Raw genomic sequence first — 199,308 nt, forward strand, 5'->3', positions numbered from 1 at the left:
GATCAAGGAATACAAGAACGAGCTGATGCACCCGTACTACGCGGCCGAGCGCGGCCTCGTGGACGACGTCATCGACCCCGCCGAGACCCGCCAGGTGATCGCCTCGGCCCTGTCCATGCTCCGCACGAAGCACGCCGACCTGCCCAGCCGCAAGCACGGCAACCCGCCGATGTAGCAGCCGGCGGTCCCGCCCTCCGGGGCGACGCGCACGTCCGAGCGACACCCAGTAGCGACGAGCAGTAGCGACTCGCAGCACCGAGCGACACCACCACACCACAGTCACCGGGGGAGAAACCAGATCATGACCGCTTCCGCCGAACCCCTCGTCCGCATCGTCCGCGGCTCCCTCTCCGACGAGGAGCTGGCCGCCCTCACCGCCGTGCTGATGGCCCGCGCGGCCGCCGCGCAGCAGGCCGCCTCGGTCGCGCCGGTCGAGCCGATCGCCAACTGGCAGCGCCTGGAGCGCCGCCCGGCCTACTACTCGCCGGTCAGCTGGCAGCAGGCCGCCTGACGACCCGGAACCTCCTGCGACGGCCGGTCACCCGCCCGGGTGGCCGGCCGTCCGGTTTTCCCCCGCCGGGCCGCTCCGGGGGCCCGGAAAACACCGTCCGGTCCAGCCCCCGGAAGGATCGGTAGAATACCTACTGGACGGTTTCGGCCCGCCGCCCCGTCGGCCCCCCATAGGATCGGCCGCTGCCGAGGGACCAGAACTATCCAGGGAGGCTGCGATGGCCAGGCAGGCCCGCGCACTGGCGACCCGCCAGGCGGTACTCCTCGCGGCGGCCGAGGTGTTCGACGAGCGCGGCTACGCCGCCGCCACGATGTCCGAGATCCTGGACCGGGCCGGCGTCACCAAGGGCGCGCTGTACTTCCACTTCCGTTCCAAGGAGGAGCTGGCGCTCGCCGTCATCGAGGGCCAGGGCGCCTGGCTGGGCACCTGGCAGCCGTCCTCGGACAGCCCCGTACAGACCCTGATCGACCTCGGCTACGCCTTCGCGCACGCCCTCCAGGACGATCCGCTGGTGCGCGGCAGCATCCGGCTGACGATCGAGCACGGCAGCTTCACCCAGCCGCAGATCGCCGCCTACCAGGGCTGGTCGGACGTGGCCCGCGGGCTGCTGGAGCGCGCCCGGGACGCCGGGGACCTGCACCCGGGGATCGACCTGACCGCGGCGGCCGGGGTGATCACCGGGGCCGTCACCGGGATCCAGCTGAGCTCGCAGGTGCTGACCGACCGACAGGACCTGATCCAGCGGATGTCGGACATGTGGACGCTGCTGCTGCCCGGGCTGGTCCAGCCGCACGCGCTCGCCCGGCTGAGCGTCGCCGAGCGCGTCCCCAGCCCGTCCTGACGGGCCTGGCGGGCCGCTGCGGCCGCTGCGGCGGTCGTTCCGGCGCGGCCCGCCCCGGCTCGCCCACTCCGGCCTCTCCGCAGCCGTCCTGACGGACCGCCGGCCCGTGGCGGCGGGCGTAAGCACCCGACGACGGCCGGTCAGACCCGGTAGGCCGCCCGGCGCTCCGCCGCCACCAGGGCCGGCAGTGCGGCCGCCCAGAGCCGGCGGACGGTCTCCGGCCGCGGCCGATCGGCGTCCTCGGCGGCGAGCAGCACCTGGCCGGCGGCCACCGCGGTGAGCAGTTCGGCGGCGGCCCGCAGGTCCAGCCCCGGGCGCAGCTCGCCGGAGCCGGCGGCCCGGTCGAGCAGCCGGTGGACGACGGCGGCGAGGCTGCGCCAGGTGGCGTCCGGGGCGACGGCGCACTGGAGGCCCACGCCCGGGAGCGCCTGACCGGCCCCGCCGAGCCGGACCCCGGCCCGGACCACCACGTCCTCGCGCAGCAGCCGGGCGAGCTCGTGCGAGAAGTCGATCAGCCCCTGGAGGGCCGGCCCGTCGGCGCGCAGGGCACGCAGCGCGGCCGAGCCGATCTCCCGGCCCGCGGCGGCCCGGACGCCGTCGGCGAGAGCCTGCTTGGACACGAAGTGGAAGTACAGGGCGCCCTTGCTGACGCCCGCGCGACGGCTGATGTCGACCAGACTGGCGGCCTCGAAGCCCGCGTTCGCGAACGTGTCCGCCGCGGCGAGCAGCACGGCCTGCCTGGTCCGCCCCGCGCGTTCCTGCTTGACCACTGGGCCCCTCCGGACTCGGCCGGGCGCGATCCCCGCCCGCCCGGCTGCTGTCAGCGCGTCGTCTTGTGGGGTACGACGCCTCGCACGCGGACGGCCTCGACCGAAACCGCATGGTTGGTATCTAATCTACCGCCTGGGCCAACCCCGCCGTCCAGCGGGGACCGCCCCCCGCCCAAGGTCTGGCCTGCCCTCGATCGGACATTCTCGCAGTCCAGGGGCCGGGTAGCGTGGTCGCGCCGGGCTGCGCGGCAGGAGCCACCCCACACGCAGAAGAGAAACCGGGTGGTCTGTATGTTTTGCCTACAGGCGTCCGTACCGGCCGCTCGACCGACACCCTGGAGTGGGGCCCGTCATGCCATTGATCGTAGAGCCGGACGGCCGGGGACCGTACGCCCACCCCGGCCCCGGCTACGACTTCCACGAGCGGACCGTCTCCCGGCACCTGGTGCACCGCGCCTCGGTGTCCGAGGTGTTCCTCACCGGCTGGCAGGCCACCGGACCGTACGACTTCCTGCTCGGCGCCCAGTGGCCCCGGCTGCACGGCTTCTACCGGGTGCCCGGGGACCGCTACCACGACCCGGTGCTGATGGCCGAGACCGTCCGGCAGGCCGGGCTGCTGATCGGCCACGCCGGCTTCGGGGTGCCGCACGGCCACCACTTCGTGATGGACGACCTCGGTTACGCGCTCGGCCCGGACGGGCTGCGCGGCCTGGCCGTCACCACCGAGCCCGCCTCGCTGATGCTGGACGTCGGCTGCGAGGACGTCCGGATGCGGCACGGTCGCCTGGTCTCGCTGCGGGTGCACGTGGAGATGAGCCGGGACGGCCGCACCATCGGCCACGGCTCCGGCCAGCTGCGGGTGATCACCCCCGCCTCGTACGCCCGGCTGCGCGGCCCCGGGCCGCGGTACGCCACCCCGCTCCACCCGCCGACGCCCGCCGCGCCCGAACTGGTCGGCCGGGCCGAGCCGACCGACGTGGTGCTCAGCCCGACCCTGCGCCCGGACAGCTGGCTGCTGCGCACCGACGCCGGGCACCCGGTGCTGTTCGACCACGCGCTGGACCACGTCCCCGGGATGCTGGTGCTGGAGGCCGCCCGGCAGGCCGCGCAGCGGCTGCGGCACCCCGAACCGGTGCTGCCGGTCGAGCTGGTGACCTCCTTCGAGCGCTACATCGAGCTGGACCGCCCCTGCCTGGTCCGGGCGGTCCGCGAGCCCGTGCCGCACGGCCGGCAACCGGACGGCCGGCGGGTGCCGGTCCGGGTGCTGCTGATCCAGGACGGCCTGACGGCGGCCGACTGCCGGCTGGTCACCGAACCGCTCGGCAGCCCGCTCGACGGCCCGGTCGACGGCCCGCTGGACACCCCCCTCGGCGGCACCCCCGCCCGGCGGGACGCCCAGACCGGCCGCCCCGCCACCCCCGACCACGGCAACACCGGCCTGCCGCTGGCCAGCTGACTTCGACCCCTAGGCGGCCACCAGCGCCGACGGCCGACCGGCGTGCATCACGCTCAGGTTGGCGGCCAGCCGCACCGGGTCCTGGGCCAGCCAGAGCCGTAGCGCCGCGCCCAGCGCCGCACTGGCCGACTCGATCCTGACCTCGGTGACCTGGGCGATCCGCGCCGCCCCCGGCACCAGCAGGTCGGCCAGCGGGGTCGGCAGCCAGACCGTCAGCGCACACGGCGCGGGCGTCGCCAGGGCGCCCAGCAGCCGCCAGGCGTCCCCCGGCGCACTGAGCGTGGGGATGATGTCCAGCAGGCCGTCGGCCACCACCTCGGACACGTCGCTCCGGTGCCCCTGGGCGAGCCGGCGCAGCAGCGCGCGCTCGGCGGCGGTGATTCGGACGGTCAGCATGACCTCGTCGCACTCCATTGCGCGATTTCCTCCTCGTTCCTCCCCGTACCGGCACCGACGGCCGGCACGAACTACCCCTGTCACACCTCGGCCCGGCTTCCTGCGACGGAGAACCGGGCCGTAGGGTGCGTGCCCCCGGTCAGATCCCCGCGTAGGAGTGCTTGCCGGTGACGAAGATGTTCACCCCGTAGTAGTTGAAGAGCCAGCAGGCGAAGGCCGCCAGCGCCAGGTAGGCCGCCTTGCGGCCCTTCCAGCCGGCCGTCGCCCGGGCGTGCAGGTAGCAGGCGTAGGCGACCCAGGTGATGAACGACCAGGTCTCCTTCGGGTCCCACTCCCAGTACTTGCCCCAGGCCGCCTCGGCCCAGACCGCGCCCGCGATGATGGTGAAGGTCCAGAGCGGGAAGACCAGGGCGTTGATCCGGTAGGACAGCTTGTCGAAGGTGGACGCGGCGGGCAGCCGGCGCCAGATCGAGGCCGAGGTGCCCAGCGGGCCGGTGGTCAGACCGGCCGCGATCCGCTTGTCGAAGGCGTCCTTGCCGAGGTAGAGCAGCGTGGCGATGAACGCCGCGTAGAAGGCGCCGCCGCAGAAGATCGCGGTGGAGACGTGGATCGCCAGCCAGGGCGAGTGCAGCGCCGGGACGAGCTGGTCGGAGTCGGTGTACAGCACGGTGGTGGCGATGCCGAGGGTCAGCAGCCCGGCGAGGACCACCGGCAGGCCCAGCCAGCGGACGTTCTTCCGCGCGGCCAGCAGCCCCAGGTACGCCGCCGTCATGGCGAAGGCGAAGGCGCAGGAGAACTCGTACATGTTGCCCCACGGCCAGCGGGAGACCGACAGGCCGCGGGTGACGATGCCGCCGGCGTGCAGCAGGGCCCCGAGGACGGTCAGCGAGACCGCGATCCGGCCGGCCAGGTCGGCCCGCTCGCTGGTGCCGGCCGCGCCCGGGCCGTCCTCCTCCTCGGCGCCGCGCCCGCTGGTGACCACCGTCGCGCCCTCGCCCGCGACGGCGGTGCGGGTCAGCGTGGTGGTGCTGCCGCCCGCCCCCGCCACGGTGACGGTGACCTTCTTGGCGGCCTTGGCCTCCACCGCGGCGACGGTCTCGGCCAGGCTGCCCGACTGCTGCTGCGAACGGACGGCGACGGCGCCCTTGCTGCCGAAGGTCCACTCGATCATGTGGGCGAACATGGCGATCGTGTAGACCACCATCGCCGAATAGATCAGCTTGTTGGAGAGGTCGGCCAGCTGTGGGTCGACCCCCGAGGCGAGATGCACCGCTACTCCTTGGCGTTCTGGTCGGCAGGGACTGTGGGGTCCGCGGGTACTTCGGAGTCTTCGGGTTCCGCGGGTTCCGCGGGTTCCGCCGGGCCCTCGGCGGGGCCGTCGCCGGCGGGCTCCTCGTCGTCCGCCGCCGGGGCGTCGTCCTGGAGGTCCACCGCGAGTTCGGCCAGCTCCTCGGCGATCTTCGCCGACTCGCTACGGGCCAGCCCGGCCAGCTCGACCTGGGTGCCGCCGCCCGGCAGGGCGACCGCCCGCACCCAGATCCGGCGCCGCTGCACGAACAGCGAGCCGATCAGGCCGAGGATCGCCAGCACGGCGCCGGTCAGGGCGATCTCGTTGCCCGGGCGGTGCGAGACGTCGAAGCTGGCCCAGCGCTTGTAGCCGTCGAAGGTGAGGGTGCCGTAGCCGTCCGGCAGCTCCCAGGTCTGGCCGGGGGCGAGCCGCGCCTTGGCGGGCTGACCGTCCTGGACCAGCTGGGTCATCTTCCGCATGTTGAGCTGGTAGATGTTCTGCGGCAGACCGGAGTCGGTGCCCAGGTCGCCCGCGTAGGCGTTCAGCACCAGCGCGGGGGCGGCGTCGTCCGGGAACAGCGAGATCGGGCCGGTGCCCTCGAAGCTCACCGGCGCCGTCGGCAGGAAGAAGCCCGAGAAGCCCAGCTGGGTCTTCTGGCCGTCCTTGTCGCCGTAGTCGGAGACCTTCACCACACCGGTGGAGGTCTGGTTGCCGTCCTGCGGCAGGAACGGCGTCGCGCCCTTGTAGACGACCTCACCCTTGGCGTTGCGGACGGTGATCAGCGGGGCGAAGCCGTGGCCGATCAGGAAGACCTTGCTGTCGCCGATCTCCAGCGGGTGGTTGACCTCGATCGTGCCCTTCTTCAGCTGCGAGGTGTCGCTGCCGGAGGAGTACTCGACGTTCGCGGTGAACTGCCGGGCGGCGCCGATCTGCGAGCCGCTGGCCTGGAACTTCGCGGTGAAGTTGGTCAGCTTCAGGTAGAACGGGTCGAGGTTCTCGCTGCCGTAGAACCGCGTGCCGTTGAAGTCGTCGAGCTGGGTGATGGTGTTGGAGAAGCCCTCGCCCTCGACCATCAGCTTGCCGGCGCTGCCGCTGGCCAGGCTGGCCCAGGCGAAGCCGCCGAGCAGCGCGAACAGCGACAGGTGGAACAGCAGGTTGCCGACCTCGCGCAGGTACCCCTTCTCGGCGGCCACCGCGCCGCCGGACAGGTGGGCGCGGAACCGGCGCCGGCGCAGCAGCCGGTGGGCGGCGGCGTTCACCGTCTCGGCGTCCGCCTCGGTGCGCCAGGCCGCGTACACCGGCATCCGGGTCAGGTTGCGCGGCGCGGCCGGCGGCTGGGCCCGCAGCACGCCGACGAACTGCCAGGTGCGCGGCACGATGCAGCCGGCCAGCGAGACGAACAGCAGGATGTAGATCGCGGAGAACCAGACCGAGCTGTAGACGTCGAACAGCTGGAGCTTCTCGTAGACCGGCGCGACCGTGGCGTGCTGCGCCTTCCACGCCTCGACCTTCAGCTGCCCCTGGCCGTTCTGGTACTGCGGGATCAACGAGCCCGGGATGGCGGCCAGCGACAGCAGGAAGAGCAGGATCAGCGCGACCCGCATCGAGGTCAGCTGGCGCCACATCCAGCGCGCCCAGCCGAACGTCCCGATGCCGACGGGGCCCTCGGACTCGACCGGCGCGGTGCTGAGCCGCTCGGCGGCGGCGTCGGCGTCACCGGGCGCCGGGGGCAGCTCGGTCTCGGTCGTGGTGTTGCTCACGGTCAGATTCCGATCTGGAAGGTCTGGGCCCAGTTCTGCAGCTGGCTCACCATCGAGTCCCAGGCGCCGGTGACGAGCAGCAGGCCGACCACGACGAGCATGCCGCCGCCGATCCGCATGACGAGCGGGTAGTGCCGCTTGACCCACCCGAAGGCGCCCAGGGCCCGGCGGAAGGCCAGCGCGGCCACGATGAACGGTACGCCCAGGCCCAGGCAGTAGAAGGTGGTCAGCAGCGCGCCACGCTGGGCGTCGGCCTGGTTGAGCGCCAGGTTCTGCACGGTGGCCAGCGTCGGCCCCATGCAGGGTGTCCAGCCGACGCCGAAGACCACACCGAGCATCGGCGCGCCGAGCAGACCGACCGCCGGGCGGCGGTGGGTCCGCACCTCGCGCATGCTCAGACCGGGGACCAGGCCCATGAACGCGAGGCCCATGACGATCGTCACGCCGCCGAGCACGATGTTGATGACCCGCTGGTGCTCCTTGAGGGTTTCGCCGAACTGGCCGAACAGGGCGCCGCCGGAGACGAAGACGGCGGTGAACCCCAGGACGAACAGCACCGTCCCGAGCAGCATCCGCCCGCGCTTGGCCCCGCGCGCGTCCGCGAGGTCGGCGGCGGAGAAGCCGGTGACGTACGACAGGTAGCCGGGGACCAGCGGAAGCACGCAGGGCGAGAAGAAGGAGACCAGACCGGCCAGCAGCGCGATCGGCGCGGCCAGCAGCAGCGCGCCGCTCTGCAGGGTGATGGTGTTGTCAGCGAGTTGGAGCGCAGCGCTCACTGCTTCGGCTCCGCGACCACCGGCTGGAGGATCGACTCCAGCGCGTCCTCCACGGTGCCGCCGACGGCGCGGGCGGCGAGCCGGCCGTCCCGGTCGACGATCAGGGTGGTCGGGATGGACTGCGGGTTGAGGCTGCCCTTGGGGAACTTGAGCAGCTGGGTGCCGGCCGGGTCGAAGATGCTGGGGTAGGTGACGCCCTTCTCCTGCTCGAACCGGACGGCGTTGGTCTTCTCGGTGTCCCGGGTGTTGATGCCGAGGAACTGGACGCCCTGGTCCTTGTACTTCTCCGACACCCGCTGGAGGTCGTCCGCCTCGCCCCGGCACGGCCCGCACCAGGAGCCCCACACGTTCAGCACCACGACCTTGCCCCGGTAGTCCGAGAGCTTCACCTGCGCGCCGTCCAGCGTCTCGCCGGAGATGTCCGGGGCGTCCTGGCGGTGGCCGGGGTCGGCCTTCGAGACGTTGGTGCCCTTGACGGTGACGAAGCCCAGCTGGCTCTCCCCGCTGCCGGACGAGCCCGAGGAGGAGCAGCCGGTGAGGGCGAGCGCAGCGGCGGCGGCAGTGGCGGCGGCGGCTGCGGCGACACGGGGACGGGGGCGCGCCATGGCAGACATGTGAAAAGTTTCGCATGGCTCCCCGGGTGGGTTCGGCGGGGTCCGCCCTTGCGCGTCACACCCCCGCTGACCTGCGGTTGGACCGGACCACCCGGCGCCCGCCGGGTGGTCCGAACCCATACTTACGCACCGCTTACCGCCCGTGCGCGTACGCTTCCGGCGGGTCAGGCCCCGAAGCTCTTGCCCACCGGCTTGTCGCCCTTGCGGCCCTTGCCGACCAGGTGGGCCGGCAGCAGGTCGCGGGCCGGCTCGCGGTAGCCGACCGAGACGATCTTGTCGCCCTCGAAGGTGAAGCTGGTCAGCGAGGCCAGCGAGCACTGCCGGTTGCGCGGGTCGTGCCAGAGCCGGCGGCGCTCCACGAAGGAGCGGACGATCCAGATCGGCAGCTGGTGGCTGACGCAGACCGCCTCGTGCCCGCGCGCGGCGTCCCGGGCGGCGCCGAGCGCGCCCATCATCCGCACCACCTGGTCCAGGTAGGGCTCGCCCCAGGACGGCTTGAACGGGTTGGTGAGGTACTTCCAGTAGCCCGGGTTCCGCAGCGAGCCGTCACCGACGCCGAAGGTCTTCCCCTCGAAGACGTTCTCCGCCTCGATCAGCCGCTCGTCCACCGCGACGTCCAGGCCGTGCGCCTTGGCGATCGGCTCGGCGGTCTCCTGCGCCCGCTCCAGCGGGGACGCCACCACGTGGGTGATGTCCCGGTCGGCCAGGTCCTCGGCGACCCGGTCGGCCATCTGCCGGCCCAGCTCGGACAGTCGGTAGCCCGGGAGGCGGCCGTACAGGACGCCCTCCGGGTTGTGCACCTCACCGTGGCGCATCACGTGGACGACGGTGATCTCTTTGCCGGTCACTTCTCAGTACTCCTGGGGCTCTGGGGTCGACTAGGCCGTGGCCGCGGCGGCAGCCCGCGCGGCGGCCGGCAGGGCGGCGGCGATCCGCTCGATCGCCCGCTCGTCGTGGGCCGCCGAGACGAACCAGGACTCGAAGGCGGACGGCGGCAGGTAGACGCCCTCGGCGAGCATCGCGTGGAAGAAGGCGTTGAAACGGTACGCCTCCTGGGTCTTCGCCTCGTCGTAGTTGGTGACGACGGCCTCGGTGAAGAACACCGAGAACATGTTCCCGGCGGTCTGCAGGCGGTGCGCCACGCCCTCCTTGGCGAGCGCCTCCGACACCAGGGTGGAGACCTCGGCGGCGACCCGGTCCACGGTCGCGTACACCTCGTCGGTGCAGCCGCGCAGCTGGGCGAGGCCGGCCGCGGTGGCGATCGGGTTCCCGGAGAGGGTGCCCGCCTGGTAGACCGGGCCGGCCGGGGCCAGGTGGGCCATCACGTCGGCGCGGCCGCCGAAGGCCGCCGCGGGGAAGCCGCCGCCCATGACCTTGCCGAAGGTCAGCAGGTCCGGGGCCCAGCCCTCGTGGGCGGCCTCCAGGCCGTACCAGCCGGCCTTGGAGACGCGGAAGCCGGTCATCACCTCGTCCGAGATGAACAGCGCGCCGTCCTCCCGGCAGAGCCGGGCCAGGCCGGCGTTGAAGCCGGGCAGCGGCGGGACGACGCCCATGTTGCCGGGCGAGGCCTCGGTGATGACGCAGGCGATCTCGCCCGGGTGGGCGGCGAAGGCCTGCTCGACGGCGGCCAGGTCGTTGTACGGCAGCACGATGGTGTCGCCGGCCTGGGCACCGGTGACGCCCGGGGTGTCCGGCAGACCGAAAGTGGCCACCCCGGAACCGGCGGCGGCCAGCAGCGCGTCCACGTGACCGTGGTAACACCCGGCGAACTTCACGACCTTCGCGCGGCCGGTGAAGCCGCGGGCCAGCCGGATCGCCGACATGGTCGCCTCGGTGCCCGAGGACACCAGGCGGACCTGCTCGACCGGCGCGACCCGGCCGACGATCTCCTCGGCCAGCTCGACCTCGCCCTGGCCGGGCGTGCCGAAGGAGGTGCCGCGGGTGACCGCCTGCTGGACAGCGTCGAGCACCGCGGGGTGCGCGTGGCCGAGGATCATCGGACCCCACGAGCACACCAGGTCGACGTACTCGCGGCCGTCGGCGTCGGTGAGGTAGGGACCGGTGCCGGACACCATGAAGCGCGGCGTGCCGCCGACCGCGCGGAAGGCGCGCACCGGGGAGTTGACGCCGCCGGGCGTGACCACGGAGGCGCGGTCGAAGAGCGACTGGGACTGGGGGGCTTCGTAGGGGTAGCTCACGTGAGACATGGTCTCAAATCGTGTCCTTGCCATCTGCATGTCGGACCCGATCATCTGGAACGATGATCCGGGCACCGATGTCTGTACGGTTGTCCGTACAGGCGGGGCCGCTGACTGCTCCCGAGGACGGACCAGTCAGACTGTGCACTCTGAGTGCGCAGGCGCTCCGGTTGTGTGCAGGGGTGTGGAGAGGACTGCCGCGTACCGAGAGTGGGTACGGCGGCGCATGACGGGTAAGGAGCACGTCCGGAGGGACGCCGGGCGTGCGGGGGTCTGTCGATTCCGGCGAATTCCGGTGAGGATGGTCCGAGTGTCCGAGGCGCAGGACGGCTACGACGAGACGGCGGGGGGATCCCGCCGGCCCGCCGAGGCCGCACGCGGGGGTACGGGAGCGGGTACGGGTCGTGGTCGTCGCGGCGGCGAGAGGCGGGGTGAGGGACGCGTGGGGGTGACGTACAAGTACTTCGGCGCACCGGACCGCGCGACCGCCGCCAGAGTCCCCACCGCGCTCGGCCCCGGCGGGCTCGGCCTGGACGCCGGCGAGCTCGGCTCGCTCGGGCGGCTCGGCGACCTGATGGAGACCAGCGGCTCCCCGAACGGGCACCTCTCCACCAAGATCAAGCCGGAGACCATGAGCGCCATGGTCCTCACCGGCATCCAGGGCGTCCCGCTGCACCAGGTGCCGCCGCTGGAGCTCGTCGTGCTGCACCCCGACTACGCCGTCGTCCAGCTGCCGCACAACGTCGTCGAACCGCTCCGCAAGGCGGACGAGACCGAGCTCGGCGCCGCCGCCTTCATCTGGTCCACCGTCCCGGACCGCCGCGGGCCGCGCGACGCCTTCGTGATCTACAGCATGCTGCACGAGTGGCAGGACTTCGCCAACCGGCTGCACGAGGCCGGGCACCAGCTGTACTGCCTGGTCTGGCCGTAGTCCGACCTTCGCCCCGACCATCGAACACCGGTCGGGGCGGGGGCACTTGACGGCGCGTCGGCTCCGTGCGGGAGTCCCCGGGCTCGGTTCAGCCCCGGGCGCGGCGGGCCCGGCGGACCGTCCGCTCGCCCTCCACCGGCTCCGCCAGGTGCCCGTCCACCAGGCGGGTCAGCGCCGACACGAACACCTCCCGCTCGGGCTCCGGCAGCGTGTCCAGCAGCTCCCGGTGCACCCGGTCGGCGATCGCGGTGCCCCGCTCGACGGCCCGCTCCCCGGCCTCGGTGACCGAGATGATCCGGGCCCGGCGGTCGGTCGCCGACGGGCGGCGCTCGGCCAGGCCCGTCTTCTCCAGCTCGTCGACAGTGACCACCATGGTGGTCTTGTCCAGGTCCGCCAGCTCGGCCAGCTGGATCTGGGTGCGCTCCGCCTCCTGCGCGTGGAACAGCACGGAGTACGCGCGGGGCGTGATCCCGAGCTCCGCGAAGGCCGCCGCCATCCTGGTCGCCAGCACATGGCTGGCATGGTCCAGCAGGCCGGAGATGTCGCGGATCTGCCGCACGGGCGGGGTCGTCGTCATACGTCCGAGATTAGCAACGGCCCGTCTGCTGGCGGATGATCCCGTAGCCAACCACCGCCGGGTCTACGGAATACCCAACTCGAACAGCGCATAGCCGGCGTACCATCCCGCCGCGACCGCCGGCATCGCGAACAGCCCGATCAGCGTGGAGGTCCGCACCCGGCGCAGCGCCACCGCCAGGCCGATGAACAGCGGGAAGGCCGGCAGCAGGTAGCGCGAGATGTTGCCGAAGATCTGGTTGCTGCTCAGCGAGAGGAAGACGGTGGCGAGCGTGTAGGCCCACAGGACCAGCGGCGGCCGGGTGCGCCACAGCAGCACCAGCAGGCCGGGCAGGACCATCAGCAGGGCGATCGCGATCAGGTCCGGGACGGGGTTGGACTGCCAGAAGTCCCAGTGCCCCGTGATCACGTCCATGATCGTGCGGATGGTCGAGGCGCCGCCGTCGAAGTAGCGGTTCCAGGCGCCGCGCTGGAGCTTGAAGTAGCCGCCCCAGTCGCCCATCCGGTAGCCGACCCAGGTGACGTACCAGACCAGGCCCCACGGGGTGATCAGCATCGCGGTCAGCGGGCGCGCCACGCCGTCGGTCCGCCGGATCAGCGCGACCAGCGCCGCTATCGACACCGCCGCGATCAGCGCGGCCGCGGTCGGCCGGTTCAGCCCGGCCACCAGGGCCAGCAGGCCCGCGGTCAGCCAGCGGCGGGTCATCACGCAGTAGCAGGCCCAGGCGGACAGGGCGACGAACAGCGAGTCCGAGTAGACCGCCCACTCGACCCCCGAGCCCGGGAACAGGCCCCAGATCACCGCGGCAATCACCCCGGCCCGGAACCCGCCCAGCCGCTCGGCGACCGCGAAGATGCCCGCCGCAGCCACCAGCGAGGCGACCACCGAGACCACGATGCCGGAGCCGTACGGGCCCAGCCCGGTGACCGCCCCGACCAGCCGCATCAGCCACGGGTAGAGCGGGAAGAAGGCGGCCGAGTTCTCGTAGTAGCTGGCCAGCGGCCAGCCGTGCAGCGGGATCAGCTCCGGGTTGTACCCGTTCTCGGCGATCCGCTGGTACCAGATGCCGTCCCAGGTGCCGAGCACGTCCCACGGCTGGGCGCCGCCGCCGCGGCCCGGGTTCTTCTTCAGGTAGTCCCCGGTGTGCGACAGCAGCATCAGGAAGACGGTCAGGCCGGTGGCCTTGACCACCGTGTACGCGCCCAGCGCGGGCCCGAACCGGTCCACCAGGGCGCCGAACCGCCCGGGCACCCGCCCGGCCCCCTCCCCGGGCGACTCCGCCCGCGACGCCGCGGACGCACCCGGCTCGGTGCTGGACGACTCGGTGCTCGATGCCGTGCTCATCTGCTCTGGGTACTCCCCGCCCCGCTCGTGGTCCGCGCGGCTACGGCGCAGCAAGTTTCCCGAGAGCCTACGGCACGCCCCTGCGGGCACCACCGCCAGGCGCCGGTAGGAAATCCGGTGGCGTCGCCGCGCCCGCGGGCCGGACCATGCCGCCATGACGAGCACGCCTCCCCAGCGCCAGATCCGGGCCCGCCACACCGAAGACACCATCACCGTCTACCAGGCCTTCCCGCCCGGGATCGCCGGGCCGGCCGCCGCCGACGGGCGGTTCCCGGCGGCGTTCAAGCGGGACCGGATGACCTGGATCAAGCCCTCGTTCCTCTGGATGATGCACCGCAGCGACTGGGGGCGCAGCGCCGGCCAGGAGCGGGTGCTGGCCCTGGAGATCAGCCGGGAGGGCTTCGACTGGGCGCTCGAACAGGCCGTGCTGAGCGCGTACAGCGGCCGCTTCCACGACTCGCAGGCGGCCTGGAAGCGGGAGCTGCGGCAGAGCCCGGTGCGGGTGCAGTGGGATCCGGAGCGCGGGCCGCGGCTGGAGCCGCTGGCCTGGCGGGCGATCCAGGTCGGGCTGCGCGGCGAGGCGGTGCGGCGGTACGCGGACGAGTGGATCCGGCGGATCACCGACGTCACGGAGCTGGCCGAGCGGGTGCGGGTGACCCGGGACGCCTCGCTGCTGCCGGTGGAGACGCCGTACCCCGTGAGCGACTCCGTCGCCGCCCGGGTGGGGGCGGCGACGGGGTGAGGGGTGGGTGGGGGGTCAGTTGTGGAGGTAGACGATGCCGAGTTTGGTGAGCTGCCAGAGTTGGTTGGGGGCTCCGGTGTCGGTGGCGAGTTCGACGTAGGGGTTGCCCTTGGCGTCGAGGGTGGTGCTCGCGGTGATCACCCTGGACTGGTCCTGGGAGTCGGCCAGCTTGTAGCGGCCGTTGCCGGCCGGCTTGAAGACCCAGTGCTGGTTGCCGCCGCCGTTGCAGCCCCACTGCTGGATGCGGGTGCCGGGGGCGGTGGAGGCGGCGTTGGCGTCCAGGCACATGTCCCGGTTGCCGCTGAAGTCGAGCTCGTAGGAGCCGCCGGCCTTGGCCTCCAGGACGAAGGACTGGTTGAGCCCGCCGGTGACCGGATAGGTGATGGCGGCCCGGCCGTTGGTGGAGTCGCCGTAGCTGCCGCCGCCGGTGAGGTCGAGCGGGTTGCCGGTGCCCGCGTTGGTGAGCTGGTACCAGGCGCCGTCCTCGGGCTGGTCGCCGAAGGGCTGGCCGGGGGTGAGCGGCTGGATCGAGGTGGTGTTCTGCTGGTTGAGGCTGCAGTAGGCCTGGGACAGCTCGGGCCGGCCGTAGAACTGGCCGAGGCAGACGCCCTCACCGCGGTAGCCGGCCACCCGCAGGTGGTACGACTGGCGGACCATGTTCATGCACAGCCCGGGGATGCCGATCTGCGAGTCGCAGCCGTTGCGCGCCCACTCGGAGAGGTTGATGACGTCCCCGTTGGAGTACTCGTACGGGGAGCTGGTCCACTCCGCGCAGACCTCGTGCCCGAAGGCGACCCGCCGCTGGTCGAGGTAGCGGACGCCGGGCACCTGCTCGGCCGCGCCGCGCAGGGCGTCGCTGAAGGTCGGCACCACCCAGTTGTGGCCCCAGGCGAGGTCCTCGGGGAAGGCCGGGCAGCCGTCGGCGATCTTGCCGAGGTAGTCGTTGCGCCGGATGTCCGGGGTGATCGGATTGAAGTACGACTGGTAGACCAGCTGGTACGAGGAGTCCTGGTAGCCCGCCCTGCGCATGGTCTGCCGGATGTTCTGGAGCGCCGCGATCACCTTGGGCTGGACGCGCTTGGCGCGCTGGCGGATCTCGTCGCTGCCGATGGTGTCCCGGCAGCCCTGGCTCTTGGGGATCGGGAAGTACTGCCCGAGGCAGTGCATCATGATCCCGCTGAAGTCGAAGTCGTCGTTGGCGCCGATCGTGACGACGACCATCTTCACGTCGTACTTCCCGGCCACCTCGGCGAGTTTGACGTCCTGCTTGGGTTCGCCGAAGTCGCCGCTGCCCCCGCCGGTGACCTTGGCGAGCTCGGGGTCGCTGACCAGGTCGCCGGTCTGGGCGCCGGAGCAGGCGAGGTCGATCGGGGTGACCCCGGGGATGTCGGTGACGAAGATCTCCGACTTGGGGTGCCGGTGGCAGTAGTTGGTGGGGCTGTCGGTCTCCGGGAAGTAGCCGTCACCGGTGTCGGTGCCGGCGCCCTCCCCGGAGATGGCGCTGTCGCCGAGGGCGACGATCGCCGCCGGGCGGGTGGCGCCGTCGGTCGGGGCGGGGTCGGCGAGGGCGGCGGGGGCGCCGGCCAGGCCGAGGGTGGCGACGAGGGCTCCGGTGGCGAGCAGCGCGCCGTACCGGGGACGGCGGGCCGCCGTCCGGCTCCGGCGCGCCGCGGACAGTCGGGACCTGATCACACGCGACTCCTTGCAGGGGGTGGGGACCGCCCGGCCGGGGGCGCCGAGCGGCGCTGAGCAAGAAAAGGTGAGCAGGTCTCACATTAGGTACTGACAAGTAACGCAACAACGTCTGTGACAGAAGCGGACGTTGACCTTCCGGCAGGTTCCGGCCGGCACGGAAACCGGCACGGAAACCGGCGCAGAAACCCGGCGCAGAAACCGGCACAGCAAAGCGAGCCGCCGCACCGCGCCCCAGGAGGGAAGCGCGGAACGGCGGCTCGCACCGGCCGAACCGGGCGCGGGATCAGCCCGCGTTGACGCAGTGGTTGCCGAACGCCGGGTTCAGCAGGCCGACGACGTCGACCGAGTTGCCGCACAGGTTGACCGGAATGTGCACCGGGATCTGGATCTGGTTGCCCGAGATGACACCGGGGGAACCCGCGGCGACACCCTCGGCGCCGGAGCTGGCCATCGCGGTGCCGGCGCCGGCGGCCACGATGCCCACCACGGCCGCGCCGACGGCGGCGGTCTTCTTGATGCTCATACGAGCCTCCTGACTGTTCAACAGAGATGCACGGGGAGTGCGACATCTAGAACGAGACCCGTCCGGACCGGTTGCGACGGTGCGCGCACTGTCACCCAAGTGGCCCAACGCCAACGGTGACCGGCATTCGGGTGATCACCGCACCGGACCGTTTCCCCCCGCGCGCTGCCTCGTTCTCCCTGGCGAAACACGATCCATCCGGCCCCAACACGAATCGAGTACCGCCCATGCGCAAGCTCGCCCACGGCGCCATCGGCACCGCGGCCACCGCCGCCCTGCTCGCCGCCGGCGCCGGCGTCGCGTCCGCCCACCACCTGCACGGCGCGTCCGCCGAGGGCGTCGCCGCCGGCTCGGCCGGGGTGGGCTCGGGCAACTCGGTGCAGATCCCCGTGCACATCCCGCTGAACGTGTGCGGCAACTCGGTCGACGTCGTGGGCCTCCTGAACCCGGCGTTCGGCAACCACTGCCTCAACGCCTGACCGGGAATTCCCTGGTCGCGCCTCTGCCCGAACCGTTCCCGGCCGTGCGGGAGCCGTTCGCGGGGCGCTGGAAAAACGCGGCGGCTGCGTCGACGCCCGAGCCATGGGCGGAACACGCCGGTGTGCGCCGTCGGAGTGACACATCACGGCAATCCCAGAAGCCATCGGACGAGTATTCGTGCTCGCCCGGCTCCCGACATTTCCCACCGTCGGGCAGAAATCGGAGGAAAGAAACATGCGTAACCTCAAGAAGGTCGCCGCGCTCTCCCTGGCCGCCACCGGCCTGGTCATCGGTGCCGCCGGCGGCGCGTTCGCCAGCTCCGGCGCCGAGGGCGTGGCCGCCGGCTCCCCGGGTGTGCTCTCCGGCAACCAGGTCCAGGTCCCGGTGCACATCCCGCTGAACATCTGCGGCAACACCGTCAACGTGATCGGCCTGCTGAACCCGGCGTTCGGCAACCACTGCGCCAACCTCGGCTGAACCGGCGGTCGCCGCACCGGCGACAGCTGACCCACCGAGTCCGTGCCGCGCCCCGAACGACCGGGGCGCGGCACGCTCCACCCGTGTGTGATCGAGGAGATCAACCCCCATGCAGAACGTGAAGAAGGTCGCCGTCCTCTCCGCCGCCGCCGCCGGCCTGGTGGTCGGCGCGGCCGGCTCCGCCGCCGCCAGCTCCGGCGCCGAGGGCGTGGCCGCCGGCTCCCCCGGTGTCGTCTCGGGCAACCAGATCCAGGTCCCGGTGCACATCCCGATCAACCTGTGCGGCAACACCGCCAACCTGATCGGCGCCCTGAACCCGGCATTCGGCAACAGCTGCGCCAACGTCGAGCTGCCGCAGCACCCGAAGCACGAGGACGACTGCTGATCCCCGATCGGCACGCGTTCCGGCCGAACTGCCCCCCGACCAGCCGGCCGGGGGGCAGTTCGGCATCCCCGGACGGCTGCCGGCCGACCGGGACCCCGATCCCCCGAAGGGTGACTCGTATGGTTTCGAAGAAGAGCGGGGCCGGGCTCGCCGCCGCCGTGGGCGCCGCGGTGCTGCTCGGCACCGGCTCCGCGCAGGCCGCCGCCGCCCCGCAGCCGGCCGCCGGGCCCGGTCCGGCCACGCTGGCCAGGACGGACGTCGGCCAGGCCGTGAACGGGACGACCTCCGGCCTCGGTTACGGCCTCGCGCCGGTCAAGGACCTGCGCCTGGACCCGTGGGCGAACTCCTCGGCCGACGTGCTCAACAACGGCGCGACCGTCCAGCCCGACCAGGGCCTGGCGCCGGTCGGCACCGGCACGCTGACCAGCCCGCTGAGCGCCGGTGGCGGCGCCCGCGACCTGCCGCTGGTCGGCGGGGTGCTCGGCGCGCTGCCGGGCTGAGCCCGGGCCCGTACGGCCGTGAGCCCGGCACCCCGCTGCGCGACGGGGGTGCCGGGCTCTGCCGTGACCGGAGCGGGCCGGAGCCGGTGGGCTCAGAGCTGGGTGAGGTCGGTGAGGCCGGTCTGCTGCACCACGCCGGTGGTGGTCGCGGTGGCGGTGGTGGCCAGGTCGTTCACCTTGTCGGTGACCGAGATCCGCTGGTCGTCGTTGCCCAGGCTGGCGGTGGCGCCGGGGACGGCCTGCACGGCGCCGGTGATCAGCCGCGGGTCCACCTGGTCCACCTTCAGGTGGCCGTCGGCCAGCTGGCCGGTGCCGTCCTGGACCAGCGCGAGCGGCTTGCCGACGCCGATGCCCGGGGTGTCGGCGTGCAGCGGCGCGGCCGGGGCCTCCAGCAGGACCTCACCGAGGTCGGCGCCCTGGTCCACCAGCGGCAGCGGCAGCTGGGCCTTGGCGCTCGGACCGACCTTGCCGGTGCGCAGCTCGGGGATCAGCTTGTCCGGGATCAGCTCGGTGCTGGTGGTGCGGCCGGGCGCCGGCGGCATGACCAGCGAGGTCGGGATGCCCGCGGTGAGGTGACTGCCCAGCGGGGTGAGCGGCACGTCCGCCGGCACCTGCTGGGTGGCCAGCTTGTCCTCCAGGGCTCCGACCTGGTCGGGGCCGACCGGGGCGGCCGAGGCCGATCCCTGGGAGGCGAGCATGCCCGCACCGACCGCCAGCAGCATCGCGCCGGCCCGCTTGGAGAACTTCATGCTTTTCACCGTTCTGCCTGTCCGTACTGGAGATCTGAGGGGGCGGCTGCGGGAGCGCAGCCGGAAAGCAATCTGCGCAACGAGTGAGCGGGAGCGCGGAATGCGGCGGTTAACCGGTTCGGCCTAATAATCCGACCGGAAACCACCCGTCGACGCGCCTCCCGGACTGTTTTCAAAAATGCCCGTAACCTTCCGTGCCGTCATTCTTTGATCTGGACGTCAGTGACCGCAGACCGGGTCTGAGCGTTGAACGCGTTGTACGAACGGAAACCAAAAGCTTTTCAGAGAGGGATCTCCCCATGATCCAGAAGTCCTTCGCCGCCGCGGGCCTGGCCGTCGCAGCCCTGGCCGCCGCCGCCGCGCCGGCCGCCGCCATCGGCGACGCGGACGGCGCCGCGGCCTCCATCGAGGGCAACGGCGGTACCAACTTCACCGGCACCGTCGGCAACAACAGCCCGAACTTCCACTTCCTGGACAACGCGAACGTCTGCCTGCCCGAGATCCACAACATCGCCGTCGGCGTGCTCGGGGTGGCCGTCCCGGTCGAGGTCCCGGTCGCCAACAGCGGTGGCAAGCAGTACTGCACCCAGGGCCAGGGCACCCAGAGCCACGGCGACGCCGGCGTGTCCCACCTGGTCGGCTGACGCCCCCCCCAGCCGCACTCCCCCTGAACCACCCTTCGAATCGCTCCCCGATTCACCCCCGAGAGGAAACCCAGAAATGATCAAGAAGTCTCTCGCCGCCGCCGGCCTGGCCGCCGCCGCCATCGCGATGTCCGCCGGCTCGGCTTCCGCCATCGTCGACTCGGACGGCGCCGCCACCTCCGTCCAGGGCAACGGCGGCACCAACCAGACCGGCACCCACGGCAACGGCAGCCCGAACTTCCACACCCTGGACAACGCGAACGTCTGCCTGCCGGAGGTCCACAACATCGCCGTCGCCGTCATCGGCGTCGCGGTTCCGGTCGAGGTGCCGGTCCTGAACAGCACCCCGAAGCAGATCTGCAACGTCGGCCAGAACACCCAGTCCTCGGGCGACGCGGGTGTCTCGCACCTGATCGGCTGATCACGGCACATGGCACGGACGGAGGGCCCGGGGAGGTACGTCTCCCCGGGCCCTCCGGGCTCTGCGGACGAGGTGTCCGGCAGGCCGCCCACCAGTGGCGGACCGGCCGGGTGACCGGCCGCCGGGTCGGCGCGTGGGGCGCCGGCCCGGTCGACCGGAGGTGATCACGTGTCACAGGCAGAGCGCCCGCCAGGGCGCTCCGAGAGAGAGGGCAGGACCATGAAGAGCAAGCTGGCCAAGGCCGCGCTGACCGCCACCGCCGCGCTGGCGCTCGCGGGAGTCGCCACCCCGGCGTTCGCGCACGTCGGCCTGGCGGGCGGCGGCGAGTTCGTCGCCTCCGCGCACCCGGTGTTCGCGGCCGGCGAGTGGTGGGGCGTCGGCCACACCACGCACGTCATCGCCGGCGGCGAGGGCTGGGGCGCCGCGACGTCGACCGACGCGGTCGGCGGCGGGGAGGGCTTCGCCCACGTCGGCGGCTGGTAGGACCGAACGACGGAAGGCCGGGCCGCTCCCCGTGGGGAGGGCCCGGCCTTCCGGCACGAGCGGGCCTGCTACTTGAGCATCGCGGCCGCTTCGAGCGCCCAGTAGGTGAGGATCTGCCCGGCACCGGCCCGGCGGATCGAGGTGAGCGTCTCCATGACCATCCGCTCCCGGTCGATCCAGCCGTTCGCGGCGGCCGCCTCGACCATCGCGTACTCCCCGGACACCTGGTAGGCGGCGACCGGCACCGGGGAGGCGTCGGCGACCTGGCGCAGGATGTCCAGGTAGGCCATGGCCGGCTTCACCATCACCAGGTCGGCGCCCTCGGCGAGGTCCTGCTCCAGCTCGCGCAGCGCCTCGCGGGCGTTCGCCGGGTCCTGCTGGTAGCTCTTGCGGTCGCCCTTGAGCGAGGAGCCGACCGCCTCGCGGAACGGGCCGTAGAACGCCGAGGCGTACTTGGCGGTGTAGGCCAGGATGCCCACGTCCTGGTGCCCGGCCTCGTCCAGCGCCCGGCGGACCACCGCGATCTGGCCGTCCATCATCCCGGACGGGCCGACCAGGTGGACGCCGGCGTCCGCCTGGACCCGGGCCATCTCGGCGTACCGCTCCAGGGTGGCGTCGTTGTCCACGCTGCCGTCGGCGGCCAGCACGCCGCAGTGGCCGTGGTCGGTGTACTCGTCCAGGCACAGGTCGGACATGACCACCAGGGCGTCGCCGACCTCGGAGACCACGTCCCGGATCGCCTGCTGGAGGATGCCGTCCGGGTTGGTCCCCTCGCTGCCGATCGCGTCCTGCACCGCCGGCACGCCGAACAGCATGACGCCACCCAGACCCGCCTCGGCCGCCTCGACCACGGCCTTGCGCAGGGTGTCCCGGGTGTGCTGGACCACGCCCGGCATCGAGCTCACCGGGACGGGCTCGGTGACGCCCTCGCGGACGAACAGCGGCAGGATCAGCTCCGCCGGGTGCAGCCGGGTCTCGGCGACCAGCCGGCGCATCGCCGGGCTCTGCCGCAGCCGGCGCGGGCGTACGTACGGGAATTCAGCGGACACGGCTTCTCTCTCCGAACGGTTGTGCAGCGCCGGGGGCGACGGATCGCCGCCCCCGGTTCCAGGGATGCTCAGCGGGCCTTGCGACGCGAGCCCGGACGGCGCTCGCTGGGCCGGTACACCGGCTCGCCGGCGGCCGTCGCGGTGTCGCGGCGCTTGGCCCCGAAGTCTGCCAGGGCCTGGGCCAGCGCGGCCGCCGACGGCGCCGGGGCCATCACGTCGACCCGCAGGCCGTGCTCCTCGGCGGTCTTCGCGGTGGCCGGGCCGATGCAGGCGATGACCGTCACGTTGTGCGGCTTGCCGGCGATGCCGACCAGGTTCCGGACGGTCGAGGAGGAGGTGAACAGCACCGCGTCGAAGCCGCCGCCCTTGATCGCCTCGCGGGTCTCGGCCGGCGGCGGCGAGGCGCGCACCGTCCGGTACGCCGTCACGTCGTCGACCTCCCAGCCCAGCTCGACCAGGCCGGCCACCAGGGTCTCGGTGGCGATGTCGGCGCGCGGCAGCAGCACCCGGTCGATCGGGTCGAACACCGGGTCGTACGGCGGCCAGTCCTCCAGCAGACCGGCCGCGGACTGCTCGCCGGAGGGCACCAGGTCCGGCTTCACGCCGAAGTCCACCAGGGCCTGCGCGGTGGTCTCGCCGACCGCCGCGACCTTGATCCCGGCGAACGCGCGGGCGTCCAGGCCGTACTCCTCGAACTTCTCCCGGACGGCGCGCACCGCGTTCACCGAGGTGAAGGCGATCCACTCGTACCGACCGGTGACCAGGCCCTTGATGGCCCGCTCCATCTGCTGCGGGGTGCGCGGCGGCTCGACCGCGATGGTCGGCACCTCCTGCGGCACCGCACCGTACGAGCGCAGCTGCTCGGACAGGCCGGTGGCCTGCTCCTTGGTGCGCGGGACCAGCACGTTCCAGCCGAACAGCGGCTTGGTCTCGAACCAGGAGTGCGAGGAACGGTGGGCTACCTGCTCGCCCACCACGGCTATCACCGAGGTGGCCGGGTCCACCGGGGCGGACACCGGGGAGGGCAGCACCCGGGCGGCCTTCAGGTCGGCGGCGATGGTGGAAAGGGTGGAGGTGAAGGTCCGCTGGCGGGTGGTGGTGCCGGAGAGCGTCGCGCTGAGCGCCGACTCCGGCTTGCGGCCGTTGGCGACCAGCGCGTTCGCGGTGGCCGGCAGCTGCCCCAGGGTGGTCCGGACCACCAGGGTGGTCTCCGGCGCGCCCAGGTCCACCGGGCTGCCCGCGAGCAGCGCGGCACCGTCGACGAAGCGCACGTCGGTACCGGCCGCGCCGCGCAGCGGGACGCCCGCGTACGCCGGCACGCCGACCGACTGGGCGACGCCCGGGATCACCTCGAACGGGATCCCGTCGCCCGCGCAGCCGAGCATCTCCTCGGCGGCGCAGCCGTCCAGGCCCGGGTCGCCGTCGACGGTGCGGACCACGTGCTTGCCGGCCCGCACGGCCTCGGCGACCAGCCGGACCAGGTCGAAGTCCACGCCCTCGGCGGCCGGGGAGTGCACCTGCACGCCCGACGGACAGTGGCTGCGCACGGCCGCCGCGGTCAGCGGGTCGGCCACCAGGACGTCGGCCGAGGACAGCACCTCGACCGCACGCAGGGTCAGCAGGCCCGGGTCGCCGGGGCCCGCGCCCAGGAAGGTGCACCGGCCGGCGGCGGCCGTCCCGCCCGGGAAGGGGCTGTCGCCCGGGTACGGGCTGTCGGTGGCGGCGGTGGGGCTCATCGGGCTCGCTCCCCCATCAGGGCGGCCGCGCCCGCGTCGAGCAGCCGGGCGGCCAGCGCGCGGCCGAGGGCCGCCGCCTGCTGCTCGGCGGTCTCGTCGAGGACGATCGGACCGTTGGCGGACATCTTCAGCAGGTCGGCGCCGTCGGGGTTGCCGACCACGCCCTCCAGCCGCAGTTCGTACGGGTGGCCCCAGGTGGCCAGCGCGGCCACCGGCGCCGAGCAGCCGGCCTCCAGGGTGGCCAGCAGCGCGCGCTCGGCGGCCACGGCGACCCTTGTGGGGGCGTGGTCGAGAGCGGCGAGCGCGGCGGTCAGCGCGGTGTCCGCGGCCTGGCACTCGATCGCGAGCGCGCCCTGGCCGGGGGCCGGGATCATCAGCTCGGGGTCGAGGTGCTGGGAGATCTCGGCGCTGCGGCCGAGCCGGTTGAGGCCGGCCGTGGCCAGCACCACGGCGTCCAGCTCACCGCTGGTGACGTAGCCGATCCGGGTGTCCACGTTGCCGCGGATCGCGACGGTCTCCAGCTGGGCGCCCCGGGCGGTGGCCCAGGCGTTCAGCTGCGCCATCCGGCGCGGCGAGCCGGTGCCGATCCGGGCCGCCCGGCCGGCGCCGGCCAGCTTCTCCACCAGCTCGTCGAGGGTCAGGCCCTCGGCCGCGACCAGGGCGTCCCGGACGTCCTCGCGCTCGGGGACGGCGGCCAGCGCCAGGCCCGCGGGCGCGGCGGTGGGCAGGTCCTTGAGCGAGTGCACGGCGAAGTCGATCCGGCCTTCCAGCAGCGCGTCCCGCAGCGCGGAGACGAACACGCCGGTGCCGCCGATCTGTGCCAGCGCCTCGCGGGAGGTGTCGCCGTAGGTGGTGATCTCGACCAGCTCGACGGGGCGCCCGGTGACCCGGGTCACCTCGCGTGCCACCATGCCCGACTGGGCCATGGCGAGCGCGCTGCGGCGGGTGCCGAGGCGCAGGGCCGTGGTGGCGGTCGGGGCCTGCTCCGTGATCGGTTGACCATTCATGGGGTGATCGTCCCGGTGGTACTCGTGGGATGGCTGACGGTTCATCTGGTGCCCCCGCCCGAGGGCTGGGGCCGGCCGCCGACGGGCGTGCCCGACACGGCGTGCACGGCAGCCGGGTCGAGGTCGAACAGCTCGCGCAGGGCGTCCGCGTAGGAGGCGCCGCCGGGCTCGGCGGCCAGCTGCTTGACCCGGACGGTCGGGGCGTGCAGCAGCTTGTCGACGACGCGGCGGACGGTCTGGCTGATCTCGGCGCGGGAGCGCTCGTCCAGATCGGGCAGCCGGGAGTCCAGCCGGCCCAGTTCGGCGGCGACCACGTCGGAGGCCATCGCCCGCAGCGCGACCACGGTCGGCGCGATCCGGGCGGCCCGCTGGGCGGCGCCGAACGCGGTCACCTCGTCCGCGACGATCCGGGTGACCTCGTCCACGTCCCCGGCGCCGGGGGTGGCGGCGTGCGCGTGGGACAGGCTCTCCAGGTCGACCAGCAGGGCGCCGGGCAGCTCGTGCACGGCGTGGTCGACGTCGCGCGGCATCGCCAGGTCGAGCAGGGCGAGCGGGGTCGGCGCGGTGCGGGAGGCGACCGCGGCGGCGACGTCCTCGGCCTTGATCACCACGCCGGCCGCGCCGGTGCAGGAGATCACCAGGTCGACGTCGGCCAGCGCCTGCGGCACCTTGACCAGGTCGAGGGTCCGGGCGACATCGCCGCCGAGGATCTCGACCAGCCGCTCGGCGCGCTCGGGCGTCCGGTTGGCGATCAGCAGGTCGGTGACGCCGACCCGGACCAGGGTGGCGGCGGCCAGCGAGCTCATCGAGCCCGCGCCGACCACCAGGGCCCGCTTGCCGGCGATCTCGCCCGCACCGGCCGCGACCTGCTCCAGGCCGAAGGTCACCAGCGACTGGCCCGCCTTGTCGATGCCGGTCTCGCTGTGCGCCCGCTTGCCGACCCGCAGCGCCTGCTGGAACAGCTCGTTCAGGCCGCGCCCGGCGGTGTGCTCCTCCTGGGCCTTGGCCAGGGCGTCCCGCAGCTGGCCGAGGATCTGGCCCTCGCCGACGACCATCGAGTCCAGGCCGCAGGCCACCGAGAACAGGTGGTGGACGGCGCGGTCCTCGTAGTGGACGTACAGGTGGGAAGTCAGCTCCTCCAGGTCCACCCCGCTGTGGTGGGCCAGCAGCAGCGACAGCTCGGCGACGCCGGCGTGGAACTTGTCCACGTCCGCGTACAGCTCGATCCGGTTGCAGGTGTTCAGCAGCGCGGCCTCGGCGACGGTCGCGGTGGCCGCCGCGTCGTGCAGCAGCCGGGTCGGCACGTCGCCGGTCAGGGCGGCGCGCTCCAGCACGCCGACCGGAGCCGTGCGGTGGCTCAGCCCAACGACGAGAAGACTCATGCCCGCCCCCCACAGTTCACGGTAGTCATGCGGGCATCACCGCGGACAGATCGCCCTCGCCGCCCTTGGCGGACTTGCCCTTGGCCGGCTCGGCCTGGTCCTTGGCCGCGGCCTCGGCGGTGCCGCGGCCCTTGCCGCTGCCGCCGGCCGCGCGGCGCAGCTTGGCGGCCGCCGCCCGGACCGGGCCCGGGGCGCGGTCCAGCATCGACTCGGTGCGGTCGTCCGGCTCCTCGCCGGCCTTGCGCTGCTCGTGGAAGGCCAGGATCTGCAGCTCGATGGAGAGGTCCACCTTGCGCACGTCCACGCCGTCCGGGACGGTCAGCACGGTCGGGGCGAAGTTGAGGATGCTGGTGACACCGGCCTCCACCAGCCGGTCGCAGACCTGCTGGGCGGCGCCGGGCGGGGTGGTGATCACGCCGATGGAGACGTGCTGGCTCTCGACGATCGACTCCAGCTCGTCCATGTGCCGCACCGGCAGGCCGGCCGCGCTGGTGCCGACCACGTTCGGGTCGGCGTCCAGCAGGGCGGCCACCCGGAAGCCGCGGGAGGCGAAGCCGCCGTAGTTGGCGAGGGCGTGCCCGAGGTTCCCGATGCCGACGATGACGACCGGCCAGTCCTGGGTCAGGCCGAGTTCGCGGGAGATCTGGTAGACGAGGTACTCGACGTCGTAGCCGACGCCGCGGGTGCCGTAGGAGCCCAGGTAGGAGAAGTCCTTGCGCAGCTTGGCCGAGTTCACGCCGGCCGCGGCGGCCAGCTCCTCGGAGGAGACGGTCGGCACCGAGCGCTCGGAGAGCGCGGTGAGCGCCCGCAGGTAGAGGGGGAGGCGGGCGACGGTCGCCTCCGGGATGCCCCGGGCACGCGAGGGTCGGCGCGCGGCGCCCTGCTCGGGCGTCTGCGAACTGCTCTGTGGTGATCGGCCGATTGCCACGGTGCTCCTGTGGGTGAAGCTGGGCTTAGGCAGCCAGGCTATGCGTTTGTGAACGTGTGCACAAAGATGGTGTCCGATTTGTCCCCGCACAGTGATGCGCATCACGCCGTCGACCCCATAGCACCGGGCTCCGACACCACCACGGCCGGGGGCTGCCCGCCCGGCGGCCAGGGGCCGTACAGCACCTCCCGGCGCACCAGCGGGACGGGCATGCCGGAGGGGCGGGTACGGGCCCGGCCCAGCCTCGGCCACGGCACCCGGGCCGCCTCCCGCAGCGGGACCGCCCAGTCGTCCGGCGGGCAGGACGGCACCCCCACGCAGTGCCGCAGCAGCTCGGCGGTCACCCGGGCGTCGCCCAGCGCGGTGTGCGCCGGGTACCAGCCCAGACCGGCCGCCTCCACGCACGCCGCCAGGCCGTACCCGCGAGCCTGCGGCAGGTGCGCCCGGGCCAGCCGCATGGTGCACAGCTGCGGGACGGGCGGCATCGGCACCCCGATCCGGGCGAACTCGCGATCCAGGAAGGCGTGGTCACAGCTCACGTGGTGCCCCACCAGCACCCGGCCGGCCAGCAGCTCCAGCAGCCTCGGCGCGATCTCGCGGAAGCGCGGGGCGCCCTCGACGTCCGTCTGGTGTATCCGGTGGACGTGGGTCGGGCCGACCGGGCCCAGCGGATCGAGCAGGGTGGCGAACTCCGCCTCCGGGCGCAACGCCCCGTCCAGCAGCACCACCGCGATCTCGACCACCCGGTGCCGCCACGGGCTGCGGCCGGTCGCCTCCACGTCGACCACGGCGAAGCCACCGGCCCCGTCCGGGGCTACGGGCGGGGCTTCGGGCGGCCCAGGGGGCGGACCGGGAAGCATGGCACTCCTCGCGTGCTCAGCCCCCCACGGGCGCAAACGCGTTCGATCGTAAGCCGACCAACGGGCCCGGACCGACGCCGGAAAGGAGTGTCTTTGGCAACGATTCGGCGAACCGCCCCCGCCGAGTGGCGGGGGCGGTGAGGGTGCCGCGACGGCCGGTCAGGCGCCCAGGGCGGTGCGCAGGCGGCGCTCGTCGACCCGCCAGAAGTCGTGCTGGCGGCCGTCGATCAGGGTCACCGGGATCTGCTCCCAGTAGCGGCGGTACAGCTCCTCGTCCTGGGTGATGTCCTTCTCCTCGAAGGTCGCGCCCAGCTCCCCCGCGACCCGGACGATCACCTCGCGGGCCTCGTCGCACAGGTGGCAGCCGGGCTTGCCGACCAGCGTCACGGTACGGTCCGCCGGCTTCGGGTTCTTGCGTCGCAGCAGTGGGCTCACCTCGCCATTGTGGACCCGGCTCGGCGGACCGGGTCCCGCGCCCGGTGTTCACCGCCTGGGCACGCCGCCGTCACGGCCGCTCCGCGACCGGCTGGCTATGCTCGATGACATGGCCGTGCTCCGAAGGCTCACCCAGGCAAGGCGTTCCACCACCGAGCGGACCGCCCTGGCGGGCGAGGCCGCGGCCGAGGCGGCGGAGGCCGCGCTGCGCGCCGAGCCGGGCCCGGACACCGTCGCCGTCTCCACCTCCGGCTCCACCCTCGCCTCCGCCTCCGCCTCCGCCCCCGCCTCCGTCGACACCGATGTCGACACCGACGCCGCTGCCGGCGCCGCTGGAACCGCCACCGCCGCGCCGGCCGCCGGCAAGCCCGGGAAGGCCCCCAAGGCGCCCGCCGGGAACCACACCCCCGAGCCGGACGACCCCCGCGCCGCCGCCTTCTTCGACTGCGACAACACCATCCTGCGCGGCGCCGCGATCTTCTACCTCGGCGTCGGCCTCTACCGGCGCGGCTTCCTCACCCGCCGGGACATCGCCCGCTTCGCCTGGCAGCAGGCCTGGTTCCGGCTGCACGGCGCCGAGGACCCGGACCACATCTCGGACGCGCAGCACACCGCGCTCGGCCTGGTCGCGGGCAAGCCGACCGCCGACCTGGAGGCGATCTGCGAGGAGATCTTCGAGCAGGTCGTCACCGACAAGATCTGGCCCGGCACCCGCGCCCTGGTCCGGATGCACCAGGACGCCGGCCAGCGGGTCTGGCTGGTCACCGCCGCCCCGCTGGAGGTGGCCCGGGTGATCGCCCGACGGCTCGGCATGACCGGCGCCCTGGGCACCGTCGCCGAGGCCGAGGACGGCCGGTACACCGGCCGGCTGGTCGGCGAGCTGCTGCACGGCCCGGCCAAGGCCGCCGCGGTGAGCGCGCTGGCCCGGCGCGAGCGGCTGGACCTGGACCGCTGCGCCGCGTACAGCGACTCGGCCAACGACATCCCGATGCTCTCGCTGGTCGGCCACCCGTACGTGGTGAACCCGGACGGCGCGCTGCGCCGGCACGCGCGGGCCCAGGGCTGGCGGGTGCGGGACTTCCGGACCGGGCGGAAGGCGGCCCGGGTCGGGCTGCCGGCGGCCGCCGCGGTCGGGGTGCTCGCGGGCGCGGCGGCAGCCGGAGTGGCGCTGCACCGCCGTCGGCGCTGCTCCTGAATCCGACTGCCGGATCCGCCCGTTCCGGGCCTGCCGGGCCTCCCGCGGCCCCCTTCGGACGGGCTCCCCTGCACGGGTGACCAGCCGTCAACCAGGGCTCTGACCTGGCCCCTCGTACGGGCGAACTCCCGCCCGCCGTACCGCCGTCCGGCTGAACCGACCGAACTTGCCTGCCGGTGACCGGTTCTGATCGTTCGCCAGGCCGGGAAAGTCAGGGGTTACCAAGCCGCAAGGCTGGGAAACCGCCCGGCACACCGCCGAATTGGTCACCCTGGGCGCTCAACCGGTCACGTTGGGCCGGATGAACGGCGACAGCTCCGGTCATTGTCAGCCGAATATGCGCGCCAAATGGATCCCAAGCGACCACTTCGACCACACGGTGTAGCTGTCATTGCACAAAGCGTTATTCTCTCCTGGATGCACGTCACCCACGCGCCCCGCTCGACCGGGCAGCGTTGGCGTGCTCTCCGCGCAGGCGGAGGTGATCCGTCCACAGTTCTGCCTCTGGGAGTCCCGTGTACCCACCCGTCCGGAACGACGCGCCTGCACCCTCCCGCCCGTCGTCCGCGCCCCTGCGCCCCCACACCGGTCTCCGCGGCCGCCCGGTCACCGACCGGCAGATCTCCACCGGCCTGGAGCTGCTGCGCAGCCTGCTCCGCAGCCAGCTCGCCGCCTCGCCCCAACTCGTGCCCGCCGGTGCGCCGTTCGGCCACCCGCACGCCCCCGGCCTGGCCCTGCGCACCACCGCCGCCGGCTCCACCGGCACCGGCACCGGCTCGCGCGGCCGCACCGGCACCACCGGCGTCGGCCGCAGCCGCACCCGCACCGCGCCCAGCCCCGGGTACGAGACCGAGCACAACCCGATCATGGAACTGGTCGAGCGGGCCCAGGCCGGCGAGAGCGAGGCCTTCGGCCGGCTCTACGACCACTACGCGGACACCGTCTACCGCTACATCTACTACCGGGTCGGCAGCCGGGCCACCGCCGAGGACCTCACCAGCGAGACCTTCCTGCGTGCGCTGCGCCGGATCGGCACCTTCACCTGGCAGGGCCGGGACTTCGGCGCCTGGCTGGTGACCATCGCCCGCAACCTGGTCGCCGACCACTTCAAGTCCAGCCGCTTCCGGCTGGAGGTCACCACCGGCGAGATGCTCGACTCCAACGAGTGCGAGCGCAGCCCGGAGGAGTCGGTGCTGGAGTCGCTCTCCAACGCCGCCCTGCTGGACGCGGTGCGCCGGCTCAACCCCCAGCAGCAGGAGTGCGTCACGCTCCGCTTCCTCCAGGGGCTCTCGGTGGCCGAGACCGCGCGGATCATGGGCAAGAACGAGGGCGCCATCAAGACCCTGCAGTACCGCGCCGTCCGCACCCTGGCCCGGCTGCTCCCGCCCGACGCGCGGTGAGGCGGCCGTGACCGGGGAGGGGATAGCCGCCCGACGGCCCGGCCGGCCGTCACCGGCGGCGCCCGACCGACACGTCCGGGTGAACGGTCGGTCCGATGATCAGCCGTGCGTAACCGACCGCCCGCACCACTCGTTGGCCAGCGTGCAAGCCCCCACCAGGCGTACGGTCAAGCCGAATTGTGACCTGTCACCCGATGGAGTGGCTTTGGCCCGCCGAGGCAACCGTCCGGCAGGCCGGGGTGTCGACAACGACGAAGGGAGGTGTGGCCCGTGACGGCAAACGTGCTGGAACACCGACGGGCGAAGGCCTTCGCCGAGGCGCTGGAGGTCCACCAGGCGGAACAACGCGGCGCGGCCACCGCCGAATCGGCCAACACCGCTGCCACCGGCTCCGGTTCGGCCGCACTGGCCGAACTGGTCGGTCTGACCGACTCGCTGGGCGCGCTGCCCGGACCGGCGCTGGACCGGGAGGTCCGGACCGTCCAACGCGCCCAACTGATGGCCGCCTTCGAGCAGGCCTTCGCCGGCGGACCGGGCGCCGCGGTCCCCCGCCAACGCCGCCACCGGGCGATCCGGACGGCGCCACGCGGCCGCTGGAGCCGCCGGTTCGTCATCGGCGGACTGGTCGCCGGGCTCGCCGTCGGCAGCCTCGCCGGGGCCGCCGCCGCCAGCTCCAACGCCCTTCCCGGGGACACGCTGTACGGCATGAAGCGCGGCCTCGAAGGGCTCCGGCTCGACCTCGCGGACTCCGACTCCGAGCGCGGCGAACTGCTGCTCGACAACGCCGCCACCCGGCTCGGTGAGGCCAAGACCCTGGTCGGCCGCACCGACCAGGCCGGCTCGCTCAGCCCGGGCACCGTCGAACAGGTCCGCCGCGCCCTGGACGACATGCACGCCGACGCCATCAAGGGCCGCGAGCTGCTCCGCTCGGTCTACCGCAGCAACGGCTCGCTCGACCCGATGCGCGCCCTGGCCGGCTTCGCCCACGACGAGGACGGCCGCTGGACCGAGCTGGAGGGCCGGCTGCCGGTCCAACTCACCCAGCAGGCCCACCTGGTGAACCAGCTCTTCGACGACATAAGCGAAGACGTCGCGCCCCTGCGCCTGGCCCAGCCCCCCGCCAAGAGCGGCGGCCCGGCCGGCACCGGAGCGGGCGGCGACACCAGCGGCCCGGCCACCGGCGGAACGCCCGCCGACACCCCGGCCACCGGCGCCCGCCCCGAACCGGGCACCACCCCGGCCCAGGGCGGCGGCACCGGCTCCGCCGGCGGCGGCACCAGCCGGCCCGGCGGCACCGAGCGCGCCCCGGCCAGCTCCGGCGCCAGCACCCCCGGCGGCAGCGGTGCCAAGGGCGGCGGCCTGCCGAGCACCCTGCCCAGCGGCGTGCCCGACCCGGTCAACGGGCTGGTCGGCGACCTCACCAGCGGGCTCACCGGCACCAAGCCCTCGCCGAGCGCCGACCCGGCCCCGCCGCAGCCGGCGCCGCAGCCGTCCGGCTCGCCCAGCGCGGTCACCGGCGGCCCGCAGCAGGGCGTCGAGGTGCCCCCGCTGATCCCGGGCCTGCTGCCCGGTCTGCGGATCCTCGGCGGCTGACGGCGCACGAGGGCGCGGCAGCGCGGAGGGCCCCGGCGGATCACCGCCGGGGCCCTCCGTCGTCCGGTGCGATGTCGCCCGGGGCGATGTCGTCCGGGGCGATGTCGTCCGGGGCGATGTCGTCCGGGGCGATGTCGTCCGGAACCCCGCTAGAAGAACACCGAACGCCGCTGCACCAGCAGCGTGTAGAGGGTGTGCTGGATGGTCTCGCGCACCTCGTCCGCCAGGTCGAAGACCAGCATCGGATCGTCCGCCGCCTCCACCGGGTACCCGTCCGTGGCGATCGGCTCACCGAACTGGATGGTCCACTTGGTCGGCAGCGGCAGCACCCCCAGCGGCCCCAGCCACGGGAAGGTCGGCGTGATCGGCACGTACGGCAGGCCCAGCAGCCGCGCCAGCGTCTTCACGTTGCCGATCATCGGGTACGTCTCCTCCGCCCCGACGATCGAACAGGGCACGATCGGCACCCGCGCCCGCAGCGCCGAGGAGACGAACCCGCCGCGCCCGAACCGCTGGAGCTTGTACCGCTCGGCGAACGGCTTGCCGATGCCCTTGAAGCCCTCCGGCCAGACCCCGACCACCTCGCCGCGCTCCAGCAGCGCCTGGGCGTCCTCGTTGCAGGCCAGCGTGTGCCCGGCCTTGCGGGCCACTTCGTTGATCCCCGGCAGCACGAACACCAGGTCGGCGGCGAGCATCCGCAGGTGCCGGTGGCCCGGGTGGTGGTCGTGGATGGCGACCTGGGTCATCAGGGCGTCCAGCGGGATCGTCCCCGAGTGGTTGGCCACGATCAGCGCGCCGCCCTCGGCCGGGATGTGCTCGACCCCGCGCACCTCGATCCGGAAGTACTTCTCGGCCAGCGGGCGCAGCAGCGAGAGCAGCACCCCCTCGGTGAGCTCGCGGTCGAAGCCGAACTCGTCCACCTCGTAGTCGCCGGTGATCCGGCGGCGCAGGAACCCCAGCCCCTCGGCGGCCCGGCCCTCCCAGCCCTTGCCGAACAGCCGGGTGGCCGCCGGGCCGAGCTGCCCGGACAGCGCCCCGCCGACGGCGTCGGCGAGCCGGTCGGCCAGGCCGGGGTGGTCCGGCGAGGTCCAGCTCGGGGCGGACTCGATCGGGATGACCTTGGCCTCGCCCGGCGCGTTCTCGGCTGTGGCACTCATCGCGGGTTCAGCTCCTCGGTCGGCGGGGGCGGTCGGTACGGGCCGGCGCGGCACCCGGCTCGGCACCCTGCCGCTCCGGCCCGAGCAGGGCGGTCAGCCGGTCCGTGACGGCGGCCAGCCGCTCGGGCGGCAGCAGGCCCGGGCCCTGGGCGGCGGCGAAGTCGGCGAAGGCCTGCGGAGTGGTGAACGCCGGCCGGTAGCCGAAGGTCTCGCGCAGCCGCGTGGTGTCCACCACCCGGCCGTGGGTGAGCAGCCGCAGCTGCTCCGACGAGACGTCCACCAGCCGGGTCTGCCGGGCCAGCCCGGCCATCCAGCTGACCGCGGGCAGCAGCAGCGGCAGGGTGGGGCGGCCGAGCCGGCGGGCGCACTGGGAGAGCAGCAGGACGCCCTCCCCGGCCACGTTGAAGGTGCCGGTGTTGACGGTGCCCGGCTCGGCCTCGCCGGCGGCCCGGCAGAGCACCGCGACGGCGTCGTCCTCGTGCACGAACTGCAGCCGCGGGTCGTAGCCGAGCACGGTCGGCAGCACCGGCAGCGCGAAGTACTCGCTGAGCGGGGTGTCCGCGCCCGGGCCGACGATGTTGGCGAAGCGCAGCACCGTCACCGCGACGTCCGGGCGGCGCCGGGCGAAGCCGCGGACGTAGCCCTCGACCTCCGCGGCGTCCTTGGCGAAGCCGCCGCCGGGCGGGGTCTTGGGCTGCATCCGCTCGCTGAACACCGCCGGGTCGCGGGGCGCCGAACCGTACACGCCGGTGGTCGACTTGACCACCAGCCGGCGCACCCCGGGCGCCTTCTGGCAGGCGCCGAGCAGCTGCATGGTGCCGATGACGTTGGACTCCTTGACCGCGGAACGGTTGGTGGAGCCCAGGCCGGTGGCGCTGACGTTGAGATGCACCACGGTGTCGACCCGGTGCTCGGCGATCACCCGGGCGACCGCCGGGCGGCGCAGGTCCAGCTGGTGGAAGCGGTACGGGGCGGCCGGCCCGGCCGGCTCCTCGACCGGGAGCCGCGGCGGCTGCACGTCCACGCCGACGACCAGGTCGACACCCGGACGGCGGCGGACCTCGGCGACGAAGCGGGCACCCAGGTGCCGCGCCACGCCGGTGACGAGCACGACCATGCCCACGGTGCGGTACTCCAATCCGGCGAGGGTGCGTCTGCGTGCACCGTACCGCGCCGGGACGGGCCGCCGTGAAACGACACCGCCCGCCCGGGCCGAACGGCCGGGGCGGGCGGTGGAAGCGTCGGGCGCGCTGGGCGCGGCCTGGGACGCTTACTTCTTGTTGCGACGCTGAACGCGAGTGCGCTTCAGAAGCTTGCGGTGCTTCTTCTTGGCCATACGCTTGCGACGCTTCTTGATGACAGAGCCCACGGAACAACCCTCGCTCACTGAGACTCTCGCCCGTGAGAGACGGAGTCCGATACGACTGACGGAGGGCTAGCCTACCGTCCAGGAGGCCAGGGCCGTAATCGTGCTCCCCGATACCGGGAAACTCGTGGGAAATCCGGGGCGAACGGGGCGGGGTCCGCGCGTCGCGGCCCCCGCCACCGCCGCCCCGGTGCTACGCGCTCTCGAGCCGCACGTAGGACTCCTTGAGGTACTCGTGCACCGCCTGCTGGGGCACCCGGAAGGACCGTCCGACCCGGATGGCCGGCAGCTCTCCGCTGTGCACCAGGCGGTACACCGTCATCTTGGACACCCGCATGACCGCGGCCACCTCCGCCACGGTCAGGAAGACGACTTCCTGAAGGGGGCGTTCGCCGGAACTCATGACCATCACCCGACCCTTAACCCGTGTGCAAGGCACCGGCTTCCCCTCCGGTGACTCCACCGGCACACGTGTATCCCCAGAGTAGTTATGGGTGGTACCAGTGGGAAGAGGGGAAGAGCAGTCCTCGTACGGTGAGAGATAGGACTGTTGCAGTACGTAGTCGCTCGACGGATCGTAGGAGCGGCCGTACGCACCGGCCCGCCCGGCGGCGGTCGGGGGCCGGTCCTCAGGCCAGGAGGCCGTGGTGGGGGAACACCGCACGGCGGGCGGCGAGGATGGCCTGATCGAGCCGGTCGGCCGGATCGTAACCCGCCTCGAAGTCGCGCCAGACCGGGCGGGCGCCGTCGGTCATCCGCAGCGGGGCGGGCCGGCGGGTGCGGCGGTAGACCTCGGCGCGCCAGGGTTCGGGGGTCTCGGTGGCCGGGTCGACGGGCCGCCCGGCGGCGGTGGCGACCAGGTGGGTCCAGGTGCGCGGGACGACGTCGACCACCGCGTAGCCGCCCCCGCCGGTGGCGATCCAGCGGCCGCCGGCGTGCCGGTGGGCCAGTTCGTGCAGCGCCTCGGCGACCATCCGCTGGGCGTCCACGGTGACCGCGAGGTGGGCGAGCGGGTCCTCCAGGTGGGTGTCGGCGCCGTGCTGGGTGACCAGGACCTGCGGGCGGAAGGCGTCGAGCAGCTCGGGCACCAGGGCGTGGAAGGCGCGCAGCCACCCGGCGTCGCCGGTGCCGGCCGGCAGCGCCAGGTTGGCGGCGCTGCCGGGGGCGGCCGGGCCGCCGGTCTCGGTGGGCCAGCCGGTCTGCGGGAACAGCGTGGCGGGGTGCTCGTGCAGGGAGACGGTGAGCACCCGGGGGTCGTCCCAGAAGGCCTGCTGGACGCCGTCGCCGTGGTGGACGTCCACGTCGACGTAGGCGACCCGCTCGGCGCCGAGTTCGAGCAGCCGGGCGATCGCCAGCGCGGGGTCGTTGTAGACGCAGAAGCCGGAGGCCTTGCCCGGCATCGCGTGGTGCAGCCCGCCGGCGAAGTTCACCGCGTGCGGGGTCTCGCCGCGCCAGACCGCCTCCGCGGCGGCCACGGACTGGCCGGCGATCAGCGCGGAGGCCGAGTGGACGGCCGGGAAGGACCAGTTGTCGTCGGTGCCGAGCCCGTGCCGGGGGTCCGACAGCTCGGGGTGGGCGGCGGCGTGCTTGACCGCCTCGACGTACTCGCGGGTGTGCACCAGCTCCAGGGTGGACTCGCCGGCCGGCGGCGCGGCCCGGAGGGTCACGCCGGGCCCGGTGGTCAGCCCGAGTGCCTCGACCAGGCGCATGGTGAGCGCCAGCCGGGTCGGGTCCATCGGGTGGCCGGGGCCGAAGTCGTACGCGGTGACGGCCTCGTCCCAGAAGAGGTGCAGGCCGCAGGAGGTGTCACGCTCGGCTTCGGGCATGGCCCAAACCGTAGCGGGTGGCGGTGGCCGGGCCGCCGCCAGGGCGCGCCGGGCCGGTGGGTCAGGCGGTGCCCGCGGGCCGGGCGGTGTCCGAAAATCGCGGTGCAGACAGAACCTTCACGGTTCCCTATCCTCTCCGCCATGAAGCCATTCAGCGTGCAACGCCTTGGGGTAATTCTCGCTGCATTACTGGGATTTGGCGTCTTCTTTGCCGCCCAGCCGGCCTCCGCGGACGTCGGTGGCACCTCGTTCGCCGTCAACAAGGCGACGGCGCTACCGGGTGACCAGCTGACCCTGACACTGTCCCTGACCAACACCGAGACCACCGACATCTCCTTCGCCTACGAGTTCATCCAGCCCATCTGGCCGGCGAACCAGCAGAACGGCGCGTTCACCGTCGTCGGCTGTGGCGGCGACAGCACGGACTGCACGTACGGCGGCAACAACGCGGCCTTCCACTTCACGGCGCCGATCACGCCGGGCGCCACCCGCACCGTCACGGTCACCGTCCAGATCACCTCCACCCCGGCCTGGACCGGGCAGTACACCCTGAACTGGGCCCCGTACGTCTACGTCGAGTACGGCCCCGCCGGCGCCCCGACCTTCACCCGCGACCAGCTCTGGGCCAACGGCCTGCCCGAGCTCCAGACCCTGATCGGCTGACCCCACGACCCGGCCGCGTCCGCCCCCGCCGTCACGCCACGGCGGGGGCGGGCGCGGCCACCGGCGCCGGGGCGAACCGCTCGGCCAGCGGCAGCACCGCGAGCACCAGCAGCATCGGCGCCAGCAGCGCCCACCGGTACGAGCTCGCGTCCGCGATCGCGCCGACCAGCGGCGAACCGACCAGGAAACCCACGTAGTTGAACAGGTTGAGCCGGGCCACCGCGGCGTCCGAGCCGTCCGGGAAGAGCCGGCCGCCGGCCGCGAACACCTGCGGGATGATCGCGCAGATGCCCAGGCCCAGCACGGTGAACCCGGCGATGCCCGCCCAGGCCGCCGGGGCGGCCGCCGCCACCGCGAAGCCGAGCGCGGCCAGCGCGGCCCCGCCCCGTACCACCGGGACGGCGCCCCAGCGCTGTACCGCGCGGTCGCCCAGCGCCCGGCCGAGCAGCATCGCGACCATGTAGCCGAGGTAGGAGAGCTTGGCCACGTCCTCGGGGCTGCCCAGCCCGTCGGTGAGGTACTTGACGCTGTAGTTGGAGACCGAGGCGTCCGCGATGTACGCGAAGGCCATCGCCAGGCAGAGCGGCAGCAGCGGCCGCCAGGGGACGGACCGGGCGGCGGCCTCGGCGGCCTCCCGGACGGCGTCGCCGAGTTCGGCCGCTCCGGGGAAGCGGGTCCCGGTCAGCACGGCCAGCGGGGCGACCACCGCGGCGGCAGTGCCGAACAGCACCGGCAGCCCGAGGTCGTAGTGCGAGCCGAGGCCCGCGACGGCCGCGCCGAGGATGGCGCCGCCGCTGAACGCGGCATGGAAGCCGATCATGATCGAGCGACCGTAGCGGTGCTGAAGCCCCACCCCGAGCATGTTCATGCTGGCGTCCAGCGCACCCACCAGCAGCCCGAACGCGCCCAGTGCGAGCCCGAGTTGCCAGAGCGCGTCACCGAGCCCGGCACCCGCCAGACTCAGGCAGACGGCCGGCTGGACCACCCGCAGCACGGCCCGCGCGCCGGTGCGCCGCACCACCCGCTCGGAGGCGATCGAGCCGACCCCGGCCAGGATCGGCACAGCGGCCAGGAAGACCGGCAGCAGGCCGTCGCTCAGCCCGTACCGGTGCTGGATCTCCGGGATGCAGGTGACCAGCAGGGCGAAGGTGGCGCCCTGGAGCAGGAAGCTGACGGCGAGCGCGGCCCGCCCGGCGCGCAGGCCGGGCGGGATCGCGGGTGGCGCGGCACTCATGGGGAACCTCGCTACTGGCCGGTACGACGATGTTGGCGAGAGCGTAGGCGGTGGGCGCCGGTTGCGGGAGGGGTCGCGCAGCAGTTCCTGCGGCCGGTGCGGCGGTGACCGCGACCGGTCACCCCGGCTTGGTCACTTCCCTCCGGAGGCCAGCTCCCGGGAGCGGTCCCGGGCGGCCTCCAGGGCGCCCAGCAGCGCCGCGCGCACCCCGTGGTTCTCCAGCTCGCGGATCGCCGCGATGGTCGTACCGGCCGGCGAGGTGACCGCCTCGCGCAGCTTCACCGGGTGCTCGCCGGAATCCCGCAGCATCACCGAGGCGCCGATCGCGGACTGCACGATCAGGTCGTGCGCCACCTGCCGCGGCAGGCCCAGCAGGATGCCGGCGTCGGTCATCGCCTCGACCAGGAAGTAGAAGTAGGCCGGGCCGGAGCCGGAGAGCGCGGTCGCCGCGTCCTGCTGCGCCTCGGGCAGCCGCAGCGCCTTGCCGACCGAGCTGAAGATCTCCTCGGCCCGCACCAGGTGCTCCTCGGTGGCGTGCGAGCCCCCGGAGATCACGCTCATCCCCTCGTCCACCAGGACGGGCGTGTTGGGCATCACCCGGACCACCGGGGTGCCGGCCGCCAGCCGCTCCTCGAACCACCCGGTCGGGATGCCGGCCGCGGCCGAGATCACCAGCCGGTCCGGGCTGACGTGCGGGGCCAGCTCCTCCAGCAGGGTGCCCATGTCCTGCGGCTTCACCGCGAGGATCAGGGTGTCGGCGAGCTTCGCGGCCTCGGTGTTGCTCACCGCCACCACGCCGTACCGGCGGGCGAGTTCGTCGGCGCGCTCCGGACGGCGGGCCGTCACCAGCACGTCCGCCGGGTCCTTGCCCGCCCGCAGCAGCCCGGAGAGCAGGGCCTCGCCGATCTTGCCGGTGCCCAGGAAGGCGATCTTCTGTCCGCGTGCTGCGCTGCTGGCGCCCATGGCCGCTCCTAACCTCGGTACTGCGGCCATCCTCGCACCGCACGCAGGCCCCCGCCGGGACCGTCCACCCCGTGGTCCGCCCCCGGGCCCGCCCGCTGCTCCCTAGGGAGAAAACTCGGGGTTCTCCCCTATGGTTTCGGGCCCGTCACAGGCGCACCGTGGAGCTATGGCACACGACGACATGTCCCGACGAGAGAACCGGCAGCTCGCCGTCGCCTCGGCGACCGTGGGCCCGTGGCGGACCGCCGCGGGGGTCGGTGCGGTGGTGGGGGCGACGGCCCTGGGGATCGAGGCGGTCTCCGGGGACTGGTCGCTGAGCATGCTGGCCGGACCGGCCGGCTGGGCCCTGTTCTTCTTCTTCCTGGTCGGCACCCTCGGCGGGCAACTGCGCCGCGACACCGCCGACCGACGGCTGCGCCGCTGGGCGGACGCCCACCCGTGGCAGTCCGCCCTCCCGGCGGCCGGCGGACTGCTGGTGCTGAACACCCTGGCGCAGCTCTTCCTCGGCGACGCGAGCCTGTTCGGCGCGCTCTTCCTCTCGCTGCTGCCGGCCGGCATCCTGCTGGCCGTCGCCGGCGTGGTGGGGTCGGTGAAGCAGGCCCGCGGCAAGGGCTGAAAACCCTCATGCCTGGGTGGATCGACGTCATCCTTCGCGCCGGGCACACGAGTTCACCGCATGGTGTGCCCCCGATCGAAGAACCGTCACACCCCCTCGGCATACTGGCGCGATGCCGATAGCCGAAGATCCGGAACCACGCCCCGCCGAGGGCCGCGAGCCGGGCGGGTCCGACCCGTCCGGGGCGGGCGGGAAGGACCCGTTCGCAGACCTCGTCCTGGACGAGGAGTTCGTCCGGGGCGCCACCATCAAGGAACAGACCGGGCGCACCCGCATGCTGGCCGCCCGGTGGAAGGTCACCCCGCCGGTCGACCCGGGCGGCCGCCGCTCGGTCAACGACGGCCCGCAGCCGAAGCGGGGCCGCCTCGCCCGACTCGGCCGCAAGCCCAAGCCGCGGCCCGTCGACCCCTGGGGCAACCCCCGCCCCCGCCGCCGCGTGGAGTGGCGCGCCCCGCTGTTCGTCGCGATCACCATCGCCGTGCTGCTCGCCGCCCTGAACCTGGAGGGGCTGCGCAGCTGGTACCAGGACCAGTACGGCGAGGGCTCCTCGGCCGCCCCGGGTCCGGTGACGGCCTCCTCCGACGAGCAACGGCCGACCGTGGACCACCCGTGGGCGGGATCCCCCGCGGAGAACTGGGCGTCGGGCGTGGCGGGCATCGAGCTGCCGACGGACGTGCAGGCCACCGGCGTGTTCAGCGCCGAGGAGGTGGCCGCGCAGCTTCAGGTGGTCAAGGACTACGTGGCGGCCGCGAACCTCGATCCCCGGACGGTCTCGGGTGGTCGGCCGGACGCCGCGCTGGCCCTGCTGGACGCAAAGGCGCGCGCCGTTGTCGAGTCGACGGTGACCAACCCCTCGGAGCGGGCGGATGCCACGGCCTGGTTCACCCGCTTCGATCCACTCGAAGCGATCCCGGTCTCCGACATCGTCAAGGTGCAGGGGAAGATGACGTACGAGGGCGACGGAGCCAACGGGGTTCTGGTGCACACCGACGTCACCTACGTCTATGCGCTGCGCCCCGGTCCGGAAGCCGCGAAGCGGGCGGCCTCCCCGAAACCGGCCGCACCCCAGTCGTCGGCCCCGGACACCGCGGCGCCGCGGCCCGTGGCACTGACGGCCGCCGACGTGCCCGGTGACACCTGGACGACGCGAACGATCGTCCGGCGGGCCGAGGCCTTCCGCTTCTACGACCCGAAGCGGTTCCACGTCGACCCCCACAAGACCGTCATCGCCGACGCCAGGAACCAGTTCGGGAACAGCGCCTGTGGCACCAACGACGGCTACCTGCACCCGCAGTTCGACCAGTTCGTGCCGGTCCGGCCGGATCCGACCGGACCGGCCCGCGACCCCTACGGCCGGGATCCGCTGCCGCCGAACAGCCCTCAGGGCTCGTGCGGCACGATCAGCCGCAGCTGACCCCGGTCAGCGCTTGCGCTTGCGGGCCGCCTGGCGCTTCGTGTGCTGGGCGACCGCACGGTCGTACGAGGCGCGCTTGGCCGCCTCGCCGGGGGCCTCGGTGAGGCTGCGGACGAAGTAGGCGAGCAGGGCGCCGATGCCGCCGATGATCCAGACGGCGCCGAGCGACCGGTCCTCGGTCATCCAGCCGGTCAGCTGGTCCTTGCCCTCGGCGAGCACCTTCCAGGTGCGCAGCGCGGCCATCACCGAGCAGATCGCGACGGCGACGGTGAGCAAGCCGTTGAGGAAGCCGCCGCTGTCGGAGAGGGCGACGCCCTCGACGCCGAGCCGCAGCACGAACGCGGCGGCCGCGGCGGTGGCCAGGGCGCCGACCGGGACGAGGACGCGGCGCAGCCAGTAGCCGTTGTCCCGGTTCAGCCAGCTGGTGCCGAACCAGCGGATCGGCTCCGGCTCGGGGGTGCCGGCGGGCTTGGGGGCGGGGGTGGGGGGCTGCTCGCTCACGTCGTCGATTATCACCCGGCTGTCGATGACCGTCCGGCCGTCGCCCGGCTGGGGAAAGCGCCGGAGGAGCCGTCCCGCAGGCCGGGACGGCTCCTCCGCGTACTGCCGTGGCTCAGCCGAGCTTGGTGACGTCCCGGACGGCGCCCTTGTCGGCGGAGGTGGCCATCGCCGCGTACGCGCGCAGTGCCTGGCTGACCTGGCGCTCGCGGTTCTTCGGCTTGTACCCGCCCGCGGCTTCCAGGGCGCGGCGCCGCTCGTCCAGCACCTCGGCGGGGACCTCCAGGGAGATCTTCCGGCCGGGGATGTCGATGGCGATGGTGTCGCCGTCCTCGACGAGGGCGATGGTGCCGCCGGAGGCGGCCTCCGGGGAGGCGTGGCCGATGGACAGGCCGGAGGTGCCGCCGGAGAAGCGGCCGTCGGTGACCAGCGCGCAGGCCTTGCCGAGGCCGCGGCCCTTGAGGAAGGAGGTCGGGTACAGCATTTCCTGCATGCCCGGACCGCCCTTGGGGCCCTCGTAGCGGATGACGACGACGTCGCCCTCCTTGACCCGCTTGGCGAGGATCGCGTCGACGGCGTCCTCCTGGGACTCGACGACCACGGCCGGGCCGCTGAAGGTCCAGATGGACTCGTCGACGCCGGCGGTCTTCACGATGCAGCCGTCCTCGGCGAGGTTGCCGTACAGCACGGCGAGGCCGCCCTCGACGGAGTAGGCGTGCTCGACGCTGCGGATGCAGCCCTTGGCGGCGTCGGTGTCCAGCGACTCCCAGCGCTCGGACTGCGAGAAGGCCTCCGCGGAGCGCTTGCAGCCGGGCGCCGCGTGCCACAGTTCGACGGCCTCGGCGGACGGCGAACCGCCGCGGACGTCCCAGGTCTTGAGCCACTCGGCGAGCGAGTCGGCGTGCACGGTGTGGACGTCCTCGTTGAGCAGCCCGCCGCGGTACAGCTCGCCGAGGATGGCGGGGATGCCGCCGGCCCGGTGCACGTCCTCCATGTAGTACGAGCCGTTGGGCGCGACCTTGGACAGGCAGGGCACCTTGCGCGAGACGGCGTCGATCGCCCGCTGGTCGAAGTCCAGCTCGGCCTCCTGGGCGGCGGCGAGCAGGTGCAGGATGGTGTTGGTCGAGCCGCCCATGGCGATGTCGAGGGCCATGGCGTTCTCGAAGGCGGCGCGGGTGGCGATGGCCCGGGGCAGCACCGAGGCGTCGTCCTGGCCGTAGTGCCGGTTGGTGATCTCGACGACGGTCCGCCCGGCCTTCTCGTACAGGGCGCGGCGGGCGGTGTGGGTGGCCAGGACGGAGCCGTTGCCGGGCAGCGAGAGGCCGATGGCCTCGGTGAGGCAGTTCATCGAGTTCGCGGTGAACATGCCGGAGCAGGACCCGCAGGTCGGACAGGCGTTCTCCTCGATGATCGCGATGTCCTCGTCGGAGACGTTCTCGTTGACCGCCTGGGAGATCGCGTCGACCAGGTCGAGCTTGCGCACGGTGCCGTCGACCAGGGTGGCCTTGCCGGCCTCCATCGGGCCGCCGGAGACGAAGACGGTCGGGATGTTGAGGCGCAGCGCGGCCATCAGCATGCCCGGGGTGATCTTGTCGCAGTTGGAGATGCAGATCAGCGCGTCGGCGCAGTGCGCGTTGACCATGTACTCGACCGAGTCGGCGATCAGGTCGCGCGAGGGCAGCGAGTAGAGCATGCCGCCGTGGCCCATCGCGATGCCGTCGTCGACCGCGATGGTGTTGAACTCGCGCGGGATGCCGCCCGCCTGCTTGATCGCCTCGGAGACGATCCGGCCCACGGGCTGGAGATGGGTGTGGCCGGGGACGAACTCGGTGAAGGAGTTGGCGACCGCGATGATCGGCTTGCCGAAGTCCTCGCGGGCTACGCCGGCGGCCCGGAGAAGCGCCCGGGCGCCTGCCATGTTGCGACCGTGGGTGACCGTACGGGACCTCAGCTCGGGCACTGTGCTCCACTCCTTCGGGCTCTCGCCGGCGCCCCGCCGCTGGTGGGAGGTGCGGGGGCCGCTGTGGCTACCGAGCCTACGCCCGGCGTCCGGGCGGCGGACGCTCCGTCCGCGATGCGGTCAGCGCTTTTCGGACGGTGCTCGGCCCGTCGCGGCGGGATCGGCCCGTCGCGGCGCGGTCAGGCCGCCGGGGTGCGCGCCACGGTCAGGTCCAGCAGGTACGGCTCGACCACCAGGCCGTCCGGGAAGTCGGCGAGCAGGGCCTCCCGTTCGACGGCCAGCAGCGGCTCGCGCTCCTCGGGGGCGAGCGAGGCCATGAAGGAGCGGGAGGTGAGGTTGTCGATCACCTGGTCGACGGTGACCCGCCGCTCCCAGCGCAGCACCGCGCGGGAGACCTCCAGGCCGGCCGGGGCGAAGTGGCCGGTGTGCTCGGCGATCCGGCCGTAGCCGTGGTAGCGGTCGGGCAGCGCGCCGGTCATCCGCAGGACCCGGGCCCGGACCCACGGCACGGTCTCGTCGAGCACGTTCCACCAGGTGGCGAGGGCGCCCCCGGGCCGAAGCACCCGGATCGCCTCGGGGACGGACGCCTCGGGGCGGGTCCAGTGGAAGGCCTGGGCGTAGGTGATCAGGTCCGCGGAGTGGTCGTGGAAGGGCAGCTCGTCGCCGTTGCCGCGGACCAGCGGCAGCGCGGGTGAGGAGGCCAGGAACTGGGCCGCCATCCCGGCGAAGGGCTCGACGGCGACGACGTCCGCGCCGCGCGCGGCCAGCAGGCGGGTGGCGATGCCCGTACCGGCGCCGACGTCGAGCACCCGGGCGCCCTTGAGGCTGCGGCCGGAGAGCCGCTCCACTTCGTCGAACAGTTCGACCGGGTAGCCGGGGCGGCCGCGGTCGTACTCGGCGGCCACCGCACCGAAGCTCCTGGCGAGCTCCTCGAAGTTCGCGACCTCGCTGTAGCTCCGATTGTTCGTCATCTCTCCCCCTCCGTACGGTCGTTCACGATCAGCGTACGTGCGAGGGGGTGGCCAGGTGCAGGCGGGTGAAGGCCAGCGCCTCGGCCAGGTCGGCCTCGCGTTCGGCGGGGGACGCGGAGCGGCGGGTGTTGACCTCCAGCACCACGTGGCCGTCGAAGCCGGTGCGGGCGAGGAGCTCCAGCAGCTCGGCGCAGGGCTGCTTGCCGCGGCCGGGGATCAGGTGCTCGTCCTTGCCGGAGCCGCTGCCATCGGCGAGGTGGATGTGGGCGAGCCGGTCGCCCATCCGCTCGACCATGGCGAGCGCGTCGATCCGGGAGGTGGCGGCGTGCGAGAGGTCGATGGTGAAGTGCCGGTACTCCTCCTCGGTGACGTCCCAGCCGGGCGCGTACGCCAGCACCTCGCGGTCGCGGTAGCGCCACGGGTACATGTTCTCGACCGCGAAGCGGACGTCGGTCTCGCCCGCCATCCGGTTGATGCCGGCCACGAACTCGCGGGCGTACTGGCGCTGCCAGCGGAACGGCGGGTGGACGACGACGGCGCTCGCGCCGAGCTTCTCGGCCGCCGCCCGGGCCCGGACCAGCTTGGTCCACGGGTCGGTGGTCCACACCCGCTGGGTGATCAGCAGACAGGGCGCGTGCACGGCCAGGATCGGCAGCTGGTGGGCCTCGGAGAGGCGGCGCAGCGCCTCGACGTCCTGGCTGACCGGGTCGTTCCAGACCATCACCTCGACGCCGTCGTAGCCGAGCTTGGCGGCCAGTTCGAAGGCGACGGCGGTGCTCGCCGGGTACACCGAGGCGGTGGAGAGGGCGACCTTGGTGTCCGGGATGTGCAGGGCCGGGTGCTGCGGCAGGACCAGGCGGTCGGTGGTGCGCAGCAGCGGCGGGCGGGCGGCCTCGCGGCGGGCGGCCTTGACGGACTTCACGGACTGGACGGCGGCCTTGGCGGCCCCGGCGGCGCGGGCGGTGCGGGTCTCCCGGGGGGCGGGGGTGGTGGCTCGCTTCGTCCGCTTCGGTTTCGGCTGCGGCTGCGGCTGCGGCTGCGGCTGCGGCTTCGGCGTTGCGGGGTCGGCCGGCTGCTGCGGCGTCGCGGCCCGTGCGGCGGCCCGCCGTCCGGCGACGGCCTTCGGCGGGGCGTCCTTCGCCGGTGCGGCCTTCCGGGCGGTGCGCTGGGCCGCCTTGACGGCCTTCGCGGCCTGCGCCGCGGTGGCGCCCTTGACGGCCTTGCCGAGCCTGCGGCGCGGTCCGTCCGACCGCGACTGCCCGTCCCCGGGAGTGCGGCCCTCCCGCGTCCCGTCCTCGCCCGCTGGTTGCACCACGGGAGACAGCGTAAGCGGACCGCGCTCCGAACGGGACCGGATCCCGGCGGGTCCGGCCCGGTCCGACCCGGGCGGGAGGCCGGGCAGGACGTCGGGCAGGATGCCTGGCGGAGGCGGGGTCAGGACAGGGGGCCGGGCGCGGCTCAGCCGGCGAGGGCGGGGCGGCGGCGGTCGGCAGGGCTGTCCATGGTGTCCAGGCGGCGCAGGATGATGCCCTCGCGCAGCGCCCACGGGCAGACGTCCAGCTCGTCGAGGCCGAACAGGTCCATCGCGGCGTCCGCGACCAGCGCGCCGGCCAGCAGCTGCTTGGCCCGCCCCTCGGAGACGCCGGGGATCTGCGCCCGCTCGGCGACGGTCATGTTGGACAGCCGCGGCAACCAGGCGGACAGCCCGCTGCGGGTCAGCCGGCGGTCCGCGTACGGGCCGGCGTCGGCGGGGGCGGCGCCGGTCATCCGGGCGAGCTGCTTGAAGGTCTTGGAGGTGGCGACGGCGTGCTGCGGCGGGCCGAGCCGGGAGATCTCGCCGACCACGGTCGCCATCTCGGCGCGGATGTGGCGTCTCAGCTCGCGCAGCCCGTCCGGGTCCGCGACGTCCCCCGGCAGCCAGCGGGCGGTGAGCCGGCCGGCGCCCAGCGGCAGCGAACAGGCGACGTCCGGCTGCTCGTCCAGGCCGCAGGCGATCTCCAGCGAGCCGCCGCCGATGTCCAGGTTCAGCAGCCGTCCGGACGACCAGCCGAACCAGCGGCGGACGGCCAGGAAGGTGAGCCGGGCCTCGTCCTGGCCGGAGAGCACCCGCAGCTCGACGCCGGTCTCGGCGGTCACCCGGCGCAGCACCTCCTCGCCGTTGGCGGCCTCGCGCACGGCGGAGGTGGCGAACGGCAGGATGTCGACGACGCCCTTGTCCTCGGCGACCCGCAGCGAGGAGGCGACGTGACCCACCAGCCGCTCGACGCCGGCCTCGCTTATCGAGCCCTCGTCGTCCAGCAGCTCGGCCAGCCGCAGCTCGGCCTTGTGCGAGTACGCGGGCAGCGGGGCGGCCCCGGGGTGGGCGTCCACCACGAGGAAGTGGACCGTGTTGGAACCTACGTCGAGCACACCGAGTCGCATAACTCTCCACGCTACGCGATTCGGCCCCGGGGACGACCGGTTGCGACGGTAATCACGCTGGTCCGGGCTCTCGGCGCCGGCTTCTCCGCGTCGGCTTCTTGGTGCCGGCCTCCCGGCGTCGGCTTCTCCGTGTCCGCTGCTCAGTGCCCGCGCGGGCCGGAGCCGTGCGCGGTGCGGCAGTTGGCGTCCACCCAGCGGCGGGCCGGGCCCGGGGTGTCGGTGATCAGGCCGTCGGCGTCCCGGGCGGCCATCAGCTGCCAGGACTCCTCGTCGTCGAGCGTCCAGACGTACACCTGGCGACCGGCCCGGCGCTCGGCGGCGATCCGGGCCGAGCTGGCCAGCGAGGAGTCCAGGGCGATGCCGCGCAGCGGCAGGTCACCGGGGTCCTCGGCGATCGCGGCGCCCTGGATCAGCACCACCGGGAGGGCGGGCGCCACGGCGTGGGCCTGGCGCAGGTGCTCCGCCGAGAACGAGTACAGGATGACGTGCGCGCCGCTGCCGGCGGCGATCCGGGCGATCCGGGCGACGTCCTCGGCGCGCTGCCACTTGATCTCCATCAGCAGCGTGACGCTGCTGCCCGCGATCCGCCGGAGCAGCTGCTCCAGGGTGGGGACCGGCTCGGCCGGGCCGGGGCCGATGGTCACCCGCAGGTCGGCGACCTGAGCGGCGGTCAGGTCGGCGACGGCGCCCTTGCCGTTGGTGGTGCGGTCCACCGTGGCGTCGTGCATCAGCACCGGGACGCCGTCCCTGGTGGTCTGCACGTCGGTCTCCAGCCAGTCGGCGCCCTGGTCGAGGGCGGTCTCGAAGGAGGCCATGGTGTTCTCGGGGGCGTTGAACGGGGAACCCCGGTGACCGGCCACCACCGGCCCCGCGCACAGCGGCGGGACTGCCTCCGAGTGGGCCCGCAACGCGGGGCCGGAGGCGCACCCGGCGGCCAGGACCGCGAGGGCGGCGAGGACGGCCGTCTTGGCGGCGCGGGGCGAGGCGGTCACGGGTCGGGGCTCCAGCTCTTGCTTCGGGTGCTGTCTTCGGTTCGGCGCGACGGGTCCCGCGGGTCGTGCGGGTCTCGCTGGTCCTGCGGGTCGTGCGGGTCGTGCGGGTCGTGCGGGTATCGCTGGTCCTGCGCCGGGTCATCCAACACAGGTCGGCACGAGATCACCAATTGATCTGACAACCTGACAGTGCCATCCGGTTCCCCCTGCCCTGCGCCCGCCCCGCCGCACCCCGCCCGATACGCCCCCGGGCGCGCACCGGGCAGGCATCGGACGGGTACGCACTTCAGCTCACAACAACCCGTCCCACAACTGCTCCACGATGACGGCCCACCAGTTCTCCGGGTCGTCGAAGACCGTCCCGTCCAGCTCCGCCAGCGCGCGCTGCAACGCGTCCACCGCCGGGCCCGCCGCCACCGGGTCCAGCCCGCGCAGCGCGGGCAACCGCTCGGCGAACAGCGCCAGGCAGCCGACGAACGCCCGCAGGTCCGCGTTGCAGTGGCGGGCCGTCGCGTAGTCCGGATCGACCGCCCGGACGGCGCCCGACACCGAATCCACCGTCACCAGTGCCCAGCCGTCCGAGCCCAGCACCAGCTGGGAGGCCAGCGCCGAACGCTCCCGCTCCGCCGCCCGGGCGCCCCGGCCCGACTCCGTGAGGCGCGCCGCCAACGGGGGCAGCACGCCGCCGCCCGTCCGGACACCGTCCGCGATCGCCTCCGCGCCCGGGTGGTGCAGCGCGAAGAACCCCTCCACGGACACCGGCAACCCCACCGCCGACAGCAACCGGGCGGCGTCCCCGGGCAGTTCCGCCCGCGCCACGTCCGCGGGATCGAAGCGCCGCACCCCTGCCGGGCCGAACCGCTCCACCAGCCGCGCCGCCAGTACGGCATCCGGCTCGGCCGCCGCCCGGGCGGGTTGCGCCGGCCGCGGGAACGGCACCCGGTTGCGGGCCGGACCGTCCTGCGGCGCGGGCAACGCCCGTACCGCCGCCGCCCGATGGTCGAACCTCGGCCCGTACGGCAGGTCGTACCCCACCCTGACCGCAGGCAGCTCCGCCGCCAGCGCATGCGCCCAGTAGCCGCCGGGCAGCGCACTCATCCGCAGGTCGGTCCGGACGGCCAGCACGTCCTCGGCCGCCACCCCCTGCTCGCGCAGCCACCACCAACCGCGCAGCGCCGGGTGCGGCAGCCCGGCCGCCGACCGCAGCGCGAGGGAGCGCACCTCACCGGCGCCGTCCCGGTACGTCAGCTCCGCCCAGGTGCCGCGCCCGGTCACCGGCGGGCGCGCCGGGTCGTACCCGCCGGCGCCCACGAAGTCCCGGTACAGCCCGACCACCTCGTCCACCGGCACCGACGGCCACACCGTGAACCGCCCGGTCTCCCGGTCCACCACGCCGCACGCCGCTCCCACCTCCTCGGGCGCCCGCCGCTCCCCCGTGCGCGGATCCACCTCCACCCGCGCCGGCTCCGCCCACACCACCCAGCCCAGCTCGAACTCGTGCGCACACACCCGCCGCACCGCCCCAGCCCCCTGCGGCAGCTCCCCGTTGATCCACCGGCCCGCCACCTCCACCGCCCAAGCCCGCGACGTCACACCCACACCCCGTCCACTCCCACTCCCACTCCCTGAGCCAGCAACCCCACCCAGACCAGCCGGGCGAATATAGAGACCGGTCTACCTAGCCCGCCCCCACCGCCGCCAGCCCCTGCACCGGAAGCCACCCCGCACGACACCATCACCCCGCGGCCGAATATGACGACCGGTCTACAGACCCCACCCAGGCCACCAACGAGCCCCACACAGACCCCCCGCAACGACCACTCCCCGCCCGCCGGAGCACCTGCGCCGCACAGCCGGCCGATCGCGGCCAGGAAGCAGTCGATTACTATCCGACACCAGAAATGCTGTCGGATACGCATGCCCCGGGCGGCGCCCCGGGCCCGACTGCAGGGGGGACGCATGGCGAATCCTGGTCTCGTTTTCCCGGGGACGGATCACTCCGGCTGCTCGGAGAAGAACTCTGCGTCCCTCATCGCGATGGGACAGGCCATCGCCGGAAAGCCGATCACATGAACACCACGATGAACACCTCCGCGGCGTTGTCACTGGCCAAAAGGTCCGCGGTTGCAGCCGTGCTGGCGATCACGACGCTGGCCCTGAATGCCTGCGGGGTGGACACGGTGCAGGAGCGGTCGAAGCCCACGATGACGCAAGACCAGGCGAAGAAACTGATCGACAGCTACCAGACGGACATTCTGGCGAACCTGCCCATCAAGCCGGTGTCGAGTCCAACCTCATTCAGCGATCTGGAATGCGACGCCAACGACGTCGACCCGCACGGCCGGAAGCAGACCTGGCGGTCCGCCACCTTCGATGACCTCCAACTGCCCGACAGGACGCGAGCTGCGGACACCTTTCGCACCTACCTCACCGGACGGGGCTTCCAACCGGTGGAGTCCGACGCCCATATCGGCTGGCTGAAGATGAAGAACCCCAAGGACAACTTCGTCGCCATCCTGGACGACGCCGGCGACACGAGCCGCACCTTCCAACTGGAGGTCATCTCCCCCTGCCTCTGGCCCGACGGCACCCCGCTGGCCTGATCCGATTCCCCCCGCGGGCCCGCCACTTCCGAGCGGTGGGCCCACGACTTGCGGGCAGCTTCCACAACACCGACCCCTTGAGGCTGCTGTGTGCGCAGGAAGTCGGCCCATCCGACTTCCTGCGAAGGCCGGCCTTCTGTCGGCCGCCGGCGAATATGACGACCGGTCTACATAGGCCGCCCGGGCACCGCACTGCACGTGCACAGGAAGTCGGCCGGCCCGACTTCCTGTGCAGGACGCAGCGCCGGAGGGCGCGAGGTGGCGAGGGAATATGACGACCGGTCTACATATTTTTCCCTGGGTGGGAGGCGCGGGAGGCGCCTCCGCGCGCAGGAAGTCGGATGGGCCGACTTCCTGCGCGGGATGGGTGACTCCCAGAGGTCATGGGGTGGGGGTGAGATCGAGGGGGTGGCCTTCGGGGGTGAGGGCGATGGCCCAGAGGCCGTGGGTGGCGGGGTGGAGGGGGGTGGGGCTCCGGCGGGCGAGTTGGTGGTCGAGGTAGGTGACGGTGTCCTGGTGGTTGACGGCGTTCCAGGCGTGGGGGCGGCCGTAGGTGTCGCGGGTGAGCAGGACGGCCTGGGAGCCGTGGCCGGCGCGGCGCAGTTCGGCGGTGAGGCGGCCGAAGGCGTGGTCCCCGTCGCCGAGGTCGCGGAAGGGGGCACCCAGTTCGCGTTCGGCGCGGTCGCGGCCGCCGCGTTCGCCGGCGTCACCCTCGGTGGGGATGCGCGGGGCGGCGCAGGTGGGGTGTCCCGAGTAGCCGTCGACGGCAGACAGGGCGATCTCCAGGCTGTTGTTGGCGCGGCCGGGTTCGCGGTATCCGCCGTCGTTGACGGCTTCGGCCCAGTCGCCGGCGGCCGGGTCGGGGTGCCGCAGCGGGCGGCCGTCGGCGTCCCGGGGAGCACGGCGTTCGACCTCGGCCTGGTGCGCGGGGTCCACGGGGGCGAGCCCGCCGGGCAGGCCGTACGGACGGCTGTCGGCGATGGTGCGCAGCCGGGCGGACGGGTCGTCGGCGGGGGCGTCGCCGCGTCGGGCGCGCAGGGCGAGCTGGAGGGCCAGCGCGTGGGCGGTGGCGACCGGGACGGCGCCCCAGGCGAGGGCGGTGTCGGCGGCGGGTACGGCGCTGTCCTCCCGGCGGCGGCCGTCGACGTGGTGGGGTTCGGGGCGGCCGATGACCGGGGTGGTGCCGACGACCGGCGGTGCTGCCGGGGGTGCCGGGGCGGTGGCCGGGCCGCCGGGCGCGGCGCCGGGGTGCGGCGCGGCGCCGGTGCCGGGAGTGCCCGGGGTGCCGGCGGGGGTCCGGGGGGCGGTGGTGCCAGGGGCCGCGACCACCCCGGAGGGAGCGGCCGGACCGGACGGGCCGGCCGCTCCGACGACTCCGACGGCGGGCGCGCCCGCGCCGATGCCGCTGCCGAACGGTGCCGCCGCGTGGCCGGCCGGTCCGCCACCACCCGCGAGCGGGCCGGGCCCGACCAGGCCGGTGGCCGCCGATCCGCCGCCGAGCGGACCGGCGGAGGACGGCCCCGGGTAGGACGGGCCGTACGGTGCGCCGAGCTGGCCCGTCACCCCGACCGCGCGGAGCACCGACGGTGCCTCCGGGCCCGGCCCGTACGAAGGAGAGGCGGCGGGTGCAGTCGGCGCGGGCGGGGCGAGCACGGAGTCGGTCCGGACGGTCACCGGGGCGCCCCCGCCGCCCCCGCCGCCCCCGCCGCTCGGGTGGGCGGGAGCGGCGGCAGCGGCCGGAGCCGCGGGCTGGAGCTGGTAGTCGCCCTCCGACCAGCCGGATCCCCCGCCCTGGTGGACCGGGCCGGTACCCCGCGCCGGGGCGTTCCCGTGGGCGGGCGGCGACCAGTCGGCGCCGGACGAGCTCATGGGCGCGACCCCGCCGGTGGCGTACGAGGCCCCCGTCGCCGCGACCGGGGCAACCCCGCCGGTGGCGCCCCGGGCCCCGGCGACCACCGGGTCCGCCGCACCGCCGACCACCGGCCCCGCGTCCGGCGCGAGCCCCGGAACGGCACCCGGCACGACCCCCGGTACGCCCCCCGGCACGACCGCGCTCAGCACCTTCGGATCCGCCGCGCCGTCCCGCCGGTCCCGCCCGGCCTTCGTCTCCACCCCGTCCAGCGCCGTCAGGTCCGACAGGTCGGTCAGGTCCGCCAGCGGCAGCCCGTGCACCTCCTTGCCGTCCCGGCCGGTCAGCACGGGCTGCCCCTGCCCGTCGAGCCGTACGCCCAGGTCCGCCACGCCGACGACCGGCCGGCCGTCCGGCCCCGGGACCACGAGCAGCCCGGCCGCGTCGGGGACGGGCGTGCCGTCGGCCCGGAGGATGACCGGTTTGCCGTCCGGCCCGAGGACGGGCTTCCCGGCCGGGTCGAGCTTGACCGCGAGCCCGGGCACGCCGACGACGGGCCGCCCGTCCCGCCCGGCGAGCAGGACCAGCCCGGTGCCGTCGGTGCCGAGCACGCCCGGTTCGGCGAGGGCGGCGGGCAGGCCGGCGGCGCGCGGGTCGAAGGTTCCGCCGGGGGTGCGGTACGAGGCGCTGGTGACGCCGGTCCCGGCCGGCCCGCCGAGCCGGAGCAGGGCGACGGCGGCCGGGTCCTTGAGCGCGGTGTCGAGGGCGTCCTTCATGCCGCGGCCGAGTTCGTCGAGCAGCCCGCCGATCTTCAGCCCGGCGGTCTCGACGGCGAGCGCCGCCACGGCCTGGGCGGCTTGCAGGGTGGCGGCGTTGCGCAGGTCGGTAGCGAGTCCGCCCACGGCCTGCTGGATCCCGCCGACCACGCCGCCCTTCGCCGCATCGGAACTCTTCGCCGCATCGGAACTCTTCACCGCACCGGAGCTCTTCGCACCACCGGCATCGGCACCGGTGCCGGAAGCAGCAGCAGAGGCAGCCGCCTCCCGGGCCTTGGCCGCCTGCTCCTCCGCCTGCTTGAGCTCGGCGGCGAGCTGGCGCAGCGTGGCGATGATCTCGGCCTTGCAGCCGTCGACCGCCCGCGCCGCCGTGTCGAACGCCCCGGCGACCAGCCCGACGGCGGCGTGCGCGTCGTCCAGGTGGCCCTTGCCCCCGCCGCTGAACGCCCGCCAGTACGCACCGAAGGCCTCGACCGCGCGGCCGGAGTTGTCGGCGGTGACGCGCTGGACGGATTCGCCGCAGAGCCGGGTGAGGCGGTCCGCCTCGGTGCCGAACTCCCGCCAGAGTCCGGCGGCGCGACGCAGCCCGTCCTCGTCGGCCTGCGGCCAGTGGCGGCCGGTCCTGGCCAGGACCGGGACCAGTTCCTCGGGCAGTTTCAGGGCCACGCGTTTTCCCCCTTCTCGACCTGCGAGCTCCGCGGCGTCAGGCCGACATGTCCTTGGGGACGGCCGGCGCCGGCCCCGGGGTTGCCGCCACCGCCGGATTCCCGGTCCCCGCCTTCGGACGCCCCACCGCCACCGCCGGACTCGCCACCGCCGGATCCGCCCCGACCCGGCCCCCCGGCCCGAAGCCGGCCGCCGCCGTGGTGTCGGCGTCGCTGACGCGCTCCGCCATGGTGTGCAGCCCGGTGCCGACCTGTCCGAGCCGCCCGGCCAATCCCCTGAGCCCGGCCGCGAGTTCACCGTGCGCATGCCCGTAGACCGCGGCGAAGCCGCTGCCCGGCGCGTCCGTCCCCCAGGGGGTGCCGAGCGCGCCGAGGCCGCGCTCCAGCGCGCCGACGGCCTTGCCCAACTCGCGCCCGATCCGCTCGAACTCCCGCCCCTCGCCGTGGAGTTCCCACGGCTTGATGACGAATTCCCCGCCCTCGGCGCTCCCCCTGGTCCCGCTCCCGCCGCCTGCCATCCCGTACCTCCCGGTACCTCCCCGTCGCGGACAGGCCGCCATCCTAGGTGCGCCGCCGACCCCGCCCGCACCGCCCGCCGGACGTCTTCACCCGCCCTTCACCACCCCGCCGGAAGCACCCCACCGGAACCACCCCGATGACCACCGCAGCTACCGCCCGACCACCACCCCAACCACCACCCGACCATCGCTCCCCCGGCCAAATCACCGCAAATACCCCGACCGCAGGCCCTCGGCAGCCCCCGAAGGCTCTACCCTTGCCGGGTGGCAGCAGCAGAAACGTCCAAGAAGAAGTCCAAGGTCAAGGTCAAGGACAAGACCGAGAACTCCCCGGCCCCGGTCGACCTCGCCATGCCGACCCTGCGCCGCGAGCTCCCGCGCGACGAGGTCCCGCTGGACTTCCCGCGCGCCTGGGTCGAGTTCGTCGACCCCGACGACGAGGAGCAGGTCTTCCGCTGCGACCTGACCTGGCTCACCTCCCGCTGGGGGTGCGTCTTCGGCCAGGGCTGCCACGGCATCCGCGAGGGCCGCGGCGAGTCGGACGGCTGCTGCACGCTGGGCGCGCACTACTCGGACGAGGACGACGAGAAGCGCGTCCTCGGGCACGCGGCACGGCTGACGCCCGAGCTGTGGGAGAACTTCGCGCACGGCACCGACGCCAAGGGCCGGATCCGGTCCGACGACGGCGTCACCATGCTCGACGAGGACGGCGACCGCCAGACCCGCCGGATCAACGGCGCCTGCATCTTCGTGAACAGCCCCGGTTTCGCGGGCGGCGCCGGCTGCGCCCTGCACGCGCTCGCGCTCAAGGAGGGCCGGGAGCCGCTGGAGACCAAGCCGGACGTCTGCTGGCAGCTGCCGATCCGCCGCACCTACGACTGGATCGACCGCCCGGACGACACCCGCTACCTCCAGGTCTCCATCGGCGAGTACGACCGCCGAGGCTGGGGCCCGGGCGGCCACGACCTGCACTGGTGGTGCACCGGCAGCCCGGCGGCGCACGGCGGCCCGGACCCGGTGTACGTCAGCTACCGCCCCGAGCTCACCGAGCTGATGGGCAAGGCGGCGTACGAGGTGCTGGCCGGCCTGTGCGCGGAGCGGATCGCCACCAAGGGCGACCGCAAGGTGGCCCCGCACCCGGCCGACCCGGCCACCCCGGCCAGGAAGCCCAAGCCCACGTCCAAGTCCAAGCTGGCCTGACGCCCGAATCCCCCACCCGCCACCGCCGTTGCCGGGGACAGCAGCCCCGGCAGCCCCCACACCCGGTTACTTGTCGATGTCCCCGACCACGAAGAACATCGAGCCGAGGATCGCCACCATGTCCGCCACCAGCGTCCCCGGCAGCAGCTCGGTCAGCGCCTGGATGTTGTTGAAGGACGCCGAGCGCAGCTTGAGCCGCCACGGCGTCTTGTCGCCGCGCGAGACCAGGTAGTAGCCGTTGATCCCGAGCGGGTTCTCCGTCCAGGCGTAGGTGCTCCCCTCGGGGGCCTTGAGCACCTTGGGCAGCCGCTGGTTGACCGGCCCGGCCGGCAGGGTGGCGAGCTTGTCGAGGCAGGCGTCGGCCAGGTCCAGCGAGTTGACCGTCTGCTCCAGCAGGCACTCGAAGCGGGCGAGGCAGTCGCCCTCCTCGCGGGTGACGACGGTCAGCACCTGCCGCAGCTCCTCGGTGCCGTACGCGAGGTAGGGCTCGTCGCGGCGCAGGTCGAGGTCGAGGCCGCTGGCGCGGGCGATCGGGCCGCTGACGCCGTACGCCTCGGCCTGGGCCCGGGTGAGCACGCCGACGCCGGCGGTGCGGGCGCGGAAGATCTCGTTGCCGAGCACCAGGTCCTCGAAGACCGGCAGCTGGGAGCGGACGACGGCGACGGCGGCGCGGACGCGGCCGAGCCAGCCGGCCGGGAGGTCCTCCTTGAGGCCGCCGACCCGGTTGAACATGTAGTGCATGCGGCCGCCGGAGGCCTCCTCCAGGACGTGCTGGAGGTCCTCGCGGCCGGTGAAGGCGTGGAAGATCGGGGTGATCCCGCCGAGCTCCAGCGGGTAGGAACCGAGGAACATCAGGTGGTTGAGCACCCGGTTGAGCTCGGCGAGCAGGGTGCGGATCCACACCGCCCGCTCGGGGACCTCCATGCCGAGCATCCGCTCGACGCCGAGTACGACGCCGAGTTCGTTGGAGAAGGCGGAGAGCCAGTCGTGCCGGTTGGCCAGCATGATGATCTGCCGGTAGTCGCGGGCCTCGAACAGCTTCTCCGCGCCCCGGTGCATGTAGCCGATCACCGGCTCGGCGGTGACGATGCGCTCGCCGTCGAGCACCAGTCGCAGCCGCAGCACGCCGTGCGTGGCGGGGTGCTGCGGGCCGATGTTGAGCACCATGTCGGTGGTGCCCGCCTCGCTGGTGAAGTTCTCGGCTCCCGCCCCGATGCCGACCGTGGTCTCCCTCATGAGGTCAGAGTCTGCCATCCCACCAGGGTTTCCAAGCTCGTCGGTACCGGCATGCGGACGGCCTGCAAGACCCAGCCGAAGGAGCCGAGCCCGGCACTGTCGGTGAGCTCGGCGCCCTCGCCCGCGCCGGAGAGCGCCCGCAGGTAGGCGACCGGGTCGGTGGAGGCCAGGGCGAGGGCGGGGCGGGCACCGCTCACGCCGAGCGCGCGCAGTGCCTCCCGTTGCGTCGTCCACAGGCTGTGGAGACCGGGGGCGGCGGCGGAGTCGAGGGCGACGTGCGCGGTGACGTCGCAGGAGCCGTCCGGCACCGGCGCGACCTCGCGGCCCTCCCGGAAGCCGGTGCGGGTGGCGAGCGGCGGCCGGCTCCCGGCCAGGTGCCCGTAGTCGACGGCGACGGCCAGGCCGCGGTCCAGCCCGGCGACGGCCCGCGCCCAGGCGGCGTCCCGGGGGCCGCCGAACTCCACGAAGTCCCCGGGGCGGCGCACCGGCCACCAGCGGGCGGCCCAGGCGGCGTCGGCGTCGGAGACCGGCCCGCCGAGCCGTTCCTCCCCGGTCGCGGTGTCGACCTCGACGTAGCGCAGCACCCCGTTCCCGTCGACCTCCCCGGCGTCCAGCGGCACGTTGTCCAGCCACTCGTTGGCGAACAGCAGCCCGGTGAGGCCGCGCGGCAGCTCGTCCGTCCACAGGGCTGTGGACGGCAGGTGGGCCGGCCGGTCCGCGATCTCCACGCCGTACGGGCGCAGCCGGTCCCGGACCTCGGCGGGCAGCGCGTCCAGCACGCCGAGGAGCAGTTCGCCGCGTCCGGCCCCGACGTCGACGAAGGCCAGCTCCTCCGGACGGCCGAGGGCCGCGTCAACCTCCAGCAGCAGCCGTGCCACCGCACGGGCGAAAAGCGGTGAGGCGTGCACCGAGGTGCGGAAGTGCCCGGCGGGGCCCTCCGGCCTGCGGTAGAAGCCGCCGTCCGGGTCGTACAGGGCCTGTTCCATGGCGGGCGCCCACCGCATCCAAGTCATGGAGCGGGACGCTACCGGCCTCCGGGGAGCCCCTCGCAACCGGAGCGAACCGGGGCAGGGGCGTCTCCGACCTACGGAGTAGGACGGATCGCCCTACCGGCGGACCTGGGCACCTCGCGTGACTGCCTACGCTGGAGACGTGCATCGACTCAACGCCTGGCTCCGCCGTCACCCCATGGTGGTCGACGCCGCCTGGGCGGCGATCGTGCTGCTCTTCAGCCTGCTGCCGAACGACAGCTTCCCCGAGGGCTGGCGTTTCGACGCTCAGATCCTGCTGGCCGTGCTGCTGCCCGCGCTGATGGTCTTCCGCCGGCGGTACCCGGACGTCACCGTGGCGGCCGCCGCCGGGGTCGGGCTCGGCCAGGTGGCCGCCGACGTCGACCCGGCCGCCTCCTCCATCGCCTACCTGGTGTTCGCCTACACCGGCGCCGCGTTCGGGCAGGCCTGGACGTCCCGGCTGGCGCTGGCGGCGGGGCTGGCCGCGGGTCCGCTGGTGTTCTGGCGGCTGCACCCGAGCAAGACGCACCTCTCGGAGGACGGCAACACCGTCATCCAGACCCCGTACAGCGTGGGCGAGGCGGCGTTGCTCATGCTGCTGATGAGCACGCCGTTCATCCTCTGCTGGGCGTGGGGCCGGCTGACCAGGGTGCGCCGCGCCTACCTGACCGAGTTGGAGGACCGCGCGGCCCGGCTGGAGCGCGAGCGGGACGCGCAGGCCAAGGTGGCGGTCGCCGCCGAGCGGGCGCGGATCGCGCGCGAGCTGCACGACGTGGTCGCGCACAACGTCTCGGTCATGATCGTCCAGGCCGACGGCGCCGCGTACGTGCTGGACAACTCGCCGCAGCAGGCCAAGGAGGCGCTCGGCACGATCGCCTCCACCGGCCGGCAGGCGCTGGTCGAGATGCGCCGCCTGCTGGGCGTGCTGCGCACCGCCGACACCGCCGAGGAGTACGTGCCGCAGCCGGGCGTCGAGGAGCTGCCGGAGCTGCTGGAGCAGGTCCGCACGGCCGGGCTGACGGTGGACTACGCGACCTCCGGGGACCCGCGCGAACTGCCCCGCGGCGTCGAGCTGACGGTGTACCGGATCGTCCAGGAGGCGCTGACCAACGTCCGCAAGCACGGCGGCCCGCACGTGCACGCCCGGGTCGCGGTCGACTTCGGCGAGCGCGAACTGGCCGTCCTGGTCGAGGACGACGGGCGCGGCACCACCGACGAGCAGTTGGCCGCCGGCGGCACGGACGGCCTCGGGCACGGCCTGATCGGCATGCGCGAGCGGGTCGGCATGGTCAGCGGCAGCCTCGACGTGGGCCCGCGCCCCGGCGGCGGCTTCCGGATCCGCGCCGTGCTCCCGCTCAAGGCGGCACACTGACCCCCTGCCTGTTCTCGGAGCTTAGGAGCCACCTTGACCATCCGCGTGATGCTTGTCGACGACCAGGAGCTGCTGCGCACCGGTTTCCGGATGATCCTTCAGTCGCAGGGCGACATCGAGATCGCCGCCGAGGCCGGTGACGGCGCCCAGGCCCTGGAACGGCTGCGGCACACGCCGGTGGACGTGATCCTGATGGACGTCCGGATGCCGCGCCTGGACGGCGTGCAGGCCACCCGCCGGATCTGCCTCGCGGACGACGGCAGCCCGCTGCCGAACGCCCCGCACGTGCTCATCCTCACCACCTTCGACCTGGACGAGTACGCCTTCGCCGCGCTCAAGGCCGGGGCCAGCGGCTTCCTGCTCAAGGACGTGCCGCCGACCGAGCTGGTGGCCGCGATCCGGGCGGTGCACGGCGGGGACGCGGTGGTCGCGCCGACCACCACCCGCCGCATGATCGACCGCTTCGCCGAGGTGCTGCCCACCCCGCACAGCGCCCCCGGCTCGGACGTCCTCGGCCCGCTCACCGAGCGCGAGCGAGAGGTGTTCCTGCTGGTCGCCCAGGGGCTGTCGAACGGGGAGATCGCGGCCCGGCTGGTGCTCTCCGAGGCGACCGTGAAGACGCACGTCGGCCGGATCCTGGCCAAGCTCGACCTGCGCGACCGGGTGCAGGCCGTGGTCCTGGCGTACGAGGCGGGGCTGATCCGGGCCGGCGCAGCCGACTGAAACCCCGCCGGCCGCCCGTAGAATGGGCCGGTACGTCCGGTACCCAGGGTGGACCGGAACGGAGATCAGGACAAAGGTGGACGCGTGAGTCCGTCCGACTTCGCCGACCACGGCGAGTTCGCCCCGCTCGCCGACGGCTTCGGCGACCCGACCGACCCGGGCAACCGGCCGGCCCGGCTGGCCGTCGGCGTGGTCGGCACCGGCCGGGTCGGCCCGGCGCTGGGCGCCGCCCTGCAACTCGCCGGGCACACCGTGGTCGCCGCCTCCGGGGTCTCCACCACCTCCCGCCGCCGGGCCGAGGCGCTGCTGCCGGGCGTGCGGATCGTCACCCCGCCGCAGGTGCTGGCCGCCGCCGACCTGGTGCTGCTCACCGTGCCCGACGACGCGCTGGCCGACCTGGTGGCCGGGCTCGCCGCGACCGGCGCGATCCGCCCCGGGCAGCTGGTCGTGCACACCTCCGGCGCGCACGGCGTCGCCGTCCTGGAGCCCGCGACCCGGGTCGGGGCGCTGCCGCTGGCACTGCACCCGGCGATGACCTTCACCGGCACCTCGGTGGACCTGGACCGGCTGGCCGGCTGCCCGTTCGGGGTGACCGCGCCCGAGGAGCTGCGGCCGGTCGCCGAGGCGCTGGTGGTGGAGATGGGCGGCGAGCCGGAGTGGGTCCCGGAGGACGTCCGCCCGCTGTACCACACGGCCCTCGCGCACGGTGCGAACCACCTGGTCACGCTGGTCGCGCAGGCGATGGACCTGCTGCGCACGGCTGGCGTCGCGGAGCCCGGCCGGCTGCTCGGCCCGCTGCTGGGCGCCGCCCTGGACAACAGCCTGCGCTCCGGCGACGCGGCCCTCACCGGCCCGGTCGCCCGGGGCGACGCGGGCACCGTGCGGCGCCACCTGGCGCAGCTCAGTACGGTGTCCCCGGACATCCCGGCGGCGTACCGGGCGATGGCCCGCGCCACCGCCCAGCGGGCGCTCGCCCGCGGGACGATCGACGAAGCGTCGGCGGCGGCGCTGCTGGACGTACTGAACGAGGAGAAGCCGTAGAGATGGCACGCGGAAAGCAGCCGGGCAAGGCCCAGCGGACGCCGAAGGTCCACCGGGCCGTGGTCACCCGTACCGTGGACGACTTCGAGGCCGCGTTCTGGCCGGACGAGCAGCCGGTCGACAACGCCGTCGTGATGACCATGGGCGCCCTGCACGAGGGCCACGCCGCGCTGATCCGGGCCGCCCGCAAGCAGGTCGGCCGGGACGGCCGGGTCGCGGTGACGGTGTTCGTCAACCCGCTGCAGTTCGGCGCGAACGAGGACCTGGAGCGCTACCCGCGCACCCTGGACGACGACGTGCGGCTGGCCGAGGAGAACGGCGCCGACGTGGTCTTCGCGCCCTCCGTCGACGAGGTGTACCCGAACGGCGAGCCGCAGGTGCGTCTGTCGGCCGGCCCGATGGGCGAGCGCTTCGAGGGCGCCACCCGGCCCGGCCACTTCGACGGCGTGCTGACCGTGGTCGCCAAGCTGCTGCACATCACCGACCCGGACTTCGCGTTCTTCGGCGAGAAGGACGCCCAGCAGCTGGCGGTCATCCAGCGGATGGTCGCCGACCTGGACTTCGACGTGGAGATCGTCGGCGTGCCGACCGTCCGCGAGGAGGACGGCCTGGCGCTGTCCTCGCGCAACCGCTACCTCTCCGAGGCGGAGCGCGGCCACGCCCTCGCGCTCTCCAAGGCGCTGTTCGCCGGCCGCGACGTGGCCGCGCAGGGCCCCAAGGCCGTACGGGAGGCCGCCTCGGCCGCCCTGGACGGCGCCGAGGGTGTCACCCTTGACTACCTCGCCCTGATCGACCCGCACGCCTTCACCGAGGCGCCGGACGACTTCCAGGGCGAGGCGGTGCTGGCCGTCGCCGCGAAGGTGGGCACCACCCGCCTGATCGACAACGTTCGCATCATCGTTCGGTAAGACCGGTTCGAAGTACTCCCCTTCAGGCATGCACTCACAGGAGGCGTGACCCGCAATGCTCCGCACCATGCTCAAGTCCAAGATCCACCGGGCCACCGTGACCCAGGCCGACCTGCACTACGTCGGCTCCGTCACGGTGGACGAGGACCTGCTGGACGCCGCCGACCTGCTCCCCGGTGAGCTGGTCCACATCGTCGACATCAACAACGGTGCCCGGCTGGAGACCTACACCATCGCCGGCCCGCGGGGCACCGGCGTGATCGGCATCAACGGCGCCGCCGCCCGTCTGGTCCACCCCGGCGACCTGGTCATACTCATCGCCTACGGGCAGATGGACACGGCCGAGGCCAAGGGCTACCAGCCGAAGATCGTCTTCGTGGACGAGCAGAACCGGATCACCGGCCTGGGCGGCGACCCGGCCGATGCGCCGGAGGGCAGCGGACTGCTCCGCGGCGACGCGGCGTACGGTGACGGCAACGGCGCGGCCACCGCCGTCGCGCACTGAAGGAGCCACTGAAGTCATGTCCGTCACGCAGCGCCTCACCGCCCCCGCTCCCGGCTGGACCACCACCACCGACGTGGTCGTGGTCGGCTCCGGGGTGGCCGGCCTCACCGTCGCCCTCAACGTCCGCAAGGCCGGCCTGCGGGCCTTGGTGGTCACCAAGGCGATGCTGGACGACGGCTCCACCCGCTGGGCCCAGGGCGGCGTCGCCGCCGCCCTGGGCGAGGGCGACACCCCCGGCCAGCACCTCGACGACACCCTGGTGGCCGGCGCCGGACTCTGCGACGAGGAGGCCGTCCGCACCCTCGTCACCGAGGGCCCGGACGCCGTCCGCCGGCTGATCGCCACCGGCGCCGACTTCGACCGCGGCGACGACGGCGAGATCCTCCTCACCCGCGAGGGCGGCCACCACCGCCGCCGGATCGTGCACGCCGGCGGGGACGCCACCGGCGCCGAGATATCCCGCGCCCTGGTCGCCGCCGTCCGCAGCGACCCCGGCATCGAGCTGATCGAGCACGCCCTCGTCCTCGACCTGCTCACCGACGCCGACGGCCACGCCGCCGGCCTCACCCTGCACGTCATGGGCGAGGGCCAGCGCGACGGCGTCGGCGCCGTCCGGGCCCGCGCCGTGGTGCTCGCCACCGGCGGCATGGGCCAGGTCTTCTCCGCCACCACCAACCCGGCGGTCTCCACCGGCGACGGCGTGGCGCTCGCGCTGCGGGCCGGCGCCGCCGTCACCGACCTGGAGTTCGTCCAGTTCCACCCCACCGTGCTCTGGCTCGGCCCCGAGGCCGAGGGCCAGCAGCCGCTGGTCTCCGAGGCGGTCCGCGGCGAGGGCGCCCACCTGGTGGACGCGGACGGCGTCCGCTTCATGGTCGGGCAGCACGAGCTGGCCGAACTGGCCCCGCGCGACATCGTCGCCAAGGCCATCACCCGGCGCATGCAGGAACAGGGCGCCGAGCACATGTACCTGGACGGGCGGCACTTCGGCGCCGAGATGTGGGAGCAGCGCTTCCCGACCATCCTCGCCTCCTGCCGCGCCAACGGCATCGACCCGGTCACCGAGCCGATCCCGGTCGCCCCGGCCGCGCACTTCGCCTCCGGCGGCGTCCGCACCGACCAGCACGGCCGCACCACCGTCCCCGGCCTGTACGCGTGCGGCGAGGTCGCCTGCACCGGCGTGCACGGCGCCAACCGGCTGGCCTCCAACTCGCTGCTGGAGGGCCTGGTCTTCGCCGAGCGGATCGCCGCCGACCTGGCCGAGCGGCACCGCGCGGGCGAGCTGCCCGAGCGGTCGGTGGACGTCGCCGCCGCGCGGGCCGCGCGCCCGGTGCCGCTGCCCCCGTCCGAGGCGCGCGCCGAGATCCAGCGGCTGATGTCGCGCGGCGCGGGCGTGCTGCGCTCGGCCGCGTCGATGGCCGACGCCGCGGCCGGGCTCGCGCTGATCGCCGAGCAGGCCTACGCGCACGTCGCCGAGGAGAAGCCCGCCGACCCCCGGGTGGAGACCTGGGAGGCCGCCAACCTGCTGCTGGTCTCCACCGCACTGGTGGCGGCCGCCGCACAGCGTGCGGAGACCCGCGGCTGCCACTGGCGCGAGGACTTCCCGGAGCGCGACGACGCGCACTGGCGCCGCCACCTGATCACCACCCTCACCGCCTCCGGCGACCCCGTCAGCACCCCTGAGGAGCAGTAGAACCATGACCCACTCCCACGAGGAACTCCCCCTGGCCGACGCGCAGGGCGGCGGCTGCGGGGACGGCTGCGCCTGCGGCGACGGCGAGGGCTACGAGACCGGCCTGGACCCGCAGCTGGCCGAGCTGCTGGAGGAGGCCGGGCTGGACCCGATCGAGGTCGAGGACGTCGCCACCCTGGCGCTGGCCGAGGACCTGGCCGGCGGCGAGGACGTCACCTCGGTCGCCACGGTGCCCGCGGAGGCCGTCGCCACCGCCGACTTCACCGCCCGCGAGGCCGGCGTGGTGGCCGGCCTGCGGATCGCCGAGGCGGTCGTCTCGCTGGTCTGCGAGGAGGAGTTCGAGGTCGAGCGGCACGTCCAGGACGGCGAGCGGGTGGAAGCCGGCCAGGTGCTGCTCTCGGTCCGCTCCCGCACCCGGGACCTGCTGACCGCCGAGCGCAGCGCGCTCAACCTGCTCTGCCACCTGTCCGGCATCGCCACCGCCACCCGGGCCTGGGCGGACGCCCTGGAGGGCACCGGCGCGGTCGTCCGGGACACCCGCAAGACCACCCCGGGCCTGCGCGCGCTGGAGAAGTTCGCGGTGCGCTGCGGCGGCGGCGCCAACCACCGGATGGCGCTCTCCGACGCCGCCCTGGTGAAGGACAACCACGTGGTCGCGGCCGGCGGCGTGGCCGAGGCGTTCCGGGCCGTCAAGGCCGCCTACCCCGACCTGCCGGTCGAGGTCGAGGTCGACACCCTGGAGCAGATCCCGCCGGTGCTGGAGGCCGGGGCCGACCTGATCCTGCTGGACAACTTCACCGTCCCGCAGCTGAAGGAGGCCGTCGAACTGGTGGCCGGCCGGGCGCGGCTGGAGGCCTCCGGCGGACTGACCCTGGCCACCGCGCGCGAGGTCGCCCAGACTGGTGTCGACTACCTGGCCGTGGGCGCGCTCACGCACTCCTCGCCGATCCTGGACATCGGCCTGGACCTGCGCGCCTGATCACCTGATCGCCCCTCACGCAGAAAGCGCCTCATGCTCCTCACCATCGACGTCGGCAACACCCAGACCACGCTTGGCCTGTTCGACGGCGAGGAGGTCGTGGAACACTGGCGGATCTCCACCGATCCGCGCCGCACCGCCGATGAACTGGCCGTGCTGCTCCAGGGGTTGATGGGCAACCACACCGCTGTGCGGGAGGCCGCGGTGGAGGGCCTGGCGATCTGTTCGTCCGTACCCGCCGTGCTCCACGAGCTCCGCGAGGTGACCCGCCGCTACTACGGCGACGTCCCCGCGGTGATCGTGGAGCCGGGGGTGAAGACCGGGGTGCACGTCCTGATGGACAACCCCAAGGAGGTCGGCGCCGACCGGATCGTCAACGCGCTGGCCGCCAACCACCTGTACGGCGGCCCGTGCATCGTGGTCGACTTCGGCACCGCCACCACCTTCGACGCGATCAACGCGCGCGGCGACTACGTCGGCGGCGCGATCGCCCCCGGGATCGAGATCTCGGTGGACGCCCTCAGCTGGCGCGGCGCCCTGCTGCGCAAGATCGAGCTGACCCGGCCGCGCAACGTGATCGGCAAGAACACCGTCGAGGGCATGCAGTCCGGCATCCTGTACGGCTTCGCCGGGCAGGTCGACGGCCTGGTCGAGCGGATGGCCCGGGAGCTGGCCAAGGACCCGGACGACGTCCAGGTGATCGCCACCGGCGGCCTGGCCCCGCTGGTCCTCGGCGAGGCCTCGACCATCGACGTGCACGAGCCCTGGCTGACCCTGATCGGCCTGCGGCTCGTCTACGAACGCAACAAGCCCAGCTGACCGGAGGGCCGTCAGGCCGAACGTGGGTGTCCGGCGCGAGGTTACCGACAAATCGGATATTCCTCACGTAGTGTCAACCCATGCCTACGCCACACGGATCGCGCGGCGGCATGGCCTTCAGCGCCGACGAAGTCCGCGTGCTGCGCCGCGCCCTCGCCCAAGCCCTGCACCCCACCGTCCCCCTCCATCCGCACGGCTTCGACCGCCCGGCCCTCACCGGCCCGGGCGCCGAGCTGTGGGCGGAGGACGTCCAGGACGCGCTGCGCCTGACCGAGGCCATCGACGAGGCCGTCCAGGAGGGCGGCCGGTTGCGCGCCTTCCTGCTCGCCGACCTCGGCCGGTACCGGGCGGCCCTGCCCGGCAGCGCCGGCGGCTACCTGGAACGGCTGGAGGAGGCCGTCACCGACGGTTACCTGCCCGGCCCCGAGGACCTCACCGCGCTGCGCGGGCTGACCCGCCAGCCGTGCGGCCAGAGCGAGCGCTCCCGCCGTTCCCGGCTGGCCGGGCGCTGCCACGCGCTGGCCGAGGCCGCCGTCCGCGAACGGCTCGCGCTCACCGCCGGACAGCCGCGCCACCTGGTCGCCGTACCGAGCCCCACCGCACGCCCGAGCAGTCTCCCCACCCCTGTAGGAGGACGGACCACGATGAGCAGCACCGACGCCCGCGCCGAGCAGCCGGCCGCTCCGCAGACCCCGCCCCACCCGCACCGGATGCCCACCCCGGCCGAGCTCTTCGGCCGCCGCCCCAAGCCCCCGACCCACCCGGCCCCGCCCGCCGCCGCGGCGCCCGAGGAGGTCGAGCTGGCCACCGGCACCGGCTGAGCCGCACCCGCCTCGTGAGGGGAGACCGTCGTCACGGTCTCCCCTCCGCGTTATCCCGTGGCGGAGCACGGTGTGTGGCTGGCTACCCTTGTGGGGTGAGCGATCAGAGCCTTGTTCCCGCGACCGACGACCTTCCCGAGCAGATGCGCGTCCGGCGCGAGAAGCTCGACCGGCTCCGGGCGGCCGGTGTCGACCCGTACCCGGTCGGTTTCCCCCGCACCAGCACCATCGCGGACCTGCGTGCCAAGCACCCGGACCTGGAGCCCGACACCGCCACCGGTGAGCGGGTCGGCATCACCGGCCGGGTGATCCTCTCCCGCACCGGCGGCAAGCTGTGCTTCGCCACCCTGCGCGACGGCACCGGCGACCTCCAGGTGATGTTCTCCCTGGACAAGCTGGGCGACGAGCGGCTGGCCGCCTGGAAGTCCGACATCGACCTCGGCGACCAGGTCGGCGTCGAGGGCGAGGTGATCACCTCCCGGCGCGGCGAGCTGTCGGTGATGGTGGACCGCTGGGAGCTCACCGCCAAGTGCCTGCGTCCGCTGCCGGACAAGCACAAGGGCCTGACCGACCCGGAGGCCCGGGTCCGCCAGCGGTACGTCGACCTGATCGTCAACCCCGAGGCCCGCGAGATCCTGCACCTGCGCAGCAAGGTCGTCCGCTCGATCCGCCGCACCTACGAGGACCGCGGCTACATCGAGGTCGAGACCCCGATGCTCCAGCCGGTGCACGGCGGCGCCAACGCGCGTCCGTTCAAGACCCACATCAACGCGTACGACATCGACCTCTACATGCGCATCGCGCCCGAGCTGTACCTCAAGCGGCTGGTGGTCGGCGGCGCCGAGAAGGTCTTCGAGATCAACCGCAACTTCCGCAACGAGGGCGCGGACTCCACCCACAACCCGGAGTTCACCTCGCTGGAGTCGTACGAGGCGTACGGCGACTACGACACCCAGGCCGAGCTGATCCGCGAGACGATCGTCAACGCGGCCCGGGACGCGCTGGGCACCACGGTGATCAAGGGCGTGGACGCGCACGGCGTCGAGCACGAGATCGACCTGGCCGAGCCGTGGGAGGAGGTCAGCGTCTACCCGGGCATCTCCGCCCGCCTGGGCGTCGAGGTCACCCCGGAGACCGGTGTCGAGGAGCTGCGCAAGCTGGCCTTCGACCACAACATCCCGTTCGAGAAGTCCTGGGGCCACGGTCAGATCGTGCTGGAGATGGTCGAGCGCCTGCTGGAGGAGAACGCCGTCCGGCCGACCTTCATCAAGGACTACCCGACCGAGGTCTCCCCGCTGACCCGCGAGCACCGCTCGATCGCCGGCGTGGCCGAGAAGTGGGACCTGGTGATCTTCGGCACCGAGATCGGCACCGCCTACTCCGAGCTGGTCGACCCGGTCGAGCAGCGCGCCCGCCTCACCGCGCAGTCGCTGCTGGCGGCCGGCGGCGACGTCGAGGCGATGCAGGTGGACGAGGACTTCCTGCGCGCCCTGGAGTACGCGATGCCGCCGACCGGTGGCCTCGGCCTCGGCGTGGACCGCCTGATCATGCTGCTGACCGGCAAGAACATCCGGGAGACCGTGCTCTTCCCGCTGGTGAAGCCGGAGCCGAAGGCCTCCGCCGCCGCGGCGGAGAAGACCGAGGAGGAGTGACCTGATGGACTACGTCAGCGCGATCGTGCCGCCGCTGGTCATGGCGATCGGCTTCGGGTTCCTGGTGCGGGCCATCGTCCGCAGCCAGGGCGGTGCCCAGAAGGCCAAGGAAGACCTCGACTGACCCACGGGCGAAGCCGCGACCGACGCCGTCAGCCGCCCGAACGACCACCGCGCCGCCATTCCCGATTCCGGGGGTGGCGGCGCGCCGGTTTGGCGCACTTCACAAGATTTGCCCCATTCACTCCCTATCCTGGCCGCACTATGGTCCGGCAACTCGGCGAACTTGAGAACGCCATCATGACCCGGGTGTGGCAGTGGAACCGACCGGTGACGGTTCGCGAGGTTCTCCTGGATCTGCGGTCGGAACGCGAAATCGCCTACACCACGGTGATGACCGTCCTGGACAAGCTGCACAGAAAGGGCTGGTTGCGCCGGGAGCGGGCCGGCCGGGCCTATCGATATGAACCGGTGTCCTCGCGTGAGGCGTACACGGCGGCCCTGATGAACGACGCCTGGGCCACCAGCGACAATCCGGCGGCGGCCCTGGTGCACTTCTTCGGCCTGATGTCGCCGGAGCAGCGCGAGGCACTCCGGGACGCCTTGCGGGTGGCCGCTCTGTTCCCGTCCGATCCGCCGCCCGCGGATTCCGCCGAGCCCGGACCGGATACCGGGGAGACCGAGCCGGGCGCGACACGATAACGTCCCGCCATGGAGGTCACCATCCGCCGCGCGCGGACCACGGACGTGCGGGCAGTGCGCAGGCTCATCGACGCCTACTCGCCCGACGGCATTCTGCTGGACAAGCCCACAGTCACACTGTTCGAATCCGTCCAGGAGTTCTGGGTCGCGGAACGCGACGACAACGGCGTGGTGGTGGCCTGCGGCGCGCTGCACGTGATGTGGGAGGATCTCGCCGAGGTCCGCACCCTCGCGGTGGATCCGTCCTGCCGTGGCTTCGGGCTCGGACATCTGCTGCTGGAGAAGCTGTTGCAGACCGCGCGCTGGCTGGGCGTCCGTCGGATTTTCTGCTTGACGTTCGAGGTTCCGTTCTTCGCGAAACACGGTTTCGTCGAGATCGGCGAGCTCCAGGAAACCGATGATGGTACGACAGACCCGGCGGCGATCGCTACGGATGTCTATGAAGAACTCCTCCGCTCGTACGATGAAGGTGTCGCGGAGTTCCTCGACCTGGAGCGGGTGAAGCCGAACACTCTGGGCAACTCGCGCATGCTGCTGCACCTCTGAGCGGCTCGGCACCGGGCAGGGGTTTGTGTTTTCCGGTGAAAGGCGCTTTCCTTTCCTTAGGCAATGGGTCGTTTAGCGGAAAGGGAAGCCCGTGGCACAGAGGGTGCAGGTCATTCTTGAAGACGATCTCGACGGCGGTTCGGCGGACGAGACGGTGACGTTCGCGCTCGACGGCGTTGCCTACGAGATCGACCTGAAGAGCGCGAACGCGGACAAGCTGCGCGGTCTGCTCGCGCCGTACGTGGAGAAGGGCCGCAAGCAGAGCGGCCGCCTGGCCGGCGCCCGCCGTCCGGTCCGCGGCGCCACGCCGCGCCCGGGTGCCGGCGCCCCGGACACCGCGAAGATCCGCGCGTGGGCCAAGGAGCAGGGCCTGGAGGTCAACGACCGGGGCCGGGTGCCGAGCGGCGTCCGCAAGGCCTACGAGGACGCCAACGCGTCCTGATCCCGGCGCCGCCGGACCGCCGGAGCGGGTGCGGGGCCCCGGCGGCCGCGCACGGCGCCGACGACACACGCGCGGGGCGCGGAGGAGTCTCCTCCGCGCCCCGCGGCGCGCGTCCGACCGGCCGTTCCGCCGCCCGCGCCGGGCGGTGTCCGGGGTGCGGGCTCGGGCGGCGGAACAATCACGAGCTGTGCAACGCTGTAGGGGCGAAGCGGTAACGCCGGCACCACCGGGATGGCGTACCGGCCACCGCGGCCGCCGCTGAACCACCGTCACCGCGGCCCGACTTCTCGCCAGGCGAACACCGCCACCGCGGAAACTGCGCGAGAACCGCCCCGATACCGGGTATGAATGCAGGTGGACGGGTTCTCGGACCCGTCCAGGGGCAGTATGCGCGACCGGCCGGAGAGGGTCCGGCTCCGCCCCGGCGACTCTTGTTCGCCGATGGCGTAGCGGTATCCGGTGCATCCGGCCCACCTGTGGGAACACCGATTCCCAGCATCAGGTTGGGATTGGTGTCGGCTGGTCGCGCAGCATCTCGCTCCCGTACCGGGGAGTGAATCCGTGGGCCGCGCCGCTGAGCGGGACTAGCATGCGGAAGGACAGGGCGGGGACCGACCCCGAACTGCCCGACCGCTCTGAGGAGCGATAAACGATGTTCGAGAGGTTCACCGACCGCGCGCGGCGGGTTGTCGTCCTGGCTCAGGAAGAAGCCCGGATGCTCAACCACAACTACATCGGCACCGAGCACATCCTCCTGGGTCTGATCCACGAGGGCGAGGGCGTCGCCGCTAAGGCCCTGGAGAGCCTCGGGATTTCTCTTGAGGCCGTACGCCAGCAGGTCGAGGAGATCATCGGCCAGGGCCAGCAGGCCCCGTCCGGCCACATTCCCTTCACGCCCCGGGCGAAGAAGGTCCTGGAGCTGTCGCTCCGCGAGGCCCTGCAGCTCGGCCACAACTACATCGGCACCGAGCACATCCTGCTCGGCCTGATCCGCGAGGGCGAGGGCGTCGCCGCCCAGGTCCTGGTCAAGCTGGGTGCCGACCTCAACCGGGTGCGCCAGCAGGTCATCCAGCTGCTCTCCGGCTACCAGACCGGTGGCGGCAAGGAGTCGGCCACGGCCGGCGGGCCCGCCGAGGGCACCCCGTCGACCTCGCTGGTCCTGGACCAGTTCGGCCGCAACCTCACCCAGGCCGCCCGCGAGGCCAAGCTCGACCCGGTCATCGGGCGCGAGAAGGAGATCGAGCGGGTCATGCAGGTGCTGTCCCGCCGCACCAAGAACAACCCGGTCCTGATCGGTGAGCCCGGCGTCGGCAAGACCGCCGTGGTCGAGGGCCTGGCGCAGGCGATCGTCAAGGGCGAGGTCCCGGAGACGCTCAAGGACAAGCAGCTCTACACGCTGGACCTGGGCGCCCTGGTGGCCGGCTCGCGCTACCGCGGTGACTTCGAGGAGCGCCTGAAGAAGGTGCTCAAGGAGATCCGCACCCGCGGCGACATCATCCTGTTCATCGACGAGCTGCACACCCTGGTCGGCGCGGGCGCCGCCGAGGGCGCCATCGACGCCGCCAGCATCCTCAAGCCGATGCTGGCCCGCGGCGAGCTGCAGACCATCGGTGCCACCACCCTGGACGAGTACCGCAAGCACCTGGAGAAGGACGCCGCGCTGGAGCGCCGCTTCCAGCCGATCCAGGTCGCCGAGCCCTCGCTGCCGCACACCATCGAGATCCTCAAGGGTCTGCGCGACCGGTACGAGGCCCACCACCGGGTCTCCATCACGGACGCCGCCCTGGTCGCCGCCGCCACCCTGGCCGACCGGTACATCTCGGACCGCTTCCTGCCGGACAAGGCCATCGACCTGATCGACGAGGCCGGCTCCCGGATGCGCATCCGCCGGATGACCGCGCCGCCGGACCTGCGCGAGTTCGACGAGAAGATCGCCGACGTGCGCCGCGAGAAGGAGAGCGCGATCGACGCGCAGGACTTCGAGAAGGCCGCGTCCCTGCGCGACGACGAGAAGCAGCTCCTCCAGGCCAAGGCCAAGCGCGAGAAGGAGTGGAAGGCCGGCGACATGGACGTCGTCGCGGAGGTCAACGAGGAGCTCATCGCCGAGGTCCTGGCCACCGCCACCGGCATCCCGGTCTTCAAGCTGACCGAGGAGGAGACCTCGCGCCTGCTGCGCATGGAGGACGAGCTGCACAAGCGCGTCATCGGCCAGAAGGACGCCATCAAGGCGCTCTCCCAGGCCATCCGGCGTACCCGCGCGGGCCTCAAGGACCCGAAGCGCCCCGGCGGCTCGTTCATCTTCGCCGGCCCGTCCGGTGTCGGTAAGACCGAGCTGTCCAAGACGCTCGCCGAGTTCCTCTTCGGGGACGAGGACGCGCTGATCGCGCTCGACATGTCCGAGTTCTCGGAGAAGCACACCGTCTCCCGGCTCTTCGGTTCGCCCCCCGGCTACGTGGGCTACGAGGAGGGCGGCCAGCTGACCGAGAAGGTGCGCCGCAAGCCGTTCTCCGTGGTCCTCTTCGACGAGGTCGAGAAGGCCCACCCTGACATCTTCAACTCGCTGCTCCAGATCCTGGAGGACGGTCGCCTGACCGACTCCCAGGGCCGCGTGGTCGACTTCAAGAACACCGTCATCATCATGACGACCAACCTCGGCACCCGGGACATCTCCAAGGGCTTCAACCTCGGCTTCGCGGCCACGGGCGACACCCAGACCGGGTACGAGCGGATGAAGGCGAAGGTCGGCGAGGAGCTCAAGCAGCACTTCCGCCCCGAGTTCCTGAACCGCGTCGACGACATCGTGGTGTTCCACCAGCTGTCCGAGGACGACATCATCCAGATCGTCGACCTGATGATCGCCAAGGTGGACGAGCGGCTCAAGGACAAGGACATGGGCCTGGAGCTCAGCGTCGAGGCCAAGAAGCTGCTGGCCAAGCGCGGCTACGACCCGATCCTGGGTGCCCGTCCGCTGCGCCGCACCATCCAGCGCGAGATCGAGGACCACCTCTCCGAGAAGATCCTCTTCGGCGAGCTGCGGGCCGGCCACATCGTCGTCGTGGACGTCGAGGGCGAGGGCAAGGAAGCCAAGTTCACCTTCCGCGGCGAGGAGAAGTCGGCCGTCGCGGACACCCCCGCCGCTGTTGCCTCGTCCGGTCCGGACCTGACGAAGTAGCAACATTTAACAGACAACTTCACAGCAACCGAGCCCCCGGCATTCGTGCCGGGGGCTCGGTGCTTCCCGTACGACCCGATCCGGGGGCGGCGGGGCCCGGGGCGGGCGGCCCGACGGCTGGCTGGTGCGGGTGCGTCCCGTTTCTCAGTAAGGATTAACGAACATACGGTTGACATATGGTCAGCTGATGGGAAGTCGCGGAGCATAGCGGCGTGGCCATGCCATGGTCAAGGTCTATCTTTTCCGTCCACGCTTGGATCAAATGACGTCCACCTGTCTTTCATTTTGGTTTGCCGGGCTTTGGCCATGAGCTGGCCCCGGTCGGGGAGGACGTCACAACGTTGAAGCACATCAGGAGAACCGCTGCGGTCGCGACCGCCGCAGCGGTCATAGTCACGCTCGGCGCGGGCCTGTTCCCCAGCGCCGCCGTCGCCGCCGGTTCGGCCCCCGTGCCGACCGACCCGGCTGACGCCGTCCAGGCCAACCAGGTCGACCACAACCTGCCGGGCCCGCTGACCGAGAAGGTCGAGGCCGAGCAGAAGGCCGCCACCGAGCAGCTGCTCGCCGGCACGGCCCAGGTCGAGGAGCACGGCGGCGGTTCCAGCATCAAGCTGGGCAAGGACAAGTACGTGGAGCTCGCCCGCGAGCGCACGGACAAGATCTTCACCATCCTCGTCGACTTCGGCGACCAGGTGGACAACACCACCAAGACCGCCGACGGCAAGCTCAAGTACGGCGGCACCCCGGGCCCGCAGCACAACCAGATCGAGAAGCCGGACCCGGCCACCAACAACTCGACCGCCTGGCAGGCCGACTACAACCAGGCCCACTTCCAGGACATGTACTTCTCGAAGGACAAGCCTTCGCTGAAGACGTACTACGAGAAGCAGTCCTCGGGCCGCTACTCGGTGGACGGTCAGGTCACCGACTGGGTGCGCGTGCCGTGGAACGAGGCCCGTTACGGCTCGAACTACTGCGGTCAGCACATCTGCGCCAACGCGCAGGACCTGATCCGCGACGCCGTCGACATCTGGTACAAGGACCAGCTGGCGAAGGGTCAGACGGTCGAGCAGATCAAGGCGACCCTGGCTCAGTACGACAAGTGGGACCGGTACGACTACAACCACAACGGCAACTTCAACGAGCCGGACGGTTACATCGACCACTTCCAGATCGTGCACGCCGGTGAGGACGAGTCGGCCGGCGGCGGCAAGCAGGGCACCGACGCGCTCTGGGCCCACCGCTCGTACGTCTACGGCACCCAGGCCGGCTCCACCGGCCCGGCCGACAACAAGCTCGGCGGCGTCCAGGTCGGCGACACCGGCCTGTGGATCGGCGACTACACCATGCAGCCCGAGAACGGCGGCCTCGGTGTCTTCGCCCACGAGTACGGCCACGACCTCGGTCTGCCGGACCTCTACGACACCGCCGGCACCGGCATCGACAACTCGGTCGGTTTCTGGTCGATCATGTCCTCCGGCTCCTGGCTCGGCCAGGGCAAGGACAGCATCGGCGACATGCCGAACGACTTCGACGCCTGGAGCAAGCTCAAGCTCGGCTGGCTGAAGTACGACAAGGCCAAGGCCGGCACCGAGTCGACCCACCACATCGGCCCGGTCGAGTACAACTCCAAGCTGCCGCAGGCCCTGGTCGTCGACCTGCCGAAGAAGACCGTCACCACCGAGATCAACACCCCGTTCGCGGGTGCCAACGAGTGGTGGAGCGGCTCCGCCGACAACCTCGACGTCACGCTGACCCGTGACCTCGACCTGACCGGCAAGGCCAAGGCCAGCCTGAACGCCAAGGCCTGGTACGACCTGGAGCAGGACTTCGACTACGCCTACGCCGAGGTCTCGACCGACGGTGGCGCCAACTGGACCGCCGTGGACGGCACCTTCAACGGTGTGGCCATCCCGAAGAACGCCGCTGCCAAGGCCGGTCTGACCGGCAACTCGGGCGGCAAGTGGGGCGACCTGTCCTTCCCGCTGGACGCCTACGCCGGCAAGGCCATCAAGGTCCGCTTCCACAACACCACCGACGGCGGCCTGCACCTCAAGGGTGTGGCGCTGGACGACATCAGCATCGTCGTCGACGGCTCCACCGTCTTCACCGACGGTGCCGAGAACGGTGACAACGGCTGGGCCGCCAAGGGCTTCTCGCGCATCAGCGGCAAGTTCTCCAAGGACTACGCCCAGTACTACATCGCCGAGAACCGTCAGTGGATCTCCTTCGACGAGACCCTGAAGACCGGCCCGTACAACTTCGGCTTCGGCAACACCAAGCCGGGCTGGGTCGAGCACTACTCCTACCAGCCCGGTCTGCTGATCTGGCTGTGGGACGAGTCGCAGACCGACAACAACGTCAGCGCCCACCCGGGCCAGGGTCTGATCCTCCCGATCGACTCGCACCCGACCCCGATGAAGTGGGCCGACGGCTCGCTGATGCGTCCGCGCATCAACGGCTTCGACTCGACCTTCGGCTCGCGTCGCGTCCCCGCGCTGACCCTGCACAAGAACGGCGTCGAGACGGTCATCCCGAAGGCCAAGGGCGTCGACGAGTTCTCGGACCTGAAGGAGTACTGGTCCAAGGACAACCCGTACAGCAGCGTCATCGTCCCGAAGACGGGCACCAGCATCGAGGTCGAGAACGAGTCCTCGAACTACCTGGAGACCTGGATCCGGGTCCGTCCGGTCGACAACTGATCGAACGAGCAGTAACGATCAGCCTGTGACCAGGCGAATCTGACACCGCACACGTCCGGCCCGTCCCCGCAGCACGCGGGGGCGGGCCGGACGCCTTTCCGGGCCCCGGCTGGGGTGCCCGGGTGCGGTCTCAGCCGCGGCGGGCCGGCAGGCGGTCCAGGAAGGCGGCGACGGCCGCCTCGACCTCGGCCGGCTTCCAGTCGAGCGCGGCGGCGGCCACCGTGACCTCGGTCATCGCCAGGCCCGGCAGGTCGCGCTCGCGCCAGCCGCCGAACAGCCCGATCCCGGCCTCCTCGGCCAGCCCCAGCCCCGCCTCCTCCAACTCCCCGGCCGGGTAGGGCAGCCAGAGCTGGAACTGGTGGGTGTGCGGCGGGGCCGGGTGGACCCGGGCGCCGGGCACCCCGGCGACGGCCGTGGCGAGCGCCTCGGCGACCACCTTGGCGTGCGTCACGTACCGCTCCAGCAGCGGCAGTTCGCGGTCCAGCCCGGCCAGCGCGGAGAGCGCGGCGGGCCACTGCTGGTACAGCTGGCCGCCGTAGCGGTGCCGCCAGGCCTTGGCGGTGCGGATGAAGCGCTCCGGCCCGGCCAGCGCGGCGCCGCTGATCCCGCCGAGCGTCTTGTAGAAGGAGACGTAGACCGAGTCCGCCAACCCGGCGACCTCCGGCAGCGACCGGCCGAGGTGGAACACCGACTCCCAGAGCCGGGCGCCGTCCAGGTGGACCGCGGCGCCGTGCTCCTCCCGCGCCACCGCGACCAGTTCCGTCAGCTCCGCCCAGCCGGGCAGCACGAAGCCGGCCTCGCGCAGCGGCAGTTCCAGGCTCAGCGCGGCGTACGGCTCGTCGAAGGCGCGCAGCTCGGCCGCGCCGGGCAGGCGCGGCTCGATGGTCGGCCAGACGCTGCGCAGCCCGGTCAGCACGCCGAGCGCGTGCCGCTCGTGCCGGTCGGTGTGGGCGAGCGGGTGGGTGGCGACGGTGCGCACGCCGGCCGCCTCCGCGTGGATCCGCAGGGCGACCTGCTGGGCCATCGTGCCGGTGGGGAAGTAGGCCGCGTCCTCGGTGCCGAGCAGCCCGGCGACCCGGCGCTCCAGGGTGCGGACCACGCCGTCGCCGTACTGGTCCGGGCGGCCGTCCAGGTCGTGGCCACCGCCGTCCGCCGCCGCCAGGGCGGCGAGGCGTTCGCGGATGCTCTGTGGCCGGGCGCCGGACAGCAGCCGCTCACAGCCGCGCAGGGCGGCGTAGCGACGGTCCGGGAGGCTCGGGCGGTCGGTGCCGTCGAGGTCTTCGCTGCTGTTGCCATACATACGTCGATGGTCCCGCAGCGGGCGCTCCGGGTCAGCGGTGCGGACCGGGGGAAAGGCGTCCGGGCGGTGTTCGGGCGGGTGCGCGGGGCGGGTGCACGGGCGGGTGTTCGGGCGGGTGCCCGGCGGCTCAAACCCCGGCGGGGCGTGGTCCTGCTCACAGGGCGCGGGGCTGGTACGACCGACGGTAGTAGCCGGTACGGGCGGTGGCCGGGGCGGGTTCGGGCCGGTCGGGGACGATCCGATCGCGTGATCGTTACTCCATCGGCTTGAATCTCCGGCCCCGCGCTGACTACACGCCGTAGTACGTCACACCGTTTGGGACTCCGCTCGGTGACGGTTACACCTGAGTGGTCCACCGCTCAGCACACGCCCGAACGGGCTCTTCGTGCTGCCCCCGTACGACCGTGAGGTTCGGCTACCGATGTCCACCGTCCCGCCCGTGGGGCCGGCCCTTCGCCGGCTCGCCGCCCGTACGGCGGCCCAGACGGCGGCCTGGCGGCCCCGGCTCGGCCGTGCCGTCCGCACCCATGCCGTGCCGCCGCTGCGCGCGCTCGCCACCCCCCGGCACACCACGCTGCCGGGCAGCCGGCAGCGGGCCGAGCGCGACCACGCGGTGGTCTCCGCCGGGGCGGTCGTGGTGCTGCTGGCCGGCGCGCTGCTGGTGGCGGCGCCGGGGAGCGCCGCGGCGCAGACCGTCCGGCCCACCACGCCCGGCAGCTCGGCCTTCACCGCGCCGCAGGCGGCGGTGCCCAGCCCCGGGATCGTCCAGGTCGCCGGGCCCAGCCCGTACCGGCTGCCGGACGGCGGGAACTCGGCGCAGGAGTTGGTGGCGGTGGCCGCCAACCTGCTGCCGGTCGAGCCGGCCCCCGCGGCCGCTCCTGCCGCTCCGGAGCCCGCGCCCGCCCCGGCCCCGGACCCGGCCCCCGCTCCGGCTCCCGCCCCCGCTCCCGAGTGGTCGGCGCCGGTACCGGGCGCGCCGACCAGCAATCCGTACGGGGTGGCCAACTCCGAGTACGCGGCCGGGTACCACACCGGCGTGGACTTCGCGGTCGGCCCCGGCACGCCGCTGCTGGCGGTCGGGAACGCCACGGTGGTGTCGGCCGGCTGGGACGGCGCGTACGGCAAGGAGATCGTGCTGCGGCTGGCGGACGGGCACTTCGCGCAGTACGCGCACCTGTCCTCGGTCTCGGTGTCGAGGGGCGAGCGGGTGTCGGCGGCCGAGGAGATCGGGCGCTCCGGGAGCACCGGCAACTCGACCGGGCCGCACCTGCACTTCGAGATCCGCACCAGCAACCGCTACGGCGCGGTGGTCAACCCGATCGCCTACCTCGCGGGGCACGGCGTCACCGGGTTCTGACCGCCCCGCCGGGCATCGGCCCTCAGGGGCGGGCGGGAGCGGGGTGGTTGATCCGGCCGCCGATCTCCAGCGCGACCTCCCGGGCCGCCCCGATCGCCTGGTCCAGCGTGGTCGTCACGTCCAGCGGCTCGCCCCAGACGTTCTCGGCGCGGTCGCAGTCCGAGCTGTCCTGCTTGAGCAGGAACATCGCGGAGTGGACGGTGAACAGCGTCATCGCGGCCCGCAGCCGGTCCTGGAAGTCGGCGTCCGGCCCGTGCACCAGCTGCATCATGGTGATCATGCGGTCCCGGAAGGCCAGCCCGGCCGGGGAGTCGCGCAGCGCGGGCTGGTTCTCGTGGAAGAAGCGCAGCAGCGGCGCGCGTTCGGCCATCCCGTCCGCGAAGCGGCGGATCAGCTCGTCGCGCATCTCCGGACTCCAGGACTGCGTCCGGCCCCACGCGATGGTCTCGTCCATCGGCGCGGCCATCCGCTCGACGATCCCCAGGACGATGTCGTCCTTGGTCTTGAAGTGGTAGTAGAGCGCGGCCTTGGTGACGCCGAGGCGGTCGGCGATCTCGCGCAGTGAGGTCTGCTCATAACCCTGCTCGGAGAACAGTTCGAGCGAGACCTCGATGATGCGAGCCCGGGTGTCGCTGCGGGGGCTGTGCGGAGTGCCCATGGCCTGCCTCATGACTGCGTCGGTGACTGCTGCGGACCCCGGGGGTGGTGTCCGGCCCGGGCCCATTCTCCCTGCCCAGGTGGCTGGTCGGGAAACTAGCTTGACGACCGGCTAGTGAACAGCTTACCGTGCCGACGATCCACAAACTAGCCGGGCGTCAAGTAAGTAGCCCGTCGCACGATGCGGCGCTCGTCCGAACACCCCTCCGGGAGACACCACCTCATGTCACAGTCCAAGACCGCCGGCCCGGAACCGGAGGACAGCAAAACCGAGGAGGAGCAGCCGCGGTCACCCCGCGAGATCCGCCTCGTGATGGTCGGCCTGGTCGTCACCATGCTGCTGGCCATGCTCGACAACCTCATCGTCGGCACCGCCATGCCGACCATCGTCCACGACCTCGGCGGCGCCGAGCACCTGTCCTGGGTGGTCACCGCCTACACCCTGGCCACCGCCGCCTCCACCCCGATCTGGGGCAAGCTCGGCGACCTCTACGGCCGCAAGGGCACCTTCCTGACCTCGATCGTGATCTTCCTGGTGGGCTCGGCGCTGTCCGGCCTGTCGCAGAACATGAACGAGCTGATCGGCTTCCGCGCCGTGCAGGGCCTGGGCGCCGGCGGTCTGATGGTCGGCGTCATGTCGATCATGGGCGCGCTGGTCCCGCCGCGCGACCGCGGCAAGTACCAGGGCATGTTCGCCGCCGTGATGGCCCTCGCCACCATCGGCGGCCCGCTGGCCGGCGGCTTCATCACCGACCACCTCAGCTGGCACTGGACCTTCTACATCAACCTGCCGCTCGGCGTGATCGCGCTCGCCGTGGTCGTGGTCACCCTGAAGCTGCCGAAGGTCCGCAGCACCGCCCGGATCGACTACCTGGGCGCCGTCCTGCTCACCACCGGCATCACCTCGCTCGTGCTGATCACCACCTGGGGCGGCCAGCAGTACGCCTGGGGCTCCAAGCAGATCCTGGGCCTGGCCGCGCTCGCCGCCGCGACGCTGATCGCCTTCTGCTACGTGGAGCAGCGCGTCGAGGAGCCGATGCTGCCGCTGAGCCTGTTCAAGAACCTGAACTTCACCCTGGTCTCGATCATCGGCTTCATCGTCGGCTTCGTGATGTTCGGCGCGACCGTCTTCCTGCCGCTCTACCAGCAGACCGTCCAGGGCGCCTCGGCCACCAACTCCGGCCTGCTGCTGATGCCGATGATGTTCGGCATGCTGGTCATCTCGCTGGTGGTCGGCCAGGCCGTCACCAAGACCGGCAAGTACCGGATCTACCCGATCATCGGCACCGTCGTGATGACCGGCGGCATGCTGCTGCTCTCCACCATGGGCATCGGGACCAGCAGCTTCACCTCCGCCTGCTGGATGATCGTGCTCGGCGCCGGCATGGGCTTCCTGATGCAGATCACCATGCTGGTCGCGCAGAACAGCGTCGAGCTCAAGGACATGGGCGTGGCCAGCTCCACCGCCACCCTCTTCCGCACCATCGGCGGTTCCTTCGGCGTCGCGCTGTTCGGCGCCCTGTTCAACAACCGGGTGACGGACACCATGACGGAGATGCTGGCCGGGAAGCCGATGCCCCCGGGCGGCATGAAGGACCCGAGCCAGATGAGTCTGGCCGAGCTGCGACAGCAGCCCGACTACCTCCAGGACGCCTACAACCACGCGGTGTCCAACGGCATGCACACCGTCTTCCTGTGGGGCGCCGGGGTGGCCGTGATCGCGATCGCCGCCGCGGTGTTCGTGCGCGAGGTGCCACTGCGCGGTGCCGGCACCGGCAAGGCGGAGAAGTCGGCCGAGGCCTCGCTGGAGGCGGCGGCGGTCTGACCGGCTGACCGGCTGGCCGGCTGATACGAGGACGGCGCCCCCGGAAGGTTCTTCCGGGGGCGCCGTCCGTCACGCGCTACTGCGGGAGCCGGTAGACGCCCTGCTCGACGGGCTCGACCAGGCCGTCGGCCACCAGGCCGTCCAGGGCCCGGGCCCGCTGCACCGCGTCCGGCCAGACCGCGTCCAGCCGGGCCTGCGGCACCGAACCGTGTGCCTCCCGCAGCACGGCGAGCAGCTTGCCGCGCACCTGCCGGTCCGTCCCCTCGTAGGTCTGGCCGCGCCGGGCCGGGCCCTCGTACGGCGGGCGGCCGGCCCGCTGCCAAGCGCAGGCGGTGAACAGCGGGCAGTCGCCGCACTCCGGGCCGCGCGCGGTGCAGACCAGCGCGCCCAGCTCCATCACGCCGACCGCCCAGGTGGCCGCGGTCTCGGCATCGTCGGGCAGCAGCGCGGTCGCCGTCCGGCGCTCGGCGGCGGTGGTCGCCTGGGCCGGGTACTCGACGCCGGAGACCGCGCGGGCGAACACCCGGCGGACGTTGGTGTCCAGCACCACGTGCCGCTGGCGGAAGGCGAAGGAGGCGACGGCGGCCGCGGTGTACTCCCCCACGCCGGGCAGCGAGAGCAGGGTGTCGTGGTCGTCCGGCACCTCGCCGCCGTGCTCCTCGGTGATCGCCACCGCGGCCGCGTGCAGCCGCAGCGCACGCCGCGGGTAGCCGAGCCGGCCCCACATCCGGACCGCCTCGCCGGGCGCCTCGGCCGCGAGGTCGGCCGGGGTGGGCCAGCGGGTCAGCCACGCCTCCCAGGCGGGCAGCACCCGCTTGACCGGGGTCTGCTGGAGCATGAACTCGCTCACCATGACCGCCCAGGGCGTGGCGTCGGGCGTCCGCCAGGGGAGGTCGCGCTTGCTGGCCTCGTACCAGTCGAGGACGGTCCCGTGCAGCAGCGGCAGGGGCATCGGCAGCCGGAGGGCCTCCGGTGCGGCGGGGGTGGCGGTGATGGCAGTCATGGCCCTTCGATCCTCCCACGGCCGCGGACCGGGCCGAAGTCGAGTCGGGCGGCGGCGGAGCGGGGGCCGAACGGAGCAATGGGTTCCGGATTTTCCGGTGCGGAACCCCCGGAAATCACTCCTCCGGGGCTCCCTCGAACGGCTCATATGGCGGATCATGTGAAGGAAGGGGCGACTGTGCGGTGTTGGTGAGTCAATCGCCACACGCAGTCTCGTAGAGTTTGGGCGTGCCCTCTCTGCGTCAACCCGTGGGACCGCTGCCGGCTTCGATCTACTGGCGGCGGCGCGTCGTCGTGCTCGTAGCCGTCGCCGCGGTCATCGCCCTGATCGCCTGGCTGATGAACGATCAGGACGGTGGCGGTGACGGCGGCTCATCGAGCAAGGCTGCCCAGGCCGTGCCCTCCCAGTCCCAGACCCCCGCCCAGGCCATCACCCCCGGCGCCTCCCCGAGCGGCCCCGCGGCCCGCCCCGGCGGCAGCACCGGCGGTACGGGCGGCGGCAACAACGGCGGCGGCAGCGGGAATCCGAGCGGCGGCCCGGTGGCCGGCTCCAGCGGCGGTGAGGTCAGCCTCAGCAGCGGTGGCACCGGCGGCGGCAGCACCTCCAACCCGGCGACCGGCGGCGCGGCCACCGGTGGCGGCGCGGCGGGTGGCGGCGCTGCGGGCGGTGCGGCAGCGGGTGGCGCGGCGGCCGGCGGTGCGGCGGCGGGTGGCTCCGGCGGTTCCGGCGGCGGCGCTCCGGCGATCAACACCGGCGAGGTGATGGCGCTTCAGATCTGCCCCTCCGCGCAGGTCACCCTGGAGCTGACCAGCGCGCAGAACTCGTACCAGCCCAAGGACAAGCCGCGGCTCTCGCTCACGGTGAAGAACACCTCCGGCACCAACTGCCGGGTGGACCTGGGCCGGACGGCCTCGGCGATCACGGTGACCGCCAGCAACGGCGACCGGATCTGGTCCTCCGGCGACTGCCCGGCCGACCGGGGCAGCAGCTGGGTGCAGATCCCGGCGAACAACAGCCTGACCGAGACCTTCACCTGGGACCGCAGCCGCAGCAAGCAGCAGTGCGCCACGGCCGATCCGACGCCCCCGGCGGCCGGCACCTACCTGGTGGTCGCCGACCTCGTCGGCCTCTCCGGCGGCCAGGCCTCGGCCCGCTCCTCGATCCGACTGGAGAGCTGAGCCACGCTCAGGTCCCGCGCAGGAAGTCCCCGGCCGCTCCGCGACCGGGGACTTCGGCGTTCGGGGCGTCGATGTTCGACGGCGGGTTGACGAGTCCGGACGAGCGACGGCCCCCGGGGAGGTGCTCCCCGGGGGCCGTCGTGGTTCCGTGCGCGGTGGGCGCGGTGGGCGCGGCGTACGCGGTGGGCGCGGCGTCGTCAGATCAGACGTAGCGCTCCAGGATGGACGATTCGGCAAGGCGGGACAGACCCTCGCGAACCGAGCGGGCCCGGGTCTCGCCGACGCCCTCGACCGTCTGCAGGTCGTCGATGCTGGCCGCGAGCAGCTTCTGCAGACCGCCGAAGTGCTCGACCAGGCGCTCTATCACCGTGTTGGGCAGGCGCGGGATCTTCGCCAGCAGCCGGTAGCCGCGCGGCGAGACCGCCGAGTCCAGGGACTCCGGCGTGCCCGAGTAGCCGAGCGCCTTGGCGACCGTCTGGAGGTCCAGCAGCTCCGCGTGGGTCAGCGCCTCCAGGTCGGCCAGCACCTCGTTGACCGTCCGGCCCTTCTTGGCGGCCCGCTCCGGGAAGTAGTCCCGGGCGACCAGTTCGCGCTCCGGCTCCACGCCCGCGATCAGCTCGTCCAGCTGGAGCGAGAGCAGGCGGCCGTCGATGCCGAGCTCCAGCACGTAGCCGGCGATCTCGGTGGCGATCAGCCGGACCATCTCCAGGCGCTGGGCGACGGCCGTGACGTCCCGGACCGTCACCAGGTCCTCGATCTCCAGCGCGGACAGCGTGCCGGCCACCTCGTCCAGGCGCAGCTTGTAGCGCTCCAGGGTGGCCAGCGCCTGGTTGGCGCGGGAGAGGACGGTGGTCGAGTCCTCCAGCACCCGGCGGGTGCCGTTGACGTACATGGCGATCAGCCGCATCGAGTGCGAGACCGCCACCACCGGGAAGCCGGTCTGCCGGTTGACCCGCTCGGCGGTGCGGTGGCGGGTGCCGGTCTCGTCGGTGGGGATGGTGGAGTCCGGCATCAGGTGCACGCCGGCCCGGACGATCTTGGTGATGTCCTTGTCCAGCACGACCGCGCCGTCCAGCTTGCACAGCTCGCGCAGCCGGGTGGCGGTGAACTCGACATCCAGGACGAAACCACCGGTGCAGATCGACTCGACGGTCTTGTCGAAGCCCAGCACGATCAGACCGCCGGTGTTGGCCCGCAGGACACGTTCCAGGCCGTCACGCAGCCCCGTGCCGGGCGCGATGGCACTGAGGGAGGCCCGCAGCAGGGCCTCCTCACGGGAGGCCTTGTCCGCCCCCCGGTCGCTGGCTGCCACGTGACTCCTCCGGTCGACCCCGTGCCGCGCGCCTCACGCCGTGCGCCGGTCCGCGGTCTGTTGCTCTGTCGCTCAGTACCGCTCGGTACTGCCTTCTGGCCAATGAGACTGGGGAAAGTCTAACTGCGTGCGGCATCGACAGGGCTTGGGTCAGCGCAGTTCGTCGGAGTCGAGCGGCTCCCAGCCGTCCATCAGCTCCTCCGGGTAGGCGGTGACCCGGGCCGCGCGGGGGGCCGGGGGGCCCGACGGTGCCTCACCACGCGCCCCGGCGCGGGCCTCGGTACGAGCGTCACCACGGGCCTCGCCGCGCGGCTTGGCAGCGGCCCGGCGGCGACCCGGGATGGCCCGCAGTGCCTCGCCGATGTCCGCCACCTCGACCACCTTCATGCCCGGCGGCACCTTGCCCGGATCCGGCGGGACGAGGGCGTGCGTGAAGCCCAGCCGGTGCGCCTCGGCGAGCCGCCGCTGCACACCCGTCACCCGCCGCACCTCGCCCGCCAGGCCGACCTCCCCGATCGCCACCAGGTTGCTGGGCAGCGGGGTGTCGGTGGAGGAGCTGGCGACCGCGAGCGCGACCGCGAGGTCGGCGGAGGGCTCGCTCAGCTTCACCCCGCCCACCGTCGCGGTGTAGATGTCCTGCTTGCCCAGCTTGACCCCGCCGTGCCGCTCGACGACGGCCAGGATCATCGCGATCCGGGGCGACTCCAGACCCGAGGTCGTCCGGCGCGGGGACGGGATCTGCGAATCCACCATCAGCGCCTGCACCTCGGCGACCAGCGGCCGCTTGCCCTCCAGCGTGACGGTGAGGCAGGTGCCCGGGACGGGCTTGTCACGCCTGGTCAGGAACAGCCCGGACGGATCGGCCAGCCCGACGATGCCCTCGTCGTGCAGCTCGAAGCAGCCCACCTCGTCGGTCGCGCCGTACCGGTTCTTGACCCCGCGGATGAGCCGCAGCCGGGCGTGCCGGTCGCCCTCGAAGCTGAGCACCACGTCCACCAGGTGCTCCAGCAGGCGCGGGCCGGCGATCTGGCCGTCCTTGGTGACGTGACCGACCAGCAGGGTGGCCATGCCGCGCTCCTTGGAGGCCCGGATCAGCGCGCCCGCCACCTCGCGGACCTGCGCCGGGCCGCCCGGGGCGCCGTCCAGCTCGGCGGAGGCGATGGTCTGCACCGAGTCCAGGATCAGCAGGCCCGGGCCGACCGCCTCGATGTGGCCCAGCACGGCGCCGAGATCGGACTCGGCGGCGAGGTAGAGGTGCTCGGAGAGGGCGTTGATCCGGTCGGCGCGCAGCCGGACCTGGCCGGCCGACTCCTCGCCGGTGACGTAGAGCGTGCGGTGCTGGGCGCTGGCCGCCTTGGCCGCGACGTCCAGCAGCAGGGTGGACTTGCCGACGCCGGGCTCGCCGGCCAGCAGGACCACCGCACCGGGGACCAGGCCGCCGCCGAGCACCCGGTCCAGCTCCGGCACGCCCGTCGAGCGGGCCGTCGCGACCTGGCCGTCCACCTGGGCGATCGGGCGGGCCGGCGCGCTGACCGGGCCCGCGGCCGTCGTCCGGATCGGCACCGCGCCGTACTCCTCGACCGTGCCCCAGGCGTTGCACTCAGGGCAGCGGCCGACCCACTTGGGCAGCTGGTTGCCGCACTCGGTGCAGCGGTACGCCGGGCGCGGCTTGGCGGTGGTCTTGGTACGGGCAGCCATGCGAGCCACCGTAGCGGGTGGGTCCGACAATGCCGGGCGGGCGGGCGGGCCAGGGCGGGCGCCGGGCCCTGGAGTCAGCGCGGGCATCCACACAGATGGGCGATGTTGTTACCCGAAAGAAGTACATAAGCAGGGAATGGCCGGGACCAGCCGTCGGCCGTCTCTACCGTCGGACGGGTGACAACGCGTACTGATGGGCCGCTGGGCGCCGTGCTCGCGGCGTACGACCGGCAGGTGGACGGCCTGTTCACCTACTGTCTCTCGGTGCTGTGCGAGCACGACGCGGCCGCCGACGCCCTGGCTGAGGCCCGCGAGCTGGCGCAGCGACACGGCGGCCGGCTGGCCGAGCCCGGGCTGGTCCGGGCCTGGCTGTTCTCGCTGGCCCGGTACTGCTGCCTGCGGCGGCTCGCGGACGGCGCCGGGCAGGGGGCCACGGCGGATCCCACCGAGGCCGAGGCGGCCCGGCGGCGGCGTGAGCTGGCCTCGCTCGCCTGGCCGGAGGCGGCCGGCACCGACCCGGAGCAGCGCGAGGCGCTGGAGCTGTCCGTCCGGCACCGGCTCACCCCGATCGAGGTGGCGGCGGTGCTGGGCCTGCCCTTCGAGCGGACCCGGGCACTGCTCACCGCCGCCGAGGCGGAGGTCGCCCGGACCCGGGCGGCGCTGCTGGTCCTCGGCGTCGGCAGCTGCCCGGAGCTGGACCGGCTCGGCGGCGCCGGGGCGGAGTCCTGGCGGGACTGGGTGCTCGGCCCGGCGCTGCGCCGGGAGCTGGTGCACCACGTGGTCGACTGCCCGACCTGCCGGGGGACGGCGGAGCGGGTCGCCGAGGAGGCGGCGGAGGGTGGCACGGCCGGGCTCTCCGGGCTGCCGCTGCTGACTGCGCCGGGTTCGGTGGTGGGTTCGGCGGGAGAGGCCGCGGAGGGTTCGTCGGAGGGCTCGTCGGAGGCTGCGGGGTACCTGCCCGGGGTGGCCGGGCCCGGACGGCGGGCGGCTGCGGCGGGGCCGGTGGCGGCCGAGCCGGGGCTGCGGTTCGACCACGTGGGCTTTCCCCGGCACCGGCTGCCGGACGCCGGGCGGGGCCTGGCGGTCCGTCGGCGGGTGGTGACCACCGGGGTGCTCGCGGCCGTACTGGCGGCACCGGTGGTCGCGCTGTGGGCGGGGCACCGGGGTGGCGACGGGTCGGGGACGGCGGCGGCGGTGTCCTCGGTGCGGGTCGACGAGGCCGGACGGGTCGAGGCGCAGCGGCCGCCGGAGGCGGGGGCTGGAGCCGGGGCCGGCTCGGCGGAGGGCACGGTCGGGGCGGGCTCAGGGGTGCCGGGGGTGCCCGGGATGGAGCTGGCGGGGGCTGCGGGGCGGGGTGCAGAAACGTTGCTTCCCGGGTTTCCGAGGCTGATCCTTCAGGGGCCGGTGGTCCCGGTGCCGGCCCGGGGCGCGACCCCGCTCGGCAGCCCGACCCTGGTCGCCGCCCCGGCCCCCGCCGTCGGGCGCGCCTCCGTGGGCGGGGCCGGAGCGGCCCCCGGCCAGACCGATCCGGCCCCGGCCGGACTGCTCACCGTCGAAGCCGGCGAGTACGGCAGCCGGACCGTGCTCACCCTCACCAACTCCGGTGCCACCGAGATCCGTTGGCACGCGGTGGTGGACTCCAGCTGGCTCCGGCTCAGCCGCGACGCCGGCACCCTCGCACCGGGCCAGCGCATCACGGTGATCGTCACCGTGGACGAGGACCTCGCGCCGGCCACGCACTGGACCGCGCGGATCGCACTCCCGCCCTCGCAGGCGGTGGTGACCCTGGAGGGCGGCCCGCACAACCGGGGCGGCTCCGCCACCGTCCCGGCCGACCCGGGCACCTCGGCGACGGCCGCGCCGACGCCGACGACCGCACCGACGGCGTCGCCGACGGCATCGCCCACCACCACGCCGACGACTGCGCCGAGCCCGTCCGGGCACCCCTCCCCGACCGCCACGGCCGCACCGTCGTCCCCGCCCTCGACGACCTCCCCCGCACCGACCGGCTCCCCCACCCCGCACCCGACCCCGCCCACACCGTCGGGCTCCCCGACCCCCACCCCGACCGGAACAACCACCCCCCACCCGACCGGCCCAGCCACGACACCCCCGGCAGCGCGGTAGGCCTTCCCGCCCACAGAGGCGCCGAAAGCCCGGCCACGTCCGGGCCCGGCGCCACCGGCCGAGGCGGGGCAGGGGCTGGGGTCAGATGCGGTGGATCGGGGGGACTTGGTAGGTGGCGTCGAGGACCGCAGGTTTGGGTTGGTAGAGGCGGATGATGGGGCGGAACTCTCCGGTGGGGGTGGGGAGCCAGTTGGCCGCCGCCACCGGGTCGTCGGGTTGTTCGTGCTGGAGGGTCAGGGTGAGTGAGCCGTCCGCGCCGTAGACCAGGCCGGGGGTGCGGTCGCCGACGGAGTAGCGGTTGATGGGGTTCTCGACCAGGTAGTAGTCCGGGACGGAGTACATCGTGACGGACCAGAACGCCCCGACCGGCGGGGGTTCGTCGAAGCGCAGCGTGTAGCGGTGCGCGCCGCTGAGCGGGCGGCCGTCGGTGTCGTCGTAGGTCATCGCGTACGACGCCTCGTAGGCGTGGTTGCCCCACAGGCCCGCGCGGGCGGCGGCGGCGCGGCTGAGGTAGGCGGCCCGGCGGTCGGGGATGCGCCATTCGGGGTCGTCGAGGGTGCCGGGGCCGAGGTGGTCGACGTTGTAGTCGAACAGGTGCAGCGCCGCACGCCATTCGCCGGCCGGGTGGTCCTCGGGCGGGCGGGTGGCGTCCTCGACCCGCTCGCGGCCCGCGGCCAGGCCCTTGAGCAGGGAGAGCGTCCAGTCCTCGGCGGCCGCCCGGTACGGCGAGGTGCCCTCGTCGAGCAGGCCGAGCGGGGCGAACCGCTGCTGGTACTCGACGTCCGGCGCGGACGGCGGGAAGGCCCGCATCCAGACCCGCAGGCGTTCGAAGAAGGCGAGCCGTTCCGGCACGTCCGGGTCGGGCTCGGGCAGGCCGGCGACCAGGCCGCCGGGTTCCAGCGCCTCCAGGGTGAGCGCCGCCTGGAGGTCCTGGACCCGGGCGAGGTCGTCCGGGCCGGCGCAGGCGAAGCGGCCGACGACGGTGGCCACGGTCGTCGGCGCCTCGATCACCCGCGCGGCGTCCGGCGGGGTGCCGTGCCAGCCGGGCGGGACGATCAGCCAGGTCTGCCCGCCGGTGCCGGTGGCGCGGCGGCCCACGTAGGCGAAGTTGTCGGTCCAGGCGCCGACGAACTGCAGCACGTAGTACGCCCCGGCGGTGTCCGGGACGTGCAGGACCTGCGGGCCCTCGGAGAGGTCCAGCTGGGCGATCGAGTACACGGTGTCGTTGTTGACCGAGACGAACTGGTCCCTGGGGCCGGCCAGCCGGGTGGCGTGGCTGAAGTGGTTGAACGGCGCCGCCGGCAGGGTGCCCATGCCGCCCTGGGTGAAGCGCTCGACCATGGTCAGGCCGGCGACGAGCGGGTAGCCGTAGACGTACGCGTCGGCGGCCAGGGCCTCCAGCTCGGGCTGGGTCATCGGGTGTCCTTCGTCGGGTCGGGGCGGTCGGGGTGGGACGGTCGGGGCGGTCGGGGTGGGACGGTCGGGACGGGGTGGGACGGTCGGGACGGGACGTGCGGTGCGGGCTCAGCGCGGGGTGAGCGGCGGGAGGCGCCAGCGGCCGTCCAGGACGGCGGCCTCCGGGCCGTAGATCCGGATGACCACGGAGAACGGGCCGTCCGGGGCGGGCAGCCAGTTGGCCGAGTGCTGGGCGTTGGCGGGCCGCTTGTGCTGGACGTAGAGGGTGAGGCCGCCGTCCGGGTCGCGGACCAGGCCGGGGGTGCGGTCGCCGATCGAGTAGCGGTCCAGGGTGTTGTCGACCAGCCGGCGGTCCGGCAGCTCGTACATGGTGGCCGACCAGAAGAAGCGGGCCGGGGGCAGCTCGTGCGGGCCGAAGCGGATCAGGTAGTCGCGGTCGCTGGCGTTCGGCGGCCGGTTGCCGGCGCTGTCCTCCGGCCAGCCGGCGTACCAGGCCTCCTCGGCGGGCAGGCCGTACGGGCCCAGCACCGCGCCGAGGGCCTGGTCGAGGTACTCGGTGCCGATCCGGTCGCGGGTGCCGAACAGGTCGGCCGAGCCGGCCGTCCCGGCGGCGGCCCGCTCCAGGCGGGCCCGGCCGTCGGCGATGCCGCGTTCGATCTCGGCGCGGACCTCGATCGGCAGGGTGGCCGGCTCGAACTCGCCGCGCCCGTCGATGCCGAGGTCGGTGAGGCGCCCGCGCAGGTCGGCCTCGGCGGGCGGGGCCGGGAAGAAGCCGAGCAGGAAGTCGAGGAAGCCGAAGAACTCGATGGTGTCCAGCACCTCCTCGCGCCAGACCGGCCAGACCGGGTCCGGGGCGGGGGTGGGCGGCGGGGTGCCGGCGTACTCGTGCAGCGGGCGCAGCCGGTACTGCTGCTGGATCCGCTGCAGTTCGTCGACGTCGGCCGGGTCGGTGCCGGGGAGGTGGGTGCGGCCGAGGATGCCGATCAGCCGGGTGGCGGTACGGATGACGCTCCTGATGCCGGGCGGGGTCTCGCCCTGCCAGTCGGGACCGGCCACCAGGTGGTCGCCGGCCTCCGGGCCGGTGGCATTGGCGCCGATGAACCCGGCGTACACGGTGTCGAGTTCGTGCAGCGGGAGGACGTAGTACCGGTCCTCGGCAGGCACCGAGACGACCCAGGGCTCGGCGCGCAGGTCGAGCCAGGCCCAGGAGTACGCGGCGTCGTTGTCGGGGGTGACGACGTCGGTGTCGGCGGGGGTGAAGGGCTGCGAGTAGTGCCGGAACACGCCGAAGCCACCGACGTACCTCGGGTCGGCGTCGTCCAGGGCCTGGGCGTAGAGGGTGCGGTAGTTCTGCAGGATGGGGTAGCCGCGGATCCACGCCTCGGCGGCGGTGGCGCGGATGGTGGCCGGGTCCACGAGTGCCGGGTTGACCATGCTGTCGCTCTCCCCAGGTGACACATCTCGGACATGTGATGACATAGGGGATGCTAGGCGGGGTGGGGTGGGTCGGCACCTCGGCCCGGTGGCCGCACGCGCGCCCGTCGGCTCTGCGCACGCCGGTCGGCGCTGCGCGCACTGGTCGGCTCTGCTGAGCGCGAATCCGCGCGTACGAACGGGGCCGTGACGGAAGGGTGACCAGTATGAAGATCCTCTTGCTCGGTGGCTCATCCTTCCTCGGGCGGGCCTTCGCCGCCGAAGCCCTCGACCGAGGCCACGAGGTCACCACCTTCAACCGCGGCCGCAGCGCCACCGACCTGCCGGGCGTCGAAGCCGTCCGGGGCGACCGCGACTCCGCGGACGACCTGGCCCGGCTGGTCGACGGCCGCCACTGGGACGCCGTCGTGGACACCTCCGCCCAGCAGCCCGCCCAGGTCGTCACCTCCGCCGGGCTGCTGCGCGAGCGCGTCGGCCACTACACCTTCGTCTCCTCGGTGCACGCCTTCAGCGACTGGCCGGCCGAGGTCGTCACCGAGGACTCGCCGCTGCACCCCTGCCCGGCCGACACCCCGCCCGACCAGCCGCCCGCCAACCCGCTGAAGGCCGGCTGCGAGCGCGCGGTGCTGGAGAACTTCGGCGCCGACCGGGCGCTGATCCTCAACAGCGGGCTGCTCATCGGACCGTACGAGAACGGCGGCCGGCTGCCGTGGTGGCTGGAGCGGATGGCGCGCGGCGGGCAGGTGCTGGCCCCGGGCGACCCGGCGCGGACCATGCAGGTGATCGACGTCCGGGACTTCGCCGCCTTCGGGGCCGACCTGCTGATCGCCGGGACGACCGGCCGCTACGTCACCACCGCGCCGCCCGGGCGGCTCACCTTCGGGGAGTGGCTGGAGACCTGCCGGGCAGTGGCGGGCGCCGCCGACACCGAACTGGTGTGGGTGGCGGACGAGCCGCTGCTCACCGAAGGACCGGACCAGGTCCAACCATGGCTGGAACTCCCGCTCTGGGCCCCGGACGTGCCGGAGCTGGCGGGCGTCTGGCTGGCCGACACCACCCGCGCGCAGGCCGCCGGGCTGCGCTGCCGGTCGTTCGCCGAGACCGCGCGGGACACCTGGGAGTGGCTGCGGACCCGCGGGCCGGCGGAGGACACCACCCCGGACGGGCGGAAGGGGCGGCCGGAGTCGGCGCACAAGCAGGGCATCGAACCGGCCAAGGAGCAACGGCTGTTGGCCGCGCACGGCCGGGCGGCCTAGACAAAGGCGGGGCGGGTGGGCCGCCCGGAGTGGGAAGTCGGCGTCGTCGACTTCCCACTCCGGCCACTTCAGCCGCTACAGCCACTCCGGCCGCTCCGGCCGCTCCGGCCGCGGGGCGGAGCGGCTCAGTGGGTCCGGCGGGTGACCAGCTCGGCCAGCGCCAGCAGTTCGTCCGCCGCGGACGGCTCCGGCACCGCCACCGCCAACTGGGCCATCGCCGCGGCCATCCGCTCGCAGGACTCGCCCTGCGCCCAGCCGCGCCCGCCGGCCGCCTCGACGTCCGCCGCGCACTGCGCCAACTCTTCGGCGGTGAGCGGGCGTTCGAGGGCGTACAGGGTGCCGAGCCGGTGCCCCTCGGGGGTGCCGGAGCCCAGCGCCGCGACCACCGGCAGGGACTTCTTCCGGGAGACCAGGTCCGCGCCCACCGGCTTGCCGGTCACCGCCGGATCGCCCCAGATCCCGATCAGGTCGTCGATCAGCTGGAACGCCAGGCCGATCTCCCGGCCGAAGCCGTCCATCGCCTGCGCGGCCTCCGCCGAGCCGCCCCCGTACCGGGCACCCATCGCGCAGGCGGCCCCGAGCAGGGCGCCGGTCTTCGCCTCCGCCATCGCCAGGCACTCGGTGAGCGAGACGTCGTTGCGCTGCTCGAAGGCGCAGTCGATCTGCTGGCCCTCGCAGAGCTCGACCACGCAGTCGGTGAGCCGGCGGATGGCGTCCGGGGCGGCCGGGTGGGCGTCCTCGGCCAGCAGCCGCAGCGCCAGCGAGTGCATGGCGTCCCCGGCCAGGATGGCCTCGGTGGTGCCGAACACCCGCCAGGCGGTGGGCCGGTGGCGACGCGTCTCGTCCCGGTCGATGACGTCGTCGTGGAGCAGGGTGAAGTTGTGCACCAGCTCGACGGCGGCCGCGGCGGCGGTGGCGGTCGCCGGGGTGCCGCCCAACGCCTGGGTGGCGGCCAGGACCATGGCCGGCCGGATCGCCTTGCCGGCCGGGGCCGCGGAGGGCGAGCCGTCCGCCTCCCACCAGCCGAAGTGGTAGCCGGCGACCTTGCGCATCGCGCCCGGCAGCGAGTCGACGGCGGCCCGCAGGACCGGGTCGACCAGAGCACGGGCGCGGGAGAGGACGTCCGCCGCCTCGTGCCCCTCCCGGTGGTCCCGTTCCAGCGTGGAGCTCGTCATGGGTTCCTCCCCCTGTTGGCCTGTCGTGAGGTGGCCGCCGGGCTCGGGCTGCCGGCCGGCGTGCGGTGGAACGCCGCCCGGCCGGGTGTGGGTGCCCGGCCGGGCGGCGCGCGTGGTGGGTCCCCCGGGTCCTCGGAAACTCGGGTACTCGGGCCTCGGGTACTCGGGCCCTCGGGTGCCCGTGGTCAGTCGCGGTGCGCGATGTCCACGTTCTCCAGAACACCGACCGCGTCCGGCACCAGGATCGCGGCGGAGTAGTAGGCGCTGACCAGGTAGGAAATGATGGCCTTGTCGTCGATTCCCATGAACCGCACCGAAAGGCTCGGCTGGTATTCATCCGGAATTCCGGTCTGGTGCAGACCGATGACGCCCTGGTTGTCCTCGCCGACCCGCAGCGCAAGGATCGAGCTGGTGTGCCCGCCGATGATCGGGATCTTGTTGCACGGGAAGACCGGCACCCCGCGCCAGGCCGTGACCTGCTTGCCCTCGACCTCGACCGTGCCCGGGTAGAGGCCGCGCTTGTTGCACTCCCGGCCGAAGGCGGCGATGGCCTTGGGGTGGGCGAGGAACATCTTGGTGCTGCGGCGGCGACTGAGCAGCTCGTCCATGTCGTCCGGGGTGGGCGGGCCGGAGTGGGTCTGGATCCGCTGGTCGTACGCGGCGTTCTCCAGCAGGCCGAACTCGGGGTTGTTGACGAGCTCGTGCTCCTGGCGCTCGCGCAGGGCCTCGATGGTCAGCCGGAGCTGGTGCTCGGTCTGGTTCATCGGCTGGTTGTAGAGGTCGGCGACGCGGCTGTGGACCTTGAGGATGGTCTGCGCGACGCTCAGCTCGTACTCGCGCGGCTTCAGCTCGTAGTCCACGAAGGCGCCGGGCAGCTCGTACTCGCCCTGGTGACCGGCGGAGAGGCCGATCGCGGCCTCGCCGTGCTTGTTCTGCGCCCGCTGGAAGCCGTTCAGGTACTCCATGATCTGCAACTGCAGCGCCTCGGAGCGGTCGTGGAGCTCCTGGAAGGCGGACCAGGGCAGCGCCATCACGGTGCCGGAGGTCGCGGCCCGCACGGTGTACGGCCAGCTGTCCGTCTCCTCCTGAAGGGCCTCGTCACCGAGGTGGTCGCCGTCGGCGAGGGTGCCGACCACCGTCTCCTCGCCGTACTTGCCGGTGCCGATCCGGTCGAGCTTGCCGTGCGCGATGACGAAGACCTCGTCGATCGCGGTGCCGGCCGCGACCAGCACGTCCCCCGGGGCGAAGTCCCGCTGCACGAAGCGCCCGGCCAGCTCCTCCAGCACCGCCTCGTCCTGGAAGCCGCGCAGCACCGGCACCTCGGCGAGAGTCGGCGGGACGATCCGCACCTCGGAGCCGGTCTTGACGAAACTCACCCGACCCCGACCGACCGAGTAGCGCAGGCGACGGTTGACCCGGTACGTGCCGCCGGACACCTGCACCCAGGGCAGCATCCTGAGCAGCCAGCGCGGGCTGATGCCCTGCATCTGCGGCGCCGACTTGGTGGTCGTGGCGAGGTTGCGCGCACCCGCCGTGCTCAGACTCTGCTGCTGCCGGTTCTCCGGCTGCGCGCCCGGCGCAGGAATACCGGCGTTGGTTTCGGTCGACATAATGGGGAGCCCTTCGCATACCCGATGAAGTGTCGCCTTGCACATTCATGTTGCAGCTTCATGGTGGGCCCATTCGGAGGCATCCCGCAATCACTCGTTCGAGTGGTTCTAAATAACCGAACAAATAGTACGACTCGATCACCTGATCGATATATGTTCGACTTGTTATTCGAACTGCCCGGAATGCCGCTCCCCATCCTTCCCCATCGACACCCCGACGCGGGCGACAACCCTGCTGTTCGATCCCGTTCGAGGGGCCGCTAAGGTGCCACCTCTCGCCAACTCCTGCCCTGGGAGGCCCACATGAGCGCCCCCGTACGTGTCTGGCTCAACCGCACCTATGCCGAGAACATCTTCTTCATCGAGCAACTGCACGCCGCCCCGCGCCCGGTGACCGTCCTCGCCACCCACGCCGACCCGGACTCCCCCGTCCTCGCCGCCGCCGACCACGGCGCCCTGGAACCCGCCGACCTGCCCGCCGACGCCTACGTCGACTACGCGCTCGACCACTGCGCCCGGCACGCCGTCGACGTCTTCCTCCCGCAGCTCCACCAACTCGCCGTCGCCCTCGCCCGACCGGAGTTCGAGGCCCGCGGCACCACCCTGCTCTGCCCGCCCGCCACCGCCGTCGCCGCCTACGCGGGCAAGGCCGACGGCTACGCCGCCATCGCCGCCGCCGGACTGCCCACCCCGCCCTGGTGGCGGGTCCGTACCGCCGACGAACTGCTCGACGCCGTCGACCGGATCGAGGCCGACGGGCACACCGCCTGCCTCAAACCCACCACCGGCGCCGGCGGCGCGGGCTTCCGGGTGCTCACCCGCCGGCCGTACGACGCGCAGCGGCTGACCGGCTGGGACAACCAGGTCCAGGTCCAGCAGGTGGCCGCCGCACTGGAGCGGGCCGGCGAGAACCCGCCGGAGGAACCGCTGGACCTGCTGGTGATGCCGCTGCTGGACGGACCCGAGGTGTCGGTGGACTGCCTCGCCGACCGGGACGGCACCCCGCTCACCGTGGTCGGCCGGACGAAGCAGGGCCGGCGGCGCGGCTTCACCACCGACCGGCGGTACCTGGATCCGGTCCGGCGACTGGTCGGGGCGAGCGCGATGGCGTACCTGTCCAACGTCCAGTTCCGCCACCTGGCCGGGGAGCCGGTGGTCATCGACGTCAACACCCGCCCGGCCGCCGGGCTGCACCAGCTGCGGCTGTGCGGGCTCAACCTGCCGTGGGACGCCGTACGGCTGGCGCTCGGGGAGCGGCCGGAGGGCGGCGGGGTGCCGGATGTCGACGAAATCGAGTACACGCTGGTGTCGGGGATCCAGCCGGTCCGGGCGCGACGGGCGGCGGAGGCGGTGGCGGCGCTCGGGGGGTGACGCGGAGGGTGACGGGGGGGTGACGCGCGGGGCGCCGGTGGTCGCCCCCGGTCACGGTGGGCGCAGCGGGATCAGAGCGGGCCGTTCCAGTCGAGCGTCGGCTCCAGCACGCCCTCCAGGGTGAGCAGCCAGCGCTTCACCTCGATCCCGACCCGGCCACCGCCGAAGCCGCCGATCCCGTCGGCCGCCACCACCCGGTGGCACGGCACCAGCAGGGCGACGGGGTTGGCGGCCATCATCTGCCCGACCGTCCGGGCGGCCAGGCCGGGCTCGGTCACGTCCTCGAACACCCCGCTGCGGGCGGCCAGTTCGCCGTAGGTGATGGTCCGGCCGTACGGCACGTCGCGCCAGAGCGTCCGGAGCACCGTACGGTGCGGGCCGGAGCTCAGGCTCCAGTCGATCGGCAGGCCCAAGTCCCGGCTGCGGCCCGCCAGGTAGGCGCCGATCCGCTCGGTCACGGCGGCGATCTTCGACGCGTCGGTGCACGGCGGCCTCTCGCCGTCCCGGCCGCCGTACCCGGCCGCGGCCACGCCCAGCGGGGTCACCGCGACGTGCATCGGGCCGCTCGGCAGCGGCGTCTCCACGGTCAGCCAGGACATCGACCAGGACTGCTGCGGCACGCTCGGGCCCCCACCCTCCGCCGGGCCGGCCGCCGGCCACCCCGGCACCCGGGGGGCGTGCGAGACCAGCCCGCCCCGCTCGCCATCGTACGGCGGGCGGGGCGCCGGCTCGTGGGGTCCGGGTACCGCTGTGATCAGAGCCGTCCCTTCAGCTCGGTGGCGAGCTCCCGCGACCAGCGCGACAGCTCGGCGCGGTCCGCGGCGCGGCCCTCGCACAGCAGGGTGAGCTGCGCGTCGTTGATCCGGTTCGGTCCCGGGATCTCCAGCAGGTAGGCGAGTTCCGCCAGTACGGTGGCGAGGCGCTCGGCGTCCGTGTGGTCGAGGACGACCGCGGATTCGTGGTGGCTGATGGTGAGCGAACCGGGCATGATCGAACCTCCTCCGTCCACCCCCGCACCCTCCACGGTACGACCGGGCCCGCCGCGGCGCCCGCCACGGGGAGGGGCGGGTTCAGCCGACCGGTTCGGGGGCCGGATCCGCCTCCGCGCCCGCCTCGGGGGCGGGCTCCGCGCCGCCCTCGTCCCATCGGCGGCCGCTCACCGACGGTACCGCCAACACCACCGCTGCGGCGGCGAGTTGCCAGCCCGCCCCGAGCCACAGCACGGTGTCCGTGCCGAACCGACCCGCCGCCGGACCGGCCGCGGCCAGCCCGAGCGGCCCGAGGACGAAGGAGCCGAGCGCCCCGAACGAGGTCACCCGCCCCAGCGCCTCCGCCGGCACCCAGCGCTGCATCGTCGTGGTGTAGAGCGTCCCGCAGACCGCCGAGCCGATCCCCGCCACCAGTGCCCCGGCGACCACCCAGGGCAGCGACACGCCCGCCGCGAGCGCCGCCGAGGGCGCCGCCCAGCCCAGCGCGGCCACCGTGGCCACCGCGAGCGGCCGCTCCGGCCGGCGCCCGAGCATCAGCAGCCCGCCCAGCACCGCGCCCACCCCGTACACACCCATCACCAGGCCCCAGGCGCGGGCGCCACCGAGGCCGGCCTGGGCCGTCAGCGGGCCGAGCACCAGGAACGGCGCCCACACCAGCAGGTTGAACAGGCCCATCTGCACGGTGGTGATCCACAGCCACGGGCGGGAGCCGAACTCCTTCCAGCCGGACCGGAGTTCGTCGAGCATCGACTCCGATTCGACACCCGCCGCGGCCCGTTCGGACGACGGTGGGCGCAGCCGCAGCCCGGCCAGGGCCAGCGCGCCGACACCGTACGTCACCGCGTCCACCAGCAGCACCGCCGCCGGGCCCCAGACCGCCGTGACCAGGCCGGCCGCCGCCGGTCCGGCCACCGTGGCCACCGAACGGGACAGTCCCAGCAGCGTGTTGGCGTCCGCCAGCAGCTCCTCGCGGCGCACCAGGCCGGGCACGATCGCACCGAACGCCGGCATGAACAGCCCCTCGCCGATCCCCCACACCGCGACCAGGGCGACCATCGCCCAGACCGGTGCCCGCCCGGCCGCCAGCAGCGCGGCGAACACCGCCTGGACGAGGCCGCGCAGCACGTCCGAGCCCAGCATCACCCGGCGGCTGCCGAACCGGTCGGCGATCACGCCGCCGGCCAGCAGCACCAGCACCACCGGCAGGATCCGGGCCGCCATCACCCAGCCCAGGTCGGTGCCGGTGCCGCCGCCGTCCAGCACCGCGAAGGCCACCGCCACCGGCGCCATCGAGGAGCCGAGGAGGGAGGTCGTGTAGCCGGTGAAGAACCATCCGAAATCACGCTCGCCCAGCACGGCGAGACGGTCTCCCAGCCGCCTGCGACGGGCCGGGATCCGTTCTGTTTCCACTGCCATGGGCGGCAGTCTGCCGTCGGGCGGGAATCGCCTTCAAGGGTTTCCGGGGAAAAAGTTGAGCCTTTTTGACTCAAGAGCTGCGGGCATCGCTGCTGCCGCAGTAAACATCCCTCCTCATGGCTGTTCACCTGCGATTTACTGCGAATGTTGGATATCCTGACGATGCCCCGAGCGAGGTCATTTACTGCGGAAAGGAACTCCCGTGGCAGAGCTTCCCCCGGTCGAGTACGCGGTCGCCGTCGAGCGCTATCTCGACGTCTCCGGACTCGCCCCGGGCTCCCGGCGGATCTACCGGATCGCGCTGAACACCTGGGCCTGGGCCCTCGCCGACCGCCCCGCCCCCACCGGCCCCGAGCGGCGCCGCGCCCGGCCGCCCGTCCTCCCGCTCGCCCTGCTCGACCACCCGGACGCCGCCGAGCGCCTCCGCGCCGCCGTCACCCGCCGCTGCGCCGACACCGACCCGCGCACCCTCAACCGCGAACTCTCCACCCTGCGCGCGGCCGTGGCCTGGTGGCGGGCCCAGGGCTGGATCGACGGCGACCCGGCGGCCGAGCTGCGCCCCCGGCCGCTGCCCCGACCCGCCGCCACCGCCCCGTTCACGCCCGAAGAACTCCACGCCCTCCTCGCCCTCCGGGTGCCGCTGCGCGAGCGGACGCTCTGGCACCTGCTCCACGAGTCCGGCGCCGGCATCGAGACCGTGCTCGCCCTGAACGTCGACGACCTCGACCTGCCGCACCGCCGCACCCTCCCCCGGCCCGGCCGCGCACCCGTGCACTGGCAGGCCGGTACCGCCCGCCTGCTCCCGCTGCTCCTCGCCGGCCGCGCCGCCGGCCCGCTCTTCCTCACCGACCGCCGCGCCCCCGCCGGCACCCCCGCGCCCGACCGCTGCCCGCACACCGGCCGCGCCCGCCTCTCGTACCGCCGCGCCGCCGAGCTCTTCACCGCCCACACCAGGCCGCTCGGCGCCGGGTGGACGCTGCGGCAGCTGCGCTGAGCCCGCCGGCTCGCTGGCTCACTGTTCTGGCTCCGCGGTCTCCGCGGGCTCCGCGGGCTCCCCGGGTGGCGGCACCGCGCGGCGCCCCTGCGGCAGCAACGCGTCCAGCTCGTCGACGAGGTCGGGCACGCCGGGCCGTTCCGCCGGGTCCGGGCGCAGGCAGCCGTCGATCGCTGCGGCGAGGGCGCGGGGCAGTCGGCGGCGCCGGCCCACCGGGGGTGCCGGACCCTCCGGGACCGGGCCGTCGAAGGGGACGGCGCCGGTGGCCGCCTCGTACAGGGTGACGCCGATGCCCCAGACGTCCGTGGCCGCCGTGAGCAGGCCGCCGCCCGCCTGCTCGGGCGCCAGGTAGCCCTCCGTACCGACGCCCGGCCGCCCGGGCCCCGGCGGGCGGGCGATGCTCAGGTCGAGCACCTTGGCGCGGCGGCAGTCGATCACGATGTTGGAGGGCTTCAGGTCGAGGTGCAGCAGGCCGTGCCCGTGCAGGTAGCGCACCGCCGAGCACAGGTGCAGCCCGAGCAGCGCCAGATCGGTGGCGGCCGGGCGGCGGCCGCGGCCGCGCAGCAGGTGCGCGAGCGTCTCACCGCTGAGGGTCTCCAGGACGGCGTACGGCTGCGGGCGCTCGCCGGTGCCGTAGCCGCGCACCAGGTGCGGGTGGGTGAACTCGGTCAACCAACGGCCCTCCTGGAGCAGGCGGGCGCGCAACCGGCGGTCGCGGAGGCGGTCGGGCCGGATCACCTTCACCACGCAGCGGCAGTCGCGCTCCTCGCTCCAGGCGTCGTAGACGTCCAGCCAGCCGGTGCGGCAGAGGTGGGCCAGCACCCGGTAGCCGGGGGCGATCAACGTCGCTGCGGGCAGGGGCGGTTGGACACTCCTGTGGGCGCTCCCGTGGGCACTCACATGGGCACTCCCGTGGTCGCTCATCCCGGTACCTCCAACCGGCGTCGGCCCGGTGCCGCCGCGTGCAGCCGGTCGAGCCGGGCGTACCCGTCGTTGCAGGCCAGCAGCTGTGCGTGCGTGCCGCTGCCGACCACGCACCCCTCGCGGAGCAGCACGATCCGATCCGCAGCCCGGATGGTGAGCAGATTGTGCGAAATGATGATCGTGGTCCTGCCGTACATCAACCGCCCCAGCGGCTCCAGGATCCGGCGCCCGGACTCGGCGTCCAGCCCGGTCGTCGGCTCGTCGAGCAGCAGCACGGGCGCGTCCCGGACCATCGCCCGGGCGATCGCCAGCCGCTGCCGCTGCCCGCCGGACAGCAGCCGGCCGTGCTGCCCCACCACCGTGTCGTAGCCCTCCGGCAGCCGGCGGACGAACTCGTCCGCGTCGGCGGCCCGGGCGGCGGCCACGATCTGCGCGTCGGTCGCCCCCGGCCGGCCGTACGCGATGTTCTCCCGCACGGTGCCGTGGATCACCAGGGTCTCCTGGAGCAGCACGGCGATGTTCTCCCGCAGGTCGGCCAGCGCCAGCTCGCGCAGGTCGATCCCGTCCAGCCGGACGGCCCCGCGCTCCGGGTCGTAGAAGCGCAGCAGCAGCTTGGCGACCGTCGACTTGCCCGCCCCGCTCGGCCCGACCAGCGCCACCGTCTCGCCCGGCTCGGCACGGAACGACACGTCGAACAGCGCCACCCTGGTCGAGCCCGGGTAGCGGAACCACACCCCGTCGAAGGTCACCGACCCGCGCAGCCGCAGCGCCGGCCGCAGCGGCACCGGCGGATCGACCACCTGCGGGCGCTGGTCCAGCAGTTCGATGATCCGCTCGGCGGCCGCCGAAGCCGAGTAGAAGCCGTTGCTCAGCCGTGAGATCCCCCGGATCGGCCCGTACAACCGGCCCAACAGCGCAACGAACACCAGCAGTTCGCCCAGCGTCAGGCGCCCGTGCGCCAGCTCCCAGGCCCCCAGCCCGAGCACGATCAACGCACCCGCCAGCTCCAGCAGTTCCACGATCGGCGCGAACAGCGCCCGCAGCCGGGTCGCCGTCATCGTCGCCCGGAACCGGGCCAGGTTCTCCTGCCCGAACCGCTCCTGCTCCCAGCCCTGCCGGTTGTACGCCTGCACCAGCGCGAGGTGGCCCAGGGTCTCCTCGGCGAGCGCGCTCACCGCACCGCTGCGCCGCCGCCGTTCCCGCGCCGCCGCCTTCACCAGCACCGAGAACCGCCGCGCCGTCCACCAGAACAGCGGGGCCACCACCAGCGCCACCAGGGCCAGGTCCCAGCGCAGGTAGAACAGCACCGCGAGGAAGACGGACAGCTCGGCGACGTACGCGACCGCGTCGAGGACGCCCGAGAGCAGGAAGGTCTCGACCGCCTCGACGTCCCCGGTCAACCGCGACAGCACGTCGCCGAGCCGCCGCCGCTCGAAGAACCCGAGCGACAGGCCCTGTAGGTGCCGGAACACGTCCCCCCGCAGGGCCAGCAGGAAACGCTCGCCGACCCAGGCCGAGGTCGTCTCGTCGGCGAAGCGCAGACCCGCTGCGAGAACGGTCAGCCCGACGTACGCGAGCGCGACCGGCAGGAACAGCCCGAGTCTGCGCGGCACCAGCACCTCGTCGACGACGACCTTGAACAGCCAGATCGCGGCCGCGTCGACCACCGGGCCGATCAATACGAACCCCAGCAGCAGGGCCAGCCAGCGCCTCCCCCCACGCGTGTAGGGCCAGAACCGCCCGAACACCCGCCGCAACGACACGGCCGGGGCCGCCTCGACGACCGGCTCGCGCCGGCCGTCGTGCTCACCCACGTCGACGGCCATCAACCGCCGCAGCGACCACACGGTACGGCCCCGGCCCCGCAGACCGACCCGTCAGTGCCGCGAGTGCGTCCGGCGCCGACGCCGACGACGATCGGTGGACTTCGACTTACTCGTGTCCGTACCGGACTTCGTCCGCCTCCGCGGGTGCCTCATCGCGGGCACCAGGTTGGCCAACATCCCCATCACGGCCACCTCCTCTTCCCTTCCTCGGGGCCCCCTCCACCAGGAGGTACGCACCCGACCGGGGCCACGCTCACCACCCGCCGCACAAAACCCCGCCCGCCCGACACCCCACCTACGCCGAAGGGCCAGCCCGCCCGGATCCACCCCGGCGAACTGGCCCTTCGTCCCTGGAGCCCCCTGTCGGGTTCGAACCGACGACCCCCGCTTTACAAGAGCGGTGCTCTGGCCAGCTGAGCTAAGGAGGCACGGTGGCCGTCCGTGAGGGATCACGGCGGCACCGGGGGCAGTCTACCGGGCGTGGGTGGCGGGGTGGTGGGATATCCGGGGGTTGGTGGGACGGGGTTGGCGTGATGGAACCGATGCCGAAATCGGGCGGGATGGGGGCTGACAAGCGGCGGAAGCGCGGGTAGCGTCGCCGGGAGTCGGTTCGTGTAGTGGTTCAGACCACTGACTGACCGACGGAGACGAACCAACCCCCCTTTACTCGGATCGTCCGGCACGTTCCTGCCGGTGAAGGAGAGAACAACCATGGCTTCTGTCACGTACGACCAGGCGACCCGCGTCTACCCCGGGGCGGACAAGCCCTCCGTGGACGCGCTGGACCTGGAGATCGCGGACGGCGAGTTCCTCGTGCTGGTCGGCCCGTCGGGCTGCGGCAAGTCGACCAGCCTGCGCATGCTGGCCGGTCTGGAGGACGTCAACAGCGGCGCGATCCGGATCGGCGACCGGGACGTCACGCACCTGCCGCCGAAGGACCGGGACATCGCGATGGTGTTCCAGAACTACGCGCTGTACCCGCACATGACCGTCGCGGAGAACATGGGCTTCGCGCTCAAGATCGCCGGCGTGAACAAGGCGGAGATCCGCACGAAGGTCGAGGAGGCCGCCAAGATCCTCGACCTGACCGAGTACCTGGACCGCAAGCCGAAGGCGCTGTCGGGTGGTCAGCGGCAGCGCGTCGCGATGGGTCGCGCGATCGTCCGCCAGCCGCAGGTGTTCCTGATGGACGAGCCGCTGTCGAACCTGGACGCCAAGCTCCGCGTCTCGACCCGTACCCAGATCGCCGGCCTCCAGCGCCGCCTGGGCATCACCACGGTGTACGTCACCCACGACCAGACCGAGGCGCTCACCATGGGCGACCGGGTGGCGGTGCTGAAGGGCGGCGTGCTCCAGCAGGTCGACACCCCGCGCAACATGTACGACAAGCCCGCCAACCTGTTCGTGGCCGGCTTCATCGGCTCGCCGGCGATGAACCTGATCGAGGTGCCGCTGGTGGACGGCGGGGTGAAGTTCGGCGGTTCGGTGGTCAACATCACGCGGGACGACCTGGCCGGCGCCGGCGGCGACAAGACGGTGACCGTCGGCATCCGCCCGGAGCACTTCCAGGTCGTCCCGGCCGGCGGCATCGACGGCGTCGCGGTGACCGTGAACGTGGTCGAGGAGCTCGGCTCGGACGGCTTCGTCTACGGCACCACCAAGATCGGCGGCGAGGACAAGGAGCTGGTCGTCCGCGTGCACGGGCGGCAGATCCCGGCCCGCGGCGAGACGATCCACGTCGTGCCGGTCGGCGACGAGACCCACGTGTTCAACACCAGCACGGGCGCGCGCCTGAGCAGCTGATCAGCCGACTCCACGGAGCCCGTCGGACCGTTCCCGGTCCGGCGGGCTCCGTCCGTACACCCCCGCGTCAACACGCCGCAGGACGAATCCGGACACGGCGTCACCCGATGGTGTAACGGAGGGCGATCCGCACCGCACCCACCGCTACTCTCCTGAACGTGAAGCAGCTTGTGCGCCGTATCGGCCAGACCGTCGCCCTGACCCTGCCGGTCGTCCTGGTGACCACCGGCACCCTCGCCGTGACCCGGGTGCCGTGGGCCCCGCCGACCGCGCTCGACCAGCAGGTGGTGGCGGCGTCCAGCGGCGACGGCGCCGGGATCGGCCGGTCCGCCGCCACCCCCGCCGCCCCCGTCGCCGCCACCGGCCGGACCTCGGACGGGCTCGCCCCGCAGGAGTCGCTGCGGGTGGCGCTGCTGGACGAGCTCCGTGCGAAGAGCCCGGCGGCCGCGCTGGACCTGCTGGAGCGCTCGATGCGCGAGCAGCCGGCGCTGACGCCGTACTGCAGCGCGCTGGCGGGCGAGTTGGGCCGGGCGACGGTGCGCAAGTACCAGGGCGACGTCCAGCGGGCCCGGTCGTTCGCGCGCCCGGTGTGCGACGGGTCGTTCGCAGCGGGTATCGCGGGCTGACTGACGGCGAGCGGGCCCGGTGAGCGGGCCCGGCAACGAGCCTGGCGAGCCGGCCCGGGTCGTCCCGGGGGCGGATCCCCGCCCGGTGTGCGGCTTATTGTTCAGCCATGACCGCTGACTCCGGCCCCACCGCCGACCTCGCGTCCCCCTCGCCCCGGCAGCCGCACCACCCCCGGCCGACCACGACGCCCGTCACCCAGGCCGTGATCCTGGCCGGCGGCCAGGGCTCCCGGCTGCGGCCCTACACGGACGACCGCCCGAAGCCGCTGGTCGAGATCCCGGGCACGGGCACGCCGATCCTCGGCCACCAGCTGGCCTGGCTGGCCTCCGAGGGCGTCACGGACGTCGTGGTCTCCTGCGGCCATCTCGCCTCCGTCCTGGCGGAGTGGCTCGACAAGGCGGACCTGCCGCTGAGCGTCCGCACGGTGGTGGAGGAGGAGCCGCTGGGGCGCGGCGGCGGCCTCAAGTACGCGGCCAAGGCGCTGCCCCGCCCGGACGAGCCCTGGTACGCGACCAACGGCGACATCTGGACCAGGTTCAGCCTGCGCGACATGGCCGCCTTCCACCACGAGCGGGACGCCGTCGCGACGCTCGCGCTGGCCCGGCCCAGGATCCCGTGGGGGGCGGTGGAGACGGACCAGTTCGGCAACGTGCTGGACTTCATCGAGGCGCCGCCCTCGCCGTTCCTGATCAACGCCGGCCTGTACGTGTTCAGCCCGGAGTTCGCCGAGCTGCTGCCGGACGTGGGCGACCACGAGCGCACCACCTTCCCCCAACTGGCTCGCAGCAAGCGGCTGGCGGGCTACCAGCTGCCGCAGGGCGTGTACTGGCGCGCGATCGACACCGCGAAGGACCTCACGGAGGCGGCCAAGGAGCTCGCGGCCGGGGCCGGGCGCACCCCGCAGTAACCGCCGCTCCAGCCCGCGAAGCAGCCCGCGGAGCAGCCCCTGGCAGCAACCCGCGAAGCAGCCCCCGCACCACAGCCGTCGGCCGGGTGCTCCCCCACGGAGCACCCGGCCGACGCGTTCCCTCCCGATATCCCGGCATCCCCGGTGTCCCGGCAATCCCGGTGACCGGTACTGCCGCCCCCGTCAGGTGGACGTCGCCGACCCCGGACGGGAGGAGCGACCGCCCCCCGACAGGTCGGCCAGCGGGCCGCTGCCCAGCACCCCGCCGAGCAGGCCGGAGCCGGGCGCCGTGCTCGGGGCGGGCTTCGGTGCCGTCCCGGTGCCGCCGGGCGCGGGGGAACTGCGCTGGGCGGGCGAGGAGCCGGCCGGCGGGGCGGCGGACGGCGCAGCCGGGGTGGGGGCCGAACTCGGGCCGCCCTCCGGCTTGGTGGAGTGTCCCTTGCCGCTCGGCGTGGGGCTGCCCGACCGACCGGCCGGGGCGGAGGAGGACGGGGTGGTCGGGGTCGGCGTCGGAGTGGTCGGGCGGGGGGCGGCGGGCGAGGGCGAGGTGGACGGGCCCTGGCCGGCCGCGGGGACGGACGGCGCGCCGGACGGCCAGACCGGGGTGCCGTAGTCGGTGGCCGGCCGGGCCGGCGCCTGGTGCGGCCGGGAGCCGGTGCGCACGGCCGCGCCGAGCATCGAGCCCAGCAGCAGGGTCAGGCCGACCACGACCGTGGTGACGACGGCGCCCCGGCGCAGCACCCGGCGGCGCTGGGCCGCGGGCGCGTCCGGGCCGTACCGGCGCCAGGCCTCCAGGCTGAGCCGCCCGTCGAGCGAGGCGAACGGCGCCCCGGCGATCAGCAGCGGGCTCCAGGCCGCCAGGAAGATCAGGTCGGGCGTGTCGTAGACCGGGACGGCCCGCCAGCTGACGGTGAACAGCAGCGCGGCGGAGAGGACCATCGCCGCCCCGGCCGCGAGCCGCTGCCAGAGGCCCAGGATGGTCAGCACGCCGACCACGATCTCGGTGAACGACACCACCAGGCCGGCGCCGACCGGGTGCGCCATGGCGAAGGCCAGCAGCGGTTCGGCGACCTTCCAGGGGTGCAGCGAGGCGAGCCAGCGCATCATCGAGCCGCGCTCGCCGCCGTCGAAGTACACCGGGTCGCAGAGCTTGCTGAACCCGGCGTAGACGGACAGCGAGCCGAGCACGGCGCGCAGCGGCAGCAGCACCAGGCCGAGGTCGACCCGGCGGCCGGGGTACCAGGGCTGCCTGCCCTCGGCGGCCGTGGCGGAGACCTCGGGCAGTTCGCCGCTCGGGGTCCAGCCCTGCGGCGCGCCGACCGGGCCGACGCCCGCGTCGGTGGCGGTGCCGGCGCCCTCGCGGGGCTGGCGCGGCACCGTCCGGGCGCCCTGGTAGGACGGGATCACCTGGGTGTCGGCCTCGGCCGGCCCGAGGCCGTCGGCGCCACCGCCCCCGCTGAGCCGGACGGCCTCCAGCAGCTGGGTGGCCGCCAGGTCCCCGGGGGGCGCCTGGCCGGTCCAGGTGACGGCGGTGACGCGGCCCTTGCGGCGCGGCGCGCCGCCGCCGGCCCCGGCGAGCGCCGGGACGGCGGAGGCGGGCACGACGACCTGCGGGGTGACCAGCGGACGACGGATCAGGCCCTGGTTGGCGTACGGGTCGCCGAACGCGGCGCCGGTGGACAGCAGTCCGGCCGGGGCCTCGATCAGCGGCGCCACCGGGGCGCCGAGCCGGAGCCGGAAGCTCGCCTGGGTGCTGCTGAGGCGCGCGGGGTCCGACGGCACCTTGACGGTGTCGAGGCCCGGGCCCGCGTCTATCCCGGTGCTGCCGCCGCCGAACAGGGGGCGCCGAGGTGTTCTGGTGTCCACGCCCGTCTAACCGGGTGACGGGCTCTTAGGACACTCTCCCGGGTGGATGTCCGGCGCGTCCTTGAAGTGATCAGGTGAAAAGCGATCGGGCCCGGTCGGGCCCGATCGCTTTTCACCCGGACTGCGGAGAATTCAGAAGATCTCCTGCGGACGGGAGGCCGGCTGTGCTCAGCGCTTGGCCCGCAGCCGCGCCGCCTCGTACAGCACGATGCCCGCCGCGACGCCGGCGTTCAGCGACTCGGTCAGGCCCGACATCGGGATCCGGACCCGCATGTCGCAGGTCTCCGAGACCAGCCGGGACAGGCCCTTGCCCTCGCTGCCCGCGACGATCACGACCGGGCCGGTCAGCAGCTCCAGGTCGCCGAGCTCGGCCTCACCGTCGGCGGCCAGGCCGACCACCATCAGGCCGGCCTTCTGGTACGCCTCCAGCGTGCGGGTCAGGTTGGTGGCCCGGGCGACGGGCAGCCGGGCGGCGGCACCCGAGGAGGTCTTCCAGGCACCGGCGGTCATACCGGCCGCGCGGCGCTCGGGGATGACCACGCCGTGCGCGCCGAAGGCGGCGGCGGAGCGGACCACGGCGCCGAGGTTGCGCGAGTCGGTGACGCCGTCCAGCGCGATGATCAGCGCGTCCTGGCCGGCGTCGGAGGCCTCCACCAGCAGGTCGTCCGGGTGCGCGTACTCGTACGGCGGCACCTGGAGCACCAGGCCCTGGTGGTTGAGCCCTCCAGTCATCTGGTCCAGCTGCGGGCGCGGGGCCTCCATCAGCGGGATGCCGCGGTCGTTGGCGGCCTGGAAGGCGTCGCGGACCCGGTCGTCGGTGTCGATGAACTGCTGGACGTACAGCGCGTTGGCCGGCACGTCGCCCTGCAGGGCCTCGACCACCGAGTTGCGGCCGAAGACCAGCTCGGCGCTGCCCGCGCCACCGCGGCCGCCACGACCGGCGCCGGCGCGGCGCATGCCGGCGCGGGCCTTGGCGTCCCGCTCGCGCTTGATCGCGGCGTTGGCGGCGCGCTGCTTCGGGTGGCCCTTGCGCTCCTCCCCGGGCGGGGTCGGGCCCTTGCCCTGGAGCGCCTTCCGGCTGTGCCCGCCGGTACCGACAGACGCACCCTTCTTCGATCCGGGGTTGCGGCGGTTCCTGCGCTGGCTGTTGCCGGCCATGGCTGTACTTCCTGTCTGTCCGGCATGCCCGGCCGCCCCGTTTCTGTCCGGCGGCGGCCGGCGGCATGCGCTACGTCATGCGGGAGGGCCGCACCGGTCCGGTACGGCCCACCCTCACCCCGATCGTCAGATGGGGTTACTGGCTGTTGATCGTCCAGCGCGGGCCGGACGGGGTGTCCTCGATGGCCAGCCCGGCCAGGCCGAGCTGGTCGCGGATGGCATCCGCGGTGGCGAAGTCCTTGCGCTCGCGCGCCGCCTGCCGCTGGTCCAGGACCAGACGGACCAGCGAGTCGACCACGCCGTGCAGGTCGTCACCGCGCTCCGTCCCGGCCCACTGCGGGTCGAGCGGGTCGAGTCCCAGTACACCGAGCATCGCACGGACCTCGGCCAGTCGCGCCACCACGGTCTCCTTGTCGTCCGCGTTCAGGGCGCTGTTGCCCTGGCGGACGGCGGTGTGCACGACGGCCAACGCCTGCGGCACGCCGAAGTCGTCGTCCATCGCCTCGGCGAAGGCCGGCGGCACCTCGGGCGCCGCGTCGACCGTGCCGCAGCGCTCGACGGCGCGCTGGACGAAGCCCTCGATCCGGCCGAAGCCGGCCTCGGCCTCGCGCAGCGACTCCTCGCTGTACTCGATCATCGAGCGGTAGTGCGGGGAGCCCAGGTAGTAGCGGAGCACGATCGGCCGCCAGCGCTGGACCATCTCGGAGACCAGCACCGAGTTGCCCAGCGACTTGCTCATCTTCTCGCCGGCCATGGTGACCCAGGCGTTGTGCACCCAGAAGGCGGCGAAGTCGTCGCCGTAGGCCTTGGACTGGGCGATCTCGTTCTCGTGGTGCGGGAAGATCAGGTCCAGCCCGCCGCCGTGGATGTCGAAGGCCTTGCCCAGGTACTTGTGGGCCATCGCCGAGCACTCCAGGTGCCAGCCCGGGCGGCCGCGGCCCCACGGGGTGTCCCAGCTCGGCTCGCCCGGCTTGGCGGTCTTCCACATCGCGAAGTCGCGGTGGTCCCGCTTGCCGGTCTCGCCCTCGCTGCTCGGCTGGCGCAGGTCCTCCAGCTTCTGGTTGGAGAGCTCCAGGTACTCGGGGTACGACTTCACGTCGAAGTAGACGTTCCCCTCGGCCGCGTAGGCGTGGCCCTTCTCGATGAGCCCCCGCATCATCTCGATCATCTCGGGCACGTGCCCGGTGGCCCGCGGCTCGACGGTGGGCGGCAGGCAGCCGAGCGCGTCGTAACCGTCGTTGAAGGCGCGCTCGTTCGCGTAGGCGATCTGCCACCACGGCGTGCCGAGCTCGCGCTCCTTGGCGATGATCTTGTCGTCGATGTCGGTGACGTTGCGGACGAAGGCCACCTGGTAGCCGCGGTAGGCGAACCACCGCTGCATGATGTCGAAGTTGAGCCCGGACCGGATGTGCCCGATGTGTGGCGCCGACTGGACGGTAGCGCCGCACAGGTAGATCGAGACACAGCCCGGTACAAGCGGGACGAAGTCGCGTACCTGGCGGGTGCTGGTGTCGTACAGACGAATGCTCACAGCGTCAAGCGTATCGGGCAGCGGGGGGTGCCCCGCGACATTCCCGGGGAAAGACGGGCCGCATCCCCGGGGAACGCCGGTCCGCGGGTGCTCGTCAGATGTTGCCGACCACCTTGCGCGGGCTGAGCCGCACCACCACGCGGACGTCGTCCGGGCCGTCCCAGGTGTACTTGTCGACGCCGCGGTACTTGGCGGCCAACTCGTCGATCAGCTCCCGGCCGCCCTCGGTGGTCATGGTGACCGAACCGCGCGCCTCCAGGTACTCGTACGGGCTCTCCGGCGGGTTGACGAGGATCGAGACGCGCGGGTCCTTCACCAGGTTGAGGTGCTTGCGGCGCCCCTGGACGGTGGAGAACAGGAGGTCGTCGCCGTCCCGCCTGAGCCAGACCACCGAGGACTGCGGGCTGCCGTCGGGCTGGATCGTGGAGACCACGGCGAAGCTCTTGCCGTCGATCAACGCCTTCGCACGGTCGGAGAGTTGGGCGTTCATCGGATTACCTCATCTCATCGGCGGTACGGACCCGAGAGGACGACCCCCGCGCGGGCCCGCGCCGAACACTATCGACCCGGGCCCCCGCAAGCGCTGTTGAACACTCGTCAGCGACCGGTTATTCCCGCCCCTTTCGGTCCGGTTGCGGCGACCGGGGTCAACGCCGTTCGTACACCAGGGCGGTGGCGATCGCGGCCAGTCCCTCGGCCCGGCCGGTCAGGCCCAGGCCGTCGGTGGTGGTGCCGGAGACCGAGACCGGCGCGCCGGCCGCGGCCGACAGGGCGGCCTGCGCCTCCGCCCGCCGCTTGCCGATCTTCGGCCGGACGCCGATCACCTGCACCGAGACGTTGCCGATCTCGAAGCCCGCCGCACGCACCAGCCGGGCCGCCTCGCCGAGCAGCTTCACTCCGGACGCCCCGGCCCACTCCGGCCGGTCGGTGCCGAAGTGCGCGCCCAGGTCGCCGATCCCGGCGGCCGAGAACAGCGCGTCGCAGGCGGCGTGCGCGGCCACGTCGGCGTCCGAGTGCCCGGAGAGCCCGACCTCGGCGTCCGGCCACTCCAGCCCGGCCACCCAGAGCGGGCGGCCGGCCTCGAAGGCGTGCACGTCGGTACCGATCCCCACCCGGGGGATCACCGGGGTCCGCGGATCGGTGGGGGTCTGCGAATCGGTGCGCAGCGGCTGATCAGTAGGCATCGGAGGCCCTCCGGCGGGCGAGAACGGCCTCGGCGAGCACGAGGTCCAACGGACGGGTGACCTTGAACGCCTCTTCGTGGCCGGGCACCACGACGACCTGGCCGCCGTAGTGCTCCACCAGGCCGGCGTCGTCGGTGACCGCCGGCGCGTCCCCGGCGCCCCCGGCCTCCTCGGCCAGCGCCTTGGCGTGCACCTCGACCAGGGTGCTCCGGCGGAAGCCCTGCGGGGTCTGCACCGCGCGCAGGGTGGAGCGGTCGGGCGTGTCGAGCACCGGCTCCGGCTGGCCCGCGGTGGGTTCGACCCGCTTCACGGTGTCGGCCAGCGGCACCCCGGGCACCACCGCCTCGGCCCCGGCCCGAACGGCGGCCGCGACCGCGTCCACCACCTCGACCGGGACGAGCGGGCGGGCCGCGTCGTGCACCAGGACGATCTCCACCTCGTCCGGGATCGCGGCGAGGCCGAGCCGGACCGACTCCTGGCGGGTCGCGCCGCCGGCCACCACGCGGATGTCCTTGTCGTCCAGCCCGTGGCTGTCCAGCAGGGCGACCACCTCGGCCACCCCGTCGGCGGGCGCGGCGACCACGACCAGGCCGACCGCCCGGCTGCGGGCCAGCGCCCGGACGGCGTGCACCAGGAGCGGCACCCCGCCCAGTTCCCGCAGGGCCTTCGGGGCGCCGGGCCCCAGCCGCTCACCGCGTCCGGCGGCGGGCACCACTGCTGCTGCGACTGCTGCTGACGCGTTCAGGTTTCACTCCTTCGGCGAAGTGGGTATGGCCATGGCGTGCACGACGGGCCCGCGGACCCCTTCCGAAGAACCACCGTCCCCGGCCCGTGCGTTCCGCGGATCGACGGATCCGCAGAAACGGTCTTGCGGGCCCGGACCAGCTGTTCCACCGGCCTGGACCGGCCTGTTCCACAGGTCTGGACCGGCTCGGGCACGAGGCGTCGTCCGGACACGCCTCAGCGCCCGAAGTGCCACTGCACCACCCCCGGACGTGTCGTCCTGGGAGCGGCGCGCCGGCACCGGGCGCTGTGAGCGGTGGGCGGCAGCCCGACTGCACTACGAGGCGAGCACCTCGTCGAGCAGCGTCTCCGCCTTGTCCTCGTTGGTGTTCTCCGCCAGCGCGAGCTCGCTGACGAGGATCTGGCGCGCCTTGGCGAGCATGCGCTTCTCGCCGGCCGACAGGCCGCGCTCGCGCTCGCGACGCCAGAGGTCGCGCACAACCTCGGCGACCTTGATAACGTCGCCCGAGGCGAGCTTCTCCAGGTTCGCCTTGTAGCGACGGGACCAGTTGGTCGGCTCTTCGGTGTACGGTGCGCGCAGCACCTCGAAGACCCGGTCCAGACCCTCCTGGCCGACTACATCGCGCACGCCGACGAACTCCGCGTTCTCGGCGGGCACGCGGAGCGTCAGGTCTCCCTGCTGCACCTTGAGCACCAGGTAGGTCTTGTCCACACCTTTGATCTGGCGAATTTCGATGGCCTCGATCAGCGCGGCCCCGTGATGGGGGTAGACCACCGTGTCGCCAACCTTGAACGTCATGTGACAGGACCCCTTCCGTGGCTTTCCAGAATAACACGCTTTTCGGCGCACCCGAAGGGCGTTTTCGCAGGTCAGGGCGGGTCTCGGGGCTTGACAAGGACCCCCATGACGTGCTGCGACCGGTGTTCGAGAGGGGCTTCCCGCAGGTCGGAGGCGGTTCGGGTGCTCGACGAAACCTTGCGCAACACCCCCGAAACCGTGATTGGATCTTGAGTTTTCACCGTTTATCGGGCCGTATCCGCATCGTTATTCGATCTTGGTCGAAGCTTGGCCTCGAAGTGACCTGAGCACGCCAGGCGTGCGGCCGGACGGACGGCCCGACGGACCCGGGAGTGCGACACGGGGACCACCCCGTGAGGAGCGCATAAGTGAGGTCGATAATCTGAGACCTGACCTACCGACACGTGACCTAGGAGAAGCCGCCGCCGTGAGCCGCAGCCTTCGACGCGGCAGCATCGCCGCCATCGCCGCCATCGCCATCGCCTCGCTGACGTCCTGCGCCGCCGGCAACGAGCCCGACACCCTGCAGATCAAGCCGGACAACGCGGCGGCGACGGTCGGGACGAACCTCCGACTGAACAACATCGTGGTCGTCACCGCGGAGGGGACTTCCGGCGCGTACACCGGCCCCGTCAACGTGACCGTCAACATCGCGAACAGCGGGACCACCCCGGCCGAGCTGCAGTCCGTCACCGTCGGCGGCGGTGCCACCGCCACCTTCGCGGACGCCGCCGGCGCCCCGATGTCCTCCGTCGTCATCCCGGCCGGCGGCTCCGTGCTGCTCGGCGGCGACGGCAACCCGTCCGCCAAGGTCGCCTCGGCCACCGTCTACATCGGCGGCTTCGTCAACACCACCTTCACCTTCAAGGACGGCCAGAAGGCGGAGACCAAGGCCGCCGTCAGCCCGGACAAGGCGCTGTACAAGGGCTTCGGGCCGACCGTGGCCCCGGCCACGCCGTCCAAGAGCGGCTCCCCGGCCGCCACCGCCCCGGCGACCGCTCCGGCCACCCCCGCCGCCGGCGCCACCACCCCGGCCGCCCCGGCCACCGGTGCGGCCACCCCGGCGGGCACCACGCCGTCCGCCGCCGCGACCCACTGACGCGGGACACCCCGCCGGTGGCGGCCCCGCCCGGGACCGCCACCGGCAACGCGAAGGCCCCCTCCGGCGACTGCCGGCGGGGGCCTTCCGCGTCCGTCCCGCTGCGGGGCTCCGGGACTGTGCGGCTGCGGGGCTCCGGGTTTACGGCTCGAACTTGTAGCCCAGGCCACGGACCGTGACCAGGTAGCGCGGGGCGCCCGGGTCCGGCTCGATCTTCGCCCGCAGGCGCTTCACGTGGACGTCCAGCGTCTTGGTGTCGCCGACGTAGTCCGCGCCCCAGACCCGGTCGATCAGCTGCATCCGGGTGAGCACCCGGCCCGCGTTGCGCAGCAGCATCTCCAGCAGGTCGAACTCCTTCAGCGGCAGGTCGACCTTGGCGCCGTCCACCGTCACCACGTGCCGGTCGACGTCCATCCGCACCGGGCCCGCCTCCAGGGCGCCCGGGCCGCCGCCGTTCTCCCCGGCGCCGCCGTCCTCGCCCCGGCGCCGCAGCACCGCGCGGATCCGGGCGACCAGCTCCCGGGTGGAGTACGGCTTGGTGACGTAGTCGTCGGCACCTATCTCCAGACCGACCACCTTGTCGATCTCGCTGTCCTTGGCGGTGACCATGATCACCGGCACGTTGGAGCGCACCCGGAGCTGGCGGCAGACCTCGGTACCCGGCAGGCCGGGCAGCATCAGGTCGAGCAGGACGAGGTCGGCGCCGTTCCGTTCGAACTGCTCCAGTGCGTCGGGGCCGGTGGCGGCGACGGCCACCTCGAAGCCCTCCTTGCGGAGCATGTACGAGAGGGCGTCGCTGAACGACTCCTCGTCCTCGACCACCAGTACTCGGGTCACGATCAGGCCTCCGGGGCAAGCTGGGGGGTTGTGTCTGACAGGGGTACTTCCCGCTCCCCGGCGGGGAGCGAACGGTCCGCGCGGTGCGGGCCGGTCGGGCGGTCCGTGGTGCGGGTCCGGGGTGACGCGGTGGGACGGTCCGGCGCGGTGGCGGCGTCCGCCACCCCGTCGAGGTCGTCGGCCTCGTCGTAGTCGTCGGCCTCGGGCGCCTGCCCGGCGGGCAGCCGCAGGGTGAAGGTCGAGCCCTGGCCCTCGACGCTCCACACCGAGACCGTGCCGCCGTGCGAGGCGGCGACGTGCTTGACGATGGAGAGGCCGAGGCCGGTCCCGCCGGTCATCCGGGAGCGGGCCGGGTCGACCCGGTAGAAGCGTTCGAAGACCCGCTCGCGGTCCTTCTCGGAGATGCCGATGCCCTGGTCGGTGACCGAGATCTCGATCAGCTCGCCGTCCGCCTCGCCGAGCGCCGCGGCGCTGGAGATCCGGCGGGTGGCGATGGCCACCCGGGTGCGCGGCGGGCTGTAGTTGACGGCGTTCTCGACCAGGTTGCCGAGCGCGGCCGCGAGCTGACCGCGGTTGCCGTGCAGGTAGAGGCCGGCGATGCCGCCGGCGGCGATCAGGATCTGCTTGGCGGCGGCCTGCTGGCGGCAGCGGTCGATCGCCTCGGCGATCAGCTCGTCCACCGCCACCGGCTCCGGGTCGACCATCAGCCGGTCGTCCTGGACCCGGGAGAGGTCGATGATCTCCTGGACCAGGCTGGCCAGCCGGGTCGCCTCGATCTGCATCCGGCCGGCGAAGCGCTGCACCGCCTCCGGGTCGTCGGCCGCGTCGGCGACCGCCTCGGAGAGCAGCGACAGGGCGCCGACCGGGGTCTTGAGCTCGTGGCTGACGTTGGCCACGAAGTCCCGGCGGACCGCCTCGACCCGGCGGCGCTCGGTCTGGTCCTCGACCAGCACCAGCACCAGCCGGGAACCCAGCGGGGCGACCCGGACCGAGACCGCGAGCGGCTCGGCGGCGCGGGCCGCGCCGGGTCGGGGCACCTCCAGCTCGACCTGGCGGATCTCGCCGTCCCGGCGGGTGGCACGGGCCAGCGAGAGCATCGGGTCGACGGCGACCGCGCCGCCGCGCACCAGGCCCATCGCGTACGCCGCCGAGCTGGCCTTGACCACCTCGTCGCCCTCGCCCAGCACGATCGCGCAGGAGCGCAGCACGGAGAGCACGGTGTCGACCCCCGGCGGCAGCGGGGGCTCCTGGGCGCCCGTGCCCAGGGCCTGCTGCCGGTGGTTCCTGCTGCTGGTGCCGCTGTACCTGCCTCTGGCCTGCTCGCGCTCGCTCCAGCGGAAGGCGATGGAGGCCGTGAGGCCGACGCCGAGCCCGGCTATGGCGCAGGCAGCGGCGGCGGCCACGTTCACGTCCATGTGGCCAGCGTAAGCGCACGGCCTGGCCACTCCCCAAGGGCTGGATCAAGGCATCGGCCACGCGTTGCCGAGAATTCACCTTCACGTAGCTGCCGATTCACCGCACGGGTCGTGCGTGGTCGCCCGGACGGCACAGAGTTGGCCGGGCAGCCCGTGTGGGAGTGGGCGGCGCGCCGAACCGCAGCCGCCGCCCGGGGTGCGCGCGTACCATTCGCGCCACCAGCAGCGGTCACCCGTACGCCGAACCGATGGTCGGACGGGCAGACCGGTCGGCACCGCCACCGACACAGCTTCTGAGGAGAGAGCATGCGCGACGCGTACCACGAGGAACTCGATGCGATCGGCGACAGCCTGGTCGAAATGGCCCGGCTGGTCGGCTCGGCCCTGGGCCGGGCGACCACCGCCCTCCTCGACGCGGACCTCGCGCTGGCGGAGAACGTGATCTCCGCCGACGAGAGGATCAACGAGCTCCACCACGAGCTGGAGAACCGTGCCATCGACCTGCTGGCCCGCCAGCAGCCGGTCGCCACCGACCTGCGCATCGTGGTCACCTCGCTGCGGATGAGCGCCGACCTGGAGCGCTGCGGCGACCTCGCCCGGCACGTCGCCAAGGTCGCCCGGATGCGCTACCCCGACTCGGCCGTCCCGAGCGACCTGCACTCCACCGTCCTGGAGATGGGCCAGCTCGCGCAGCGCCTGGTGGCCAAGGCCGGCCTGGTGATCGCCACCAAGGACGTCGACAAGGCCCTGGAGATGGAGCAGGACGACGACGCGATCGACACGCTCCACCGCGAGCTGCTGTCGCACCTGATCGACGACCGCTGGCACCACGGCATCGAGACCGCCGTCGACCTCACCCTGGTCGGCCGCTACTACGAGCGCTTCGCGGACCACGCGGTGTCGGTCGCCAAGCGTGTCGTCTACCTGGTGACCGGTGAGCACGTGGCCGAGTTCGTCGCCGCCTCGGAGGCCGCGGCGGCGGAGTGAGGGCTCACCCCGAGGGGTGAGTAAACCTCCGGCACGGGTGGTGGGGGCGCACGGCGTTCCGTACACCCCACCACTGCGCGCCTGTTGACGCTCCCTCCGATCGGCGGTTTCACTCGAAGCCGTAGGCACCGAAGTGTGCCCGTCACAAGGAGGGTTCAGCACGATGAACGCCAACCCGACCCGACCGACACCGGCACACGACACCGTCGCGCCGCCCGCCCCGAAGCTGCTGCCCGTCCTCGCCGCCGGGTGCGGCTGCGGCCCGGGTTGCGGCTGCGGCTGCCAGTCCGGCGCGCCCTGCCAGTGCGGCGGCGCCGACGGCGGCTGCTGCGGCGGTCACTGAGTCGAACCGCCGTCGTCGGCGGCCCCCGAGTCGGGCCGCCGACGACGGCGGCGGTGTGAACCCGCCGGAACCGCCGGAACCGTCAGAACCGGACGTCGGTGCAGGAGTAGAAGGCGTTGCCGGTGTCGGCGATCTCCCAGACCGAGACGACCACCTGGTGCCCGGTCCGCCCGCTCGGGACGGTCGCGGTGTGGCTGACGGTGCTCGGCACCTGGCGGCCGTTGTAGGGGACGGTCAGGAACGGCGTCAGCTCCAGGTTGGCCCGGGTGACCGGCTGGGTGGCGTCGTAACCCGGCTTGGTCAGGTAGTACTTGAAGCTCGTGGTGGCGTGCCGGGCGGTGAACCTCCAGGTGAAGGTGAGCTGTTGGCCCGCGGTCACCGAGGTGGTCGGCCAAGCGCCGCCGTGCGGGTCGTCCAGCTCGGCGAAGCGCTCGTTGCCGCCGGCGCAGATGGTGCCGTCGGCGGGCCCGGCCTTCGGGAACCCCTTCGGCCCCTCGACGCTCTGCGGCTCCCACTGGATCTCGCCGCAGTCCCACGGGACGGCGTCCGCACCGCAGAGCGCGGCCCGGCTGGGCGGCGTCGAGATGTACCCGTGGGACTGCGCCGGCAGCGCGAAGGTGAGCGGTACCGCGAGCGCGGCGACCGCCGCCCCGACGATGTGGCGTGTGCGCATGGTGCTCCTCCGTGGGGGTGGATGGAGAGTGCGCGGGGGACGCAGGCGCACGCGTGGGGGCGCGGCGACCGGACGGGGGGATCCTCGGCCCGCCTGCGCCGGCCCGACGCCCTCACGGTAGGAGCCGCCGCAGCGGCCCGTCAATGGTCTGAACCACTCTGGCAAGTCGCGGCAACTCCCCTGCGGTACAGGCGAGTTGATCCGATCCGCAGAACGACGAAGGCCCCGCCCCCGGCGAACCGGGCGACGGGGCCTGAGCGCCTTCGGGCCTACTTCTTGCCCTGGTTCTTGACCGCCTCGATGGCGGCGGCGGCGGCCTCGGCGTCGAGGTAGCGGCCGCCGTTGGCGACGGGCTTGAAGTCGGCGTCCAGCTCGTACACCAGCGGGATGCCGGTCGGGATGTTCAGGCCGGCGATGTCCGCGTCGGAGATGCCGTCGAGGTGCTTGACCAGCGCGCGCAGGCTGTTGCCGTGGGCGGTGACCAGGACGGTCCTGCCGGCGGCGAGGTCCGGGACGATGGCGTCGTACCAGTACGGGAGCATCCGCTCGACGACGTCCTTCAGGCACTCGGTGCGCGGGCGCAGCTCGCTCGGGATCTCGGCGTAGCGGGCGTCACCGGCCTGCGAGTACTCGTTGTCGTCGGCCAGCACCGGCGGCGGGGTGTCGTAGGAGCGGCGCCACAGCTGGAACTGCTCCTCGCCGAACTCGGCCAGGGTCTGGGCCTTGTCCTTGCCCTGGAGCGCACCGTAGTGCCGCTCGTTCAGGCGCCAGCTGCGACTGACCGGGATCCAGTGGCGGTCGGCCTTGTCCAGAGCGATCTGCGAGGTGCGGATCGCGCGGCGCAGCAGCGAGGTGTGCACCACGTCGGGGAGCAGGCCCTCGGCGGCCAGGAGCTCGCCACCGCGGGCGGCCTCCTTCTCGCCCTTCTCGTTGAGGTCGACGTCGACCCAACCGGTGAACAGGTTCTTCTGGTTCCACTGGCTCTCGCCGTGGCGGAGGAGGATGAGTCGGTACGTCGTGTCAGCCATGCGCCCCAGCTTAGTGGAGGCCCGAAAAACCCCTGGTGGGGACCTTGGATCCGTGTGTAATGTGTGCAGCGTCGATCTGACACTTACAGGCGTCGGCTGGCCGGTCGCCCGCGCACCGCTCAGCGGACGCCCGCCCAGGGAGCCCCCACATGCCCGTACACGTGCTCGCCAGTCCCCGGTTCCGAAGCGTGGTGCGGGAGACGGTGGGCGGGCTGCCGCGGCAGTTCTGGTGGCTCTGGGTCTCGACGCTGATCAACCGGCTCGGTGCCTTCGTGGTCACCTTCCTGGCGCTCTACCTCACCGTCGACCGGGGCTACTCCACCACCTACGCGGGCCTGGTGGCCTCCCTGTTCGGCCTCGGCGCGGCGGCCGCGTCGCTCGTCGCCGGCACCCTGACCGACCGGGTCGGACGCCGGCCGACCCTGCTGCTCGCCCAGCTCGGCACGGCCGTGTTCACCGCCGTGCTCGGCTTCACGGACGGCCAGGTGGCGATCGCCGTGGTCGGTTTCCTGGTCGGCTTCTGCAACAACGCCACCCGGCCCGCCACCTCGGCGATCATCGCGGACATCGTCCCGGCCGAGGACCGGGTCCGCGCCTTCTCGCTGAACTTCTGGGCGGTCAACCTGGGCTTCGGCCTCTCCTCGGCCGTCGCCGGGCTGATCGCCGTGCACGGCTACCTCACGCTGTTCCTGCTGGACGCCGCCACCACGCTGGTCTGCGCGGTGGTGATCTTCATCAGGATCCCCGAGACCAGGCCGGACATCCCGGCGCGGCAGGCCGAGGAGCCGGCGGTCGGTCTCGGCACGGTGTTCCGGGACCGCCGCTTCATGACGGTGACCGGGCTGAACCTGCTGCTCGCCGTGGTCCTCCAGCAGGGCTCCACCACGCTCCCGATGGACATGGGCCGCTCCGGCATCACCCCCACCGAGTACGGCCTGGTCATCGGCCTGAACGGGGTGCTGATCGTGCTGCTCCAGATCCCGGTCACCCGGTGGATCGAGGGCCGCGACCGGACGGCGATGCTGGCGGCGGCCGCGCTGCTGATCGGCTGGGGCTTCGGGCTGACCGCGCTGGCCGGCTCGTCCGCGTGGTTCTTCGCGCTCACCGTGGCGGTCTGGACGGTCGGCGAGATCTTCCACACGCCGACCATGATGGGCGTGGTCGCCGAACTGGCGCCGGCCCACGCCCGCGGCCGCTACCAGGGCGTCTTCTCGCTCTCCTGGTCGCTCGCCTCGTTCATCGGCCCGGGCGTCGGCGGCGTGCTGCTCGGGCAGGGCGGCTGGCTGCTCTGGGGCGCCTGCGGGGCGCTCGGCACGGTCGTGGCGACGGGGTTCACGGTGCTGCGGCGGCGGACCGCGGTCACCGGTGCCGCAGGCATCGAGCGCATCAGGGTGGTGGCGGGCGCCGAGGCGTCGGCGGCCACGCCGACCGCACCCGCCGAGGCACCCGCCGAGGCCGGGAAGGCTTCGACGGGCGGCTGAGGGCGGGCGGCTGAGGAGCGGCTGAGGGGCAGGTGCCGGCGGGCGTTCAGTCGGCCGTCGGCGCGGCCAGGTGGGCGAAGGCGGCCAGGTTGCGGGTGGACTCCCCGCGCTTGGTGCGCCACTCCCACTCCCGCCGGATCGCCGAGGCGAAGCCCAGCTCCAGCAGGGTGTTGAACGGCTCGTCGGCGCTCTCCAGCACCGTGCCGAGCAGCCGGTCCACGGCGTCCGGGGTGAGCGCCTCCAGCGGCAGCCGACCGGCGAGGTAGACGTCGCCGAGCGGGTCGATCGCGTACGCGACGCCGTACAGCCGGGTGTTGCGCTCCAGCAGCCAGCGGTAGACGGCCTCGTGGTTCTCGTCCGGGCGGCGGATCACGAAGGCGTTCACCGACAGGGTGTGGTCGCCGACCCGCAGTGCGCAGGTGGTGCTGAGCTTCCGGGTGCCCGGGAGGGTCGCCACCAGCGTGTACGGGTCGGTGGCGGCCGGCTCCCAGGCCACCCCGGCGTCGTCCAGGGCGGTGCGCAGGAGGGTCAGGGCCTCGTCCTTGGTGCGGATTGCCATGGGGGTGACGTTACTCGGCAGTACCGGGGAGGCGCAGCCGAGCCGGTCCGACGGCGGGGCCGCAGCAGCGCAGCAGGCCCGCAGGGTGCAGGCCCGCAGGCGCGGCGGGGCCGGCGGCCGTCAGGCGAGCCGCCGCCGGGCGACGGCCAGCCGGCCGGCCGGGCGGGCCAGGCTGCCGGCGTACACCTCGGCGGTGGTGGCCGCGGCGGCGTCCCAGCCGAAGCCGGCCGCGTGCCGTGCCGCCGCCTCGCCGCGCCGGCCGACCAGGCCGGGGTCGGTGACGTACGGCTCCAACGCGTGCGACCAGTCCACCGGGTCGTGACCGCTCACCAGCGTGCCGGTCTCGCCGTCCCGCACCGCGACCGGCAGCCCGCCGACCGCGGCCGCCACCACCGGGGTGCCGCAGGCCTGCGCCTCCAGTGCGACCAGCCCGAAGGACTCGCTGTACGAGGGCATCACCAGGGCCGTCGCCGCGCGGTACCAGTCCGCGAGCAGGGCCTGGCCGACCGGCGGGTGGAACCGCACCACGTCGCCGATGCCCAGCTGGGCGGCGAGCTTGTGCAGGCTCTCCGGCCGGGCCAGCCCGGTGCCGGACGGGCCGCCGACCACCGGCACCACCAGGTGCTCGCGCAGCCCGGGGCGGCGCGCCAGCAGTTCGGCGACCGCCCGCAGCAGCACGTCCGGCGCCTTCAGCGGCTGGATGCGCCCGGCGAAGAGCAGCACCGCGGCGTCCTGCGGCAGGCCCAGCCGGGCCCGGGCGGCGGCCCGCGCCTGCGGCCCGCCGGGGCGGAAGACGTCCAGGTTGACCCCGGGGTGGACGACGGCCAGCTGGTCCGGCCGGGCGGCGTAGTGCCGCGCCAGCTCGTCGGCCTCCTCGGTGGTGTTGGCGATCAGCCGGTCGGCGGCCTCCACCACCTGGGTCTCACCGATCACCCGGGCCGCGGGCTCGGGCGTGTCGCCCTCGGCCAGCGCGGCGTTCTTGACCTTCGCCATGGTGTGCATGGTGTGCACCAGCGGCACCCCCCAACGCTGCGCGGCCAGCCAGCCGACCTGCCCGGAGAGCCAGTAGTGCGAGTGCACCAGGTCGTAGTGGCCGGGGCGGTGGCCCGCCTCGGTCCGCAGCACCCCGTGGGTGAAGGCGCACAGCTGGGCCGGCAGGTCCTCCTTGAGCAGGCCCTCGTAGGGCCCGGCGGTGACGTGCCGGACCAGGACGCCCGGGGCCAGCTCGACGGTGGGGGCGTCGTCCGAGCAGATCGACCGGGTGAACACCTCGACCTCGATGTTGAGCGCGGCGAGGCGCTTGGCCAGCTCCACGATGTAGACGTTCATCCCGCCGGCGTCCCCGGTGCCGGGCTGGTGCAGCGGCGAGGTGTGGACGCTGAGCATGGCTATCCGGCGCGGGCGGCGGCGGCCCGACACCAGCGACTGGAGCCGGCCGCGCGCGGGTGGGGCCGGCTGGGCACGGCGTACCGACCGGACGGGGTGCTGGATCACCTGGCTGAAGCCTCCTCTGTGCTGCCCGTCTCCGGCGGTCCGCGCGTACGGGCCGCCCGCTGTCCGGTGTGCGCTGACCCGTCCGGGCACACATCACCACCAGTGTGCCAACCACCTTGGCGGCGTCCGGCATTCCCGATCCGGCCCGCGAGCCTGTCGAACCGGCATCGCCGCAGGTCACGGCGGTGCCGTCGACTCCCCCGCTACCCTTCTGGGCATGGCCACCTCCTTCGACCCTTCGACCGCGCCCGCCCGCGGGCGGACCGGACGGCCGGTGGGGACGGTCACCCGGGGCACCACCAACACCAACCGGCTGCGGCGGATGGACCGCTGGATCGCGCACACCCTCGGCCGCACGCTGTACACCGCCGAGCGACCGCCGGTCGCGGTCGACCTCGGGTACGGCGCGGCGCCCTGGACGGCCGTCGAGCTGGCCGGACGGCTGCGCACGGTGCGGCCGGACGTCCGGGTGGTGGGGATCGAGATCGAACCGGAGCGGGTCGCGGCCGCGCTGCCGTACGCCGAGCCGCCGCTGCTCACCTTCCGGCGCGGCGGCTTCGAGGTACCGCTGGACGGCGGCGCGCCGGCCCAGTTGATCCGGGCCGCGAACGTGCTGCGGCAGTACGAGGAGTCGGCGGTGGCCGGGGTGTGGGAGCGGCTGTGCGCCCGGCTCGCCCCGGACGGGCTGCTGGTCGAGGGGACCTGCGACGAGATCGGGCGGCGGCACGTCTGGGTCGCGCTCGGCCCGGAGGGGCCCCGGACGGTGACCTTCGCGGCCCGGCTGGGCGGTCTCGGGCTCCCCTCCGACCTGGCCGAACGCCTGCCCAAGGCGCTGATCCACCACAACGTGCCGGGCCGGCCGGTGCACGCCTTCCTGGCCGACTTCGACCGGGCCTGGGCGGCGGCCGCGCCGTACGGGGCGTTCGGGGCGCGGCAGCGCTGGGTCGCGGCCTGCACGGCGCTGGCCGGCAGCTGGCCGCTGGTGGACGCACGCGGCCGGTGGCGGCAGGGCGAGGTCACGGTGCCCTGGTCGGCGCTCGCGCCGTAGCGCGCGGGTGCTCGGGCCGACGGCTCGCGGGCGCCCGGGCCTGCGGCTTTCGGGAGCTGGTGAGCGACCCGCCGCATTCACTCGAACGAGTTATCGAATACCTCTGGCGTGTTGACGCCCCACCACGCCACGATGGACGCCGTCGACGGCGCCACCACCGCCGCCCGACGCTCGCCCTGCCCGTACTCGCCCCACCGGCTCAGCCGTCACTCCCCTGCCCGAGCAGCTCCCGCAACACCCGTTCGAACACCCCGTACATCTCCGCCCCGAACAGCACGAACCGCACCTCCGCCAGCTCCGCGCCCGCCTCCGCCTCGCCGCCGGCCAGCACCCCGGCGACGGTGCCGAGCGCGATCCGGGCCGCGTCCGCCGGCGGCCAGCCGAAGATCCCGGCCGACACCGCCGGGAAGGCCACCGTGCGGGCGCCGAGCTCCGCCGCCGCCCGCAGCGACTCGCGATAGCAGGAGGCCAGCAGCTCCGCCCGCTCCACGTACTCCTCCGCCAGAAACACCGGCCCGACGGTGTGCACCACCCACCGGGCCGGCAGCCGTCCGGCCGTCGTCGCCACCGCGCGCCCGGTGGGCAGCCCCTTGCCCCAGTGCGAGGCGCGCAGCCGACGGCACTCCTCCAGGATCTGCGGCCCGCCCCTGCGGTGGATCGCGCCGTCCACCCCGCCGCCGCCCAGCAGAGAGGAGTTCGCGGCGTTCACCACCGCGTCCACCCGCTGTTCCGTGATGTCACCCTCGACCAGGGTGATCCGCGTCACCATTCCGAGCCCCCTTTCCGGGCCTGCCCGGCACCCGCCGGGCCGGGGTCCGAGCCGTCACCCGAGTCCGATCACCACACCGCCGCCGGCACGGCACCAGCCACAACGGCCCGGTCGGCCAGAGAAATCCCCGGAGATCACGTTATGGTCGCGAGAAGTTCCCCGACGCAGGGTGCCAGGCGGGCACTGCGGACGGACGCCGACCGTTACGCACTCGGGGAAAGGGAGGAACCACCGATGCCCGCAACGGGAGACGGGCGGGCACCTGGTGCCGCTGGCCTGCCGGGCGCCCACGCCGGCGCCCCCGTCGGCCGTGCCCGCAACCACCCGACCACCACCGGTCCGATGACGGCCGGCGCGGTGACGGCCGCTCCCCCGATACCTCACCCCCGGTCGCAGGCCCGAAACGTTCCGGCAGCCGGTGAATCGGCCGCCGACCCCGGCGCCGCGCCGCTCAAACTGCTGGTGATCGAGGACGACGCCTCCGACGCCCAGCTCATCAAGGCGGCCGTCGCCGACAGCGGCACCGCGATCGAGGTCCACTGGGCCCGCGGCCTGGACCAGGCCACCGGGCTGCTGGCCCCCGCCCCGCCCGTCACCCGGCGCGGCCGCCCGCGCGGCAGCGAGTTCAGCTGCGTCCTGCTCGACCTCGCCGCCCCCGCCGACCTGCCGCACCCCTCCGACTCCTCGGACGGCCTGGAGGGCCTGCACGAACTGCTCCGGCGGGCCCCGCACACCGCCGTCGTCGTGCTCACCGACGCGGGCGGCGCCGAACTGGGCGCGGCCGCCGTCGCCGCCGGCGCCCAGGACTTCCTGATCAAGAACGAGACGGACGGCCCGCTGCTGGCCCGCGCCCTGCGCTACGCCGTGGAACGCAAGCGCGCCGACGAGTCCCAGCGCCGGCTCGTCGAGGCGGAACTGCGCGGCCAGGAGAACGCCCGCCTCCAGCGCCACCTGCTGCCCACCCCGCTGCTCGACGGCGCCGGCCTCTCCTTCACCCGCCGTTACCGCCCCGGCCGCCGCCGCGCCCTGCTCGGCGGCGACTTCTACGACGCCGTCCGCACCCCCGACGGCACCGTCCACGTCGTCATCGGCGACGTCTGCGGCCACGGGCCCGACGAGGCCGCGCTCGGCGTCGCGCTCCGGATAGCGTGGCGCACCCTCGTCTTCGCGGGCCTCACCGGCGAGGCCCTGCTCACCACCCTCCAGCACGTGCTGGAGCACGAACGCCGCAGCGACGAGATCTTCGCGACGCTCTGCATGCTGGTCATCGAGCCCGGCGGCGAATGCGGCGACCTCGACTCGCTCGGCAGCTGCGAACAGGCCCACCTCTACCTCGCCGGCCACCCGGCGCCGCTGCTGCTCGGCCGGGACCACCAGCCGATCACCCTGCCCGCCGACCTCGCCGGGCCCGCGCTCGGCCTGCTGCCCTGCCACGACGGACAGGCCGCCTGGCCCGCCCACCACGTCGAACTCCAGCCGGGCTGGCGGCTGTTGCTCTACACCGACGGGCTGATCGAAGGCCGGGTCGGGGCCGGCTCCCGCCGCCTCGGGCAGGACGGGCTGGCGGACCTGGTCGGCGACCACCTCGCCGCCGGACTCACCCGCGGCCGGCTGGTCGACAGCGCCATCGCCGAGGTCGAGGAGCTGAACGGCGGCGCGCTGACCGACGACGTCGCGGTGCTGCTGCTGGAGCGCAACCCGGTGCAGCTGATCCTCGGCTGACGTCCCGCCGGGAACAGCAGCCGGGAACGCCGTGGCCCGGACGGGTGAACTCCCCGCCCGGGCCACGGCGTTGTCCGCGTGTGCGACCTACCAGGGGCCGTACGGGCCGGTGTTGCGCCGCCCGCCCCGGCCGCCACCGCCGGTCAACTCCCGGATCGCCGGGCGCACGTCGACCATGTAGACGATCGACGCGACCAGCCCGGCGAGGGTCAGGAAGCCGGTGAAGATGTTCACCCCGAACAGCAGGTCCCAGCCGAACGAGACCGCCAGGAGCGCCAGCCAGAACCCCTTGGTCTTCTTGTCCGCCGCCCGGTACGCGTCCTCGCGACGGGTGGCGGCATCGACCAGGGCGAACAGCTTGAAGCCCAGCATGGCGACGGCCATCCACCAGACCGGGTTCAGATACTCGAAGGCCCGGATCTGATCCACTCCGCCCATCGCGCTCTCCTCTGTCTCTCGGCCGCGTCCATCCTGGCACGGAGGACCGTCCGCTTCGGTGTCAACGTCCCGCGGTCACCGGATGTGCCCCGTTCGGCGGGGTTTCACTCACTCCGCGTGGTCGGCGGCGGTGTTCTTCCGGGCGCGGGAGCTCTTCTTCGGGGCGGGCTCGGCGACTTCGGCGTCCTCCTGGACCAGCTCGGCCTCGGCCGGCTCGTCCGTGAGCTCGGCGGTCCCGGCCGGCGCGGCCGGGCGGGCCCGGTCCACCACGACCTTGCCGCGCTCGGCCAGCTCGTCGTAGGTCTCCTTGGCCTTCACCGCCAACTCGACCGCCCGGCCGACCTGCTGGAGCGCGAAGCCCTGGGCCCGGTCCTGCAACGACTTCAGGTCGACGGGCAGGGTGGTGACGGTGCCGGTGACCTTGGCCTGAGCCTCGGCCAGCTTCGCCTGCGCCTCCTGGAGCCGGGCGGTGGCCTTCTCCTGCGTGCCCTTGCGGTCCGCCGCGAGCGCCTCCACCAGGCCCGGCACCTCGCGCAGCTTCTCGTACGCGAGGTCGCCGGCGCCGGCCAGGGCGTACAGCGGGGTCGGGTCGCTGAGGGTCTTCTTGATGTCGTCGGTGATCGGCATGCTTACCGGTCCTCCCGGTGGGTGTTCTGGGTGGCTGGGCGGTCGGCGGTCGGGTCGGCGGCGGAACCGGCCACCGTGCTCCGCAGGGCGGCGTTCTCCTTGAGGAAGGCGTCGTAGACCGCGAGCAGCGCCTGCTTCTGCTGCTCGTTGATCAGCGGATCGGCCAGGATCGAGGCCCGCAGCTCCAGGCCGTCACCCCGCCGCTCCTCCAGGATCCCGGCCTGGACGTACAGCGTCTCCGCCGAGATCCGCAGCGCCTTCGCGATCTGCTGAAGGATCTCCGCGCTCGGCTTGCGCAACCCTCGCTCGATCTGGCTGAGGTACGGGTTGGACACGCCGGCGGCCTCCGCCAGCTGCCGCAGCGAGTACTGCGCGTTCCGGCGCTGCTCCCGGATGTACTCGCCCAGCGAGCCGACGTTCAGTGAGGCCATACCAGCAGCCTGCAACATCGCGCTTGCAAATGCAAGCAGGGCGCTAGCAGCAGCAAACGCGTCGAGGTCGCGGGCTGGGCACGGTGGGCCAGGTCGGGTCGGGTCGGGGGCGTGGTGGAGCGGTCTGGGGTGGGGCCGGGTGCCGGGGTCAGGAGGTGGTGGCCTCGGTGATGCGGGGCCAGAGGTGGGTGAGGAGGGTGGGGAGGTCGGGGGTGGTGGTGGCGAGGCGGCGGAGGGCGGGGTGGGTGGCGAGGTCGAGGGCGAGGCGGGCGGTCGGCGGGTCGGTGGCCAGGGCGGCGCGGACGGTGCGGTGCCCGGGGCCGGCGACCCGGACGGTGTCGGCGAGGAAGAGCGCGCCGGCGACCACCGCGACCCAGCGTTCCTCGGCCGGGCCGTTCAGCACGGCCGCCGGGTCGCCCCGGTGGCCGACGGCCTCGGCCCACGGGTCGGCGGCCAGGTAGCGGACCGTCCCGACGCCGGCGAAGGAGGCGGCGGCCGTGCACATCGCGCAGGGCCGGTGGCTGCTCCACAGGGTGTGGGTGGCGAGGTCCCACGGGGTGCGGGCGCGGGCGAGTGCGTTGAGTTCGGCGTGCGCGAGCGGGGTGCCCTGGAGCGGGTCGGTGCCGCCCGGGGCGTCGTACACCCGGTTGCGGCCCTCGGCGACGACCGCGCCGTCGGCGTCGGTGAGCACCGCGCCGACCGGCAGGCCGCCGGCGCGCCAGGCCTGGTGGGCGAGTTCCAGGCACCGGCGCGCGGCGGGTGCGAGTGTCGGCCAGACGGCGGCGAAGTCCTCCTCGGTCCCCATGACTTGGAGCCTAGGACCGGCGCGTCGGCCGAATCACTCGGCGGATCACACGAGTTCGGGCACCCGGACCGGCATCAGGATGGAGAAGGTGCCAGCCCGGCCCGGCGTGCGGATCGCCAACGGGGCGATCGGACCTCCGAGTTCGAGCACCAGCTGCTCGGGCCGGCCGGCCCGCAGGGCGTCCAGCAGGAAGTCCCGGTTGACCGCGACCCGCAGGTCGCCGGGCGCGGTGTCGGTGCCGGCCTCGGCGTCGGCCGGGGCGACGGCGAGGCGGCCGTCCGCCGTGAGGGTGAGGACGGTGACGGCGCAGTCGGCGCCGTGCGGGCCGGACGGCAGGGTGCGGACGGCTCCGGTCTCGACGGCGCCGCGCAGGTCGTCGGCGGACAGGTCGATCCGGTGCTGCGGTTCGAGCCGGGTCAGCACCCGGTAGTCGGGGTAGTCGAGGTCCAGCGCGGCGCCCTCGATCCGCAGCCCGCCGGTCTCGGCGCGGACGAGGCCGCCGCCGAAGGTCAGCGCGACCTCGGCCGCGCCGGCGCCGAGCAGCGCCCGCAGCGCGTCCACCAGCGCGGTCGGCACGATCGTGCCGGTGGCCGGCGCGGCAACGGTGGCGGTGGCGGGCAGTTCGGCGAGCGCCATCCGGTAGCGGTCGGTGGCGACCAGGCGCAGCACCGGCCCGTCCAGGTCGAACAGCACCCCGGCGAGGGCCGGGGCCTCCGGGTCGCCGCCGACGGCGAAGCGGACCGCGTCGAGCGCGGCGGCCAGCTCCTCGGCCGGGACGGTGAAACGGAGTTCGGCGGGGGTGACGGTCATCGGGTTCTCCCTCTGGTCGATCAGCACACGGATCAGGGAGAGCTCACGGCGGGCGTCGGCGAGGCCGTCCTCCAGCCGGCGCAGGTGCGCGTCGACCACCTGCCGCGCCCGGTCGGAACCGGGGGCGGCGGCGAGCACGGCGCGGATGTCGGCCAGCGGCAGGCCGACCCGGCGCAGCCGGGCCAGCAGCCGGGCGTCGGCCAGCTGACCGGGCCGGTACCAGCGGTAGCCGGTCTGCGGGTCGACCCAGGCGGGGGCGAGCACCTCGGCGCTGTCGTAGTAGCGCAGGGTGCCGACGCCCAGGCCGCTGGCGCGGGCCAGTTCGCCGATGCTGTGCAGGTCGCTCTCCATGACGTCGACCCTGGGGGCTCGACCAGGTCGAGGGTCAAGCCCCGCCGGTGAGGTGGGTGAGCTTGCGCGGGTTGCGCAGGGCGCGGATCTCGGCGATCCGGACCGTGCCGTCGGGCGCCTCGGCGAACTCGCAGACCACGACCGCGTCGATCCGGCCGTCCAGCAGGGTGAGCAGCCCGGGCTGGCCGTTGACCAGCACCGGGCGGGCGTCGGCGCCCTCGCCCAGCTGGGCGAGCACGCCGAGGACGAAGCGGGCGACCTTGTCGGCGCCGGTGATCGGGCGCAACGCGGAGCGGACCACGCCGCCGCCGTCGTTCCAGGAGACGACGTCGGGGGCGAGCAGTTCGAGCATCCGGTTGAGGTCGCCGCCGACGCAGGCCGCCAGGAACTCGTCGGTGGCCCTGCGACGCAGCTCCGGCGGGGCGTCGTACCGGGGCCGGCCGGCCTGGACGTGCGCCTTGGCCCGGCTGCCGATCTGGCGGCAGGCGGCCTCGCTGCGGTCCAGCGCCTCGGCGATCTCCCGGTACGAGAAGGCGAAGGCCTCCTTGAGCACGAAGACGGCCCGCTCCAGCGGCGAGAGGCTCTCCAGCACCACCAGCAGCGCGACCGACACGGATTCGGCGCGCTCGACGCCGCCGGTGGCGTCCGGCTCGGTGACCAGCGGTTCAGGCAGCCAGGGGCCGACGTAGGACTCGCGGCGGACGACCGCCGAGTCGAGGCGGTTGAGGGCGAGGTTGGTGACCGTACGGGCCAGGTAGCCGCCGGGGCTGGCGACCGGGCCGGTGACCTGGCTCCAGCGCAGCCAGGTGTCCTGGACCAGGTCCTCGGCGTCGGTGACGGTGCCGAGCATCCGGTAGGCGATGCCGAAGATCATCCGACGGTGCTGCTCGAAGTCCGCCAGGCGGGCGTCGGCGAGATCGGTCGGGCCTGGCGTGCTCGTCGGGCCCGGTGCGCTGGGGGTGTCGGTCACCCGGGGGACGTTACCGCACGGTAATCCGGCGCCCCCGGCCGGACACCGGGTCGGCCCGCCGGTCCGCCGGTTCGCCAGTACGCCAGTACGCCAGCCCGTCAGTCGAGGAAGGCGTCGTAGGCGGGGGCGAGCAGGGTGGCGAGGTCACGGCCGCGCACGGTGATGCCGGACCTGCCGAGGCGGCGCAGCGAAGGCTCGTCCGGCTCGTCGTCCGCCCCGCCCCGGTCGGGCGGCGGGGCGGTCGGCAGGGTGAAGTCGCCGCGCCAGTAGGCGGCGACGTTCACCGTCGGGGTGTCGGGCCCGGTCATCCGTCCTCCTCCTCGGCCACCGCGTCCTCGCGGGTGAGGGCGACCAGTTCGCGCAGCGCCTCGACCGGCAGGTCGGTGAGCCAGCGCTCCCCCTCCGTGACCACCGCCTCGGCCAACGACCGCTTGGCGGCGAGGAGTTCGTCGATGCGCTCCTCGACGGTACCGACGCAGACCAGGCGGCGGACCTGGACGTCCCGGCGCTGGCCGATTCGGAACGCACGGTCGGTGGCCTGCTCCTCGACCGCCGGGTTCCACCAACGGTCCAGGTGGATCACCTGGTTGGCGGCGGTCAGGTTGAGCCCGGTGCCGCCGGCCCGGAGCGAGAGCAGGAACACCCGTGGTCCGTCCGGCGACTGGAAGCGCTCGACCAGCTCCTCGCGGCGGGCCCGGGAGAGCCCACCGTGCAGGTACAGCACCTCCTCGCCGAGCCGCCGCTCCAGGTACGGGCGGAGCATCGCGCCGAACTCGGCGTACTGGGTGAAGACCAGGGTCCGGTCACCCTCGGCGAGCGCCTCCTCCAGCAGCTCGGCCAGCCGGGCGACCTTGCCCGAGCGATCACCCAACGCCGTACCGTCGTGGAGCAGTTGGGCCGGATGGTTGCACACCTGCTTGAGCTTGCCGATGGCGGCCAGCACGGTGCCGCGCCGCTCCACGCCCTTGATGCCCTCGACCCGCTGCAACAGGTCGGCCACCACGGCCTGGTAGAGGCCGGCCTGCTCGGCGGTGAGGTTGCACCAGACGGTCATCTCCTGCTTGGCCGGCAGTTCGGCCGCCGTCGTCGGGTCGGACTTGAGCCGGCGCAGCACGAACGGGCCTGTGCGGCGCTGGAGTTCGGCGGTGCGGTCGGGGCTGCGGTGCAGCTCGACCGGGATCGCGTAGCGCTCCTTGAAGCGTTCGGCGGGGCCGAGCAGCCCCGGGTTGGCGAAGTCCAGGATCGCGTGCAGCTCGGAGAGCCGGTTCTCCACCGGGGTGCCGGTCAGCGCGATCCGGTGGACGGTGACGGGCAGCGCACGGAGGGCCCGGGCCTGGGCGGTGCCGGCGTTCTTGACGTGCTGCGCCTCGTCGGCGACCACCCGGCGCCAGCGGACCGCGAGCAGCGCGGCGAGGTCCCGCTGGACCAGCCCGTAGGTGGTGATGACGAGGTCCACTCCCCGTACGGCGTCGGCGAGTTGGTCGGCGCCGAGGCGGCCGGAGCCGTGGTGGACGTACCGACGCAGGCCGGGGGCGAAGCGCTCGGCCTCGCGCTGCCAGTTGCCGACCAGCGACATCGGGCAGACCAGCAGGGTCGGCCCGGACGCCCCCTCGGCCTGTTCGACGGCCAGCAGGGCGAGCGTCTGGACGGTCTTGCCGAGGCCCATGTCGTCGGCCAGCACGGCACCGAGGCCGAGCCCGGCCATCGCCCGCAGCCAGGCCAACCCCCGTTCCTGGTACGGGCGGAGGGTGGCCCGGAAGTCCGACGGCAGGGCGGGCGCGGGGGCCGGGGCGGCGCGCCCGGCGAGCAGTTCGCCGAGCGGGCCGTCCGCGTGGACGCCGGTGACGGGCAGCCCGGCGACGGTCGCCTCGGGGTCGAGAGCCAGCCGCAGCAGGTCGGCGGTGGCCAGCACGCCGTCCCGCCGGGCCGCCAGGAAGGCGAGCGCGGCGGCGATCTGGGCCGGGTCGGCCTCCATCCAGGTGCCCCGCACCCGCACCAACCCCTGTTTGGCGGCGGCCAGTTCGGCCAGTTCCTGCTCGCTGAGCGGCGCGCCGCCCGGTCCGAGCGCGGCCTGCCAGCGGAAGGCGACCACGGCGTCCCGGTCCACCTGGGCGGTGACGGCGAGCGTGCCGGGCGCGGGCGGGGTGGTGACCCGCAGGGCGAGCCCGAGCCGGGGGCGGCGGCGCCACCAGGCCGGCAGCAGCACGCCGAAGCCGCCCTCGGCCAGGGCGGGCGCGGCGGTGCGCAGGAAGTCCAGTGCCCCGGCCCGGTCGAGCCGGAGGGTGGCCGGGCGGGACCGGTGGCGCAGCCCGTCCAGCGCGGGCCAGCGGTGGGCGGCGCGGGCGAGCTCGGCGACCAGGACGTCGGCCGGGTCGTCGGCCTTGCGGGCCAGGGCGGCGAGGGCGGCGCCGCCCTCGTGCAGGTCGGCGGCGCGGACCAGCAGGGAGGGCTCGTCGACGGCCTGGAGCAGGAACTCCAGCTGCCAGGCGTCGTCGGACGGCCGGCCCTCGGGGTCGTCCGGGTCCGGCCCGAGCGGCTCCACCAGGCGGAAGCAGAGCCGCAGGGCGGGTGCGACGGGCTCGGCGGCGGCGTACCAGCCGGCGAGCCGGCGGCGCAGCTCGGCGAACTCCTCGGGCGGGGCGTCGGCGACCCGGCCGTCGGGCATGGCCAGGGCGTGCAGCCAGCGTTCAGCGGTGGCGGTAGGCCCGGAGGCGGCAGGCGCCGAGGCAGCAGGCCCGGAGGCGGCAGGCGGGAGCAGCGGCGGCGCGGCGGCCAGCGCCGCGCGGGCCTCGGCGTCCACCAGCGCGGCGAGCGCCTCGCCCAGCAGCGCCTCGCCGGTGCCGCCGCCGGTCGGCCACTCGCCGAGCAGGACGGGCGGACAGCCCGCGGCCAGGGCGGCGGCCTCGTGGCGGCCGGCCGGGGTGAGGTCCGGCTGCCAGCGGGCGTGCTGGCCGCCGTCCGCCTGGACCGCGACGGGCCGCAGCCGACCCCGGCCGACCGTGCGCCAGGCCAGGTCGTGCACGCCGGTGAGCCAGCGCAGCGAGGGTCCGTGGACGACCTCGACCCGCCCGACGCCCGGCAGGTCGGCGCCGGTCACGGCCCAGTGCGGGTCGAAGACCTCGCCGAGCAGCTGGGCGGCCGCCCCGGCGTCGAAGAGCAGGGCCGGCACCCGCCAGGGCGCCAGGACGGCCCCGCCGCGCGGCGGGTCGACCGGGAGGTCGGGTGAGGGCGCGGGCAACGTACCGACGGTGGGCAGCAGCAGCGTCGCCCAGCGTTCGGGGGCCTGGCCGGCGAGCCAGCCGAGGCCGGGGCCGATGCCGCCGAGCACCACGGCCAGCTCGGCGGCCGGGCAGGCGTAGGGGTGGGCGCGCGGGGACGGCCGGTCGCCCCGGGCGGCCCCGGCCGCGACGGCGGCGGGGTGGGCGCGGGCGTCCTCGGCCCAGAGCGCCAGCCGTCCGCCCGCCTGCCAGAGCGCGTGCAGGACGAACATGCGGGGGCCTCTCCGGGGTCTGCGAACCGTCCTGCGAAGGGTAACCGGGGGGTCGGACAGCGCCCCGCGAAGACCATGGTTGAAATTTGAACGAAGCGGGTCTACAGTGGAGCCAACAAGTTGAAGCCTAAACAAATGGCTTCGAACCCGAGGAGGAGCCATGGGCCTTTTCAACCGCACCAAGACCGCCACCACCGCCCCCGTCGCCGTCGAGACCCCGGTCGGCCCGGAGCTCGGCCACCTCACCGGTGACTGGACGATCGACACCACGCACAGTGAGATTTCCTTCGCGGTGCGTCACGCCATGATCACCAACGTCAAGGGCCGCTTCACCGACTACGACGGCAAGCTGCACCTGGACGGCACCACCCCGGGCAACTCCTCCGCCGACCTGGTGATCAAGGTCGCCAGCATCGACACCAACCAGGCCCAGCGCGACGAGCACCTGCGCACCGGCGACTTCTTCGCCGCCGAGACCTACCCGGAGATCCGCTTCCGCAGCACCTCCGCCGAGCGGCTGCGCGACGACTCGTACCGGATGACCGGTGAGCTGACCATCAAGGACACCACCCGCACGGTCGCCCTGGACCTCGACTACACCGGCAGCGCCACCGACGCCTACGGTGCCGAGCGGGTCGGTTTCGAGGGCACCGCCGTCGTCGACCGCACCGAGTTCGGCCTCACCTACAACGCCGCCCTGGAGACCGGCGGCGTGCTGATCGGCGAGAAGGTCAAGCTCAGCTTCGACATCTCCGCCGTCAAGGCGGCCTGACCCGGCCACCACAGCCACCACCCCCTGCGGATCCGGCTGTTCGCGCAACCCCCTCCGCGCACCCGGATCCGCCCATGCACCGCCCCTGCCGGCCCCCGACGGCAGGGGCGGTGTCGTGTCCGGAGGTCACCCGGGCAGCAGCGCCGTGTCCGCCGCAGGCAGCCAGCTGCCCGCCGGGCGCCGCAACCAGCCCTCCCCCGCACCGAGTTCGGCGGCGGCGGCGATCAGCGCGGCCAGCCCCGGGTGCCGCTCGCCCGGCCGGTGCACCAGACTGACCAGGCTCAGCGGCACCGGCTCGACCAGCGGCACGTTCACCGCACCCGGGATGCTCGGCCCGCCGACCGTGGTCAGCATCGGGTCCCCGTGCCGGGCGAGGTAGCGGGCGGTCTCGTCCACGCCCACCGGCGGGACGTAGGGGGCGGCCGGGCTCAGGCCGTGCTCGCGCAGCAGGCGGGTGCCGAGGTCGGCCCACTCGGTGGTGGCCGGATTGCCCGCGCAGACGTCGACCGGGTGCCCGGCCAGGTCGGCGAGGCGCAGCACCGCGCGGCCGGCCAGCGGGTGGGTGTCCGCCATCATCACCGAGACCCGCTCCAACCGGATCGGACGCTGGGCGAGTTGGCCGCGCACCGGGGCGGCCAGCCCGGCGAAGCGCCCGAACGAGACGTCCAGCCGGTGGGCCAGCAGCTCGACGGCGGCCGCCGCGAGGCCGCCGTGGAAGCGGGCCAGCAGCTCGCCCTCCGGCCAGGCGGCGCGGGCGCGTTCGAGCACCCGGTCGGCGGTGAGGTCCGGGCCGGTGACGTCGCTGTTGAGGTCGAGCAGCAGCGGCCGGGCGGCCGCGCCGGCGAGGATCTCGTCGTGCAGGGCGAGGAGTTGGCGCGCCCGGGGCAGCAGGCGGTGCCCGGCCGGGGTGAGTTCGACGCTGCGGGTGGTGCGGGTGAACAGCGCGTCGCCGAGCAGCCCCTCCAGCGCCCGGACGTCCCGGCTGAGCGCCTGCTGGGCGACGTGCAGCCGGCCGGCGGCCCGGCCGAAGTGCAGCGTCTCGGCGGTCGCGACGAAGCCGCGGAGCAGGCGGGGGTGCAGGTCACGGGGCATGGCGGCAGATTAACAACGGTTTGCTGTGAGTGCGGCGGAACAGGTGTTGGACCGCCACCGGGCACCACCGCGAGGCTGGGGGCATCCCCCCTCGCCTCCCCAGGAGACCGATGCCCCCGCGCGCCCCCTTCGCCCGTTACCGGCGGCTGTTCGCCGCCCCCGGCGCCACCGCCTTCACCCTCGCCGGGCTGCTCGCCCGGGTCACGCTGTCGATGACCGGCGTCTCGCTGGTGCTGCTGCTCGCCGAGCGGCGCGGCTCGTACGCACTGGCCGGCACCGTCTCGGCGGCCGGGCTGTTCACCGGCGCGATCGGGATGCCGCTGCTCGGACGGCTGGTCGACCGGTACGGGCAGGCGCGGGTGACCGTCCCGGCCGCGCTCTACAACGTCCTCCCGTTCACCGCCCTGCTGCTCTGCGTCCGGCTCGGCGCACCGGACTGGACGCTGTACGCCTGCTGGGCGGCCTGCGCGGCCGCGCCCAACCTCGGCGGCATGGCCCGGGCCCGCTGGGCGCACCTGTACCGGGACGACCCGGCCGCCCGGCACCTGGCCAACTCCCTCGAACAGGCCCTGGACGAGCTCTGCTTCATGACCGGGCCGGTCCTCGCGACGCTGCTCTGCACGGCGGTCGCGCCGGAGGCAGGGCTGCTCACCGCCGGGACGCTCGGCACCACCGGCGCCCTGCTGTTCGCCGCCCAGCGGCGCACCGAACCGCCACTGTCCGCCCGCCCGGCGGACGGACGCCACGGCTCACCGCTGCGGGTGCCCGGGCTGCGCGTCCTGCTGCTCACCTTCCTCGCCACCGGCGCGGTCTTCGGCTCGATGGAGATCACCACCGTGGCGTACGCCGACGCGCTCGGCCACCGGCCGGCCGCCGGCGTCCTGCTCGGGCTGGTCGCGGCCGGATCCTGCGTGGCGGGGCTGCTGTTCGGGCTGCTGACGCCGCGCCGGGCGGCCGGCCCGCGCTTCCTCGCCGGGGTGGCGGCGATGGCCGGGGTGCTGCTGCTGCCGCTCGCCGCCGGGCTGGGCGGGGCCGGGCTCGGCCTGCTCGGGGCGGCGCTGTTCGCGGCCGGCACCGCCACCGCGCCGACCATGGTGACCGGGATGACGCTGATCCAGGCGCTGTTGCCGCAGCGCCAGCTCAACGAGGGGATGGCGGTGGCGGTGTCCGGCATCGTGGTCGGCATCTCGGCGGGCGCGGCGGTGGCCGGCACGGTCGCCGAGCGCACCACCCCCGGCACCGGCTACCTGCTGCCGGCCGGCGCGGCGGCGCTCGCCCTGCTCATCGCGACGGCGGGGCGGCGGCACCTGGCGGGCCCGTCGCGCCACCCGGCACCGGGCCCGGCGGAAAATTCCGAACGGACTGTCAGTACCACCGGCTAGCGTTCGGACATGGCAGGAATCACCTATGTCCGAGGCGATGCCACCACGCCCCAGGCCAAGGGCGTGAAGGTGATCGCGCACGTCTGCAACGACCTCGGCGGCTGGGGCAAGGGCTTCGTCCTCGCGCTGTCCAGACGCTGGCCCGAACCCGAGGCCGCGTACCGGCGCTGGCACCGGGAGCGGGCGAAGAACGACTTCGGGCTGGGCTCGGTGCAGCTGGTGCAGGTCGAGCAGTACGTCTGGGTGGCCAATCTGGTCGGCCAGCGCGGCATCCGGACGGGCCGCTCCACCGGCGCGCCGGTGCGGTACGAGGCCATCGACACCGCGCTGGCCGCGCTGGGCGACCGGGCCGTCGAGCTGGGCGCCTCCGTCCACATGCCGCGGATCGGCTGCGGACTGGCGGGCGGGCGCTGGGAGCGGGTCGAGCCGCTGGTGGCGGCACGGCTCGCGGACCGGGGGGTGCCGGTGACGGTCTACGACTACGACTGAGCGGCCGGACCGGGGTCCACGGCCTCCATGCCCTCCACGGCCTCCGCGGGCCAGCTGTACACGTACTCGGGCAGCACGAACCCGCCCGGGAACACGCCCTCCTGGGCGCGCGTGCGGCGGCCGCCCTCCCGCTCGTAGAAGGCGATCGCGCGGGTGTTGTCGCGCAGCACCTCCAGGTACAGCTCGGCGCCGGGGTGCCGCTCGGCGACGTGGGCGCGGGCCGCGGCGAACAGGGCGTGGCCGATGCCGCCGCCGGTCCGGCCGGGGCGGACGTGCAGGTTGTCGAGCAGCACCCGGCCGTCCTCCTGCGGGACGAGGTAGACGAACCCGACGGTCTCACCGGCCTGTTCGGCGATCAGCAGCTCGGGGGTGTGGGCCGGCCCGCCGTAGTCGACGGTCAGCCGCAGCTCCCAGATCTCGCGCCGCTGGGCGGCCAGCCCGTCGCCGAGCGCCTCCTCGGGGACGATGCCGCGGTAGGCGGTGCGCCAGCTGTGGGCGTGCAGGTCGGCGACGGCCGTGGCGTCCTGTGCTCCACCGCGACGGATGGTGGTCTCCACTGGGCTGATCATGTGACCAGCCTCCCACAGAACGCAGTTGAACATGTTCAGGCAGAACCTCTACAGTACCGGCATGGTTTTGAACGCGTTCGAAACACGGGGGGCAGTGCGTGCGGCACCGGATGCGGAGGGGGCATCCGGTGCCGCACCCACCGACACCGGCTGGAACCTCGCCTCCGGTTAGGCTCGTGCTCGTGGACGACCTGGCAGCGACGAACGGAACCGACGGCACGAGCGGTGCGGGGGCCGAGGCACCGGCCGCACCCGCGGCGGATGGCCCCGCCCTGCCCGGCGGCCGGGCGCAGCCGAAGACCGACAAGAGCGAACAGACCCGGGCACTGATCCTGGAGACGGCCATGCGCCTGTTCCAGGAACGCGGTTACGAGAAGACCACGATGCGCGCGATCGCCACCGAGGCGGGCGTCTCGGTGGGCAACGCCTACTACTACTTCTCGGCAAAGGAATTCCTGATCCAAGGGTTCTACGACCGGATGACCTACGACCACGCGGCGGACGCCAGGAACCGCATGGCGCACACCCGCGACTTCGCCGAGCGCCTGGAGATCGCGCTGACCTCCTGGCTCGACACCGCCGCGCCGTACCACGAGTTCGCCGCGCAGTTCTTCCGCACGGCCGCCGATCCGAGCAGTTCGCTCAGCCCGTTCTCCAACGAGTCCCACCCGGCCCGGGCGACGGCGGTCGAGCTGTTCCGCGACGTGCTGCAAGGCTCCGAGCTGGCGCCCAAGCTGGACGCCGAGCTGGTCGAGCTGCTGCCCGACGTGCTGTGGCTGCACCTGATGGTCGTGGTCCTGTACTGGGTCTTCGACCGGACCGAGGACACCGAGCGGACCCGGGAGTTCGTCCGCCGGTCCACCCCCATGGCGGCCCGGGTGATCAACCTCTCCCGCTACCGGGTGTTCCGCCCGATCGTCCGCGACGCCAAGGGCCTCATCCAGGACTTCATCCTGCCCACCATCGGGAAGACCGCCGTCAAGTAGCAAGGGACGGAACACCGGAGGCCGGCCCGCAGCGGGTGCGGGCCGGCCTCCGGTGGTCGCGGACGATCAGAAGATGTCCCGGTTCCAGGCCAGCAGCGGGGTGCGCAGCAGCAGGTCGGCGGCGGCCGCCGCGCCCGGGCGCAGCTCGGTGACCAGGCCGGCCGCGGCCAGCCGGGGCACCGTCTCGCCGCCCAGGTAGAGCGAGCCCAGCTCGGAGGCGCCCAGGGCGAGATCGGCGTCGTCGGTGGTGGGCGTGCAGCGGCCGGTGCCGTCGGCGGTGACCTCGATCGCCCAGCGGCCGGCGGCGAAGCCGTACCGGTCCTCGACCTCCAGCACCACGCGGCCGGGTGCGCCGTACGTCCGCGCGTTGAACGCGGCCTCGACGTCCAGCACCCGCAGCCAGGTGTAGTCGGCGTTGTCCGGGTGCGGGGTGGCGGCGCGCGGGTCGGCCAGCAGCAGCGGCAGCGGGTCGTCCGGGCCGATGTTCTCGACGGCGAGCTTGCGCACCCAGTCGACCGAGATCACGAACCGCCACAACTCGGCGGCGCTCGCCCGGTCCAGGGCCAGGAAGTCGACCACGGTGAGGGTGCAGTTGGGGTAGCTGCCGTCCCAGGCGTCGTCGACCCGGTAGACGACGAGGCCGGTGGCCACCCCGTCGGCGTCGCGGTGGACCGCTGCGAACGGCTCCTTGAACTCGAAGCCCGGCACCCGGACCTCGCCGGTGAACCGCTGCCACCACAGCTCGTTGCGGGCGATCGCACCGGGCTGGGTGCGGCGCCAGCGGTCGTGGACCTCCGGGCCGATCTTGCGCAGCTCCGCCATGGTGAGGAAGTCGATCCGCCCGCCGGGCACGGTGGGCAGGCCCTCGCGCAGGCCGTCGGTGCGGTTCAGGTCGATGTTCCAGCCGTGGCCGCGGGTGGCCGGGCCGAAGCCGTACCGGCCGTAGATGTTGTACTCGGCGGCGATCAGGATGGCGACCGCGGAGCCGCGCGCGCGGGCGGCGGTGAGGTCCCGCCGCATCATCGCGCTGAGCAGGCCGCGACGGCGGTGGGTGGCGCTGACCGTGACGTTGGTGACCGCGTCGGCCTGGACCAGGGCCCCGCCGGGGACCGTCAACTCGACGTCGAAGCTGCGGAAGGTGGCGACGTACCGGCCCTCGTCGATGCCCGCGAGCAGCCGCCCGGGCTGCCACTGGAGGCGGCGGAACTCGGCCGCGCTCTCGACGTGCGAACGCAGGAATCCGACGGCCAACGCCTTGTCCCACGCGGGCAGCTCGTCCTCGGCGATCGCGCGGATCTGGATCCCGTTGACCGTCTCGACGGCCGCGTCATCGGTTGTCGTACCCATGGGCCCACCGTACGACCGCATCCGGATGACGGCATCTCATTTATCCCGTACCCGAACCGACATGCCCACCCGACGCCGACGGCGCTGGCGCACCCGGTATCCGGCCTGCCATCCTCGTGCCGTTTGTGACGGATCAAGGTCGAGGGCCGTGGGGGGAACCATGGGAGTGGCGGAGCTGCTGGCGGACAAGGACGCCCGGGCGCAGCGGAACGGGGAGCGGTGGCGGCGGTGGTGCACAGGTGCGCTGGGAGTGCTCTCGGTGGCCGGCTGGATCTGGGCACTCTGCCTGACCTTCCTGTCCTCCTGCACGCAACGGCACTACCAGACCGACTGCCGGATCGAGCACACCGAGGACGTGGTCCGGATCGGCCTGGTGACGGCCCTGCTCACCGCCGCCTGGCTGTGGAACGCCGCCGCCCTCCGGATGGAACGGCTCTACGGCCGCGACGAGTAGCGACAGGCCCTACGGCCGGGCGTAGAAGTCGGGGGTGCCCATGATCCAGAGGCTGGCCTGTTTGACCGGCATGCCGACGCGTGGGGCCTCGATCATCTGGTCGTCGCCGACGTAGAGGCCGACGTGGTGGATGTCGGCGGCGCGGCCGGTGTCCGTCCAGAAGACGAGGTCGCCGGGGCGCAGTTCGCGGTAGGTGACCGGGGTGCTCTGGGCGTACTGGTCGGCGGCGAAGTGGTTGAGCTGTCGGCCGCCCTCGCGCCAGGCCATCATGGTCAGCCCGGAGCAGTCGTAGCCGTCCGGGCCCTCGCCGCCCCAGATGTAGGGCAGGCCGATCCTGGCCCGGGCGAAGGCGACGGCGGCCGCCGCGCCCTCGGCGGACCAGGGGCGGACGGGCGCCGGGGACACCGCGGCAGCGGCGGCGGCTTCGACCGCGGCCTGCTCCGCCGCGGCCTGCTCGGCGGCGGCGCGGGCGGCGGCCTCGGCCTCGCGGGCGGCGATCGCCTCAAGGGCCTCGCGACGCTGCCGTTCCAGCTCGACGGTGGTGTGCCGGGCGGCGGCCAGTTCGGCGAGGAGCTGTTCGCGGCGGTGGCCGACGGCGGCGACCTGGGTCTGCTGGGCCGCGAGCCGGGCCTCGGCCCGGGCCCGGGCGGCGCCGACCTCGGCGGCGGCCCGTTCGGCGGCCTCGGTGGCGGTGCGGGCGGCGGTGGAGGCGCGGGCCGCGGTGGCGGCCGTGGCGGTGGCGGCGTCCAGGATCTGCCGGGTGCGGTCGCTGGCGACGCCGACCACGGCGGCACGGTCACCGGCCTCGCGCGGGCCGCGGGCGGCGAGCAGGGCGTTGAGCGCGGACAGTTCGGCGCCGGCACCCTGCCGGTACGTTTCAGCGGCGAGTTGGGCCGCTTCCTCGGCGGCGGCGACCCGCTCGGTCTCGGCGACGGCGGCGCGCCCGGCGGCGGCGCCCTGTTCGGTGCGGGCCCGGGCCAGGGCGAGCTGGGCTCCGTTGTAGGCCTCGACGGCCTGTTCGGCACCGCGCCCGGCCCGGTCGAGTTCGGCCCGGACGGCGGTGAGTCCGGCCTCGATGCCGGCGACGGAGACGGCCCGGCGGTCGGCTTCGGCGCGGGCCCGGTCGATCTCCTCGGTGCCCGGGTACGGACCCTCGCCCCGGGCGGGGCCGGCCGCCGGTTCCGGGTCCGCCGGGGCGGCCTGGGCGGCGGGCGCGGCGGGGAGCAGTCCGAGCAGGGCGGCGAGGGAGAACAGCAGGGTCGGCAGGAGCCTGCGCGCCACGGGACATCCCTTCTCACGGGGGCGGATCACGGGAGGTGGATCACGGGGGGGGCGAGTCACCAACGGGGAGGACGGCGAGGAAACCCGGCGAATAGCCCCAGACAATGACATATCGGTCACTCGTCGCACATGTTCTCAAGCCCGGCGCATTTCACACCTCGAACGCGCCCCGCCGGTCGAGTGACGATCGGATGATCCGATCGAGTGTCAGTTCCGGCCAGGCGCACAGGGTATGCGAACTACCGGCGGATCCGGCGGGTGTGCGTCCGCAGGTGGGGGTGTCGCTCGGGCCGGGGCTCCAGCCCGGTCGGCTGGACGGCGTACACACGGGTGCGCCCGGCCCGGACCGTCCGGCGGCGCTGCTGTGCCCGGCCAGAGCGGCCCGGGGTGCTCCCCGACGCTCCCTCGGCCGGGGCCGGCGCCGCCACGCCGCGCGTGTGGGTCGTGCCGCCGACCGCCCCGGCGGCGGCCGAACGGCGGTCGGCCAGCCGCGCCGAGCGCCTGGCCAGCGCCCGTGCGGCGTGCGCGTCGAGGTGGGCGGTGGCCCGGGCGGCCATCCGCTCGGCCACCCGGTGGGCGGCCGGGTGGTTCGCGGAGACCTTGTCGGGGGCGCCCGCGATCAGGTCGAAGAGCCAGGTGCGGGCCCGGTCGGCGCGCTGGTGCAGCAGGCGCTCGCGCCGGAGCGCACGCGCCCGCCGGCGGGGGCGTGTGGCGTACCGCCAGCGGGCCCACGGGCTGCCGGTGCGGGCCAGCCGGACGGCGCCGATCCAGGACAGGCCGGGGACCATGATGCCGAGCAGCCCGGTCCACACCTTGCCCTTGAGCAGGGTGATCACCGAGGCCAGCGCGTTCACCGAGATCACCGCGAGCAGCCCCCACCGGGTCTCCTGGGCCGGCTCCACGCCCAGCGGCACGTACCCGACCAGCAGCAGGGCGGTGAACAGGATCCCGAAGATCACCGCGTCCACCGACTTGCGGCCCTGCTCGCCCCAGTAGACGTCGTCCAGGTGCAGGATCAGCGCGAACTCGTCCAGCACCAGGCCGCAGCCGATGCCGAAGAGCAGCCCGAACCAGTCGATCCACGGGTGCCCGCCGTAGGTGGCGAACACCCCGATGCCGCCGGCCAGCAGGAAGCCCAGGCCGAAGACCATGTGGTGGATGTGCAGCCCGCCGGGGGTGACGTTGCCCGGCCACCAGCGCACCTGGGCGCGGATCATCCGCACGCTGAACCGGATGAAGACGAACGAGGTGATGAAGCCGACCAGCAGCAGGAACAGCGGCTGTTTGTGCGCGGCGACGATGTGCTCGCGGTAGCCGTCCAGCAGTGTGGTCATGCGTCTTACCTTCGTTCCTCGTCCTGCGTCCTGCCTGCCGCGACATGGACCGGAGCCCAACAGGCCTCCAACACCGGTCCAACGCGCGGTCAGAACCCCCGGGTGCGCTTGGACGCCCGGCGCGGGACGGCCGGGTACAGGGAAGGACGCTCGACGCCGACCGGCAGCTTCATGAACAGCCGGGCGATCTCCCCACCGAGGTTCACCCCGATCGCCAGCGCCATCGCGATCGCCGCGGCCCGGGAGACCGACACCAGGCCGGCGCTGGAGTGCCCCTGGGCGAAGGACAGCATTCCGAGGTAGAGCGCCGAACCGGGCATCAGCGGGCCGATCGCGGCGGTCACGTACGGCAGCGCGGAGTCGTTGCGGTACCGGGCCGCCAGCTGGCCGAACAGGCCGACCAGTCCGGCCGCCACCCCGGTCGCCACGATCGGCGACAGGCCCGCGTTGTACGCCAGCACGCCGTAGCTGGCCCAGCCGATGCCGCTGTTCAGGGTGACCAGGGCGAGCGAACGGCGGTCGGTCTGCAACAGCATCGCGAAGGCCAGGGTGAGCACCATCGCGGCGGTCATCTGGACCGGCGGGTAGCTGATGCCGACCAGGGACTCGTCCGGGCGGAGCTTCGCGTCGAAGCCGACCCCCAGGTAGAGGATCAGCATCACGCCGATCACGATGCCCGCGACCAGGTAGATCACTTCCAGCAGCCGGGCGGCGGCGGTGATGTAGAAGCCGGTCAGGCCGTCCTGGACGGCCGCGACCAGCGCCCGCCCGGGCAGCAGGGCGAACAGCCCACCGGTGATCACCACCGAGCCGCGCAGGCCCCAGTCGTTGAACGACAGGATGATCCCGGAGGCGGCGGCCGGCATCGCGGCCGCCACGAACTGGTAGAACTCCGGCAGCCGGCGCCGGGCCAGCGAGGAGGCCAGCCGGTCGCCGAGCACGGCGGCGACGAAGGCACTGGCGAAGACCAGCCAGGCCTTGTCGTCGATCCGCCCGCCGACCAGGAAGGTCGCCGCGCCGGCCAGCAGACCGGTGGTCAGCGCCAGCACCCAGGCCGGGTACGGGTGCCGGTTGCGGCGGATCACGGCGAGCCGGCGGTACGCGTCGTTGACCGACACCTGCTCCGCGGTGATGTCCGCGACCAGCTCGTACACCGCGTTCAGCCGGGTGTAGTCGGAGGTGCGGCGGCGCACCACCCGGTCGGCGGTGATCGGCGGCTCGACCAGCGAGGGCTGGTGCGAGATGCCGATCAGGGTGAAGGTGACCTGCGGTTCGCAGCGGTCCAGCCGGTAGGCGTGCGCGATGCCGAGCATCGCGGCCTCGACGTCCTCGGCGGCCTCGCCGCTGGCCAGCAGCAGCTCGCCGATGCGCAGCGTCAGGTCGAGGATGCGCGGGACGTTGCGGGTCGCGCCCGCGGAGGGGTGCAGCTCGCGGGCGGTGCGCTCGAAGGCCGGGCGCTCGGACATCGGGGTGCGCAGCAGGGTGCGCATCCGGTCCGGCCAGGGCACCTCGCCGGGGGCGCCGGGGGTCAGCTCGGGGATCGGGATGCCGGTGGGCGGGGTGTAGCCGGCGGCCCGCCACTCCTCGGGGGTGAGGGTGTCCTCGGCGACGGACCGGCGGCGGACGGGCGGCTCGCCCCCGGCGCGCCGCCCGACCGTGAGCTCGGGGTGCGGGCCCGTGACGCGCTCGGGCTCCGGCTCGGGCTCCGGCTCCGACGCGGGTTCGGGTTCGGGCCCGGGCTCGGGTGCCAGCAGTCCCTTGGTCTCCGGGACGGGCAGGGCGAACGGGATGACGGTGGTGGGCTCGACGACCGGGGCGGGGTGGCCGAGCAGGCCCTCGGTGGGCGGCGCCTCGGCGGGCGGCACCGGCCGCACCGGCGGTGTCTGCCGCGCCTGACGGACCGCCCGGCCTCCCCTCGCCCGCTTGCCTCCGCCCGGTCGGCCCCGCTTAGGCACTGCCGCTCCTCGCCACCCCTGGTGGCCGCCGGCCACCGCTCGATCTCGGGTTACACCTTGCCTGATCGAACAGCCGGACGCACATGTCCGGGGCGTCCCGTGGACAGAGCGGCGGGCGCCACCGCGGCCAGGGCGCGTCCCGCGGCGGGCGCTAACCGGCGCGACGGGCCGGTTCCGCGTGCTGGTGGGCCGGTTCCGCCTGGGGGCGGGCGGCGCCGGCGCGGCGGGCCCGCAGCAGTTCGACCGCCACCGGGACCACCGAGAGCAGCACGATGCCGACCAGGATGGCCTCGATGTTGTCCCGGACGAAGGGGATCCGCCCCAGGAAGTAGCCGAGCACGGTGACCCCGCCGCCCCACAGCACGCCGCCGACCACGTTGAAGACCACGAAGGCGCGGTAGTTCATCCGACTCACCCCGGCGACGATCGGGGTGAAGGTGCGGACGATCGGCACGAAGCGGGCCGGCACGATCGCCTTGGGACCGTACCGCTCGAAGAAGGCGGCGGCCTTCTCGACGTTCTCCTGCTTGAAGACCCGGGAGTCGGGGCGGCGGAACAGGCTCGGGCCGACCTTGCGACCGAACAGGTAGCCGACCTGGTCGCCCGCCACCGCGGCCGCCACGATCAGCGCGCAGACCAGCCAGAGCGGCTGGTGCAGGTAGGTGCCGCCGGCCACCAGCAGGCCGGTGGTGAACAGCAGCGAGTCGCCGGGCAGGAAGAAGCCGATCAGCAGGCCGGACTCGGCGAAGACGACGGCCAGGATGCCGAGCAGCCCGAAGGTGGAGATCAAGGTGGTCGGATCGAGCCAGGACGGGCCGAGGGCGAGGCTGGTCACGGGCGGACACTCCTGGAGGTCGAGTCTTGGCAATGAAACAGTAAAGCATTCACCAAGACTCGGTCAGGATGGCAATGGTTCCCGGCCGGGAACGCACACGTGCCCCGGTCCACGAAGGGGCCGGGGCACGCGTCCGAGCTGCCGGGGGTTCAGCCGGGCTGCCGAGGGGTTCAGAGGTCGTAGCGCTCGATGACCCCGACGTGGCGGGCGAGGTCCGCGCCCGCCGCCTTGGCCAGGTCGAACCAGGCCAGCGGGTGCGACCAGCCGGCGGTGAGCCGCTCCAGCAGCGCGTCCGCCTCGGCGGCGGAGGCGGTCGGCGGCACCCCGAGGGCGGCGTAGATGCCGGGCAGCATGGCGTCCTCGTCCTCCGGGTCGGTGACGGAGTAGTTGTCCCCGCTGAACGCCCAGAGCGCGTAGCCCTCTTCGCGCAGCCCGTCCCGCAGGGCGGCCCACGCCTCGTCGCCGGGCCAGGCGCCGTCGACCCAATGGGTGGTGTACCCGGCCGGGTCGAGCAGGGTCAGCACTCCGAACACCGGGCGCCAGCGCTCGCGCTCCTCCTCGGGGGCGTCGGCGGCGGGCGGCTCCACCAGCAGCGCCGGGGCGAAGACCACCACGTCGCCGTGGTTGAGCGTCAGCTCGTCGCCGAGGACGGGCAGGATCCGGGCGGTGGCCGGGCCGGTCCGGACGGCGGGCAGGTCGGCCGTCGTGCCGTTGGCCCGGGTGGCCCGGACCAGGACGAGCTGCCACTCCTCGTCCACCGGGCCCTCGGGCTCGTCGAACTCGATGTCCAGCAGCGCGCCGGTGGCGCGGACCACGGCCCAGTCCCGGTTGGCGGTGGCCGCGGTGATCAGCCGCCAGAGGTCCGGCTCCTGGACGGTGCGGTGTCGCAGCTCCTCCGGGGTGCCCTCGGCGGGCAGGGCGTGCTCCAGGATCTCCTGGTACAGCCGCTGCGCCGTCACGTGGTCGCCCAGCTCGGTGGCGGCCGTGGCGGCGAGGCGGCGGGTGTTGATCACGGCCTGGTCCAGGGCCAGGATCGCCTCGCACTGCTCCAGCGCCTCGGCCCAGCGGCCCCCGGCGGCGGCCCAGCGGGCGCGTATCCAGTGCCCGTCGGACGGGCTGGTGGCCGCCAGCCGGTCGGCGAGGCGACGGATGCCCTCCGCGTCCCCCGCGTCGATCAGGGCCGCACCGAGCATGTCGGTCAGCTCCGCGCTGCCCCGGTCCTCCTCCAGTCGCTTCCAGAGCAGGTCGGCGGCGGCCCGGGCGTGGCCGAGGCCGCCGAGCACGGCGGCCAGCTGGACCGTCAGCCCGGTGGCGCCGGCCTGCTCACCCCGGTACCGGTCCAGGGCGACGGAGAGCAGGTCGGCGCCGGTCTCGTAGGGCACGCCCCCGGCCTCGGCCAGGTGTGCCGTCAGTTCGCCCGGTGGGACGGGCAGCTCGGGCACCGGCAGCGCCTCGGCGGCCGCCCGCAGCGCGGCGACCTCCTCGGCGACGCCGTCGGTGCGACGCAACTGGCCGAGTTTACGCTCACCCGTCGAGGCGAGCGTCAGTGCCACCGTCCGGGCGCCGCGGGCGAGCGCCAGCCGACCCGCCGCCAGCAGCAGGTCCACGCACGGGCGGTGGGAGCCGGTGCCGTCCAGGTAGCCGACCCAGCCGGCCAGCACGGCGCCCAGCTCGGCGTCGTTCTCCCAGGCGCCGGCCGCGACCAGCAGCTCGACGGTGTGCGTCCAGCCCGGCCGCAGGTCGGCGTGGCGCTCGGCCTCGGCCCGGTCGGGCAGCAGGGCGCGGGCCTCCGCGGGGCGGCCGAGCGAGGCGAGCGCCCGGGCCCGCAGCAGGGCACCCCCGACGCGGTCGCTCTCGTCGAGCTCGTGGCCCTTGGCGCGCTCGGCCTGCTCGGCGGAGTCGAGCAGCGCGAGCACCTCCTCGTGCCGGCCCAGCTGGTGCAGGGTGGCGGCCCGCACGTGGTGGAAGTGCAGCGAGACCCGCTCGCCGACCTGTTGCATCCGGGCGGCGGCGGTGTCCAGGTGGGCGAGCGCATCGGCCGGGCGGCCGTCGTCGGTCAGGGCGTCGGAGTACTCGCGGGAGAGGCAGTCGAAGCAGGCCCGGGACGGCTCGATCCGCTCCAGCGTCTCGCCCACCACGGCGAGCCGCTCGGGGACGTACCCGGGGCCGTCGACCCTGGCGTGGCAGATCGCGAAGTCCTGCACCACGCAGACCGACTGCGGGCAGCCCGCGGTCTCCTCCCGGTGCGCGAACTCCAGCAGGTCGACCGCCTCGGGCAGTGCCAGCTCGCCCTGCTGGCGCTTGTTCAGCAGGTTCTGCATCCGCCAGTGCCGCAGGTAGACCTCGACCCAGGGCAGGCCGAGGGCCCGGGAGGCGGCCAGCGCCTCCGGGAAGACCGCGTCCAGCTGCTCGTTGCGCCCCTCCTTGGCGTGGTCGGGGAGCTCGTAGATGGCGTCGGCCAGCCGCGACTGGCCGGCCTCGGCCAGCTGGCGGTGGGTGTCCAGCACCCAGGCCCAGATGTCCGTCGTCATGCCTGCTCCCCCTCTGTCGTGCTGATGGCTGTTGTACCGCGGACCACTGACAATGCGTCCCTCACGCCTCGTCCGGGAGGTCGCCCGGGCTGTCCGGGACCTCCGGGAGGCCCACCGGGACGGCGGCGGTGAGCGCGGAGACCGCGGTGCCGACCCCGGCCAGCGCGGCGGTGAGGTCACCGCCGGCCGAGCCCCCCGGACCAGCCGGACCCGCCGGACCCGCCGGACCCGCCGGACCCGCCGCGGCCATGATCACCTTGAGCGAGCGGAGCAGCCCGGCCGCCGTGGCGCTGCCGGTGTGCCCGGTGCGGTAGGCGGTGAGCAGGTCCTGGACGGCCGGACAGGCCAGGTTGAGGTAGAGCCGGGCCTTGACCGCGCCGTCGGTGCGGGCGGTGAACGCCCGGGCCAGCCGCAGCGCCGCGGACGGGATCCGGGCGTCGGCCTGGTCGTCCTCGATCCGGGCCTTCAACTCGGCCTCCCGGTCCGGCACCAGGACCAGCGGCAGGCCGGGCGGGTCGAACCGGGCCGGAACCAGCTGCTCGCCCTCGTCGGCGAGGGCGCCGGCCAGCCAGGCGGCCTCCTCCGCGGGCAGCGGCCGCTCCGGGTCGCGGAACAGTTCGCGGTTGCCCTGCTCGCTGCCCAGCTCGACCAGCCGGCAGCCGCGCAGTTGGGCGTAGCGGCGCAGGAACGGCAGCACGGCGTAGCGGTCGCCGCGCGCGATCGGCACCTGCATCGCCCGGTACAGCATCTCCTCGAAGCCGCCCCCGCTGCCGAGCGCGACGTGCACCGCGCCGGCCCCGGCGGCCCGCAGCGCGCCCGCGGTGAGGTCACCCTGGGAGGTGGGCACCGGGACGTCGTCGGCGAGCAGGGTGAACAGCCGGTCGTCGCAGAGCGCGGCACCGAGCAGGTCCTGGCCGTGCCGGGTGAGGATCCGGCGCCAGGCGGCCGGCCGCAACCGGGCGGTCTCGTACAGGCCGTCGACGATGGCGTCGGTGAGGGTGCGCTGGAGCGCGCGGTAGTGCTCGTCGCGCTGGAGGTCCTCGCGGCTGGCGGTGGGGGTGAGCCGGCTGGACTCGACCACGCCGCCGATGAACCCGGCCCAGCTGGGCAGCAGTTCGCGGGCGTCCTCGGCGAGCAGCATGCCGCGCAGGTAGACGGCGAGGTCGCGGTTGTCGCTGCTGCCGTAGGTGCCGCCGTCCTGGACCCAGAGCAGGCCGATCGCGTCGGTGCCGCCCTCGACCGGGTGGACCGGGAAGGCGGTCAGCGGCTCGAAGCGGCGGCCGAACGCGGTGGCGAAGCGCATCCGGGCGGCGTGCTGGTCGCCTTCCGCCGCCTGCTCCCGGCGCCAGGGGACCTCGGCCGCGTTGACGGGCGCCTCGTCGTCCCCGACGTACACCGGGATGGGCAGCAACGCGCAGTACCGGCCGAGGACTTCGCGCAGCGCGTCCTCGTCGGCGAGGTGCCCGTGCTCGACCTTGAGGGCCAGTTCGACGACGGTGCCGGGCCGCGGCCGGGCGGGCACCCGGTCGACCCGGTACTGCTGGCCGCCGCGGCTGCGGTAGCGGTGGCCGAGGTGCGGCTCGCGGTGCGAGGTGGTGGTGACCACGACCTCGTCGGCGACCGAGAAGGCGGACAGGAAGCCGAGGCCGAAGGCGCCGATCAGCTCCTGGCTGCCGGTGAGTTCGCGCAGCATCCGGGTGTAGCCGGTGCCGACGGTGGCGAGGTAGGCGTGGATCTCCGGCTCGGTGAGGCCGGCCCCGGTGTCCTCGATGGCGACGGTCCGGCGGCGGGCGTCGCCGCGCACCCGGATCAGCCGCAGGTGGTCGCCGTCCGGGTCCTCCAGGAGCCGCCGGGTGTGCGAGTCGTGGGCGTTCTGGACGAGTTCGCGCAGGGCGACCAGCGGGGTGGAGTAGAGGTGGGTGGCGAGGACGTTCACCAGGCCGCCGAGATCGACCTCGGTGGTCCGCAGATCCTCGGCGGGGGTGGGATCGGGCTGGGCACCTTCAGACATGGGTCCTCAGTGTGCCAGTGCGACTATCTGGCGACCATTTCTTTCTCCCTGACGGAGCGTGGTCAACTCGCCATTGACCGCGTCCCCACCATCGGGGGAATCGCCACCCGTTCGGTGGAGTTCGTCCCCACCCGTGGTGAATGCTGGGCGTGCGACGTCAGGCAACGGCGCTTTCGGAGCGGCCACTCCGGATCGCGCCACCTTTCGCACTCCAGCTCAGGGAGACCAGCGTGTCCCGTATTCGCGCAGCCGCCGCCGTCACCGCCCTCGGGGCGTTCCTCCTCGTCGGCGTCGGTGCCGCCACCGCCCACGCCGACAACGGCGCGGGTGCCGTCGACCACTCCAACAGCAGCGTCGTGAACAACACCGGCTCCAACAACGTGATCGGCAACGTCCACGGCAACGTGGTCAACACCCAGCAGACGGCGACCGGTTCGGGCGCGAGCAACCAGAACAACGGCCTCGCCGCCGCCGGCAACGGCGGGACCATCGGCGCCCTCCAGGGCAACGGCAACTTCGACGCCCGGGTGTACTACCCGCAGGTCCTCTACTAGGCCGCTGGGCACACCCCGGGCCGGGTGCCCGCCCCACCAGCGCGGGGCGGGCACCCGGCTCAGGACAGTCCGAGGACGGCGCGCCCCAGGCGGAGCAGGCACTCGCCGAGGTCCGGTCGCGCGCTGTGCGGGCGGTTCCGGACCCCGTCGTTGACCAGCGCGAACAGGGCGTGGACCCGGATCCGGGCCTCGACCGCGTCGCACTCGGGGTGGACCTCCCGCAGCAGGCCCACCCAGGTGCGCAGGAAGTCGCGCCGGAAGTCCACCGCGGCCCGGCGGTCCCGGGGCGCCAGCCGCTCCGTCTCGCTGAGCATCGCGCCCAGGTAGTCACCGTTGCGCCGGGCGAAGCCGACGTACGCGGCCAGCCCGGCCGCCAGCGCCGCCTCCGGCCCGGCGGCGGTACCGGCCGCGGTGCCGGCGGCCGCAGCAGTACCGGTCGCGGTGCCGGCGGCCGCGATCGCGCCGTCGACCTCGTGCCAGAGCCGTTCCCGGCTGCGGACCAGCGAGGCGGCCAGCAGCTGGGCCTTGCTGTCGAAGTGCCGGTACACGCTCGGCCCGGAAATGCCGACGGCCGCGCCGAGTTGGTCGGTGCTGACGTTGTCGAAGCCCCGCTCGTGGAAGAGCCGGACGGCCGCCGCGAGCAGTTCCTCACGCCGCGCCGGCGGCCGGGCCCCGGACACAACAGTGGCCGGGGTTGCATCGAGCGCCGGGCCGGTCGCAGCACCGTCCAGGGACACCGCGAGGACCGCCGCGACCACGTCGCGCAGCAGCGCCTCCGCCCGGCGCGGCTGCGGCGCGGCCGACTGGTAGGACAGCCCGGCGCAGGCCGAGAGCGCCGACCAGCACAGCAACTCAGCCTCCGCCAGCGCGAGTTCGGGCCGTTCGGCGCGCAGCACGGCGGTCATCAGCGCGACGTCCGTGCGCAGTTCGCGGCGCAGCGCCGCCCGCCGGGCCGGCGGCAGCAGCCGGGCGTCGCGCTGCACCAGGGTGCCGAGCGGCCGGTGCCCGACGGCGACGGCGGCCAGTGCGGCGCCCAGTTCCTCGACGGTGCGGGCGGCGCGCAGCCCGTCGGCGAGCGCATCCAGCCCCAACCGGACGGCGCGGTCGAGCAGTTCCGGCTTGCCCCGGAAGTGGCGGTAGAGCGCGGGCGCGGTGATGCCGACCCCGGCGGCCACCTCGGTCATCGAGACCTGGTGGTAGCCGCTGCGGTGGAAGCGGTCGGCGGCCACCGCGAGGATCTGGGCGCGCCGCCCGGGCGGCCGTCGGACCACCATGGTCCACCCCCTCCCGCTCGCGCCCGTCGGCCGATTGCCGCAGGGTCGACGGCAGGCTAGCAAGGATTCACTTGTCCGCACCGCCCGCCGGTGATCACCGGGGTTCCGCCGGAGCACCGACCCTGGACAGCCGAAGCTACCGGGGATTAACTTGTGGGGCCATCACCTGGCACGTTCAGCCCCAGCCGGCACCCCAGCCGGTCGCCACCGAAGGGAGCGCCGCCGTGCGCCGCACCGTGTTCAACGAGGACCACGAGGCCTTCCGGGAGACCATCCGGGACTTCATCGCCAACGAGGTCGTGCCGGTCTACGAGAGCTGGGAGGCGGACGGTCACCCGCCGCGCGACTTCTACCGCCAGCTCGGCGCGCTCGGCGTGTACGGCATCGAGGTGCCGGAGGAGTACGGCGGCGCCGGCGAGAGCGGTTTCAAGTACCAGGCGGTGATCGCCGAGGAGACCGCGAGAGCGGGCGTGAGCTTCGGCTCCTCGGGCGTGCACACCGGGCTGGTCCTGCCGTACCTGCTGGAGTACGCCACCGAGGAGCAGAAGCAGCGCTGGCTGCCCGGCTTCGTCTCCGGCGACATCATGACCGCGATCGCGATGACCGAGCCGGGCGCCGGCTCCGACCTCGCCGGCATCACCACCACCGCGCGGCTCTCCGAGGACGGCACCCACTACGTCCTGAACGGCGCCAAGACCTTCATCACCGGCGGCGTCCTGGCCGACCTCGTCCTGGTGGTCTGCCGCACCTCCCCGTACGACCCGGACAACCGCCGGGCGGGCCTGTCCATCCTCTGCGTGGACACCACGTCGGCGGGCTACAGCGTCGGCCGCAAGCTGCAGAAGATCGGCCTGCGCACCTCGGACACCGCCGAGCTGGCGTTCACCGACGTCAAGGTGCCGGTGGAGAACCTGCTCGGCGAGGAGGGCAAGGCGTTCGCCTACCTGACCCACAACCTGGTGCAGGAGCGGCTGGCGATCGCGGTCGGCGCGTACGCGGCCGCCGCGGCGGCGGTGCGCTTCGCGGTCCAGTACGTCAAGGACCGCAAGGTGTTCGGCAAGGCGGTGGCCGAGTTCCAGAACACCAAGTTCTCGCTGGCCGACTGCGAGGCCCAGGTGGTGGCGCAGCAGTCGATGGTGGACCGCGCGCTGGAGCTGTACCAGCAGGGCGAGCTGACCGTCGCGGACGCGGCCGCCGCCAAGCTGTTCTGCACCGAGTCGGCCTCCGTCGTGATCGACAAGTGCCTCCAGCTGCACGGTGGTTACGGCTACATCCTGGAGTACCCGATCGCCCGCCTCTACACCGACAACCGGGTCTTCCGGATCTACGGCGGCACCAGCGAGGTCATGCGCAGCATCATCGCCAAGTCGCTGGGCCTGTAGGGCCGGTAGGTCCGGTAGGGGGTTCAACAGCTGCGGCGGGCCGCACCCCCATGGCGGCCCGCCGTGCCCCGCGCGGACGCGGTCGGTGCGGACGCGGTCGGTGTGGATGCGGTCGGTGTGGATGCGGTCAGTTGGGTGAACTGTGCTCCGTCCGCCAGGCCTCGTAGCCGGCGGTGGATGCCACCTTCGCCTCGTGCAGGGCCCGGTGGGCGAGCGCGGTCGGCGGGGTGTCCAGGCTGCGCACCCAGCTGCGGCCGGCCGTGGCCAGCGCCGCGCACACCATCACCGCCCCGGCCGCGCCGAGCAGCGCACCGAGACCGGTGAGCACCGCGCCGCCGGCCAGCAGCGAGCGGTTGACCTGGAACCCACTGAAGAGTTTGTCGTTGGTCGCCATGCCTCCACGATGCGGGTAGTCGGCGACAACTGCACGTCGAGCGGGTCCGGATGCGGGCGGCTCCGGGTGCGGGAGCCGGGCGCGTCCGCGAACCTGGGCGCAGGACCCCGGCAGGCAGGGCCAGGAGGACGTGCGATGCCCGATCTCGAACAGCTCGCCGTGGAGCACACCGCCCGGGCGGCCGAGAGCCCGCACGGGCGCAGCGCCCACCTGGTGCTCCACGACGGCGTCCTGCGGCAGACGGTGATCGCGCTGACCGCCGGGACCTCGCTGGACGAGCACAGCCCGCCGAGCGCCGGCAGCGTCCAGGTGTTGCGCGGCCGGGTATCGCTGACCATCGCCGGGCAGCTTCAGGAGCTGCCGGTCGGACGGCTGGAGCCCGTGCCCCAGGAGCGGCACGGGCTGCTGGCGCACGTCGACTCGGTGGTGCTGCTGACCGCGGTCACCACCTAGCCGGCCGACCCTCCAGGGGACGACTCTCCCGGGAGGACGGCCAGAGGGCTCGGCCCCAGGAGGCCGGCCCCAGGGCTCAGTCCGTCTGACCGGTCCCCAGCACGCTCTCGCTGACCAGTCGCAGTCCGAGCACGAAGTCAGCCCCGGTGGGCACCAGGTCGGGCGCGGCCAGCCACTGGGCGGCGTACCCGGCCAGCAGTGTCTGGTAGAAGGCGCCCCGGACGAGCTCCTCGTCGGTGTCCGCCACCTCGGGCAGCCCCTGGAACAGCGCGGCGAGCCCCAGCCGGCCCTCCTTCTGGGCCGCGGCGAAGGCCTCCGCCAGCTCGGGGGCCTGCCCGGCCTGGGCGAGCGCCTCGAACTGGGCCGCCCAGAGCCCGCGGTGCTCGACGAAGACGTCCCGCAGGCCGTTCCAGATGGCGGCGAAGCGCACCTCCGGAGACTCCGACACCTGGCCGGCTTCGGCCACCACGGTGGCCAGGGCCTCCCCCATCTCCCCGATCGCCTCGATCATCGCCGCGTTGAGCAGCGCGTCCTTGGTGCCGAAGTGGTAGCCGATCGCGGCCAGGCTGACGCCGGAGGCGTTCGCGATGTCACGGGCGGTGGTACGCCCGTAGCCCTTCTCGTAGAGGCAGCGCTTGGCGCCGGCCATCAGGTCTTCGCGGTTTCCCATGGCCCGATCCTACGGGCGTTCCACACATATGTCTTGCACGTTCGTCTTGGACGTAAGTCTTGGACGCTCGTTTTGCACATCCGTACTAGACAAGCGTCTGACACATCCGTACTGTCTTCCCCATGACCGCAACCACCGGCCGTGCAGGCCGCCGCGAATGGATCGGCCTGGCCGTCCTCCTGCTCCCGACCCTCGTCCTCGCCATGGACATGGGCGTGCTCTTCTTCGCCGTCCCGTACATCTCCACCACGCTGGCGCCCAGCGGCACCCAGCAGCTGTGGATCATGGACATGTACTCGTTCCTGCTCGCCGGGCTGCTCATCACCATGGGCGCGCTGGGCGACCGGATCGGCCGCCGCCGGCTGCTGATGATCGGCGCCGCGGGCTTCGCCGGGGCCTCGCTGCTCGCCGCCTGGGCGGGCAGTGCCGACGAACTGATCGCCGCCCGCGCCCTGCTCGGTACCGCCGGGGCCACCGTGATGCCCTCGACGCTCGCGCTGATCCGCAACATGTTCCACGACCCCAAGCAGCGGCAGATCGCCCTCGGCGCCTGGGGCGGCATCCTCACCGCCGGGGCCACCCTCGGCCCGGTCGCCGGCGGCCTGCTGCTCGACCACTTCTGGTGGGGCTCCGCGTTCCTGCTCGCCGTCCCGGTGATGGCCCTGGTCCTGCTCGCCGCGCCGGTCCTGCTCCCCGAGTACCGCTCCACCACCCTCCCCCAGCCTTCGGCCGGGGGGACCCCCAACGGCCGCTTCGACCTGCTCGGCGCCGTGCTCTCGCTGGCCGCGATCCTGCCGCTGGTCTACGGCGTCAAGACCCTCGCCGTCGAAGGCTGGAGCCTGCTCCCCGCCCTCGCCGTCCCAGCCGGTCTGCTGTTCGCCGCCGCCTTCGTGTGGCGCCAGCGCACCGCCGCCGCCCCGCTGCTCGACCTGAGCCTGTTCCGGATCCGCACCTTCAGCGGGGCGATCAGCGTCAACACGATCGCGATGTTCGCGATGATGGGCTTCGCCCTCTTCACCTCGCAGTACCTCCAGCTGGTGAAGGGCATGAGCCCGTTCAGCGCCTCGCTCTGGTCGCTGGTCCCCAGCGTCGGCGTCGGCGCGGCCGTCGGGACCAGCTCGGCGCTCGCCGGCAAGGTCCGCCCGGCGGTCCTGATGGGCGGCGGCTTCCTGGTCGGCGCGGCGGGCTTCGCGCTGATGACCCAGGTCGGCGCGCACTCCCCGCTGGCTCTCGTCCTCACCGCGGCGGGCGTGCTGGCCGCCGGCACCGTCGGCACCATGACCATGACCGCCGAGATGGTCGTCTCCGCCGCCCCGGCCGAGCAGGCCGGCGCCGCCTCCGCCACCTCGGAGACCGCCGTCGAACTCGGCAGCTCGCTCGGCATCGCCCTGCTCGGTGCGGCCGGCGCCGCGGTCTACCGGCACCAGCTGGACGGTGCCCTCCCGGCGGGCGTCGACGGTGAGGCCGCCCGGGCCGCCCAGGACACCCTCGGTGGCGCGGTCACCGTCGCCGCCCACCTGCCGGGCCGGGTCGGCGCCGATCTGCTGGAGACCACCCGGTCCGCCTTCACCGACGGCCTGCACGTCGCCGCCCTGGTCGGCCTGGTCTTCGCCCTCGGCGCCGCGTACCTCGCCTACCGCCTGATGCGCCACCTCCCCGCCGCCCCCGCGGCCGCCACCCCCGCCCCCGAGGCCGCGGAAGCCACCGCCTGACCCCACGGCACCACCCCACGGCACGATCCACGCGAGTCATCGAGAGCCCCCGCCCGACCCCGGGCGGGGGCTCTCCGCCGTCCGGGTCTAGCGGTTCCGGTAGATCTCACGCCGGTTGCCGACCGCCATGACCCAGACGACCAGCACTCCGCAGTCGCTGAACTTCGTGACGTGACCTACCGCGGTCAGCCGTGGTGGTCGCGAAGCATGGCGGCCATTTCCTCCAGGGAGACGGCCCCTTGCCGGCCCTCAGCCTCGTCCGCAAGGCGGTTCAGCCACTCGTCCTCGGCCCGTTCGGCGGCTTCCTTGAGGCGCTGGTACTCGGCGATGTCGATCACCACCGCCTCCGGCCGGCCGCGCCTCGTGATGATCGTCGGAGTCCCGTCACGTCGCGCCCGGTCGATCACGTCCGCCAGGTGACTGCGGACCTCGGCCATCGACTCGATCACTGGCTCACCCATGGCATCAAGGTAGTGGTCGTACTCCTGTTGCACGTGGGGTTCACCCTGTCAGGATGGCCGCCATGACGGTCAACCACGAGCGGGTGCGCGGCAGTTACGACACCGTTGCCGAGCAGTACCTGGAGCGGATCGGGGGTGAACTGGCGCACAAGCCGGTGGACCGGGCGCTGCTCGCCGTGGTGCTGGAGGAGGCGGCCGGCGGGGTGGTGGCCGACCTCGGCTGCGGGCCCGGGCACGTGGCCGGGTGGCTGGCCGCCCGCGGGGCCGAGGTGGTCGGGATCGACCTCTCGCCCCGGATGGTGGAGCTGGCCCGGCGGGAACACCCCGGGGTCGCGTTCCGCGCCGGCGACCTGCTGGAACTGCCCGCCGCCGACGGCGAGTTCGCCGCCGCCGTGGCGCTTTACTCGGTGATCCACCTGGAGCCGGACGAGCTGGCGCCCGCCTTCGCCGAGGCACGACGGGTGCTGCGGCCCGGCGGCGTCCTGCTGGTCTCGTTCCACCTGGGGACGACCGTGAAGCGGCTGGACGAGTGGTGGAGCCACCAGGTCGACGTCGACTTCCACTTCCTCGAGACCGACGCCGTCGCCGCCCGGCTCGCCGAGGCCGGGTTCACCGTCACCGCGCGGCTGGAGCGCGAGGGCCTGCCGGAGGAGGCCCCCACCCGGCGCGGCTACCTGCTGGCCCGGCGCACCGACTGAACGGTCCACCCCGGGGTGGAGCCGGGCACCTCCACCCCCGGGTGCGTGTCCCGGCGGCCGGGCAGGGGGACCGTTGAGGGGTACCTACGACCGCCAGGAGGCGCCGCATGTCACTGCCGACCCTCCTCTCCGTCCTCGGCATCCTCTGCTGGGCCGGGTACGAGCTGCTGCTGCGCCGCCGCGAGGACGCCGCCGCCGGCACCTGGCGCGCGGACGACCGCGACCGCGGCTCGACCCGACTGCTGTTCGCCGGCTACGCCGCCTCGGCCCTGGTCGTGGCGCTCCTCGGCCGCACCGCGATCGGCGAGGCGCCGCCCTGGGCCCGCTGGACCGGAGTGGCGCTGATCGCCGCCGGGCTGGCGCTGCGCGCCTGGGGCATGCGCACCCTGGGCCGCTACTACACCCGCACCCTGCGCACCGTGGACACCCAGCGGGTGGTCCGCCGCGGCCCGTACCGGCTGGTCCGCCACCCCGGCTACGCCGGCAGCCTGCTGGTCTGGACGGGCTACGCGCTCAGCCTCGGCGGCTGGCCAGCCACCCCGGTGGTGCTCGCGCTGCTGCTGGCCGCGTACGGCTGGCGGATCGCCGCCGAGGAGCGCCTGCTGCTGGCCGCCTTCGGGGCCGAGTACGCGGAGTACCAGCGGGTCTCGAAGCGGCTCGTCCCCTTCGTCTACTGAGGTCTGCTGGGTCCGCTGGGTCCGCCGGGCCTGCTGGGACACCTGGCCGCCACTGAAGGGGCGGATGCGGCCCACCGCACCTAGGCTCGGGCGCACCGAGCCCAGGACAGGCCGGAGGAGGCCGCGATGCCGGAGCCCGAGCGGGCCGCGCCCGAGCAGCCGGAGCCCGAGCAACCCGACGAGGAGCGGCGTCCGCCGGACTACCGCTTCTCGCTCGCCAACGAGCGGACCTTCCTGGCCTGGATCCGGACCTCGCTGGGCCTGCTCGCCGGCGGCATCGCGGTCGACCAGCTCACCCCCGACCTGGCGCCCCGCCCGGTGCGCGTGGTGCTGGCCGTCGTGTTCGCGCTGGGCGCCGCGCTGCTCGGGATGTCGGCGTACCGGCGCTGGGCCCGGGTGGAGGCGGCCATGCGGGCGGGCGCGCCGCTGCCGCGCACCCGGGTGCTGCTGGTGCTGTCGGCGGCGGTGGCGCTGGTCGCGGCGGTGGTGTGCGGGCTGGTCATCGGGTACGCGAATTGAGCGGACCGGCCCCGAGGGTGCTTCCGACCTGCCCCGGGAGCGCTTCCTGCCGGCCCCGGGGGCGCTTCCGACCTGCCCCGGGGTGCCCGACGACACTCGGGTACCGCTCGAACGGCACCTGGTTTTTGGCCAGCGTTTCCCGTCCGGTGTACCCGTTCGCAGGTAAGGCCAGGCATACTGGCCAGCACGGGCACTAGCCCACCCGTGACTCTAGACAAGAAGGGACCGGTGGCCAGGGATGCTGCGGAACGGTCTTGAGCCCTGGCACCTCCTGGTGGTGCTGGCGGTCGTAGTCCTGCTGTTCGGATCGAAGAAGCTGCCGGAGATGGCCCGTGGCCTCGGCAAGTCGATGCGCATCCTGAAGGCGGAGACGAAGGCGCTGCGCGAGGACGACGCCCCGGCGGACGCCGCCGCTGCCGGCACCGCGCAGAGCACGGCCGCGCCCCAGCAGCCGGCCGCCGACCGTCCGGCCGTCACGCCGACCAACGTGACCACGTCCGCCGAGACCAAGCGGGCCGAGCCGACCGCCTGAGTCCCGCGTTCCTCCGGAAGCCCCCGGCAGCCCGTCCTCGACGCGGCGGCCGGGGGCTTCCGCCGTCCCAAGTACCGCGTGCGGCGCCCCTCCACCGGAGGGGCCCTGACCAGCGGGATCACCGGCCTCGTACACACCCAGGTCCCGGCGGGCGTGGACCAGGCGGCCACCCGGGCGGCCTGAAGGAGGAGCCCGGGTCTCGGCCTGAGGGACGATCAGCCCGCGCGGGAGCCGCCCTAGGGTCGGTGGGGTGTTCGGTGGGATGCGGGGAACGAGATGGACGGCGGGCTTGCGGCTCGCGCTGATCGCGTCCGGGCTGGGGTACCTGCTGCTGGCGGGCCGTCCGGGTGAGCTGGGCGGGGGCGGAGCGGCGGGAGGCGGTCACCCGGTTCACCGAGCGCGAGGGCGAGGTGTTGCGCCACCTCGCCGAGGGGCTGTCGAACTCCGAGATCGCCGGGCGGATGCACCTCGGCGTGACGACGGTGAAGACCCACGTCTCGAACCTGATGACCAAGACGGGGAGCCCGAACCGGGTACGGCTGGCGGTGCTGGCGATCCAGCAGGGGCTGGCCTGAATGGAGTAGATGGGCGGGCATTCCCGGTGTCGGGGGACGAGGCTGAACTGGATGTCCGAGAACGAGCCGCCCCCGTCCGTCGACTTCCGCGCCTGGTACTGGCTACTGGGCGCGTCCACGTTGCTGATGGTCGGGTACTTCACGCTCCCGCTGCAGTGGTTCGGCGAACGGCGGCCGGTGCTGAGCTGGCTGGTCTTCGCGGCGGCGCTGGTCGGGCTGACGGCGCTGCTGCTGGGGAAGATCATGGGCGTGATGCGGGGGACGGCGAAGCGGCCGGTGGTCTGGCTGATCTTCCTGATCTTCCTGACCATGACCATCTACGCGGCGACGTACTACGCGATGGGCGCCCACAAGGCGGAGTTCGCGGGCCTGGAGACCCGGCTGGACGCGCTGTACTTCACGATCGTGACGATGGCGACGGTGGGGTACGGCGACATCACCCCGCAGGGTCAGTCGGCACGCCTCGTGGTGATCCTCCAGATCGGGTACAACTTCGTGTTCCTGGCGGCGGCGGCCGGCACCCTGTCCCGGGCGATCCGCAGCACTGTGGAGCAGCGGGCGCTGCAACACGGCGGAGATCGGCCCGCAGAGCGGCGACGACGCCGAGGGCGACGGTGGCGAGAGCGAGGGCAATGAGGACGGCGAAGGCCGTGGCGATCAGGTATCGCACGGGTCGTCCCGTTCGGCGTCGAGGAGGAGATTCAGCAGGTTGAGGAGGGTGGTGACGGGCGCGGTGTTGAAGCGGACGAGAACGCGGCCGTCGAGGGTGGCGTCGGTGGTCGCGGAGGGCCAGACGAGGCCGAACCTCTTGCCGCGCTCGTGGACTTCGGCGATGAGGGTGCGGATCTGGGCCTCGGTGTAGTGCCGGACGCGGGGGTCGGTCGGCTTCATCGGGTGGCGGTTGTTCATTACGCGGCGTCCAGCTCGAACCAGACCGACTTGCCGCGCTTCTGCGGGTCCACGCCCCAACGGTGGGTGAGGCCCGCGACGAGCTGGAGGCCCCGGCCGGACTCGGCGAGGAGGTCGGGCGTTCGCGGGTCGGGCAGAGCGGGGCCCTCGTCGGAGACGGAGACCCGGAGGGTCCCGTCGAGGGCGAGGATGAGGACGACGGGCGCGGGGGTGCCCCCGTGCCGCCAGGCGTTGACGAGGAGCTCGCAGAGCGCGAGCTCGGCGTCCGCGATGACGGAGGGCGGCCACCCCGCGCGGGTCATGGCGTCGACGAGGGACTGGCGGGCGATGGCGAGCGAGGGCGTGTTGCAGTGACGCATGGGAGTTCTCCCGAGGCGTTGTGGAGGGACGGATAGGTCACCGTGAGCCAGGCCAGGCCGATGGGCATGGCTGCTCTGCGGCGCTTGCGAGCAGGCATTACTGACGATCCGTCGGATCGATGTGACATCGACCATAGCGCACAGGGGTGGCCAATTTTCCACCCCTTCGGGAACTTCCCTCTATCGTGGGATCCGGTAGACCAATGCTTCGCCAGCGCGGCAGACTTGACGCGACTGCACCTTCGGAAGGAAGCCATGCCCCCACGCGCCAACCCGACCCTCCGCCAGCGCCGGTTTGGCATCGAGCTGCGGAGGATGCGCGAGCAGGCTGGCTACGGCGGCTCTGAACTCGGCCGACTCGTCGGAATGAACCCCGCCCAAGTCACTCAGATGGAATCAGGGCGGATCGGAATCAGTGCCGACCGCCTACGCACCATCGCCGCCGCGTGCAACTGCGCAAACCGCCCTCTGATCGACGCTCTCACCAACATGACCGCCGAACGCGGGCGTGGATGGTGGGAGGAGTACCGCGAGGTCCTGACAATGGACTTCCTTGAGGTCGCAGAGATCGAGCATCACGCCAAGACACTCGCCGTTTGCACCACCACCTACATCCCTGGCCTGCTCCAGACCGGAACCTACGCGTCTGCGGTCTTCGCCCGCGTCTATCCGCCACTGCCTCGCAAGGACATCGATGTCCGAACCGCCTTCCGCGTGCAACGGCAGCAGGTGGTCCGTTCCGGAAAGATCCCGCTCCGAGCGTTCATCCATGAGGCTGCGCTGCGAATGCAGTTCGGTGGCCCAAAGGTGCTCGCAGAGCAGCTCGAAGCCCTCACGGAAGACTCCGTGGAGAGCGGGATCTCAATCAGGGTGCTGCCGTTCGATGTCGATACCTACCCCGGCGCGGGCGAGAACCTGACCTTCGCCGAGGGCGTGGTACCCGAGCTGGACACCGTCCAGATGGATGTCTCTCAAGGCACCTTGTTCTTCGATGCCCCCGCCGACCTGGCCAGGCATCGAGTCATCTTCGAGCGCATGGACGCCGTTGCGATTTCCGAGGATGGGTCGCGAGACTTCATTCGATCCATCAAGAAGGAAGTGGAAGCAAGGTATGCCTGACCCCAAGTGGCAGAAGTCGAGCTATAGCGCGGCGAACAATGAGTGTGTCGAGGTCCGGACGGTCGCCGGGTTGATCGAACTCCGCGAGTCCGACGAGGGTGCCACCATCCTCTACGCCACCCCTGCCAAGTTCGCCGCGCTCCTCCACGGCATCAAGGCCGGCGAGTTCGACCACCACGCCTGACCAAACCGGCGGCCCCTTGCTCCTCGCAAGGGGCCGACCAGGGCGGCGCCAGTCTCCGGATCGACAAAAAAATTCTTCCCCGATCGCGGCAACCTTCGCGCGTGCGGCGGCAACTGGCAGGTAACCGAGGCCGAGACGAAGGCCCACTGCTCTAGAGGGACGAGCCCTTGCCAGATCAGAACACCTCTCATCGCCGCCGTCCGGCGACCCGCCGCGTGATCGCCATCTCCGCGGCTCTCGCTGCGGCGGGTGCCGCCGTCCCGCTGGTCGCCATGGCCACCAACACGACCAACGCCCCAACGGTGGTCGCCGACGCGGCCGCCCGCAGCGGGCGCTACTTCGGCACGGCGGTGGCCTCGGGAAGGCTCGGCGACTCGAGCTACTCGGGCATTCTCGACCGGGAGTTCAACACGATCACCCCGGAGAACGAGATGAAGTGGGACAGCACCGAGCCGTCCCGCGGCTCGTTCAACTTCGGCCCGGCCGACGGGATCGTCAACCACGCCGCCGCGCACGGCCAGAAGATGCGCGGCCACACCCTGGTCTGGCACTCCCAACTGCCCAACTGGGTCTCGTCGATCAACGACGCGAACACCCTGCGCAGCGTGATGAACAACCACATCACCCAGGAGATGTCGCACTACAAGGGCAAGATCTACGCCTGGGACGTGGTCAACGAGGCGTTCGCCGACGGCGGCAGCGGCCAGCACCGCAGCTCGGTGTTCCAGAACGTGCTGGGCAACGGCTTCATCGAGGAGGCCTTCCGCACAGCCCGCAGCGTCGACTCCTCGGCCAAGCTCTGTTACAACGACTACAACCTCGAAAACTGGACGGACGCCAAGACCCAGGGCGTCTACAGCATGGTCAAGGACTTCAAGGCCCGCGGCGTGCCCATCGACTGCGTCGGCTTCCAGAGCCACTTCGGCGCCGGCGGCCCCCCGGCCAGCTTCCAGACCACGCTGTCCAACTTCGCCGCGCTCGGCGTCGACGTCCAGCTCACCGAGCTCGACATCGCCCAGGCGTCCCCGGCCGCCTACACCAGCGCCGTCCAGTCCTGCCTCAACGTCGCCCGCTGCACCGGCATCACCCTGTGGGGCATCCGGGACAGCGACTCCTGGCGCGGCGGCGAGAACCCGCTGCTGTTCGACGGCAGCGGAAACAGGAAGCCCGCCTACAACGCCGTCCTCACCACCTTCGGCGGCGCCGGCGGCGGCACGCCGGACGGCGCGATCAACTCCGGCACCGTCTACACGCTCTCCGCGATGGGCGCCGGTGGGCGCGTCCTCGACGAGCTCGCCGGACAGAACGGCAACGGCACCCCGCTCCAGGTGTGGGACGCCAGCGGAGCCAGCAACCAGCAGTGGCGGGCCACCAAGAACGGCGACGGCTCCTACACCTTCACCAACATCGCCAGCGGCCGGGTCCTGGACGATCCGGCCGGCCAGGCCACCAACGGCACGAAGCTGCTGGTCTGGGACAACAACGGCGGCGCCAACCAGCGCTGGAAGGCCGCCCGCAACAGCGACGGCTCCTACACCCTCACCAACGTCGCCTCCGGCAAGGCCCTGGAGACGCCCGGCAACCAGACCGCCAACGGCACCCCCGTCCAGATCTGGGACTCCTGGGGCGCCGCCAACCAGCACTGGACCCTCCGGTCGACCGGGTCGCCCGCCCCGGCCCCGACCCCGACCACGCCCGCGCCGGGCGGCACCTGCGCTCTGCCGTCGACGTACCGGTGGTCCTCCACCGGGGAGTTGGCGCATCCGGCGAACGGGTGGGCGTCGGTGAAGGACTTCACCGATGTCGTGTACAACGGCAAGCACCTGATCTACGCCTCGAACGTGAACGGGTCCTCGTACGGCTCGATGATGTTCAGCCCGTTCACCAACTGGTCGGACATGGCGTCCGCCGGGCAGACCGGGATGGGCCAGGCCGCGACGGCGCCGACCCTGTTCTACTTCGCGCCCAAGAAGATCTGGGTGCTGGCGTACCAGTGGGGCCAGTGGCCGTTCATCTACCGCACCTCGACCGACCCGACGAACCCCAACGGCTGGTCCGCGCCGCAGCCGCTGTTCACCGGCAGTCTGCCCAAGTCCAGCACCGGGCCGATCGACCAGACCCTGATCGCCGACGACCAGAACATGTACCTGTTCTTCGCCGGTGACAACGGCAACATCTACCGGGCGAGCATGCCGATCGGGAACTTCCCGGGCAACTTCGGCTCGTCCTACACGACCGTCATGAGCGACTCGACCGCCAACCTCTTCGAGGCCCCGCAGGTCTACAAGGTCAAGGACCAGAACCAGTACCTGATGATCGTCGAGGCGATGGGCGCGAACGGACGCTACTTCCGCTCCTTCACCGCCACCAGCCTCAACGGCTCGTGGACCCCGCAGGCCGCCAGCGAGAACAACCCCTTCGCCGGCAAGGCCAACAGCGGCGCCAACTGGACCAACGACATCAGCCACGGCGACCTGGTCCGCAACAACCCCGACCAGACGATGACCATCGACCCCTGCAACCTCCAGTTCCTCTACCAGGGCAAGTCGCCCAGCGCGACCGGCCCCTACGACCAGCTCCCCTGGCGCCCGGGTGTCCTCACCCTTCAGCGCTGACCCACCCGATCAAAGGTGATCGCGATCGGGTGCAATCCGCCGGCACGTGGACGAGCAGTTCACGACGTGGGTAACTCCATCTGCTGACCGACACTCACCGCAGCGAGGAACCCCAGCCGTGCGTCGGCTGGGGTTCCTCCGTTTCGCGGACTTTCATCGCGGTACGGACCGAGGCACAACCACGCCTTCTCCTCGCACACACCCGCGCGAGGGGGCGTCCTGCACCTGACGCCGCCCATCACAAGGGTCGGCCGGGCCGACTTCCCACGTCGCCCCCTGCGAAACCAGCCAACCCCTGCGGCTCCTCGCTCTCACCGAGCGAGGGGCCGCGAGTGCGTACGGTGCGCCCCAGACCCGCAACCTGCCTGACCGTCACGCCACTTGACATCACCGATCACAGAACGAGACCGTCATCCGAGCGCAGGCAACCCCGAGTGAGGGAGGCTGGTATCGAGCTGCAGTTCTTCGGCGTGGACCCGGAGAGCGATGTCGATCACTGTCCGAGTATCTGGGGCGATGCCCAAACTGCGACCGGATCACCGGCCGATCCCTGGTGGATCCGGAGCTGTTCGGGCGGATGGTCGCCCGGATCGTGACGGACGAGGACATGGACCGGCCCCTCGCCGAGCGCGTGATGGACCAGGCCCTCGCATTCCTCGGCGCCTGCGCCGAGCGGCCGGGCCTCGGACTCGGACCGTCCAGCCTCGTGGACATCGGTTGGCACACCTTCATCCTGCACACGCGCGAGTACGCCGCGTTCTGCCACGGAATCGCGGGACACTTCATGCATCACGTGCCGACTGACGAAGAGAATCCCGGCGACGGGACCACCGTCGCCGACACCGTGAACGCCATCCGCGAGTGCGGGTTCGAGGTGGACGCCGCCCTCTGGGCGACGTGCGCCGCAGACTGCGAGTTCACGAAGAAGTGCGGTTCGTGCAGCCAGTGCCAGAAGGGCTGTTCAGAGGGCAACGCCGTCTAACTGGTGGCGAAAGCAGAGGAGTCGACGTTGAGCGAACCGAAGATCCTGCTGACGGGCGACAAACTCGCCCTGGGGCTCACCCGAGCCGAGATGCTTCCCCAGTACCACCGATGGGAGACCGACCCTGGTTCCGTCATGGGCTACGGCGCTCAGCTTCCCGTGACGATCGAGGCGCGGCGTGCCCGCTGGGAGCGCAACAGCCAGGACCGGGCACACAGCGCCTTCGAGGTGATCCGACTGGACGACGGCGAACCGGTAGGAATGTCGATCCTCAACGTCAACTTCCGCAAGCAGACTTCGGAGTTCATCCTCGGCCTCGCCCCTCAGGCCCGAGGCTGCGGCTATGCCACTGAGGCCACCCGGCTGACCGTGGACTGGGGGTTCACTCAGGGGGTGGTGTTCAGGTAGGTGAGGACCGCCAGGACGCGGCGGTTGTGGGTGTCGTTGTCGGTGATGCCGAGTTTGCCGAACAACGACGTCGTGTATTTGCTGATGGCGCTCTCGCTCAGAAACAACTGCTGGCCGATGGCCTGGTTGGAGAGGCCTTCGGCCATCAGGCCCAGCACCTCGCGCTCCCGGTCGGTGAGGCGGGCGAGGTGGCTGGTGGCGGCGGAGCCGCTGGTCAGCAGGCTGGTGACGACGGCTGGGTCCATCGCCGTGCCACCGGCAGCTACGCGTTCGAGGGCGCTGACGAACTGGTCGGCCTCGAAGACGCTCTCCTTGAGGAAGTAGCCGACACCGCCGCCGCCGTCGGCCAGCAGCTCGCGGGCGTAGAGCTGTTCGACGTGTTGGGAGAGGATCAGCACCGGCAGGCCGGGGATCTCGCGGCGGGCGGCGAGGGCGGCTTTCAGGCCCTCGTCGGACTGGGTCGGGGGCATCCGGACATCCACGACGGACACGTCGGGGCGCCAGGTCAGCAGTGCTTCGAGGGTCTCGGGGCCGGTGGACGCCGTGGCCACCACCTCGTGTCCGTAGGCCTCCAGCAGGTGGACCATGCCCTCGCGGAGCAGGTACAGGTCTTCGGCTACAAGGATTCGCATGGCACCTTCATCGTGGCTCGGGTCGGGCCGCCGGGCGGGCTGCTGATCTCCAGCGTGCCGTCGAAGACGGCGAGGCGGCGGCGCAGGCCGTCGAGCCCGCCTCCCGCCTGGACCTCGACACCGCCGCGGCCCTCGTCCTCGACGGTGGCGAGGATGCCGGTGGCGGTGCGGGTGAGGGAGATCCGGGCCCGGGTCGTGCGGGCGTGTTTGGCGGCGTTGGTGAGGAGTTCGGCGATCCCGAAGTACACGGCGGCTTCGAGCGGCGGGTCCAGCCGGAGTTGGAGGTCGGCATCGAACGCCACCTCCAGCGGGCTGTTGAGCGCCAGCGCGCGTACCGCGTCGACCAAGCCGCGCTCGCTGAGGACCGGCGGGTTGATGCCCCGGACGAGTTCGCGCAGTTCGGTCAGGGAGGACACGGCGCCGGCCCGGGCCTGGCGCATCAGGGCGCGGGCCCGTTCGGGGTTGGTCTCCATCAGTTTCTCCGCTGTCGCCAGGGAGATCCCGAGCGAGACCAGGCCGGCCTGCGCGCCGTCGTGCAGGTCCCGTTCGATCCGGCGGATCTCGGCGGCCTGGGTGATGGTCACATCGGCGCGCTGGGCCGTGAGTTCGTCGACCCGATCGACGAGTGCCATCGCGCGCGAGGCGCGCAGGAAGCGGCCGGACACCGGCTCGACGATCCGCCAGGCGTACGGGGCTGCGGCGAGGGCGATGAGAAGACCGGGTGCGCCGAGGATGGCGGGTGTCGGCTGGAAGAGCTCGACGGCGGCAACGACCAGTCCGGCAAGCGGGATGGCGGAGACCGGGCCCACGGTGACCCCCGCGATCACGGTGAACCGCAGGTCACGCCAGGTCGCCGGGTCGCTCCACCAGAGCCGCCACTTCTGGTCCATCCGGGCGTCGCGGCCGGTGCGTTCGTACCCGTAGCCGTTCCACCAGTAGCCGGTGGACATCTGCACCACCGGGCCGGCCTTCCGGTATCCGGCCGGGATGACCGCGCCGGTCCACGCGGCGAGGAGGGGTCGGACCGCCCGGCAGACCGGGCGGGACAGGGCGAGCGTGCCCGTGCCCACCAGCACCACCGGTAACAGCCACGACCACGGGTTGCCCGCTCCCCACCAGATCCCGAGTGCCACGGCGCCGCCCCACACCGCCGGGACCAGCAGGGTGACGGCCGCCAGCACGCACGCGCGCGCCAACCCGACGCACGCGCCGGACGCCCAGGACACCACCTTCCGCATGTCCAACCCCTCCCCCGTTCAAGGCTCCATCGGAGTCTGACACTCCGACAGGCGGGCCCTGAAGTGGGGCTGGGCCCACTCCGGCACACAGCCTCATGAATCCCAGGGGTGCAGGACGCTCCAGCTGCCGCCGGCGGCCTCGAAGACCAACTCCGATCCCTCGAAGACCTCCGCCGCGCTCGAGGGGCTCAGGCTGCCGAAGCGTTCGGCACACAGGTCGACCTGGAGCCGACCGTCGAAGCGGGTGAACTGCGGCTGGTCGAAGAGCCGCCAGGAGAAGCCGACGCTCTCGTCGATCCGGAACTGCCGGACGTCGAACAGGTCGAGGCAGACCGGCTCCCAGCGCAGGACCTCGTCAGTCACCCGGGCGGCCTCGATCACGAGCCGGACGACGCGGCCACGGGTCTGCGGGCCGTACTCCTGGTCGAGGACGACCCGGCGCAGGCAGCCGTCGCCGAACTCGTAGCGGGCCAGCAGGGCCGCGATCCCGGAGTCGGTCAGCTCGTACGGACCGAGTCGCCGGGCCGGTGGCGGGGGTACGGAATCCACGGTGATCACTCCGCGCGGGCGGCGGCCTGCGGGCCGCGGAAGGGGAGGGGCCGGCTGAGCACCAGGTTGGTGGTGGTGCTGCCGAACTGGGCGAGCTCGTCGACCACCTGCTCCAGGTGGGACATCGAGGTGGTCGCGACCTTGAGGACGTAGCAGTCGTCGCCGGTGGTGCGCAGGCACTCCAGGATCTCGGGGCGCTCGGCGAGCAGCCGGCGCAGCGGCTCGTGCCGGGTGCCCGGGCCGGGGTACTTGAGGCGGACGACCGCGAGCACGGCGTGGCCGGTGCGTTCGAGGTGGATCTCGGCCCGGTAGCCGGTGATCACGCCGGTCGCCTCCAGGCGGCGGACGCGTTCGGTGGTCGCGGACGGGCTCAGGTTCACCCGGCGGGCCAGTTCGGTGAACGGGATCCGGCCGTCCTGCTGGAGCTCGGCGAGGATCGCCCAGTCGGTCGCGTCGAGACTCTCGGTCATCCGGGCAGATTACCGGGGATTCCACGGGCAGGGAGCGGAATGACGAGCAGGAATCCCTTCAGGACGGCCGTACGACCTCCCTAGGCTTGGCGTCGTGAAGATCGGAGTCAACGTCCTCAACTTCGGCCCCGGCGCCGACCCCGGGGTGCTGCGGAGCTGGGCCCAGACCGTGGAGGGCCTGGGCTTCGACCTGCTGATGGTCTCGGACCACGTCGCGATCACCCCCGACGTCGCCGAGCGCTACCCGGCCCCCTTCTACGAACCGTTCACCACGCTCGCCTGGCTGGCCGGCCTCACCACCCGGGTGCGGCTGGGCACCACCGTGCTGATCGCGCCGTACCGGCACCCGCTGCTGACCGCCCGGATGGCGGCCAACCTGGACGAGCTGTCCGGCGGGCGGCTGGTGCTCGGCATGGGGGTGGGCTGGGCTCGGCAGGAGTTCGCCGCGCTGGGCATCCCCTTCGAGCGGCGCGGCCGACTGACCGACGAGCACCTGCGGGCGATCCGGGGCGCCTGGACGGACACCGCCTCCTACGGCGAGCGGCGGATCCCGGTCTGGGTCGGCGGCAACAGCGACGCCGGGCTGCGCCGGGCCGTGCACCTCGGGGACGCCTGGCACCCCTTGCGCTGCACCATGCCGTGGCTGCGCGAGGCGGCCGCCCGGCTGCGGGCGTACGCGGACGGGCAGGGGCGCCCGGTGCCCGGCTTCGCGCCCCGGATCACGCTGCGGCTCACCGGGGCGCCGGTCGACGAGGCGCCGGACGACGGGCCGCAGCGCCTGGCCGGCGAGGGCACGATCGAGCAGGTCCTCGCCGACCTCGACGAACTGCGGCTGCTGGGCGCCGAGTCCGTCGTCCTCGACACCTACGGCGGCGACCCCGAGGTGACCCGCCACCCTCAGCAGGCCTGGCAGGCACTGGCCACCGTGGCCGCCCACCTGAACCCACCCCGCACCGGAACGGAGCCGTCATGACCGCCACCGAGGACGACCTCACCCTCCTCCGCCGGGCGATCGCGCTCGCCGCCACCGCCCGCGAGAGCGGCAACCCGCCGTTCGGCTCGCTGCTGGCGGCGCCGGACGGAACGGTCCTGGCGGAGGATCACAACACCACGCTCACCGACCGGGACGTCACCGCGCACCCGGAGCTGAAGCTGGCCCGCTGGGCGGCGCGGGAGCTGACGGCGGCCGAGGCGGCGGAGACCACGCTGTACACCAGCTGCCGGCCGTGCGGGATGTGCGCGGCCGTGATCCGGCTGGCGGGGCTGCGGCGGGTGGTGTTCGCGCTCTCCGACGAGCAGCTGCTGGCCATCCGTCCGGGCGTGGACCGGCGGGACGTCCCGGAGGACGGCCCGTACCTGCACGAGGAGGTACGGGCCGTGGTCGAGCCGTACTACCGCTGACGCCTGGGGCTACCGACCGCCGGTGACCGGGGTGATGACGCCCTGCCAGGCACGGCGGTAGCCGTCGGAGAGCGGGCCGCCGACGAGGTCGAGCACCTCGCGGGCGGCGGCCGCGAGCAGGGCCGGATCGCCGGTCTCGCAGTGCCGGCGGTGGCCGTCGAGCAGGGCCGGGCCGAGCCGGTAGTGGGCTCCGCGGAGCTGGCGCGCGAACCACTTGCCGGTGCCGGACCAGGTGGAGCTCTGGTCGAAGAGGAGGTCGGCGGCCAGGCTCAGGACGGCGGCGCCGACGGCCAGGGACTCGTCGCGGTCCCGGGTGTCGGCGAGGTCGTCCAGGAGGTCGGTCAGCCCGTACCGCCTGGTCTCGACGGCCTCCGGGTCGAGCGGCGGCGGGCCGTCGAGCAGGTCGTCCTCGGCGCGGGCGCGGGCCCGGGCGACATGGCCGTGCGGGTCGTGCAGGACGAGGCCGTCGGCGTACATGGTCTGGATGACCGCGCGGCGGGAGGCCGCGTCGGCGGCGAAGAGCTCGGCGAGGCCGGCCCGGGTGTGGAGGAAGAGCTCGACCACGCGCCCCTCGAAGCGGATCGTCTCCCGGCAGGTCCCGGCGCCGTCGGCGAGCAGGACGGCGAGGTCGAGGTCGCTGGTGGCGGTGGCCCGGCCGGCGGCGGCCGAGCCGGCCAGGACGGCGCCCAGCGCGTCGGGGAACCGCTCGGCCAGCAGGCGGCGGGCCTGGTCGACCAGCTCCTCGTCCGGGGGCCTCATGGTGGTCATGGCGTGCACGTCGTTCACGGCGTAGACCTTCGCACGCCGGCGCCGCGGCGCCAAGGAGTTTCCACAGGCTGTGGACGACGGATCAGCCCCGACCGGTGTCGACGGCGCAGAGACGGGATCAGCCCCGGCTGGTGTCGATGACGCAGAAGCGGTTGCCCTCCGGGCAGGCGAGGACGACGAAGTCCGGGTCCTCGGGGTAGAGGTCCCAGTCGACCCGCTCGGCGCCGAGGGCCACCAGCCGTTCGACCTCGGCGGCCTGGTCGGCGGCGTCGCCCGCGTACAGGTCGAGGTGGACCCGCGGGTGCTCCTGGACGGGCGACTCGCTGAGCCCGAGGGCGAGCTGCACGCCGGGGCCGTCGGCGGGGAGGAGCACCGTCCACTCGTCGTCGGCGTCGGCGCGCGGGACGTAGTCCAGTGCGGCCGTCCAGAAGGCGACGGCGCGCGGCATGTCGGAGACACCGAGGACGAGGGATCCGATCGTCAGCATGGGGCCATTGTGCCGCGCCGACGGATTGACGATCTCTCAGCAGGAGGGGTCGGCGGCGAGGCGGTGGCGGAAGCCTTGGACCATGGCGTCCAGGCCGACGTCGAACCACTGGTCGTAGTACGCGGCCTCGGCGGGCTGCGGGTCGCGGGTGGTGCCGGGCGGGGTGCCGACCTCGGCCAGGGCGTGGCCCAGCACGTAGACGGCGACCGACTGCACCGCCGTCACGGCGTCCCCGTCGGTGATCCCGGCGGCCCGGAAGCGTTCCAGGACCGGGGCGATCACCGCCCGGCCGGCGGCCTCGTCCACCGGGTGGGTGGCCAGCAGCGGCACGGCGTTCGGGTGGGCCAGCAGCATCCGGCGGTAGGCGCGGGCGAAGCCGTGCAGGGCCTGCGGCCACGGCGTCGCGTCCGCCGCCTCGACGGCGACCTCGCCGGCCAGCCGGTTGACCACGGCGGCCAGCACTGCGTCCCGGTTGGGCAGGTGGCGGTAGAGCGACATCGCCGTCACGCCGAGTTCGGTGCCGAGCCGACGCATGGTCAGCGCCTCCAGCCCCTCGGCGTCGATCAGCGCCACCGCGGCGACGACGATCCCTTCGGCGTCGATCTGCGGGGGGCGGCCGGCCCGGCGCCGGGGCGTGTCGGTACTCATGCGCCCATGGTGACGGCCGCGGTCGCGCCGGTCATCAGCAGGGTCAGCGCGCCGACCACCAGGTGCTGGACGTCGATCACCACGTCGCGGCCCTCGGTGGGGAGGATCTTCAGCGTCCGGGCGTAGTCCCGCCGGTACAGCTCGCGCTGCGCGGCGGTGCTGAACCCGAAGTACGGCAGCCACCAGCTCGCCAGGTGTCCGGCCAGCACCAGCCCGCACACCGCCAGCGCGCCGATCCGCGACCAGGTGTGGTCGAACGCGACGCCGGCCGCGATCAGCAGCGGGAGGGGGTAGTTGATCGAGGCGGCGAGCAGGCGGGCGCCGAGGTTGCCCGGCGCCAGGTCGTTCAGCGGGTACATCGGCACCCACTCGGTGAGGACCAGCCAGCCCAGCCAGACCAGCGGCAGGACGATCGCGATCGTGTGCGGCATTGCGGAACCCCCATTTGTCGACGGTGTATGTTTATGACGTAGACAAGTTAGCGCGCAGGGCCCGCCCCTCGCAAGGAGCAGCAGAACGCGGGCACGAAAAAGGGAGGGAGCGGGAAGTCGGCCGGGCCGACTTCCCACTCCCTCCCGGGGCTACCGGACCTCAGTCGTTCTGGTCGACGGCCGTGGCGTGCAGGGTGAGGAACAGCGCGTTGAGCCGCGCGTTCCAGTTGGCGTAGGTGGCGGGGTCGATGGCGTGCTTCTTCGCCATGTCGCGGACCACCTTCTGGGCGTCCTTCAGGTCCTGGGTGGCGTCGTCGGGCGCGCCCTCGTTGAGCGAGGCGGCGGCGCTGTCCAGGATCCGCAGCAGATCCGCCTGACGGTCGCGCTCCTTGGTGACCTGGGCCTGTGCGACGGCCTGGCGCAGGGCGTTCAGCTGGAGGGCCGGGGCCTGGTTGCGCGGGATGGTCGGGGTGGGCACCGGGACCGCCGCCGTGCTGCTGGGGGCGGCGGCCGTCGGGGCGGGCGCGGCGGTGGTGGCCGGAGCCGGGGCGGCGGGCGCGGTGGCCGCCGGGGTCTTGGCCGCGGCCGCGTTGCCGGGCGGCTCGTCGAAGGCGGTGAGCGCGATGGCCACCACCCCGGCCAGCCCGGCCACGCCGAGCGCGCCGAGGACCAGCGGCCGGCGGCCGCGCTCCCGCTCGGGCTTCGGCGGCGGCGCGAAAGCCGCCGACGCCGACGCCGACGCCGGGACCGGGGGCAGCAGCGAGGTGGCGGCCGGGCCCGCGGCGGCCTGCGGCGGCAGCAGGGTGGTGTGCTGCTGGTCGGACGGGAAGCCCCCGGCGGCGACGGGGACGGGCGGCAGCAGCTGGGTCGCGGCGGAGGTGGTCGCCAGCAGCTCGGCGGTCGGGTCGCCGACGGCCAGCCCGGGGACGGTGCCGAGCAGCTCGGCCCGGGCGGCGGTGGCGTCCGCCGGGCGGTCGGCCGGGTTCTTGGCGAGCAGTCGCAGCACCGCCGCGTCCAGCGCGGGCGACAACCCGGGGCGGCGGACCGACGGCGCCGACGGCTGCTCGCTGACGTGCTTGAACGCGATCGCCACCGGCGTCTCGGCGGTGAACGGCGTCTCGCCGGTGAGCATCTCGGTGAGCACGCAGCCGACCGCGTACAGGTCGGTGCGCCCGTCCAGCGGGGAGGCGGTGGCCTGCTCGGGCGACAGGTAGGCGGCCGTGCCGAGCACGCTGGCGGTCTGGGTCAGGTTGTTGGAGGAGCCGGCCCGGGCGATGCCGAAGTCGACGACCTTCACCCCGCCGTCGTCGGTGATCATGATGTTGCCGGGCTTGATGTCCCGGTGCACCAGCCCGGCCGCGTGCGCGACGGACAGCGCCTCGCAGACCGCGGCCGCGATGCCGACGGCGCGCTCCACCGGCAGCTGCGGCTGCTGGGCCAGGACGGCGGCCAGCGAGCGGCCCTGGACCAGCTCCATGACGATGAACGGCGTGCCCTGGTCGACGCCCGAGTCGAAGACCATGACGATCCGCGGGTGCACCAGCATGGCGGCGTGCTGCGCCTCGCGGCTGAACCGCTCGGCGAAGCGCGGGTCGTCGGCGAGGCCCCCGTTGAGGACCTTGACGGCCACCTGCCGGCCCAGCACGTGGTCCAGGCCGCGCCAGACGGTGGCCATGCCGCCGACGCCGAGTATCTCGACGAGTTCGTAACGCCCGTTCAGCGCTCGTCCGTTCACCCGGAACCGCTCCTCTCAGGTGCGCTGCCCGGGGTTCCGGGCCGCCTCGTGCACCTGTGCACGATAGCCGCCGACGCCCACCGGCTCCGGCGCAGCGTCCGAGGTCGCGGACGGTACGGACGGTACGGACTGCTGGAGGCTGCCGTAGCGCTGCATCCGCTGCCAGCGCAGTCGCGAGCCGGCCAGCGCGGTGAACACCGACTGGATCACCACCAGGTACATCAGCTGCCGGTAGACGAACTGCTGCAACGGCAGGCTCCACAGCGGGCCGAGCCGTTCCTTGTCCAGCCGGAACGCGTACACCCCCATCAGCACCTGGACCAGCAGGAACGCCGCCCACAGGCCGATGATCCGGACCGGGTCGAGGAAGGCCAGCCCGTACAGCGCGAAGACGTCGACGACCGGGGCCAGCAGCGGCAGCAGCACCTGGAACATCAGCAGGTAGAGCAGGCCGCGCCGGCCCAGCTTGCCGGCCTGGCCCTGCTGGGTGAGGGCGCCGCGGTGCTTCCACATCGCCTGGAGGGTGCCGTAGCACCAGCGGTAGCGCTGCCGCCAGAGCGCGCTCAGCGAGGCGGGCGCCTCCGTCCAGGCCTTGGCCCGCTCCTCGTAGACCACCCGCCAGCCGGCCCGGCAGAGCGCCATGGTGAGGTCGGTGTCCTCGGCCAGGGTCTCCTCGCCGACGCCGCCGACGCCGAGCAGCGCCGAGCGGCGGAAGGCGCCGACCGCGCCCGGGACGGTGGGCATGCACTCGGCCAGGTCGAACAGCCGGCGGTCCAGGTTGAACCCGACCACGTACTCGATGTGCTGCCAACGGCCCAGCAGGCCGCCCCGGTTGACCACCTTGGCGTTGCCGGAGACGGCGCCGACGGTGGGGTCGGCGAAGGGCTGCACCAGCATCCGGACGGCGTCCGGCTCGAAGACCGTGTCGCCGTCGACCATCACCAGCAGTTCGGCCCGGGCGGCGGCGATGCCGGTGTTCAGGGCGGTCGGCTTGCCCGCGTTCTCCTGCCGGATGACCCGGACGTACGGCAGGTTCAGCGACTCCACCAGGTCGGCGGTGCCGTCCGTGGAGCCGTCGTCGACCACGATCACCTCGACCGGGTGGTCGGAGGCCAGCAGCGAGCGCACCGCCGGTTCGATCCCGGCCACCTCGTTGTAGGCGGGCACGATCACGCTGACCGGCTCGGTCACCGGCGGGCCCCAGCCGTGCCTGCGCAGCTTCTTGTGCCGGTGCGCGGCGACCAGCACGACCACCGCGCGCAGCACGCTCACCGCGCCCGCCGCCCAGAGCAGCCAGCCCAGCACGGTGAGCGCCAGGCCGCCGCCCTGGAGCAGCCAGATCAGGGCCAGGCCCTGCCAGTGGTCGCCGGCGGTGGCCGGGCGGACCGGGTCGGGCAGGCCGACCGCCTGGCTGACAGTGGTGAAGGTGAAGCCGCGGGCCTTCAGCTTGGCGAACAGGGTGTCCAGCGCGTCCACGGACTGCTGGCGGTCGCCGCCGGCGTCGTGCATCAGCACGATCTGGCCCTGGTTGCCGGGCCCGGCGGTGGCCGCGTCGACGATCGCCTCGACGCCCGGGCGGCGCCAGTCCTCGCTGTCCCGGGTGGTCAGCACGGTCAGGTAGCCCTCCCGGCCGGCCTGCTGGACGGCGGCCCAGGAGGGGTCGTCCAGGGCCTCGGCGGTGGAGGAGTACGGCGGGCGCAGCAGCGAGCTGGTGACCCCGGCGGCCCCGGCCAGGGTCAGCTGGGTCTCGCGCAGCTCCAGCGAGCGGCGCCACTCGGGCGCGGCGCCGAGGTCGGTGTGGGTGAAGGTGTGGACGCCGATCTGGTGGCCCTCGGCCACGATCCGCTGGACCAGCTCGGGGTGCTCGGCGGCCTGGGTGCCGACCACGAAGAAGGTGGCGTGCACGCCGGCCCGGTGCAGCGCGTCCAGCACCAGCGGCGTCCAGTGCGGGTCGGGGCCGTCGTCGAAGGTGAGCGCGATGGTGCCGGGCTTGGGGCCGGCGCTGCGGGGCTTGCCGCCCACGGTGTCGATCACCGGGCCGCCGGAGTGCACCGCCGCCGGCACGGTGCCCGCGCCGGCCGGGGCGGCGGCCTGGTCGGGGCGGTCGTCGTACAGGTGCTGGGTGTAGCCCTGGAACAGCAGGGTGGCGGCGAGGGTGAGCAGCAGGGTGGTCAGCAGCAGCCAGTGGGTGCGTAGCGGCCCCTGGCGGACGACGCCGCGGCGGCCCCGGCGGGGGTGCCGGGAGGGCGGCGGGGCTGCTCTGCGACGGCGGGGTGCGCTCACGGTGATGTGCTTTCCGGAGGGGGCGGCGGGTCTCGGGGTGCGACGGACCGGCGCAGCGGCGGGGGGTGCGGCGCTGCGCGGGCGGTGGTGCGGCGCGGGCGGTGGTGCGGCGGTTCAGGAGGTTGGGGGCGCGGGGTCAGCGGTGTGCGGTCACGGCTTGGGGGGCTTGCCGCCGGAGTTGCCCGGCGGGTCGGTCGGGCGGCCGTGGCCGGGGGTCTGGGTGGAGGTCGCGCCTCCGTTGCCGTTCCCGTTCCCGCCCGGGGTCGGGGTGGCGGTGGGCGGCGGTGCGGCGGGCGAGGGGAGGCCCACCGGTACGGCCGCGACCGTGGGCCGGGCGGCGGTCGTCGGGGCGGCGGGGTGGTGGACGACCGTGGTCGGCCGGGCCGGGGCGGGCTGCACGGAGTCCGGCCCTTCGGTGCCCAGGTCGGTCGGCGCCGGGTCGGTCGGCTCCGGGGCCGGAGCCGGCGTGGGAGCGGCGGCCGGCGGCTGCGGCAGCGGCAGGAACGGCGCGTTGACGGTCGGCCCGCCGAGCACCGTGCTGGCCAGCAGCCCCAGGTAGCCGACGGCCGGGACGGCGAGCAGGACGCCGAGGCGGCGGACCCGCCGCTGGCGGCGGCCGGAGGAGTCCACGAACACCGGTGCGGTGGTGGTCTCGGCGGCCTCCGTGGAGGGGGAGGCGGCCGGGGAACCGGGCAGCGGTTCCCCGACCGCCGGCTCGTGGTCGTGCAGGGTGACGGTCACGGTCGGGTCCAGGTCCGTTCTGGGGCGCACGGGGGGTGCGGCCCGCCCTGACTGCGGGAGGGCGGGCCGCACGTTTCCGGGCCGGCCGGGCCGGCGGGCGCGTCCGGGGGGTGCGCCTGCTGGTCCGGCCGGGGCCGGCCGGGTGGACGGCGGGCACGGGGGAGCCGACCGGCCACCCGGAGTCTTCGGGGTGGTGCTGGTGGTGGTGCGGGTGGTGCTGGTGGTGCGGGTCCGGGCGGACGGCTGGTACAGGGGATCCGGCCGTCCACCCGGAAGTCGGGTGGGTCCTGCTTCGGGACTGCGGGGTGCTGTCCCAGGTGGTGCTGGTGGTGCTGTCCGGGTGGGCGGCGAGCCCGGGGGGATTCGCTCGCCGCCCACCCGGAGGTTCGGGGGGTACTGCTTCGGTACTGCGGGGTGGTGCTCTGGCGGGTGGTGCTTTCGGGGTGGTGCTTTCCGGGTGGGCGACGAGCCCGGGGGGATTCGCTCGCCGCCCACCCGGAGTTCTGGGGGGTTACCGCGGGGCGGAAGGAGTGGTGTCGGGACGGTCGGATTTGCTCGGGTGGACGTCGGGCGGGGTCGGCACGGCCGGCAGCGACGGGACGGTCGCGCCGGTCTTGCCGTTCTTGGTCCCGTCGCCGCCACCGCTGGTGGGGTCGCCGGTGCCGTTCTTGCCGCCGTCGGTGTTCCCCTTGCCGGTGCTGGGACTCGCGCCGGGGTTGGGGCCGCCGGTGTTCCGGCCGGGGTCGTGCGGTTGCGAGGTGGCACCCGGGTGGCTGTCGTCGCTCGCCCGGCCGAGTGCCCCCTCGCAGAACCCCGCGACCTTGTCCGACCCGCCGGCCGCCCCGACCAACGGGCCGAACTGCGGCTCGGTGACCAGCTTGGCCGGGCGCTCGCCCTTGCCCGTCCGGTCGGTGAACACATGGCAGAGGGCGACGTCCGCCGGCGAGGCCGACGGGCTGCCGCGGCCGTCCGTGGACGGGGTGCCGGGCGTGGGCGCGCCCGACGGTCCGAGCGCCTGCGACCCGGCACCGGTGGTCCCGGAGCCGGACGGCCGGGTGGACGAGCCACTCGCCGAGGCGTTGCCGGTGCCGTGGCCCGGGGTGGTGCCGGTGGTGCCGGTGGTGCCGGAGGTGCCTCCCACGGTGGCGAGGGTGCGCTCCGGCTCGGCGGAGTCGCCACCGAGCCCGGGCGGCAGGTTGCCCGTGGCGGCGACCGCGACCCCGCACAGCGCGGTGGCGCCGAGCACGGCGGCAGCAGCCTTCGTGCTGAAGGCCCTGGCCAGCGCGGCGGTTGCCATCGATCGTCTCCGGACGGGGGTGGTCATGACGGGGTCGGGTGCGAAACGGGCCTCCCGGAACGCGGTCAGGGCGGCCTGCTCCCCGGACAGCTCGTCGGCCGTCGCCGGGGCGGCGGCCGCGGCGAGTACCCGGGCGAGCTGCCCGGCACTGCCGTCCGGTCCGGTGAGCGAGTCGTCCTGCCCGGCCGACGGGCCGCCCACGGCACCGCCGAGCAGCCGCTCGGCAGTGTCACGGTCGATCCGACGGGATCGGTTGGTGCTCATCTCATGTCCTTCAGCGTCGCGGCCCGGCGTTCTGTCACACCCTGCGGAGAATTTTTTTCGCGGGTTTTTCCGCGGGGGTCCGCCGGCGGCTCCGGCGCGGCTCTCCCGGCGGTCGAACCGGCTGGTCCGGGCCCTGTTCCGGCACCGCTTCCGGCCCCCGGTCCGGCCCGTCGCGCGGTGGGGATCCCACCCGCGTGCCCGGCCACGCCGGTCTGCTCCAGCAGCTTGGCCAGCCGGCGCAGCCCCCGGTGGGCGGCCATCCGGACGGTGCCGGCCCGCTTGCCGAGCACCTGGGCGGCGCTCTCCGCGTCCAGCTCCATCACCACCCGCAGCAGCACCGCCTCGGCCTGGTCGCGCGGCAGCCGGGAGATCAGCGCCAGCGCGTCGGAGGTGCCGACGGTGGCCAGCGCCGAGCGGGCGGTGTCGTCCCCGGCGGCCAGCTCGGCCAGGTACTCGAAGGGCAGGTCGGCGACCGGGCGGCGGCGGCGGGCCCGCAGGTGGTCGAGCGCCCGGTTGCGCGCGACGGTGGCGGCCCAGCCGCGGAAGCCGTCCCCGTCGCCGGAGAAGCCGTGCAGGTCGCGGGCGATCTGCAGCCAGGCCTCGGAGGCGATGTCCTCGGCGTCCTGCGCGTCCTCGGGGCGACCGCCGACCAGCACCCGCAGGTAGCGCAGCAGGCCGGGCTGGACGGTCCGGAACAGCAGCCGGAACGCCTCCTCGTCCCCGCGCTGGGCGGCCCGGACGGCCTCGGTCAGATCGGCGGGAGCGGGGGGCCTGCCCGGTGGTGGTCCGGTGGGCGGTACTGGTCCGGACCGGCCGACGGGGCTGCCGGTGCCCGCTCCGGGGCGCTCTGCACTCTGCACCCGCCACATGATGCGCCATCCGGGCGAACGGGGCGTCCCCGGTCGAAGGACCGGAGCGGCCGGGGCCAAGGTCCCGACGGCCGGCGCCCTTGGCCGGCGGCCCCGGACGGCCTGCCCCGCCCGTGTTGTCGGTAGACGAAGCAGTTCGGGCCGGATCCGCGTCCCGACGCCGGGCCGATATCCGGCCGACACCGCGAGACCGACGCGCCGTCCGCCCGCATGCCCGGGTCACACGTCCGGTTCACCCGAACGGGCGGGCGCACGCCCGGACCACCGGCTCTCCGGCCGTGCGCCGCTCGCCCCCCGCCGCCGGGCGGGCACCACCCTACGGACGACCAGCAGGGATGTGGCCCGCATCCAGCGCGCCGAGCTGGCCGACCGGGCGCTGGTGCCGAGCGGCGCCCGGACCCGGCGGGACGCCGCCGCCCGGACCGTTCTGGAGGCGGTCGCGCTGGGCTTCCTCTCGGCCGGGGACAAGCACTTCCACACCGTTCGCTGCCGGGACACCCTGGGCCGCGCACTGTGGGCCTTCACCCCGCCCGTCGAGGCGTAACCGCAGGTCCGGGGCGGTGTCACGGGCCGCACCATGACAACTGTCATGCAGATCCCGCAACGGACGACACTGATCCGACGGAGGGTCGGCCGGACAGAGTGGAGGCACGACGCGGGCACCGGCCCGCAGCCGCCAGCCGGGGAGGAACCCACCGTGAGCCAGACCATCAGCGCCGCCGCCGTCACCGCCGTCACCGCGACCGCGATCCCCGCGCCGGCCAAGGCCAAGGCTCCGAACCCGGCCCTCTCCGCCCTCCGCCCGCTCGCCCTGGACGTCGCCGCCCCGCTGGCCGGCTACTACCTGCTGCACTCGGCCTGCGGCCTGAGCGAGTTCGCCGCCCTGGCCTGGAGCAGCGCGATCCCGGCCGGCCGGACCGTCCTCGGCCTGCTGCGGGAGAAGAAGGTCAACCTGTGGGCGGCACTGATGCTGACCGTGAACCTGGCGGGCCTGGCGCTCACCTTCCTCACCGGTGACGCCCGGCTGATGATCGCCAAGGACGGCGGGCTGAGCGGCACCGTGGCGCTGGCCATCCTGGGCTCGGCGCTGGCGGGCCGGCCGGTGATGACCCCGATGCTGATGCCCTTCCTGACCAAGGGCCGGCGGGAGCGCGCCGCCGCCTGGCAGCGCCTGGCCGAGGGCCGGGCGGCCGGCTCCGCCGCCTTCCGCCGCCACGAGCGACTGTTCTCGGCCATCTGGGGCACCGCGCTGCTGGCCGAGTGCGTGGCCCGGGTGGTCGGCGCCTTCACCCTGCCGGTGGCCACCATGGCCTGGCTGTCCACCGTGTTCCTGATCGGCGCCATCGCGGCCGGTTCGGTGCTGGGCCAGCGCGCCGTCGAGCCGATGGCGAAGCTGGTCCGCGCCGAAGCCGAGGCCCCGACCGCCGCCTGAACGCCGGCCGCTCGATCGAACGGTCAGGAACCATCCGGATCTCCCGGGAGTCGTTCATAACGAGGGGGTAACGGGACCCCCGGTCGACGGAGCGGGGAGCCCCATGAACCAGACGCGCACGCTGAGCACCACCGAGGACCGCACCCTCGTCTGGGACGGCTGCCTCAACGTCCGCGACCTGGGCGGGCTGCCCACCGCCTCCGGCCGGCTCACCGCGCGCGGCGCGATAGTCCGGGCGGACAACCTGGACCGCCTCACCGCCGAGGGCTGGGACGCCCTCCTCGACCACGGCGTCCGCACCGTCGTCGACCTGCGCGACCCGGAGGAGTACAAGCCGCTCCTCCCGCTCCCCGAAGGCGTCGAGCTGATCCGCGTCCCGCTGGACGCCCTCGCCGGCTCCGCCTGGTGGGACACGTACGGCCGGCTGGACGGCACCCCGCTCGCGCTCCGCCCGTACCTGGAGCACTGCCCGCACGCCGCCGCCGCCCTGGTCACCGCCATCGCCGGGGCCCGCGCCGGCGGCCTGGTCGTCCACTGCGGCGCCGGCCGTGACCGCACCGGCCTGGCCGCCCTGCTGCTGCTCTCCCTGGCCGGCGCCGACCGGGCCGCGATCATCGAGGACTACCTGCTCAGCGGCCCCAACGTCCGCCCGCTGTACGGGATGCTCGGCCTGCCGGACCAGTACCGCCGGATCGACGCGGTGCTCGCCGAGGCCGGCACCACCGCCGAGGCCGCGCTGGCCGCGACGCTGGACGGCTTCGACCCGGCCGGGTACCTGCTCGCCGCAGGTGCCACCCCGGCCGCTCTCGCCGCCGTCCGGGCCCGCCTGCTGCCGGACGCCTGAGGCCGCCGGACTACCAGAGCCGGTCGACCGTCCCCGGGTGGAGGGCGATCCGGCTGCCCGGGAAGTCCGACCGGTGACGCCGGGCGTGCGCGGTGAGGAAGGCCGCCATCACCACCTTGTCGAAACCCTCCTGGTCGCTGGGGAAGGGCTGTTCCACCGTGCCGCCGACCAGCACCGCGCCCGGCAGCGGCTCCCAGCCGGCGTTCTCGTAGAAGCCGCGGAGCCCCCGGTCGCAGGTGAACAGCCCGAGATCCGCGCCACCGTCCGCGACGGCGGCGCGGGCCGCCGCCACCAGCCGCCGCCCGTGGCCGCGGCCGCGCAGGGCCGGGTCGACCACCACGGTGCTCAGCCCGCTCGCCGCGTACGTCCGGCCGGCGTGGACGATCGGCTTGGAGAGCACGTCGAGGGCGGCGAGCACGCGGTCACCGTCCAGCAGCAGCAGGGAGAGCGGGCGCAGCGCGGGGTCGTGCACCGGCTCGGCGGAGATCTCCCCGGGCCAGGCGTGGTTCTGCAACTCGGCTACCTGGAGCTTGAGTCGGCGTGGCACCTCGGCCTCGGGCCGGGCCAGGACCCGCAGTCCGTCCATGTGGGCACCTCCCTGGTGGTGTCGAGGCCTTCGGAGCGTCAGAACCCCGAGACGTGGGTGGTCACGATGCGCACGCGCCCGTCGACGGCCGCCTCCATGGCCGCCCGCAGCCGCGCCGACCGGGACGGGCCGAGGAGTTCCAGCGCCTCCTCGTCGGTGGCCCAGCGGTGCTCGTCCAACTCACCGGCCGGGACGGTCACGGGGGTGCCGTCCGGGACGGTCCCGAAGTCGAAGAGCAGGTGCTCGGCGGGGTGGTCGAGCTCGGCCGAGGGGTGCGTCCAGGAGATCGCCAGCAGGTCGCCGGCCGCCTTCACGATGCCGGTCTCCTCCTCCAACTCCCGTACGGCGCACTCCGCCGGGCCCTCGCCGAGGTCGATCGTGCCGCCCGGGAACTGCCAGTGCTCGCGGTACCCGGCCTTCACGATCAGGATCCGGCCGGACTCGTCGCGCAGCAGGCAGCCGGCGGCCGCGTAGATGCGCGGCAGCGACGCCAGCCATTCCTCACGGGACTTCAAGGGCTCAGCCGTCACAGCGTTCCTCCAGGGGCACGGTGGTTCCGCACCCCACTCTGCCACGGGCCCGGAGCCGTGGGTCCGGAGCCGCGGGCCCGGAAGGATTTCCGGGAAGTTCCGCCCACTCCGATGAGCCGGGGCCCACGGAACAGTCCCCATGTGCATGGAGACCACCCGGAAGACCCCGACCGCCCGCGTGCTGACCTGCGACCTCGGCGCCCTCACCGCCCCCGACCTGGCCGTGGTCGACGCCCTCGCCCGGCTCCGGCTCGCCGCCGGGCGGCACGGGGTGGGCGTCACACTGCTGAACACCAGCGGCCCCCTGCGGGAACTGCTCGCGTTCAGCGGTCTCTCGGCCCTCCTGCCCGGGCCGGTGGACCCCGGGGAACTACTCGCCTTCCAGCCGGGGCGGGAGGCCGAACAGCGGGAACAGCACGTCGGTGTCGAGGAAGTTGGTGAGACCGGTGATCCGGCCCTCTGACACCTCTGGCACGATCAGCGCCCACGGCTCGTGCCCGCCCGCCGGGCTCGGCCGGTACTGGGCGAAGGCCGGGCCGCCGTTGGCCGTCACCGGGATCAGCCGGGAGCCGCGGCAGCCGCAGCCCGGGCCCAGCATCCACGCCCGGATCTCCGCCACGCCCCGCAGCCACATCGAGTACGGCGGCATGTTGAGCGTGACGTCCTCGTGCAGCAACGCGGCGAGCCCCGCCATGTCGTACGCCTCGAAGGCCTGGACGTAGCGGTCCAGCAGCGCGCGGTGCGCCTCGTCCAGGGCGGGGGCCGGACGGGCCGCCGCCCCGCCCTCGGTGGCGAGCACCGCGCGCGCCCGCTGCAACGCGCTGTTGACCGAGGCCACCGTGACGCCGAGCAGTTCGGCCACCTCGGCGGCCTTCCAGCCCAGCACCTCACGCAGGATCAGCACCGCCCGCTGCCGCGGCGCCAGGCGTTGCAGCACGGCGACGAAGGCCAGCTTCACCGACTCGCGCTGGGCGGCCACCTCGGCCGGATCCCCGGACTCGGGCAGCACCCGGCCGTCCGGTGCGGGGCCGATCCACGTCACCTCGGGCAACTGGGTGTCGCTCGCGGTGGCCACCGTCACCGGGCCGGCCAGATCCATCGGACGGGCCCGGTTCTTGCGGCCGTTCAGCGCGTCCAGGCAGACGTTGGTGGCGATCCGGTACAGCCAGGAGCGCAGCGCCGCACGCCCCTCGAAGCCCCGGTGGCCGCGCCAGGCGCGGACCATCGTCTCCTGCACCGCGTCCTCGGCCTCGAAGACCGAGCCGAGCATCCGGTAGCAGTAACCGGTCAACTCGGTGCGGTAACGCTCCAGTTGGAGCTCGACCGGCTCCTCCGTGATCAGGTCGGCCATCATGCGCCCCCGTCGTGCTGCCTTTGATGATCGGCACGAACGTATCGCAGGCCACTGACAATCACCCCGGCCGGGCCGCTTCGGCCCTGAGCGCGCGTCAGGGGCGGGTGGGCGCGGAGCGCGCCACCCGCCCCCGTGCGTAGGGCCCTCGGGGTCATCGGACCTCGGGGTCAGTGCGCGGAGTGCTTCTCCGCGCCGCGGTGCCGGTGCCCCTTGAGCTCGGCGTGCATCGCCGGGGCGGAGTGCATCACCGACGTCCCCGCCTCGCGCCCGCCGTGCCGGAACGCGTCACCGGAGGAGTACCCGGCACCCGTACCGGACGACCCTCCGGCGCCCATCCGTGGGGCGTCCCGGCCGGGGCTGGTCGCCATGCCGCGGCGCTCCAACAGCTCCTGGGTACCCCGGCGGAGCTTGGCGGTGCCGCCCGCTGTTCGCTTGGTCATCGTCGTCGGCCTCCCTTCGGCGGTCACCGGCCGGACGGATGTCGGCCGGAGGGGCCGCACGAGCGTTATGTCCGGATTTTATCCTTGTTGCGTCCTGGTGCCACCGGGGACCCGCGTCCGCCCGCCGCGCACCGCGCCCCTCGGCTCAGCCCATGACCTCGTGGACGAAACACCAACGCCAGTCCTCCCCCGGCTCGTACGAACGGATCACCGGGTGCGCACTGTTGTGGAAGTGCGCGGTGGCGTGCCGCTGCGGCGAGAAGTCGCAGCAGCCGATGTGGCCGCAGTCCAGGCAGATCCGCAGGTGGACCCAGTCGCGGCGGCCCTGCGCGAGGCAGTCGGCGCAGCCGTCGACAGGCGGAAGGGGCTCGATCGTCCGGGGGGCCGCGGCGAGGTCTTCGCAGGCGCTCATGGACGCAGAGTAGTGACGGCCGGCCCGGGGCACGGTCCGAGACACGCCCGGCCGGCTACTCGGGGAGTCCGGCGGTCTCCGGCGCCGTCCAACTCGCCAGCAGCGCCAGCTTCTGCGCGGTCGGCGAGCCCGGCGGGGTGGTGTAGGTGACGAGCAGCTGGTCCGGCGAGCCGTTCACGGCGAGGGTCTCGTAACCGAAGTCCAGCTCGCCGACCAGCGGGTGGCGGATCAGCTTGACCCCGTGGGTCTTCTCCCGGACCTGGTGGTCCGCCCAGAGCCGGCCGAAGTCCTCGCTGCGCAGCGACAGTTCACCGATCAGGGCGGCCAGCACGCCGTCCCCCGGGTGCAGTCCGGCGTCCCGGCGCAGGTAGGCGACGGTCTCCGCGGCGACCGCGTCCCACTGCACGTAGAACTCCCGGGCCGCCGGGTCGAGGAAGGTCTGCCGGGCCGCGTTGGGGGCACCGCCCGGGCGGGTGGAGAAACCGTTCACCGCGTCGCCCAGGGCGTTCCAGGCCAGCACGTCCATCCGGCGCCCCAGGACGAAGGCCGGCACCCCGGTCATCATGTCCAGCAGCAGCCTGGTCCCCTCCCGGACCGCCCGACGGCCCCGCGACGGACCGGCCCCGGCCGAGGGCTTCGGCGGGCGGGCCAGCGACCGCAGGTGCGCCGCCTCCACCTCGTCCAGTTGCAGCACCCGGGCCACCGCGTCCAGCACCGCGTCCGAGGCGCTGCCGCCCCGGCCCTGCTCCAGCCGGACGTAGTAGTCGACGCTCACCCCCGCCAGCTGCGCCACCTCCTCCCGGCGCAGGCCCTGCACCCGACGGCGGCCGTGCGCGGCCAGGCCCACCTCCTCCGGCTGGATCCGGGCCCGGCGCGAACGGAGGAAGTCCCCCACGGTGTTCTCCATGCCAGGCAGGGTAGCCCCGGGGCACCGGCGCCAGGGTGGTACCGCCGTTCCCAGGACAGGCCTTCCCAGGACGGCCGTTCCCGGGAAGCGCCGAGCCCTGGATGGGCGTGCGCGGCCCGGACAGAGTGGTCGTCGTCCGTCCGACCGCACACCCCAGGAGCCGTCGATGAGCTACCCCGCCCTCGCCACCCGCACCGCCGTCGTCACCGGAGCCGCCAGCGGCATGGGCGCGGCCACCGCCCGGCTGCTGGCCGCCAACGGCGCCCGGGTCGCCCTGCTCGCCCGCCGCACCGACCGGCTCGACGCCCTGACCGCCGAGATCGCCGCCGCCGGCGGCGGACAGGCCCTCGCCGTCACCGCCGACGTCACCGACCAGGCCTCGGTCGACGCCGCCGCCAAGGCCGTCCACGACGCCTACGGCCGGGTCGACCTGGTCGTCAACAACGCCGGCGTGATGCTGCCCAACCCGGTCGACGACGGCCGGATCGACGAGTGGAGCCGCATGATCGACACCAACGTCACCGGCGCCCTGCGGATCGTCCGCGCCTTCACCGACGACCTCGTCGCGGCCGCCGCCGACGGCCGCACCGCCGACCTCGTCAACATCTCCTCCATCGCCTCGCACGTCGCCTTCCCCGGCTACGCCGTGTACGGGGCCACCAAGGCCGCGCTCACCCAGCTGTCCGCCGCCCTGCGCACCGAACTCGGCCCGCGCGACGTCCGGGTCGCCACCATCGAGCCCGGCCTCACCGACACCGAGCTCGGCGGGCACGTCGACAACCCGGCGCTGCGCGACCAGCTCGCCACGATGTTCGCCGCCATCCCCGCCCTCGGCGCCGAGGACGTCGCCGACCTCGTCGCCTACACCGTCACCCGGCCCCGGCACGTCAACCTGCGTCACCTCGTCACCCTGCCCACCCGGCAGGCGTAGGCCGCGCCCGGGCCCGGCTCGTGGGACCGGCTGGTGGGGCCGCGCCCGGCCGGTACGTGGGCCCGCACGCCCGGCCGGCACGTGGGCTCGCGCCCGGCCGGCACGGACGGCATGGGAGCATGCCACCCGTGGCGATCGTGACGGGGAGAACAGACGACGGCACCGGCGGTAGCGAACCCGCCGGCGCAACCAGGCGGACGGGCACCGGCATACCCGGGACCACCCGGGGGCGCGGACCGGCCGCTCCCGGGACCGACCGGATCCGCCAGCCCGTCGCCCTGATCCGGCTGCTCACCGGCCTCTGCGCGATCGCGGTCACCCTGCTGCTCGCCGACTACGCCCGCGCCACCACCGGCGGCATCGCCGCCGACGTCGCCGAGGCCGCCGCGCTCGTCCCCAGGCCGCTGGCCGGCCTGGCCGGTGTCCTCTCCACCGGCGCCGTGCTGCTACTGCCCGTCGGGCTCGCCGCCCGCCGTGTCCTCGGCCCGGATCGGCGCCGCGCCCTCCAGCAGGTCTCCGACGGCCTGCTCGCCGCCGTCCTCGCCTACGGCGCCACCCTCGCCCTCGACCTGTGGGCCGACGGCCTCGCCCCCGGCAGCCTGATCACCGCCCTCACCCAGGGCCTGCCCGGCGACGCCTCCGGACACACCGAACCCGTCTACGGCTACCTGGCGCCCGTCCTCGCCTTCATGACCGCCTCCGGCAGCCGGGAACGCCGCCTGCCCTGGACCGTCCTCACGCTCTCCGGCCTCGCCGGGCTCGCGGCCGGCTACGCCACCCCCACCGCCCTGCTGCTCGGCCTGCTCATCGGGTGGACCGTCGCCCACGGCACCCTCTACGCGGTCGGCACCCCGGACCCCCGGCCCCGGCCCGCCGAGATCCTGCGCGCCCTCCAGGAGAGCGGCCTGCGGCCGGTCGAGGTCGACCCCGCCGGGCCCGACCACTACCGGATCCGGCAGACCGAGGACCGGCCCGACCTCGACGTCCAGCTGCTCGACCGCCAGGCCGTCACCGCCGCCGCCGTCCGGCGCGCCTGGCGCCGGCTGCGGCTGCGCACCGCCCCGCACCCCCGCGCACTGCGCTCACCGCGCACCGGGCTCGAACACGAGGCCCTGGTGACGTACGCGGCCGTCGCCGCCGGCGTCCGCACCCGCCGCATCGCCGCCACCGCCGGCCTCGGCCCCGACACCGCCCTGATCGCCTACGAGCACCTCGCCGGCCGCCCCCTCGACCGGCTCGCCGACGAGGAGATCACCGACGAGCTGCTCTCCGACGCCTGGCGTCAGCTCGCCCGGCTCCAGCGCCGGGAGATCGCCCACCGGGCGCTCGTCCCGTCCTCCCTCCTGGTCGACCCGGCGGGCGCGGTCCACCTCGTCGACTTCGCGGACGGCGACATCGCGGCCTCCGAACTCGTCCTGCACTGCGACATCGCCCAGCTGCTCACCACCCTCGCCCTGCGCGCCGGCGCCGCCCGCTCCGTCCGCACCGCCGTCAGCGTCCTCGGCCCGGCCGCGGTGGGCGCCGCCCTGCCGCTGCTCCAGCCCATCGCTCTCGCCCGCACCACCCGCCAGGCCCTGAAACACCACCCGACCACGGCGGCCGCCGCCTCGGCCGCCGCCAGCACGGCCCCTGGGACCGCCACCGCCGCGGCCAGCACCACCACCGCCTCCGCGGCCAGCACCACCACCGGGACCGCCACCGCCGCCGCTTCCACGGCCAGCACGGCCTCCGGGAGCATGCCCCGGCCCCGGGCCGGTGCGGTGCCCGGGGCCACCACGACCGCCGACCGTTCCCCCGCCGAGTCGGCCCCTGCGGGCGGTGACGACCCGGCGGGGCCGGCCGGCGGGTTGTTGGAGGAGATCCGGGCGGAGGTGCTGCGGACACGGCCGCAGGCCCCGGTGCGGCCGGTCCGGCTGGAGCGGTTGCGGCCGCGGACCCTGCTCGCCGTGGTGGGCGGGGTGGTGGCCGGCTGGCTGCTGATCCCGCAGCTGTTCGCGGCCGAGGACAATCCGATCGCGGCGGTCGCCGACGCGGATCCGTGGTGGCTGCTGCTGGCGCTGGCGGCGGCAGGACTGAGCCACGTGGCCTCGGCGATGGGGTTCGTCGGCTTCGTGCCGGAGCGGCTGGACTTCCGCAACGTCGTGCTGGCGCAGCTGGCCGGGGCGTTCGTGAAGCTGGTGTCGCCCGGCGGAGTCGGCGGGATCGCGCTGAACACCCGGCTGTTGCAGCAGGCCGGGATCCCGACCGCGCAGGCGCTCTCCAGCGTCGGGGTCGGGCAGCTGCTCGGGCTGGTGCTGCACCTGTTGCAGCTGGGCGGGTTCGTCTACCTGCTGGACCTGGAGCCGGGCGGTTCGGAGCTGGACGCGCTGCCGGCCGTGGTGGGCGGACTGGCCGTCGCCGCGACGCTGCTCTGCGTGGTGCTGGCGATCCCGCCGGCCCGGCGCTGGCTGGCGGTCCGGCTGCGGCCGCTGACCACCGAGGTGCTGCCTCGGCTGCTGGACCTGCTGCGCAACCCGGCCCGGCTCACGGTCGGGCTGGCCGGGCAGCTGCTGGTGTCGATCTGCCTGATCTGCTGCCTGTACTGCTGCACCCGGGCGCTCGGGCGGGCGCCGTCGTTCGCCTCGGTGGCCGTGGTGTTCCTGGTAGGGAACGCGGCGGGCAACGTGGCACCGACGCCGGGCGGCGCCGGGGTGGTGGACGGGGCGCTGATCACGCTGCTCCAGCAGACCGCGTCGATGGAGAAGGGCGGCGCGCTGGCGGCGGTGGCCCTGTTCCGGCTGCTGACGCTGATCCTGCCGGTGCTGCCGGGCTGGGCGGCGCTGGCCTGGTTGCAGCGCCGCCGGGCGCTGTAGCGGGGGCGCCTCCCACGCCTGCGGGCGCTGCTCGCGCTACTCGCTACTCGCCGGTCTCGCGGAACACGCGGAACACGCGCCGCCCCCGCTGCTCACTCGCGGTACTCGTCCTCGTCGAGCTGGACGACGCGGCTCTGCTCGGCCGCGTCCGCGACGTCGGTGGCGGGGTCGGCGCCGAGGGCCCGGCGTTCGGCCACCTCGTCGTACTCGTCGCCCTCGGGTGCCTCTTCGTCCGGCTCGACGGTCTCGACGGCCTCGTCGATCAGGTAGTCCTCGTGATTCTGCGGCATGGCGTCCGTCCTCACTGTTCGGAGGCTCCCACGGGCCCGGGTGGCGGTACTGGAAGTATCCGCCGCCGGGCGCCCGGACGCGACGTGCCGTCGCCGCCCCGGCGTGTTGTCCGGGCCGTGCGCGCACCGGGGAACCGGGCTGGGGGAACGCGCCACCGGCCGCCGGGGGTACGATCGGTGCCGTACCAAGGGCTGACCCACACCCACCCGGTGGCCCCGAGGCCCTCACGAACGACGGGGAGCGACATGTCCGGCTCGCACTACTTCACGGGTGCACCCGAGGTCGCCAGCGAGCGCCGACCGATCACGGTCTCCCTGCCGGACCTCACCCTGGAACTGACCACCGACGCCGGGGTGTTCTCGCGCAACCGGCTCGACCCGGGTACCCGGATCCTGCTGGAGCACGCCCCGCAGCCGCGGGTGCGCGGCCCGATCCTGGACGTCGGCTGCGGCTACGGCCCGATCACGCTCACCTGGGCGACCCGGCGCAGGCGCCTGCCGGTCTGGGGGGTGGACGTCAACGAGCGCGCCCTGGAGCTGGTGCGGCTCAACGCGGAGGCGCTGGGGCTCGGCAACGTGCAGGCCGCGCTGCCCGAGGACGTCCCCGAGGACCTGCGGTTCGCGACGATCTACTCCAACCCGCCGATCCGGATCGGCAAGGCGGCACTGCGCCGGCTGCTGACGCACTGGCTCGGCCGGCTGACCCCGGACGGCTCGGCGTTCCTGGTGGTGCAGAAGCACCTGGGCTCGGACTCGCTGCAGAAGTGGCTGAACGAGCAGGGCTATCCGACGACCCGGGTGACGTCGGTCAACGGGTTCCGGATTCTGGAAGCGCGGCCCCGTCCGGAAGCGGGCGAGGGCTCCGAGAGTGGACGAGGTACGACGTCGTGAAGCAGCTGCGCGGGACCGAACTGAAGCGTCTGCACCGCTCGTGGCGGCGCAGCAACGAGTTCCGGCTCGCGATGATCCTGGAGAACCTGCAGTCGCCGTTCAACGTCGGCTCGGTGGTGCGGACCGGTGCCGCGATGGGCGCCGAGAAGCTGTACCTGACCGGGGACACCCCGTCGGTGCGCTCGTCGGGCGCGCAGAAGGCCGCGATGGGCACCGACAAGTACCTGAAGGTGGAGCACTTCCCGACCGTCGCGGAGGCGGTCGCGGCGGCGAAGGCGGACGGCTTCAAGGTGGTCGGCCTGGAGCTGGCCGACGAGGCGGTGCCGATGTTCGCCGCCGAGCTGACCCCGGCGGTGGCCTTCGTGCTCGGGCACGAGGACCGCGGGATCACCCCGGAGGCGCTGGCGCTCTGCGACCAGGTGGTGTTCGTCCCGCAGCTGGGCCGGGTCGGGTCGCTGAACGTGTCCGCGGCCGCCACGGTGGCCTGCTACGAGGCGCGCCGGCAGGGGTACGCGATCAGCGGCACGCCGGACGGCAGTGACCTCGGCGACCTCGGTGGCGACCTCGGCGGGGACGAGGGCGAGTAGGCGGGTCCGCGCAGGTCGGAGGGGTGTGCCGAACGGCCCACCCCTCCTTCGTTTTCCCGGGGACATATCTGCCGATCGGCAGATGTGCCAACCGTCCTGCCACGCCAACATGGCGGACATGACGGAACTTCAGATCCTCGACCTGCCCGAGGAGTGCCGCGGCGGCCGGCGCCGCCACTGCCGCCGACCCGGCCTCGGCCGCGCTCGCCCTCGACGCGATACGCCACCCCACCCGCCGACGGAGACGGCCCCGGGCAGGCTCCCCCGCCCGGGGGAGCCGGTCCGTGCCCACGGCGGAGGCGGGGCCCCGGGGGCCGAAGGGAGAGTTGGTGTCGCAGCGGGCGAACGCCCGAGCACCCCGAACACCCTTACGGCAGGAGCTGATTGACCATGCGCAAGTTCACCGCCGGCCTCGCGATCGCGACCGCCCTCACGGCCGTCATCGCCGGCACCGCCGGCACCGCCTCGGCGGCCCCCGCACGGGCACAGGCGCCCGCCCCCGCGCCCACTCCCGCGGCTGCGGCCGCCCACCACGGCATGAGCCTGCACAGCTGGACGCTGCTCAACGAGCGGGGCCCGGGCCCCAACCCCGCTTCACGGCTCACCGCACGGGTGGACGCCCGGACCACCGCCGACGGGCGCACCCGGGGGCACGCCGTCGTCGAGCACGTGTTCTTCGGGGAGGGCACCGTCCACGCGGAGTTCGACGTCGACTGCCTGACCACGGACGGCGGGGCGATCACCGTCACCGGCCCGATCAGCTCGGTCATCACCACCCCGGTCGGCGGTCCGGCGGACCCCTCGCCGAGCGGCTGGCACCCCGAGACCGGGCTCACCTTCTACCCGGCCGACGCGAGCGGCGAGCAGCGGGTCGGCTGGGCGGGCGCCGACCGCCTGCACCCCGAGGCGCCGGCCAGGGCCACCAAGTGCGGGCCCACCCCCGCCAGTCTCTGGGTGGTGGAGGGAGGCGCCGTGCTCCGGCGATAGCGCGGGCGGGCGGCGGCCACACGGGCGGGCCGGCCGAGCGTCCCGCCACCCGGGGCCCGCGGAGACCGGCAGCCGAGTGATCGTCAATCCCTCGTCCGCATCAGGTATTTACGATAATCTCGGCCGGGCCGACCAGGCCGCGCCTCAGGCCGGGACCATCGGTTTCACCAAGTCCCTCGCCGAGGATGCGGCGCTCGGCCAGGTCGGAACGCCCGAGGGGGGCGACCTGGCCGCCTTCCCGCGGTCCGAGCGGGCCGCCCGCGACACGCGGCCCGGCCTCCGGGAGCCACGGCGGCGGCACCGTCCGATGGTCACGTGGTCACGCGAATGGGGGCGCGCATGCGGGGAGTTCAGCACGGGGGGTCCGAGGGCCACAGAGACCGCTACGACGCGATCGTGGTCGGCAGCGGCCTCGGCGGGCTGGTCAGCGCGGCCTACCTGGCGGCCGACGGGCGCCGGGTGCTCGTCCTCGAACAGCACGACGTCGCGGGCGGCAACGCGCACGTGTTCCGCCGTCGGCGCAAGTACGAGTTCGACGTGGGCACCCACTACCTCGGCGACTGCGGCCCCGACGGGTTGCTCCCGGCGATCCTGTCCGGGCTCGGCGTCCGCGACCGGGTGGTCTTCCGCCCGATGGACAACGAGCAGGGCTTCGACCGGATCATGACGCCCACCGCCACGGTGGACGTCCCGGCCGGCTGGGGCGCCTACCGGGACCGGCTCCGCCAGGCGCTGCCCGAGGAGGCCGACCGGGTCGACGCGTTCGTCGGTCTCGCCGAGGCGGTGGCCGGCGCCACCCGGGACGGCCTGCTCGGCCGGTCCATGGTGGAGCTGTTCCGCCGGTCCCCGGAGACCATGCGCTGGACCCGCCGGACCCGCACCCTCGCCGACGCCCTGGACCACTGCGGCCTCTCCCCCAAAGGCCGCACCCTGGTCGCCGCCCAGGCCGGCAACTACGGCACCATGCCCGACGGCATCACCTTCGTCGAGCACGTCGGCATGATCGACCACTACATGCGCGGCGCGTACTACCCGGAGGGCGGCGGACAGGCCCTGGTGGCCGCGTTCGTCGAGGCCCTGGAGGCGGCCGACGGCGAGTTGCGCACCCGCTGCGAGGTGCGCCGCATCCTGATCGACGACGGACGCGCCACTGGCGTCGAACTCGCCGACGGCACCCGGATCCAGGCCCCGCTGGTGATCTCCAACGCGGACTACCGACGCACCGTCCTCGACCTGTGCGGCGGCGAGGCGGCCTTCCCCACCGAGCTGGTCGCCCGGACCCGCGCGGCGACCATGCGCGGCGCCGTCGTCTCGGTGTACGTCGCACTGGACACCGAGCTGCCGGGCCTGCCCAACGCCAACATCTGGTGGCACGACAGCGACGACATGGAGGCCGCGCACGCGGCCATGACGGAGCGCTACCGCCGGGACGGCGCGATCGACTCGGTGCCGCAGCTCACCTTCTCCTTCGCCTCGCTCAAGGACCCGGGTGCGGCGGCGGTCTGCCCGCCCGGCCACAGCAACTTCCAGCTGATGACGATCTGCCCGCCCGGCCACGAGCTCTGGGGAGTGGAGGGCGGCCCGGTCGACGGCGAGCCGTACCGCCGCAACCCCGCCTACCTCGCCCGGAAGCAGCAGTTCACCGAGCTGATGCTGGCCACCGCCGAAAAGGTGGTCGGCCCGTTCCGCGACCGCATCACCCACCTGGAGACCGCCACCCCGCTGAGCCACCAGCGCTACATCCGGGGCAGCGGCGGCACCCCGTACGGCATGGCCAGCTGGGGCGGCGTCGGCCGGCGGCCGGACGTGCGCACCGAGGTCGAGGGCCTGTACGTGGTCGGCCAGAGCGTCCGCTACGGCAGTGGCCTGAGCGCCGTGGCCAGCTGCGGCGCGGCCGCCGCCTCCGAGATCCTCGGGCGCCCGCTGCTGGCCGAGGTGCTGGCCGGCACGGTGCTCGGCGACGCCTCCCGGTTGCCCGACCGCGGCCCGGACTGGGACCCACTGGCGGTCTCCCGCGGCCGCGCGCGCCAGCGCGCCAAGGGCCTGGCCCGGATCGGCTGAGGACCGGCCGAGAGCCAGCCGAACACCAACCGAGGACCTACCGAGGACCTACCGAGCGCAGCCCCTCCCGCCACCCGGCGCCCTACAGGCCCAGCCGCCGGGTGAGCGGGCGGGCCGCCGCCACCAGGGCCAGGCCGGCCAGCAGGGCCGGGGTGCCGAGGGCCAGGAACAGCCCCGGGTGGGAGGCGTCCCCGCCGACGGCCTTGAGCGCGTTGGAGCCGACGCCCGCGCCGAGCGCGGCGGACAGCCAGAACACCCCGACCATCTGGCTGAGGAAGGCCTGCGGCGCCACCGCCGTGGTGACGCTCATGCCGACCGGCGCGAAGGCCGCCTCCCCCGCGCCCATCAGCAGGTAGGCCAGCAGCAGCCAGAACGGCGAGGCCTTGGCCTCCCCGTGCGCGGTGGCCGCGGCCACCGCCATCACCAGCAGGCCCAGCGACATCAGCACCATGCCGAGGGCGAACTTGGCGGTGGCGCTGATCCGTTCGCCGCTGCGCAGCCAGAGCCAGGCGAACAGCGGGGCCAGCAGCAGCACGAACAGCGGCGTGGCCGACTGGAACCAGCTGGCCGGCACCACCACCCCGAACGCCCGCCGGTCGGTGAAGTCCCGGGCGAACAGGCTGAGCAGCGAACCGCCCTGCACCTGGAGGCCCCAGAACAGCGCGGCGGCCAGGAACAGCCAGACGTACCCGCGGATCCGGACCCGGTCCGGCTCGGCGACCTCCGGGTTGCGCAGCAGCCGGCGGAAGCAGATCACCGGCGCCGACAGGCTCAACAGGGCGATCAGGCCCAGCACATGGCGGATCGTGAAGGTGCCGGCCAGCACGTCGGCGGTGATCAGCACCGCCACCACGGCGAGCGCGGCGCCCGAGACCCGCGCCACCCGGCGCCGTTCGGTCCCGGTCGCGGGCCGCTCCGGCACCCGGCCGACCTCGCCGAAGGAGTCCGCACCCCGGACGTACTGGAGCACGCCGAAGGCCATCCCGAGCGCGGCCGCCCCGAAGCCCAGGTGCCAGTTGGCGCCCTCGCCGACGGCGCCGACGACCAGCGGCGCCAGCAGCGAGCTCAGCTGGATGCTGGTGTAGAAGACGGCGAAGCCGGCGTCCCGCCGGGCGGCGTCCTCGCGCGGGTAGCAGGAGCTCAGCAGGCCCGCCAGGTTGGGCTTGAGCAGCCCGCTGCCGAGGCCGATGAGCAGCAGCCCGAGGTAGACCGTCGGCACGCTGGGCAGGGTCATCGTCAGGTGGCCGCAGCCGATGGTCACCGCGCCGTAGAGGGTGGCCCGGTAGCTGCCGAGGATCCGGTCGCCGAGCCAGCCGCCGGGGATGGCCGACAGGAAGACGGTCGCCATGTAGACGCCGAACAGCATGCCGGCGTCCGCGGTGGACAGCCCGAGGCCGCCGTCCTCCTTGGGGGCGTTGGCGAACAGGAAGAGGATCGCCAGCATCCCGTAGAAGCTGAACCGCTCCCACATGTCGGTGCCGAACAGTGTGACGAACCAGCGCGGGCGACCGAACAGCGACGGCGTGTCGGGGGGCAGCGGCGGGGGCGGCTGCTCCACGGGCTCGGCGGCGGCGGTGGCGGCCGGAGACGACATGGTCCTTCTCCCATCGGGGGTCACGGGGGCCTGCTCGCCGAGCAGCATCCGACCGCGACCTCGACCGCCACTCCAGCGCCGGTCGACGAACCCACCGGCCGGCGAAGTCACCCGTCGACGAACCCACCAATGGACGAACCCAACGAAGGCGGCTCCCGCCCCGGGCAGGGGCAGGAGCCGCGGACCTTCGCCGGCCCAGCGCCGGCGCGCGCCGGCGCGGGGGCCGCGCGGGCCCGGGAAGTCCACCCCGGACCCCACCC

194 protein-coding genes and 1 tRNA gene (1 of these 195 cut by a window edge) are annotated in these 199,308 nt (G+C 73.5%); 84 read left to right on the plus strand and 111 right to left on the minus strand.

The genetic code is table 11. The features are described from left to right. The 3 genes from ABTY15_RS01070 to ABTY15_RS01080 form a co-directional block, all read left to right on the plus strand. Positions 1-175, plus strand: partial view of an acyl-CoA carboxylase subunit beta gene (locus ABTY15_RS01070; protein WP_350574204.1) — the 3' end only. The gene continues 1,427 nt to the left of window position 1, outside the view; only the last 175 of its 1,602 coding nucleotides appear in the window; its start codon lies beyond the left edge, outside the window; the stop codon is at positions 173-175. A gap of 126 nt (positions 176-301) precedes the next feature. Continuing rightward, positions 302-511, plus strand: coding sequence for an acyl-CoA carboxylase subunit epsilon (locus tag ABTY15_RS01075; protein ID WP_350574206.1), 210 nt, complete (start codon positions 302-304; stop codon positions 509-511). Between the two features lie 217 nt (positions 512-728). Further along, positions 729-1,352 (plus strand): ScbR family autoregulator-binding transcription factor, encoded by a 624-nt coding sequence (locus ABTY15_RS01080; protein ID WP_350574208.1) that lies wholly within the window; start codon positions 729-731, stop codon positions 1,350-1,352. A 140-nt stretch (positions 1,353-1,492) separates the two neighbouring features. Here the strand turns inward: ABTY15_RS01080 and ABTY15_RS01085 are convergent, their stop codons facing one another. Further along, positions 1,493-2,122, minus strand: a complete 630-nt coding sequence (locus ABTY15_RS01085) for a ScbR family autoregulator-binding transcription factor (protein ID WP_350574210.1) — start codon at positions 2,120-2,122, stop codon at positions 1,493-1,495. A gap of 352 nt (positions 2,123-2,474) precedes the next feature. On the opposite strand from ABTY15_RS01085, the gene ABTY15_RS01090 reads away from it, so the two are divergent. After that, positions 2,475-3,578 carry a ScbA/BarX family gamma-butyrolactone biosynthesis protein gene (locus ABTY15_RS01090; RefSeq protein ID WP_350574212.1) on the plus strand — a complete coding sequence of 368 codons (1,104 nt, stop codon included), beginning with the start codon at positions 2,475-2,477 and terminating at the stop codon, positions 3,576-3,578. A gap of 9 nt (positions 3,579-3,587) precedes the next feature. Here the strand turns inward: ABTY15_RS01090 and ABTY15_RS01095 are convergent, their stop codons facing one another. The 7 genes from ABTY15_RS01095 to hemL all read right to left on the minus strand — a co-directional run bounded on the left by ABTY15_RS01095 (position 3,588) and on the right by hemL (position 10,619). Further along, positions 3,588-3,992: a hypothetical protein gene (locus ABTY15_RS01095; RefSeq protein ID WP_350574214.1), complete on the minus strand. Its 405-nt coding sequence runs from the start codon at positions 3,990-3,992 to the stop codon at positions 3,588-3,590. Between the two features lie 121 nt (positions 3,993-4,113). Then, the gene (ccsB, locus tag ABTY15_RS01100; protein ID WP_350574218.1) at positions 4,114-5,244 is read right to left on the minus strand and encodes a c-type cytochrome biogenesis protein CcsB; all 1,131 of its coding nucleotides are present in this window, start codon (positions 5,242-5,244) and stop codon (positions 4,114-4,116) included. Positions 5,245-5,246: 2 nt separating this feature from the next. Then, on the minus strand, positions 5,247-7,022 hold the full coding sequence (resB, locus tag ABTY15_RS01105; protein ID WP_350574220.1) for a cytochrome c biogenesis protein ResB: 1,776 nt from the start codon (positions 7,020-7,022) through the stop codon (positions 5,247-5,249). Positions 7,023-7,024: 2 nt separating this feature from the next. Continuing rightward, the gene (locus ABTY15_RS01110) at positions 7,025-7,798 is read right to left on the minus strand and encodes a cytochrome c biogenesis CcdA family protein (protein ID WP_350574222.1); all 774 of its coding nucleotides are present in this window, start codon (positions 7,796-7,798) and stop codon (positions 7,025-7,027) included. Further along, positions 7,795-8,412: a TlpA family protein disulfide reductase gene (locus ABTY15_RS01115; protein WP_350574224.1), complete on the minus strand. Its 618-nt coding sequence runs from the start codon at positions 8,410-8,412 to the stop codon at positions 7,795-7,797. Before ABTY15_RS01115 ends, ABTY15_RS01110 begins: the two co-directional genes overlap by 4 nt. A gap of 164 nt (positions 8,413-8,576) precedes the next feature. Continuing rightward, entirely contained in the window at positions 8,577-9,227 is a 651-nt protein-coding gene (locus ABTY15_RS01120; protein ID WP_350574574.1) for a histidine phosphatase family protein, read from the minus strand. A 63-nt stretch (positions 9,228-9,290) separates the two neighbouring features. Continuing rightward, positions 9,291-10,619, minus strand: a complete 1,329-nt coding sequence (gene hemL, locus ABTY15_RS01125) for a glutamate-1-semialdehyde 2,1-aminomutase (protein WP_350574226.1) — start codon at positions 10,617-10,619, stop codon at positions 9,291-9,293. Between the two features lie 439 nt (positions 10,620-11,058). Between hemL and ABTY15_RS01130 the strand changes: the two genes are divergently transcribed. Beyond that, positions 11,059-11,541, plus strand: coding sequence for a hypothetical protein (locus ABTY15_RS01130; RefSeq protein ID WP_078881187.1), 483 nt, complete (start codon positions 11,059-11,061; stop codon positions 11,539-11,541). Positions 11,542-11,629: 88 nt separating this feature from the next. Here ABTY15_RS01130 and ABTY15_RS01135 read toward each other — a convergent pair whose 3' ends face one another. Both ABTY15_RS01135 and ABTY15_RS01140 read right to left on the minus strand, forming a co-directional pair. Continuing rightward, positions 11,630-12,118: a MarR family winged helix-turn-helix transcriptional regulator gene (locus tag ABTY15_RS01135; RefSeq protein ID WP_350574230.1), complete on the minus strand. Its 489-nt coding sequence runs from the start codon at positions 12,116-12,118 to the stop codon at positions 11,630-11,632. Positions 12,119-12,181: 63 nt separating this feature from the next. Further along, positions 12,182-13,462 (minus strand): glycosyltransferase family 39 protein, encoded by a 1,281-nt coding sequence (locus ABTY15_RS01140; protein ID WP_350574232.1) that lies wholly within the window; start codon positions 13,460-13,462, stop codon positions 12,182-12,184. Between the two features lie 154 nt (positions 13,463-13,616). On the opposite strand from ABTY15_RS01140, the gene ABTY15_RS01145 reads away from it, so the two are divergent. Beyond that, positions 13,617-14,204 carry a DUF4291 domain-containing protein gene (locus tag ABTY15_RS01145; protein ID WP_350574234.1) on the plus strand — a complete coding sequence of 196 codons (588 nt, stop codon included), beginning with the start codon at positions 13,617-13,619 and terminating at the stop codon, positions 14,202-14,204. A 15-nt stretch (positions 14,205-14,219) separates the two neighbouring features. Here the strand turns inward: ABTY15_RS01145 and ABTY15_RS01150 are convergent, their stop codons facing one another. Both ABTY15_RS01150 and ABTY15_RS01155 read right to left on the minus strand, forming a co-directional pair. Continuing rightward, positions 14,220-15,896, minus strand: coding sequence for an RICIN domain-containing protein (locus ABTY15_RS01150; RefSeq protein ID WP_350574236.1), 1,677 nt, complete (start codon positions 15,894-15,896; stop codon positions 14,220-14,222). A gap of 286 nt (positions 15,897-16,182) precedes the next feature. Then, on the minus strand, positions 16,183-16,422 hold the full coding sequence (locus ABTY15_RS01155; protein ID WP_097237396.1) for a chaplin: 240 nt from the start codon (positions 16,420-16,422) through the stop codon (positions 16,183-16,185). A 227-nt stretch (positions 16,423-16,649) separates the two neighbouring features. Between ABTY15_RS01155 and ABTY15_RS01160 the strand changes: the two genes are divergently transcribed. The 4 genes from ABTY15_RS01160 to ABTY15_RS01175 all read left to right on the plus strand — a co-directional run bounded on the left by ABTY15_RS01160 (position 16,650) and on the right by ABTY15_RS01175 (position 18,264). Further along, the gene (locus ABTY15_RS01160) at positions 16,650-16,901 is read left to right on the plus strand and encodes a chaplin (protein ID WP_350574239.1); all 252 of its coding nucleotides are present in this window, start codon (positions 16,650-16,652) and stop codon (positions 16,899-16,901) included. Between the two features lie 235 nt (positions 16,902-17,136). Continuing rightward, on the plus strand, positions 17,137-17,379 hold the full coding sequence (locus tag ABTY15_RS01165; protein WP_350574241.1) for a chaplin: 243 nt from the start codon (positions 17,137-17,139) through the stop codon (positions 17,377-17,379). Between the two features lie 109 nt (positions 17,380-17,488). Then, the gene (locus tag ABTY15_RS01170) at positions 17,489-17,764 is read left to right on the plus strand and encodes a chaplin (RefSeq protein ID WP_350574243.1); all 276 of its coding nucleotides are present in this window, start codon (positions 17,489-17,491) and stop codon (positions 17,762-17,764) included. Positions 17,765-17,883: 119 nt separating this feature from the next. Continuing rightward, positions 17,884-18,264, plus strand: coding sequence for a hypothetical protein (locus ABTY15_RS01175; RefSeq protein WP_350574245.1), 381 nt, complete (start codon positions 17,884-17,886; stop codon positions 18,262-18,264). Positions 18,265-18,356: 92 nt separating this feature from the next. On the opposite strand, the gene ABTY15_RS01180 is transcribed toward ABTY15_RS01175, so the two are convergent. Beyond that, entirely contained in the window at positions 18,357-19,013 is a 657-nt protein-coding gene (locus tag ABTY15_RS01180; protein ID WP_350574247.1) for a hypothetical protein, read from the minus strand. A 299-nt stretch (positions 19,014-19,312) separates the two neighbouring features. Here ABTY15_RS01180 and ABTY15_RS01185 point away from each other — a divergent pair, with 299 nt between their 5' ends. The 3 genes from ABTY15_RS01185 (at position 19,313) to ABTY15_RS01195 (ending at position 20,561) form a co-directional block, all read left to right on the plus strand. Then, positions 19,313-19,657 carry a rodlet layer protein gene (locus tag ABTY15_RS01185; protein WP_350574249.1) on the plus strand — a complete coding sequence of 115 codons (345 nt, stop codon included), beginning with the start codon at positions 19,313-19,315 and terminating at the stop codon, positions 19,655-19,657. Between the two features lie 76 nt (positions 19,658-19,733). Further along, positions 19,734-20,078 carry a rodlet layer protein gene (locus tag ABTY15_RS01190; RefSeq protein ID WP_329929037.1) on the plus strand — a complete coding sequence of 115 codons (345 nt, stop codon included), beginning with the start codon at positions 19,734-19,736 and terminating at the stop codon, positions 20,076-20,078. Between the two features lie 219 nt (positions 20,079-20,297). Further along, complete coding sequence (locus tag ABTY15_RS01195) at positions 20,298-20,561, plus strand: hypothetical protein (protein WP_350574251.1); 264 nt, start codon at positions 20,298-20,300, stop codon at positions 20,559-20,561. A gap of 68 nt (positions 20,562-20,629) precedes the next feature. Here the strand turns inward: ABTY15_RS01195 and hemB are convergent, their stop codons facing one another. The 7 genes from hemB to ABTY15_RS01230 form a co-directional block, all read right to left on the minus strand. Further along, complete coding sequence (gene hemB / locus ABTY15_RS01200) at positions 20,630-21,610, minus strand: porphobilinogen synthase (RefSeq protein WP_350574253.1); 981 nt, start codon at positions 21,608-21,610, stop codon at positions 20,630-20,632. Between the two features lie 68 nt (positions 21,611-21,678). Further along, complete coding sequence (locus tag ABTY15_RS01205; protein WP_350574254.1) at positions 21,679-23,346, minus strand: bifunctional uroporphyrinogen-III C-methyltransferase/uroporphyrinogen-III synthase; 1,668 nt, start codon at positions 23,344-23,346, stop codon at positions 21,679-21,681. Further along, on the minus strand, positions 23,343-24,353 hold the full coding sequence (gene hemC, locus ABTY15_RS01210) for a hydroxymethylbilane synthase (protein ID WP_350574255.1): 1,011 nt from the start codon (positions 24,351-24,353) through the stop codon (positions 23,343-23,345). Before hemC ends, ABTY15_RS01205 begins: the two co-directional genes overlap by 4 nt. A gap of 41 nt (positions 24,354-24,394) precedes the next feature. Beyond that, complete coding sequence (locus ABTY15_RS01215; RefSeq protein WP_350574256.1) at positions 24,395-25,735, minus strand: glutamyl-tRNA reductase; 1,341 nt, start codon at positions 25,733-25,735, stop codon at positions 24,395-24,397. 25 nt (positions 25,736-25,760) lie between these two features. Further along, on the minus strand, positions 25,761-26,663 hold the full coding sequence (locus tag ABTY15_RS01220) for a redox-sensing transcriptional repressor Rex (RefSeq protein WP_350574258.1): 903 nt from the start codon (positions 26,661-26,663) through the stop codon (positions 25,761-25,763). 101 nt (positions 26,664-26,764) lie between these two features. Continuing rightward, entirely contained in the window at positions 26,765-27,451 is a 687-nt protein-coding gene (locus tag ABTY15_RS01225; protein WP_350574259.1) for a 3'-5' exonuclease, read from the minus strand. 231 nt (positions 27,452-27,682) lie between these two features. Then, the gene (locus tag ABTY15_RS01230; protein ID WP_350574261.1) at positions 27,683-27,958 is read right to left on the minus strand and encodes a glutaredoxin family protein; all 276 of its coding nucleotides are present in this window, start codon (positions 27,956-27,958) and stop codon (positions 27,683-27,685) included. Positions 27,959-28,067: 109 nt separating this feature from the next. Here ABTY15_RS01230 and ABTY15_RS01235 point away from each other — a divergent pair, with 109 nt between their 5' ends. The 3 genes from ABTY15_RS01235 (at position 28,068) to ABTY15_RS01245 (ending at position 32,146) form a co-directional block, all read left to right on the plus strand. Continuing rightward, complete coding sequence (locus ABTY15_RS01235; RefSeq protein ID WP_350574263.1) at positions 28,068-29,153, plus strand: HAD family hydrolase; 1,086 nt, start codon at positions 28,068-28,070, stop codon at positions 29,151-29,153. Between the two features lie 572 nt (positions 29,154-29,725). Next, positions 29,726-30,553, plus strand: a complete 828-nt coding sequence (locus tag ABTY15_RS01240; RefSeq protein WP_502893401.1) for an ECF subfamily RNA polymerase sigma factor, BldN family — start codon at positions 29,726-29,728, stop codon at positions 30,551-30,553. Between the two features lie 270 nt (positions 30,554-30,823). After that, positions 30,824-32,146: a DUF5667 domain-containing protein gene (locus tag ABTY15_RS01245; protein WP_350574267.1), complete on the plus strand. Its 1,323-nt coding sequence runs from the start codon at positions 30,824-30,826 to the stop codon at positions 32,144-32,146. A 149-nt stretch (positions 32,147-32,295) separates the two neighbouring features. Here ABTY15_RS01245 and ABTY15_RS01250 read toward each other — a convergent pair whose 3' ends face one another. The 5 genes from ABTY15_RS01250 to ABTY15_RS01270 all read right to left on the minus strand — a co-directional run bounded on the left by ABTY15_RS01250 (position 32,296) and on the right by ABTY15_RS01270 (position 36,495). Beyond that, on the minus strand, positions 32,296-33,303 hold the full coding sequence (locus ABTY15_RS01250) for a lysophospholipid acyltransferase family protein (protein WP_350574268.1): 1,008 nt from the start codon (positions 33,301-33,303) through the stop codon (positions 32,296-32,298). 7 nt (positions 33,304-33,310) lie between these two features. Then, positions 33,311-34,426: an NAD-dependent epimerase/dehydratase family protein gene (locus ABTY15_RS01255; RefSeq protein WP_350574576.1), complete on the minus strand. Its 1,116-nt coding sequence runs from the start codon at positions 34,424-34,426 to the stop codon at positions 33,311-33,313. A gap of 147 nt (positions 34,427-34,573) precedes the next feature. After that, a complete protein-coding gene (locus tag ABTY15_RS01260) occupies positions 34,574-34,690 on the minus strand; it encodes a 30S ribosomal protein bS22 (protein ID WP_425311139.1) in 117 nt (38 codons plus the stop codon). A gap of 172 nt (positions 34,691-34,862) precedes the next feature. Next, positions 34,863-35,072, minus strand: coding sequence for a helix-turn-helix domain-containing protein (locus tag ABTY15_RS01265; RefSeq protein WP_148644250.1), 210 nt, complete (start codon positions 35,070-35,072; stop codon positions 34,863-34,865). Between the two features lie 226 nt (positions 35,073-35,298). Continuing rightward, positions 35,299-36,495, minus strand: a complete 1,197-nt coding sequence (locus ABTY15_RS01270; protein ID WP_350574269.1) for an acetoin utilization protein AcuC — start codon at positions 36,493-36,495, stop codon at positions 35,299-35,301. A gap of 141 nt (positions 36,496-36,636) precedes the next feature. Between ABTY15_RS01270 and ABTY15_RS01275 the strand changes: the two genes are divergently transcribed. Further along, a complete protein-coding gene (locus tag ABTY15_RS01275; protein ID WP_350574271.1) occupies positions 36,637-37,158 on the plus strand; it encodes a hypothetical protein in 522 nt (173 codons plus the stop codon). Positions 37,159-37,189: 31 nt separating this feature from the next. On the opposite strand, the gene ABTY15_RS01280 is transcribed toward ABTY15_RS01275, so the two are convergent. Together ABTY15_RS01280 and proC are read right to left on the minus strand one after the other, a co-directional pair. Then, positions 37,190-38,392, minus strand: a complete 1,203-nt coding sequence (locus tag ABTY15_RS01280; protein ID WP_350574273.1) for an MFS transporter — start codon at positions 38,390-38,392, stop codon at positions 37,190-37,192. Between the two features lie 132 nt (positions 38,393-38,524). Then, positions 38,525-39,355 (minus strand): pyrroline-5-carboxylate reductase, encoded by an 831-nt coding sequence (gene proC / locus ABTY15_RS01285; protein WP_350574275.1) that lies wholly within the window; start codon positions 39,353-39,355, stop codon positions 38,525-38,527. A gap of 166 nt (positions 39,356-39,521) precedes the next feature. Here proC and ABTY15_RS01290 point away from each other — a divergent pair, with 166 nt between their 5' ends. Both ABTY15_RS01290 and ABTY15_RS01295 read left to right on the plus strand, forming a co-directional pair. Next, positions 39,522-39,971 carry a hypothetical protein gene (locus ABTY15_RS01290; protein ID WP_350574277.1) on the plus strand — a complete coding sequence of 150 codons (450 nt, stop codon included), beginning with the start codon at positions 39,522-39,524 and terminating at the stop codon, positions 39,969-39,971. Positions 39,972-40,083: 112 nt separating this feature from the next. After that, the gene (locus tag ABTY15_RS01295; protein WP_350574279.1) at positions 40,084-41,385 is read left to right on the plus strand and encodes an SCO2583/SCO2584 N-terminal domain-containing protein; all 1,302 of its coding nucleotides are present in this window, start codon (positions 40,084-40,086) and stop codon (positions 41,383-41,385) included. Positions 41,386-41,391: 6 nt separating this feature from the next. Here ABTY15_RS01295 and ABTY15_RS01300 read toward each other — a convergent pair whose 3' ends face one another. The 7 genes from ABTY15_RS01300 to ABTY15_RS01330 form a co-directional block, all read right to left on the minus strand. Beyond that, positions 41,392-41,886, minus strand: a complete 495-nt coding sequence (locus ABTY15_RS01300) for a hypothetical protein (RefSeq protein ID WP_350574281.1) — start codon at positions 41,884-41,886, stop codon at positions 41,392-41,394. Positions 41,887-41,998: 112 nt separating this feature from the next. Continuing rightward, on the minus strand, positions 41,999-43,843 hold the full coding sequence (gene ilvD, locus ABTY15_RS01305; protein WP_350574282.1) for a dihydroxy-acid dehydratase: 1,845 nt from the start codon (positions 43,841-43,843) through the stop codon (positions 41,999-42,001). Between the two features lie 179 nt (positions 43,844-44,022). Then, positions 44,023-44,814 carry a class I SAM-dependent methyltransferase gene (locus ABTY15_RS01310; RefSeq protein WP_350574283.1) on the minus strand — a complete coding sequence of 264 codons (792 nt, stop codon included), beginning with the start codon at positions 44,812-44,814 and terminating at the stop codon, positions 44,023-44,025. 28 nt (positions 44,815-44,842) lie between these two features. Continuing rightward, on the minus strand, positions 44,843-45,646 hold the full coding sequence (locus tag ABTY15_RS01315) for a sugar phosphate isomerase/epimerase family protein (protein ID WP_350574578.1): 804 nt from the start codon (positions 45,644-45,646) through the stop codon (positions 44,843-44,845). Positions 45,647-46,272: 626 nt separating this feature from the next. Beyond that, positions 46,273-47,235 carry a Ppx/GppA family phosphatase gene (locus ABTY15_RS01320; RefSeq protein ID WP_350574285.1) on the minus strand — a complete coding sequence of 321 codons (963 nt, stop codon included), beginning with the start codon at positions 47,233-47,235 and terminating at the stop codon, positions 46,273-46,275. Between the two features lie 140 nt (positions 47,236-47,375). Then, on the minus strand, positions 47,376-48,227 hold the full coding sequence (locus ABTY15_RS01325) for a glycerophosphodiester phosphodiesterase (protein ID WP_350574287.1): 852 nt from the start codon (positions 48,225-48,227) through the stop codon (positions 47,376-47,378). A 291-nt stretch (positions 48,228-48,518) separates the two neighbouring features. Further along, positions 48,519-49,820, minus strand: coding sequence for an SUKH-4 family immunity protein (locus ABTY15_RS01330; protein WP_350574289.1), 1,302 nt, complete (start codon positions 49,818-49,820; stop codon positions 48,519-48,521). 476 nt (positions 49,821-50,296) lie between these two features. On the opposite strand from ABTY15_RS01330, the gene ABTY15_RS01335 reads away from it, so the two are divergent. Beyond that, positions 50,297-50,830, plus strand: a complete 534-nt coding sequence (locus tag ABTY15_RS01335) for a hypothetical protein (RefSeq protein WP_350574291.1) — start codon at positions 50,297-50,299, stop codon at positions 50,828-50,830. 381 nt (positions 50,831-51,211) lie between these two features. Here ABTY15_RS01335 and ABTY15_RS01340 read toward each other — a convergent pair whose 3' ends face one another. Next, complete coding sequence (locus tag ABTY15_RS01340; RefSeq protein WP_350574293.1) at positions 51,212-54,121, minus strand: toxin glutamine deamidase domain-containing protein; 2,910 nt, start codon at positions 54,119-54,121, stop codon at positions 51,212-51,214. Between the two features lie 37 nt (positions 54,122-54,158). Further along, positions 54,159-54,638, minus strand: a complete 480-nt coding sequence (locus ABTY15_RS01345) for a hypothetical protein (RefSeq protein WP_350574295.1) — start codon at positions 54,636-54,638, stop codon at positions 54,159-54,161. Positions 54,639-54,989: 351 nt separating this feature from the next. Here ABTY15_RS01345 and ABTY15_RS01350 point away from each other — a divergent pair, with 351 nt between their 5' ends. After that, positions 54,990-55,838: a DUF3109 family protein gene (locus tag ABTY15_RS01350; protein ID WP_350574580.1), complete on the plus strand. Its 849-nt coding sequence runs from the start codon at positions 54,990-54,992 to the stop codon at positions 55,836-55,838. Between the two features lie 66 nt (positions 55,839-55,904). Here ABTY15_RS01350 and ABTY15_RS01355 read toward each other — a convergent pair whose 3' ends face one another. Continuing rightward, a complete protein-coding gene (locus ABTY15_RS01355) occupies positions 55,905-57,074 on the minus strand; it encodes an NADH-quinone oxidoreductase subunit D (protein ID WP_350574297.1) in 1,170 nt (389 codons plus the stop codon). Continuing rightward, positions 57,071-58,087 (minus strand): SAM-dependent methyltransferase, encoded by a 1,017-nt coding sequence (locus ABTY15_RS01360; protein ID WP_350574299.1) that lies wholly within the window; start codon positions 58,085-58,087, stop codon positions 57,071-57,073. Before ABTY15_RS01360 ends, ABTY15_RS01355 begins: the two co-directional genes overlap by 4 nt. 139 nt (positions 58,088-58,226) lie before the next feature. Between ABTY15_RS01360 and ABTY15_RS01365 the strand changes: the two genes are divergently transcribed. The 15 genes from ABTY15_RS01365 to ABTY15_RS01435 all read left to right on the plus strand — a co-directional run bounded on the left by ABTY15_RS01365 (position 58,227) and on the right by ABTY15_RS01435 (position 76,158). Beyond that, complete coding sequence (locus ABTY15_RS01365; RefSeq protein ID WP_350574301.1) at positions 58,227-59,456, plus strand: sensor histidine kinase; 1,230 nt, start codon at positions 58,227-58,229, stop codon at positions 59,454-59,456. Positions 59,457-59,489: 33 nt separating this feature from the next. Further along, a complete protein-coding gene (locus ABTY15_RS01370) occupies positions 59,490-60,179 on the plus strand; it encodes a response regulator transcription factor (protein ID WP_350574303.1) in 690 nt (229 codons plus the stop codon). A gap of 177 nt (positions 60,180-60,356) precedes the next feature. After that, positions 60,357-61,220, plus strand: a complete 864-nt coding sequence (locus tag ABTY15_RS01375) for a Rossmann-like and DUF2520 domain-containing protein (protein ID WP_350574582.1) — start codon at positions 60,357-60,359, stop codon at positions 61,218-61,220. 2 nt (positions 61,221-61,222) lie between these two features. Beyond that, positions 61,223-62,128 (plus strand): pantoate--beta-alanine ligase, encoded by a 906-nt coding sequence (gene panC, locus ABTY15_RS01380; RefSeq protein WP_350574305.1) that lies wholly within the window; start codon positions 61,223-61,225, stop codon positions 62,126-62,128. 55 nt (positions 62,129-62,183) lie between these two features. Beyond that, positions 62,184-62,633 carry an aspartate 1-decarboxylase gene (gene panD, locus ABTY15_RS01385; RefSeq protein ID WP_350574307.1) on the plus strand — a complete coding sequence of 150 codons (450 nt, stop codon included), beginning with the start codon at positions 62,184-62,186 and terminating at the stop codon, positions 62,631-62,633. Positions 62,634-62,649: 16 nt separating this feature from the next. Continuing rightward, positions 62,650-64,323, plus strand: a complete 1,674-nt coding sequence (locus ABTY15_RS01390; RefSeq protein WP_350574309.1) for an L-aspartate oxidase — start codon at positions 62,650-62,652, stop codon at positions 64,321-64,323. Between the two features lie 4 nt (positions 64,324-64,327). Continuing rightward, the gene (gene nadC / locus ABTY15_RS01395; protein WP_350574313.1) at positions 64,328-65,302 is read left to right on the plus strand and encodes a carboxylating nicotinate-nucleotide diphosphorylase; all 975 of its coding nucleotides are present in this window, start codon (positions 64,328-64,330) and stop codon (positions 65,300-65,302) included. Positions 65,303-65,335: 33 nt separating this feature from the next. Then, entirely contained in the window at positions 65,336-66,121 is a 786-nt protein-coding gene (locus ABTY15_RS01400) for a type III pantothenate kinase (RefSeq protein WP_350574316.1), read from the plus strand. A gap of 80 nt (positions 66,122-66,201) precedes the next feature. Then, positions 66,202-66,942 carry a hypothetical protein gene (locus ABTY15_RS01405; RefSeq protein WP_350574318.1) on the plus strand — a complete coding sequence of 247 codons (741 nt, stop codon included), beginning with the start codon at positions 66,202-66,204 and terminating at the stop codon, positions 66,940-66,942. A 95-nt stretch (positions 66,943-67,037) separates the two neighbouring features. Continuing rightward, positions 67,038-68,594: a bifunctional lysylphosphatidylglycerol synthetase/lysine--tRNA ligase LysX gene (gene lysX / locus ABTY15_RS01410; RefSeq protein ID WP_502893394.1), complete on the plus strand. Its 1,557-nt coding sequence runs from the start codon at positions 67,038-67,040 to the stop codon at positions 68,592-68,594. A gap of 264 nt (positions 68,595-68,858) precedes the next feature. After that, entirely contained in the window at positions 68,859-69,296 is a 438-nt protein-coding gene (locus ABTY15_RS01415) for a BlaI/MecI/CopY family transcriptional regulator (RefSeq protein WP_350574320.1), read from the plus strand. A 9-nt stretch (positions 69,297-69,305) separates the two neighbouring features. Further along, positions 69,306-69,842, plus strand: a complete 537-nt coding sequence (locus ABTY15_RS01420) for an amino-acid N-acetyltransferase (RefSeq protein WP_350574322.1) — start codon at positions 69,306-69,308, stop codon at positions 69,840-69,842. A 91-nt stretch (positions 69,843-69,933) separates the two neighbouring features. Continuing rightward, on the plus strand, positions 69,934-70,284 hold the full coding sequence (locus tag ABTY15_RS01425; protein ID WP_350574324.1) for a histone-like nucleoid-structuring protein Lsr2: 351 nt from the start codon (positions 69,934-69,936) through the stop codon (positions 70,282-70,284). A gap of 652 nt (positions 70,285-70,936) precedes the next feature. Continuing rightward, positions 70,937-73,456 carry an ATP-dependent Clp protease ATP-binding subunit gene (locus ABTY15_RS01430; protein WP_350574326.1) on the plus strand — a complete coding sequence of 840 codons (2,520 nt, stop codon included), beginning with the start codon at positions 70,937-70,939 and terminating at the stop codon, positions 73,454-73,456. Positions 73,457-73,797: 341 nt separating this feature from the next. Beyond that, positions 73,798-76,158, plus strand: a complete 2,361-nt coding sequence (locus ABTY15_RS01435) for an immune inhibitor A domain-containing protein (protein ID WP_350574328.1) — start codon at positions 73,798-73,800, stop codon at positions 76,156-76,158. 130 nt (positions 76,159-76,288) lie between these two features. On the opposite strand, the gene ABTY15_RS01440 is transcribed toward ABTY15_RS01435, so the two are convergent. After that, positions 76,289-77,458 (minus strand): threonine aldolase family protein, encoded by a 1,170-nt coding sequence (locus ABTY15_RS01440; protein ID WP_350574332.1) that lies wholly within the window; start codon positions 77,456-77,458, stop codon positions 76,289-76,291. Between the two features lie 421 nt (positions 77,459-77,879). Here ABTY15_RS01440 and ABTY15_RS01445 point away from each other — a divergent pair, with 421 nt between their 5' ends. Next, positions 77,880-78,815 (plus strand): M23 family metallopeptidase, encoded by a 936-nt coding sequence (locus ABTY15_RS01445; RefSeq protein WP_350574334.1) that lies wholly within the window; start codon positions 77,880-77,882, stop codon positions 78,813-78,815. 22 nt (positions 78,816-78,837) lie between these two features. Here the strand turns inward: ABTY15_RS01445 and ABTY15_RS01450 are convergent, their stop codons facing one another. After that, positions 78,838-79,473 carry a TetR/AcrR family transcriptional regulator gene (locus ABTY15_RS01450; RefSeq protein ID WP_350574336.1) on the minus strand — a complete coding sequence of 212 codons (636 nt, stop codon included), beginning with the start codon at positions 79,471-79,473 and terminating at the stop codon, positions 78,838-78,840. Positions 79,474-79,695: 222 nt separating this feature from the next. Between ABTY15_RS01450 and ABTY15_RS01455 the strand changes: the two genes are divergently transcribed. Beyond that, the gene (locus ABTY15_RS01455; protein WP_350574338.1) at positions 79,696-81,297 is read left to right on the plus strand and encodes an MDR family MFS transporter; all 1,602 of its coding nucleotides are present in this window, start codon (positions 79,696-79,698) and stop codon (positions 81,295-81,297) included. Between the two features lie 76 nt (positions 81,298-81,373). Here ABTY15_RS01455 and ABTY15_RS01460 read toward each other — a convergent pair whose 3' ends face one another. Continuing rightward, the gene (locus tag ABTY15_RS01460; RefSeq protein WP_502893395.1) at positions 81,374-82,300 is read right to left on the minus strand and encodes an HhH-GPD family protein; all 927 of its coding nucleotides are present in this window, start codon (positions 82,298-82,300) and stop codon (positions 81,374-81,376) included. Between the two features lie 227 nt (positions 82,301-82,527). Here ABTY15_RS01460 and ABTY15_RS01465 point away from each other — a divergent pair, with 227 nt between their 5' ends. After that, on the plus strand, positions 82,528-83,478 hold the full coding sequence (locus tag ABTY15_RS01465) for a hypothetical protein (protein ID WP_350574340.1): 951 nt from the start codon (positions 82,528-82,530) through the stop codon (positions 83,476-83,478). A gap of 202 nt (positions 83,479-83,680) precedes the next feature. Here the strand turns inward: ABTY15_RS01465 and disA are convergent, their stop codons facing one another. Together disA and radA are read right to left on the minus strand one after the other, a co-directional pair. Beyond that, positions 83,681-84,739 carry a DNA integrity scanning diadenylate cyclase DisA gene (disA, locus tag ABTY15_RS01470; protein ID WP_350574584.1) on the minus strand — a complete coding sequence of 353 codons (1,059 nt, stop codon included), beginning with the start codon at positions 84,737-84,739 and terminating at the stop codon, positions 83,681-83,683. A gap of 201 nt (positions 84,740-84,940) precedes the next feature. After that, positions 84,941-86,488, minus strand: a complete 1,548-nt coding sequence (gene radA / locus ABTY15_RS01475) for a DNA repair protein RadA (RefSeq protein WP_350574342.1) — start codon at positions 86,486-86,488, stop codon at positions 84,941-84,943. A 177-nt stretch (positions 86,489-86,665) separates the two neighbouring features. Here radA and ABTY15_RS01480 point away from each other — a divergent pair, with 177 nt between their 5' ends. Further along, entirely contained in the window at positions 86,666-88,615 is a 1,950-nt protein-coding gene (locus ABTY15_RS01480) for a BACON domain-containing protein (RefSeq protein WP_350574344.1), read from the plus strand. An 81-nt stretch (positions 88,616-88,696) separates the two neighbouring features. Here ABTY15_RS01480 and ABTY15_RS01485 read toward each other — a convergent pair whose 3' ends face one another. After that, positions 88,697-90,031, minus strand: coding sequence for a DUF1254 domain-containing protein (locus tag ABTY15_RS01485; protein WP_350574346.1), 1,335 nt, complete (start codon positions 90,029-90,031; stop codon positions 88,697-88,699). Positions 90,032-90,139: 108 nt separating this feature from the next. Next, on the minus strand, positions 90,140-91,465 hold the full coding sequence (locus ABTY15_RS01490; protein WP_350574348.1) for a DUF1254 domain-containing protein: 1,326 nt from the start codon (positions 91,463-91,465) through the stop codon (positions 90,140-90,142). Between the two features lie 206 nt (positions 91,466-91,671). Between ABTY15_RS01490 and ABTY15_RS01495 the strand changes: the two genes are divergently transcribed. Then, positions 91,672-92,721 (plus strand): NAD-dependent epimerase/dehydratase family protein, encoded by a 1,050-nt coding sequence (locus ABTY15_RS01495; protein ID WP_350574350.1) that lies wholly within the window; start codon positions 91,672-91,674, stop codon positions 92,719-92,721. 125 nt (positions 92,722-92,846) lie between these two features. Here the strand turns inward: ABTY15_RS01495 and ABTY15_RS01500 are convergent, their stop codons facing one another. Together ABTY15_RS01500 and ABTY15_RS01505 are read right to left on the minus strand one after the other, a co-directional pair. Next, positions 92,847-93,896: a family 2 encapsulin nanocompartment cargo protein polyprenyl transferase gene (locus ABTY15_RS01500; RefSeq protein ID WP_350574352.1), complete on the minus strand. Its 1,050-nt coding sequence runs from the start codon at positions 93,894-93,896 to the stop codon at positions 92,847-92,849. 185 nt (positions 93,897-94,081) lie between these two features. Beyond that, on the minus strand, positions 94,082-95,506 hold the full coding sequence (locus tag ABTY15_RS01505; protein WP_350574354.1) for a family 2B encapsulin nanocompartment shell protein: 1,425 nt from the start codon (positions 95,504-95,506) through the stop codon (positions 94,082-94,084). Between the two features lie 303 nt (positions 95,507-95,809). On the opposite strand from ABTY15_RS01505, the gene ABTY15_RS01510 reads away from it, so the two are divergent. Further along, positions 95,810-96,877, plus strand: a complete 1,068-nt coding sequence (locus ABTY15_RS01510) for an ATP-grasp domain-containing protein (protein ID WP_350574355.1) — start codon at positions 95,810-95,812, stop codon at positions 96,875-96,877. A gap of 71 nt (positions 96,878-96,948) precedes the next feature. Here the strand turns inward: ABTY15_RS01510 and ABTY15_RS01515 are convergent, their stop codons facing one another. The 3 genes from ABTY15_RS01515 to ABTY15_RS01525 all read right to left on the minus strand — a co-directional run bounded on the left by ABTY15_RS01515 (position 96,949) and on the right by ABTY15_RS01525 (position 99,282). Further along, entirely contained in the window at positions 96,949-97,497 is a 549-nt protein-coding gene (locus ABTY15_RS01515) for a methylated-DNA--[protein]-cysteine S-methyltransferase (RefSeq protein WP_350574357.1), read from the minus strand. A gap of 134 nt (positions 97,498-97,631) precedes the next feature. Then, on the minus strand, positions 97,632-97,865 hold the full coding sequence (locus ABTY15_RS01520) for a hypothetical protein (RefSeq protein ID WP_350574359.1): 234 nt from the start codon (positions 97,863-97,865) through the stop codon (positions 97,632-97,634). A gap of 82 nt (positions 97,866-97,947) precedes the next feature. After that, positions 97,948-99,282, minus strand: coding sequence for an MFS transporter (locus tag ABTY15_RS01525; protein ID WP_350574361.1), 1,335 nt, complete (start codon positions 99,280-99,282; stop codon positions 97,948-97,950). A 202-nt stretch (positions 99,283-99,484) separates the two neighbouring features. Here ABTY15_RS01525 and ABTY15_RS01530 point away from each other — a divergent pair, with 202 nt between their 5' ends. Beyond that, positions 99,485-100,276 (plus strand): site-specific integrase, encoded by a 792-nt coding sequence (locus ABTY15_RS01530; protein ID WP_350574363.1) that lies wholly within the window; start codon positions 99,485-99,487, stop codon positions 100,274-100,276. 18 nt (positions 100,277-100,294) lie between these two features. Here the strand turns inward: ABTY15_RS01530 and ABTY15_RS01535 are convergent, their stop codons facing one another. The 3 genes from ABTY15_RS01535 to ABTY15_RS01545 form a co-directional block, all read right to left on the minus strand. Further along, on the minus strand, positions 100,295-101,176 hold the full coding sequence (locus ABTY15_RS01535) for a serine/threonine-protein kinase (RefSeq protein ID WP_350574365.1): 882 nt from the start codon (positions 101,174-101,176) through the stop codon (positions 100,295-100,297). A gap of 20 nt (positions 101,177-101,196) precedes the next feature. Then, the gene (locus ABTY15_RS01540; protein ID WP_350574367.1) at positions 101,197-103,026 is read right to left on the minus strand and encodes an ABC transporter ATP-binding protein; all 1,830 of its coding nucleotides are present in this window, start codon (positions 103,024-103,026) and stop codon (positions 101,197-101,199) included. A gap of 351 nt (positions 103,027-103,377) precedes the next feature. Further along, positions 103,378-103,454: transfer RNA gene (locus tag ABTY15_RS01545), tRNA-Thr, on the minus strand. 283 nt (positions 103,455-103,737) lie between these two features. Between ABTY15_RS01545 and ABTY15_RS01550 the strand changes: the two genes are divergently transcribed. The 3 genes from ABTY15_RS01550 to ABTY15_RS01560 all read left to right on the plus strand — a co-directional run bounded on the left by ABTY15_RS01550 (position 103,738) and on the right by ABTY15_RS01560 (position 106,363). Next, the gene (locus ABTY15_RS01550; protein WP_350574369.1) at positions 103,738-104,829 is read left to right on the plus strand and encodes an ABC transporter ATP-binding protein; all 1,092 of its coding nucleotides are present in this window, start codon (positions 103,738-103,740) and stop codon (positions 104,827-104,829) included. A gap of 158 nt (positions 104,830-104,987) precedes the next feature. After that, on the plus strand, positions 104,988-105,455 hold the full coding sequence (locus ABTY15_RS01555; RefSeq protein ID WP_350574370.1) for a hypothetical protein: 468 nt from the start codon (positions 104,988-104,990) through the stop codon (positions 105,453-105,455). A 107-nt stretch (positions 105,456-105,562) separates the two neighbouring features. Next, positions 105,563-106,363, plus strand: a complete 801-nt coding sequence (locus ABTY15_RS01560) for a nucleotidyltransferase family protein (RefSeq protein WP_350574372.1) — start codon at positions 105,563-105,565, stop codon at positions 106,361-106,363. A 183-nt stretch (positions 106,364-106,546) separates the two neighbouring features. On the opposite strand, the gene ABTY15_RS01565 is transcribed toward ABTY15_RS01560, so the two are convergent. From ABTY15_RS01565 to ABTY15_RS01595, 7 genes are all read right to left on the minus strand, one after another. Continuing rightward, positions 106,547-108,229, minus strand: coding sequence for a DoxX family protein (locus ABTY15_RS01565; protein ID WP_350574374.1), 1,683 nt, complete (start codon positions 108,227-108,229; stop codon positions 106,547-106,549). A 168-nt stretch (positions 108,230-108,397) separates the two neighbouring features. Beyond that, positions 108,398-109,387 (minus strand): 23S rRNA (guanosine(2251)-2'-O)-methyltransferase RlmB, encoded by a 990-nt coding sequence (gene rlmB, locus ABTY15_RS01570; protein WP_350574376.1) that lies wholly within the window; start codon positions 109,385-109,387, stop codon positions 108,398-108,400. 136 nt (positions 109,388-109,523) lie between these two features. Further along, positions 109,524-110,918 carry a cysteine--tRNA ligase gene (gene cysS / locus ABTY15_RS01575; protein WP_350574378.1) on the minus strand — a complete coding sequence of 465 codons (1,395 nt, stop codon included), beginning with the start codon at positions 110,916-110,918 and terminating at the stop codon, positions 109,524-109,526. A 94-nt stretch (positions 110,919-111,012) separates the two neighbouring features. Continuing rightward, positions 111,013-111,408, minus strand: coding sequence for a PPOX class F420-dependent oxidoreductase (locus ABTY15_RS01580; protein ID WP_350574380.1), 396 nt, complete (start codon positions 111,406-111,408; stop codon positions 111,013-111,015). Between the two features lie 157 nt (positions 111,409-111,565). After that, a complete protein-coding gene (gene ispF / locus ABTY15_RS01585; protein WP_350574382.1) occupies positions 111,566-112,102 on the minus strand; it encodes a 2-C-methyl-D-erythritol 2,4-cyclodiphosphate synthase in 537 nt (178 codons plus the stop codon). Continuing rightward, positions 112,092-112,817 carry a 2-C-methyl-D-erythritol 4-phosphate cytidylyltransferase gene (gene ispD, locus ABTY15_RS01590; RefSeq protein ID WP_350574384.1) on the minus strand — a complete coding sequence of 242 codons (726 nt, stop codon included), beginning with the start codon at positions 112,815-112,817 and terminating at the stop codon, positions 112,092-112,094. The genes ispF and ispD overlap by 11 nt, the downstream gene beginning before the upstream one ends. Positions 112,818-113,162: 345 nt before the next feature. Next, entirely contained in the window at positions 113,163-113,645 is a 483-nt protein-coding gene (locus tag ABTY15_RS01595) for a CarD family transcriptional regulator (RefSeq protein ID WP_030244332.1), read from the minus strand. A 427-nt stretch (positions 113,646-114,072) separates the two neighbouring features. On the opposite strand from ABTY15_RS01595, the gene ABTY15_RS01600 reads away from it, so the two are divergent. Next, positions 114,073-114,744 carry a DUF461 domain-containing protein gene (locus ABTY15_RS01600; protein ID WP_350574386.1) on the plus strand — a complete coding sequence of 224 codons (672 nt, stop codon included), beginning with the start codon at positions 114,073-114,075 and terminating at the stop codon, positions 114,742-114,744. A 141-nt stretch (positions 114,745-114,885) separates the two neighbouring features. Here the strand turns inward: ABTY15_RS01600 and phoP are convergent, their stop codons facing one another. Beyond that, positions 114,886-115,581 carry a two-component system response regulator PhoP gene (gene phoP, locus ABTY15_RS01605; RefSeq protein ID WP_030061050.1) on the minus strand — a complete coding sequence of 232 codons (696 nt, stop codon included), beginning with the start codon at positions 115,579-115,581 and terminating at the stop codon, positions 114,886-114,888. A gap of 2 nt (positions 115,582-115,583) precedes the next feature. After that, the gene (locus tag ABTY15_RS01610) at positions 115,584-116,996 is read right to left on the minus strand and encodes a sensor histidine kinase (RefSeq protein WP_350574387.1); all 1,413 of its coding nucleotides are present in this window, start codon (positions 116,994-116,996) and stop codon (positions 115,584-115,586) included. A 306-nt stretch (positions 116,997-117,302) separates the two neighbouring features. Here ABTY15_RS01610 and phoU point away from each other — a divergent pair, with 306 nt between their 5' ends. Together phoU and ABTY15_RS01620 are read left to right on the plus strand one after the other, a co-directional pair. Further along, entirely contained in the window at positions 117,303-117,983 is a 681-nt protein-coding gene (gene phoU / locus ABTY15_RS01615) for a phosphate signaling complex protein PhoU (RefSeq protein ID WP_350574389.1), read from the plus strand. Between the two features lie 163 nt (positions 117,984-118,146). Further along, the gene (locus ABTY15_RS01620) at positions 118,147-118,326 is read left to right on the plus strand and encodes a hypothetical protein (RefSeq protein ID WP_350574391.1); all 180 of its coding nucleotides are present in this window, start codon (positions 118,147-118,149) and stop codon (positions 118,324-118,326) included. An 82-nt stretch (positions 118,327-118,408) separates the two neighbouring features. On the opposite strand, the gene ABTY15_RS01625 is transcribed toward ABTY15_RS01620, so the two are convergent. Together ABTY15_RS01625 and ABTY15_RS01630 are read right to left on the minus strand one after the other, a co-directional pair. Next, the gene (locus ABTY15_RS01625) at positions 118,409-118,999 is read right to left on the minus strand and encodes a lytic polysaccharide monooxygenase auxiliary activity family 9 protein (RefSeq protein ID WP_350574393.1); all 591 of its coding nucleotides are present in this window, start codon (positions 118,997-118,999) and stop codon (positions 118,409-118,411) included. A gap of 269 nt (positions 119,000-119,268) precedes the next feature. Continuing rightward, positions 119,269-120,027, minus strand: coding sequence for a phosphoglyceromutase (locus tag ABTY15_RS01630; RefSeq protein WP_350574395.1), 759 nt, complete (start codon positions 120,025-120,027; stop codon positions 119,269-119,271). Positions 120,028-120,176: 149 nt separating this feature from the next. On the opposite strand from ABTY15_RS01630, the gene ABTY15_RS01635 reads away from it, so the two are divergent. Further along, entirely contained in the window at positions 120,177-121,508 is a 1,332-nt protein-coding gene (locus tag ABTY15_RS01635; RefSeq protein ID WP_350574396.1) for an MDR family MFS transporter, read from the plus strand. A gap of 46 nt (positions 121,509-121,554) precedes the next feature. Here the strand turns inward: ABTY15_RS01635 and ABTY15_RS01640 are convergent, their stop codons facing one another. After that, positions 121,555-122,067, minus strand: coding sequence for a type III secretion system chaperone family protein (locus ABTY15_RS01640; protein WP_350574398.1), 513 nt, complete (start codon positions 122,065-122,067; stop codon positions 121,555-121,557). A 120-nt stretch (positions 122,068-122,187) separates the two neighbouring features. Beyond that, a complete protein-coding gene (gene mshA, locus ABTY15_RS01645; protein ID WP_502893396.1) occupies positions 122,188-123,561 on the minus strand; it encodes a D-inositol-3-phosphate glycosyltransferase in 1,374 nt (457 codons plus the stop codon). A gap of 217 nt (positions 123,562-123,778) precedes the next feature. Here mshA and ABTY15_RS01650 point away from each other — a divergent pair, with 217 nt between their 5' ends. Further along, positions 123,779-124,609 (plus strand): class I SAM-dependent methyltransferase, encoded by an 831-nt coding sequence (locus ABTY15_RS01650; protein ID WP_350574400.1) that lies wholly within the window; start codon positions 123,779-123,781, stop codon positions 124,607-124,609. A gap of 199 nt (positions 124,610-124,808) precedes the next feature. On the opposite strand, the gene ABTY15_RS01655 is transcribed toward ABTY15_RS01650, so the two are convergent. Continuing rightward, positions 124,809-125,378: an O-acetyl-ADP-ribose deacetylase gene (locus tag ABTY15_RS01655; protein ID WP_350574402.1), complete on the minus strand. Its 570-nt coding sequence runs from the start codon at positions 125,376-125,378 to the stop codon at positions 124,809-124,811. A gap of 234 nt (positions 125,379-125,612) precedes the next feature. Here ABTY15_RS01655 and ABTY15_RS01660 point away from each other — a divergent pair, with 234 nt between their 5' ends. Beyond that, the gene (locus ABTY15_RS01660) at positions 125,613-127,100 is read left to right on the plus strand and encodes a PP2C family protein-serine/threonine phosphatase (RefSeq protein WP_350574404.1); all 1,488 of its coding nucleotides are present in this window, start codon (positions 125,613-125,615) and stop codon (positions 127,098-127,100) included. Positions 127,101-127,187: 87 nt separating this feature from the next. Here the strand turns inward: ABTY15_RS01660 and ABTY15_RS01665 are convergent, their stop codons facing one another. The 8 genes from ABTY15_RS01665 to ABTY15_RS01700 all read right to left on the minus strand — a co-directional run bounded on the left by ABTY15_RS01665 (position 127,188) and on the right by ABTY15_RS01700 (position 135,022). Further along, positions 127,188-127,538: a DUF2516 family protein gene (locus ABTY15_RS01665; protein ID WP_350574406.1), complete on the minus strand. Its 351-nt coding sequence runs from the start codon at positions 127,536-127,538 to the stop codon at positions 127,188-127,190. Between the two features lie 108 nt (positions 127,539-127,646). Beyond that, positions 127,647-128,165, minus strand: a complete 519-nt coding sequence (locus ABTY15_RS01670; RefSeq protein WP_350574408.1) for a hypothetical protein — start codon at positions 128,163-128,165, stop codon at positions 127,647-127,649. 2 nt (positions 128,166-128,167) lie between these two features. Then, positions 128,168-128,596, minus strand: coding sequence for a helix-turn-helix domain-containing protein (locus ABTY15_RS01675; RefSeq protein WP_350574410.1), 429 nt, complete (start codon positions 128,594-128,596; stop codon positions 128,168-128,170). 148 nt (positions 128,597-128,744) lie between these two features. Beyond that, entirely contained in the window at positions 128,745-129,401 is a 657-nt protein-coding gene (locus tag ABTY15_RS01680; RefSeq protein ID WP_350574412.1) for a nucleoside deaminase, read from the minus strand. Between the two features lie 45 nt (positions 129,402-129,446). Next, entirely contained in the window at positions 129,447-130,562 is a 1,116-nt protein-coding gene (locus ABTY15_RS01685; RefSeq protein ID WP_350574413.1) for a DNA polymerase III subunit beta family protein, read from the minus strand. A 34-nt stretch (positions 130,563-130,596) separates the two neighbouring features. Beyond that, complete coding sequence (locus tag ABTY15_RS01690) at positions 130,597-131,532, minus strand: RNA polymerase sigma-70 factor (protein WP_350574415.1); 936 nt, start codon at positions 131,530-131,532, stop codon at positions 130,597-130,599. Between the two features lie 98 nt (positions 131,533-131,630). Further along, positions 131,631-131,840: a hypothetical protein gene (locus ABTY15_RS01695; RefSeq protein ID WP_350574417.1), complete on the minus strand. Its 210-nt coding sequence runs from the start codon at positions 131,838-131,840 to the stop codon at positions 131,631-131,633. Further along, positions 131,837-135,022 (minus strand): DEAD/DEAH box helicase, encoded by a 3,186-nt coding sequence (locus ABTY15_RS01700; protein ID WP_350574419.1) that lies wholly within the window; start codon positions 135,020-135,022, stop codon positions 131,837-131,839. The genes ABTY15_RS01695 and ABTY15_RS01700 overlap by 4 nt, the downstream gene beginning before the upstream one ends. Before the next feature lie 160 nt (positions 135,023-135,182). Between ABTY15_RS01700 and ABTY15_RS01705 the strand changes: the two genes are divergently transcribed. Beyond that, complete coding sequence (locus ABTY15_RS01705) at positions 135,183-135,794, plus strand: YceI family protein (protein ID WP_350574421.1); 612 nt, start codon at positions 135,183-135,185, stop codon at positions 135,792-135,794. A gap of 126 nt (positions 135,795-135,920) precedes the next feature. On the opposite strand, the gene ABTY15_RS01710 is transcribed toward ABTY15_RS01705, so the two are convergent. After that, complete coding sequence (locus ABTY15_RS01710) at positions 135,921-136,886, minus strand: LysR family transcriptional regulator (RefSeq protein WP_350574423.1); 966 nt, start codon at positions 136,884-136,886, stop codon at positions 135,921-135,923. 110 nt (positions 136,887-136,996) lie between these two features. Here ABTY15_RS01710 and ABTY15_RS01715 point away from each other — a divergent pair, with 110 nt between their 5' ends. Then, positions 136,997-138,268 (plus strand): MFS transporter, encoded by a 1,272-nt coding sequence (locus ABTY15_RS01715; RefSeq protein ID WP_350574425.1) that lies wholly within the window; start codon positions 136,997-136,999, stop codon positions 138,266-138,268. 9 nt (positions 138,269-138,277) lie between these two features. After that, positions 138,278-138,757, plus strand: a complete 480-nt coding sequence (locus ABTY15_RS01720) for a macro domain-containing protein (RefSeq protein WP_350574427.1) — start codon at positions 138,278-138,280, stop codon at positions 138,755-138,757. Here the strand turns inward: ABTY15_RS01720 and ABTY15_RS01725 are convergent. Continuing rightward, positions 138,748-139,326 (minus strand): GNAT family N-acetyltransferase, encoded by a 579-nt coding sequence (locus ABTY15_RS01725; RefSeq protein WP_350574429.1) that lies wholly within the window; start codon positions 139,324-139,326, stop codon positions 138,748-138,750. The genes ABTY15_RS01720 and ABTY15_RS01725 overlap by 10 nt on opposite strands. A 182-nt stretch (positions 139,327-139,508) precedes the next feature. Between ABTY15_RS01725 and ABTY15_RS01730 the strand changes: the two genes are divergently transcribed. Next, entirely contained in the window at positions 139,509-140,312 is an 804-nt protein-coding gene (locus ABTY15_RS01730; RefSeq protein WP_350574431.1) for a TetR/AcrR family transcriptional regulator, read from the plus strand. 66 nt (positions 140,313-140,378) lie between these two features. On the opposite strand, the gene ABTY15_RS01735 is transcribed toward ABTY15_RS01730, so the two are convergent. Next, positions 140,379-141,659: a GNAT family N-acetyltransferase gene (locus ABTY15_RS01735; RefSeq protein ID WP_350574432.1), complete on the minus strand. Its 1,281-nt coding sequence runs from the start codon at positions 141,657-141,659 to the stop codon at positions 140,379-140,381. A 160-nt stretch (positions 141,660-141,819) separates the two neighbouring features. Here ABTY15_RS01735 and ABTY15_RS01740 point away from each other — a divergent pair, with 160 nt between their 5' ends. Continuing rightward, entirely contained in the window at positions 141,820-142,113 is a 294-nt protein-coding gene (locus tag ABTY15_RS01740) for a hypothetical protein (protein WP_350574434.1), read from the plus strand. Between the two features lie 9 nt (positions 142,114-142,122). On the opposite strand, the gene ABTY15_RS01745 is transcribed toward ABTY15_RS01740, so the two are convergent. The 6 genes from ABTY15_RS01745 to ABTY15_RS01770 all read right to left on the minus strand — a co-directional run bounded on the left by ABTY15_RS01745 (position 142,123) and on the right by ABTY15_RS01770 (position 152,060). Further along, complete coding sequence (locus tag ABTY15_RS01745) at positions 142,123-143,394, minus strand: C40 family peptidase (RefSeq protein ID WP_350574436.1); 1,272 nt, start codon at positions 143,392-143,394, stop codon at positions 142,123-142,125. A gap of 239 nt (positions 143,395-143,633) precedes the next feature. Next, complete coding sequence (locus ABTY15_RS01750; protein ID WP_350574440.1) at positions 143,634-144,728, minus strand: hypothetical protein; 1,095 nt, start codon at positions 144,726-144,728, stop codon at positions 143,634-143,636. Positions 144,729-144,817: 89 nt separating this feature from the next. Continuing rightward, a complete protein-coding gene (locus ABTY15_RS01755) occupies positions 144,818-146,602 on the minus strand; it encodes a threonine/serine exporter family protein (protein WP_350574443.1) in 1,785 nt (594 codons plus the stop codon). A gap of 232 nt (positions 146,603-146,834) precedes the next feature. Further along, positions 146,835-147,518 carry a DedA family protein gene (locus ABTY15_RS01760; RefSeq protein WP_350574445.1) on the minus strand — a complete coding sequence of 228 codons (684 nt, stop codon included), beginning with the start codon at positions 147,516-147,518 and terminating at the stop codon, positions 146,835-146,837. Between the two features lie 170 nt (positions 147,519-147,688). After that, positions 147,689-150,049, minus strand: a complete 2,361-nt coding sequence (locus ABTY15_RS01765; protein WP_350574446.1) for a hypothetical protein — start codon at positions 150,047-150,049, stop codon at positions 147,689-147,691. Between the two features lie 61 nt (positions 150,050-150,110). Further along, complete coding sequence (locus ABTY15_RS01770; RefSeq protein WP_350574448.1) at positions 150,111-152,060, minus strand: ATP-binding protein; 1,950 nt, start codon at positions 152,058-152,060, stop codon at positions 150,111-150,113. A gap of 230 nt (positions 152,061-152,290) precedes the next feature. On the opposite strand from ABTY15_RS01770, the gene ABTY15_RS01775 reads away from it, so the two are divergent. Beyond that, positions 152,291-152,614, plus strand: coding sequence for a hypothetical protein (locus ABTY15_RS01775; RefSeq protein ID WP_350574450.1), 324 nt, complete (start codon positions 152,291-152,293; stop codon positions 152,612-152,614). Between the two features lie 59 nt (positions 152,615-152,673). Here ABTY15_RS01775 and ABTY15_RS01780 read toward each other — a convergent pair whose 3' ends face one another. After that, positions 152,674-153,888, minus strand: a complete 1,215-nt coding sequence (locus ABTY15_RS01780; protein ID WP_350574452.1) for a TetR/AcrR family transcriptional regulator — start codon at positions 153,886-153,888, stop codon at positions 152,674-152,676. Between the two features lie 224 nt (positions 153,889-154,112). Here ABTY15_RS01780 and ABTY15_RS01785 point away from each other — a divergent pair, with 224 nt between their 5' ends. Then, a complete protein-coding gene (locus ABTY15_RS01785; protein ID WP_350574454.1) occupies positions 154,113-155,270 on the plus strand; it encodes an acyl-CoA dehydrogenase family protein in 1,158 nt (385 codons plus the stop codon). A 127-nt stretch (positions 155,271-155,397) separates the two neighbouring features. Here the strand turns inward: ABTY15_RS01785 and ABTY15_RS01790 are convergent, their stop codons facing one another. Next, complete coding sequence (locus tag ABTY15_RS01790; RefSeq protein WP_350574456.1) at positions 155,398-155,664, minus strand: hypothetical protein; 267 nt, start codon at positions 155,662-155,664, stop codon at positions 155,398-155,400. Between the two features lie 135 nt (positions 155,665-155,799). Between ABTY15_RS01790 and ABTY15_RS01795 the strand changes: the two genes are divergently transcribed. Beyond that, positions 155,800-156,117, plus strand: a complete 318-nt coding sequence (locus tag ABTY15_RS01795; RefSeq protein ID WP_350574458.1) for a cupin domain-containing protein — start codon at positions 155,800-155,802, stop codon at positions 156,115-156,117. 76 nt (positions 156,118-156,193) lie between these two features. Here the strand turns inward: ABTY15_RS01795 and ABTY15_RS01800 are convergent, their stop codons facing one another. Then, positions 156,194-156,787 (minus strand): TetR/AcrR family transcriptional regulator, encoded by a 594-nt coding sequence (locus tag ABTY15_RS01800; protein ID WP_350574459.1) that lies wholly within the window; start codon positions 156,785-156,787, stop codon positions 156,194-156,196. 122 nt (positions 156,788-156,909) lie between these two features. Here ABTY15_RS01800 and ABTY15_RS01805 point away from each other — a divergent pair, with 122 nt between their 5' ends. After that, the gene (locus ABTY15_RS01805; RefSeq protein WP_350574461.1) at positions 156,910-158,499 is read left to right on the plus strand and encodes an MFS transporter; all 1,590 of its coding nucleotides are present in this window, start codon (positions 156,910-156,912) and stop codon (positions 158,497-158,499) included. Between the two features lie 185 nt (positions 158,500-158,684). On the opposite strand, the gene ABTY15_RS01810 is transcribed toward ABTY15_RS01805, so the two are convergent. After that, positions 158,685-158,936 carry a type II toxin-antitoxin system Phd/YefM family antitoxin gene (locus ABTY15_RS01810; protein ID WP_350574588.1) on the minus strand — a complete coding sequence of 84 codons (252 nt, stop codon included), beginning with the start codon at positions 158,934-158,936 and terminating at the stop codon, positions 158,685-158,687. Between the two features lie 77 nt (positions 158,937-159,013). On the opposite strand from ABTY15_RS01810, the gene ABTY15_RS01815 reads away from it, so the two are divergent. The 6 genes from ABTY15_RS01815 (at position 159,014) to ABTY15_RS01840 (ending at position 162,597) form a co-directional block, all read left to right on the plus strand. Beyond that, the gene (locus ABTY15_RS01815; protein ID WP_350574463.1) at positions 159,014-159,658 is read left to right on the plus strand and encodes a class I SAM-dependent methyltransferase; all 645 of its coding nucleotides are present in this window, start codon (positions 159,014-159,016) and stop codon (positions 159,656-159,658) included. A gap of 107 nt (positions 159,659-159,765) precedes the next feature. Next, positions 159,766-160,335, plus strand: coding sequence for a methyltransferase family protein (locus ABTY15_RS01820; protein WP_350574465.1), 570 nt, complete (start codon positions 159,766-159,768; stop codon positions 160,333-160,335). Between the two features lie 126 nt (positions 160,336-160,461). Continuing rightward, the gene (locus ABTY15_RS01825) at positions 160,462-160,854 is read left to right on the plus strand and encodes a YidH family protein (protein WP_350574467.1); all 393 of its coding nucleotides are present in this window, start codon (positions 160,462-160,464) and stop codon (positions 160,852-160,854) included. 238 nt (positions 160,855-161,092) lie between these two features. Then, on the plus strand, positions 161,093-161,386 hold the full coding sequence (tatA, locus tag ABTY15_RS01830; RefSeq protein ID WP_350574469.1) for a Sec-independent protein translocase subunit TatA: 294 nt from the start codon (positions 161,093-161,095) through the stop codon (positions 161,384-161,386). A 347-nt stretch (positions 161,387-161,733) separates the two neighbouring features. Next, positions 161,734-161,961 (plus strand): response regulator transcription factor, encoded by a 228-nt coding sequence (locus tag ABTY15_RS01835; protein WP_350574470.1) that lies wholly within the window; start codon positions 161,734-161,736, stop codon positions 161,959-161,961. Positions 161,962-162,012: 51 nt separating this feature from the next. Further along, positions 162,013-162,597: a potassium channel family protein gene (locus ABTY15_RS01840; protein WP_350574472.1), complete on the plus strand. Its 585-nt coding sequence runs from the start codon at positions 162,013-162,015 to the stop codon at positions 162,595-162,597. A gap of 21 nt (positions 162,598-162,618) precedes the next feature. Here the strand turns inward: ABTY15_RS01840 and ABTY15_RS01845 are convergent, their stop codons facing one another. Both ABTY15_RS01845 and ABTY15_RS01850 read right to left on the minus strand, forming a co-directional pair. Beyond that, entirely contained in the window at positions 162,619-162,870 is a 252-nt protein-coding gene (locus ABTY15_RS01845) for a hypothetical protein (RefSeq protein WP_350574474.1), read from the minus strand. Next, positions 162,870-163,229: an ATP-binding protein gene (locus ABTY15_RS01850; RefSeq protein WP_350574476.1), complete on the minus strand. Its 360-nt coding sequence runs from the start codon at positions 163,227-163,229 to the stop codon at positions 162,870-162,872. Before ABTY15_RS01850 ends, ABTY15_RS01845 begins: the two co-directional genes overlap by 1 nt. 255 nt (positions 163,230-163,484) lie before the next feature. On the opposite strand from ABTY15_RS01850, the gene ABTY15_RS01855 reads away from it, so the two are divergent. The 5 genes from ABTY15_RS01855 (at position 163,485) to ABTY15_RS01875 (ending at position 168,537) form a co-directional block, all read left to right on the plus strand. After that, on the plus strand, positions 163,485-164,348 hold the full coding sequence (locus tag ABTY15_RS01855) for a helix-turn-helix domain-containing protein (protein ID WP_350574478.1): 864 nt from the start codon (positions 163,485-163,487) through the stop codon (positions 164,346-164,348). Then, the gene (locus ABTY15_RS01860) at positions 164,341-164,532 is read left to right on the plus strand and encodes a DUF397 domain-containing protein (protein WP_350574480.1); all 192 of its coding nucleotides are present in this window, start codon (positions 164,341-164,343) and stop codon (positions 164,530-164,532) included. The genes ABTY15_RS01855 and ABTY15_RS01860 overlap by 8 nt, the downstream gene beginning before the upstream one ends. A 272-nt stretch (positions 164,533-164,804) precedes the next feature. Then, positions 164,805-167,147: a non-reducing end alpha-L-arabinofuranosidase family hydrolase gene (locus ABTY15_RS01865; protein ID WP_350574590.1), complete on the plus strand. Its 2,343-nt coding sequence runs from the start codon at positions 164,805-164,807 to the stop codon at positions 167,145-167,147. Between the two features lie 553 nt (positions 167,148-167,700). Beyond that, positions 167,701-168,129, plus strand: coding sequence for a glycine-rich domain-containing protein (locus tag ABTY15_RS01870; RefSeq protein ID WP_350574482.1), 429 nt, complete (start codon positions 167,701-167,703; stop codon positions 168,127-168,129). A 27-nt stretch (positions 168,130-168,156) separates the two neighbouring features. Continuing rightward, positions 168,157-168,537 carry a GNAT family N-acetyltransferase gene (locus ABTY15_RS01875; protein WP_350574484.1) on the plus strand — a complete coding sequence of 127 codons (381 nt, stop codon included), beginning with the start codon at positions 168,157-168,159 and terminating at the stop codon, positions 168,535-168,537. Here the strand turns inward: ABTY15_RS01875 and ABTY15_RS01880 are convergent. The 4 genes from ABTY15_RS01880 to ABTY15_RS01895 form a co-directional block, all read right to left on the minus strand. After that, positions 168,516-169,169, minus strand: a complete 654-nt coding sequence (locus ABTY15_RS01880; RefSeq protein WP_350574486.1) for a response regulator transcription factor — start codon at positions 169,167-169,169, stop codon at positions 168,516-168,518. The two genes, ABTY15_RS01875 and ABTY15_RS01880, sit on opposite strands and share 22 nt — an antisense overlap. After that, complete coding sequence (locus ABTY15_RS01885) at positions 169,154-170,407, minus strand: sensor histidine kinase (protein ID WP_350574488.1); 1,254 nt, start codon at positions 170,405-170,407, stop codon at positions 169,154-169,156. The genes ABTY15_RS01880 and ABTY15_RS01885 overlap by 16 nt, the downstream gene beginning before the upstream one ends. A gap of 93 nt (positions 170,408-170,500) precedes the next feature. Further along, on the minus strand, positions 170,501-170,956 hold the full coding sequence (locus ABTY15_RS01890; RefSeq protein WP_350574490.1) for a hypothetical protein: 456 nt from the start codon (positions 170,954-170,956) through the stop codon (positions 170,501-170,503). 5 nt (positions 170,957-170,961) lie between these two features. Then, positions 170,962-171,426: an Lrp/AsnC family transcriptional regulator gene (locus ABTY15_RS01895; protein WP_350574492.1), complete on the minus strand. Its 465-nt coding sequence runs from the start codon at positions 171,424-171,426 to the stop codon at positions 170,962-170,964. Between the two features lie 94 nt (positions 171,427-171,520). On the opposite strand from ABTY15_RS01895, the gene ABTY15_RS01900 reads away from it, so the two are divergent. Both ABTY15_RS01900 and ABTY15_RS01905 read left to right on the plus strand, forming a co-directional pair. Continuing rightward, positions 171,521-172,399 carry a TIGR03619 family F420-dependent LLM class oxidoreductase gene (locus ABTY15_RS01900; protein WP_350574494.1) on the plus strand — a complete coding sequence of 293 codons (879 nt, stop codon included), beginning with the start codon at positions 171,521-171,523 and terminating at the stop codon, positions 172,397-172,399. Beyond that, complete coding sequence (locus ABTY15_RS01905; RefSeq protein ID WP_350574496.1) at positions 172,396-172,827, plus strand: nucleoside deaminase; 432 nt, start codon at positions 172,396-172,398, stop codon at positions 172,825-172,827. Before ABTY15_RS01900 ends, ABTY15_RS01905 begins: the two co-directional genes overlap by 4 nt. Before the next feature lie 9 nt (positions 172,828-172,836). Here the strand turns inward: ABTY15_RS01905 and ABTY15_RS01910 are convergent, their stop codons facing one another. The 9 genes from ABTY15_RS01910 to ABTY15_RS01950 all read right to left on the minus strand — a co-directional run bounded on the left by ABTY15_RS01910 (position 172,837) and on the right by ABTY15_RS01950 (position 182,350). Continuing rightward, positions 172,837-173,613, minus strand: coding sequence for a nucleotidyltransferase domain-containing protein (locus tag ABTY15_RS01910; protein ID WP_350574498.1), 777 nt, complete (start codon positions 173,611-173,613; stop codon positions 172,837-172,839). Between the two features lie 100 nt (positions 173,614-173,713). Continuing rightward, positions 173,714-174,082, minus strand: coding sequence for a VOC family protein (locus tag ABTY15_RS01915; protein WP_350574500.1), 369 nt, complete (start codon positions 174,080-174,082; stop codon positions 173,714-173,716). Positions 174,083-174,118: 36 nt separating this feature from the next. After that, a complete protein-coding gene (locus ABTY15_RS01920) occupies positions 174,119-174,730 on the minus strand; it encodes a TetR/AcrR family transcriptional regulator (RefSeq protein WP_350574502.1) in 612 nt (203 codons plus the stop codon). Beyond that, positions 174,727-175,161, minus strand: a complete 435-nt coding sequence (locus ABTY15_RS01925; RefSeq protein WP_350574503.1) for a hypothetical protein — start codon at positions 175,159-175,161, stop codon at positions 174,727-174,729. The genes ABTY15_RS01920 and ABTY15_RS01925 overlap by 4 nt, the downstream gene beginning before the upstream one ends. Positions 175,162-175,321: 160 nt before the next feature. Continuing rightward, positions 175,322-176,896 carry a protein kinase domain-containing protein gene (locus ABTY15_RS01930; protein WP_350574505.1) on the minus strand — a complete coding sequence of 525 codons (1,575 nt, stop codon included), beginning with the start codon at positions 176,894-176,896 and terminating at the stop codon, positions 175,322-175,324. A gap of 15 nt (positions 176,897-176,911) precedes the next feature. After that, positions 176,912-179,179 carry a bifunctional polysaccharide deacetylase/glycosyltransferase family 2 protein gene (locus ABTY15_RS01935; protein WP_350574507.1) on the minus strand — a complete coding sequence of 756 codons (2,268 nt, stop codon included), beginning with the start codon at positions 179,177-179,179 and terminating at the stop codon, positions 176,912-176,914. 150 nt (positions 179,180-179,329) lie between these two features. Beyond that, positions 179,330-179,920, minus strand: coding sequence for a hypothetical protein (locus ABTY15_RS01940; RefSeq protein WP_350574508.1), 591 nt, complete (start codon positions 179,918-179,920; stop codon positions 179,330-179,332). Positions 179,921-180,431: 511 nt separating this feature from the next. Then, on the minus strand, positions 180,432-181,481 hold the full coding sequence (locus ABTY15_RS01945) for a hypothetical protein (protein ID WP_350574510.1): 1,050 nt from the start codon (positions 181,479-181,481) through the stop codon (positions 180,432-180,434). Further along, a complete protein-coding gene (locus ABTY15_RS01950; RefSeq protein WP_502893397.1) occupies positions 181,478-182,350 on the minus strand; it encodes an RNA polymerase sigma factor in 873 nt (290 codons plus the stop codon). Before ABTY15_RS01950 ends, ABTY15_RS01945 begins: the two co-directional genes overlap by 4 nt. Before the next feature lie 337 nt (positions 182,351-182,687). Here ABTY15_RS01950 and ABTY15_RS01955 point away from each other — a divergent pair, with 337 nt between their 5' ends. The 3 genes from ABTY15_RS01955 (at position 182,688) to ABTY15_RS01965 (ending at position 184,626) form a co-directional block, all read left to right on the plus strand. Next, positions 182,688-182,894, plus strand: coding sequence for a hypothetical protein (locus ABTY15_RS01955; protein ID WP_350574512.1), 207 nt, complete (start codon positions 182,688-182,690; stop codon positions 182,892-182,894). Positions 182,895-183,047: 153 nt separating this feature from the next. Then, positions 183,048-183,782, plus strand: a complete 735-nt coding sequence (locus ABTY15_RS01960; protein ID WP_350574514.1) for a VC0807 family protein — start codon at positions 183,048-183,050, stop codon at positions 183,780-183,782. 103 nt (positions 183,783-183,885) lie between these two features. Then, the gene (locus ABTY15_RS01965) at positions 183,886-184,626 is read left to right on the plus strand and encodes a tyrosine-protein phosphatase (RefSeq protein WP_350574516.1); all 741 of its coding nucleotides are present in this window, start codon (positions 183,886-183,888) and stop codon (positions 184,624-184,626) included. A gap of 10 nt (positions 184,627-184,636) precedes the next feature. Here ABTY15_RS01965 and ABTY15_RS01970 read toward each other — a convergent pair whose 3' ends face one another. Beyond that, complete coding sequence (locus ABTY15_RS01970; RefSeq protein WP_350574518.1) at positions 184,637-185,212, minus strand: GNAT family N-acetyltransferase; 576 nt, start codon at positions 185,210-185,212, stop codon at positions 184,637-184,639. A gap of 38 nt (positions 185,213-185,250) precedes the next feature. Beyond that, positions 185,251-185,742: an NUDIX domain-containing protein gene (locus ABTY15_RS01975; protein WP_350574520.1), complete on the minus strand. Its 492-nt coding sequence runs from the start codon at positions 185,740-185,742 to the stop codon at positions 185,251-185,253. 145 nt (positions 185,743-185,887) lie between these two features. On the opposite strand from ABTY15_RS01975, the gene ABTY15_RS01980 reads away from it, so the two are divergent. After that, complete coding sequence (locus ABTY15_RS01980) at positions 185,888-186,205, plus strand: STAS domain-containing protein (RefSeq protein ID WP_350574522.1); 318 nt, start codon at positions 185,888-185,890, stop codon at positions 186,203-186,205. Here the strand turns inward: ABTY15_RS01980 and ABTY15_RS01985 are convergent. From ABTY15_RS01985 to ABTY15_RS02000, 4 genes are all read right to left on the minus strand, one after another. Further along, positions 186,113-187,093 carry a sigma-70 family RNA polymerase sigma factor gene (locus tag ABTY15_RS01985; RefSeq protein WP_350574524.1) on the minus strand — a complete coding sequence of 327 codons (981 nt, stop codon included), beginning with the start codon at positions 187,091-187,093 and terminating at the stop codon, positions 186,113-186,115. The two genes, ABTY15_RS01980 and ABTY15_RS01985, sit on opposite strands and share 93 nt — an antisense overlap. Before the next feature lie 170 nt (positions 187,094-187,263). Then, the gene (locus ABTY15_RS01990; protein WP_350574526.1) at positions 187,264-187,536 is read right to left on the minus strand and encodes a hypothetical protein; all 273 of its coding nucleotides are present in this window, start codon (positions 187,534-187,536) and stop codon (positions 187,264-187,266) included. 145 nt (positions 187,537-187,681) lie between these two features. Beyond that, positions 187,682-187,948 carry a UBP-type zinc finger domain-containing protein gene (locus ABTY15_RS01995; protein WP_350574528.1) on the minus strand — a complete coding sequence of 89 codons (267 nt, stop codon included), beginning with the start codon at positions 187,946-187,948 and terminating at the stop codon, positions 187,682-187,684. Positions 187,949-188,003: 55 nt separating this feature from the next. Further along, complete coding sequence (locus ABTY15_RS02000) at positions 188,004-188,855, minus strand: helix-turn-helix transcriptional regulator (protein ID WP_350574529.1); 852 nt, start codon at positions 188,853-188,855, stop codon at positions 188,004-188,006. Between the two features lie 166 nt (positions 188,856-189,021). Between ABTY15_RS02000 and ABTY15_RS02005 the strand changes: the two genes are divergently transcribed. Together ABTY15_RS02005 and ABTY15_RS02010 are read left to right on the plus strand one after the other, a co-directional pair. After that, a complete protein-coding gene (locus tag ABTY15_RS02005; protein WP_350574531.1) occupies positions 189,022-189,786 on the plus strand; it encodes an SDR family oxidoreductase in 765 nt (254 codons plus the stop codon). A gap of 128 nt (positions 189,787-189,914) precedes the next feature. Next, complete coding sequence (locus ABTY15_RS02010; protein ID WP_350574533.1) at positions 189,915-192,638, plus strand: lysylphosphatidylglycerol synthase domain-containing protein; 2,724 nt, start codon at positions 189,915-189,917, stop codon at positions 192,636-192,638. Positions 192,639-192,730: 92 nt separating this feature from the next. Here the strand turns inward: ABTY15_RS02010 and ABTY15_RS02015 are convergent, their stop codons facing one another. Beyond that, positions 192,731-192,928: a hypothetical protein gene (locus ABTY15_RS02015; protein ID WP_350574535.1), complete on the minus strand. Its 198-nt coding sequence runs from the start codon at positions 192,926-192,928 to the stop codon at positions 192,731-192,733. Positions 192,929-193,174: 246 nt separating this feature from the next. On the opposite strand from ABTY15_RS02015, the gene ABTY15_RS02020 reads away from it, so the two are divergent. The 4 genes from ABTY15_RS02020 (at position 193,175) to ABTY15_RS02035 (ending at position 197,454) form a co-directional block, all read left to right on the plus strand. Continuing rightward, a complete protein-coding gene (locus ABTY15_RS02020) occupies positions 193,175-193,819 on the plus strand; it encodes a class I SAM-dependent methyltransferase (protein WP_350574537.1) in 645 nt (214 codons plus the stop codon). Further along, positions 193,816-194,406 carry a TrmH family RNA methyltransferase gene (locus tag ABTY15_RS02025; RefSeq protein ID WP_350574539.1) on the plus strand — a complete coding sequence of 197 codons (591 nt, stop codon included), beginning with the start codon at positions 193,816-193,818 and terminating at the stop codon, positions 194,404-194,406. Before ABTY15_RS02020 ends, ABTY15_RS02025 begins: the two co-directional genes overlap by 4 nt. Before the next feature lie 390 nt (positions 194,407-194,796). Then, positions 194,797-195,393, plus strand: coding sequence for a hypothetical protein (locus ABTY15_RS02030; protein ID WP_350574540.1), 597 nt, complete (start codon positions 194,797-194,799; stop codon positions 195,391-195,393). 339 nt (positions 195,394-195,732) lie between these two features. Beyond that, the gene (locus tag ABTY15_RS02035; RefSeq protein WP_350574542.1) at positions 195,733-197,454 is read left to right on the plus strand and encodes a phytoene desaturase family protein; all 1,722 of its coding nucleotides are present in this window, start codon (positions 195,733-195,735) and stop codon (positions 197,452-197,454) included. An 82-nt stretch (positions 197,455-197,536) separates the two neighbouring features. Here ABTY15_RS02035 and ABTY15_RS02040 read toward each other — a convergent pair whose 3' ends face one another. Further along, positions 197,537-199,048, minus strand: a complete 1,512-nt coding sequence (locus tag ABTY15_RS02040; RefSeq protein ID WP_350574544.1) for a peptide MFS transporter — start codon at positions 199,046-199,048, stop codon at positions 197,537-197,539. Between the last annotated feature and the right edge of the window lie 260 nt (positions 199,049-199,308).

Source organism: Kitasatospora sp. NPDC097643, from assembly GCF_040302625.1.
In the GTDB taxonomy this organism is placed as follows: domain Bacteria; phylum Actinomycetota; class Actinomycetes; order Streptomycetales; family Streptomycetaceae; genus Kitasatospora.

Bases quoted from the DNA above. Each gene is read 5' to 3' on its own strand.
- ABTY15_RS01700 (WP_350574419.1), bottom strand. From the start codon at position 135,022: ATGTTCGTCCTGCACGCGCTCTGGCAGGCGGGCGGACGGCTGGCGCTC.
- ABTY15_RS02005 (WP_350574531.1), top strand. From the start codon at position 189,022: ATGAGCTACCCCGCCCTCGCCACCCGCACCGCCGTCGTCACCGGAGCC.
- ABTY15_RS01695 (WP_350574417.1), bottom strand. From the start codon at position 131,840: ATGACCGGGCCCGACACCCCGACGGTGAACGTCGCCGCCTACTGGCGC.
- ABTY15_RS01180 (WP_350574247.1), bottom strand. From the start codon at position 19,013: ATGAAGTTCTCCAAGCGGGCCGGCGCGATGCTGCTGGCGGTCGGTGCG.
- ABTY15_RS01680 (WP_350574412.1), bottom strand. From the start codon at position 129,401: ATGGGGACCGAGGAGGACTTCGCCGCCGTCTGGCCGACACTCGCACCC.
- ABTY15_RS01675 (WP_350574410.1), bottom strand. From the start codon at position 128,596: ATGGCCTCACTGAACGTCGGCTCGCTGGGCGAGTACATCCGGGAGCAG.
- ABTY15_RS01175 (WP_350574245.1), top strand. From the start codon at position 17,884: ATGGTTTCGAAGAAGAGCGGGGCCGGGCTCGCCGCCGCCGTGGGCGCC.
- radA (WP_350574342.1), bottom strand. From the start codon at position 86,488: ATGGCTGCCCGTACCAAGACCACCGCCAAGCCGCGCCCGGCGTACCGC.
- ABTY15_RS01710 (WP_350574423.1), bottom strand. From the start codon at position 136,886: ATGCCCCGTGACCTGCACCCCCGCCTGCTCCGCGGCTTCGTCGCGACC.
- ABTY15_RS01965 (WP_350574516.1), top strand. From the start codon at position 183,886: ATGAACCAGACGCGCACGCTGAGCACCACCGAGGACCGCACCCTCGTC.
- ABTY15_RS01950 (WP_502893397.1), bottom strand. From the start codon at position 182,350: ATGTGGCGGGTGCAGAGTGCAGAGCGCCCCGGAGCGGGCACCGGCAGC.
- ABTY15_RS01905 (WP_350574496.1), top strand. From the start codon at position 172,396: ATGACCGCCACCGAGGACGACCTCACCCTCCTCCGCCGGGCGATCGCG.
- ABTY15_RS01335 (WP_350574291.1), top strand. From the start codon at position 50,297: ATGAACACCACGATGAACACCTCCGCGGCGTTGTCACTGGCCAAAAGG.
- ABTY15_RS01550 (WP_350574369.1), top strand. From the start codon at position 103,738: ATGGCTTCTGTCACGTACGACCAGGCGACCCGCGTCTACCCCGGGGCG.
- ABTY15_RS01795 (WP_350574458.1), top strand. From the start codon at position 155,800: ATGCCCGATCTCGAACAGCTCGCCGTGGAGCACACCGCCCGGGCGGCC.
- ABTY15_RS01360 (WP_350574299.1), bottom strand. From the start codon at position 58,087: ATGACTTGGATGCGGTGGGCGCCCGCCATGGAACAGGCCCTGTACGAC.
- ABTY15_RS01445 (WP_350574334.1), top strand. From the start codon at position 77,880: ATGTCCACCGTCCCGCCCGTGGGGCCGGCCCTTCGCCGGCTCGCCGCC.
- ABTY15_RS01120 (WP_350574574.1), bottom strand. From the start codon at position 9,227: ATGCGCCACGGTGAGGTGCACAACCCGGAGGGCGTCCTGTACGGCCGC.
- ABTY15_RS01195 (WP_350574251.1), top strand. From the start codon at position 20,298: ATGAAGAGCAAGCTGGCCAAGGCCGCGCTGACCGCCACCGCCGCGCTG.
- ABTY15_RS01780 (WP_350574452.1), bottom strand. From the start codon at position 153,888: ATGGTGGTCCGACGGCCGCCCGGGCGGCGCGCCCAGATCCTCGCGGTG.
- ABTY15_RS01895 (WP_350574492.1), bottom strand. From the start codon at position 171,426: ATGACCGAGAGTCTCGACGCGACCGACTGGGCGATCCTCGCCGAGCTC.
- ABTY15_RS01650 (WP_350574400.1), top strand. From the start codon at position 123,779: ATGGCCACCTCCTTCGACCCTTCGACCGCGCCCGCCCGCGGGCGGACC.
- ABTY15_RS01075 (WP_350574206.1), top strand. From the start codon at position 302: ATGACCGCTTCCGCCGAACCCCTCGTCCGCATCGTCCGCGGCTCCCTC.
- ABTY15_RS01885 (WP_350574488.1), bottom strand. From the start codon at position 170,407: ATGCGGAAGGTGGTGTCCTGGGCGTCCGGCGCGTGCGTCGGGTTGGCG.
- ABTY15_RS02040 (WP_350574544.1), bottom strand. From the start codon at position 199,048: ATGTCGTCTCCGGCCGCCACCGCCGCCGCCGAGCCCGTGGAGCAGCCG.
- ABTY15_RS01440 (WP_350574332.1), bottom strand. From the start codon at position 77,458: ATGTATGGCAACAGCAGCGAAGACCTCGACGGCACCGACCGCCCGAGC.
- ABTY15_RS01660 (WP_350574404.1), top strand. From the start codon at position 125,613: ATGCCCGCAACGGGAGACGGGCGGGCACCTGGTGCCGCTGGCCTGCCG.
- ABTY15_RS01235 (WP_350574263.1), top strand. From the start codon at position 28,068: ATGGCCGTGCTCCGAAGGCTCACCCAGGCAAGGCGTTCCACCACCGAG.
- ABTY15_RS01840 (WP_350574472.1), top strand. From the start codon at position 162,013: ATGTCCGAGAACGAGCCGCCCCCGTCCGTCGACTTCCGCGCCTGGTAC.
- ABTY15_RS01825 (WP_350574467.1), top strand. From the start codon at position 160,462: ATGCCGGAGCCCGAGCGGGCCGCGCCCGAGCAGCCGGAGCCCGAGCAA.
- ABTY15_RS01275 (WP_350574271.1), top strand. From the start codon at position 36,637: ATGAAGCCATTCAGCGTGCAACGCCTTGGGGTAATTCTCGCTGCATTA.
- ABTY15_RS01805 (WP_350574461.1), top strand. From the start codon at position 156,910: ATGACCGCAACCACCGGCCGTGCAGGCCGCCGCGAATGGATCGGCCTG.
- ABTY15_RS01095 (WP_350574214.1), bottom strand. From the start codon at position 3,992: ATGGAGTGCGACGAGGTCATGCTGACCGTCCGAATCACCGCCGCCGAG.
- ABTY15_RS01405 (WP_350574318.1), top strand. From the start codon at position 66,202: ATGCCTACGCCACACGGATCGCGCGGCGGCATGGCCTTCAGCGCCGAC.
- ABTY15_RS01080 (WP_350574208.1), top strand. From the start codon at position 729: ATGGCCAGGCAGGCCCGCGCACTGGCGACCCGCCAGGCGGTACTCCTC.
- ABTY15_RS01295 (WP_350574279.1), top strand. From the start codon at position 40,084: ATGCCGATAGCCGAAGATCCGGAACCACGCCCCGCCGAGGGCCGCGAG.
- ABTY15_RS01620 (WP_350574391.1), top strand. From the start codon at position 118,147: ATGAACGCCAACCCGACCCGACCGACACCGGCACACGACACCGTCGCG.
- ABTY15_RS01520 (WP_350574359.1), bottom strand. From the start codon at position 97,865: ATGCCCGGTTCGCTCACCATCAGCCACCACGAATCCGCGGTCGTCCTC.
- ABTY15_RS01990 (WP_350574526.1), bottom strand. From the start codon at position 187,536: ATGACCAAGCGAACAGCGGGCGGCACCGCCAAGCTCCGCCGGGGTACC.
- ABTY15_RS01810 (WP_350574588.1), bottom strand. From the start codon at position 158,936: ATGGCCGAGGTCCGCAGTCACCTGGCGGACGTGATCGACCGGGCGCGA.
- ABTY15_RS02015 (WP_350574535.1), bottom strand. From the start codon at position 192,928: ATGCCGCAGAATCACGAGGACTACCTGATCGACGAGGCCGTCGAGACC.
- ABTY15_RS01725 (WP_350574429.1), bottom strand. From the start codon at position 139,326: ATGATCAGCCCAGTGGAGACCACCATCCGTCGCGGTGGAGCACAGGAC.
- ABTY15_RS02020 (WP_350574537.1), top strand. From the start codon at position 193,175: ATGTCCGGCTCGCACTACTTCACGGGTGCACCCGAGGTCGCCAGCGAG.
- ABTY15_RS01985 (WP_350574524.1), bottom strand. From the start codon at position 187,093: ATGGCCGACCTGATCACGGAGGAGCCGGTCGAGCTCCAACTGGAGCGT.
- ABTY15_RS01640 (WP_350574398.1), bottom strand. From the start codon at position 122,067: ATGGCAATCCGCACCAAGGACGAGGCCCTGACCCTCCTGCGCACCGCC.
- ABTY15_RS01860 (WP_350574480.1), top strand. From the start codon at position 164,341: ATGCCTGACCCCAAGTGGCAGAAGTCGAGCTATAGCGCGGCGAACAAT.
- ispF (WP_350574382.1), bottom strand. From the start codon at position 112,102: ATGCCTACTGATCAGCCGCTGCGCACCGATTCGCAGACCCCCACCGAT.
- ABTY15_RS01500 (WP_350574352.1), bottom strand. From the start codon at position 93,896: ATGACGAGCTCCACGCTGGAACGGGACCACCGGGAGGGGCACGAGGCG.
- hemL (WP_350574226.1), bottom strand. From the start codon at position 10,619: ATGTCTCACGTGAGCTACCCCTACGAAGCCCCCCAGTCCCAGTCGCTC.
- ABTY15_RS01355 (WP_350574297.1), bottom strand. From the start codon at position 57,074: ATGAGGGAGACCACGGTCGGCATCGGGGCGGGAGCCGAGAACTTCACC.
- ABTY15_RS01460 (WP_502893395.1), bottom strand. From the start codon at position 82,300: ATGACTGCCATCACCGCCACCCCCGCCGCACCGGAGGCCCTCCGGCTG.
- ABTY15_RS01705 (WP_350574421.1), top strand. From the start codon at position 135,183: ATGGGCCTTTTCAACCGCACCAAGACCGCCACCACCGCCCCCGTCGCC.
- ABTY15_RS01400 (WP_350574316.1), top strand. From the start codon at position 65,336: ATGCTCCTCACCATCGACGTCGGCAACACCCAGACCACGCTTGGCCTG.
- ABTY15_RS01770 (WP_350574448.1), bottom strand. From the start codon at position 152,060: ATGTCTGAAGGTGCCCAGCCCGATCCCACCCCCGCCGAGGATCTGCGG.
- ABTY15_RS01510 (WP_350574355.1), top strand. From the start codon at position 95,810: ATGAGCGCCCCCGTACGTGTCTGGCTCAACCGCACCTATGCCGAGAAC.
- ABTY15_RS01635 (WP_350574396.1), top strand. From the start codon at position 120,177: ATGCCCGTACACGTGCTCGCCAGTCCCCGGTTCCGAAGCGTGGTGCGG.
- ABTY15_RS01670 (WP_350574408.1), bottom strand. From the start codon at position 128,165: ATGCCGATCACCGACGACATCAAGAAGACCCTCAGCGACCCGACCCCG.
- rlmB (WP_350574376.1), bottom strand. From the start codon at position 109,387: ATGGCCGGCAACAGCCAGCGCAGGAACCGCCGCAACCCCGGATCGAAG.
- ABTY15_RS01970 (WP_350574518.1), bottom strand. From the start codon at position 185,212: ATGGACGGACTGCGGGTCCTGGCCCGGCCCGAGGCCGAGGTGCCACGC.
- ABTY15_RS02030 (WP_350574540.1), top strand. From the start codon at position 194,797: ATGCGCAAGTTCACCGCCGGCCTCGCGATCGCGACCGCCCTCACGGCC.
- ABTY15_RS01595 (WP_030244332.1), bottom strand. From the start codon at position 113,645: ATGACGTTCAAGGTTGGCGACACGGTGGTCTACCCCCATCACGGGGCC.
- ABTY15_RS01855 (WP_350574478.1), top strand. From the start codon at position 163,485: ATGCCCCCACGCGCCAACCCGACCCTCCGCCAGCGCCGGTTTGGCATC.
- ABTY15_RS01540 (WP_350574367.1), bottom strand. From the start codon at position 103,026: ATGGCCGTCGACGTGGGTGAGCACGACGGCCGGCGCGAGCCGGTCGTC.
- ABTY15_RS01450 (WP_350574336.1), bottom strand. From the start codon at position 79,473: ATGGGCACTCCGCACAGCCCCCGCAGCGACACCCGGGCTCGCATCATC.
- ABTY15_RS01090 (WP_350574212.1), top strand. From the start codon at position 2,475: ATGCCATTGATCGTAGAGCCGGACGGCCGGGGACCGTACGCCCACCCC.
- phoU (WP_350574389.1), top strand. From the start codon at position 117,303: ATGCGCGACGCGTACCACGAGGAACTCGATGCGATCGGCGACAGCCTG.
- ABTY15_RS01880 (WP_350574486.1), bottom strand. From the start codon at position 169,169: ATGCGAATCCTTGTAGCCGAAGACCTGTACCTGCTCCGCGAGGGCATG.
- panD (WP_350574307.1), top strand. From the start codon at position 62,184: ATGCTCCGCACCATGCTCAAGTCCAAGATCCACCGGGCCACCGTGACC.
- ABTY15_RS02035 (WP_350574542.1), top strand. From the start codon at position 195,733: ATGCGGGGAGTTCAGCACGGGGGGTCCGAGGGCCACAGAGACCGCTAC.
- ABTY15_RS01485 (WP_350574346.1), bottom strand. From the start codon at position 90,031: ATGACCCAGCCCGAGCTGGAGGCCCTGGCCGCCGACGCGTACGTCTAC.
- ABTY15_RS01495 (WP_350574350.1), top strand. From the start codon at position 91,672: ATGAAGATCCTCTTGCTCGGTGGCTCATCCTTCCTCGGGCGGGCCTTC.
- ABTY15_RS01160 (WP_350574239.1), top strand. From the start codon at position 16,650: ATGCGCAAGCTCGCCCACGGCGCCATCGGCACCGCGGCCACCGCCGCC.
- ABTY15_RS01560 (WP_350574372.1), top strand. From the start codon at position 105,563: ATGACCGCTGACTCCGGCCCCACCGCCGACCTCGCGTCCCCCTCGCCC.
- hemC (WP_350574255.1), bottom strand. From the start codon at position 24,353: ATGAATGGTCAACCGATCACGGAGCAGGCCCCGACCGCCACCACGGCC.
- ABTY15_RS01415 (WP_350574320.1), top strand. From the start codon at position 68,859: ATGGTCCGGCAACTCGGCGAACTTGAGAACGCCATCATGACCCGGGTG.
- ABTY15_RS01155 (WP_097237396.1), bottom strand. From the start codon at position 16,422: ATGAGCATCAAGAAGACCGCCGCCGTCGGCGCGGCCGTGGTGGGCATC.
- ABTY15_RS01925 (WP_350574503.1), bottom strand. From the start codon at position 175,161: ATGCCGCACACGATCGCGATCGTCCTGCCGCTGGTCTGGCTGGGCTGG.
- ABTY15_RS01735 (WP_350574432.1), bottom strand. From the start codon at position 141,659: ATGGGTACGACAACCGATGACGCGGCCGTCGAGACGGTCAACGGGATC.
- ABTY15_RS01720 (WP_350574427.1), top strand. From the start codon at position 138,278: ATGGCAGGAATCACCTATGTCCGAGGCGATGCCACCACGCCCCAGGCC.
- ABTY15_RS02000 (WP_350574529.1), bottom strand. From the start codon at position 188,855: ATGGAGAACACCGTGGGGGACTTCCTCCGTTCGCGCCGGGCCCGGATC.
- ABTY15_RS01310 (WP_350574283.1), bottom strand. From the start codon at position 44,814: ATGACGAACAATCGGAGCTACAGCGAGGTCGCGAACTTCGAGGAGCTC.
- ABTY15_RS01280 (WP_350574273.1), bottom strand. From the start codon at position 38,392: ATGAGTGCCGCGCCACCCGCGATCCCGCCCGGCCTGCGCGCCGGGCGG.
- ABTY15_RS01915 (WP_350574500.1), bottom strand. From the start codon at position 174,082: ATGCTGACGATCGGATCCCTCGTCCTCGGTGTCTCCGACATGCCGCGC.
- ABTY15_RS01190 (WP_329929037.1), top strand. From the start codon at position 19,734: ATGATCAAGAAGTCTCTCGCCGCCGCCGGCCTGGCCGCCGCCGCCATC.
- ABTY15_RS01290 (WP_350574277.1), top strand. From the start codon at position 39,522: ATGGCACACGACGACATGTCCCGACGAGAGAACCGGCAGCTCGCCGTC.
- ABTY15_RS01250 (WP_350574268.1), bottom strand. From the start codon at position 33,303: ATGAGTGCCACAGCCGAGAACGCGCCGGGCGAGGCCAAGGTCATCCCG.
- ABTY15_RS01490 (WP_350574348.1), bottom strand. From the start codon at position 91,465: ATGGTCAACCCGGCACTCGTGGACCCGGCCACCATCCGCGCCACCGCC.
- ABTY15_RS01215 (WP_350574256.1), bottom strand. From the start codon at position 25,735: ATGAGTCTTCTCGTCGTTGGGCTGAGCCACCGCACGGCTCCGGTCGGC.
- ABTY15_RS01800 (WP_350574459.1), bottom strand. From the start codon at position 156,787: ATGGGAAACCGCGAAGACCTGATGGCCGGCGCCAAGCGCTGCCTCTAC.
- ABTY15_RS01845 (WP_350574474.1), bottom strand. From the start codon at position 162,870: ATGAACAACCGCCACCCGATGAAGCCGACCGACCCCCGCGTCCGGCAC.
- ABTY15_RS01350 (WP_350574580.1), top strand. From the start codon at position 54,990: ATGCCGACCCTGCGCCGCGAGCTCCCGCGCGACGAGGTCCCGCTGGAC.
- ABTY15_RS01505 (WP_350574354.1), bottom strand. From the start codon at position 95,506: ATGTCGACCGAAACCAACGCCGGTATTCCTGCGCCGGGCGCGCAGCCG.
- ABTY15_RS01945 (WP_350574510.1), bottom strand. From the start codon at position 181,481: ATGAGCACCAACCGATCCCGTCGGATCGACCGTGACACTGCCGAGCGG.
- ABTY15_RS01165 (WP_350574241.1), top strand. From the start codon at position 17,137: ATGCGTAACCTCAAGAAGGTCGCCGCGCTCTCCCTGGCCGCCACCGGC.
- ABTY15_RS01715 (WP_350574425.1), top strand. From the start codon at position 136,997: ATGCCCCCGCGCGCCCCCTTCGCCCGTTACCGGCGGCTGTTCGCCGCC.
- ABTY15_RS01790 (WP_350574456.1), bottom strand. From the start codon at position 155,664: ATGGCGACCAACGACAAACTCTTCAGTGGGTTCCAGGTCAACCGCTCG.
- ABTY15_RS01655 (WP_350574402.1), bottom strand. From the start codon at position 125,378: ATGGTGACGCGGATCACCCTGGTCGAGGGTGACATCACGGAACAGCGG.
- ABTY15_RS01525 (WP_350574361.1), bottom strand. From the start codon at position 99,282: ATGGCAGTGGAAACAGAACGGATCCCGGCCCGTCGCAGGCGGCTGGGA.
- ABTY15_RS01820 (WP_350574465.1), top strand. From the start codon at position 159,766: ATGTCACTGCCGACCCTCCTCTCCGTCCTCGGCATCCTCTGCTGGGCC.
- ABTY15_RS01740 (WP_350574434.1), top strand. From the start codon at position 141,820: ATGGGAGTGGCGGAGCTGCTGGCGGACAAGGACGCCCGGGCGCAGCGG.
- ABTY15_RS01170 (WP_350574243.1), top strand. From the start codon at position 17,489: ATGCAGAACGTGAAGAAGGTCGCCGTCCTCTCCGCCGCCGCCGCCGGC.
- ABTY15_RS01270 (WP_350574269.1), bottom strand. From the start codon at position 36,495: ATGCCCGAAGCCGAGCGTGACACCTCCTGCGGCCTGCACCTCTTCTGG.
- ABTY15_RS01390 (WP_350574309.1), top strand. From the start codon at position 62,650: ATGTCCGTCACGCAGCGCCTCACCGCCCCCGCTCCCGGCTGGACCACC.
- ABTY15_RS01185 (WP_350574249.1), top strand. From the start codon at position 19,313: ATGATCCAGAAGTCCTTCGCCGCCGCGGGCCTGGCCGTCGCAGCCCTG.
- ABTY15_RS01420 (WP_350574322.1), top strand. From the start codon at position 69,306: ATGGAGGTCACCATCCGCCGCGCGCGGACCACGGACGTGCGGGCAGTG.
- ABTY15_RS01265 (WP_148644250.1), bottom strand. From the start codon at position 35,072: ATGAGTTCCGGCGAACGCCCCCTTCAGGAAGTCGTCTTCCTGACCGTG.
- ABTY15_RS01625 (WP_350574393.1), bottom strand. From the start codon at position 118,999: ATGCGCACACGCCACATCGTCGGGGCGGCGGTCGCCGCGCTCGCGGTA.
- nadC (WP_350574313.1), top strand. From the start codon at position 64,328: ATGACCCACTCCCACGAGGAACTCCCCCTGGCCGACGCGCAGGGCGGC.
- ABTY15_RS01430 (WP_350574326.1), top strand. From the start codon at position 70,937: ATGTTCGAGAGGTTCACCGACCGCGCGCGGCGGGTTGTCGTCCTGGCT.
- ABTY15_RS01920 (WP_350574502.1), bottom strand. From the start codon at position 174,730: ATGAGTACCGACACGCCCCGGCGCCGGGCCGGCCGCCCCCCGCAGATC.
- ABTY15_RS01205 (WP_350574254.1), bottom strand. From the start codon at position 23,346: ATGAGCCCCACCGCCGCCACCGACAGCCCGTACCCGGGCGACAGCCCC.
- ABTY15_RS01750 (WP_350574440.1), bottom strand. From the start codon at position 144,728: ATGACCACACTGCTGGACGGCTACCGCGAGCACATCGTCGCCGCGCAC.
- proC (WP_350574275.1), bottom strand. From the start codon at position 39,355: ATGGGCGCCAGCAGCGCAGCACGCGGACAGAAGATCGCCTTCCTGGGC.
- tatA (WP_350574469.1), top strand. From the start codon at position 161,093: ATGCTGCGGAACGGTCTTGAGCCCTGGCACCTCCTGGTGGTGCTGGCG.
- ABTY15_RS01765 (WP_350574446.1), bottom strand. From the start codon at position 150,049: ATGACGACGGACATCTGGGCCTGGGTGCTGGACACCCACCGCCAGCTG.
- ABTY15_RS01135 (WP_350574230.1), bottom strand. From the start codon at position 12,118: ATGACGACGACCCCGCCCGTGCGGCAGATCCGCGACATCTCCGGCCTG.
- ABTY15_RS01140 (WP_350574232.1), bottom strand. From the start codon at position 13,462: ATGAGCACGGCATCGAGCACCGAGTCGTCCAGCACCGAGCCGGGTGCG.
- ABTY15_RS01455 (WP_350574338.1), top strand. From the start codon at position 79,696: ATGTCACAGTCCAAGACCGCCGGCCCGGAACCGGAGGACAGCAAAACC.
- ABTY15_RS01115 (WP_350574224.1), bottom strand. From the start codon at position 8,412: ATGTCTGCCATGGCGCGCCCCCGTCCCCGTGTCGCCGCAGCCGCCGCC.
- ABTY15_RS01610 (WP_350574387.1), bottom strand. From the start codon at position 116,996: ATGGACGTGAACGTGGCCGCCGCCGCTGCCTGCGCCATAGCCGGGCTC.
- ABTY15_RS01145 (WP_350574234.1), top strand. From the start codon at position 13,617: ATGACGAGCACGCCTCCCCAGCGCCAGATCCGGGCCCGCCACACCGAA.
- ABTY15_RS01995 (WP_350574528.1), bottom strand. From the start codon at position 187,948: ATGAGCGCCTGCGAAGACCTCGCCGCGGCCCCCCGGACGATCGAGCCC.
- ABTY15_RS01580 (WP_350574380.1), bottom strand. From the start codon at position 111,408: ATGAACGCCCAACTCTCCGACCGTGCGAAGGCGTTGATCGACGGCAAG.
- ABTY15_RS01815 (WP_350574463.1), top strand. From the start codon at position 159,014: ATGGCCGCCATGACGGTCAACCACGAGCGGGTGCGCGGCAGTTACGAC.
- ABTY15_RS01980 (WP_350574522.1), top strand. From the start codon at position 185,888: ATGGAGACCACCCGGAAGACCCCGACCGCCCGCGTGCTGACCTGCGAC.
- ABTY15_RS01665 (WP_350574406.1), bottom strand. From the start codon at position 127,538: ATGGGCGGAGTGGATCAGATCCGGGCCTTCGAGTATCTGAACCCGGTC.
- ABTY15_RS01685 (WP_350574413.1), bottom strand. From the start codon at position 130,562: ATGGAGAGCGACCTGCACAGCATCGGCGAACTGGCCCGCGCCAGCGGC.
- ABTY15_RS01320 (WP_350574285.1), bottom strand. From the start codon at position 47,235: ATGCGACTCGGTGTGCTCGACGTAGGTTCCAACACGGTCCACTTCCTC.
- ABTY15_RS01345 (WP_350574295.1), bottom strand. From the start codon at position 54,638: ATGGCAGGCGGCGGGAGCGGGACCAGGGGGAGCGCCGAGGGCGGGGAA.
- ABTY15_RS01865 (WP_350574590.1), top strand. From the start codon at position 164,805: ATGGCCACCAACACGACCAACGCCCCAACGGTGGTCGCCGACGCGGCC.
- panC (WP_350574305.1), top strand. From the start codon at position 61,223: ATGGCACGCGGAAAGCAGCCGGGCAAGGCCCAGCGGACGCCGAAGGTC.
- ABTY15_RS01630 (WP_350574395.1), bottom strand. From the start codon at position 120,027: ATGGCTGACACGACGTACCGACTCATCCTCCTCCGCCACGGCGAGAGC.
- ABTY15_RS01850 (WP_350574476.1), bottom strand. From the start codon at position 163,229: ATGCGTCACTGCAACACGCCCTCGCTCGCCATCGCCCGCCAGTCCCTC.